Raw genomic sequence first — 230,686 nt, 5'->3', positions numbered from 1 at the left:
AATATTTATTTTAAATATGTATAAGGTCAAAAATACATATTTAAAATTTTTTTTAAATATTTAACCGTTATTTTAAATATTTAAATAAATTGTTAATTTATTATTAGTTGATAAGGTATTATCTTATTTAATAGTTTAGAAGTTACAAATTATAGTCTTATTGTAAGCCTAAAGCGTTTCTTTTGGCTTTATCACAAGCTTCTATACACTTTAAACAAAGTATACAGTAGCCTTCGAGTGGTTTTTTCTCATCGCCTGTAAGTTTCAATGTGTCTTGTGGACATACGTCTACACATTCACCACACTGGTTACATAAAGCAGGGCTAAATTCAATTCTGTTGTATTCCTTACCTTCGTGAGTAATTTTACCCATTTTTAAAGCACCAGTTGGACACTTCATAACACAAGCACCACATCTGATACACATTCTAAATTCTGGGTCTTTATCTGTTTTAGTTCTTGAAGGTAATGCAAGTCCTTTCTGGTTGATTAAGTTAATTGCATTTGTAGGACATTTTATAGCACAAGGTCCACAATAGTTGCACTTATCTTCATACCATACTAATCCTTCTTCTGTAACTGGTTTAGCGCTTCCATATTCTACTTCTAAGGAAATAGCATCCACAGGACAGTTTTGCTCACATAAGTGACATGCAGGACAAGCTTCTGGCAATTTTACAATTAAATCTTCTGCATTGTATGTAATCATGTCACCCGGACATACTTCAACACATTTTTCACAACCTATACATTCTTCGGTAACTGTGAATGATTTAATTTCTTTTTGTCTTTTTGAAGGTTTTTTGCCTGCTACATATATAGCGTTCCATGGGCAAGTTTGTGCACATACGCTACAGTATATACATTTTTCTGTGTCAATAACTGCAAGTTCATCTTCGATTGAAATAGCATCCACTGGACAAACTGGTACACACTCTGAACAACCTACGCAAGCTTCTGTTACTTTGATAGGTTCCTGAGGTATTGTAACTTCTTTTTCAGGTTTGTCAATTTTTCCAGGGATTGAAATTATATCGATTGGACAAGCGTCAACACATTTTTCACAAAGTACACAGTGTCCTTTTGAGTATGGGAATCTATCATCAACTTTTTTAATGCCTGTAGGGCAAGCAGTTGCACAGTTTCCACATTTTATACACTTGCTACCGTTGTATATTAACTTACCATTGTTTTCTACTAACGCCCCTGTTGGACATGCACTTGCACATGAAAAGCACAAGTTACAGGTCTTAAAGGGGGCAATTTCTATTGCCTCGGTTGGACATGCTTTTGAACAAGCATTACAAACAAGACATGCATCTTCTTGAATTTTAATTCCAGCCATTTGATACCCCTTTTAAATTTTTGATAATATGGGGCCTTCTGATGAAGGTTTTTAAGTGAATATTAAAATAACCATAAACTTGATTATTTTAATCATAATTGATAATTATAATAGACAATTACAATTTAGATATATAGTTTATTTCCTATAAATATTTTTAAATTTAGACAGTTAGTTACTAAATTTACTATTTTGATATCAAATCTGATAATTAGTTTTAATGCTCAAAAAATTATCTCTAAGTTAGTATAATTATCAGAATATTAATTAAATATAATCTTTTAAATTTAAAACTTTATATTTAACATCTTTGATAGATATTTAATATTTTAATAATATCATTTTTGACAATTAGTATAATTATTTTAAAAAATTAAAAAATTGTGAAATATTTCTTTACCTCCCAATGGGTTCGGTTAAAGAATTATTCATCGTTTACAATTTCAAATACAACGTTTCCTTCAGCATCTTCCACAATCATGTGAGCAGCACATGAATATCAAGGGTCGTATGCTCTTAATACAATTTCTATTAAATTTAATTTTGTTTCATCCACCATATTACCACCAGAGGCTTAATTGTCTTTGAAAAGCACTTCTGCGGCTTGTTGGATAGCTTTTTCCATTGTAGGTACATTGTGCGTAGTAGCAACAATCATATTCGCTTTAGTTACGATACCGTTATCATCGGTTTCGTAGTTGTGGAATAAGGTACCTCTTGGAGCGTATACAACACCAACGCCATTTCCAGCTTTTGGTTCAACTTCTGCCTTAACATCTGTTGAAACAATCTCTGGGTCTTCGAGAAGTTCTTTTGCTCTTTCGCAAGCTGAAAGTAATTCGATTAATCTTGCTTGGTTGTATGCTATTGATTGATTTGCCGGTCTTCCAAATGTTTCAGCAAATTCTTTTCTAGCCTCTTCTGCAAGGGGTGTAGACATTGAATCACAAACATTTATCATAGCTAAAGGACCAACTCTATATAATCCTTCAGGGTAACCAACTTTTTTGTTGTAAGGGTATTTTACATAACTGTGTTCTACAACATGTTCTCCAAGATAGTCTAAGTATTCAGCAGGTTTGAATTCCATTTTTTCGGAACCGTCTGGTGAAACAAATCTTAAAGTGTCTCCGTAGAAGTTATGTTTACCATCTTTAACTAAACCCAAATACCAGGTATCAATTACACCCAATGAGTTTATTGTATCCAAGTATTTTTCATTAAGTGATTTCATTAAATCGAGTCCATCCTGACCATATTGAATCATTGTATCAATTACAGCCAAAAGTTCGTCTCTTTTTTCTTCACTCATTGATTTTGATAAACCGCCTGGAATACCAGTTACTGGGTGTATAGGTTTACCACCAGTAGCTTCAACCATTGATTGACCTACTCTTCTCATTGCGATAGCTTTTTTAGCTACTTCTGGAGCCGCATCAATTACTCCAATAACGTTTCTAATTGCAGGGTCTGCGTCTGGTCCAAGGACAAAATCTGGAGCCGCAAGATAGTAGAAGTGTAATGCGTGACTGTGAATCATATTTCCCAAATGCATTAATTCTCTCTGTTTCTCTGCAGCGCTTGGAATTTGTGCGCCCCATGCAGCATCAACAGCTTTAACACTAGCTAAGTGGTGAGCTGTTTGACAAATACCACATATTCTTGGGACTATTCTTGGTACCTCTTCAGCAGGTCTTCCAATTACAAATTGTTCAAAACCCCTGAGAGCGGTAATATGTAATTTTACATCAGCTGGTTTACCTGAATCATCCAACTTGATGGTAACTTTACCATGCCCTTCAAGACGGGTTAGTGGTGCTATTGTAATTTTACCCATAGAGTCACCGTCCTTATTTTAAGTCTAAATTAGTCTAAATAATTCTAAATCCTTATTAATAGTCACATGAAATTACTAAATACTAATTTTTACAAGTTAATATTGTAATAAAATATGTAAATTAATAATTTCAATAGTAGAATAATATAATAAAATCAAAATTAGATTTAATTAATTATTCCTGTTTTTTTGAAATCAAAGCTGCTGGCAATGTAAATCTGTTGAATAATGCTGATTTGTCGGAAATTTTTAAAGCTTCATCTCCTGCGGCAGCAAATGTATTTGCCAAAGATGAACCCTGGTCAAGTACTTCATCAGTTTTACCATAGCATCCCCTACATGGAACTCCCGCACTTGGGCAGAGTGCACCGCATCCTGCTCTTGTACCCATTCCTACGCAAGTGTAACCTTGTTCAAATAAACATTTTTCAGGATCTGGTGTTCCTTCAAAAGTTCTTTTAAATGTTTCTGGTATAACATTTTCTTTTGTTCTTGGACATTCGTCGCAAACAATCTTTTTAGGTAATTCTGGGTCTCTACCTTCTAGTAATGCTACAATTGCACCAGCATTAATTTCCGGTCTTGGAGGACATCCTGGAATTACGTATTCTACATCCACTATACTTGGAACCGGCATAACAGAATTTGTTAATGGAGGAACTATTTCATCTGAAGGTAATTCTCCAATATTATCTGTTGATTCAGTTTCATAAGCAGTTTTTTTCAACTGTTCAGTGTCGTATAGGTTTCCAAGTCCTGGAATTCCACCATATACTGCACAGGTTCCCCAAGCAATCACTACTTTTGATTTTTCTCTGATTTCATGAATTAAATGTTCATCGTGCTCATTTCTTGCACCACCTTCTATAAGAAATACATCACATTCTGGTATTTCTTTTGCATCGGCGATGATTGGAGCATAAACGATTTCCAAATTAGGAAGAACATCTAATAATTGTTCGTGTAAATCAAGTAGTGATATATGGCATCCTGAACATCCACATAGTTGTATTAATCCGAGCCTAACTTTATCTGCCATGTAATCACCTTATATTCTTAAAGGTATATTCCCCAACACGGGGCAGTCGTTTTACAAGTCCAGAGGTTTCCTGCAAAACTCATCCTCTTTTTTCTTACTTCTTTACTTATTTTAATGGGTTTGGACCTAACTTTTTAGCTCTGTCAGTCATTTCTTTAACAGCTTCGGTGAATTTTCCTGCGTCTGCTCCACTCATGAAGAACATTTCGATTCTATCTCCACCTATTCCCATTTCATCGAGAATTTGCTTGGTCATTTTAACCCTTTCTTCCGCTCTGAAGTTACCTGTTTCGAATGCACACTCATTAGGTTTTCAACCTGCAACAAATACTGCATCAGCACCTTTTTGGAATGCCCTTAATGCGTAGGTAATATCAAACTTACCTGTACAAGGGACTCTTATAGGTCTAACGCTTGCTGGGTATTGCATTCTACTAGTACCTGCTAAGTCAGCAGCACCATAACCTCATTGATAGCAAATGAATGCCATAATTATAGGTTCGGCCATTGTTATCCCTTCCTATATTTTATTTTTATAGAATTGATTAATTTATTCTGTAATATTTTTCAATACATCTATAAAATTTCGTATTTCTATATTATTTGAATAATATTACTTTATTTTTGAAATTACATACATTTTTATTAATATATCCAAATATTGCTTAAAATATATGATATATTAAATAAGATATTAATTAAAGATATTTTTTAATAAATTTAATTAATTATTCGTTATTAATCATATTAGCTGCATCTAACATTCCGTCAATTGAATCTAAGATTTGTGAGTCTCTGTAGTATCTTAACTGCATAGCACCACTTGGACATGCACCTGCACATGCTCCACAACCTTTACATGCAACGTCGTCTGTTATAGCTACCAAATGACCTTCTTTTTCCTCGTATGTAATCGCATTATATGGGCACATTATTGCACATACTTTACATCCACCACATACATCTTCGTCAACAGTTGCTCTAATCATTTCAATTTTGAAGCTACCTTGTGACATTGGAATAGCCACAGCACTTGCAGCACCTTTTGCTTGTGCTACTGTGTCTGGAATATCCTTAGGTCCTTGTGCAACTCCTGCAATTGCGATACCGTCAACTTTTGTGTTAACTGGAGCTAATTTAGGGTGTGACTCCTTAAAGAATCCTTCTGGCCCTACATCAACGCCCATCATTTTAGCTAGGTCTTTTGTTTCTTTTTTACCCACTAAACCAGCTGATAATACAACTAAGTCAGCATCAATCTCTAAGATTTCGCCTAATAATGTATCTTCAACTCTAACGGTTAAGTTTTTAGTTTCAGGGTCTTCAATAACAGCTGCAGGTCTTCCTCTAACGAATCTAACACCGAACTGTTCTTGTGCTCTTTTATAGTATTCTTCGTATCCTTTACCAAATGCCCTTATATCCATGTAGCAAATGTATACTTCTGCATTAGGGTCGTGCATTTTCATTAACTGAGCGTTTTTAAGTGCGAACATACAGCATACTCTTGAACAGTATGGGTTGCCGACTTTTTCGTCTCTTGAACCAACACATTGTACAAATACGGTTCTGTGAGGGTGTTTACCGTCACTTGGTCTGATTTCATGACCACCGGTAGGTCCAGCAGGGTTAATCATCCTTTCAATTTCTAAGGTTGTGATAACGTTGTCATAAACTCCGTAACCATATTCTTCTTTTTGTGTAGCATCAAATTCATCGTACCCTGTAGCTGTGATAATTGTACCAACCTTAATTTCTACTTCTTCAGGTTTTTGGTCGTATCTTACAGCTTTTGCAGCACATACTTTTGAACAAAGTTCACAGTTAATACAGTGTTCCATATCAATAGTATATACTAAAGGTACAGCTTGTGGGAATGGAACGTATATCGCTTTTCTGGTACCTAAACCTAAATCAAATTCGTTAGGTATCTCTATAGGACATACTGCAGCACAAGCACCGCAACCGGTACAGGTAATTTCATCAATGTATCTTGCTTTTTTCTCAAGTTTTACATTGAAGTTACCAATGTATCCATCAATATCTTTAACTTCTGTGTAAGTTAATAATTCCACGTTCGGGTGGTTAGCCACCGAAACCATTTTCGGTGCGAGAATTCACATCGCACAGTCATCGGTTGGGAAAGTTTTAGCTAATTGTGCCATTCTTCCGCCGATTGACTCGTCTTTATCTACGAGATATACTTTAAAGCCTTGGTCGGCAAGGTCTAATGCAGATTGGATACCTGCAATACCTGCACCTATAACCATACAGCTCTTATCTACATCCACAATTTTTTGAGGTACGTCCTCAAGTTTTTTAGCTCTAGCAATACCTGCTGCAATTAACTCTTTAGCTTTATCTGTTGCAGCTTTTACGTCATTCATATGAACAAAAGCGTCATGCTCTCTGATGTTCACAAACTCTAAATAATATGGGGATATGCCTGCTTCTGATAAACAAGCCCTAAACGTAGGTTCGTGGATCTTAGGAGTACATGCTGCTACCACAATTCTGTCTAACCCTTTTTCTTTAATTGCATCTTTAATAAGATTTTGTCCAGGGTCAGCACACATAAATGGGTATGTATCAGCAACTACTACTCCATCGAGTTTGGAAGCGAAATCTTTAACTGCTTCACAATCCACTGCACCGTTGATGTTAGAACCACAGTAACAAACGAAAACCCCCACTTTGGGGTCACTCATGGATTCACCTCCACATTAAACAAATAATAATGTATGTGCAAATATGTATACATTTATAATACACTCACATTATTATATAAGGATATATTCTTGATTTTCTTAATGGGTGCTATTAGTTATTATAAATTAAAATAGTTTTTTGGAAGTATGTTTTATAGTAATCCACGTTCAATATGTTAAAATTTTAAAAATAGCGTCATTTATTTTATTGAGATATTAATTATTTACAGATACATATATTTTTAACCAAATATATATAAATTATTCTTTAAATTTGATAATATAGTTTGAAAAAAATTTAATAGTAAATTGATTATCTAAACGCATATTTGTTATCGAAATGTTTAATATTTTAATCATTATCACTTTTTATATTATTGTTTTTCGTTAACCATTTTTACAAATTCAATTGGATGTTGGATAATTTCTGCAGTTTTTTCGATAGAATATCCTTCATTAAGATAGCGTTTTGCAATAACCTCCATTGATTCTCCTATTTCTATGATATGAAAATCAGGGTCATAAATACGAACAACTCTTTGTTTCCATTCATGTTTTTTAGGTTTATTTACATACACTATTTTCTCATATTTTTCATATTCTTCTAGTTTTTTTAAAAATTCGTCAAAATCATCTACTTCAAAATATAATTCCATATTATTTGATTTTTTAATCAATGAATTAGCAGGAATATCTATGAGCCATGGAAAATCTTCTTGTAGTGCAAATCCTCCATCAAATGTTACATTTTTACCCAAATCATAGATGACATGTTGATTAAAAAGTTTTTCATAGAATTTCTTGGAAATGTTGATATCTTTAACTGCCAATAAAGTTGTTATATACTTCACAATCCCACCCTAAAGTCTTATTATTTATTAATTTTTACTAATTTATTATTAATTTATTATTAATTATATAAATAGTATATTTCTTAATTAAATTGAGTATTTTATATTATGTGGCGTATAACGTAACGTAACATAAGATATACACATACATTTTTGATTCATAGTAAATTATATATACAAGTACATTATACTAATGTTATGCACGGTGTGGGATAGTAGTGATATTTTTAACCCCCTCATACCCCCACATCACTACTGATAACACCGTGTGGGAGATATTTTTATCTCCTATCCCATTCCCACCCCTCATATTAATAAAGCTGTTTTTTTGAGAATTATTTGATTTATATTAGTTAATTAATCATATGCTATTAAGTGTATGGTAATACGATTTTAAATGTGCTTATTGTTATTTTAAATAGATAATTATATTAAAAATATGTATATATGATCTATTAGAGTTATATCTAATTTATATCTAATTATGTCCAATTACGTCTAATTTACATCTAAAAGTTTTTAATTATATGGTTAATCAATGTTTTTAACATATATTATTATATTTGTAATTACTTGCAATTAATTGTTATTTTGAGGAAAATTATGAAAAATAATGAAGATATTCACATCATGGAAGCACTGGGTAATGCAAAAGTTACCGTAGTTAATGGAAAGGTTGTAGCTGTGGATAAACCAATAATAAAGACCTGCCCTTTATTTTTAAAACATAGAAATATTAAAGAGTTAAATGAAGATACTATACGGAAGAATATTGAGTTTAGGATACAAAGCTTCGGATTATTCACAAAAGACCGAGTGGTTGAAGAAAAGGAGCAAATTGTTAGTTTCGGAACTTCTGAAATTTTTATGACTGCTTTAAACAAAAAAATGTTGGATGCAGTTGTTATCGTTAGTGACTGTGCAGGGACTGTTATAACAGCAAATCCTTATTTGGTACAGGGATTATGCGGTAGAATATCAGGAATTGTTAAAACCACACCTGTAAAAGAAGTAATTCAAAGAATAAATAATGCAAATCCAAATGGCGCAATATTAAATGAAGAAACTGCAGAAATTAATCAAGTAAAAGGAGTTTTAAAAGCAATTGAGCTTGGTTTTAAAAATATTGGTGTTTCAGTAGCATACCCCGAGCAGTTGAAAGAAATAAGGCAAATTGAGAACGAATATAATTTAAAAAATTCACAAAATAATGAAGATAGTATAAAAATCTGTATTTTTGGAGTGCATACTACAGGGGTAGATTTTAATAAATATAAATCAGAAATCCCTGAATACGATTTAATCACAAATTGTGCATCTAAGAGTCTTTATAATTTATTGAAAACAGATGAAGAATTAAAAGGAGTTTTAAAAGTACAGGCAGGAAAAGGTGTACCAATATATGCTTTATCTAATTTTGGTAAAGATTTGTTATTGGAACGTTTTAAAGAATTAGATAAAAAGATTTACATTTGTACTGAGGATAATTTGCCAGATATTCAAGAAATGCCGCAATAAGGAAGTAACTCTATAAGTTAAATTACTTATTTGTATAATAATATAATCTAATATAATCTAATATAATCTAATATAATCTAATATAATCTAATATAATCTAATATAATCTAATATAATTTAATATTAGTTTTAAAATAATTTTAATATCTTAGTTTTTAATTTTTTAGTTAAATATATTTTATATAGGTTAATAATTATTATGTTTTTATATGGAATATTATTAAATTGGTGAAAAAAATGTTAATCGTGTTAAAACTTGGCGGTAGTATATTATGTGATAAAAATATCCCTTATTCTGTAAAATGGGATAATTTATCAAGAATTTGCAAGGAAATAAGACAATTTTTTGATGAAAAATTGATAAAAAACCCCGGGAGTTCCTCTAACAATCAAGAAAAGCCAAAATTAATAATAATACACGGAGGAGGTTCATTTGGACACCCTGTGGCAAAAAAACATATTATAAAAGACGAAGATGGAAATTCTAAATTTGTAGATATGGAATCAGGTTATTGGGAAATACAGAAAGCAATGCGTAAATTTAACGATATTGTTATATCCGAATTACACGATTATGGTATACCTGCGGTTTCTGTTCAACCTTCTTCTTTTACAATGTTTACCAAGGAAGGCTTACATTTTGATTTAACTGCTCTCAAAAAAATGCTCGATAAGAATCTTGTGCCAGTAATACACGGGGATATAGTACTAGATGAATTAAATGAGTACAAGATTTTTTCAGGTGACCATGCACTACCTTACTTGTCTAAAGAACTTAAGCCAGATTTAAGCCTACACGCTTCAGACGTCGAAGGTGTTTGGGATAATAATAAAAATATCATAGATACCATATCCAGTCAAAATATTGAAGATGTAAAAAAATCACTATCTTCTTCATCAAAAGAAGATGTTACTGGTGGAATGTATTTGAAAGTTATGGAGTGTTTTAACTCGGGGGTAACCTCTATCATTTTTAACGGGAATAAAAAAGATAATATCTATAAAGCATTGAATAATAAGGTAAATGGAACTATAATTGAAAAATAATATGTTAAAATATAATACATTAGATAATACAATATCTCTTAAAAAATAATATTATTTTTAAAATTTTGTTAAAAAAACGGCATAGGGGGGGAATCGAACCCCGAATTCCCATGGAACTCGACGGATCTGAAGTCCGCCCTGAACTACCAAGTCCAGCACCCCGTGCCACGACTACTTTTTTATATTGTTTGTAAGTACTATAAAAAGGTTATTAAAAAAAATTATTAATTAGTCATTACACTTTTTTGAATTGCCTATAAATATTAAGTCACTTAGTATTGCAGAAGAAGTTTCAATGTCTCCAGCTCCTCTTCCTACTACTACAACGTCTTTTGCTAAATCTGTATCAAACATAGCAACGTTTAAAGAGCCTTTAACGTTCATAGGGTGGTCTATAGGTATCAATTTAGGACAAACTTCTAATTTTTTATTTGAAACTTCTCCGATTAATTTTATTGTAGTACCACTTTTATTTGCCATTTTAAGTGCTTCTGGCGTAATTCTTGTTATTCCTTCAAGTTTTACATCTTTGATTGTACAATCTTTACCTAAAAGAGTATTTGCAAGAATTACCATTTTTGCAGCAGTATCTAACCCACTAACATCTTGATGAGGGTTTGTTTCTGCTATTCCCAACTCTTGAGCTTCTTTTAAAATAGTATTAAAGTCTAATCCTTCTTTTTCCATTTTAGTTAATATGTAGTTGGTTGTACCATTTAAAATTCCTTTAATGTTCTTAATATTGTTACCTGCAAGGCTTTCTCTAGCTAAATTTATTACTGGCATAGCTCCGCCTACTGATGCTTCGTATCTAAACATTACGTCGTTTTTCTCTGCACTATTCATTAATTCTGAATATGCTACTGCCAAAGCTCCTTTGTTTGCAGAAACAACGTGTTTTTTAGATTCAAAAGCTTTTAAAGTGTATGATTTTGCAGGTTCGCCTGTTTCTATGTTTGTAGGGGTTACTTCTATAACTACATCAGCGTTAACAGATTCAATAACTTCAAGTATGCCTTTTTGAACCCCAAATTCGTGATTAACTATTTTTCCGGTTTCTTCCTTAGTTTTTATTATTGAAAGGGGGTTAATTCCATTTTCGTTTACGGTAGCACCGCTACTGTCACATGCAGCAACAACACTTATTTTAAATCCATACTTTTTAAATAAATCAATGTTTTTAGCGTCTATAACTTTTAAAACGCCTTTTCCAATAACTCCCAAGCCAACTAAAATTACTTTAAGTTCCTTAAAGTCATTACTTTTATTAAGACTCTTTTCACACATAATTTACCTCTAGTAGTAAATATCGAATAATTATAGCATTTTAAGTTTTTTAGATTGAATTTATTTTTATAATTCTATTTTATTTATTATATTTTATTTTTAAATTACAATAGTTATACCGTATTGGAATACTTTATATTACATTTAACAAGATTTTACAAATAACAAATCTTTTTCTTTTGAAATTATATCGAATTCTTCGTATAATTCATCTATTTTTTCCACATCAACCACTATTCTCATTTTAGCAGATGATTCTACGTTAGGGGATGGCATAGACAAATCTAAATCGAGTACTAGGCCTATCTCGTTTATTCTATCTATAGTATCTCTTACATCAGTATCTACGACATGACCGATAATTACAACGTCTAAATCTAATTTTCTTCTTTTTTCATTTATTTTAGCAACAATTACGTCTATACTTTCTAGTTTATCAATTATGGAGGATAATTCTTCATCATCAATTTTATCGATAACAACTTTTACCGGTAACCTACCGTCTTCGGTTCTTTCTTCTCGCATATGTATAACGCTTATAATATTCCCTTTTGCAGAAGATATGGGTTCAAGAGCTTTTAATAATTCACCAGGCGTATCTTTTAATTCTAAATCAAGAAATATCATATTTTATTACCACCATACTTTTTTAATTCCTAATTTATACGCAATTATATTTGATACCAAATGAACAATTGGCGAGAGTAGTATTAATAATATAGCCATGTTCACTGAAACAGGTATGTAAAAGTAACCAAATATTAGGGCAAATACTATAAATGTTAATTGGTCCCATAAGGGTGCAGAACCGCCCTGTGAAATATTAAACCTTCTTTTCACAAAACTTCCAAACATGTCTCCAAATAAGGCACCAGATGATAAAAGTAACCCTAATATGACATATTGTGTTAATCCAGCATTTAAAAACATCATCCAATCGAAATTAAAGTAATTGCCAACAAAATATTGGAGTATTGAGCCAATAACTCCACAAGTTATTCCAGAAATTGTTCCCTTAATTGTTACCCCATTTCCTATTAATCTACGACCATCAACAAAGTTTTTGCCTCCATCTAACGGAGTTCCCCCTCCAAAAACACAAGCCATAGCATTTGCAATATATGCAGGTATTATATACCATACTGAGCTCAATAGTAAAAATACGTAATAATCCATAAAATCCCTCTAGTGTAAACCTATGTTTATTATTGTATATCACTATTTAAATTTACCGAATATCTATCAAATAACGTCAGCTAAAAATAGTGTATATTTTTGTAAATATTATAAATATCGTAAAAAAACGTGTTTTTAAGCACTCAAATAATTATTGATTTAAAACAATAAAATAGGAAAAATTTAGTATCTAATAATGAAAAATACCTTAATTTGTAAAAATAATATAGATAGTATTATAGTATAATTTTTATACTTTTTTTATTTATATGATTCTATATTATGGTATATTTCTTATTTTCTTATTTTCTTATTTTTTTAATTAATCTTTTTTCTCTTTGACTATTTTTTCAATTACGGTGTTAGATGGAACTGCCATAATTTTGGTTTCACAAAGTCTTACGATTTTACCCGTATTCCTTAATTTATTTTTTAAATCTGTAAGGACTTTAGCATAGTCATCATCTATATCTCTTTCAAGGTCGATAGTGTTTGCAATAACTAAGTAACCGGCTTCAACCAATACTGAAATTTCAGTAGAATCTTTGAAATCTTCAAGTTCGCAAACTTTTATTTTTACTAATTCATTTCCTTCGTAGGTTTTAACAGGTAATTCAATGTATTCTTCTATAGGTACAGGACTACTTGGTTTCAAGGTTTCTGTTGATGATATCATTTTTTTTATTTTTTTAAACATTTTAGGACACCTATCTCTTCAGTATTGTTATTATTACATTAATTAATTCGTTAATACCTTCATAAGACATTGCAGAAGTGAAGTATACTTTATTATTTAGCCTTTCTTCAATGGCGATGGTTAAGGAATTTCTTTCAGAAGAGGATAATAAATCACATTTATTTACAATAACAATTATGGGTTTTTGATACCTGTATTTTAAAAGGTGATGTAATTTTTCAAAACTTTTGAAAAGACCGTCTTTTGCATCGATAACGTGAATTATCATATCTGAGCTATCTATCTCTTCAAAAGTTTTTTCTAAAACATTGCCAACCATTACAACAGATTTGTCTTCACCAGAGTATAAACCCCCCAAATCAGCAAAGGTTATATCTGCAAATTCTGGATTTTGCTTTAATCTACCTATTTTTAGCTTTCCCCAATATTTTCGAACTGGTTTTTTTGTGGTACCGCCCACTTCTGAAACTTCTGAAATACTTTTTCCAAATATTTTATTAACAATAGATGATTTTCCCGAATTTTCAGGCCCCATCATTGCTATTTTATACTTTTTAATATTATTATTCATCTTTTTTCACTATTTTGATATATTATATCTATATAGTTAAATTATGATAGTTATAGAGTTATATAATTTACGATATTACATAATTATATAATTATACAATATACTATAATTTATACTATTTGATATGTACTTAAAAATGCTTTTTTAATATAATTTATAGGTTATGTTAATATATGCCCAATATTTGCCTATAATATATACTAAGATATCCATTTAATTAATTAGTTGGTTAAATATACGGATATAAAGTTTTAACATTATAAATATTTTAAATATGTAAATAGAATTGATAAATAATACTATATAATTAATATTAATAATTTATGATATGATTTTCACTATTTTTGTATATTCCATATAATTTCATATAATTTTATATAATTTTATATAATTTTATATATTTTATACAAATAGGATTAAAAAAATAATTTTGATTAACTCATTAAAAAATCAATAAAGAAAATGGAAATTGATATGTTATTCGAATTTAATTTAGAATGTAGTTACTTTTCCATCAATAATTCTTTCAGTAACTGTTTGTACATTATCGAGCCATTTTTGAGCTACTTTTTCAATTTCACCATTTAAACCTTCAACTGTAAAGCCTTCCGCAGGTATGATTTCAATGCTTAACATTTTTGGTTCGTTAATTGGTTTACCAATTTGGCTTAAGATTCTGATTTGACATTCTTGAACGCCTTCAATTTTAGCAACATCTTCTGCAACAGTATTTGCCAATATGTTGTATATCTTACCAATGTGGTTTATTGGGTTTTTACCGCTTGTAGCTTCCATACTCATAGGTCTGAATGGGGTAATTAATCCGTTTGCTCTGTTTCCTCTACCTACTGAACCATCGTCACCCATTTCTGCAGATGTACCGGTAACAGTTAAGAAAATACAGTCTTTATCATCGTCAGCTGTGTTTATGTATACTTCAACTTCGAAGTCTCCAGCGTACTTTTTAGCGTTTTCTTCAACTTTTTTCTTTGCAATTTCTTTAACTTTGATGTAGTCGTCGCAAGAATTGATGTATTTGTCCACAGCACCCATAGCAATAGTTAAAGTTACTTTCTTCTCTTCTCTTAATCCCATAACTTTAATATCTTCACCAATTGCAGGAACTTCTGCTTTCATAGCATCTGAATTTAATAATCGTTCTGTTTCAAGTACTAATTTTTCAGTAATACTTAATGGAGCGTGTCCAACACCAAATGATGTATCGTTAGCGTGTGGTATTGCGTTTCTTTCTCTATCGAATACTTCTACTAAATCAACTGAACCTTGTCCTATTCTGCAGTCTACAATTATATCTCTTTCTAAATCCGCATTTCTGATGGTTTTCTTTAAGTATTCTCTTGCAGCGTTTACTGCAGTAGAGTTAACTGGTAATTTTATAATTTCTCCAGTTTCTTTATTTAATACTTCCATTGTAGCTCTACCAGATAATAATACATAGATAGGGGTTATCATTTCCCCGCCACCAAGTTGAGGGTATGCGTAACCACCAACCAATTCAACTTGGTCAGTGTTGTGGTGTAAAACTACACCTAAATGTTCTTTGTACATTTTACATAACGCAACGCTAACGCTTTCTGCAACACCGTCGCAAATACTGTCCGGGTGGCCAATACCTTTTCTTTCTACAATTTCAATAGGGGTTTCGTTTATTGGAGCTCTTTCTAATTTTTTAACAACTATATTTGACATTTTATCACCATTTTTGGTATGGAGTGATGTAGATTGTTAGATTACAGGGCTTCGGTTTTAAGTCTAATCCTGCATTAAATGATTTTGTTATAAAAATAATCTATTTCTAATTTAAAAAAATTATAGACTATTAAATAATACTGTTTTTAAACTTTTAATATTATAACTTATTTTTATATATAATATTTGTTATTTTTTTGAAATGTTAAAATATTCAATACATACTATACTTAAAAGTATATATAGTAATCACCTTTAAAAAATATTTTATATCTCAAAATAATAAACTATGGTACAATATAATAAAATAGAAAAATATTTTAATTTTAATTATAATTTTCGATAGGTTTTTTCAAGTATTCTCAATTTTTTAACTATTTCTATGGAGTTTTGCCCTAATATCCATATCATAGGTTCTATTTGATGTCCGCCTTTGTTATATATTATATCTAACGTACAGTCGAAATTTTCTTTGAATCCTATAAAGTCATACAGTATTTCATTTTTACAGTATTTACAGTCACTACAATTTTCACGGTCTTTAGGGTTTATTTTATTACATTCTTCTTTCAAATCATCTAATAGTTCATTTTTTTTCAAATTTTTAGAAAATGGTGCTTTATTCAATAAATTAGTAGATAATATATCACGAATACCATCTAAATCTTCTTTTAATTTTTTTAAATTATCTACTTTTTCATCTTCTATTTCTTTTAAATTAGTGGACTCATTTAATCCATTTAATGGATCTGTTTCAGTTGAATTATCTTCAATACTTTCAATATCTTTACCATCTTTACTATTTTCATTATTTTCTAAATCTTTTTTAAATTTATTATTCTCATTTTCCATTTCGCTAATTTCTGTATCGGTTTTAGTATCCATATTTAATGTATCCATACTTAAATCTAACATATAATTTTTTTCTTGGAATCCAATATATTTTTCAATTAGATAATTTTTAAATGCGTTATCTATCCCAATACCTACTTTACGTATGTTTTCAAACCCATCTGTTTTAAAATGGCTAATGCAGAATACGCCGTCTTCTTTAAGCTTTTCCATAAGTTTTTCGTTAAATCTAACGCCCATTGTAGCTCTTATTTTGGGGTCGTATTTATTGGCTGTTATTATAACATCACTTAATATTTTAGATGCCCCAAATTTAAACTCGCCTGCTTTGTGATATCCGCCAGTATCTTTATCTTTTATTATTCTACCTGAAAGGGCACATACATCGTAGCGGTTTTTCGGTAATATTGTACATTCACCAATATTTGAACCAACATCGGGAATTAAAGTATATTTGATGTTTTTTAACAAAAATAACGAATATTCAAGATTTTTATAGATGGTTTTTTCGTTAATAAATAAAGGATTTGTATTGTAACCATATCTAGTTTTTTTTGCATAGATAACCGAACCAAGTACCAACTTTTTTGCATTCTTTATTGCACTAATCAATGGCATTCTAGTGGAGAAACCAGCAATTGCTGAAGAAAATACGCAACCGGTTCCATGGACTTCTTTATTTATTTTTCTACCGTTGAATATTGCTATTTTAGTCCCTGAGTACTTTTGTAGTGTATCATTAATCCCTGTAACTAATACACTTAGTTCTTTTAAATTTTCATCGTAGTACTTTTCTTTTTTTAATTTGGTATACATATAGTGTTTTATGAATTTGAATTCCTCGTTATTCGGTGTTATCAAATAACATTTATTGAATAAGTCCACATATAAGTCCAGTGTTTCTTTATCTGTTAATAGTCTACCCGTAGTGGATTTTATAACTGGGTCACATATTATTTTAAAATCATAGTCTTTATGATATTTTAATATTAATTCAATTGCATTTTTGGACAATACTCCCGTTTTTACGCATTTTATATTAAAATCTTCAAATATGGCTTCAAATTGTTCTTCAAGTATTTGTTTTGACACATCTTCTTTAGAATATACTTTCTGGTTGTTTTGAGGTACAAGTGACGTTATAATGGTTAATGGATTATTGCCAGTTTCTTTAATTGTTTTAGCATCAGCAATTACTCCTGCACCACCGGTGGGGTCGTAGCCACCTATTGCAAGCACATTTTTCATATGGGCACCTCAAACATTGATAACGTAGTAAAATACTTAAAATATCGACTTAAATAAATTATTTGTGTTTAATTCTTTATACATTTTTTTATAATATTATGAATATACTAATATAAAATTATTTTTAATTATGTTTTTATTCTGTGGGCGTAATTACTTGAATACCGAAATATATTATAAATGAGTTAAAAATAAACAATAATGGATAAAAAAGTAAAAAATAATAAAAAATAAAGTAACATATATTATAAAAAATAAAGTAATTTATAAATTTAATTCAACATATTCTCTTTTTATGGACGGTACTTCAGAAATACAGTCTGTTTTTACATTGTTTAGCACAAAACCATCCATATCTTTTAAATAAACTAATAAACATCCTTTAATGGTAATATTAACAGATGGTGCTTCTTTTTTCATCTTATCTACAAGTAGTAATAAATCTTTAACATATCCTATATCATCAATATTTGTTATTTCTTTAATTTCTGAAGCGTTAGAATCATGAACTATAAGTTGATGTACCATAATTTCATGAACACCGATTTTTTCCATTTCTTTTGCAAGATTTATAAGTTCTTCCCCATTATAATTTGGAATATATATACTTCTGACTATTGTATGGAAATTTTTTGTGCATAACTTAATATTTTCAAGTATGGTATTATAATTATCATTATTTGACAATTTAAAATGTTTTTCAGGATTTTTAGAATCTGAACTTAAGCTAATCATAACCATATCTAGACCTAGCTCTTTTAATTCATCGATAAGCTTTTCATTTAACAACGAACCATTAGTTTGAAGGTCACACCTTTTGCCATATGACTTTACATATTTTACAGCTTTTTTAACTTTTTCCGGGTATGTTAACGGTTCCCCATACTGGCTTATTGTAACTGCCCTATTATCTTCTATATTCCCATAAAGTCCGGCTTTTACTTCCGTTAATTTTGAATAGCAGAAAATACAATTGTGATTACACTTTTGAGTTATTTCAATAGATGGATGGTGATAGGGGTCTTTATTATTCAAATCAAGACCTTCACAGCCTACGCAATGCTTAGTTACCTTTAAATCTTTCACTATATTTTCTAATTTTTCACAAATGTCATTTCTAAGTACTATTTTCATAATATCCCTTATAATGTTGATTATTATCTTCTTTTTGAAATTTTTATTTTCAAAGTTTTAAATTTTTAAATTTTTAAATTTTAGAATCCTATAAATAAATTTAAATCATAATCTTAAAATACGATAAAAATGATATCTAATACCACATATGTGCATATTGTCAAAACCATCTTTGAATTACAATTAATACATTTATAACACTTTAAAAAAGTATCTAAAATTTAAAAATATTAAAAATATTAAAAGTGTTGAATTGTTTAATTACCTATAACATTTATCTTAATGGATATATTACTGATTACATATTTAAAAATTTTGTAAGATTTAAATCAAAAATGTTATATATCTAATAATACATAAATGTTATATATCTAATAGTTATATACCTAACTACGATATAATATCTTAAATACTATATTAATTATATAAATATACAATACTCAAAAATTAATCAAACTACTAAAGTGGTGATTATATGGAGATTTTAGAAATGGGCAACAAGCTTCAAGAATTATTAAGCTTAAAATACCCTGCAGTAGCTGTTAAGCTAGTTAAAAGCAAAGAAGAAATCCCTGAAGGATACGAAGAAGTAGAACAAGAAGCTAGACACTGTGAATTAGTTCAAACTTCAAGAAAAGAAGGTAAAAAATACTACGCACCAGTTGAAAAGCAAATGTGTAAAGGTGGCGCATATGCTATGGGAATTTTACAAAATCCTCCTAAACCACTTGAAACAGGAGTTTTATACCATAAATTAGGAAACTTTGAGACAGAAGAAGCAGCAATAAAGACTGTTGAAGCAATTCCTAAGGTAACAGAACCAATGTTTGCAGCAGTTTACTCACCAATAAATAAAGTAGATTTTGAACCTGACGCAGTAATCGTTTTATGTACTCCAAAACAAGCTTTAAGGTTAACACAAGCAATAAACTACGTAAATGGTGGAAGATTTGAAGCAGACTTTTCAGGTATTCAATCATTATGTGCAGATGCTGTGGCAGCTGTTAAAGTTAGGGGAAAAGCAAATGCAACATTAGCTTGCAATGGCTCAAGAAAATTCGGAAAAATCGAACAAGAAGAATTGATATTTTCATTCCCTCCAAAGGATTTAGAAAATATCATAAAAGCTTTAGAGCACTTTAAAGAAATTTGGGGTTAATTAATATTAATATTATCAATTAAAATCCCAAATTAATATTCATTTTAATATTCATTTTAATTTTTTTTATCACTGTATTTATTCAAATATGATATTTTTTTAGCATTCTAGCTTTTTAGTTTATTATCTGATAAATTATGTATTCATAATTCTAATAAAAAACTTTTATATTCCTAAACTTAAATAATATACTATATATAACCCATAATTACATAATAAATAGTGTATGTGAATAAAAACCTATAGAAGATAATCTAGAAGATAAATAGCGAATACAATATATTTAAATGAACAAAAGTGTACCTGTTCATATGTATCAAAATATGTATCAAATTATCAGTTTTAAGGTGAACACATGGTAAAGGTAGAAGTTTTTTCATCCCCAAGTTGCCCACATTGTCCTGCAGCTAAAAGAGTAGTTGAACAAGTAGTTAAAGAAATGGATAATATCGAAGTACTACATGTTAATGTAATGGAACATCCTGAAAAAGCAATTGAATTGGGTATAATGGCCGTTCCAGCAATTGCAATTGATGGTGACGTTGTATTTGTAGGTGCACCATCCTTAGAAGATTTTAAAGCGAAGTTACTTGAAAAAATTAATAGTGAAGAATAATAATTTTATTTATTATTTATTTTTAATATTTTATTTTTTAGCATTATTATATTGTGCTATTGTATTATTTTTTAGCATTAATTACAGAATTTTAACGTACTTTTTTCGATGAATTTCTCACAAATTTCTTCAGGTTTGCCTTCTGAATCAATAGTTCCATTATCAATAAGTATTGCTCTATCGCTTATTTCTTTAATGAAGTCAATATGGTGGCTTATTAATATAATGGTAGTGCCATACATATCATTTATCTTTTTTAAGTAGTTTGATACGTCCCGTAATGTTATCGGGTCTAAATCTCCAAATGGTTCATCTAATAATAATATTTCCGGTTGATTAACCAATTGAAGAGCAATTGCAACTCTAACTCTTTGACCACCACTTAATTCACTGGGGCTTTTGTTTAATATTTCAGAGTCTAAATCTAAAGCATTCATTAATTCATCATATGAATAAATATCTTCTTCCGAAGCATTAAATAATGATAATAATATACTCTGAGATATTCCTAATTTTTCAAGTTTGTTGTTTCTTTCAGTGTCTGGCAAATCTAAAAGTTGGTAGAGTGCGTCTACAACTGTTTCTGGTATTTTATACATTTTGGCCTTTTCTTTTGCATCAAATAATACTTTAGCGCTTTTAATATTTCTTCTGTATTTGAGTAATTCGCCTACTGTGGAATAATACGCTAATGAAAACTCTTGGTGCATAATGCCCATTTTTGAACGTAAATTCATTCTTTCCCAACCAAAATGGGATAGATCTATTCCTTTTAGGCGTACTTCTCCAGTATCGGGTAATTCTAAACCGCCAAGTATTCTAAGTAAAACTGACTTTCCAGTACCGCTCGCTCCAAGTATGGATAGTATTTCTCCTTTTTGTACTTCAAAAGATATATTTTTCAAATTTAAGGTTTCTCCACCGTTTATTACGAAATATCTTTTTGAAATATCTTTAACTTCATATATTGTTTCTATTGATTCCTTTTCAGAATTTAATGAATTTTTCTTAATATATACTTCGTTCATGTCCTTTAAAAATTCATCAACTATTTCATCAGGTTTTCCTTTTGATTTAATTTCTCCGTTTTCTAATAAAATACACTCATCACAAAGATATTTGTGTATTTCAGGCAAGTGTGAAGTCAATATTACGGTAATATTCAATTTTTTTCTTGCATTGTTTATAATCTCTAATATCATCTTTTTAGATGCGGGACAAGACATTGTAACAGGTTCATCTAATAATAAAACCCCTTCTCCTTTTTCATAGATTTTAGCTAGCTGTCTACCCATTATTAAACGCTGTTTTTCTCCACCGCTTAATATATTTGAAAAAGTATTTGCTTTATGTTCTAAACCCACTAATTTAAGGATTTCCATGGCTCTTTCTGTGTATTCGGGCATATCTTCCTCTATAGGTAAACTTTCATCAGACTGTTCACGAATTGCGTGTAATTTTCTAATAATATTGTTTATGGCAGGTTCTGCCCATAGTGCAAAATTCCTTTGCAAGTGTATCGCAGTTACATCTCTTAAGTTTTCCTTTTTCCCAAAAACTTCAATGCTTCCTTCGTTGAATTTTTCAGAGCCCCTTAATATTCTAATTAATGTAGTTTTCCCCGCTCCCGACTTACCAATAATTCCAAGTACTTTTTTAGGTTCTACTTCAAAACTAACATTATTTAAGGCTATTTTACCATCATCATATTTTTTTGTTAAATTTTTAACTACAATACTCATAATAACACCAATCGGATTATCCTTATTCTATTAATTGTCTCATCAATTATCCCGTTCATAATTCTATTTAATTATATTCAGTATTTTATTTCCTAATTCAATTCTTAGAACTTAGATACATTATAATTCTAGTCATATTTATATTTCATAGATGTAAATCACAGATATAAATCCATTTTTGTTCCAACTAATTATTAATTAATAATTTTATTGATCCATAAAGTAATTTTAATATCGATATTATAATATATTTAAACGTATCATATTGTAGAAATAGTACAAATACCATAATCTTTATATAGATATTTTTAAAGATATTTATCATTAATTATAATGACAATTTCATAAGTTAATTCAGAAATTTGTAAAAAATACATATAATCGTTTATATCTAAATTAACACATGATAAAGATTTAATATATTAAAAAAGGATTAAATAATCTCCATAAATCATAACGTAGGTGTTATTGTGGAATTACAGATGGCTTCATTTATTACAGCAGGTCTTTTAATTGTTATAGGAATTTACGGAATGTTTTTCGTCGACAATGTGATTAAAAAAATAATGGCACTTTCGGCAATTGGCGGAGGCGTAAATTTAATTTTAATTGCAATCGGTTATACTCAAGGAATAGTTCCGATAAAGACTTTGGAAGTTTCTATGCCTGTATTTTCGACTACAAGTGCATACCCATTGCCACAAGCTTTAGTCCTTACTAACATCGTGATTGAAGCATCTATGTTAGCAATAATGCTTGGAATTGCAATAGTTTTGTTCAAAAAATACGGTACTTTAAAATCGTCTATACTTTTAAAAAAGACTGATTAACTCAATAAATAGACTAAATAATTAAATAGATTATGTATCCCTTATTAAATAAAATTTAATATTATAGTATTGTTTATAATTTTTAAGTTATTTCGGTGAGTAAAATGAATTTACTTCCATTATTGGTAGTCTTCCCTATGTTCATGGCAATCGTGTTAAATTTTTTACATGGAAAAGATAAATTAATTAAATATTCCTCAATAGCATTAGCAATAATCCTTATGGCATTACCATTTATTCCGAATTATGGGTTCTATTTCTTCGGAAACCACGGATTGGTAGAAACCATGACATCAGGTATTGCATATTTATTCAATCCTGCTAAACAGCTTATTTTAATCGTACTTACATTAATAGCTTCGCTAACTTTAATTTCCTCAGCGGGTGAAAAACAGAGCGGTCTAGTTACTTCTTTAGTTTTAATGGGTTTAGCAAGTGTCACAGCAGTTGTTTTATCCGAAGATTTATTCAACATGTATGTATTTTATGAGATAACCGCAATATCTCAAACAGGGCTTTTATTGGCTACGGGAACTGAAAATTCCTATAAATCAGCCCTTAGATATCTTATAATGGGTAATTTCGCAGGTTCCATATTACTTCTGGGAATTGGGCTATTACTTTCAATATCTGGAACGTTATTTATTCCAGAAATCCACGCTCAATTATTGGCTAACCCAACTAATCCAGTAATATATGGTGGCGCTTTAATGTTGATAATTGGACTTTGCTATGGTAGCGGTTTACCTCCTTTCCACACTATAAAATCTGAAGTGTACTCCGGAGCAAAGCCTTTTATCTCAGCAGTATTACAAACATTCTCTAAATTCGTATTAGTTGCACTTATGCTGTTAATGTTTAAATTATTCTATGGTTTACCATTATTTGGAAATTTGCAAGTATTATTAATTGTAATTTCAATTTTGGGAATGGTATTTGGTGTGGTAATGGCACTTTTACAAACTGACTATAGAAAATTACTATCATACCACGCAATAAGTCAAGGTGGCTACGTAGCAGCAGGTTTGGCTTTAGGGACTCCATTAGGATTTGTTGCAGGGGTATTCCATGCCATAAATCACGTTATTTACAAAAGTGCTCTTTTTTTAGGGGCACATATTGTATCAAATGAAAATAAAACTAGTAAATTGGATAAATTGGGCAATTTATTACCCGTAATGCCATTTGTAGCTTTTATGGTGCTTTGTGCAAAATTGGCAATAAGTGGTGTACCACCATTCAATGGTTTTCAAAGTAAATTACTATTGGCAGAAGCATCTATAAACGCAAATTTGCCCGAATTAACAATTATTATGATATTGGTCAGTATTGGAACTTTTGTATCGATGATGAAAGCATTTTATATGATATATTTAAAACCAAATGGATTAAAAGATATTGAAGAGCTTAAAAAAGATTATAATAACCCTATGTTAAAATATCCTAAGTTTTCATTGCTTATATTGACAATTTTATGTATAATATTGGGTATTTTCCCAGAAATTGTCACAAATACGTTATACAATTCATTTGATAATTTTTTAAGTACTTTATAATATATTTTAATTAAATATCTTAATTAAATATCTTAATTAAAATCTTAATCAAATATTTTAATTATATCTTTTACTTAAATTTATTTTAAGTTTAAAATAAATATAAAATCTTGATATGGTGTCTTTATGGGTTATGACAAGTATGGAAAAGAGCTAGACAAAAAAAAGCACGGTGATGGAGTATCTGTAGGTGCAGTATTAACCGCAGAATTTACATTATATGGATTCATCGTACTTTTAGCAATTATGATATTTAGAATATATAGTAACGTACTTTATGGATTAATAGGTATTTCATTAACGGCTTTATTGCTATCACAATTACCTTTAGTATTTAAATTCGAAAAAGAGAATTCAAACGATATTTCAACGCAATTGTTCTGGTTATCTATGTTCTGTGGCGGTATATCGGTTGTATTGTATTTTGCTCATTAATATAAGGTGGTTTAATTGAGAAATATTATAACAAGAGATATTGCAGTATTTTTATCGTTTTTATTCTTTGGAGTTGCCATATTGTACTCTATATTTAATATTAACGTGGTAGAAGGTGTAAATGCAGTTTATACCAGTAATTATATTGTTCCCAACTTTGTAACTGCAGTATTATTTGATTGGAGAGCTTTTGACACATTAGGTGAGTGTTTAATCCTTGTAACGTCGGTTATGGTCACAGGAATGGTTTTTGGAAGAGGTTTGTACAATACCGACTTTTTAAAGTCTTTATTCTGTGAAAATACCCAAGATGGTCAAAATGCTAGTTATAAAGATGATGAAGACCATGATTTGGGATTTACTTCGATAATAAAAGTTATTACAATGCCTTTAAGTGTAATACTCATGGTTTTAGGTATTGTAACTATATTAGCAGGTCATATAACTCCAGGCGGTGGTTTTCAAGGTGGCGCTTTAATTTCCGTAGCCTATATTTTGGGAATAATCGGTTATGGTACAAAATCCCCTATTGGATTTACGCATCACTTTTTAGAGAAATTGGAAACCTTTGGAGCCTTATTTTTCATGATAATGGGTGCATTAGGGATGGCAGTATCAGGATATTACTTACTAAATATATCAGTACTTAATGGTATTCCCTTATTCCCTTCACCTCAAAATATGGGTGCGGTTGGATTAATACCTTATTTGAATATTGCAGTAGGTTTTAAGGTTTTAGCCGGTTTATCTTCAATTTCCCTGCTTTTAAGTACTAAAAAAATATTTACAAATAATTCCGGTTTAAAAAGTTCTAATTCTTAATGTAATGTAATTTAATTTACTTCAATTTAAGAATTGGCTTTTGAAAATTTTTAATAATTTCTAATAATTACCAATAAGATGAGTAATAATTATGAAATTATTTAAATCTATAAATATTATATAATATGAAAACAGGATAAATATGAGATAAAGCTATTAAAATTATAGAATACCAATAAAGTTATGAATATAATAATCGGATTTTATATTAAAAAATAATGAATTACTATTTAATGAATAATCAAGATGTATTATGGAACTTTGGCATTATTTCGGTGATAATGTGAATTTAGATATATCAAATACCTTATTAAATACGATATCTTCGCTTGATATAATGTATATATCAGTAATCGGCGTTATCGTAGGTTTTGTATTAGGTTTAAAAATAAACGAGAGACTTAAATTATTGCATTGGCTTGTATTGGGACTATTTGTGGCCTTTTTATTAGGTTCTACTCCTTACTATCAGGAAATCCCTTTTTCCCATATCTTTTTAGCAGGAATTGTTGGGGTATTGTTTGGAAATATATTTAAATCTAATTTAAAGGCGATAAAATGATTGTAACTAATTTAGATAAATGTATATCTGAACAGGAAAAAGGCTGTAACAAAAAATGTATGGAGCTTTGTCCGACTGATGCAATAAAAATGATTGGCGGAACTGCAATATCTTGCATAACTTGTGGAAAATGTGCAGAAGTCTGTCCAACCAACGCAATTTTGGAAAATGAATATGGTGGATACTACGTAGATAGAAAAAAATGCGTAGGTTGCGCCATATGTGAAAAAAACTGTCCAATTGGAATTATTAAAATGGTCGACGAAAAGGAATGTTTTTCTAAAACCTCTAAAATTAATACAGATAGAAAAAGTAATGTCTTAGAAAATAAGTCTGCAGTATCCAGTGAAAAATACCCAATAGGTATATGCGTAATGTGCGGTTTATGCACCAAAGCTTGTGATAATGCTAGAATTTACTTTAATCCAAAGGAATTAAGGACTTCAAAAAATGAAATGTTGGCAAAAAGATATGCAACCATCTATAAAGTATTGAATACTAATTTAAATACAAATTTAAAGCCAAATTTAAAAGAAGTTAATAATAAAGTTAATGGTAAAATCAATAATAAAAATGATTTAAATAAAGAATCTTTAAAATTAAAGGACGAACAACGGTATTCTATAATTATAAATTCGGAAAAATGTATAAATTGTAATAGATGTATTTATGAATGTCCAACCAACGCAATAGAGTTATTTGAAAATTTAACGAATAATGAATGTATTAATTCTAATTCAATGATTATTAACCCCCTTAATAAATTAAATTCAAAATCTGAAAAGATATCTTCTAAAAAAATGTGTACAGAATGTAACTTATGTGAAGAAGTCTGTCCTACTACTCCTAAATCCATATATAAGGGTAAGATTAGAGACGGGTGTATATTATGCACAAGTTGCATACAAAACTGTCCAAATGATGTTTTAGATATTGAAAACTTTAAGATAATTAATAAGGGAAAATCGGAAGAATATTCGAAAAATATTGAAAATAACAACCCTAATGAGTATAATAATGATATAACTTATCAAAGTAAGATATATTGTATAAATTGTGGAGCATGTGTAGATGTATGCCCAAATAACGCGTTATTGTACAAAGATGGCAGAATTTTATATAATAAAAATAACTGCACATTATGTATAGAATGCGTTAAATCTTGCCCTCAAGGTATTAGACGGGTAATTAATAAAGATTCTAAAGATTTAAAATCAAAACTCGTAGGAAATTGCGTTTTGTGTGAAAAATGTATACAAAAATGTCCTGAAGATGCAATAGAAATTGTAAAAAGGGAAATACCTTTTGAAATAATTGATGAATCTTGTATAGGTTGCGGGACTTGTGCAGAAATCTGTCCAAATGACTCGCTAACCATTTTGATAAACAATCTATCATTAGAAGACAATAACGCATCAGATTTTAAAGTTTTATTCGACGAATCTTGTATTTCTTGCCAAAAGTGTGGAATGTATTGTCCAAGAGATGTTTTACCCAATATTGCAGGAATAAAAAAGACTGTAGACAAAGAATACTCATATATACACACGGAATATGATTATTGTGTAAGTTGCGGATTATGTAATAAAATATGTCCAAATAATTGTATTGATTATGGAGCAATTGATTTGAATAAATGCGAATTATGCTCAGCTTGTGCAAATATATGTCCAACCAACGCAATAAAGACGTTTAGAACTTGGAAATAGTATTCAATTAACGAACTGAATACAATATGAATACAATATTTTATATTATATTTTATTATATTATCGAATAAGCTAAAAATTATTAAAAATGCAAATATGGCGATATTATGGACTCAGGAGTTAGAGAATTATCAAAAATATTTATTTCTGGATTTTATCGTAATTTAGAACGTATAATATTAGGTACTGGTAGATATACTTCAAAAGAAATGACTGAAAGTATTTTAAAAGGTATTGAATTGCCAGAAAATGTTTTAAAAGACATATGTATAGGTTGTGGTGGTTGTGCAAATGCTTGTCCGACTAAAGCCATTACAATGGAAAAAATTGAGCCCATTAAATTAACTGAAGAATATTCAAAAGAGTCCATACCAGTAATCGATGCTGAAAAATGCGTATTCTGTTTATATTGTCATGATTTTTGTCCTATATTCGCTTTATTTAATGAAGTTTCCCCAATACACCCAAGACACGTGGGAGATTCTAAGGAAATAAAAATAGATGTTTCAAAAGTTCTTGAAAGACCTGTTGAAATTTCTGAAGATAAAATTCAATCAATTATGAAAATATTGTCAATTAATTTAGATAATATTGTAAAAAATAAGAATAAGATGAAATAATTTATAATATTGTATAATATTGTATAATATTTTAATAATTTGAAATATTTTTTACTAAAAATAAAGAGATGGATAGCAATGTTAAAAGAAATAAGTAGAAAAAAATGTATCCATGTAATGTTAGTTTATACAGGGGGTTGCAACGGTTGCGATATAGAAGTTGTAAACTGTGTATTGTCCCCATTTTATGATGTTGAGCAATATAATGTTTTTTTAACATGGAATCCTCGTGAAGCAGATATTTTGATTGTCACAGGCTGTGTTACAAAAGCTACCTCTGCCGCTTTGAAAAAGATATATGAAGAAATGCCAAATCCTAAAGCTGTAGTTGCAGCAGGTGCTTGTGCATTAATGGGTGGAGTTTATGGAAATATTGGAGCTGATTTGGGTACCTCTGACTTTATCGATGGTCCTGTTAAAAATATAATACCTGTGGATGTGAATGTCCCAGGATGTCCCCCAAGACCTGAAGATGTAATCACCGGTGTAGTCAAAGCACTTCCAAAATTATTAGAAAAATAAAATCATACGTAAAATACGTAAAATACGTAATTTACATTAAAATAATACTAATTATTATCAATATAATTATTCTATTATTACTTTAAATTTATAATCACATTGTTTATCATATATCTTTATTTAAATTAATTATTGTATTTATGTTCAAATTATTATGTTTGGTGGTTTTATGGTATTACTCCAAGAATTGGCATCAATTTTGGGAATTCCCTTAATTGCATTTGCAATATCAACATGGATACCAGGTATTCAAAGAAAAATTCAAGCCAGAATTCAACAACGAAAAGGTCCATCTTTGGCTTCTATCGGATATTGGGGATTTTTTAAGGCTCTTTATAAACAAACAATAACACCTGTTTCAAGTATGCCTAGATTATACCATTTTATGCCAATTTTAAGTTTTTTAGTAATATGGATTATTTTGGCAATGACTTCTTTAACTCACTTCCATATATTGTCAAATGAAATAGGTATCGTAGGCCTCTTAAAAATCGAAGAAATGACTTACATCATCATGGGAGCCTTGTCATCCACCGTTATGGGAATTAGAATGCCTTTCGAAGATATCTGTAAAGGTGGAAAGGGTAAATTATCCATAAGGACAACCTTAGAGCAACTGGGTGCAGTTAGGGCTTTTAAAATGATAACTGTAGGCTCATTTCCATTTTATATCGCTACATTGTTGCCATTCATACCTCAAGGTTCTATAATGTTGAACACAGTTGTAGGAAACACCTTTTTATTCAGTTTGGGCGGTATATTAGGGGCTATAGCTTATTTCATAGGATATATAATAATGCTAAAAGAATATCCATTCTCGATAATGCACACAAAGGCGGATGTATTGGAGGGCCCTACAATGGAGCTTTCTGGAAGGTATCGAGCAATATATCTTGCAGTTAGGGAAATGTTAATGATAACATTGGGAAGTCTCTTTGCAACATTATATTTAGGAATTGCACCTGATTTATTAAACCCGATAACTGTGGTACTAAACTTTGCAGTAGCTTTAATATTCCCACTATCTGCATCAGTAATTAGTGCATATACCCCAGTTTTGACATTTAAGCAAGTTTATCCGTTATCCCTTTTGGGGACCGTAATTGGATTAATCGGCTTAATTCTAGCAATAATGGGTATTTAATATGATGCTAAATACATTATGAATTATTTTTTATTTTTTTATTTTTTTTAAATAATTTTTTAATATTATTTTCTATCCTTATTTTTTTATTTTTGAACATGTTATTTTGTAGTAGTTAACTTAATATACTTGAGTGTCTTAATTAGGTAAGATAACCGAAAAGGTTCTCACATCAACGGGAGTAATCCCGTAGGGAATGTAGCGAATGCTGAACCCGGAAACAAAATACTGACTACAGTGAGTGATAAAAATGAGTATGTACAAACATATCCAAGAAGCATGGAAAAAACCTGCTGAATCATATGTTAAGGACTTACAATGGGCAAGAATGCAAGATTGGAGAAAAGAACCAACAGTTGTAAGATTAGAAAAACCTACAAGAATCGACAGAGCAAGAAACTTAGGTTACAAGGCAAAACAAGGAATTATCGTAGTTAGAGTTGCTGTAAGAAGAGGAGGTTTAAGAAAACCTAGGCCAAAACACTCTAAAAAACCAGCAACATTAGCAGTTAAGAAAATTACAATGGCAAAATCAATTCAAAGAATTGCTGAGGAAAGAGCTGCTAAAAAATACCCTAACATGGAAGTTTTAAACTCATACTGGGTAGGCGAAGACGGTAAAAGAAAATGGTTCGAAGTAATCTTAGTAGATGTAAACTGTTCAACCATCAAAAACGATAAGAAGTACAGCTTCTTAGCAGATGGCGCTAACAAGTGTAGAGTTTACAGAGGATTAACCTCAGCAGGTAAAAAAGGTAGAGGTCTTATGTACAAAGGTAAAGGTGCTGAAAAAGTAAGACCTGGCGTAAGAGCTAACCAAAAGAAAACAAAATAATTAAATCATTAGTTAAGTAATATAAGATAAATTATATTATTTTTAATATTTTTTAATTATTAGTTTTAGTTTTAAATTTATTTTTATTTTATTTTTATTTTATACAACTAAGTCAACGTTGAAATTATATTTTGATATAATATCTAATTTATAAATACACATAATAATAGCTATTTTATGATAATATAAGATATTAAATTAATAAACTATTTTTAAATTTAAAAGAATACTATTTTATATTTAAATATTAAACAATATATTAACAATATTTTTGGGGATACGATGATTAACAGTATAAAAATATCTACAATTTCAAATGCAACAGAAGACGAAGAAAAGATTCTCGACGCTATTTCATTTTTCATACCTGAAGTAATCGATGAAGAAGATATCGATTTAGAGGTAACTGAAACAGAGGGCTGTTTTGGTAATCCAATAAATATATACTCTGCTAAACTTAAAAATAAGAAAGCAAAAATGACTTACGATTACATAATCAACATGTTAAAACAAAATGAAAAGAATGTTGAAAATTTAAAAAATGATGTAGATTTAAGAATTGAGAAGAATGCTTTATATTTAAGGTTTGATAAACAAAAAGCATATTTAAACGAATGTGTTCTTTCAGATGGTGATGACACCGTGAGAGTTTTAATAAAATTCAAGCTTTTCAAACCAAGTGGGAAAGAAGAAGAAGTTAAAAGAATAATTTTAGAGCGTTTAGAATCTAAATCTGTATTTTAATAATCTATAAATTTAATATTTAAGCTATAATTTATTAATTTATTAATTTATTAACTTAATCTATTAATCTACTAATTTATTCAATCTAGTATTTAGTCGGGGGTGCCACGATGCACGAATTATCATACGCTACTTCAATATTAAATTCACTTTTAGAAGCTGTCGAAAATCAAAAAGAACTTGGCAGAAAGCCATTGAAAGTTTCAGAAATAAACCTGGAAGTCGGAGAATTAACTTTAATACAAATGGAGCAGTTAAAATTTGCTTTTGAGGTAATTGCTGAAGATACAATATGCAATGGTATGAAATTTAATATAGAGTATATAAAACCTCAAGTGCAGTGTAAAGATTGCGGTTATGAGGGTGATGTGGTACCTAAAGACGAAATTGGAGTTTACTGCCCGAAATGTAATAGTATGCATCTTAAAATAAAGGGTGGAAAAGAATTTAACATAAAGAATGCAATACTTGAATTTGATGATGAAGAATAATTCAAAAAATAAAGAATAATATAATAAAAAAAATAAAGTAGATTTATATGATAAAATTATGTAAATAAAGAGTATTAAACCTTATTGAAGTGATTTATTCTCTTTTTTCGAATAACTTTTTTGAAACTCCGCAAATTGGACAATACCATTTTTCAGGTAGTTCTTCAAAAGGAATTTCTTCTACTTTTTCATCATAAAAGTATTCGCAAATGGTACAATCCCAGATAGCCATAATATACCCCTTTAATTAACTATAGCTTTATAGGTAAGTAGTTTGTACTTAAATATTTAGTATAATTTATTTTATGTTTTATGATATCTTAGATTTTATAATTTTTTAAACATTTCTTTTTTTGCGCCACAAACAGGACACTTACAATCTGGTGAAAGGTCTTCAAATTTCTTTTTTTCTTTATCCTCATCGTATTTGTACCCACAAACAGTGCATTGCCAAACTGCCATAGTAACACCCCTCAAATTTAGCTTTTTTAGCTTTTTTTTATCTTTTATATTATATATTTAAATTATCATTAAAATCTTATATATATTTAATTATTTAATTATTTAATTATATTATTACCCCGCCACGTAAATGTTAATTATCATTGAAGTTTTAACTACATTATTGATTAAATAATATTAATTTTTCAATATTGGCTTTTTCTTCTTCTGTTAACTTTGTTTTATCGAATGATGCACCCAAAGCAGTCCATAATATTGAATCAATATGTAACGGAGGAATTTCCGCTGATTCGGAAACATCTCTCCAGAATTCCAACATATATTTGTCGGTTAATTTAATACCTTGTATTTTTTTAGGACTTTTTAAATCCATATCCAATATTTTTTTAGTGTATTTTTCAATTCTACTATCTAATGGTATTTCTATATTCATAGGGTAAGCAATATATTGGTTAAATGAAATTCTACAAGCATATCCATACATTTTAATTGAAAATACAACTGTTTTAGCACTTTTTTGAGTATCTAAATTTTTAGATATAATATTTCTCAATTCGTCCATATTTTCGTAATAATATTTTATTTCTTCAAATGTCAAATCTTTTAAAAATTCATATATTTTTTCAAGTCTTTTTATTTTAGTAATATGAAATCTCCTATTTCCTTTAGAATTTTTCAAAAAATTAACAAATTCATCAAGTAATAGTTCCTTATTGCCCGAATACTTCTCTAATATTTTATTTTCCTTATTGGACCAGTATTTGCTGAATTCAGTCCACCAGGCTTCGCCCGTACTGGAAAGCTGGTAACTAATAAGCGAATTCATAACCACTAATTTAACAAAAACTTCTATGGCTAAATCTTTGTAAAAGTCCTTAATTTCATCTTCAACTTGTTCTATTAGGCTATTGTGTAAATTAGTTAGCATCTGATATTGAACGTCAATTTCTTCTTCAAATTTCCTTGCGGTATTAATATCAAAGTTTTTAAGTAATTTAATCAATTCATTTTTTTTATCTTCTCCACCATTCTTCACTGCCTTGCCACTTGTAATTTTCTTCATAATATCACACACTTCAGACTACTGTACTTAATAGTATAATTTTAATAAAATATATTATGTGTTTTCCGAATTATATACTCGGTGCTATTGTGAGAGGAATATACGTAATAATTTTTCTCATCAAATATATTTAAATATATAAATTATTTTCATAATTTTCATATTGTATATATGTGTATGAACTATATATTACCTAGCTTAAAAAGTTAAGAAAATAAAAAATAAATTAAAAATAAATTAAAAATAAGTAAAAAAAATAAATTAAAAAATTAAACTATAAATGGGATATAATGAATAATTTTCAAGGTTATGATACTAAATTTATTGAAAATATTGAAAATATTGAAAAAAATGATTTTAAAAAAAATATGACATTGAACAAAAATAAGTTGAATAAATTATATAACGAAAGAGTAATTGAAAGGGGTAACCAATACTATTTAAATCGAAATATTATTTATTCGATAAAATACAATAATTTTTTATACGGGATGGTTTCAGGGGGTAAAAAATACAAAGTTAAGGTGGATTTGACAACATTAACGGGTGACTGCACTTGTGGGTATAAAAACAACTGTAAACACGCATATGCACTAATTCTATCTTATTTCAATGGCAATTATATCAATGGTTTAGAATTATTGTCTAAATTAGATTGTATGCCAAAGGAAGATTTATTAATACTTTTAAAGGATTTAATTGTGGATAATTATTTATGGGATGATCATTTGATCGAAGAAAATGAGTTAGAACTTGCTAAAAAAATGCTAAAATTAGTAAATTTAGAACGAAAAAACATATTCACATTTAAATCTTATTTATCGAATGAATTCCTCAATAAAGCAACTGAAGAACAAATCTTGGAGTTTATAAAATACTTCCTAAATTCAAAAATGGCTCATGACATTGAAGAAAAATATTATGAAGAAATACTTCATAGCTTAGTATCTGAGATATTTAAGCGTAAAAATGAATTATATATCACAGAACTTTTAAAAGTGTCTAAATCCAAAGCTGATTTGTGGATGGTTAATGATTACATAATCGATAATGAATATTATTACTTATTAGATTAATTAATGTATTGTTAATCATTAGATTACCTAATGAATATATTTATATAATTAATATGTCATAAAAAATAGTGTTATAAATTATATTATGTTATAATACCTGTACTATGTCCACCAAATAATGGATTATTGTGTGGCTATGTATTATATAATTTAATAACCAAGTTATTATTAATAATGTTAATATTGGTGATAAAATGGATTTAGATGTTAGCGGAACTGTATGTCCAATGCCGGTTTTAAAAACTAAAAAAGCATTAGACTCAATGAGCTCAGGGGAAGAATTAACTGTAACAGGAGATTATAAACCTGCTTTACAAAATATCGTAAGATTTGTAGAAGAAAAAGGACACAAAGTACTTTCAGCAGACGGAAATTCTGACGGTTTTAAAGTAGTTATTTTAAAAAATTAATTAGATAAGAGGTATCCTTATGAAATTTGCTGTAATTATCACAACTGCACCGTATGGTCAAGAAAGAGCATATTCTGCATTAAGATTTGCTCTTACATCACTCGTAGAAGGAATTGACGTAAATATTTTCTTATTAGAAGATGGCGTTTATGTCGCAAAAGATACTCAAAATCCAGTAGATGTTCCAAATTATTTAGAACTTTTAAAAGGTGCAATTGACGCAGGAGCTGTTGTTAAAGCTTGTGGACCTTGTGCAAAAGCAAGAGGTCTTTCAGAAGATTTAATTGAAGGCGTTCAATTAGCTACAATGCATGATTTAGTAGATTTCGTTAAAGATTCTGATAGAACAATTACCTTTTAATTTTAAATCATATCATATCATATGATTAATCAATAATTATTTTCATTTTATATTTTTTACTTTTATTTTATTTTAGTTTATTATCCTATTTTTTACTTTTAGATTTTTTTTATATCCAAATATTATATCAATCGATATGTTTATAATCAATTTTTTATATCCAAATGTGCATATTCATATCTAAAATAAGAATATGTTATAATTACAATTTAATTACAATTTAATTATAATTATAAATTATTTAATTTGGTGAATCATGTTTTTAGAATCTAAATACAATACTTTAAAAAAATTACAATATGCAGTGGATAATAATTTAGTGGATAAAGAAATAATGTACTTTGTAGACCGTATAAATGAAGAAGATGATTATTATACAACTAGTAGTTGTATAGGACGTTGTGGAATTATGGAATTTCCAAAAAACGTAAATACGAAGATTTATTCACGTTGGTTGGGTAAATGGCACCATTATGCAACATCCGAAGAAATGATGGAAGCCTTAGAAGATGCCTCGGATAATTACGATAGACTTTATTTCGTTTTAAACTCCCCTATAATGCACATAGCTTGTAAAGATGCAGTTTCTGCTAAGAAACTTTTGGAAATAGCTTATCACAACGGTTTAAAGGCCTCATCTGTAAAATCACTATCTGAAAAGCGATATATTGTGGAATTTTTAACAACAATGAGATTAGATGCTCCAATTGGTTATAATGGAAAATTGGTCGTAGATAATGATTATTTAAATATTTTATTAGATGAAGGAAATTTAAAACTTATGAAAGCAAGAGATATGTTGCACAAGGTTTATTTAAAATTTGATGAAGAATTTAATCTTTAAATTTAAATTTTAGATTTATTCTTTATGTATTTATATTACTAATTTATTTATTAATTGATTAATTAAAAAATTAACAATTTAGAAAATTAGAAAATTAAAAACAATTAAAAAGTATATTATAAGTTAAGATAGAGATATAAATAAATGATAATTAATATGATTATATATTATCAGAATGCCAATAGATATTAAGTTTAAAATGGTGAGAGTTTGAAAGTATTTATTTATCCTACAAATAGCCTTATCTTAGCAGATTTAGTGGAGAGATTTGGGCACAAACCATTAATGATTAACAACGCAATTGGTGAAAAGGTAAGGAATGCAGAAATTGACCATCCGCCAATGAATATTACTGACGAGGATCCGAAAAAAGGGTTAAAATATGCAGCTATCGAAGTTCCATCTGGCGTTAGGGGTAGAATGTCAATGATTGGACCACTCATCGATGAAGCAGAAGCAGCAATCATAATGAACAAAGCACCAATGGGTTTCGGTTGTGTCGGTTGCGAAAGAACAAACGAATTAACAAAATACCTTGTTAGGAGGTCCGAAGTGCCAATATTAAATTTAGAATATCCTGAATCTGAAGAGGATGCAAAAGTAATCGTTAAAAAAATAGCTTTATTCTTGGAAGGTTTAGAAGATAAAAAATAAAATAATATAATTTAAAAATAATTTAATACTATTACTTTTTCCATATTTTTTTAAATTTTTATGAGGGGGAATATGAAAGATGAATTTATAAAAGAATGGACTATCGGTTTAAAAAATGAAATACTGGCAAATTCTTGCCAAAAATATAAAGAATCTACGCAGAACTTTTTTAAAGAACAATTGGGGGAAATAATTGGTGTTAGAACTCCTACTCTAAGAAAAATTTCTAAAACATACTATCGTAATTTAGAAAAATTTTTAAAGGGATATTATAAAGAATCATGCAAAAATAACGATAAAGATGAGATTAATCGTTTGATAAAAAATGATATTTATGGCATTTGTAATGCCCTTCTCGAAGAAAAAGTTCATGATTATGGGTATCTATCATTGATACTATTACATAGTGCTAAAAAGTATTATGAAAAAGAAGATTTTGAATTTTTTTCAGAATTGTTATCTAATCATATAACGAATTGGGCATTTTGTGACGAATTTTCTATACACGCATTCTATGAATTGACTAATAAATATCCTGAATTACTAGATGACTTATTTAAACTTACAGATTCGGAAAACCGTTGGATGCAAAGGTCGAGTGCAGTTACTTTAATATTTCACATAAAAAGAGGGGATATTAGGGATAGAGTATTCAAAACCGCAGACGTTTTAATCTTAAAACGTGACGATATGGTGGAAAAAGGCATAGGATGGCTTTTAAAAGTTACTGCAGATAGCTATCAACAAGATGTTTATAATTATGTTTTAACTAATAAGGAAAAGATGACTCGAACTACTTTAAGGTATGCAATTGAAAAAATGCCCCAGGAGTTAAGAAAAGAAGCAATGAGTTAATCTGATATTTTTTTATTTTTACATCATATTTTTTAAATAATTTTTAATATTTTACTATTTTATTATTTTTTATATCTAATTTTTATATCTAATTTTAATTTTTCAATACATTTTAAGGTAAGCTTTATATCCTATTATTTAATACTATATACTGAATTAACTATGTATACAATTACGAAATTATACATTTATCTACTATCAATTACAAATTCTTAAAAGTGAAATTATGATACAAAAATGCAGAGAATGTGGAAAAGAATACGACGTTGACGAAATTATTTACAACTGTGAATGTGGCGGTCTTTTAGAGATTAAATACGACCTCGAAAAAATTAAAAGCGAAGTTTCAAAGGAAAAATTAAGAGAAAGAAGAAGTGGAGTTTGGAGATACTTAGAATATTTACCTGTTAAAGATACTAATAAAATAGTTAGCCTTTGGGAAGGTGGAACTCCATTATACAAATGTGATAACTTAGCTAAAAAATTAGGTTTAAAGGAACTTTACGTTAAGAATGAAGGTGCAAACCCAACCGGTAGCTTTAAAGATAGGGGAATGACTGTAGGTGTAACAAGAGCGAACGAATTAGGCGCTCCTGTAGTTGGTTGTGCTTCAACAGGTAACACTTCAGCATCATTGGCAGCTTACTCAGCAAGGTCTGGAAAAAAATGTATCGTTTTATTACCTGGTGGTAAAGTAGCACTCGGTAAGTTAGCTCAGGCAATGTTTTACGGTGCAAAAGTTGTCCAAATCAACGGTAACTTTGACCAAGCTTTAGTTATGATTAAAAACTTAGCTCTTGAAAATAAACTTTACTTACTTAACTCTGTAAACCCATTCAGATTAGAAGGTCAAAAAACAATTGGTTTCGAAATTTGCGATCAATTAGATTTTGAGGCTCCAAGTGCTGTTATTTTACCCGTAGGTAATGCAGGAAACATAAGTGCAATATGGAAAGGTTTCAAAGAGTTTAAAGAAACAGAGTTAATCGATAGCTTACCTAAAATGATTGGTATCCAGGCAGAAGGTGCTCAACCAATCGTTAAAGCATACAAAGCTCAAAAAGATAACATTATCCCAGAAGAAAGCCCTGAAACAATTGCTACAGCAATAAGAATCGGAAACCCTGTAAACGCTGTAAAAGCTCTCGAAGCTATCAATCAATCAAACGGTTTAGCTGAATTCGTAACTGATGAAGAAATAACAGCGGCTCAAAAGTTATTAGCTCAAACGGAAGGTATTTTCGTAGAACCAGCATCTGCATCATCAATCGCAGGTTTAATAAAATTGTTAGACATGGGAGCAGTTGATAAAGATGGTAAAATTGTATGTATTACTACAGGAAACGGTTTAAAAGACCCTGACGCAGCAATTAAAGCAAGTATCTTACCATCTGAAATTGAATGCGACATGGAAGTCTTAAGAAAAGTAATTGAAGAATAATCAAATAAATACTTAAATAACTTTAATTTTTTTAAATAATATTGATTTGTTTTTATTTTATTTTTTAAAGCTAATTATTATAATTATAACGTATAATTCATAATAAAATACGCTATGTTATATACAAATTAACAAATATTACGTTAAAAATAATCGGGTGAATTATGACAAATCCAAAAGATATAATATTTAAAGAGTCCGAAGATTTAGAGCAAATTTTTGAAACTCTCGAATATGTCAAAGGGCCAAATTTAGATGAAGAAATTTCTTTAAAAGAAATTGTAAGTGATTTTTATCCAAAAATGGGTTTTCAAGCGTCACACTTAGGAAAAGCTGTAAAAATTTGGAAAAAAATCGAAGAAATTAGGAAAAATGAAGAGTTAGTAGTTTTCATGGGATATACTTCAAATATGGTTTCATCAGGATTGAGAGAAATCATAGCAAACCTAGTAAAACACAAAAAGGTGGATGTTTTAGTTACAACCGCTGGCGGTATCGAAGAAGACTTTATAAAATGCGTAAAGCCTTTTATAATGGGTGATTGGAACTTAAACGGTGTTGAATTACGTGAACAAGGTATAAACAGAATTGGAAATATTTATGTACCAAATGACCGATATATTGAATTTGAGACTTATATGACAAAGTTTTTTGACGAATTAGCATTGAAACAAAAAGAAACACATAAAGTGACTTCTGCAAGTGAATTTTGTTATGAATTGGGTAGATTCATGGACGAAAACCTTGAAGGGGAGAAAGAAGATTCTATAATTTATTGGGCATATAAAAATAATATTCCAATCTTCTGCCCTGCTATCACAGATGGTTCAATCGGAGATATGCTCTATTTCTACAAGAAAAACGAAAAAGAGACTAATTTGATTATAGATATTGCAAGTGACATTGTAAAATTAAACGATAAAGCAATAGATGCTAATAAAACAGCTTGCATTGTTTTAGGCGGTTCATTACCTAAACATAGTATAATTAATGCTAATCTATTCAGGGAAGGAACTGATTATGCAATCTACATAACAACTGCAACACCTGCCGACGGTTCTTTAAGTGGCGCTCCACCAGAAGAAGGCGTTTCTTGGGGTAAAATTCAAACAAAAGCGGATTATACGGAAATATGGGCAGATGCTACAATCGTATTCCCTATATTAACCTATGCAGTTTTTAAATAAAATTTTTAAATAAAATATCAATATAAATTTTAACTTTTTTAAATTTTTAGTTTTTTTAAAATAGATATTAACCTTGGATAATTTTAACTAAAATTAAAATTTAAAACATTAAAAGAATTTAGTAAATTCAAATAATTTAAAAAATATCTAACGGTTAATAAAAATATATGATAATATTTTTATTAAATAAGATTTAAGCTTATATAAATCGTTCATGCAAACTTGGTAAATATAACGGTGTTTTATCAAGTATTAACATATAACATAATCCATATATTTTAAAATATCAACTAAATGAATTCAAATTATTAAATACTGGTATTTAATAGGGTGACCTTAATTAAGTGGTTATGTGCAACTAATGCACATTACATTATAGTACTTACGTAATATATATAGCTTACGATTTAATATTGAGGTAATTAGCGTATTATTTAGAATCCAAAAAATGGGTTAAAATGTTTAAAAAACTGAAATTCGAGCTAATAAAATAATGGGTAGGTATCAAATTATTAAATACTAAGCGGTAAAAAAATAAACTTATTGCAAATATTAGTACATATTATGTATATTAAAATATTAAAAATATTAAAAAATAATTTTGTTATTGTATTTTTGATATTTCATATTTCATATTTCGTATTTTATATTTGGCATATTTATCTAAAATTTAGTTTTGTAGTTCATTTTTCAAAATATAACCTAAAGCTTGACCAAAAGCAATTCCGCCGTCTCCATTAGGTACGTTTTTATGTAAAATTACATTAAATCCTTTATTTTTCAACTTATTTACAATATGCTCAGTTATTATTTTATTATATGTAACCCCGCCTGTGAGTCCAATAGTATTAATATTCAAATTTTCAGCACATTTTAAGCTAATAGTTACTAAACAATTTGATAAAGCTAAATGTGCATAATATGCTATTCCATTTTTACTAAACATACTGTTCTGTAGCATTTCGTAACAATCATAGACTATTTCTGTAGTATTAATTATATTATTTTCACAATCAATGTATTTTGAATAATCCATATTTTCAACAAGTTTTAAAACTTGATTTTTTTCGTCAATATCGCAAGTATTCGCAAAGGCTTCTAACCTTATGGATGGTTCCCCGTCATAAGTCTTTTTAAAGCAAACAGACAATAAAGAAGCTATACTATCTAAAAACCTACCCGTGGATGTGGTAATTGAAGTATTTAAACCACTTTTTATTTGCATTTTAATTAATTTCAATTCTTTTTCATTTAATTCGGGATATGCTCCAATATATCCTTTTATATATTCAAAAGATTTTTCAAGCCCTATTTTTTTACTAAGTATCGAGAATAGCATTCTAATAGGATATTTGGTGGATAAATCACCACCCAATTGTATTTGTTCTTCTAAATGACCTATACGGTGTATATCATACTTTTCATCACAATAAAGTAGCTCACCGCCCCAAATATTGCCATCTTTCCCATATCCGAGTCCATCAAGTGCAATAGTTATATTTGGTTCAAAAAATTCATTATCCCCCATTAACGAATAAACATGAGCTTCATGATGTTGTATATCATATAATTTCGTATTATATTCTTTTGATAGTTCATTCGCAAATTTTTTGGAGTTAAATTGAGGGTGCAAATCACAAACAATTGTATATAATTTATTGGTATTTGTTAACCTTAGGATATTATGTACTGCATCCTTTAGGTAGTTGTAAGTTTCATATTTGGACGTATTTCCAATATATTGAGTCATATAAAACTTATTTCCTTTTGATAAGCAAGCTACTGAATTTAATTCTGCTCCGACAGATAATATATTTTTTGATATATTATTATTCTTATTATTCTTATTATTCTTATTATTTGAAAGCCCACTTTTTGAAAAATCTATTTCTATAGGTTCGGGAGCATAACCTCTCGAACGCCTTAATAACATCATTCTACCGGAAATATGTTTTAAAACGCTATCGTCACACCGATTTACAATATCTCGGTCATGTAATAAGAAATAATCCGCAATATCGCATAAGCTTTCGATAATTTTGTCATTGGTAATTGCCATGGGCAAACCTGGTAGATTTGCAGAAGTCATAACATATGCAGTACATTTGTCAAATAACAAATAATGTAACCCAGAATAAGGTAGCATAACGCCTATAGTATCTAAATTAGATATATTTTTTGATATATATTTTTCGTAATCATTTTTTTTCTTTGTTAAGGCTACTATTGGCTTTCGATATGAATTTAAAGTATCATCTTCCATTTTTGTAGGTTCTGAAAATAATTTGTACTTTTCTTCGGTAGTCATAATTGCAAAGGCTTGTGTTGGTCTATTAAGCCTTTTTCTAAGTTCTAAAACTGCTTCATCATTATTGGCATCACAAACTAAATGTGTGCCACCTATACCTTTAATTGCAATTATTTTGCCATTTTCTAACAATTCAACGGTTTTTTTAATGGCTAATTCTTTTTCAAATAACTCTTTACCCTTTGAATCGGTTAAAAATACTTTTGGACCACATTTCTGGCAACAATTGGCCTGTGCATGAAATCTTCTATCATTTGGATTTTTGTATTCTTCTTCACATTCCTCACATAATGGAAATTTGTCCATAGAGGTGTTTTCTCTGTCATAAGGTAGCTTTTTTATAACCGTAAATCTTGGACCACAGTTTACACAGGCAATAAAAGGATAATTATATCTAAAATCTTCTTTATCTTTAAGTTCTCTAATACAATCCTCACATAACGCCACATCGGGAGGTATCGTACCAGCTACTTCGTTATCCACATTTTGACTTGTGTATATCTTAAATTCGTTTTTTAATTCATTTAATTCTATTATTTCGTTCAATTCACTTAAATTATTATCTTTTAAATCTTTTAAATCCATATCTTCTATTTCTAATTTATTTATTTTGGATAACACTGGTTTTTCCCCTTCTAAACTTCTTAAAAAATTATTTATATCGTTTAAATTCCCATTTATCACTATTTCTACAAAATTTCCTTTATTTTTAACATATCCTGTCAAATTGTTCTTCTTTGCAATATTATATACAAAAGGTCTGAAACCAACGCCTTGAACAATCCCACTTACAAAAATTTTTTTTAGCATTTTATCACTTAATCAAATAAAACAATGTGTAGTATATTCATAAATTAGTTAAAGTTCAATATATATCTTGATATGATTTTATTAATTACTTTTCAATTAGTTTAAATATATCTATAAATTTAAATTATTAAATTATTAACTTTAAAAAAAGGCTTATATATTCATTTTAGTTTATAATCTAAAATTGTAATAATAATTGCAAAAATAAGTTTAAAATAGAAAAATAAATTAATTATAATTATTTATTAGTTTATTTATTAATACTTTTTATTTAAATATCTTCTGTATAAACATTTTGGATAGTCAGTACACCCCAAAAATTCTCCTTTTTTGGTTTTAATGGTTCTTAAAGCACTTCCACACCATGGGCATACATCATCGCTTCTATTTTTTAATTCGTCGGTTAATGTATTTTTGTTTTTACACAATCTGTCGCCATTATATCGTATAACTTCGTTTTCTACATCAACGTAAACTAAGTAGTTTTCGAACAACTTTGCATTTTCCAAATCAATGATTAATTCATCATTTTTATGGCATAAACCTTTGGTTATTTCAGATTCTGTTTTTAAGGGTAATAACCAAAATCCTTCGCCTGAATAATTAAACATCTTGGACATGTATTTAATTCTACCTATTAACCATTCATAGTCTCTATTTGCGATATATTCTGCACTTTCTTCTATGGATTTTAATTCATTTCTGTCTTTAATCCTGTCAAGTACATCTTTCACATGAATATCGTTCTTTGAATAGTCTTCAAGTAATAGATTTTTAAAAGTAGCTATAAATTCTGGTTTGCTAATTTTAACTGCTAATAATAATCCATTGAATCCATTGCCTACGATATATTTTTCTTTTTCTATTAATGAATCTTTATCAAATTTCAAATAAACTCTTGCATTTATAAAGTTATTTCCGTTTTCAGATTTTCCTTTTTTAATTATGAAAGAGGTTCTATAGTTCTGAGTAATTCCATAATAGAAAACTGGTTTTTTACCGTTTTTAATTCCAATCATCGAAACCAAGCATTCTGGAACTTGCCAATCTTGACCAAAGTTATTTTTATCTAATTCTGTTACGTTAAAGTGTATATTTTTTGTTAATTCCTTGAATAAGTCGTGCCCCATTTTTTCACCGAGGTATGATTAAAATATATAAAATAAGTTTTAAATTATTATTACTTTTATATATCCAACCTATATTCTTGTTTTGTTGTTTCAATTAAGTCTAATTTAAGTTTATTTTTAAGTTATGTTTTTAATATTGTATAGTACTATTTTATAAGTTAATTGAGCACTATTTGGTATTTTTTAGAATTTTAATTTTATAATTAGTTAATTAAATGGCTGGTTAATTTAGATATTTAATTTTCAGGTTTCGGTAAACTTTCATCTTCACATTCGATTACTAAAATTAAAGGACCACTACCTTCTAAATATTCATTTACACATTTTTTTATTTCATTTTCGGATTTAACCAATTTGGATGTTATTCCATAGGCTTCTCCAAGCTTTACATAGTCTGGGTTATCTAAATCACAAAAAATATTTAGTCTACTATTTTTCATAATTACGATTAATATTTTTAAGTTATTTTTGGCAACAGTAGCTAATTCTTGGATATTCATCTGAATTCCGCCATCCCCATTAATATTTATGACTTCCCTATCTATGCTTTTATCAATACATCCATACTTTACGCCGATGGCGCAAGGAAGTCCAAAACCCATGGTACCCATGCTGTGGGAGGAAATTATACTTTTAGGTAGCATACATGTCTTAAATAGTGACGTAAATACAGTATGATTCCCAGCATCTGTTACAATAATTGAATCATTAGGGATTGATTCTATTAATTCTTTAACTTTTTTGGAGTAGTCTCCAAATTTAATTATATTGTTTAAACTATGGCTACTATTTTTGTAGTTTTTATTGTACTTTTTAAAAATGTCACATTTTTCAAAAATATCGTTAATATTTCTAACGATTAATTCAATATCTGAAATATTGTTGATATTCACATTTAACTCAACAATTTTTGATTTAATATCGTCCCAGGATTCAAGGATTGTATTATATGATAAACTTGAACCTAAGTTTATTATTAAATCACAGTTTTTCAAATGTTCGTTTGCAAAATACCCTCTTCTACCAATCATGCCCAAACATTTTTCGTTTTCTTCCGAAATAATGCCCCTTGCAGGGTACGTGGTGACAATAGGGATTTTTAAACTGTTCAACATGTTATTAATTTGAAGTATTTCAGAATAGTTCAGTTGTCCAAAAATACCTTGCCCTACAAGTAATATGGGGTTTTTAGAATTTTGAACGATTTCATTATTTTTTAAAGTCTCAAAATATTCATTAATTTCAAGATTTTTAGAATTTTTAGTAGTATTCATATTATTTATTTTATATGTAGCATGTATATTGTTACATAATTCACTATTGTTATAATTATTAATATACTTTTCATAAGATTTATAATTCTTTGTAATTTTTAATAAACTACTAGATTTATCTAGTGAATTATAGACATTTTTGGAAATATTAATTTGTATGGGTTTTCGGTTGAAAAAACTTTTTTCAAATACATTTTTTATAGTAGACAAGTTTTTGTCGTCTGATTCAAAAATATAACTACCTTCTTCGAAATCTAGGAAATCCATGGGTATTTCTTGAAAAAATTCAGTACCGATATATTTTGAAGAACAACGCCCTGTAAAACACACAATAGATGAATTATCCCGAAATGCTGTAGCGACACTTGTGGTTATGTTTGTTGCGCCAGGTCCTGCAGTTACTAAACAAACACCCGTTTCGTTAGTAATCCTGGAGTAACCATCGGCCATGTGTGCAGCAGCCTGTTCGTGTTTAACATTTACTAGATTAATATTTGAATTTTCAATAGCCCTATAAAATGGAAGTATTTGTTCACCGGGGTAAGAAAATATCGTTTTTATATCATTATATTCTAGAAAATTAATCAATTTGTCTACAAATTCTTTAGAATTTGAATTATCCATCAAATCCCTCATTTAAGTTTTATTTTCAATATCTATATTGCTAATTACGTTAATAATTACGTTAATAATTAGGTTAATAATTAGGTTAATAAATTTATGTTAATAAATATATGGCTAATAACCATATATAAAATTATAAATCTGTAAAATTTATATTATTTAATTGTTAATTTCTTCAAGAGTATATTCCAATTTGGGGGAATAATTAGCTAATAATTTAAAAACATGGTTAAAATATTCCTCAAAAGTTTTAAAATCTTCAAATTTTGAATTTTCAATAATGTAGTCGCCTACATCGTCATCCTTAGCATTCAATATTTTAAAAACTTTTGAGCCTTTGGTTAATCTAGGATTATCGAGAATTTCGTCTTTATCTCCGTCAGTAATGCCAATTATCTTAATATTAAATCTTGCAAGTATGTCCCCACAAACAGTGGTTGTATCATCACCAATGGTTACAACTGCTGAAACAGGACCATTTTTTAACATTTCCAATGTATTTTCGCCAGCATGGTGTATAAATAATAGATTTCCAACATTTTGCACATTTTCAATGTCTTTACTATCTATCTTATTTTTAATTTCACTAGTTTCATCATTATTTTTACAAAAGTTGCTGTGCCGTCTTAACATACCGGTTTTTATAATTATTTTATTTAAATCAATATCTCCTAGTTTTTCAACACCATGCCATTTGACATTTGCATTTTCAATATCTACAAGTTTTCCATTTTTACAAATGATCGTAACTTCTTCTCCTTTTGAGCGCCCTACTACTATACCATTAACCATAATTGATTCATCAGGGCTTACACCATGTATTTTACGATATTGATTCCCTAATTCATCGTAATAGACATTCATGCCTTCACTTATGCAATTTTCAACGGCGATATCAAATTTTTGACTGATAGTTTCGATCAACTCGTCAATAAAGTGTTCTATATCATCACAGGTATTGTCCTTAGCTATATCTTCATTATCTTTATTTTCTAAATCAACGTCATTTAAAAACTTTTTATTCCATAATATTATTGTTCCATCTTTTTCGCCAGGTCTTTCAATTTGAACAATTGGTTTGTGGATTTTGGAGTTATTTATGACTATTTTACCGAATGTATGTCCTGTAATTTTTGATTTTCCATAATTGAGCAAAAATAAGACGTCATTGAATTCCCCAAGTTTTTGAATCGATTTAGAGGGTACTAATTTTTCAGAAATGTCAATAATTTCTTCTAAATTATTATCTATAACAGCAACCCTACCCATAGTACCGCCTAATTTTACAAATATTTCTTTTTCAACATAATTTTCAGCGGAAACTTGATAATTTTTAATTATATCAATTATTTTTTTTGCATATCCACTGTCGATAATCTCGGGCCCATGAACTACAATTCCTATTTTTAAAACATTTTTACAAAAATTGTTTTCCATAATTTCACTTTCAATTAACTATTTAATTTTATTAACTATTTAGTTTTATTCGTTAAATTCTATCCCATTTTCATCTAGTGGGCATATATATTGGCAATCTTTGCAAAATATACACGAATTGATATCTAATTTTATAATACATGACTTGTTGTAATCTTTGGGCAATATTATAGCATTCATTGGACAATAATTTTTACAAATCATACATTCGTTTTTTGAATTTTGAACATTATTGCCAATATTACAATAACTACAATTATCAGATATTGTAATTTTACCTTTTTTATCGTAGTATATGGCTTTTTCGGGGCATTTTGGAATACAAAGACCACAATCGTTGCATTCCCTAGTAATGTATGGTGTTTTTATCACAGGTATTTCATTCATAATTATAGGAATTGTACAAAATAACGCACAATAACCGCATTTTATACATTTTTCAGAATCTATATCAAACCTATTTTCATGTATTGCGTCTACTGGACATACATTTGCACAAGCTCCACAATTTTCACAAATAACATCTTTAAATTTGAATACGGTTATTGATTCAGTGGGGCAAGCTTTTTCACATAATCCACAAGCTAAACACTCTATAACCAAGGGTTTTTTAGTCCTAGCCTGTTTTTCAAATTCTTTTGGATTTAAAACGTTTGAAAGAATATTTTTTAATAGTTTGCTCTTCGAAATACCTTTTTTAACTGTTTTTTTTAGCATAGTATCCCTAAAATATAAAAATAAACCATATTTTTATATTATTATACCGTTAATTTGGTTTAAATTAATTTATTTTAATTTAATTTTTAGCATTATTATTATTATTTTCAACTGTGTCGTCATTTTCATTTTTTGGGTTTAATTCCATTAACTCTTTTAAATATTCAATTAAATTGTCTTTTCCAATATGTGAACGTAATTCATAAATTTTCAAAGGAGTTATTTTTTCGTATAATTTATTATCTTCAATATTTAAGTCTCTTGCCCTTGAATTTCCGATTCTAATTGCTATATCGTTTAAATTAGCGTCCATATTATCAGCAAGGTGTATAATCCAAGCTTCTATAGAATCAGGACGTGAAGACCCAAAATCACCATGGTGACTCGAAACTACTTTAATCAATTTCAATGGAAAATCTCTTTTATATAATTCTGACACCGCCAATGTCAAATGTTCCAAATGGAAATCTGAAGTATGGTCAAATCTTCTAATAACTTTCGTTTCAATCGTGTATCCAGGTTTCTCAGATTCACAATCTGCATTATTTTTGTTTCCGTTACTTTCTTTATTTTCGTTATTTCTAACTTTATATTCTTTTATTTCTTCTTTTAATACGTAGTTTTGGGGTTTCATGATATCATGAAGTAAGGCTCCCGAAACTATTAAATCTTTATCCAGTTCTAATCCATAAACATCTTCTAAAGCTGTCGCAATATTGTAGGATAGTTTAGTAACTGCCATAGTATGCTCTAAAAGTCCTTTTGGATATTTATGATGTCTTTTAACACTCGCAGGGGATTCTTCCAAGGAAACATTTGAATTTTCTATTTCACAATGTGTTGGAATCGGATTTTTTATAAATTCAATTGTTTTTTCTCTAAGTTCGGGGTCTTTTATTTTCTTTGTTTCATCAAATAGGCTTTCAATGCTTAAGTTATCCATATTATTTTTATGATTTACCATATTGTTCCTCAATTATTATTTAATTTTTGCAATTTTTTAATATTTTTATTTTAATTCAATATTCATATGTCACACATGTGTAATAAATATATCATTATGACCCATTTTAGAATTAATTAAAATTTTAATATTAATCTGCTATGAACTACAATGACAAATATAAATTACCAAAAATAAAATGGCAATTAATAAATAATTTAGAATGATATATTCTAAATACGTAAACATAGTTATAAATTATACTATAATAAAAAATAAATAACGTAAATAACGTAACTAAAATAAGTAAATATAACTTAGAGTAAATAAAATTAATTAAAGCGTATATATTATTTAGATATGGGTGTAATAATATGATAGAACTTGCAAAACAACATTTAAAAAAAGTATTGGAAACATCTGGTTCAAATACAAACTGCGAATATTACCCTTGCCATTATGAAGGCCAATCGTGTTTATGGTGCTATTGTCCATTTTACCCCTGTAATGATGAAGAGTTGGGAGATTGCATTACAAGAAAGGATGGTTCTAAAATATGGAGCTGTATGAAATGTAAATGGATTCATAAACCCGAAATAGCTTCTGAAGTTTTGAAACAAATATTAGAAATCACGCAAATGGATACTATTGAAGAAGCTGTTAAGAAATTAGACGAAGACCCATCTATATTGGAAAATATTAAAAAGAATGTAGAAAATAAACTTGGAAAGAATAATGACTAATGAAATTAAAATAAGTAATATATAAAATACTTAAGATAAATTAAGATAAAAATAAGATAAATTAAAATAATAACCAAATAACTACTATATTTTAAATAATTAAATAAAATATAGAACTATATGGATTTAAACGTGGAATTATGGATTTTTTGATTATTGCATACATTTTAAATGGATTATTAATTGGTTTGGCTACTTACACCGATATAAAGGAAAAGATAATACCTCATTATATCACAATTTTTATGTTTTTGATAAACATTTCTGTTGGATTTTATTATTTCGGCTTTGATTCGATAACTGCATTAATATCTACGCTAATTTTGGGCTTAATACTTGGTGTAGGTATGGGGGGAGGAGATATTAAGCTTTTTGCCACATTGGCGCCCATATTTGCATATTCTAGCTTTTTATACATCCCCATCCCAATTTTTGCAATAATCTTGTTAAGTTTCATATTTGCAAGTATTTGGCCAATGAAATCCATATTTATAAAATATTGGAAAGAAATCGTACCTTCTGCAGGATATATGGCAATGATAATTGGCTTTATTACTTATTTGGTAACTTTTTATGGTTTACCTTTCAAAACTTTGTTTGTTTGGGGTTTTGCAATTTTATCAATAATATCAATTAGGAAATTTTCAGGTTATCGAACTTTATCAAAATATTTGGGTTATTTATCACCATTATATCTTATTATAATATATTTGGTAGATAGCTCTTATTTCGTAACTCAAAATGTACTAATGACTTTCATAGTTTATGGCCTAGAATTATGCTTACTTTCAGTAGTATTGTATGCTTTAACTGGTGAAGAAATATCTACGAAAAAGCCCGTTTCTGAATTAAATGAAGGCGATATTATACGGGATATAATTATCATAAACGGTGAAAATGTCACTGTTGAAAATTCTGGACTTTTAAAACGTATAAAAATAATGTTTAATGCCCAAATTGGAAAAATAGAAGGCAAAGTTATTAATTTAGATGGCGAAGGTATATCCAATGAAGAAATGGAATTGATAAGGGATTTAAATTCTAAAGGTAAATTGGATGAATTAAATATTTTAAAAACTTATCCTTTCGTACCTTTTGTATTGCTAAGTTATATAACAATTTTAGTTGTAAAATACTTAAATATTTACCCAATTTAAATTTTATTCTTATTTTTATTTTCTATTTTATTATTCTTATTTTATGGTTTAATTTATCATGACATGATTTCAGTTATTCATTTATAATTACTATCATCAATAATTACTATATTCATATATATCATAAAAAAAATATGATATATTATGTGAAATAATCTATGAATTAAATATACTTGTATAAAAATAATTTCTCAATAATTTCACATTATTCGGTGAAACTTTGAAAAAAATAGAAAATAATATTTTTAAAATGAATAATCGTCGAAAAAGGGGTAAAAAAGGTCAATTATCTTTGGAATTTTCAGTTATGGTATTGGCAATACTTGTAATTTCTTATGCTATGACTTCCCATTTCATGAACGATGTTTTAAACCAACAGGTTAAAAATGTGGGTGATGTGGATATACTTGCAAAATCTGCCGTAAATTTTCTAAATGCAGGTTATAATGGTTCAGATGCAAGATTATACTTCATACGTTCTGAGATAATCAACCGTGAAGGTCAATATGATATAACAATCGTATTGGCAAACGATACGCCAATTTCCGAATCTGATAAAGAATATTTAAGAGATTATATTACGGATAATTTATCTGCAAATGCTACAGTTACCTTACAATTTGAAAATTAAACCAATTTATGAGTAAATTACCTCGTACTTATCGCTAATCTAAACCCATAAATTAATATAAAATGTAAAAGATAGAGTACATTATAAAAAGAGTATTTTGTACTTGGTACATTATATTTAAATTATTCAAATTATTCAAATTTTTATTATATTTAATTTTATTTATGATACCCATTATTTATCATTAATTATTGACAATATTGTTATATTTAAGGGGGAAATAATGTCTGCTGAGGAGTATAGCGATAAAGTAAAGTCTTTGAAGTCAAAATCAAAAAAATCTTCAAGAATTTATTATAGGCACCTTCGTTCGGTTTTGATATTGGCACTGATAACAGTTATTATTGTTAGTTCTTACTACATATATACCAATATAAAAGCTGAAGATCAGGTCAGGCTGGAGCAAACCAAGGAATCATCCATAATTACTGTAAATAATCTGTTTGAAGCTTATCCATCAGACCATCGAAGGTTATCTTTTATTGCCAAAATACAAAATAGTCAATCTATATCGGAAGTTAACGAAGTAGTCGATGAAGCTACTGATTATATACAGGTCAAGGAATATAAAGATTCGTCCATAGGTCAAATTATCGCCATGTATGGTTCTTATTATGATTACAGTAGTAGGGCGCCAGAATTGGTTCGTAAAATACAAAGTGCAAATAGTATTGATGAAATAGATGAATATTTCAGTACCATTGATATAAAATCTGAAATAACAACTGTATTGAATAGTTACGTGGATTATCAGCTATCATCTGGTGACGAATACTATTATGTCAAAACAAAAACCACTAGGATATTTATAAATAGAGATAATTTGAAGAAATACGTAGAATCATTAAATTTAGGAAGTTTAGATGGATTTTCAGTAACTTCCGTTAAAGGAATGGATAAAGTAACCCTAATGTTAAATTCGGACCAATGTGGTAAATTACCAGAAATTGGCGAATTTATTAAAATATATTCAAAGAATGACACTAATTTCTTAACATATGCAATTGTAGATAATTCATACATGGCATTATCTAACTTGGAATATTCCGAAACTAAACGTGTATCCTCCGTAGTAGAAGATGATGGTAACGAAGATACTTTAGAAAGTAGCTCTTCTGTATCCTATACATTGGACAACGTACCAGGAATATTGCACGCTACAGTAGCAGGAAAATTGGATTATGGTAGCGTAAGTAATAAATTTTCAAGTTATGGGCAAAAACTAAATGAAATTGAAGAAAAAACTCAAATATTTGACGATAATGTCAATTATGTATTAATTGTGTCAATACCTTCAGAGCAAATTCCAATGCTTATTTCGAAGAATAGTGAAGAACTTGTAATTGTAAGAACATTAGGTGGTTTGGATGAGGTCTAACTCTAAAGGCAGAGATGTTAACACTTTGAAAGGGAATATTAACTTTAAAATTCCCATATTCTTCTTTTTCATATTATTTATATTATTATCCGTAAATACAACATTTGCGGAGACCAATATAGCTTCTATAAATACAAATTGGGAATTTAAGGGAGATATGACGAATAATAACCCTTATTCGGTTTTTGTAAATGTTCCAACGGAAGTTAAATATGAAATTAAAGAATTAAAGAAAGTTCAATATTTTAAAACATTAGATTATGATGATTATGATGATAATGGTTACGAGTATGACATGTTAAATGTGGACGTAGATCCATTATCTGAACTAAATGGTAGAACTGGGTTTTGGATACCACCATATTCAAAGGTAACTTTTAAATTTTATGGCGCAGGTATTGACTATCTAGTTGTAGATTATGAAGAAGACGAAGAGGAAAACGACAATGATGAAGAAGATGACAATGGCGATACAATACAATCTAGCATCCCAAAAATTATCGTTAACATAACTAGGGGCGATGATTTAGGTTTGGATTATACCGAAGATAAAATGGAAATTGTTGGGCCAATGGTTCTATCAAATATCAAAGTAATTGATATGAATGAATTTATACCTGCATATAAAAATAACGGCATAGGGTTGAGCAATGTGAGACTTTATGTACGTGGCAATTTGGTTAATTTAGCGGGTGGCACCATATCTATAGTCATGCCAGCACCAATTATATTAAATGGTTATTCGGAAATAAATACGTATAAAGCTATAAATGGTCCAAAAGCTTGGATGGATTCTTACAATACTTGGATAAGTCAATTTAAAGAATTATCTAGTAAACATAACCACATTGATAGTTTTTTACTACCTACACTCACTGATTATTCAATAAACAGTAATTCTTTAGATGTGCCTGCATTTGCATATACTACAGATTCACCTGAAGAAGTCGGATTTTATTATGTAGTAAAATGGGAGCCAAAATCTTCAGATTTAGAGGTTGAAGATTTATTTATTTAATTATTTTAAAAATGAATAGAATAAATAGAATATATTATATAATAAAAATATAATTTTATTTATTAATTAATTCTTATCTATATTTTATCACTTTTATAATGTTTATCACTTTTAAAATCTTGTTACGCTTATTAATTTTATATTAAGTTGCCAAAATTAAATGGGAGGATAATATGACAATTAAATCCAAATCTAAGCCCAATAATAATTCAAAAAAAATATTTGGTAGAAAATTTAGGGGGGTCAAAGGTCAAATATCTATGGAATTTTCAATATTATTTTTGGCGCTATTGGCATCTGTTGTAGTGGCAACTATAATTCCAGGCTTATTCGGGTTAGATAAAACCACTGAAGTTGCTAAAGCTAGTTTAGCACATGGTAGTTTGTCAAATCTAAAGTCAAATATCCATATGATAGCTAGTCTTGATGAAGGTTCTTATAAATTAGTAAGGGTAAAATCTCCATCTGAATCAACTTGGAGCTTTGCAACGCGTAATATTTCCGTTTCAGGGGATGGATATGAAGTAAGTGCAAGTCTAGATACGGATATAGAAATGCTCAATAGCAATTCTTTTTATGTAAACACGTCTAAATTGTTATCTTTCAAACTATTAAATGAAGATAATAAAGTAAAGATTGAATTAATACCTTAAAACTAATTTAAATTATTTCTTTTTTAATTTATTCAATATTTTTCTTATGATTAATCCATAAAATTATATATTTTTTCGAATATATTTAATATTATAAAGTAGAGAATTAGTTATGAGAATAACATATTAAAACAATTTTAAAATTATTACTTAATTAATCAATATATTCAACATACTCAATATATTTGATATTATAAACCAACATTTTAAAATTTAAAATTTCTGCGGTTAAAAAGTCGATACTATGAAAATAGGTAGTTTTAAAACAAATAGGGGGCAAATTGCTTATGATTTTTTAATAGCTATGCTGTTAATCATCATAACATTTTCAATAATTGGAAATATTGTTATAAATACTGCAAATGAATTTAAAAAGGCAGAAATAGTTAATTCAGCAGATGCAGTACTTAATATATTTGAAAATACTGCAATAGTGGCTTATAATAAAGATTTAGTACTAAATTCAAGTTTTGATAGAATATATGGAAAAAATTATGATATATTTTACGCAAATAAGGTAATACATATCACCGGAAAAACAACTATAACATTTTATAAAAACGGTACCAGAGTAATGACTAAAAATGCTGAATCATCCGGCATAGATATGGGAAACTCTTTAAAAGTAGTAGTTGATGATTTTTACGTCTCAAAAGAGTTAAATGTAGAATTAGCGTAAAATAGTATTACCAATACTAATACTAACAATAATAATAATAATAATAATAATAATAATTATATCAATAATAAATATAATTATGGTATTTTCTATACGATTAGAACGTTTGAAAGGTAAATTATGAAGATTATTAAAAAAAGTAAAAATTTGGCAAAAGTGGGAGGCGTAGCTAGAAATTCTGACCAATTTAAATCCAATGGTCAAAATATCTTAACCCGCAAATTGCGGTCAAAAAAAGGTTATATATTTAGCTATGAAGCATTAATTGTAATTATGCTATTTTTAATCATTTTTTTCATAATTACCTCTAATTTGTTTAATTCTTTATTGACCTCCCAAAATGAAGTACAGGATACTCAAGAAGTGCAAAAAGTTAATTTACTTGCAGCAAAAATATACAAGGATTACGAATTTCCTTCAGATAATTACGAAGTAGATTATCATAATTTTTTAACGTCTTTAACAAGACATTATTATGGTACTGAAAAAATAAAGGGTAGTTATGACCCTAATTGTGATGATACGTATAATTATGAGTATGAATATCAATTTACGGACATATCGGTTTCAGATATTAATTTCCTGGTGATAAACAATTCAAAACACCAAGGGATTTTTAGTAGAAAAGTTTATAATTTTAATGGCAAAAAATTGGTGCCTATCTCACTATCTAAATTAATTGGATACAAGTACTACTTTACAATGAATCAAGGTCAAATATTTTACTACAAAAATAATGACGAGGGTGCTTTAGGTAACGTTACAATACGTTCGGATGTTCCAACAAATGCCATATTTGAAATAAATGGTGTTTTAACGAATAGAACATTATCTACCACAGAATCAAGTTCCGAATTTGAAAAATTTTTAGATTATAACAATGGAAATTACTTAGAAATTAAATTATTAAGTGTAGTTAATAATCCAGAAACTAATAATATTTATTTCACAGTTACAAATGATTATAATTTAGTGAATTACGGTCTTAAAATGGAATCTCAAAATGTTACATTAAGTATAGGCGCTTAATTTGATTAAATCATATCCATATATAATTTATAAAATTATATTACTTATAACAAATAACCAAATATGGTATTAAAAAGGTAATAAAGATACTATCGGTGATTTAAGTATGATATTTGACTATGATGTTCTTTTTGCAATTTTAATTTTAATTGTAGGGACGTCTATTTACACTGTTGCAGTATTTGAAGATACAGAAGGGTACACTGAAGCAGTAGAATTCAATGTTTTAAATAATAAGGCAATATCTGCTATGGAATCATTATTATCTGAAGGTACTTTGGAAAATGTGATAGTGTTGCTTAATACAGATATTGAATCGTCAATAATTGATTCGTACCTGGATAGCCGGATAAATTATGGTGATTATAACTTGGTGGTTGGCAATTATAGTTACTCGAAAGGCACGGTAAACGAAAATTTTGCAATAGTCCACACAGTTGTTCAAATGAACCGTTCAAGCGGTTGGTATGTAATATATTGGAACACCCAGTTTGGTTCTAAAAATATAAATACAATGGGTCCATTTTCTGATGAAGATACGGCTTTTAGAGCGTCTGATTCCATATCTGCAGATCGTAAAAAAGTATTGTATTATCATAAATCAGGATTGCCGGTAAATGCATCCTTAACACTATATTCCAAATAATTAATCAACCACTTAAATAATTGATAAAAACATTTAATATGTTTATTTGTTAATTTTAATTTTAATTTTATAGTTAGTATATTCATATTTACCTTTAATTTGTAAGCTATAATTAATAAGCTATAATTTATGATATGAGAGTTATTAAAAAAATTACGAAGAATAATAGTAATAATAGTAATAATAATAAAAGAACATGAATATAAGAAGATAATGTTGTGATATTATGTATCTTTCCCACTCTACAACAACTCTAGTACTTTTGATAATGCTATTCGGCGTTATTTCTTTTACAATGCTAGATACGTATAAGAATAGTGCTTTAGAGGAAGCTAGTGCTAATACATTGGGTTTGAAAGCGGATTCTTTAGAAATAATGGTTTCTAATTCTATACCCAAAGTTTTTAACAAAGTTCTAAATGATGCAGAATTCCAGGTTATAAATAGTCATAATTCGGGTAGTGATGACCCATTTTTTGATAATACTGATAGTGTGTTAACTTATCTGGATAATCATATGGAAACTGAGGTTCATAATAATTTAGAGGCCGTCAAAACTACTTATAAGAATTCAGGTTATGATTTGGATTACAATTTTGAAATAACAAATATTTCAATGGTAAATGGATTTACATTCAATTTGCAATATACTTTAGATTATAATTTGTCAAAATCTGGGGCTTTGAGAAGTAAATCTTACGAGGATTCAAAAAACGTAACTGTTAAAACAATAATCAGTGCTTATCATTATGTAATGAGTGATAAAAAAGACTCTTTATATATTAAAAATCCGAATGCTCAAGATTTAGAGAATTTCCCAGTATTTATTATATTAAATAACTCAAATTATAATTTTGATAGGAATAACAATGGTGAAGGATTAGACTTTTACCATAATGGTGCAAAATTAAATTACTGGGTCGAATACTGGAATTCATCATCACTAAGACCTAAGGCATTTTTATGGTTAAAAATGAATTTAAGCGCTAATTCTGTTCAGCAGGTGGATATCCATTATGATGGTACGGGAATATCAGATGGTAAGAAAGTATTCACCATGTTTGATGATTTTGAGAATAGTAACGATACAATATTTAAGAAATATATATTTGAAGATAATAATGAGTGGGATTATGATACAAGCACGAGTCCATTTTCCAATCCATTATATAATAGCAATATGACTTATTCACTTGCAGATTACCAGCCTCCGCGAATGATTACTTATGACCCACTAAGTTCAGTTGTCGGAGATGATATATACCACCCAATATGGGGAGAACCATATATTGCAGAAGTGGATTTAAAAGGTAAAGAGGATGGTTACTCATCCCCTCAATTATTAATGGGTTTTTACGGGGATTACAATGGTATTTATGAATTAGGGTATTATACTGCTGAATTGGGTGGCTCTCGTGATTATATATACTACTTTACCACTAACAATTTCTATGGGGATATTCCATTAAATGAGAATTATTTAATGCTCGGAGAATACTACGAAGAGTATTACTATAGTTATATTGCAGATAGTTATATTTTACAAAATGATAAAGAATGGATAGGTGTTGATTCAGGATATAGTCCTTCTGAGGACACCTGGTATCGACTTAAAGTGATGATGAACCACGTTACAGGCGATACTAGGATACAAGTGGCTACATTGGATGATTATATCCACTATAATAATAAAATATATCATAATTATGCACAATATGGGACTTATAGACCTAGAGATTCTTATTTCATACTAGGAAGTTCAAATGGTGATAACTTAAATAATCCTGAGCTTTACTATGATAACTTTAGAGTAAGAAAGTATGCACAATTGGATCCGTACGTTTCAGGAAGTACCTTAGGAAATAATTTAATTTATATTTCACCACCTACTTCTTCAGATAAATATGAAATAGGCGGTTCAAATGCCGTATTTGTAGAAAACCCGACAAGTCCTTCGATAGTAGATATGTTAACAGGTTTAAATAATTCAAATTGGGGTTATGGAATTACCGTATCTTCCTACCTATAATCTAATATAGTTTATTTTTTATTTTTTTATTTTTTAATTCTTTTTATTTACTTAATTTTAGATTCGATATTAATAGTTTTAAATTAAATTTTAAATTGTTTTTAAAATAGTATAAAAAAGAAAAAGTAAAAAAAGTAAAAAAAGTAATTGTAATTTGATTAAAAAGAATGTTAAATTTAATCTTCAACATACATCAACGGATAATTCAATTCAGGTATGTAATTTAATCTTATTTTGTATTCTTTTTCTTGTCCTACAATTAATGTGACATCTAACATTTCACCAGTTAGTGATACGTAATCATTTTCTGCAATTTCTAAGTTAATATTTATAAGAGCCTTTTTTATGAAGGGTTGGTTTTCCATAGCGCTTTTTATGGCCTCTTCTAAACACCCTTTTGAATTCATGCTTATGGGAGTTCCTACAAACTGATGGAATAACGCACCCATGGAAATACCGCCTTCAAATACTGCTCTTTCTTTTTCAGTTAAATTTTTAAAGTAACTATCGAATATCTCATCTTGTTCCAATCTTTTTTCATTTAAATTATCCATAAACACACCATATTTATTTTTAGTATATTATATTATATTATAATTTTAATAATTCTATGATTAGCTATTAGAGTTTAATTTTTCCTTAATCGTATCTAAACAAATTTTAATTATTTTGGAAACTGCTTCATCTTTTGAAGTAGTTTTATCCCAATTGGCGTTTAAACCTGCAGCTTCTGCATGTCCTCCACCTTGACCATGTATTTTGTGAGCTACTTCTTCCATTAGTTCGCCCATATGGAGTTTTTTAGAAACCGATTTCCTACAACGTGAGCTTATTCTTATTTGCCTATCTCTCTTTCGAACTGCAGTAACTAAGGCTAAATCTGCACCAATACTAACCGCAGTTTTTGCACAGGATGCTTCATAAGAACTTGCATTTGATATGGTGACTATTAAGCCGTTTATTTCTTCAATCTGCATTCTACTGCATGCTTTCAAGTGTGCAATTCGTTTCCCTTTTTCACTTTCTTGGCTTAAAAGATAGAGTATTCTCTGAAAATTTAAATCTTTAATCAACCATGTAATCATTTTAAAGGTTTCTTCACTAGCAAGTTTCAAATGTTTTGTATCGTATGCTATACCACAAAGTAATGCGGTTCTAACACTTTTTGGGGGAAATAAATTAATATCCTTAAGTATTCGCGTAACCATTTCACAAGTAGATGTAGATTCTTCATTAACTATTAAAAAATCGCATTTGTCAGATAATTCCGTTTTTTTGTGATGGTCCACCATAGTAAGAAATGATCCATATAATTTTTCTTCATTAACGGTTATTTGGTTAATTGAAGATGTATCTACTAAAAAAACCTTTTTAGGAATATTGGGATATTCTAAAATTTCAATATCGTAATTCAAAGATGGCAATTCTTCAAGTATGTTGCGTGATATCTTGCTAATTGAATTTGCTGAAATTTTGTATTTTCCCATACTTTGGCTTTTTTCATCGTTAGTTTTATCGTCCACGTCAACATTCTGCTTTGATTTTTTAGGTTTGTTTAAATGCTCTGCTAAAAATCTAAGGCCTATACATGCACCTATTGCATCAGGGTCTGCATTATGATGACATAAAAATAAAATTTCGTCGGATTTTAGAATTTCCTTTAATTTTTCTATATTGTATTTATTATTCATAAAATCATCGTCTTTTCTTTTAAATTTTATAAATTTAATTTTCCTTAATACATATCCAATTGTAAAGTAATAATGTATTAATATGTAATTAACATTGTTAAATGTTTGTAAAATAGAGTTAAATATTTGAGTAATTATCATCATTTAATTAAAAAATGATAGTAAAATAATAAGGATAAGAACTATAATTGTATGTTCTTACCGTATTTATTGAATTATTAAGATATTGAATTATTGAGTATTTTCAAGAGCTCTTTGTAATGTTTCTTGGAGTTCTTCGTATCTTTTTTGCATTTTTTCTTCTTGCTTAGCGAATGTAGCAACTCTAATGCCTAAAGTTTCCAATTTTTCTTCTAATTCAATTTTAACTTCATCTTTGTTTCTTTTAATTAAGATTCCGCCAGCCATTTTGAAAACTTCGTCAGATTCTGATTTTGCCATTTCTTCAATTGCTTTTTCAAATTCTTTCATTTGTGTTTCGAATTGTTGTTTTTGCATCATAATCATTTGCAATTGTTGTTGCAATTGTTGAAATTGTGCAATTTGGTTTTGAACATCTGCAGGAATATCCATATTATCAATCCTCTTTAATCTGTTTAGTATATTCTAAAGTATATTATTCAAACTTTAATATTATCTTTTATTTATAATTTCGTATATATTTTCAGCGGTTTTTATCCATCGGATATAAGAATAAACTGAAGCTTTTAATATACTTACCTCTTCAGCACTTCCGCATATTTTTATGACATTGTCCACAATGCTCATATCACATTTTGAACGAATTTGACTATCACAATGCTCAACATATATGCTATTGTAAATAGTTTTAGCCATTTCATCATCTTCAAACTTTAATTCAAGTTCAAAATATGGATTTTCGTTATTTTTTTCCATTATTTCACGAATAATAAATTTATTCTTCATCTTCAAAAATATCAAAGATTTTATGACCTGTAATTTTTAATTTAGGTCCCATATGTGTAGTTGTGGATTCATTAACATCGTAAAAATCTAAAAAGTATACTCCTTCACAACCTTTATTGAATTTTAATAGCGTATAATTTATGTTATCTTTTTTATTGGTATTAATAGCATAAATTGGCTTTTTTATGTTGTTAAACAAAAATTTTGTAAATAATTTTCTAAATTCTCCACAATTGTCTTCAAAATCATAAACAATACTATTTTGAATGTCTATTTTTTCAGAGATTATCTCTCTTTGTAATTTAGCCGCTATGATTACTGAAAAAACCTTGTTATTCTCAACATCATATATCTTTAATTTATTTGGATTACCTTTTAGTTCTTCGATAACCATTAGATTTTTGTATTTTTCGAGTAATTCTGAAGCCGAAGTTTTACCTCGATTAACAGTTTTTACATTAAAAACTCTTGACAAATCATTTGCTAAACTACGAGTTCTTTGTGAAGGTTTTCTAGATGTGGTTATTATCATTTTATTAACCTACTTAACCTTTTAATTATCTTGCCTGAACTTTTTTAACTATTTTAGGTCTTAATTTTATCAATACCCTGTTACTACAGTGAGGACATTTAGCTTTTGAACCTATATCATCGATAGTTATTATTCTTTGGCAATTTGAGCATCTATATTCTACCATATTATCACCATAATCGTATATTTTCCATATTTAATTTGAAATAATAAATAAATTACAATAATCTTTAATTTTAATTTACCTTATGAGTTTTATACATAGTAACTTAAATTATATATTTTTATTCATTTATAAATAATATATCAATACAATCCTATTATTCATATTATCCAGTCATATGGTCAATAATACCCATAATCAATTAAAATCTAAAATAATCATAAAATAAATTCATATATAATCCATATAATCAGTATAACCTAATTATTAAAAGTGGTTAATTATCTTTAAATCTCTAAAATTAAAATAAAATAAGTAAGAATATTTAATAAATTAAATTTGTCTGTTTTTGCTGTCAATAACTCTTCTGATAGCTTTTGTAACAGCTTTTCCTGAACCTGTTTCAGGGGTGTAAGCTCCACCAGCTAATTTAGCATTACATTTTGAACATACCCAAATTGAGGTTCCTGCTCTTTTTAATTTAGGGAATCCACATACAGGACATTTGTATGCTTTTTTCTGTTTCATTTCTACGTTTCTTAATCTTACTCTGAGTTTTCTACCGTATCTTGGTCCGAATCTACCAGCTGAACCAACCTTTTTAGTGTGGCTGTATTCTACCATGTTATCACCTAATAATTTAAAAATATTTGAAACTACGATTTATTATCTTTAAATTGTAATTTCATGTGTTTTCGATTTAACTTTGTTTATAAACATTATTTTATTCATATATTAATTAATATGGGTTATTTCATCGCTTTTGGATTTATTTCTAAATTTTATAAATTTAAACGATAATCCTTTTAGAATGAAATTATTTTCATTCAATAATTAGTCACATTGAATTCTAAAAAATACAAATTCGATGTGCATTTTAATATTGTATGTTAAATTAAGTTTTACACATATCCACGATATATTTACTTTATAGAATATCCCATACTACAATATAAAGTTATCTATGGTATAAAATATTCCAAGTATCGTCTCATAATTTTGGGTTATTTGCCCTGAAACTATTATGAGATATATCTAAAATTAGTATTGTTTTTTAATATATAAACCTATATATTATGGCTAAAAATTAGTAGAAAAATAAGATAATAATAAGATAATAATAAGATAATAATAAGATAATAATAAGATAATAATAAGATAATAATAAGATAATAATAAGATAAAATTACTAAAAAAATAAAAAATTTAGTATATTTCATAAATCATAAATCGAATTTAGAGTCTTTTCAAGACTCTAGTTTGCACAGATCCTTTTGTTATTTTATTCAAAAACATGTAAAATTCATTTTCAATACCACTCGGAATTTCAATTACAAATACGAGTGACCCATCTCCAAGCCATTCTTCTTTTTTAATAGTCCCATATTCTGACAAAGAATGGTAAACTGTACCAGCGTATTCTCCCCCAAGTTTAACTGCTACCTCTCTTTTTTCAAATTTCATAGGTAAAATTAATCTAAGTTTTTTTATTACATCGTTGATCTGTTCTTCGGCACTCTTATATAAATCAACTGTAACTCTAGCCTCGTTCATGGCATTTTCAATCCTTTTAGGCGGGTGAGGGGTATCTGTTTGTGGATTGATGGTATTTCTAGCAATAATGGATATAACCTGCTTCTTTTTTTGCTCTTGCATTTCCTTTCTTTGTTCTGATGTTAAATGAACTTGTCCTTTAAGTATGATCCTTTCAGCAATTTTTTTGCTATCTAAAGTTTCAAATACTTTCATTAATAGCTCTTCTGGAGCTTTTTCCCCTTTTGAAATATCCTTGTAAATATTTTCTGATGCTAATATCTCAGAAATATCCACAGATGATTTATTTTCTTTAAATTTGGCTGCTAAATACGGGTCAACATATATTTCGAATTTTTCACCGTGTGATTGTAATCTAGCCATAACCGCATTATCTAATGATGCCATAATACCCCTTTTTAATATATTTTGTGTTAATACCTTACCAAAACAATAATAATATATGAAATATGAAAATAAATGAATAATCTAAAATAGTCAAATTAAAAATAATTACCCAATTATTTAATTAATTAAATAATTGGGTAATTAATTTTAGTTTTAACTACAATTTAGCTTTTGATAGTATTTCTTTGGTTAATTCATACTTTAATATATGATTTGCACCTAAACTAATTATTTATTATTTATTCTTCATTTCCTTCTTCAATTTTATTTTCTTCTTCAATAACTTTTGAAACATATTCTATAACTGTTTCGATTTCTTCAACTGATTTTTTCTCAACTAATTTTTCACTATCTTTTACAATTGCCATATCTACGCTAACAGCATTTAACTCAGGGTTTATTTTGTTTAAAACGTATATTGCTAATTCCATACCTTCGTTAACAGTGATATCTTCATTGTATTTTTCTTCGAGAAGTTCCATTGCAACATGTCTTCCTGAACCGATTGCAGAAGCTTTATATTCGATTAAAGCACCGCTTGGGTCTGTTTCAAATAATCTAGCACTATGCTTATCGATTCCCGTAATTAAAAGTGCTAAACCAAATGGTCTTGCTCCACCGTGTTGTGTATAAGCTTGTTTAATATCACAGATTTTTTTGGAGAGAGCTTCAACAGTAATTTTTTCACCATATGTGATTCTGTTTATTTGGGCTTCTGTTCTTGCTCTATCGATTAATACTCTAGCATCTGCAACTAATCCGGACGTAGCAGCAACAATGTGGTCATCAACTTGGAATATTTTTTCGATTGATGATATTTCTACTAATTTGTTTGAAATTCTTCTATCGACTGCTAAAACTACCCCATCTTTACATCTAATACCTACGGCGGTAGTACCTCTTCTAACTGCTTCTCTTGCGTATTCAACCTGGTATAATCTACCTTCTGGGCTGAATATTGTGATTGCTCTATCGTATCCTGATGCTCCTGGAACCATTTGCATAATTATCCTCCTTTCTAAGCACTATTTTCATATTGAGAAAATTAAACTATAATTTGTAATAATACACTTTTTATGTATTGTATTCATATAGTCATATATTCATCTTATTACTTTAAGTTTTAGTTATTTTATTTTTAATTTAATAATTTATTTTTATTTTCGTAAATATCATATAATATTGAATATATTCCTTTATATAATTTTATATTTTAAAGTTATTTATTAGATTATATGTGTATCATCTATATTATACTTTAATATTTTTATTTGCATTTCAATATTACTTAATTGGTATCTAATACGTATTTAATAAGTATTTATCTACAATAAATAGGGAATAATACAAAATAATATAAAATATTAATATCATAGGTTACAAATTATTATATATAATACGATAGTTAAAATAACTAAGAAACAACATAATAAGAATAAATGATAATATTAATAATATTAATAATAAAAAATGAATAATAAAAAAAATAAATATAAAAAAAATTCAGATATGGTGATGTTATGACGGCAAAAATATTGGTAAATGGGTATGGGTCGATAGGTAAAAGAGTAGCTGACGCAGTAGCTTGTCAGAAGGATATGGAAGTTATTGGAGTAACAAAAACAAAGCCTGATTTTGAAGCAAAAATGGCATTAGAGAAAGGTTACAAATTATACGCAGCAGTACCTGAAAGAGCTCACTTATTTGAAGAAGCAGGATTGGAAATATCAGGTACACTTGACGATGTAATTCAAGATGCTGATTTAGTGGTTGACGGAGCACCTAAGAAAATAGGTAAACAAAATTTGGAAACAATCTACAAAAAAAACAATGTTAAATCTATTATACAAGGTGGAGAAAAAGCAACCGATGCAGAAGATTCATTTAACTCATTATGGAGCTATGACCGATGTTATGGAAAAGATGCTATTAGATTAGTTTCATGTAACACAACAGGATTATGCAGGTCACTTTACGCAATAGATTCCGTAACAGATGTTTTAAAAGCAAGAGTTGTATTAGTAAGAAGAGCTGTAGACCCTAACGACTCTAAAAAAGGTCCAGTTAATGCAATCATACCATCAACAGACGTACCTTCACACCATGGTCCAGATGTAGAATCAGTAATCGACAAATTCAAGGGAAAAATTATTTCTTCAGCTGTTATTGTGCCTACAACATTAATGCACATGCATTCATTAATGGTTGAAACAACAGGAACTACAAAAGATGATTTATTAGATGCAATTGCTAAAACACCAAGGATTTTTACGGTAAAAGCTTCAGAAGGTTTAGATTCAACAGCAGCTTTAATCGAAATGTCAAGAGATATGGGTAGATTAAGATACGATTTAAACGAAATTCCAGTATGGGAAGAAAGTATCAATGTAATTGACAATGAAATCTTCATGATGCAAGCAGTTCATCAAGAAAGTGACGTTATACCTGAAAACGTAGATTGTATAAGAGCTATGTTACAAATGGAAGAAGATAACATGAAATCCATTGAAATGACAAACAAAGCAATGGGTTTAATGAAGTAAGCAATTATATACTACGTATAGAATTTACCAAATATTAATTTTTTTATTTATATTTTTATTTTAATTTATTTTATTTTTTTTATTAATTTTATTAACTTTAATAATTTTATACGTAAACTGTTTATTTTTTTATCTTTTATAATCACAAATAATTATAAAATATAGGAAGTACTAACTCATAATAATATAATTTAAAGTGGTATTTATGGATGTAAATTTAAGTGAATCAACTAACACAAATTTAGAAAGTTTGAAAAATTTAAAAAAGAAATTAAATGTAACAGAATTAAGGGCGAAGTCCATCGAAGAATTAGTTGATAGGTTAGATGAATTAAATGAGGAAGAAGAAGGAATTTATTTAAACAAAGAACTAACAAAATCCTTAATAATTGAGCTTTTGGAAGTTTGTGATGTGGAAGAAATATACCTACCCGTTTCAAAGTATAATAGGACTAATAAAAAGATATTAGAAGCATTAGGTGAGATAGGAATTACTGTAAAGCCCTTAATGACTGAAAAAGGTCGTCCTACAACTAAGAAAGGAATTATAAAAAAACAAATGGAAGAAGGTAAAACTCCCAAAGAAATAGCAAGTACCACGGGGATTAATTTAAAAACTGTAGAATACCATTATTATAAATTAAAAAATAAATAAAATAATATATCTAAAAATAAAATAAACAAAATTAATAAAAAAATAATATGACTAAAATAAATTAAAAGTAAAATGAATAAACAATATGTATTATTTTATTATGCGTCACATATGGTGAAATTTTGAAAATAAATACTGAAAAAATAAATGCTGAAGAAAGTGAAAATAATCCAATTTTAAAAGCAATAAAGACCGATTTGAAAAACGGGGAATTTATACGAAGAATTCTTTTAGATTATAATTTGTTGAATAAGGACTACAAATTAAAAAAAATGGATAATAAATTATATTTACCATTAAATTATGAAGAAATTGAAGACATAAGTGAAGAAGACTTAAAAAATACCTTAAAAAACGTTATACTTAAAAGTCAAAATCAAAACCAAAGTCAAAGTCAAAATAAAATTGAAGATGTAGATTTTGAACTTATAATCACAAAAGAAGCCGATTTTGAAAAGTCAAATGGTAAAAAAAATCCAAGTTTTAAAGATTATCTTTTAAATAACTACGGTGACGAATTAACAAATGGAAAAATAGCACACGCATACGATATTATTGGAGATGTTGTAATATTGCAAATTTCTGATGAAATAGATAAACAAGAACGTTTAAAGCTTGGAGAAAAGGCTAAAGAATTGATACCTTCTGTAAGAGCTGTTTTTAGGCGAGAAAGTGACGTAAAAGGAGAATATCGTGTAAGAGATTTAGAGCACTTAGCCGGAGAAGGGGAAACTTTAACACTTTATAAGGAAAACGGCTATAAGTTATACGTAGACGTCGCAAAAGTGTATTTTTCACCACGTCTGAGCTGGGAAAGAAATAGAATAATGCAGAAAGTCGAAAAGGATGACGTAATAATAGACATGTTTTGTGGTGTAGGACCTTATTCAATTGCGTGCAAGGATGCAAAAAAGATATATTCTATAGACGTCAACCCTGAAGCTATAAAATTGTTAAAAGAGAATATAAAATTTAATAACTTGGAAAATAAAATAGTTCCTATCTTAGAAGACGTTAGAAAGGTAGATTTAAAGGGTAATAGAATAATTATGAATTTACCAAAATATGCAAATCAATTTGTCGATAAAGCTTTGGATTTAGTGGAAGAAGGTGGAACAATACATTATTACATGGTCGGGGCAGATGTAAATGAGGGCATAAATTTATTTAAATCAAAATGTGATTGTGAAGTTTTGGAAAGCAGGGTTGTAAAGTCCTATTCTCCACGTGAATATGTCTTTGTAATTGATTTTAAAATCAATAAAACGAATAAATAATATTTATAAAAATAAAAATAGAAATAATAAACGTAATAAAAAATAGAAATAAGAATTTAAAAGTCAATATGTTCTTTAAATTTGTTTAATACTAAAACATGCTCTTTAGAACCTACTTTTTTTATTATATTCGCATATTCTCTAATTTTTTCTATCATTTTAATTTTTTCAGCTTCTGAAACTAAATTTATACGGGAATAAAGAACTGCAATTTCAACAAGTAAACCATCGGCTCTGTTAAATGGTTTAAGTTCATTCTGATACTTTATATTAGTTTCAATGATTTTTTCATCTATTTTTTCACATTCTAAATTCATTATATGGGAGGTACCATATTCATTTTTAAAACTACTAAATTTACGATTTTTAATTTTAATTATATCAATTTTTTCAGATTCTTTAATATAATAATAAATTTTTCCATTATATTCTAATTTTTCATAGTTTCCTACATCGTCAATTACAGATTCTGCAATAATTAATGGATTACATACATTTAAAATTATAATATCTTCATTTTTAAGCATTTCATAAGTGTGAGAGCCTTCAAATAAATTAATTATAAAATTTTTAAAATCCGAAGTTTTTGCTCCAATCGGGGCCCTATTTAATAAAGAAGACGTTAAAACATACTCGTATTTCATAATATCGCTACTTTAAATTTTTTAGAATTAAGTTACATTACAATACTTATTGGATTATTTATTCAATAATTATTTTAATTACATATCACTATATAAGAATTATATAATAAAGATTTTGTAATTTTTAAATATTTATAATTTGGTGAACAAATGTATTCAAAATGTACTGCAATATCTCACGGTTCAGGGACTATAATAAACGCCATTGCTACAAATAAAGGCTCTGCATTCGGTATAAACTTAGGGGTTGAAGCAACTGTGGAGTTAATAGACGACCACAAAAAAATCATAAAAGGAAAAATTGAAGGGCAAAATGGAATTTCCTCTAAGTTAATAGAAACTTGTGTAAAAAATATTTTAGATTATTATAAATTAGATTACTCTGCAAATGTAATTACAAAATCTAATCTGCCGATAAAATCTGGTTTAAGCAGTAGTAGTGCAACAGCTAACGCAGTCACTCTCGCTACAATGGGAGTTTTAGGAAAATATACCAAAGCTAATGAAAAAATTATCGATGAATTAGATGATTTAATAATTAATTTAGGTATAAAATCCTGTTTTGATGAAAATTTAACAATTACAGGAGCTTATGATGATGCAACAGCCTCTTACTACGGCGGAATTACAATAACGGATAATAAAAATAGAAAAATTTTAAAAAGAGACACATTTAATGATAAAGATTTGAAAGTAATCGTTTTAATTCCAAAAGATTATCAAAAAAATTTAAACAAAGAACGTATGAAATTAATTAAAAATTATGTTGAAATAGCATTTCATAACTGTTTAATAGGTAATTACTATGAAGCCCTTTTTATGAACGGATTATTTTATGCGTCTACGTTGAATTTTCCTACAAGCATATCTATAGAAGCATTAGAGTCGGGAGCTTTAACTTTTGGGCTTTCTGGAACAGGACCTTCTTACATAGGTCTTTGTAAAGCCGAAAATGTTTCAAATATCGTAAAATCTCTTGAAAAATACGGAAAAGTATATATTACAGAAGCTTGTAATTCAAAATCTAAAATAACTAATTTAGAATGATAAATTTTTTTATTTTCTTAATTTATGTTATCATATTTTAATCTTCAACTGTATTTTATCCCAATCATGCGATAATTATATAAAAGTGAAATTTATAATATATGGTGCTTTATGATATTGATTTATCAGATAATTATTTTAATCAATGTCTTTAATTAAATTTATAAATAATAGAATGTAGATAAAATATTTATTGAATATCATACTATTATTTGCTAATTATTTATCACTATTTATTTAATGATATCTAAATTAGATACTACTATTAATACCCAATATCCAATATCTCTAAGTAGGTGTAATTATGGAAGAAAAAGTAACTGTAAGTGTTATTAAAGCAGATGTGGGCGGTTTATGCGGTCACACATTAGCTCCTATTGAATTATTAGACGCTGTTGAATACGTAGTTGAAAACGCGGTTGATGAAACATTAATCGATTACTACGTTACAAACTGTGGTGACGACATCGATATCGTTATGACTCACAACAAAGGTACAGACAACGATGAAGTACACAAATTAGCTTGGGATGCGTTAACCGATGCAACAGAAGTTGCAAAAGAGTTAAAATTATACGGTGCAGGTCAAGATTTATTATCAGACTCATTTTCAGGAAACGTTAAAGGTTTAGGTCCAGGATGTGCAGAAATGGAATTCGTAGAAAGAAGAAGCGAACCATTAGTTGTATTTTGCTGTGATAAAACAGACCCTGCAGCATTTAACTTGCCATTCTACAAAATGTTTAGCAGTCCATTCAACACACCAGGTTTAGTATTTGACCCATCAATGACAGAAGGTTTCAAATACGAAGTTATGGACATTATCGACCACAAAAGAGTTTTAATGAGCACACCTGCTGAAACATACTCCTTATTAGCTTTAATCGGAAACTTAGAAAGATACGCAATTAAGAGAGTTTACAGGGGATACGACAACGAAATTGCAGCTGTTGCAAGTTCAGAAAAATTAAACATGATGGCAGGAGAATACGTTGGTAAAGACGACCCTGTAGCTATCGTAAGAGCTCAAAGCGGTTTCCCTGCAGTTGGTGAACTTTTAGAAGCTTTCGCTAACCCACACTTAGTATCAGGATGGATGAGAGGATGCCACTGGGGTCCAATGATGCCAGTTGGAGAAGAAGACGCTATGCCTTCAAGATTCGATGGTCCTGCAAGAATTATGGCTTTAGGATTCCAATTATCAAAAGGAAGATTAGTTGGTCCAAATGACTTATTCGCAGACAAAGCATTCGATAAAGCAAGAGATAAAGCTTTAGAAATGGCTGACATGATGAGAAGCATGGGTCCATTCCAACCTCACAGATTACCAGAATCAATGATGGAATATACCTCAGTACCTAAAGTTTTAAAAGCTTTAGAATCAAGATTCGAAGAAATTCCAGAAAACAACTGTAAATTAGAAAAAGTTACCGATAGAGGAGACTTAGAATAATTTAATAATATTGAAAAATATTATTGGATTTATTATTCTAATTTTTTATACCTAAAACTTAAAACTAAATCTTTTATTTTACTTAAATTTTTAAATTTTTAAATTTTTACTTGCTTATTATTGTACTTTTATTTCTATTTTTAATTTTTTTACAGTATACGTCGTTATAATTTCTTTTTTTATCAATTAGGTATTAAGATATCTAATAACCTTATAAATATAGTTGTGAGTTAAACCTATATATTTAATAATTATATAGAATTACACAGGAGGTGTTAAGATGATACCAGTTACCATATCAGATGATGCTAGAGAATTCATCATGGAAAAACTACCTCAAGCAACTTCAAAGGACTTCATTGTAGTATTTGAAGGATTTGGTTGAGGAGGGCCTAAATTTTCAGTAGATTTAGTGGATAAAATAATGGATACAGATGAATTAATACACGAAGAACCAGAGTTTAAGGTTTACATTGACAAAATGGCAAAACAAGTGCTCGAAAGTGTAAACATTGTATTAAAAAAGTCAGTATTCAGTGGAAAATATCTTGCCATACAAGGAGCAGGTGGATGTTGTTAAGATTTAAGAACCAAAATGGATTAAATCTTATCTAAACATCGTATTATATATTAATTATACAAAATAACAAATTTATTTTTAATTTTATATGATTGTCGCATATTATATAAAATATTTTAATACTTTTTTGAATGATTTAATCAATTTAAAATAGGCTATATAATAATCGTATACGCAATATAGTAGTTTAAAAAATTAAAATAAAGATATATTATTATATTTCTTAATAAACATAATAATATAATTAATTTGTCATGATAAGAGCGTCTCCTATCACACCTTTTTTACCGTCTTCTTTAACGAAAACAGGATTTATGTCAATTTCCTGAATTTCATCGTAAGCTTCCATAATTACACCTACTCTTACGATTAATTCCTTAATAAATTCAATATCTCTTCTAGGTTCTCCCCTTACACCTTCGAGGATTTTATATGTTCTAAGTTGTTGTAACATCTCTTCAGCGTAGTTTTTGGTTATTGGATGTACTCCAAAGGTAACATCTTTCATAACTTCTACAAAGATACCACCAAGACCAGTCATGATAACAGGGCCAAATACTTCGTCTCTTTTACCGCCGATGATAATTTCTTTACCTTCTACAAATTCTTCAATTAATACTCCATCGATAACGCCAGTTTCGCCTTTTTTTGCAAGGTATTTTGTACCGTTTTCGATAATTGTATTGTATGCACCTTCAATGTCTGATGGGGCAATGATAACACAACCCGCATCTGACTTGTGTAATATTTGAGCTGAAACAACTTTCATTACAACTTTATCCATTGTTGAAGCGTATTTTACAGCTTCCTCTGCACTTGTAGCTACGTATCTACCCGGTGTAGGAACTCCGTTAATTTTTAAGAATTCTTTTGCATTGTTTTCATTTGGATTTGCAAGTAATTCCCTTAATTCATCGCCTTTTTCTGCTTTGATTGCATATATTTCTTCTTGAACTTTTTTAAGGTATTCTCCATCATCAACAACATTTTGGTTTAAGTACTGTTGGTATGTTGCAGATAACGCTTTAACCGCAAGTTCTGGGCACATGAATGTAGGTATTTCGTGTTCTTTTAAGTACTCAGCACTTTCTGAAACTGAGTTACCACCAACCCAAGCAGCAACAATTGGGATTGTTTCTCCTTTTGCTCTAAGTGTATCTTGGAATTTAACCAATTCTTTTGCAGCGCCAATGTCATCAGTCATTCCTTGAGGGGTTAATATTACAACGATACCGTCTACATTGCTATCTTTTGCTAATTCTTCAAATGCGTGTTTGTATCTTTCTGTATCGGCATCTCCGATTAAATCCAATGGGTTTGAAACACCTGATGTATCAGGCAAGTATTTTTTAAGTTCAGTAATTGTTTTTTCTTCGAATTCAGCCATATTTAAGCCGTATTTACTTACCATATCGGTAGCAAGAACTCCAAATCCACCTGCATTTGTGATAATACCTACATTGTTACCTTTCATAACAGGTTGTGTTGAGAATATTTTTAATAAGTCAACCATTTCCTCGAAAGTTTCAACATTGAATACTCTTCCTTTTTTAAATGCAGCTTCGTACATTTGTGCATTACCTGCGAGACTTCCTGTGTGTGACGATGCAGCTTTAGCTCCTGCATCCGATTTACCACTTTTTAAAACAATAACTGGTTTTTTGTGAGATAAAGCACGTGCAGAGTCTATGAATTTCTCGTTTTTAAGTCCTTCTACGTATAAAACAACAACATCTGTATTTTCATCGTCTGCGAGATAATCTAAAATTTCATCTTCCTGAACATCTATTTTATTACCCATACTTACGATTTTTGAGTAACCTAAGTTTAATGGGATTGAAATATCCATTAAAGCGGTCATAATAGCACCACTTTGTGAGATAAATGCGATATTACCTTTTTGGTCGAAATCTTTACTAAATGAAGCGTTTAAGTCATCGTGCATGTTGATTACACCGAGACAGTTAGGGCCAATTGTTCTAATATTGTATTTTTTCAAAATTTCGATGGTTTTTTCTTCGAGACTGTGGTCACCAACTTCTGAAAAACCCGCAGTAATAATAATTGAGCCTTTAACACCCTTTTTTCCACATTCTTCCATTGTTTCAGGAACGAATTTAGCAGGGATTGAAACTAAAACAAGGTCGATGTCACCAGGAACATCTAAAACAGAACCATAGCATTTTAAACCATACACTTCTTCATATTTTTTGTTAATTGGGTATACATTACCGCCTTTTTCCATAAAGCTTTTTAAGTTTTTCATCAAAGATTGTCCAACTTTTCCTTCTATTTCAGTAGCGCCTATTACTGCAACTGATTTTGGGTTGAAAATTGCTTCAAGTCCATTATTCATAAATCTCACCATATTGGGTTAATATTTTTAATTCTAATACTTTAATTTGGTTGGTCGTATAATAATTGTCGAGATATTTATTCATGCGATATTAAATTAAATATTCAATTGTATTATTGTATAATTTATTATATTGTTATGCCCTCGCGGACTATTTAGCTTTATCCTTTGCTAAAATTTTTGGTTATTCAAAACTCCATATTAAAATTTCATTTTGTATTTTCAATTTAAAATTCTAACGTTATAATCAATTATCGTATAGATATATGGTATAATATAGCATGAATTACATATGTATTTTTAGATAGTATTACTTAGTATATAAGCTTTATTTATGGCTTTCAAGACCTAATTATCGTGAAATGACGAATAAAATACGCAATCATATATGTAAGGTGGTCAAATGGATTTAAACAATACTAAATTAGATTTAGGTAATAATATAATAAATCAATTGAAAAATTTTGAGCAAAAATTTAAAATAATTCAAAAAAAATACATAACTACTGCTGAAATGAATATATTGGATAATAATTGTGAATATTATGGAATATCTAAACGTATATTAATGGAAAATGCAGGAATACAGGCATATAATGAAGTAATCAATCATGAAAAACAGAGTGAAAATACAACTTATGCCGAAATATATTTGTTTTGCGGTAAGGGAAATAATGGGGGAGATGGCTTTGTACTAGCTCGGCATTTGTCGAAATCATATAGAGTTAATGTCGTGTTACTAAATAATGAAGATGAAATTAAGACGCAAGAAAGTAAAGAAAATTTTGACATAATACATAATATTTATAAATTTGGAAATATTAATATATATACTCTAAAAAAGGATTTTGAAAAATTATTTTTGAATATATCTTATAAATTAGATACAATTGCTAACAAAGATGATTCTAAAAAGAAGATTTTATTAGTAGACGCAATGTTAGGGACTGGAATATCTGGTAATTTAAGACATCCATATGATAAATGTATGGAATCCCTAAATTTGTTAAAAAATAATGTTAATTATAATAATTATGTGGATATAATTAGTTTAGATACTGAAACGAAAGGTTTAATCTCCGATAAGATAATTACATTTCATAATTACAAAGATGATTATAAAGAAGATAAATCCAACAATTTAAATTTAAACGAAAAATCGACCAATAAAAACAAAACTGTATTAAAAGAAATAGGTATTCCTGATTATATTAACTATGTAATAGGTATGGGTGAGTTAAAAAGTCTTTCAAAGACTAAAGAGGATTCCCACAAGGGAAATAATGGTAGAACATTAATAATAGGGGGCTCTAAAGATTATTATGGGGCTCCAATTTTTTCAGCAGTAGCCGCTTCAAAGATTGTGGATGTAGTAACTGTAGCGACCGTTAATCCTGTAGCATCTGCTCTAAAAAATTATCCTGAATTAATGATTAAAGAGTTTAATGGGGGGTGTTTTAACAAACATCATGTCGAAGAATTGGCATCCATCTCTAAAAATTACGATTCTATAGTTTTAGGTTGTGGAATTGGCTTAAATCCCGATACAAAAGAGTTTTTGGAAAAATATTTAAATAAAATTTTAAGTGAAAAGGAGGCTATGCCTAAATTAATAATAGATGCCGATGCCATAAAATTGATTAATCCATTAAATACCGATGATTTAAATGAAAATTTAAAAGAAAAAAATAAAGAATTATATCTAAAATTGTTTACGAATAAAAATATTGTATTTACACCTCATAAGGGAGAGTTTGAGTACATAAAACCAATTTTGGAAGAATTATCGGACGTTTACCAATCAAATATAGTTTTAAAGGGTAAAATAGATATGGTATTTAATAAAAATAACATAAAATTAAACATGACGGGAAATGTGGGAATGACTGTAGGGGGTACTGGAGATATCCTTGCAGGATTAATCGCAGGTTTTTCCGCTAAAAATGACCCTTACGTATCCGCTTGTGCGGGAGTATTTATAAATGGACTCGCAGGTGATTACTTATATAAAGAAATTGGATATAATTATAATTCGAGAGATATTTTAAAAGTAATGCCTAAAATTTTACATAATTATTTGGATTTTTAACCAAGCCTAATCCGTTAATATTTTAATAATTTAACCTATAATCACTTAATTTTTTTAATTCTATTTTTTATTTTTCTATCGATTATCACGCTTATTTTTACATCTATATATTATATATAGTAAAATCGACAAATAATCATAAATAGGATATAATATTAAAACTAAAAAAAATAATTAAAAAGTAAAAATAAAAAGTAAAAAATGATATTAATTACAATAAAATAACAAACGCTTTACGATACAAGGAATAATTTAAATTTTTAAACTAAATTAATTTATATTATAAATAATTTTAATTTACAAAAAGAGGGAATTTATGGAAGATTATAATTCATTAGCGGATTTGCACACACACTCTAAATATTCCGGTTTAATGAGATATATGGGATTAAAATTCCCTGATTCAGTTGAAGAACCAGAAAAGATAGTAAGATGTGCAGCTAAGCGTGGTTTAAGCGTGGTTGCAGTTACTGACCACAATACTATACAGGGCGGATTAAAAGCAACAGAGTTTGCAAAAAAATACAATGTCGACGTGGTTGTAGGTAGCGAAGTAATGACGAATGATGGGGAAATTTTAGGACTATATTTAAATGAGGAAATCCCTAAATTCTTAAGTGCTGAAGAAACAATCGATTTAATACACGAACAGGGTGGTTTAGCAGTATGCCCCCACCCATATAGTCCAATATGCCATGCAGTTGGTGACAAGATATTTGACTTAGATTTAGACGGTGTTGAGGTATACAACGCATACCATAGGGATGGTATTGTTAACAACATTGCATTGGATAAAGTACTTAAGAACTATCATAAAAAGTCTTTTGCATTTTTGGGAAATAGTGACGCACACATTGCAAGAATGGTAGGTAATGGTCATACCAAATTTAGCGGAGAGACTGCAGAAGATTTATATGCTTCTATAAAATCCAGAAAGACGTCATTCCATGGGGCGCCTACTCCATTATCCGATATAATTTTATGGAGCTATAATATTGTTTATGCTTCCGAAAAAGCTTTATTTAATTCAGCATTCCGTAAAAAAGAAGATAATATCTTAAAGTACCAAACTACGCGATTTAAGAAATGTTTGGGTGCATTTTGTGGTATGGCATATATTGGAACGCCATTACCACTTTTAGCAGGGGTAGCTGGTAATATATATCTTAAAAGAAAAGCAAAGGCTAAATATAAAGAAACCTACGGAATTTAAATAAAAAATAAATAATTAATTATTTTTATTTTTTTAATTTATTTACATTATAACTTAAAGACAAGTTATAGTTAGTTATGGACGCATCCAACAACGTCACTCATTTTTAATTCTTTTTTAAGTAAGTATTCGCTGATTTCATCATTTATTTTGTTGAATATTTCGTAGCCCCTATAATAAACGCCTGTACCAACTTGAACGGCTGAAGCGCCTGCCATCATAAATTCAATTGCGTCAGAACCTGTCGTAATACCTCCAACACCAATTACAGGAATTTCAACAGCTGAGTATATGTCATATACATTCTTGATTGCAATAGGTTTAACAGCTTTTCCAGACATTCCGCCGTAAATATTTCCCAATATTGGTTTTTTGGATTCTATGTCAATAACCATGCCAGGACCAAGTGTGTTAATAGCTGTAATACCATCAGCACCCGCATCTTCAACACTGGTGGCAATTTCTTTAATATCTGTTACATTAGGGGTTAATTTAGCTATAACAGGTACTTTTGCTATATTTTTCACTGTAGAAACCACTTTATGGCTTAAATTACAATCTTGACCAATTGATGACCCATAACCACCACCTGCATGAGGGCAAGATATGTTTAATTCAATTAAATCCACATGTTCAGTTATTGTTTCAGCAACTTTTTCAAATTCTTTTTCATTTTTGCCGTATATCGAACCTATAACTTTTACATCCAATTCTTTCATTTTTTTTTTAATATATTCTATTTCATCAATATATTGGTCAATTCCAGGGTTGGGTAATCCCATAGCATTTAAGAATCCACCATCTACTTCAACCATAGTTGGATTATTATGTCCGGGCTTTTTTTCAAGACCTATGGACTTTGTACATACTGCACCGGCTCCATTTTTAGCAATTCTACGCATAGCAGAACCAGTTTCTCCCATAACGCCTGCTGCTAGAAATACGGGGTTTTTGAAATCAATTCCAAATAAATTTAAATTTAAAATATCATTTTTATCATTTTTATCATGCACACCAAATTTAGACAATATTTCACCCAATTGAAAAGTTTTAAACCTACAATTTTAAGATTCTATAACTTATTTAATAAATTTAAATTTTACTTATTATTTGTATTTATTTGTATTAACACTATTTATTTTTATAATTATTTGATAAATGATCTATGAACTAGGTTGATTATTTTAAATTATACTCATCTGTCCTCATAAAATATCAATATATTTGAATAGATAATTACTTAAAGAATAATTTTTATAAATTATAATGAAACTAACTTAACTATTTAATAGATAATCCTATCTCAAAATTAACTATCGGTATTAATTTGTATATATTACTAAACATTGTTAGAGAGGGGATATTATGGATATGGAAGTGGAATCAAAAATGCGAAATATGGCAAATCATAAAACATGGTTGGATAAACTTGCTATCTTTTTAGTAATAATTGGGGGTTTAAACTGGGGGTTAGTGGGAGCACTAAACATAGACCTCGTACAAATTATTTCATTAGGTAATTCGTTAGTAGCAAGAACTATTTACATCCTTGTTGGTTTATCTGCCCTTTATATGATATATTACGCATATAAAACAAGCCAATAATTTAAGAATAGATTAGATTGAAATACTTAAAAATTATTGATGATATTGAAATATTTTTTATTTTTTATTTTTTATTTGAACCAATTATTTTATCTTTAAATACACACATAAGTGAATTAGCTTCCCTACCACTTATAAAAGCTCTAGAAATTACTCTTTTAAATATGGTTTTACAAATTGGCTTTTTATGGTCTTGTATCAATGATTTGTCTACGAAATCATTAAATATGTTAAGTAATATGTCTTTATCTTCTTTTGATGCTTCTTTAACATTGGTATCATACGGTATGCTCTCATCAATCCTTATATTATATAATTCATATAAAATAACAGCTACCGCATGCGATAAATTCATTATTGGATAATTAGAACATGTAGGGATTGAAACTAATAAATCGCAGAGTTCAACATCTTCATTTCTAAGTCCATCATCTTCTCTTCCAAAAACAATACCTATGTTACCTTTAAGGCTAATACTTTTTTCCGCTAATTTTCGAGGCGTCATTGGTATCCTTTTAATGTTTTTATCGCCCCCTGAGACTGCACCAGTGGTAGCTACAAGATAATCAATATCTGAAGACGCTTCTTCAAGTGTTTTATAAAATTTGGCGTTTTCTAGTATTTCCTTAGCATGAACAGCACGTATGAAAGCTTCGTCATTCAAAACGGTTTCCGGTTTTTCATCATCTCTATTTTGAACTATTCTTAAGTCGTATGTATCAAAATTCATCATATTTCTTGCAATAGCTCCTAAATTTCCACTATATTTTGGATTTACAAGTATAACTATAGTTTTCATAATTTCACGTTTTTTTAATTTCTAAAAATATAACTGATAATAGTACAATAACATAGTATTTCAATAATATAATAGCAATGGTACTATTTGAATAAATCTATAAAATACTAATAAAAATAATAAAAATAATAAAAATAATAAAAATAATAAAAATAATAAAAAAATAAAAAGTTATTTAAAATTTACAAAAAAAATAAAAATTTAAGGATTATTTAAATAATCAATTTATTGCAATAAATTGCAAATTATTGGGAACTCCTTTTAACACTTATTTTTAAGTCATAGGTTTCTTCGTTAGGTGTTTTAATGGTCCATTCTTGATTATATACTGATGAATCATTACTATCAATGTCGGAATCACCTACAAAGTTTCCTCTAACTTCTTTGGCAATTCTAGACAATAATTCTTCACTAAATTCAATTCCTGAGTATAATACACTTATTTTTTCATTTACTTCTAAATCAAGATCTTTTCTCATAGATTGAATTCTTCTAATTACTTCTCTTGCTAAACCTTCTTTAATTAATTCAGGTTTAATTTCATTGTGAATGTAGAAGTTTCCTTTTGAGAATTCAATACCTATAATATTTTCAGGAATTTCAACTCTAAATTCAACATATTCAGGTTTAATTTCAAATTCGCCCATATATGAACCGTTTTTAAGAGCATCTTTTAATTCTTTTCCGTCAATTGAATTTATGAATTTAACTACTTTTGGAACGTCACTTCTGAAAACTTTTCCAAGTTCTTTGAAGTTAGGTTTTACAATTATATTTCCTTCAAATTCTTTAAATTCAATTTCTTTAACGTTACCTTGTTCTCTGATAATATAATCATATTTTTCAACTGAATTTTTAATTTCTTCAGGTAATGTTATTTTGTAAATTGGGTATCTAAGGGTGTATTTAATTTTATCCCTACCTCTTAATAAACCATCTACAATTTCCCTAACCAATGAAATATCGTTTTCAAGTTCTTCATTAATCATTGACTCGTCGTATTCAATGGTTAACATTGAAATGCTTTCAGGCATACCTAATTCTTCAAATTTAAGGTTTTGATAAATCTTTTCAGAGATATGTGGTACAACCGGAGCCATAACAGTTACTAACTTTAATAATACGTAGTACAAAGTTTGGTAAACTGCTAATTTGTCCTTACTATCTTTTTCCTGCCAGGTTCTATCTCTAATCAATTTGATATACCATCTGCTTAAATCATTCAATACAAAGTCTCTGATTGCCCATGTGTATGTGTGTAAGAATGGTTGTTCAAGAGCTTCCATAGACGTTTTAACGAGTGAATTTACTTTACTTAATATCCATCTGTCTTCAACTCTACAGTTTTCAAGGTAATCCATATTTGGAACGAAATCGTCAAGTGTCATGTAGTTTACAGAGAATGAATATGAGTTCCAGAGGGTGTTTAACATACTTCTAACTTCTTCAAGTTCCGAGTAAGCAAATCTTAAATCTTCCCATGCTTTATTTGCACTTAATAGGTAGAATCTAAGGATATCTGCACCGTATTTCGCAATAACATCATCAGGGCTAACAATGTTACCAAGACTTTTACTCATCTTTTCTCCTTTTTCATCCAAGGTAAAACCGTGCATTAAACATTTTTTGTAAGGAATATCTCCAAATACAAGTTCGCTAAGTGCATGTTGTGAATAGAACCATTTTGTAACTTGGTCGTGTCCTTCTGTAATGAAATCAGCTTTTTTAAGCTCTTTTGAACCAATACTTGCATATGGTGCAAGACCGCTATCATACCAAACGTCTAAAACATCAGGTACTCTGCTCATAACGCCACCGCAAGAACATTTAATTTTAACTGGGTCTACGGATGGTTTATGAATATCATCGAGTTTTACCGGTTCGATTGACTTTTCTTCAAGTTCGGCAATACTTCCAATAACTTCGTATTTACCACATTCTTCACATACCCAAATAGGCAAAGGAATACCCCAGTATCTTTGTCTTGAAATGTTCCAGTCCCCTACAAAGGTAACACCGTTTACATATCTAGTTTCAACCCAATTAGGTGTCCATCCAACAGTTTTACCGTGTTCTATGATGCTATCTTTAATTTTAGAGATTGATAAGAACCATTGTTCAGTTGACCTAAATAATAAAGGTGTTTTACATCTCCAGCAGTGCGGATATGAGTGTTTTGATTTACCATAGTTTACTAATAAATCTTTTTCAGATAACAAGTCAACTATTTTATCATCCATATCTTTAATGAATAAACCTTTCCAAATGGATTCTGTGTATTTTCCATTGTCGTCTAATGGAGCGTAAGCAGGTAATCCGTATTTTGTACCTACTGCAAAATCATCTTCCCCAAATCCTGGAGCGGTGTGTACTAAACCAGTACCACCTTCAGTTGTCACGTGGTCGCCCTCTACAATCATGTGAGCATTTTCAAGTTCAGCGAATTCTTTCTGTCTTTCGTTTTCTTCCATAAATGGATGAACGTACTTTTTGCCAACTAATTCACTACCTTTAAAGGTTTCTACTACGTTGTATTCAAGTGTTTTACCTTGGTATTCTGCTGTACTAATAGCTTTTTTCATTACACTTTCAACTAAAGCTTCAGCAACAATCCAAATTTGTTTACTTGTTTCAGCAGTCTCATTTTCTGTTCTTACAACTTCTACTTTTGCATAATCGAAATCGTTTCCAACAGCAACGAGCAAGTTTGAAGGTAAAGTCCACGGCGTAGTTGTCCAAATAACTATGTATTCGTTTTCTGCTTCTTGTAATTGGAATTTCACATAAGCTGAAGGGTCAACAACGTCTTTATATTCTCCCCTAACTTCGTGCTCAGCAAGTGAAGTCTCACATCTTGGGCACCAGTATCCGACTCTAAGGTCTTTTTCCAAAAGATCTTTTTCATGAGCTTTTTTAAGTGTCCACCAACCCATTTCCATATATTCCTTTTTGATTGGCATGTACGCATTTTCCCAATCTAACCAAACACCCAAGTTTTTAAATTGTTTTTCCATGTTTGCTTTGTGCATAAGTGCGAATTCTTTACATTTATCAATAAATACTTGTGTTCCGATTTTTGTTTCAATATCTTTCTTTGATGAAAGTTTAAACTCGTTTTCAACTTTAACTTCGATAGGTAAACCGTGCATATCCCAGCCTGCCATATCTGAAACGTTAAAACCTTCCATTCTTTTAAATCTTAAAACAGTATCTTTTATAGTTTTATTCCAAGCAGTACCTAAGTGTATAGCACCGGAACAGTATGGGGGACCATCAACAAAATAATAATCAGGGTTATGAGCTGTTGCATTTAAAGCTTTAACTTTTTTATATATGTTGTTTTTTTCCCAAAATTCTTTAACGGACTTATCCATTTCAACAAAATCTAGTTCACCTACTGATTTCATTAAAATCACCTAATAATTTTTAATTATAATAAATTAGTCATTTGTAAATGTAATAATTATAATATTTGATTATACAAAAATATTTTAATATTTTAATATTATTAAAAACTTATAAAATTAAAAAAATAATATACTTAGTTTATTTACTATTTTTATTATTTTTTGTTACCTTTATTTTTTTGTTTAGATTTTGTATTTTTTTCAGATTTTTCATTGTTTTCTTCATCTTCGCTATCAAGTATGGCTTTACTTTTATAATATCCTTTTAACATGGGCATCTTAGGAAAATCGTCAATTAAGAAAGAATAAGGTTCGTGTCTTTCGCTAAGTATTACAATATGCGCAGGAGGGTGTATTTTCCTAATCCTATCGATTGAACGTGGGGCATTCTCTTCAATTTTCACAAGACAAGCTTTTTTACAAGGTTTTTTAATATTTCCAACGATGTATTCTAAAATTTCATCAGCAGCTTCTGGTACCATGATTCTTGGCTTTCCAACAATCGTTAGTTTCGCGTGCCTATGTACATCTGCTAAGGCGTTTTTTATTTTTTCGTAGCTGTCTCCCCTTATAAGTAACAATACCATTCTTTTCACCGTGTTTAGTTCGATTAAGCGAAGTAATATCTATTTTATTTCGTCTTAACCTATATATAAAAATAAAATAAAAATAAAAAATATTAAAGTCAATCATTTCTATTTTAATTTTATATTATTTTATTTTCAATATTCAAATTTATTTAAGTATGTTAAGTATGTCTAAATATTTTTAACTATCTATTAGTTTATTTATCTTTGGAATTTTATATATAAAATACTTGCTATTATTCTGCTAAACTGTATTAACTTATTGTTAGGTAATATTTAAATTATATTAAAATTTTACCTATTTATCTAATTTTTAAATTGATTTTAAAATATAAATATACCCATATATAAATATATAAATATATCGTGTAAAAAAATATAATAGTTATTTTAGTATAATAATATTATAAATCATACATAATCTAATGAGTTTTCAAGAATTTTTACATTTCTAGGATAAAAATCAATATAATTTGAAATATCTTCACTATTTATCCTTGCCTCTAATTTTGTAAGTATTCTATCGTTATTATTTTTCGTAAACCCATAAGGTAATGCTTTTTTAAGTTCTTCAATACTTTCGTAATGTTCAGAACGAGAATATATTGTATTAGCCATTTTTTCAGGGATTATGTTTCGAATATCGTATTTATCATTGTTAACGGTGTCTAAAATCCTATCTTCGTATCTTTTTAAAATTATTTCGTCCATATCATAATTTTTAAATAAGTTTTCAATAATCTCAATTGTGGTATCAGGCACCATGGTTTTTAAAATATCAAAATTTCCATCATATATTCCTTCACGTATTTTTGTACCACTAATACCTTCAATTCTTTCTAAGAATTTAAATTTTGGCTCATAGTTATTAAGCACATTTCTAAGTTTATGAATCGTATATGACATAGAAGCTATTACATAATTGTCTATTTCTAATTTTTCCCCTAAAACTTCGCCTGTTTCTATGCAAGATATTTTATAAGGCTTTATTTTTATGTGGTGCCCATCTATAATGCAGGATATTACTTTATTCATCGTTTGTTCTTCTATATATCCTCGAGGTATCACTTCGCCCCCTAATTTATAAAACATTCTAATTAAACATTGTACGTATTGACCTGAGCCCATAATTCCCATGGGTGGACCTTCCACAACTAAATCAGCACCTGCTTTAATTGCCATTTTAGCACGTATTTCACGATTTAATAAATAGGGAACTCCTCTACCACTTCTTTCAAGAGGTCCTGGAACGACACAGATAAATATTCCAAATTTCTTTGCAAAATCCATGCAGTATTTATGTCCATTATGCAATGGGTTGTATTCTGTAAAATCAACAACAATGGAGTCGTTTTTATATCCATTACCCTTACATATTGCATCGTTTTTTTCATTTTTAAAAGCTTTAAGTTCTTCAATAATTTCGTTTAGTTTGGAGTCTGATTTTAAGTTTAGATTTGATTCCTTTTTTAAATTTTTGGCATAATTAGCATCATCAATGATATTATTTCTATCTTTCTCATAATTTTCAAAATTTTTCAAATTAAAGTCCATATCCATAATATCTAACTCCAAACTTTGTATATTTTTAGTTAATCCGATTATATAATGTTTATTTTATTTTTAATCATAATATATCTAAATATCTTGGTTATACATTGAATAGCTATTTATATAGACAAAACCGAAACATTTATATACTATAATTACCTTTGTTATTTTGCAATTAATTTGATGAAATAAATGGGACCTATGGTCTAGTTGGCTATGACATCGCCCTTACAAGGCGAGGGTCGCCGGTTCGAATCCGGCTAGGTCCACCATTTTATAAATAGAATATTCATACGATTGCAAAATAATAAATAAGCAAAAGAGGACCTATGGTCTAGTTGGCTATGACATCGCCCTTACAAGGCGAGGGTCGCCGGTTCGAATCCGGCTAGGTCCACCATTTTTATTTTAGGCAAATATATTTATTAATTTAAATTTATAAATTAATATGTATGTTTAAGTTATTATTTTAAGTCAATTATTTTTAAAAATAACTAGTAACTTATTAAAAAATAAGTTGTAATCTAGAATTATAAAAAATTAAAAGTATGAAAATAGTATGCTAATTTTAGCAACTAATTAGTTTCGTTGTTCTTTTACATTAGTTCTTATATAGTTGGCAACTTCATCAAATCCAATATCTTTCTTAACGGCAGTCAACAAAACGTCCATTTCAGGATTTATTAGTTTCGCGTCAGCTTCCATCTTTTTAGGGTCTGCTTCAACTGCTTCAGCAAGGTCTATTTTATTAATAATTGTTAAATTAGCTGTTTTAAATATTTCAGGGTGTTTTTCAACAGTATCGTCACCTTCTGTAGCACTAACTACAACTATTCTTTTATGAGTTCCTAAATCAAAGTCTGTAGGGCATATTAAATTACCCACATTTTCAATAAATACGATATCTATATCTTTTAAATCTAAGTCCCCTAAGCTATGACCGATTTGGTGTGCATCTAAGTGGCATTCTTTGCCGGTATTTAATGGAATTACTTTAGCGCCATGTTTTTCCATTCTACCAGCATCGAATTTTGCAATTACATCCCCTGCAATGCAAGCGACATTATAGTCCCCTTTTAAATCTTCAATTAATTTTTCAATTAATAATGTTTTACCACTACCAATTGCCCCCATGAAGTCAAAAGCCACGACATTATTTTCTTTTAATAATTTTCTATTTTTATCGGCATTTTTTTTGTTCGCTTTTAATAAATCTTTCCCAACTGTCAAAACATCAACAAAGTGCAATATATCACCAAATTTAAATTTAGTAATCCAAATAATTTATGTATTTATTTATATTTAGTTTGTTAAATATTTATTAGATATTTATTCACCTATTTATTCAATTAATTATTAAATTAGTTATTAGAGTATTTAATATTTAGTTTAGGCATTTAACTATCTTAGTTTTTATTTTATATATAATCAATGTATTTAATAATATTATTAATTATATCCTGTTAAAATACCATTAAAATTAATTATAAATACTAAACTTTCATATAGTTTAAAAATTATATTATTAAAAATAATTACGCAAATACATTTCCAATATATATTAGATTCCTAATAAAATTTACATTAGGTATTATTTGCATTACTCATTTAATCCCCTTTATTTGTGATAATATGAAGATAGATAAAAGTTTTTACATAGTATTCTTGTCTGCATCAGTATTTATTTTATTATTTGTTTCATTGCCTTTGATAACTATGTTATTGAATCCTGGAGATGTTTCGGGAGCTATAATGGATAAGGAAGTTATCAAATCGCTTGAAGTAAGTTTAAAAGCAGCAGGAATGAGTACGTTGTTGGCGTTATTGTTCGGTGTGCCTTTAGCATACATTTTTGCAAGAAATGACTTTAAAGGTAAGAGTTTAATTGAAAGTATAATTGATATTCCTATGGCAATACCCCACTCCGTAGTGGGTATTATGATACTTTCATTCTTTTACGGGAGTACCATCGGTGAATTTCTAACTAACGCAGGTTTAAAGATAGTTGATAATTTTTGGGGGATTGTAGCAGTAATGCTATATGTAGGAATCCCATTCATGATAAATAGTGCAAGGGACGGTTTTGAAATGGTGGACGAGGAGTTAGAACACGTTTCAAGAACATTGGGCGCTTCAAGATTTAAAACGTTCTTTAGTGTTTCCTTACCAATTATAAAAAATAACTTAGTTTCTGGAAGTATTTTGACATATGCGAGAGGTTTAAGTGAGGTAGGTGCAATTTTAATAGTTGCTTATTTCCCCAAAACAACACCTGTACTCATTATGGATAGATTTAACCAATTCGGTTTGTCTTCCTCAAAACCAATTTCCGTGTTGATGATCATTGTAAGTATATTGTTATTTACAATCTTTAGGCTTGTAAGGCATAAAAAAGTTAAAAATTAAAAGAAAATAAAAAATAGGATTAAAAAATAAAAAAAATATATGGCATATAATTGCATAATATATTGCATTAATAAATGTATCATAATTAATTTGGTGTAAGGATGTTAAAATTAGAAAATGTATCCAAATCATGGAAAGAATTTCAATTAAAAAATGTTTCATTTGAATTGCGTGACAAATATTGTGTAATTTTGGGTCCAAGTGGTGCTGGAAAGTCCGTAATTATTCAATGTATAGCAGGAATTTTGGATGTAGATAACGGTAAAATTTATTATGATGATGAAGATATAACTGATTTGAAACCCGAACTAAGAAATTTTGGTTATGTACCTCAAAATTATGCATTATTCCCAAATATGAATGTTTATAAGAATATAAAATACGGAATGACTATTCGTAAGGTTGATAAGCTTACCGCAGATAAGAAAATAAGAGATATTGCGGAATTTTTAAATATATCCCATATATTGGAAAGAACGCCAAAAACACTTAGTGGTGGGGAACAACAAAGAGTTGCATTAGCAAGAGCTTTGGTATTAAATCCTAAACTTTTATTACTCGATGAACCTACTTCCGCATTAGATATTCATATTAAAGATACTGTAATGGATGAATTAAAGAAAATAAGTGAATTAACCCCTATAATACATATTACGCATGATTTTGTAGAGGCCAGGACTTTGGGCGAACATATTGCCATAGTAATTAATGGGGAATTGAACGACTTTGGAACAAAAGAGATATTTAAAAAGCCAAAAAATGAAAAAGTTGCCAAATTTTTGGGTTATAATATATTATCTGAAAATAATGCAAAATTAGCAGTTTCTCCTGAGAATGTTAAAATTAAAACTGTTGAAAGTACGGGCACCTCTACTAGTGGTGATAGAAACGGCAAAAAATACGGTGTTGTAAATGGTTTTATTGATTTTGGATACTATAAAACCGTAAGTGTTTCATATAACAACAAAAATTTAAAATGTATTTGCGATGAAGAGTTTGATATTAAATCGGGCGATAACGTATCCATTGATTTTGAAAATATGATTCGTATTTAAAATATTATTTCTTTATTTTTTTATCTTATTTTATAATATTTTTATATTATTTTTATATTATTTTTATATTATTTTTTTATTCTTTATTTTAGATTTTTTAATTTTTTGTTAAATTTGCATTATTCTCCATACATTAATAAATATTAATAAATATTAACAAATATTAACATATACTATATGGAAATATGAAAATATAAAATTTAAAATTAGTCTACATAAATTTACACATTTACGCGGTGAAATAATGAATTATTTTGATTTTAGTGCAGAAGAGATTAAAGAAATATTAATTTCAACATTTGCAATAGCAATTATATTCGCATGGCCTTTAAATTTAAACCAAGCGGGATTGATAGACTTATTAATCGCTTTAATAGCTGTAGGTACTGGTTTTATATTCCACGAATTAGGTCATAGAACTGTGGCAAAACATTATGGCGCTTGGAGTGAATACCGAGCTTGGTATGAAGGTTTAGCAATAGCTTTAATATTAAGAATATTAATCGGAATAACTTTCATAGCCCCGGGTGCAGTTTATATAAGTAAAGAGTACCTTACCTACGAGGAAAATGGTAAAATTTCAATAATAGGACCTTTAATAAACTTCGGATTGGCATTTGTATTCCTAATCCCGTTAATTTTAGGTATGAAAATGCAAAATATATATTTAGTAAATTTAGGAATTATGGGCTTTTTGGTAAACATAACACTTGCATGGTTTAATATGCTACCTATCCCACCATTTGATGGTTCAAAAGTATTAAGTTGGAATAAAGGCATATGGATAGGAGTTTTCGGAGTATTTACAATCTTCTGGTTATTCAATAGTACAATTGTAAATACAATAATCAGTGCATTATTATAATGTGGTTAAATCTAGAAAAAATATAAAATTAGGGGATTTTATGGAATTTGAGTTATGGGTACGGATTATTAAAGAAAACATTTCTAAAAAGCAAGTAGACCCTTGGAATATCAATATTTCAGATATTGCAAATGAATATCTAGAAACGATTAAAGAGTTACGAAAATTTGACATAAGACTCTCTGCAGATGTCGTTTTAGTAGCTAGCATTTTGCTAAGGATGAAATCTGAAATTTTATACGGGGAATGCGAGAATGCTTTCGATGATGAAGAAGAGGAAGGGGAAGAGGAAATCAACGAGGATGATAGAAGGGATGAAGAATACAACGATTTAGAAACTCAACCTATCCCTGTAATAATGGACGAAAAAACAAATGAGAAACCTACAAAACAAACCACTGTAACTTTAGATGGTCTTATAACTACGTTACAATCGGAACTTAATAAAATAAAATCCAAAAAACCTAGAAAAAAAAGAACTCAATCTCCCGGTACCATTGCAACCAATTTAAATAATTTAATCGAAGAAATGATTGAAGAAGACGATATTTCAGATATTATGGATTATATAATCGAAGAATTGGAAAATTCAAAAGATGGAAATTTTATATTCCAAGAAAAATTTGATACGAGAGAAAAAGTTATAAAAAACTTTTTACCATCCCTGTATTTAGCAAATGACGGTAAAATAGATTTATTACAGGAAGAATTATTTGAAAAATTATATGTTCAATTAAAATCAAAACAATGAATAAAAAGAAAACAGAAAAACTAAAAACTAAGAAATAGAAAAAATAAAATAGTGAAGTTATAGCAAATTAAATTCATAAATATTTAATTCATATTCTTTTTTATCATTTTTAAGGTCTTTAAGAATTAATTTATCGTCAATAATATTATTTAGGATTCCGTTATAAATTTTACCAGTGTATATATGTTTTAAAGTAATTTCTTTACCAATAGATTCTTTTAGTGCCATATTCTCATTAACTATGGCATTAACGGCTTTATTTGAATAATACAGACCTTTTTTAGTTTCTTCACCAAAATAAGCAGAAGTCAATTCCATATCTTCAATAAATGCTTTTTTATCTTTATTTGCAACTGTATCGCGTAATTTAATACATTCATTTATAAAAGTGTCGTGAACGTTTGTAACCCGGTCATTGTTCATTTGAATATCGGCGTATAAATTTGCATTTTGCCCTACGATTCTACCGACCATATTAATCATCATTTCATAAATCGGAGATGCAAAATTCCTGGAGTCCTTAATACTTACGCCAAGCTCTCTAAGGGTAGAGCCTAATGAAATATGGACAAAGTGAGTTAAACCTTGAATTACGCTTATAATTTCATCATGCTGTTGGGGGGTAACGACGATTACCTTCGCCCCCGCATTTTCTAAGAACTCTTTAACTCTCTCAAAGTGCTTATTATCACACTTCTCCACGGGTGTAAGAATTACAACTTGTTCAGCAATTGAAGGTACTGAAGGTCCAAACATTGGGTGGGTTGGAATAACAGAAACACCTTTTTTTGTAAATTCTATCATTTTTAAAGACGGTTTTTCCTTAACTGAAGTCATATCCATTAATATGCTACCTTTTGGTACATGGGGGGCTACTTCTTCTATAACTGACAGGGTATGACTAATGGGTACTGCTATTATCACAATATCTGCTTTTTCTACGGCATTAATATTATCCGAACAATAGTTTACGCTGAGTTCTTGGCTTACAGCACTGCCTTTTTCTTTATTTCTACCTGTAACGGTTATTTCAAAATTAAAATTGTCATTTTTTTCTTTTAAAAATTTGGCAAACCATTTTCCAAGACCATCGGTTCCACCAATTATGGAAACTGAAATTTTTGAACGTTTTAAATCCATAATATCACAAATAAAATTGATTAAGTTATAAATTCTATAAAATTTTATAAAAAAATATATTGTCTTTGCTATTATATTATAATATCACAAATAAAATGATTTATAAAATGAAATAACCATAAAATGTATTCAAAAAAATAATAATTAAGAAAGAATGGAATTTAAAAATATAATTGATATTTAATTAATCAAATTAAATCAATTACATCATTGGAGGCATACCGCCCATTCCGCCCATTCCTCCCATATCCATATCAGGAGCTCCTCTTAATTTTTCAGCAGCAATTACATCGTCAATTCTTAATAACATTTCTGTTGATTCAGCAGCTGACTGAATAGCTTGTGTTTTAACTCTTAATGGTTCAACAACGCCGTTTGCACACATGTCTTCAACTTCGCCAGTGAATACGTTTAAACCAGCGCATTTGTTGTTACCTGCGTGAGCAGCTCTAACTCTAACTAAGATTTCAATAGCGTCTAAACCAGCGTTTTCAGCTAATGTTCTTGGAATTACTTCTAAAGCATCAGCGAAAGCTCTAACAGCTAATTGTTCTCTTCCATCGATTCCTTCAGCGAATTCTCTTAATCTCATGGATAATTCAACTTCTGTTGAACCTCCGCCTGAAACTATTTTACCATCTTCGATTGTACATGCTACAACACCGATAGCGTCGTCAACAGCTCTAGCTACTTCTTCAATAACGTGGTCTGTTGTACCTCTGATTAACATGGTAACCGCTTTAGGAAGTTTGCATTCTTTAACAAAAATCATTTTGTCTCCTGAAATTGCTTCTTCTTCTACGATTCCAGCGTCACCTAAGTCTTCAGCTGATAAGTCTTTGATATTTGTGATGATGTTAGCGCCTGTAGCTTTTGCTAATTTTTCCATATCTGACTTTTTAACTCTTCTTGCAGCCATGATTCCTTCTTTAGCTAAGTAGTGTTGTGCTAAGTCATCGATACCTTTTTGACAGAATAATACTGTAGCTCCTGCGTTTTTGATTTCAAGAACCATGTCTTTTAACATTTTTTCTTCTTGTTCAATGAATTCCATTAATTTTGCAGGGTCTGTGATTCTAATTTCAGCGTCTGTTTCAGTTTCTTTTACTTCAATTGCACAGTTTAATAATGCAATTTTAGCACCTTCAACTTTTTTAGGCATTTGTGCGCTTACTCTTTCTTTGTCGATTAAAACACCTTTAACTAATTCGGTTTCATCGATTGAAGCACCAGCTTTTTTCTCAATTTTGATTAAGTCTTTTTCAACTTCTCCGTTTTCGCTTACTGCAGATACAGCATCAACAATGATGTCAGCTAATTTAGCTTTAGCTTTTTCAGCACCTTTACCGGTGATTGAGGTCATTGCGATTTTTGTTAAGATTTCCTTGTCTTCTGAGCTTACTTCGCAAGCAATTTCTTTTAAAACTTCTTGACATTTTTGAGCAGCCATTTGGTATCCTTTAACAACGATTGTTGGGTGTACGTTTTGGTCTAATAATTCTTCAGCTTTTCTTAATAATTCACCAGCTGTAACAACAGCGGTTGTTGTACCGTCTCCAACTTCTTTTTCTTGTGTTTTTGCTACTTCGATTAACATTTTAGCAGCAGGGTGTTCAACACTCATTTCTCTTAAGATTGTTACACCGTCGTTTGTTACAACAACATCTCCCATGTCGTCAACTAACATTTTATCCATTCCTTTTGGACCTAATGTTGATCTAACTGTTTCAGCGATTATTCTACCAGCTAAGATGTTCATTCTTTGAGCATCTCTACCCATGTATCTTTTCATATTTTCAGGTAATACACCTTGGTTTGGACTTGCCATAATAGCACCTCTCAATATTTCGGCTTTTTTTACTTGTTAAGTTTTATTAAGTTAGTAATAAATAATATTATAAAAAAATTCAGACGGTCAATTGTAACCACTTCGGTATATATATGACTAATAGGGAATATATAAAGATTTTTACTTCGTATAATTAAATGTTTCGATATTATAAATATTTAAAAAAACATGTTTTAAACTTTTAAACTTTTTGAGTTAATGTATTGTTAAATTTATAAAAAATAAAAAAGAATGTGATGAATGAGAAAACTAAATAATAACCTTTTCCCCCAAAAAGATTATCATTTATAGTACAACCCCTTATAACACCGTGTTTCCCATCCCCGTTAAAACAGTCTAACTTAAAACAGCATAGATTTGATAGTTATGGCTATGATGTAGTGCCCGCCTCCCTCCCAAAATTAGACTTTCCAACTATTCTAAATAATTAGGTATTAAATTATTCGATTATCCTAGTTAATTTATTTATTTTAATTACGTCCCTATTATATTATAAGTTATTATATCTTTATATATTTTATCATTTAATTTAAGAATGTTTATAAGAATATTAGGCGTCTAATTATCCTTATGGTTAGATATATGCTAAAATTTAACTGATTAGCCTTTAATTTAAAAATATATCTTTTTTTTAAACGATATTACAAAATATAATGGCTTTGAATCTTCAAAATAATGAATTATGATACTAATTTAGCGTCATATTATAATTTAAAAAAAAATAAAATATAATAAAAATATAATAAAAATATAATAAAAATATAATAAAAAAGAATTAATAAATATTTTATTTAGCGTACTTTATTTTTTGTACAAATAATAATGAAATACAAGAAATTACAGCGCCGATGACAAATGGTATTTTCCAGTTTACAAGCCATAATGCACCACCAATTAAGGGCATTAAAACCGCTAAAATGTGATTTATTGTAAATCCTGTCGCCACAGAAGGTGCAATGTCTTCAGGTTCAGCTGTTTTTTGGAAATATGTATTTATACCTATTGCAAAGTTAAAAAAGAAGTTGTCCACGATATACATAAGGGCGGCAACTAGTGGATTTTCTACAAAGGCATATATAAGAAATACGAATATTAACATCGTATATTCGATAGATAACATCTTTTTTTCGCCATATACGTTAATATATTTAGCAATTTTCGGATAAACCAAAAATGAAATGATATTATTCATTATAAACAAAGTAGTTACTTGTATTACGCTAAAATGATATTTTTCAACCAATAGGAACAATACGAAGACCATAAATATTTGTCTTCTCGCACCACTAAGGAAATTAAGCACATAATAAAGCCAGTATTTGCTCTTTATCATCATTTTTTTCTTTTGAGGAGTGGTTTCCGGAACATTTGGAGAATTTAATAAGAGATATAATCCTCCAAGTGATATAATTGACCCCAATACTAAATAATTATATTTCAATGACCAATATGATGCGGTAAACCAGATTATAATCCCAATTATTATATTGCCCAACGCAGAAAGGCTTTTTATTTTTCCAAACATTAAAGGAGCCTGACGTTTTGTAAAGTGTTGTAATGTCAAAGATTGATTTGTGGTTTCGAAAAAGTGGAACCCTAACGACATCATAAATGTTGTAAACATTAAGCCTTCTACGGATGGGAAATAACCTGTTAACGCAACCCCAATTCCTGAAATAACTATGGATAACGCAGCTAATCTGTGTTCTTTTATTATTAACAATATATAAACTACTAAAAATGTTAGAAATCCTGGTATCTCTCTAATAGATTGAATCATACCAACCTGCAAACCATTGATACCTACGATATCCACCCCAAAGTTGTTAAACAATGTATTCCATATTTGCAAACCTATTGTAGCGAGGATGGATAACGGTATTAAATAATAATACATAGGATTGTTTTTTAATTCTTTAAATTCTTTCATATATACCATCAAATACGTAAGTGTTACTAATTTAATCTTTTTTTAAGTTATATTAATTTAATTTTTTATTTTTCTATTTTTTGAGTATTAATTGATTAATATTTACAAGTTTTGATATATAGTCTTATTCATGAGTAAAATATATCTTTAATTGTGCTTAATAAATTTAAGCATAGTTAAATATATATACTAGAAACACTAACCTATTATTACAAGAAATTGGAGGTGTAAAAAAATGTTTTCTAGAACAGGGCTCAAAGGTATCAAAGCTAACAATTAATGAAATATGTTATTTAAATACAAAAATAATACAAAAATTCAAGGGGGTGTACGAAAATGTTTACCAGAGTAGGACCTAACGGTATCAAAATTACTCCTTAATGAATTATATCACTTAATAATACAAAATGACTTTTAATAAGATTTTATTAAAAATTTATTAATAATTAATATCTACTTAATCGTTATGAATTAATCATGCTATTTTATAATATTATATTTACTAGAAAATTATTTTACATGTGTTATTGTTATTTTTACAGATATTTTTACAGATATAACTATAATTTTTATAAAAACATCTACATGCTCTTTAATGATTTTATTTTTATTTTTATTTTTTCGCATATTCAATGGCCATATTTGTCATTATCGAATATTACCTAATTAATTTTATATATTATGTGCCCATAGTATTATTGTCCAAATTTTGGATTCAATTAACGTAAAATTTAATTTTAAATCTATTAATATACAATATATCATTAATTATGTGATATATAATTTATACAAAATTTACATAAAATTTAATTTACAACCACTATTTGGGGATAAAATGGAAAATAACGAAAAAACCATTGAAACCGTAAGTGGTACTGAAAATACTATTCAAAATACTGTAAAAGCTGAAGCTGATATCAAGGAAGATTCTGAAGTTGAAAATACAAATACGCCAGATACTTTAGACTCTGAAGTTATAATCTCTTTAAGAAACATATGGAAAATATATCCTATGGGAGATTATAAAGTTACAGCACTTAGGGATATTAATTTAGATATCCGAAAAGGAGATTTTGTAGCAATTATTGGTTCATCAGGTAGCGGTAAATCAACCATGATGAATATGATAGGCTGTTTAGATATACCTACAAAAGGGGACGTTTATCTATACGATAAAAATATATCAAAGCTTTCAGAATCTACCCTATCAGAATTAAGGGGTCGTTCAATTGGTTTCATATTTCAGCAGTATAATTTAATACCAAGTATGAGTGCACTCGAAAATGTTATGTTGCCCTTACAATTCCAGGATGTAAACGACAAAGATGCAAAAAAAAGGGCAATACGCGTTTTAGAAATGGTTGGTCTAGGGGACCGTATAAAAAATTCACCTTCCCAACTTTCGGGAGGTCAGCAACAAAGAGTCTCTATTGCTAGGGCTTTAGCTTGCAATCCTGACATACTGCTTGCAGATGAGCCAACCGGTGCTTTAGATAGTAAAACAGGTACTCAGGTTTTAAAAATATTACAAAAATTGTGGAAATCTGGTAAAACAATAATCATGATTACACACGATTTAAATCTTGCAAAATATGCAAATACGCAAGTTGAATTAAAAGACGGACAAATTGTTCGAAATGAAATAAATAGAAATCGGAAAGATTTTGAAGATTTGGATGATTTAAATTTGGAATAGATTAGCTAACAGATAAGAATTTAATAAAAAATAATACTGATAATATTGTAATACAGACAGTAATACTAATAATAAGAATAATAGCAATTTTGAAGAGGGTAATTATGTTGGAGAATTTTAAAGAAATGAAATTAGGAATGAAATTTGTATTCCTATACTACGCATTAGCATCAGTTTTTGCATTAATGGGTACTGCTACCGCTATGGCATACCTCGAACCTAGATTATTAACAGGATTTTTCCAGGGAATGCCTGCAATTGCAATAAATATATTAGTGTTTGGTATTTGGACAGTGCTTACTTACGGTATCTATTCTGCAAAGAAATGGGCTGAAAAGGGAGTGCTTGCCTGGAATGCTTATGGGGTCCTGTTTTCTCTAATAAACCTAGTCATGGTTATCACAATGCCTGATTCACTATTAAATACCTTGCCTGCAGATATGAAGGCTGAAGTATTGGCAGGAACGACTGCAGCTGAAAGTGCAATGATTTTAGAAGTTATGAAATACAGCGTAATTGCATCAGATATCATCGTAATATTGATATCCGGAGGCATATTGTATTACATATTAAAAAATAAGGATTACTTTAGGAATTAAATAATATTGTATTCTTAAAATACTTTATTTTTATATTATTTTGTATTATATTGAATTAAAATTAAAAATAACTAAGATAGCCAAGATAATTTAAATAATAAGGATAATAAACGTACCAAATATGGAATGTAGGCTAAAGAATATGGAATACGAAATACCGAATATAAACTATAAAATATAAAATAATTAATCTAAAATTTCCAAAACATTATAATTTACAATTTACAGTAAAGGTGTAGAAATGAATATTCAAAGAATTATCACGTTACTGTCGGTTCTATTAATTTTCACAATACCGGCATATGCAGAAACTGCAGACTATACATACAGTGATTTGGCAAAGTTCAATGACCCTGAAGTAATTCAATTAATAAACATGAAAATGGTTAATCAGAACCCCGACCCTGCTATTGCAGGTGACGTATTCGAATTTAGAGTCAGCGTAGAGAATATTGGTGGTTTATCTGATGGAAATTATATTTTAGAGGTTAACCCAAAATATCCTTTTGAAGCCGTACCTGGCGAATCATTAAAATCACAAATCGGAGTTATTGCAGATTACCAAGATGGTAAGGACGCAATTATCTCAAAATTTAAATTAAAAGTTGCAAAAGGCGTATATGCAGGAGACTACCCTGTTGAAATAATACTTTACAAAGTGGGCGAAAAAGACACTGGTTTAAAGAAAGAAGTATATATTAACGTTGCAAATAAGGAAGCTACAGAAGTTAAAATAAGTAAAAAGGAATTCAATGCCGGAGAAACTACTAAAATGGTATTTACCGTTAAGAATGTAGGTTCTGCTAATTTAAAAGATGTAACATTCTCATGGGATACTGCAGATAATGTTTTATTACCTGTAGGTTCTGGCAATTCAAGATATATTCAAGAATTGGATGTAGGTCAGTCTACAAATATTGAATATGACGTTTCTTCAAGTACTGACGCAGACCCTGGTTTATATCAGTTAAATATTAACATGACATTTAATGATTATAAAAATGGTAGCAAACAATCAATACTTACAACAGCCGGAGTTATAATAACCGGTAATACAGACTTTGAAGTAGTTTATTCAGAAAATCAAGGTAATTCATATTCATTTTCTGTTTCAAATACTGGAAAAATTCAAGCAAACTCTGTTTCAGTAAGTGTGCCTAGACAAGACGGTTGGAAAATATCGGGACCAGATACGGTAATTATAGGTAATTTATTACAAGGAGATTATACCTACGCAAGTTTTAGCTTACTTCCTGAGGAAGATACTCAAAATATTACTATAAGTGTAAAATACACTGACGACAAGGGCGTTAGGCAGACCCTTAAAAAAGTAGTAAACTTACCCGATAATGTAGACAGCATGTCAGAATTCAGTGGATTAAAAGGAACTAATGACGAAACTGAAGGTATGGACTATAGCTTTGTGCCATATATAATAGTTGGCATATTATTAGTTGGTGGTGTAGCATATTACATCATTAGAAGAAGAAAAAATTCAAAAAATAAATTAGATATTTAATCTATCTAATATTCTTATATTAATATCTATTTCAAAATATTTCCAAATATTTTTTATTTTAATTTACTAAAAATTTAAAATAATCGCTTAATTTAAACAAATACCCAAAGGGTGTAACTGTGAATAAATTAAAACTATTTAACATGTCAATAAACATGGTTAAAAACAGTAAATTAAGAAGCTGGTTAACCATAATAGGAATCGTAGTTGGCGTGGCTTCAGTTATTACCATAATTTCCACGGGTGAATTATTCCAAGATAAAGTTTCCGAAACTATTACAAGCTTCGGAGGTAGCACGATATCTATACATGCGCAAAGCAACGGTGAAAGTTCTATTCATGATAAAGACCCCGAACTTACCCGTACTGATGTAATGGTGCTACAAGGTCTGCCCGTTGTGAAATACGTTAATCCGAAAGTGTCGGTTTTTGCAGAAGCCACGTATGGAACTAAAAAGACTAATTTTTATGTAGAAGGTGTTGACCCAGGAGTTTGGCCTCAAATATCCGACCAAAAATTGCTTGAAGGTAGAATGTTTTCACCATCCGATAGAAATGTAATTTTAATTACGAAAGATGTCGCAGAGAATTCATTCGATAGAGAAGTTGGTTTAAACCAAATGATAAATTTAAATGGAAAGTCTTTCAGAGTAATTGGTATTTTAGATGATAATAGGGGAATGAGTAGCTTTTTCGCATCTGGAGTATATATTCCATACAAAATGGCTTATGAAATACCTGAAAAAGAAGGATTGTCAAGAACTAAAAAAAGAGACGTTTATGATTCTATAGAAATCAAATTAGTTGATGATGCGGATTATAACTATTCAATGAATTCAATTAAAAAAGCTCTTAGGACTTCAAGACACGTAACCGAATCTAACGAAGACTTTACGATATTCTCTTCAAAAGATATATTGGAAGGTACAAAAGATATATTGAATTACATAACAATATTCCTGGCATTTATTGCGGGAATTGCCTTACTCGTAGGCTCTTTAGGTATTGCAAACACCATGTTTACTTCAGTTTTGGAGAAAACAAAGGAAATAGGTATTATGAAAGCAATAGGTGCTAAAAATAGGGATATATTAATGTTATTCTTATTTAATTCAGCATTAATTGGTCTAATTGGCGGTATGTTGGGGGCAATAATCGGAATTGTAATTACTCAAATCGTAGCTTACGCAATAGCAATGCAAATGCAAACACCATATGAGTTCGTAATCAGTATAAACGGTATTATAATATCATTGGCTGTATCAATACTTGCAGGACTTATTTCTGGAGTTGTACCTGCTTATAACGCTTCAAAATTGAAACCTGTAGATGCTCTAAGACACGATTAATATAAAATTAAAATATAATAAAAATATAATAAAAATATATAAAATTAAAAAATATAATAAAAATATAAAACAAATATTCTATTTTTTCATTCTTTTTTAATTTTTCAGTTTTATTCTTATTTTATTTATTAAATAACAATATAATTTAATAAATAAGTTAAATAAATTAATTTGAATTTATAAATATATCCATAAAAATAAATAGTATAAAAACAAAACCTCTATAAAAATTAGGTTGATATAACATGTACGCAGTTTTGATATTAGAAGATGGAACGGTTATACAAGGAAAAGGATTCGGGGCAGAATCCGAAGTTTTAGGCGAATTGGTTTTTAATACAAGTATGACTGGTTATGTGGAAGTTTTAACCGACCCTTCCTACAAAGGACAGATTGTTACTATGACATATCCATTAGAAGGAAATTACGGTGTAGAAAAAGAATGGTACGAGTCTGAAGCAATCCATTCAGAAGGTTTTGTCATAAAAGACCTTACAAGCAACGAATTAGACGATTTTTTAAAAGAACATTCAATCCCTGGAATTTATGGCGTAGATACAAGATATATCACCAAAAAAATAAGGTCAAAAGGTGTGTTAAAAGCACTTTTAAAATCTTCAAAAACTGAAATAAAAGAAGATGAAATAGCAAATCTTGTAAAAAAGGTATTAGAATACCAAGATATTTCAGAAATAGAATTAGTTTCAAAAGTTTCAACAACTAAAAAAATAGTTCACAATCCTAATAACGAAAATAACAATAACAATAACAAGGACGCAGTAAAATGTGTTTTAATCGATTGTGGTGTTAAATCAAGTATCATAGATTGTTTAACTGAAAGAAATTGTGAAGTTATTCAAGTACCTTACAATACAACTGCAAAAGAGATATTGGATGAAAAACCAGACTTTGTTTTAATTTCAAATGGTCCTGGAGACCCTGAATTGGTAACTGAAACAATTGCTACAATAAAGCAATTAATCGGCAAACTTCCAGTCACTGGAATTTGTATGGGTAATCAGTTATTAACTTTGGCGTTAGGTGGTAAAACTTACAAGCTTAAATTTGGTCACAGGGGTGGAAACCAACCTGTTAAAGATTTAGAAACTGGAAAGGTTTACATGACTTCACAAAACCACGGTTTTGCAACAGATTACGAAAGCATACCTGAAGGTTATGAAATAGCAAATATTAATTTAAATGATAACACTGTGGAAGGAATCCATAAATTGGTTGTAGAAAATGAAAGTAATACAAAAATGCCAGTTTGGAGTGTACAGTACCACCCAGAAGCAGGACCTGGTCCACACGATGCAAGATTTTTATTCGATAAAATGATAGAAATGGCATTAGAGTACAAAAATTAAACTTAAAATTAAAAATTAAAAATTAAATAAATTCTCATTTTCATTTATTTTAAAACAACTTTTTTAAACTTAATTGTATTTTTATATTATATTATGTATATTATACAGATATTCTAATTATTTACGATATATAATGGGTTATTTAATTTAAAAATATTTTGTGATATTATGGATTTAGAACTTAGAAAAAGAGCTTTAACATCTTCAAAAGATGCTCTGAGTCTATTAAATAATAAAAAGCTTATTTCAAAGATAGATTTTGATAATTTAAATAAATTACATGATGATTTTTGGACGGATTCCTTAAACATAAGTATGACTAGTAATACCAACCCTACAAATGATGATAATGCCCTCGATATTTCAAACTCAAAAGCTCTCGTAGCTTTTAGTGGTGGCGTAGATAGCACTGTTTCGGCAGTACTTGCAAAAAAACTGTTTAAAACTGATTTAATAACGGTTTATTCCCCTATAATCATAAATGACGATCGAAAACACGAAATAAGTAACTTAGCTCAAAAATTAGGGCTTTCACATACCTTCGTAGACGTTGATTTATCGGAAATTAAAGAAAATACTATTAAAAAGAAATATCACCCTTGTGGTAAGTGTCACACAGCAATAGAGAACACAGCATTAACTTATGCCCTAAATAATAGTTATGATTATATAATTTATGGGGATATGTTGTCTACAGGTCCTTTATCTATTCATTATTTGAAAAATGGTATTATTAGGCTAAATATGCCCTCATTTTTAGCTTTGGAAAAAAATGGTAGTAGAAAATTGTTAAAACATGAAAAAATAAATATTGTGCAATCTTATGGCTGTAATTTATTAAAAATAGCTAATAAAAACAAAAATATGCAGAAATTTACAATTCAGCGTATATTAAGGGAAGTAAGAGCACAGGTAATAACAAAAGAAGAAGGTTTAAAAAATATAAAGGATGTAATAAGCTAATTTAAAAAAAATAATATAAAAATTAATCTAAAATTAATCTAAAATTAATCTAAAATCAATATAAAAATTAAATTGTAGAACAAATTGATACTGTTACGCCATCATTTTTTAATTTAGGCAATATTAAATCAATAGATTCTAAAATATCTTTTTTATTATGCTCATCTAAGTTATAATCAATATGATTAAGTACATCCAAGATTGCACAAGGCTCAGAAACTCCATAAGTTCCAATATTTTTGTGTACAAACTCAGAACGTTTCAAAGTACCTTTTTTATCGAAGTTATTGTAAATATTATTTAATTCATCTATCGAGTAGATATTCAATGGTTTTTTAAACTTTGACGCAGTATATATAATTCCTTTCTCGTTTTTTTTCACTTCAACTGTTGAAAAGCTATTAATACGCCATGCAGGTATATTCCTGAGGTAACAAGCTTTTTTAACTGTCCAATATACTTTATGACTTGGAATATCTTTTCTTGCACCAATACCAAAACAAATTGGTTTTGCTTTTAATACCATAGTATCTTCAAATATCCAACTATCATATTTATGCCCTAAATCACTATCTTTTGAATCATGATACTCTAATTCGTAACTTTCGCTTAATTTTTCAGTTTCTGAATTTTTCCAAGATATTGGGATACTTAACTTTGGTTTATATTCCAAAACGGCCTTATTTATCTTTAGTATAGCTTTTTTAGAAGGTGTTTCTAAAAAATATTTTTCAGAGAGTACGTCAATACCAATTTTATTGTTAACGTCCGAAGCAGTGGTTTTTGAAACATTAATTTGTAATTCATCGCCTAATAATTTAGAGAAATACATGCCATGCCCCAAATGGCTTGATAATAGGGGTATTATATTATTTCCCATTTCATCAACTGCAATAATAAACGGGTCTTTGGTTTTATCTTTAATATAATCTCTCAATTCTCCAAGTACATATTTTCTTAAGGTTATTCCTGTAGCCATTATAAATATAAAACCTTTTTCATTTCCTTCAGGCTTGAATTCTTTCGAATATTCGATTGAACAGTCATATTTGTAAAATTCCAATACTTTTTTTATTTTTTCGCCAATTACTTTGCCATTTTTCGTAATATATAAAATTTTTATCATATTTTTACCATTTTTAGTCAATCAATTTATTTTTAGTATATTTTTTAAAATATATTAAATTTACTATTAATTTAATTAAAGTAATCTTTAAAATAATAAAAAAAAGAATATTTTATTTTAATTTATTTAATTTATTTTATTATACGAGCGCTTTTGCAATTGAAAATGTAACTGTGCCCTCAATTATTCCTGCAATTACTATTAAGATAACAGAAACAACAAATATCCTTAAAGCGTCCTGCAAATATATTTTATGGAATTTAGAATCTTTTATCCACCTTAAAATACCGATAAATACAATAATCCCTGCACTACTAGATAGTATAAATCCCGGTATCTCAAATATTCCATGTGGGATCACCAATAACAAAAAGGTTGGTAAATCACTAATAGAAGCAACATATGCTAATACAAACGAATTAAATACCAATATAATCAATGAAAATATTGTTAATATCAAGTTTAAAAATATAACAAATAGATTGTTTATAATTATTGCAATAGTCAAATCTATGAACCCCATATTTCTAAATTGTTCGAATTGAGGTGCTAAACTCTGAAATACGGTATTTCCGAAGTCTCCACAGCCCATCACGTTATATAATATCATATAATATGACACTATAAAAGAAATTAAAAATATCGCTGTTGTTGCATATATGATGTATTTTTGCCTTTTAAATGCGTAAAATGTTTCCAATACTGCATAAACATTTTTGCTCATCCTATCCCCTTATATTTTGTTGCCAAACCATAACTTATTTATTTAAAACTTATTAAAATTAAAGCTAACATTATTAAATAAATACTTATAAAATTACAATAATAATTATATTCCAAATAGTATATATTATCTTTATATTTAATAAAATTATAACTTGTAGTTTATAACTTATTAATTTACAAAACATGGTATAAAAAATAGCATATAGGTTTTCAAATGGATGATAAAAATATTACAAATTTAATCGATAATCAATATATAATGAAAAAATTGGCCAAATATGCCGTAAATTCAGAATTATTATTGGATTCAGGAATGAAAATGTGTATTTGTGAAGATGATGAACAAGAAAAAATAAAGAATGAATTTTACAAAATTTTACACATATCTGTACAAAATCCCAACGTCTACACATTATTAATTTGTGCAATATTGATGGATGAAGAGGGAAAGGCTGGAAATATGCCGTTTGATTACGAAAGCGACCCTACATACATATATACTGACGAAGTAATTGGAATGAGTATTGCAAATGAAATAGCAGGTACTAAAGGAACCTTTAATTTTAAATGGTATGATGCTAAAAAACCCGGTATAATTGGTAAATTGGATAAAGAAGGATACATGTATTTGGATGATGCCGTAGCAGGATTGGTCGCAGGTTGCATGTCTAAATTATTTGAAAACATAAATTAATCTATTAATAGATTATTAGGCTACTAAGGCAATAACCATTGAATTGTTAAATTATTAAACTATTAAATTATTAAACTTATGAATTAATATTATTTAAAATAGTTAAAAAAGGGATATTGTGGATATAAAATATTTATATGAAAAAATAACAAATATTGAAAGCCTTGAGGACGAATTTCCCATTTTAAAAAGCCATATTACAAGAATGGATCCATTTGTGCTAGATGAAGTAATTGGAAGGCTAAGAAAACAGATTTACATCGTTGATAAATATAATCCAGTAGTTAGGCCCGCCATAGATCCTTTCGTTTCTTCGGAATTAGGCATATACCGACGATTAGATGATATGGAACTTGGAAAATTGCTAAATTACCCAAAATGTTGTGTAAACTCATTTTCCGAAGAATGTAGGTTCGGTATTGATTCAGAACATTTAAAAGATGTAGATAATTTAATAAAATTACTAAAAACAGAAGATGATAAAGTTATCGATTCTGAAGATTATAAATTTTTTAAGCAATATATTCCAAATATAAATGATGTATATGCTATAGTTTTACCATCAGGGTTTATACCTTGTAGTATTATGTGTAAAGAAGCCTGGGAAAATAAATTGATAGGAACAGTTAATCAAAAGGAGTTTAAACAGTTAGAAGAGTTGGAAAAATTACTTTACTGTGAATTACCTCACTTACACGGGGCTTATGAAGAATATTTTGAAAAAATAGTCTTAGATGGTAAATTATAGTTAAATTATATTAATATTAACTATAATAATTTTTAATCAATAATATTAATTAATGCTTAATAATTAATATCAATTTTAAATAATTAACTAATTAATGAATATTCTATTTAAATTTATATTTTGGTGATATTTATGTATATTATCGTAGCAGGTATGGGTAGAGTTGGAAGTACGCTTGCTAAATCATTATCTGAGAAGAACTATGATTTAGTAGTTATTGATAGCAGAAAAGAAGTCTGTGACGAAGTTGCTGGAGAGTTGGACGCTTTAGTATTGAATGGGGATTGTACTAAAGTTAAAACTTTAGAAAATGCAGGAATTGAGGAAGCAGATGTATTTATTGCAGTAACTGGTAATCAAGAATTGAATTTAATAAGTGGTTTGATTGCAAAAAAACACGGTGTGGCAAAAACAATTGCAAGAGTGAGCGAGCCAAGTTACAAGGAAGTTTTCGAGAGTTTAGGAATTGATGTAATCATAAGTCCTGAATTAGTAGCTGCAAAATACTTGGAAAAGCTAATTGACAGACCGGGTGTTGTGGATTTGGCTATAATAGGTAGGGGAGACGCAGAAATTTTGGAATTAATCATACCACCTAATTCAGAGGTTGCAGATAAACAAATTAAGGAATTGGGTGCGAAAGATTATGTCATAATTGCAATTTACGAAGGTAATGAATTAAAAATACCTGACGGAAACACTGAATTAAAGCCTTATGATAGAATATTATTGCTAGCTAAGTCAGAGTCTTTAGACACTGTGAGAAAAACGTTTTCAAGCGGAGAATTATAATTTAATAATTAAAAAAGTAAATAATTAATATTTTTTTATTTTTTATTTTTATATCCTACATTATCAACTTATTCACTGTCCTTTTTTGATAAATTCAGGCAATATTCTATTATTTTTTTAGGAACATCTACAAAATGTATCATTCCGCTAAATTGAGGGGTAATGTTCATTTCTAAAATTTTGAACTCTTTTTCTGTTATTAAAACATCTACTCCCACTAATTCCGCTCCCAATTGCTTAGTGGCATTTAATACGCACTTTTTAATCTCTTCACTAATTTCAAATTCTTTAATTGTAGCACCAAGTGAATAGTTTGCTTTCCAATTATCCTGGGGTATTCTTTCCATACAGCCGATAACTTCGTTTCCAAGGACAAAAACTCTTAAATCGTGCTTATATGGGATATATTCCTGTAAAAATATTTCTCCGCCAGAAGAGTTAATTAAATCACAAATGTTGTTTAGCTCTTTTGAATCTCTTGCCATAAGTACATTATTTCCATAACCGCCGTAAACAGGCTTTACAACTACGGGATATTCGATAGTTTTTTCTATTAATTCTTTAATAGCCTTAAATTCTTTTGAAAATGTCAAATAGGATTTTGGCATAACTTCATTTAGTTTTACGTATGTTAAATATTTATTTTGGCAAGTTTCAACAGCTTTAGAACCATTAATAATTTTTACAGTTTTTAATCCATTTTTTGAATTCTTTTCATTGATACTTTCAATATATTTTAACACATACAATCCTTTTATTAAAAAATCTCTTTCAACTCTTGATATAATTATATCATATTTCAATATCTCTTCTTCACTTCTAAAGTTGATAAATTGGTTTGTATCTATAAATTCTATAGAATTACTATCTTCTTCAGTTTTTTTATTTCTTTTATTTTCCTTTTTTTCACTATTTTCAAAGTAGTATTTAAATTCTTCAAATATCCTTAAATTTTCACGGGTTTTTTTACCGCATAATATTCCGATTTTAATAATATCACCATATTCGACATTTTTAATAAATTATTTTTTTACTATTTTATTTAATTTAATATTTGTATATATATTATGAGTATCAAATATATTATTGTAAATAGAAATACAGAGTGGCAGAATACTAACCAAAAAATAGAGATATGAGGATTTGGGGGTGAATTATATCATCTTATTTGAGGTTAGTATCGGTAAAATGCTTAAGTTAAGCGGAGGTATATTATGGGATTTGGAGATGATTATGTTATAAATCCTTTGAAATATACAATAAGTAATATTAAAGCACTTTTGATATATACGGTATTGGGATTTATACCCTTGGCTTTATTGTTGATAGTAGTATTAACAACTGGAATATCACTTATTTCGCAATATGGTTCAAGTATGGACAGTATGACGCCTGAAACAATAATAATGTTGTTAACAACTGCAGGAATTGGGTTTTTAATATGGTTGATTGTATCTATATTAATCTCCTTAGCTACAAATGGTTATATTGTAAAATTAATAAAAACTACGGTAGAAGGGGAACAAAAACTACCAGAATGGGAAGAATGGGGCGATTTATTAACTAAAGGTCTTATATTTGTAATTGGTAGTTTTTTAGTGGCTGTAGCATTCTCTATAATAAGTACTATACTTGCATTGCCATTTGATTATTTGAGAATACCTGCAATTGCGGGACTTATATCTATTATCGTATCCGTATTCCAAATGCTTTATACGCCATTAGCAGCTTCTAACTATGCCTATACAGAGCAGTTCACGGCTTTCTTTAGGGTTAAAGAAATAACTGAAATGATGAGTTTAAAATGGCTTGCAATACTAATTGTAGTGATTATTGTGTCTATTATAATGATGATACCTACATTCGCATTAGTTGCAGGCTTTGTAATGTCTATAATCGGCGGTAGCTATGAGATGAGTGCTATTATAGGTATATTAGCAGCAATATTAGCAGCATTTACATCTTCGATAGTTTCATTCTATGGATACAGATGTTATGCTACATACTATAAGTCCGTAATAGGCAACCCTATCGGTAGAATGGTGTTTAATAAAGTAGAACATGCAGATATGGATGAATCTACAAAAGATATGGATTAAATATTAAATAATCTCATTCTTTTTAATTTTTTTAAATATTTTTAATTTTTAACGATATTATTTTAATATTATCATTCTTAGTATTATTCTTAGTATTATTCTTAGTATTATTTTTATTCTTATTATTTTAATCACTGTAATTTTTAAATAGTCAAAAATATATATACAAATATAATATTGTATTATTTAGGTTATTATTAATTCATAATTTTTAATTTTTATGGAGGAGAGAAATTGGGATTTGGAGACGATTATATTATAAATCCTTTGAAATATGCCATAAGTAATATTAAAGCACTTTTAATATTCGCAATACTCGAATTTATACCACTTGCAATGTTTTTAATAATGTTGGTGACAATAGTGACCCCATTTATTTCCAAATCTGCAGTTGATATGGGACAAATGTCACCGGAATCTTTCGTAATGTTGATGTTTTCATTGGGTGTCGGTTTTGTTATTTTCCTCTTTTTTGGAATTATAATCGATTTGATAATATCCATATTTTTAAATGGCTATATTATGAAAATATTGAGCACTACAATCCAAGGAGAACAAAAACTACCGGACTGGGAAAATTGGAAAGAATTATTTTCTAAAGGTTTCGTATTTTTCATAGGTAGTGTAATTTTAAGTATTGTATTCTTCTTACTTAATTTAGGTTTTGAAATTATAGATTATATGGGTACATTTTTGCTCGCGTATTCTGATATAGGAATATTTGCGTTATTTGTTTCACTAATAGTCTTGTTCTTCAAACTTATACTTTCAATAATCCAAGCAATATATACGCCCCTTGCTCTTTCTAACTATGCCCATACAGAGGAATTCAAAGCATTTTTTGAAGTTAAAAAAATAGTTAAAATGATGAGTTTAAAGTGGCTAGCAATACTTATTGTTGCGACCATTGTGGCTTTGATAATCGAGTTACCATTATATGCCTTAATAGTTTTCGCAATAGTTTTCGGAATTATAACCGAAAGCCTTATGTTGGCAACTGTTTTGGGCGTAGTAGGCATACTTTATGCTTCAATAACCCTACCATTAGTTTCCGTATACATATACCGGTGTTATGGAACTTATTATAAAAAAATAAATGAAGAATTAGAATATTATGATTTGGAAGAATAATTTTTAACTCATACACATAGGACTATAATTAAATTATAGATAAAATATAAAATAAATCTATAATTTAAATTCTCCTTTTTCAATTCGTTTTTTAAGCTCTTTTGAAAGTGTTAACGCTCTAACTCTATCAGATTGACGGCAAGTAACAGGAATACCTCCAACAGTGTTCATATTCATGCTATAAACACCTTCATGACATATGGTGGCACAAACGCCACAACCAAAGCAATCTTTCGAAGGAATACCATTTTCAAGAGCCTTCGTTGGACACAAAGCTACGGCTTCACAAAACTTACTTAAAGGTATTTTTCCATTGCGATGTTTATTTTCAGTACACTTGCTCAAGTCTACTTTTGGTCTTAAATCAGTATTGCTCCAAGCTTCGCTATAGTTGGCTTTTTTGATTAGTTCACGACCCAATACGTTTGTAAGGGGTAGTACTATCTCATCGTCAACAGTCATGAGGTATTCTTTATTTTTCTCGTTCATTTCAATTGGTAACGCAACTGTATCATAAATTTCAGCTCCTGCAGAAGTATGGAATCCTCCAATATAATAGTCATCCATATTGTGCATATCTGCACTAACCATCAAATTCGGCTTTTCTGCGGAATATCTTGTACCATATCCTAATATAAGACCTTCAGAACCATTTAACAAGATTTTTTTTCCAAATAAATTAGAATATTCTGTATTCATGTTCTGAAGGGGATTGTATTCTCCACAGCCTGAAAATGAAGCTTCTCCTTTTTTCAAAGCAACCCTATGGAATATTGTATTAACAGGTTCTCCAAGGTTTGTTAAAGCAACGTAGTTTTTAAAAGCCATTCTAGTACCTATAAGCTCCGCAGTAGGTATTTCAGATAATGTCAATGTTTTTTCGTAAACTACATTATCACAGTAAGCTTTAGCTACTACTTCTTTTCCCGCTATTAAATCCTTAAATAAAAATCCACCGCCATAATCTTCGGTATGGGTTGTTCCATTCACTGTAATATCTACACTACCCAAATACTCATTAGGACAAGGACCAACATTACAATTAATTCCATTTAATGTGAATTTTTCCGCTTTTCTAAATTTTTGACTCATTGGGACGTGCATTATCGCCATGGTGCCAGACATTATACCACAAGTACCGCAAGTAACGATATCTACTTCGTTAATTTTGTCTTCTTCATTATTTTTTACCATTTTTTTTAATTCTTCAACTGTTACAATAATTTTTTCACAATTTTCCATTTTATCATCTTTCTTGTTGTAATAGTATTGTAAAATTATATTATTATTTGTATATTATCCAAAGTTATAATTATTAAATTATTATTTATAGTATTGAATTTATATGATAGTATAAATTATGAGTATTTTTATTAATATAATAATGGTGTAATAATGTTAGAGCCACTAATGTATGATATAGGAAGAATTTGCAAAGAAACAATTGAAATTGAAGGCGAAAAAATAGGTGTAACTCCTAAAATAATTGATAAAAATTATTTAAAAAATAATGGTAACAATAGTAATAATGCTATTTTAAAAGTTCCATTCGATTGTCCCGAATCTTTAAAAAATACGATTTTATCGGTAAATATTCAAAATAATGAAGACAATATCGACAATAAAATACAAATAATAAATTTTGGGAAGAATATATCTGAAAATTTGGAAGATATCGACCCAACTAAAGAATTATACGTTATAACTGATATCGTACAAATGATATCTAGGAAAGAATTAATCAACATAATTCCTAAAATAAGGGAAAAGATTTCCCCAAATGCTGGAATATACGTACCAAATGTATTGCCTTCTCAAGTACCTTTACTGGTTTATATGGGTGTAGATTACTTTGATTATGGGGCTGTGGACTATTATTCAGCAATGGGCTACCAATTATCAAAAAATAGACAATACACTGCTTCAGCTACTAAAAAAGAGTTAATAAAAGGTAACGACAATAATAATAATAATAATAATAATAATAAGAATAATAATAAGAATAATATAAACTTAAAAATCCACAATAGGCAAGTAATGGATTCAATAATTGAAGAAACACTATACTGTATCGAAAATAAAAAGTTAAGGAATTTAGTGGAAGAAACTACAATTTCCGACCCGTATTTAAGAGCTAATTATAGAAGATACGCACCAGACCTTAGAAATATACCACTTTCTACGGAAAATAAATTAATTGTAACAATGGATGAAGTTAAAATACCTGAAGTAAAGAAATACATTGAAAGAGCTGTTAATTATACTCCATTTAGTAATTTAATAGTTTTACTACCTTGCTCTTCAAAAAAACCTTATTCATTATCTAAATCACACCAAAAGTTTATTGGTGCTATTAATTCTATAAAAACACCTGTAGATGAGTTAATTTTAACATCACCTTACGGTATAGTGCCAAGAGCTTTAGAACTATCCGTAAAATATGATATTCCAGTAACTGGTGAATGGAGTGCGGATGAAATCGACTTTATAAATGAAAATCTTTTAAAATATTTGAAAAATGCAAAAGATAAATTCGCTAATGATGAAACTTCCAAAAAAGGATTAAAAATTGTTGCACACTTACCAGAACATTATTTAGAAATATTGGATATGGAAAAAATAAATTCAGTATTGGATGATATGGATGAATTTATAGTTTCATCAATAGATGGAAATCCAACTACAAACGATTCAATTTCAAATTTAAAAGCAATTTTAAAAGATTTAGAAATAAAAAATCGTGAAGAACAAAAATTAAATGCAATGGCTAGGAAAGAAGGCGAAATAGAAGCTGAAAAAACAAATGAAGATGAACACGAAATAGAAGCTGAAAAACCTTTAAGATTTACAAGAAGGGGACAAGTTATCCATAACTACCAAGAACTTGCAAAATTCCAATTTGGTAAGAATTTCATACCAAATGACGTAGTGGTCAAAGGAAAACATAAGAAATTCTTTATAAAGCAAAATGGTAAAGAAGTTCAAATATGTACTTTGAATGACAGAAAAGGACTTTTCGTACTGACCGTTAATGGTGGAGAATTACTCGGTAAAGAAAACTGGGTAGAATTAAATTTCAAAGCTAAAAAAGGTTCCTTATTTGCTCCAGGATTTAAAGATGCACAGGATATTATTTCGGTAAATGACGAGGTCGTAATTTACTACGAGGATAAGTATATTGGCGTTGGTAGGGCATTAATGAATGCTTCAGAGATGAAAAAAGCAACAAGTGGCATACTTTTAAACATAAGGCATGTATTTAAGTAAATAAATGTCAATGTTTCTCAACATTAATACATATTTACTAATAATTTTATTTTTTTAGCTAAATACCGAATTAAATGCAAACTAATAAGAATGGTAATACAAATAATAAGAATATTAATAAAATTTAACCACCAATATAATTATAATACTTTAAGTCATAGACTAAAAGTCAATAATTTGTAAAATTTATAACGCATGAGCCAAAATATAGAAATTTTCACCTACTTTTAAAAAACAACTATTAATTAATATATTTATAAACATATAATAGTTAATAAATTAAAATAGTTAATAACTTAAATTTGTAATTTTAACCAATTTATAATTCAATTTAAAAATGTGACACCATGGTTCAATTTAATTCAGAATTAAAGAAACTAGCCGAACTTATTCTATTAAAAGACCCACAATATGAGAATTCAGAAAATTTGAAGACTATTTTTAAAAAGTATATAAGTTTGTACAATGAAATAGAAATATTGGAAGAAACTTTAAATGATTTGGATATATGTTCAATAAATATGTCTCAAATCCAGGTTTTTAACGAAGAATTAAGAATTTATGCAAAAATGGTTGACGAATTAAAAGAATATTTAAGAAAAATAAATAGGGACCATAAACTTTATAATTATGCAGAAATAATGGAAACTATCAATAAATTAAAAGATTTAAAAGTAAATACGAATGATGAAGTTAGATGGGACTTATACAATAGATTAAGAGGCTTAGAAGAAAACTTTCATAAAGTAGAAAGAGATTTAGAGCTAAATGTTTTAAATTATGCACTTTGCAATACTGATATTGATTTAAAAATATCGGAGTATCCTACTCAAGACATATTTGAACTATTAAAACAAGAAATAACCTCTTATTTAACCCCGAATATAGAATAATTAATAAATTAATTTTACACAGGATTAACTTATACTTATTTAATTATTTTTTATATTCCATACCCTCAAAATCATTTTAAATTTTATATATTAAATTTAATATGTCTAATATTTTTATGGTCAAATATTCTATTTTGAATTTATATTTTTAGTTTAAAAGAATAATAATATTATTTATACGTTTAGTAATATTATATAAAAATTAACTATATAAAAATTAAATTAATATAGTATGACAAATTAATGAATACCATTAAATATATTAAATAAAATCTCCTGTAACATTAATAGCATTAATAACCCAAATAATGGTCTTAATTATTTAAAATTAATTATATCGGTGATATTATGAATGTTTCCTACAAGAAAATAATTGCAATGGTTGATGAACAACTTGATTTAGTAGAATTGGTGGAAGAACACCCATGTCCAAGTGGTTCCGAATGGATGATATATCAATATAGTCGTACATCTCCAAATATAATATCTGCGTGGAGAGATGGTAACAAACACCACTACGTTTTTAAACTCGGAAAAGGGGATTTAGAGCTAGTTCCTTCATTATCTGCAGCAGGTATTGAAAGCATCTCCTTAAAAGATGAAGATGTAGAAATAACTTACGCAGGATTGGCAGGTGCCGGTGTAGGCGTAGGATTAAGGAAAGAAGCTGAAAATGTTATATCTACACAAATACTTGAAAAAGGAGGGGGCTCTAAATTAGGAAAAGGAGTTTTAATCACCCCTAAAATGGAAAAGATAACTGTAGGTATTGATGATACGGATACAAAGGAAGAAGGGGCAACTTGGGTATTGGCAAATGAAGTTGGTCAATTAATTCAGCAAAAAGGTATGGGCTACTACTTAGACCATACAATAACCCAGTTATTCCCTGGAAATCCAAATAAAACACAAAATTGCGTATCAATTGCTTTAACATTTGCAATTTATCCAAAATACAAGTATGAAATCGGAAAAGAAATTAAGAAAATCTTAAAAGAAAAAACTCTTTCAAATAAAACTTCAATAGCAATTTACTTTGGTATAACCCCCTCCAAAAGTATGAGATTGTATACTTTAAATGCAAAAAGAGAAATGGTTTCAATCGAAGATGCTAAAATGGTGGCAATGAGAAATAATATTGATATAATGGAAGTTACTGGTGACGGTGGAATTATCGGTGCTGTAGCAGCTTTGGGTTTATCAGAAAATCACGATATGGCATCTAAATTGCCAGAAGATATTGTTTATAAACATTAATTAAATATTAATTACAAATAATATATTAAAATATTATCTATTATCCATTATATCTATTTTTAAAACCAATTTTTAATTAAAATCCTATTTTTTTTATATTTTACTTTTTTTACTTTTTTTTACTTTTTAATTTCAATATTCTTAAATATAAGTTATTAGAAATTGTTTAGAAATATTATATTTTAAAATCAATTAACATATTATTAAATTGTAATATGTAATATTAATCAAAATTATGGTGATATTATGATAACCCCTTGGGAAGTTACGGATGATGTAAATTACAAAAATATAATGGAAAATTTTGGAATAAAGGGCATTGAGGAAGCAGTGGCTAAATTAGAAGAGCCTCACCAATTTATGAATAGGGGAATCATATTTGGTCACAGGGATTTTGATAAGATAGCAGACACTATAAAGGAAAAAAAGAAGTTTGCAGTAGTTAGTGGTATGATGCCGTCTGGAAAAATGCACATGGGTCATAAAATGGTTGTAGACCAGTTAATATACTACCAAAACTTAGGTGCTGAAATTTATATACCTATTGCAGATTTGGAAGCATACTGGGCAAGAGATTTAAGCTTTGAAACAACAAAAAAACTTGCAATAGAAGAATACATTGCAAATTACATTGCATTAGGGCTTAATCCTGAAAAAATAAACGTATATTTACAATCTAAAAATGAAGGCGTAAAAGATTTAGCACTCAGATTGGCAAAAAGAGTCAACTTCACTGAAATGAAAGCAATATACGGTTTTAAAAATGAAACAAATATTGGACACATATACGCGCCATTAGTTCAAGTTGCAGACATTCTTCACCCACAAATGGTGGAAAATGAGAAATTAGGCATAAAAGGTAACAAATCAAAAGTACCTGTGTTAGTACCTGTGGGAATTGACCAAGACCCACACATAAGGCTTACGAGAGATATTGCCGGCAGATATAAAGATTTTAAGTTTATACCTCCTGCATCAACATACCATAGATTTATGACTGGTTTACTTGGCGGTAAAATGAGTTCTTCAAAGCCTGAAACAGCCATATATTTAACTGATGAGACTACAAAATCCTTTAAAAAGAAAGTAATGTCTTGTAAGACTGGCGGCAGAGAAACTTTAGAAGAACAAAAGGAAAAAGGTGGAATGCCTGAAGAATGTGTCATTTACGAAATCTGTGCATACCACTTCATGAATGATAAAGAATTAAAAGAATTGTACGAAGATTGTAAATCTGGAAAATTAACTTGCGGAAACTGTAAAAAACAGTGTTACGAGAAAGTTTCTGAATTTTTAACAGATTTGAAGGAAAAAAGGGATAACGCAATGGAAGTTGCCCAAAAAATATTGGAGTAATGGTTACTAACACATGCTAAAAAAATAATAAAAAAGTAATTCTTAAAGCGTAAATTGTAAAAAAATAAAAAATAAAAAAATAAAAATATACCTTTTTTTATATATTTATTAACATAAATTTATTGACAATTTGGTAATTTATTTTGATAATTTTATAATCTTAATGTTAATCGTAATCTTAAAATTATATAAATTAGTGTAGGGGTAAAAATGGAATCCGAAAAAAACCTTAAATTAAAAATGGAGTCACCACAATGGCATTATAGTATGCTAGTAGACGAAGAAAGAGTTTCTGTATTTCATGAAGCGATTGTGGGTACTGTAAAAAAAGATGATTTAGTATTTGATTTAGGCACTGGAAGTGGTGTTTTAGCAATGTTTGCAGCAAAGCAAGCTAAAAAAGTTTATGCAATAGAATTGGACCCTATCACTGCTTATTACACCGATAAAAATATCAAGGAAAATGGTTTTGAAAACATAAAACTTGTAGAGGCGGATGCAAGTGAATATTCCTTTAAAGACGAAAATGGAAATGCAGAAAAAGCAGACGTTATAATCGCTGAAATGCTAGACACTGCATTAATAACCGAACCACAAGTTCCGGTTTTAAATGAAATACTTAAAAAAGGGCTTTTAAAAGATGGCGGTATTTTAATCCCTGAATCAGTCTATAACACTGCTCAAGTTGTGGATTGTAGGACTAATCATATCTACTACGACGAGGAAGTTATTTCAAAACCTGCTTCTGATGAAAAATTATATAGTCAGATTAACTTCTACAAAATAAATGACCCAAAGGTGTCTTATAACATCGAATTTACATTACTAAACGATTGTAATAATGCAGGTTTACGATTAAATACCTATACTAAATTAAAAGATGGTCTTATTGTAGGTGCAACTCCAATGTTAAACCCACCTTTGATAGTTCCATTAAATAAACCTCTTAAAAAGGGTACTTACACATTCAAAATCTCGTATATTATGGGTGGAGATTTTGAAAACGTTAAACTAAGTTTAGAGTAAAAAAATTATAGATTTTATTTATTTTTTACATTAATTATTACATTATTTTTTATATTCTACATTATTTTTTTATATTTTATTTTGGATTTATTTTTAAATTTCTAATTTTTATCCTGTGACCTACCTAATATTATAAATAGTTTTAATAAATAGTGTAATATACCTAATAATTAATTATTTCATTTACGACTTAGATTTAAGTTTATCCATTACTACTTAATTATTTTACAAATTAATTAAAATTTTTATAATCCTATATTCTAATTATATATCTTAACCATATTACGTTACTTAAAAAGGAGTACGATATTATGTACAGTAATTTAATGCACCCGACAAAGTCTATAAAATACGAAAAGTCAAGATTGTTAGATGGTAAAACTATATTGGTGGCAGTTACATCGTCTATAGCGGCTATAGAAGCACCGAGATTAATGAGGGAATTAATAAGGCATGGTGCCGATGTAGAGTGTATTTATACTCCCGAAACTGAAAAGATAGTCGGAAAAGCTGCACTAATTTTTGGTTGTGGTAATCAAATATATAGTGAAATAACAGGAAATATCGAACATGTGGGACTATATCATCATTGTGATGCAATGGTAGTTTATCCAGCTACTGCAAACGCAATAAGTAAAATAAACTTAAGAATCGCAGATAATATTGTTACAACTACTGCAACAGTGTTTTTTAATAAAAAACCGTTAATACTCGTTCCAGCAATGCACGAAAACATGGTTGACACAATATGGAAACATGTAAAACAATTAAGTGCTGAAGAAAAAGTATATGTAACAAATTCAAAGATGGAAGAAGAAAAAGCTAAAGTTTTATCCATATATGAAGTTTCTAAATATGTAATTGATATATTCAACAATAGTGAAGAAAATGATGCAGTTATAGCCGAAGATTCGGAAGAATTGGATACTTTAGAAAATTTAGATGAAAATAAAATAGAATTAAATTCAAATGTGGCTTTAAAAGTTAAAAATAAAGTAATGCCTAAAAAGAATATTTTAATTTTAGGTGGTAGTACTGTAGAATTTATCGACAAAGTACGGGTAATTTCAAATTTATCTTCGGGTAAGACTGCTAAATCCTTAGCAGAAGCTTTTTGTAAGGCAGGACATAACGTAAAAGTTATAATGGGTAATGGTATTGATATGCCATATTATGTGGATACTATTAAAGCTACATCCGCTGAAAACATGCTTGAAAAAGCTTTGGAACATGGAAAAGATGCGGATATCATTATTTCATGTGCAGCTATTTCGGATTACGCCCCTTACGAAGAAGTTGAAGGTAAACTAAATTCTGATTTGGAAGAAAAGACCATAAAACTTGTAAAAACGCCAAAAGTCATATATGAATTAAAAAAGAACTACCCTGATAAAATAATAATTGGTTACAAAGCAGAATATAATTTAAAAAAGTCAGAATTAATGGAAAAAGCATTGGATAGACTTTATAAATATGGAATAGACGCAATTATTGCAAATGACCTTTCAAAGCATTATTTTGGCGATGATTACAATGATGTGTTGGTAATTGACACTTATAATACAAATGGAGTTAATTTAAAAGGCTCTAAAGATGAAATTGCTTCAAAAATTGTAAAATATATTTCTAAATTTTTATAATTAGAATTATATCATATATCATTAATTAAATTTTAATCTATTCATGTTATAAATTACTTTTAAATATGAGTACAAATTAGTATAATATGGATAAAAATAATAAAATAAAGATAATTATTTAACTTTATTCGATTAATCATTAATTAAATAATATATTTTTATACTGGTGATGGTATGTCAAAAATCCTCATTACTGACGCTTTACACGAAAACGCAGTTGACATTTTAAAAGCAGCTGGCAACGTTGAAGTGGCAACCGGATTATCTGTAGAAGAATTAAAGGAAAAAATTAAAGATGCAGACGTTTTGGTTATTAGAAGTGGTACAAAAGCCACAAAAGAAATCATTGACGCAAGCGAGAATTTAAAAGTTATTGCAAGAGCTGGAGTAGGTGTAGATAACGTTGATATCAACGCAGCAACTGAAAAAGGTATTATTGTTTTAAACGCACCTGACGCATCTTCAATATCTGTAGCAGAGTTATTATTTGGTATGATGTTATCTGCTGTAAGAAACATTCCACAAGCTACTGCATCATTAAAAAGAGGCGAATGGGACAGAAAATCCTTCAAAGGTCTCGAAGTTTACGGAAAAACTTTAGGTATCGTAGGACTTGGTAGAATAGGTCAACAAGTTGCAAAAAGAGCACAAGCTTTTGGTATGCAGGTAGTAGCCTACGACCCATACATCCCTGAAGATGTAGCTAATTCATTAGGTATCGATTTAATGAGCGTAAATGATTTATGCGAAGTAAGTGACTTTATAACCTTACACGTTCCATTAACCCCTAAAACAAAACATATGATTGGCAAAGAACAATTAGAACTCATGAAACCTAATACAATCATCATGAATTGTGCAAGAGGCGGTTTAATTGACGAAGAAGCATTATACGTCGCTTTAAAGGATAATAAAATTAGAGGCGCTGCTTTGGATGTATTCGAACAAGAGCCACCTAAAGGAAATCCACTTTTAGAATTGGATAATGTTATTGGTACACCTCACCAAGGAGCTTCTACAGAAGAAGCACAGATAAGTGCAGGTACAATCGTAGCAAGACAAGCCATAAAAATCTTAAAAGGCGAATCTGCTGAAAACGTGGTAAATTTACCAATGTTACCATCTGAAAAAATGAATAAAATTAAACCATATATGATTTTAGCTGAAAAGATGGGTTTAATGGCTATTCAATTGTTAGACCATACAATAGATAACATTGAAATTACCTATTTGGGCGATTTAGCAACAGAAAAAACTGAAATGATTAAAAGGTCATTTTTAAGAGGTATTTTATCACCTATCTTATTGGCAGGTGTAAACTTAGTAAATGCTCCAGTAGTTGCTAAAAACAGAAACATAAAGATTTCTGAAGGTACAATGAAGGAAAATCAATACGGAAACGCTTTAAAGATTGTTGCAAAAGGTAACAACGATGAAATTTCAATTATTGGTAACATCGTAGATGGTGAAGTTGTATTCAGAAAAATAAATGGATATGATATTGATGTTAAACCAGAAGGCGACTTATGCGTTATAAGACACATTGATAGACCAGGAATGGTTGGAAAAGTTGGCGTTTTACTTGGGGAATACGGAATTAACATTGCAAAGATGCAAGTGGGTAGGAAAGAACCTGGAGGTCACAGTATAATGATATTAGATGTTGACCACACAATCTCCGAAGATGTAATGTCAAAATTGAAAAACATGGATAATGTAAGAACCGCAAAAATGGTTACATTATAATTGATTATATCATAATTGAAATGATTAATCTTTCAAAAATACTTTTTTTATTTTATTTTTATTTTCTTTAAATAAGCAAAAAATAACCAAAATTAATAAAAAAATAGTTTTAATTGTATTTATATGAAATATAATAGATACAATAAATATGTTATAAATGATTATGAATTATTTTTAATAATATTTAATATGCCCATTAATTTAAATTCCTAAGAATTTTTTAGCTCCTTGCGAACCGATTTGTAATTTTATAACGTTTAATAACTTTTTAACGTCTTCAACATTTTCAGCATCTTCTAATGCTCTTTTAAATGTTTCTTTTTTAGTTTCATCTACAACCATGTTAACCATGTATTCAACAGTGGTTACCAATTCGATATACCTGCTATCATTTTGTATTTGATTTTCTATATCGTCAATAGTTTTTTTAACAGTTTCTGATGCCAATCTATCACCAAGTTATTACATAATGTTATGACTTATCTAATTTTAACTATATATAATTTAATATTTGCTTTTAAACTTTAAAACCTTTTTTATTTAATTTTGCAATACTGAGGGATGATATATTAAACTACCTTAAAAAATATAGAAAATTTACAAAATTTACAAAATATATTAACAAATTAGCGAGAATATCGAAAATAAATAATAATAAATGAAGATACCTAATAATAAAAAAATTATGAAATAATAGTATAAAGAATAACTAAAAAATAAATAAAAAGTAAAATATAAAATATACAAAGTAAAATATAAAATATAAAAAGTAAAAAGTAAAATATAAGAAATCTACTTTATATCGGTTTTTAACCCAGTTTCATTTTTCTTTTCATTTTTCATTAGTATCATTTCACGCAATATCTTTGAAGCAGCAATTGAAGTAATCCCGCTCATATCATAAGGTGGGGAAACTTCAACAACGTCAAAACCAACAACTTTATCGAAGATATCTCTAAACAAATAAAGAGAATTTATTAATTCTTTAGTGGAAAATCCGCAAGGTTCTGGGGTGCCAGTACCTGGGGCAAATGCAGGGTCTAAAACATCGATATCCACTGTAATATAAATCGGTTTGTTCAATTCTGCAATTTTTTTAACGTCTTCCGCGGTTGGTAATTCTTGAGATGTATTCATCCGTTCATCTTCCCTAGCAAATTCCCATTCCTCAGAATCTCCACTTCTTATCCCAAATTGAAATACGTTTGAAACATGGTTTAAACTCTGTTTTATTACGCAGGCATGGGATTGAGGATTATTGTGGTATTCATCTCTCAAATCGCAATGAGCATCAAAATGTACGACAACAATATCTTCGTATTCTTCAGCAACTGCTTTAATAACGGGATAACTTACGGAGTGTTCCCCTCCAATCATTACAGGTATTTTTTTATGTTCAAGCAAGTATTTAGTCGATTTGTATGCTTTTTCTATTAATTCAGATTGGCAACCGTCAATATCAACGTTTTTTGCGTCGTGAACTTTTGCATATATTAAATCCAAATTTAAATTAGGACTATATGTTTCAAGACCCCAAGATGATTTTCTAACTTCATCCGGTCCAAATCTTGCACCTGGTTTATATGATGTGGTGGAATCGTATGGAATTCCAAATATTACGAAATCAGCTGTTTCAAATTCTTCATATGCACAAATAAATTGAGATAAATCTTCAAAATACAACTATATCACCGGAAATTTAATATTTTGGTATATTAACTTTTATATATCATCTTATATGTTATACTACGTATTATATTTTGTTAAAAATAGGTTATTTCTTTGGCAATTAAAATTAAAAATAATATTTTATTATAAGTTATATAATCCAAATAACTTATAATTTATTTAATATGTATTTTAATGTCTATTTAGCATTTATCCAAATATTTATTTTAAAAATTTAGGTGTAGCCAAAAATACTCCTTTATGAACTTCTTCATCATAGTATTTAGTTTCCATACCGTATTTTTCCATTTTAGCAACAATTTCATCGGAATTTGTTTCTAAAGGACTGTTTTGTTTTGATGCTAATGTAAAGCTCCAAAATCCACTTGGGTATGTAGGGATTGAACACACCATAGGTCTTATAAATCCAAATCCTGCGTCTTTTAAGTGTCCTTTGATTTTGGAAATAAGATTTTCGTGTAATAATGGACTTTCGGTTTGTTGAACCATAACTCCGTCATCAGTTAAGCACTTGTATAAGTTATTGTAAAATTCCATCTCAAATAAACCTGCTGCTGGTCCAACTGGGTCAGGACAGTCTACAATAATTACATCATACCTTTTTTCGGTTTTAGCAACGTCTGCAACGTATTTAATACCGTCTGTTACAATAACGTTCACTTTTTCATTGTCAATTTTGCAACTTAGGGTAGGCATGTACTTTTTACAAGCTTCAATTACCATACCATCTAATTCTACAAAATCAACAGATTCAACGGTTTCGTGTTTTAAAACTTCACGAACTGTTCCTCCATCTCCACCGCCAATTACAAGCACATTTTTAGGGTTTCCATGTGTAAATAATGCAGGGTGGGATATTAATTCGTGGTATATAAACTCGTCTCTTTCAGTTGTTTGGTAAGTATTTTCTAATATCAAGGTTTTTCCGTATTCGTACGTATCTATAATTTGAATTTCTTGATATTCTGATTTTCCAACATATAATATATCCTTAATTTTTGTAGATAAGCTTAAATTTTCAGTTTGTGGTTCTGTGTACCATGCGTCGAATTTCATAATATCACCATATTATTAATTGTTAATGTTCAATATTTTAATAATTTATATCTATATTAATTTAAATTCAATGAAATTCTGTTTATAACTATAAACAATGTCCAAATGAGTAATACTTATAGAATAATTCTTGAATATAATTATGATAATGATAATTCATAAAATTAATTCATACTTATTCTACAATATTTCCTCTTTTAATGTCCATAATATCAATATGGTTAGGTTTTAAGAATTCTTTTAATGTGGTGATAGTATCTTCAGGTTCAACGTGTGCGCCACAAGTAAATACATCCATAGCTGCATAGCCTAATTCTGGCCATGTGTGTATACTAATGTGGCTTTCTGCAAGTACTGCAACACCGGTAACACCTTGTGGTGAAAATTTATGGGTTTTTACGCATATTAATGTAGCTCCACAAGCTTTAACTGCGTCAATTAACATTTTTTCAATACCTGGTTGGTCATCCAGAGCTTCCTTCTCGCATCCCCAAAGTTCGAGGATGATGTGTTTTCCTAACTGTTTCAACTATCTCGCCTCTTTTAATTTTTAAAAGGTTAATATTGTTAGTATTGGATTTATTGATATTTGTTTTTTTATTGTGAATATCACTTAATTTCAAAAATTTGAATTTTCCGCCTGAATTAACTGATTTCGGTTGATTAAACAACATAGTTTCGAGTTCCTTTTAATTGGATTATTCATTTTTTGGATTTTTAACAGTAATTTAGTTAAAATTTTAGTTAAAATTATAGTATATGGTTTTATGAATTTATGTAATCTTTATACAATTATAAAATATTTTTATTAAGTTATTTAGGCTTTATTGTTTTAATTTTTAGTGAAGTTAAATAACTTATTTTTTCATATTTTATTTTTTAATATTTTATTATTTTTATTTTTTAAATTATTTGTACCATAATGCAGCAGCAGCAAATGCACAGCCTACTTTTTCAACGGTATGTTCAGCAGCAATTGATATAATTTCATCAATTTCCCAGCCTCTCATTTCAAATCCGTCTTTTGCCATTTCTCTAACTGTGTCTTCTGCTTCCTTTTTGCCTCCAACACATTCGTATTCCATGATTAAACCGCATAATTCTTTATCTTTTGGTATAGCAACACCAATGGATGCAGCAACTGTTTCTCCTTTAACATCACTCATTTGGTATCCGTATGCTGTAGGTACTAATGAACCCATAGGGAGGTTAGGTAATGGGATTACTTCAGCTTTTGGGGGCATGATACTGCTAATTCTTATTAAGTTAACGTTTGCGATACCTGACTCTAAAAGGCACATATCGAAAGCGTTTAATGGTATTTCCGCGTCTCCTTCACCAGCTACTAATGATATAGTATTTGGGGCGTTGAATGGGGAGTGTATTGCACTTGATTGCATCATATAACAAACACCTCATATTTTTTCATATTTTTGGCTATTTTTGTTTAGTTTTTTTTAAAATGTTAGTTAAAAAATAGTTTATAAATTATATGTTATAATTTTAAATTAATTATCCCATTATATTATATAAATAATTCGGTCAAACACATAAATATTAGTATAAATGGTTTATTTAACCAAAAAACTCTTAAAAATTAATAAAATTAAAAAATAACCATATATATTTAAAAAAACAAATAATGATATAGATGATTATCTTATATTAATTATATCTGCGTTCTTTTCGATCATGTAATCGTATAATTCTAGATAAGTACTATTGGACGTCAGAAAATCAAAATTACCAACAAGTATAAGTTTACGCTTTGCACGAGTCAATGCAACATTTAATCTTCTTAAATCGGACAAAAATCCTATTTTTTCACTCCTCACAAAAGATACAACTATAATCTCATCTTCCCTACCTTGGTATCCATCAATAGATTTTACTTTGATTTTTAAGGCATTGGTTTGATTATCGGTTTCATTAGATTCATTAGCTTCATTAAGTTCGTTTTCACTAGTTTCATATCTTGAAACTATTTCTTTTATTTTTTTAACTTGTGCATCGTAAGGACTTATTACACTGATAGCTAAGCCATTTTTTAGATATTTGTTTATTATTTTATCTATAATTTTTAATTCGGACTTATTATAATACGATTTGAAATCGTCACGCTTTTCATTTCCCTCAGTATTAATTAATACAAGAGGATTATCGTTAAATAGGCTATTATTTATTTTAGCATCTATCTCACTATCGACATCAGTACTAATATCGGTACCAATACCAACATGACTTTTTAATTCACCATCTAATTCACTATCCAATTTATAATCTAAATCACTTAATACTCTATTTTTAACCGATTCGTCACTAATAAGCTGATTTTCATAGAACAATTTGTTTGAAAAACCCATAATTTTATCATTCATACGATACTGTATCTTTAAAATTTGAGAAAACTCTTTATTTTCCTTAATCATTCTTTCAAATAATGTATTCTTCAATTCAATTTCATCGGACAATACTGTAGGAGGTAATTGCTTGTGGTCTCCCGCCATAACAATTTTATCACATTTTAAAGCAGTAATTAACGTAGAAGGTTCCATTGATTGACTACATTCATCAATAACGCCTACATTAAAGTTAAAATCCTCCAAATATTCACTACCTGCCATTGAATTAGTGGCGAGAACTACATCGGAGTTTTCAATAATATCTGTGATTATTTGTTTTTCAGTTTTTGCAATTTTATCCTTAATTTTTGCAATTTTTTCATTACATCTAACCCATAACGCCATTTCTTCAAGTTTTTTAGGTGGTATTCCTCGAATATGTTGTTTTAACTTATCATATAGTATTATATCATCATTAGTAAGTCCACGTCTATATTTTGGGTCAGGACTTGGGATTTCTTTTCTTTTTAAATATTCTCGCTCTAATAATTCCCGTAACTTTACAATTTTAATATATAACTCATGTTTTGTTATTTTAGAATGTAAGGAGTAGTCAATTAATTCTTTTGAAATTCTAGAGGGGTGCCCAATCCTAACAATTTTTAATTTTTCAAGTTTTCCATTTTGCGGATTTTCAAATTTTGGATTTTGTTTTGAATCATATTTCCCATATTTTGTTTCATATTTTATTTTTGATTTTTTGGCTATTTTCGGGGCTTTAGATAAGTTTTCTAATATATTATCTACCGCAGTATTGGAATCAGCAGTTGCAATAACGCTATTTCCACGCTTAGTCTCCTGAATGATTAATTCGGTAATTGTACGAGTTTTACCCGTCCCAGGAGGTCCATGAACCATGTACAAGTCATTAGCTAATAAAGCACGAATTACAGCCTCTTTTTGATAAAAATTTAAACTATTATCGCAATAATCAAAATTTTTAATAATCTCATCTAGTTCAAGAGTAGAGGTGGATGATAAATCAATATTTGCATTAATTTCCAAATATTTTAATGTTTTTTCATTAATTGCACAGTATTTGGGCTTTTCAATACCAATGATTATGTTGGCAATTTTATTTCTCGTTACCTCAAATTTTTCAAGTGCTTTGGTCATTCTTTTAAATGTTACATCATTAACGTATAAATCAATCCTAACATCTTTTACAGCCCATTTTGGAACGCTTTCAACACTAACATCAATGTGATTACCCCCAATTGCTATTACATTGCCGTAAAAATCACTTAAGAGTGGATTGCCTTTACTTATAAGAACTACATCACCAACGGAGATGTCAATTTTTTCAAACTTCTTTTTTCTACCGTATCGAACAATTTTTTCATTAAAAATCTGTTTTATAACTTTTCCATTTAAATTTAATATTGCACGACCTGTATTTTCTCTTTTCTCCCCCATCCTTTTAATTTCATTTCTATGAAAATTTATTTCATAATCTCGCTCTTTTTTAATTAATTTTTTAAAATTTCCTGAATAACAACTTTTTAAATCCATAATACACCTAATAAATTTATACCTAAATTATAAAATATATATTATATAATTAAAACGCTATATAATACTATCATTTTATTATTAATTTAAATTAATAATTATGCACAAATACAAAATACAAAATACAAAATACAAAATACAAAATACAAAATACAAAATACACAATTATCCAAATACACAATTATCCAAATACACAATTATCCAAATACACAATTATCCAAATACACAATTATCCAAATACACAATTATCCAAATATACAATTATTCAAGTATAAAATTACTCAATTACACACGTACACAAAAATATTTATTTAGCCGGTGAATTCATGAAAGAAACCTCTAAAATATTAATAATCACAGGAAAACAAGCTTACGAAAGAGTAAATAAAGCAGTCTTAAAATACAAAAATATCGACATATATCAAACAGATATTTCCATAGCTGCATTTTTAACCCCTAATCTAATATTGAAAGCAATATCTGATTATTCAACAGAACTAAATATTTCTGAAAAAAAATTAAGCACAATTTATGATTTTATATTGGTAACCGGATTAATTAGACACGATTTAAAAATAATAGAAGACAGTATCGGTATAAAATGTTATAAATCTACTCGTGAAGCTTCTGATATACCCCTCCTAATTAACAATTTGGAAAATATCTCTTTATCAACTACAGATTATGCGGATGACCAAATTGCACAATACATTATCAAAGAAGCAGAAAAAGAACTACAAAATGCCGAAAAATTGCCATTATATGATCCCAATAATAATGAAAACCATGAGTATGCTCATGAAATGACTACAAATAGTAGTCTTAACTCAAAGAATAATTTAAGCAATATAAAAATCGGAAACCTGAAAATTGGCGATAAGTATCCCATGAGAGTATTGGGTGAAATAGTCCACACCCCATGGTTATCCGATATGGAGTTGGAAAATAAAATCAATTACTACCTTGATTCAGGGGTGGACATGATTGATTTAGGTATGGTAAGCAATGAGGATAACTCCAAAGATTTACACAGAATAATCTCTATTGCAAGAGATTTAACCGATAAACCGATTAGTGTAGATACATTAAATACAAAAGAATTAATCGAAGCTATAAAATTAGATGTAGACATGATTTTAAGCGTAGATGCAGGTAACTCTGACGATTTAATACCTTATTTAACTAATTCTAATACTGCATCGGTTGTTTTACCTACGAATTACAAGACAAATGAAGTACCTCATACAATAGATAATAAAATAGCCACCTTAAAGAACAACGTGGAAAAATTATTAAATAATGATTTAAAGGTAGTTGCAGACCCAATTTTGGAGCCAATTAATAATTTAGGGTGCAATTTTACTGATAGTATCATTGCATGCAAATTATTCAAAGAAAAATATAAATTACCAATGTTTTTTGGTATTGGTAATGTAACGGAACTTTTTGATGTGGACAGTAACGGGGTAAATGCCACTTTATGCGCAATAGGTCAAGAAGTAGGGGGTAATATATTATTTACGCCAGAAGCCTCGGATAAATGTAAATATTCTATAAAAGAATTAAAAATAGCTTCAAAAATAACATTTTTAGCTAAAATTAAGAATAGCCTTCCAAAAGATTTAGGTTATACTTTGATAAATTATAAAGATAAAAAGAACGATGAAGAAATTTATAATAAATCTGAAGAAGTTAAACTGTTAAATAAAATTAATAAAGATGATGATAAACTTAATAGTAAAATCAATAACAAATTTAATGGTACATATATGAATGGTTTAACAGAAAACGATATAATAATTGCAAAAGAGAACGAAAAGCAAGTTTTGGACAAAGGAAGCTTTAAAATAAAATTAGATAGGAAAAATTCAAACATAATTGCAATATATTATGTATATGGGCAACCTCAGAAAATTTTAAAAGGTAAAAATCCAAAGGAAATTTATGAAACCGCTCTTAGATTAAAAATGATTACAAAAATGGACCATGCTGCTTATTTTGGTAAAGAATTAGAAAAAGCAGAAATTGCCTTAAAAATCGGAAAAAAATATAATCAAGACTTTGAATTGTATTATAATGATTTTTGGAATTTGAATTTAAAATAATCTTATAATTTTAATATTATAATTTTAATATTATAACTTTTTTAAATTGCACATAATAAATTAAAAAGAAAAAAATATGATAAAGGTATGAAACGCAAGTTTTCAATTATTCTACTAATAATCTTGCAGCTTCAGGTGAGTATCTCCATGTAGCAGGTAATACTTTTGTACCTTTGTAGTATTTAACTAACCTTCTGATTTTTGACTCAATTAAGTGTAAACCTGTTTTTGAGTGTGTATCTCTTGGGTTGTTTTCTAAATGGTTTCTTAAGTTGATAGCTTTTTTCATCAAGTTTAATAAATCTTCTGGAACTTCAGGGTAGAATCCAGCTTCTTTCATGATTGTTGAAACACTTTTTCCGGTCATTAACTTAACGTTAGGTACACCGTACATGTCTCTCATTATGTTACCGATTAAAGCTGATTGCTTTCCTTCTTTTGCCATTTCGATAATTCTTGCTTCTACTTCCTCAGCATTCAAAATAACCCATGCAGGAACTTCTGTTCTCAAAGGTCTTGTTGAACTGGAGGAACCTCTTTTACCAGAGTGTAATCTTGCCATAATATAACCTCGTTACATTCGTTGATGATTCCCAGTTCGAGCAAATGAATTATAAATCAATCATATGTTTTATAATTACATTACTTCTCGAATAAAACCTAATAGTTTAATCTTGTATATATATGTAACGAACGTAAAAATAGATATTAAAATTTAGTAATAATAAAAGTAATAATTTTAATAGTCTTTTTCGTTAAGTCTTTTTATCCTGCCTACGCCATCTATTTCCTTAATAACGTCTACAACCGATTTTGGTACCAAATGTTCCCATTTTTGGTTATTGAGCATTTTTTGTCTTATTTTAGTCCCCGAATACTCTGCTCGATTATAAAGTTCGGGTTTTTTAACAATATATCCTTTTTCAGTGAATAATTCCCTTACCAAAGAGTTGCCCGTATACACTTGATTAAAGGGCGGGGTAAGTGCCTCAACACATGAAACCCAAATGGCGTTAAAATCTATGTCGCTAATAGGTATCGTATAGTATCGAATATCTAGATTTTCAAGTGATTTTGATATCATCATCATACGTTCACCCGCTGTAAACGGGTCTTTTAAGCTATGGCTCCTCTGACTACTACCTATTCCAATTATTAATTCATCTACTTCATTGGATATCTTTTTAATTATCTCATAATGCCCATTGTGAAATGGTTGCCACCGTCCAATGATTAAAGCTCTTTCTGTGTGTTTCATAGTTTACCTTTTAGTGATTATATCCTGATTTTAAAATATTTATTCTTATTTATACCTCTATATGCTCTATTTTATAAATTTATTGTATAATTTAATTTTAAATTAACAATTTATCTATATCTAATTTAACGTCATCTTTTTCAATAATTCCAATAATTTTAAATCCCGAATATTCTTCAATAGTTTTGAAGGTCTCCTCGTAGTAAGGAACTTCTTTTAAATCGCAAGTACTATTGATTATAATACCCAATACTTCGATACCTCTGTTTTTCAAGAATTCAGTTGTTAAAATAATATGGTTGATAGTACCCAAGTTAGGTCTTGCAACCACTACACAAGGTATGTTTAACATTTTGGCAATATCTGCTACATAATAGCCTTTTTTTAAAGGTACGCAAGCACCTCCTGCCCCCTCTACGATAATATATTCGTAAATATTTTTTAAATATTCATAAGATTCTTTAATTTTTTCAAAGTCCATTTTATACTCTGAATTTTCTACAATTGCAGATATGTTTGGGGATAATGGATTTTTGAAATTAATGGGATTTACTATATCTATATCAATATTTTTTCCATCTAAATCCTTCATATCCAATAATTTCATAATTTTATTGGTATCCGGTCTACCGCCAGTTTCAACAGGTTTCATATAGCCTGTTTTTTTGAATTTACTTACTTCTGAAGCAATAATCCCTGAAACGTGTGTTTTCCCTATATCTGTGTCGGTACCTGTAACGAATATCATTAATATCACCAAATTTGAAAATTAAATATTATATCATAAAAATATTATTATAAATTTTGATAATAACATTTGTTATAATCATATATAATAAAATCGATGTTTAATAAAAAAAATATAAATTATAAAAATATAAATTATAAAAATATAATAAATAAAAATATAATAAATAAAAAATAAAAAAAGAAATAAATAATACTAATTTTCAAGATATATACTAATTTCATCTTTTAAACTAACAACGTCCTCTTTTTCATGGCAAGAAGTAATTGAAACTCTTATTCTCTCGCTACCTTTAGCAACGGTTGGGTATCTAATCCCTATACATTGATAACCAGCATTATATAAGTAATTGGACATATCCATGGTATTTTTACCAAATACAAGAGGATATATTGGAGTTTTATGCTTATCGTCAAAGTTAATATTCTTTAAATCACTGAAAATTTTATTAGTAATCGATACATTTTTTTGCAATTTGGAAACGTAATCTCCATTTTTAATTAATTCAAAAGATTTAATTGCTCCAGCAATTACGTAAGGAGGTAATGAAGTAGAATATATAAAACTACGTGATTTATTTATCAAATAATCTATTAATTCTGAATAGCCTGCAACATAACCGCCTACTAACCCATTAGCCTTAGACAATGTACCAATTTGTATAACATTTTCATTAGCTTTAATTTTAAAATGTTCTAAGCTTCCTTTACCTTTTTTACCTAAAACGCCGGTACCATGCGCATCGTCAATAATTAAAGTACAATTAAAATCATTACAAAGCTTAAATAATTCATCAATCGGGGCAATATCTCCATCCATGCTAAAAACCCCGTCCGTTATTATAAAAATATTCCCAAATTGATTTTCTTTCAAGAATTTATCATCTTCAAGAATTTTTTTAATGAATTCCACATCACGGTGGGGATATATAATTTTTTCAGCATTCGAGAGCCTACAACCATCGATTATAGACGCATGATTGAGGCTATCGCTTAGGATTAAATCTTTTTTGGAGCATAACGCACTTATAACCCCCAAATTTGTTGCATATCCTGAGGAGTATACAAGAGATGAATCAGTATCTTTAAATTCAGAGATTGTCTTTTCAAGTTTTTCATGATTTATATTTCCTGACGTTAAACGTGATCCTGTAGATCCTGATCCATATTTTAAAGCATCCTTTATGGTATTTAGTATCTCTACATTAGATGACAAACATAGATAGTCATTGGATGAAAAGTTTTTGCCCATATTTTTATTAATTTTAAAATTATGTTCATAATTAGGGTCATAAAAATTCTTAAAGGATCGATATAGATTATTTCTTTTAATTTCATCCAATTCTAAATTAATTCTATTTTTTAGCATATTATCCCAATAATTATTTGCATATCATTATTTTACATATCATTACTTATCTAGTACTATATGGTTATTTAATATATTAAATAGGGCTTATCTTCTAAATTATCTATTAATTCTTTAAGGGATTCTTCATTCAAATTGTTTACGTAGAATACCCTGCCGCCCGTTTCCCCCGGATCTTTTAAGTTTTTAATTCTAAAGTATCCGTCTTCTGTAGCAACATAGCCTGTGGTATACGAAGGATTATCCGAGGTGCATAGTTCTGCAACTACTCCTAAATCTATCACTTTTGAGGCAATAGCTATTGCTTCGATGGTTCTTTCAGTATATAAGTCGTTTTTTCTTATTTTTTCCTTTAAATTATCGTCAGTATCTATGTTTTTTACCCTGACGCCCTTGTCAATGTCTTCATTAAATGCAATATCTAATCGAGAGCCATCTAGGGAGATTATTGCAGCTCCACGCATGCCCCCTTCATCGATAATCTCAAACCCTAATTTAATTAGGAATTCGCATAATACATCATTGACCCCAAATTCTTTAAACTTATTTTTTAGTAATTCGTGACAATAATTCCTTGAATTTGTTTTATTGCTCATTTCATAATTTTTTTCACAAATAGTTCCGATATTATCCTTATTGTACACTATAGGAATATGGGGGATTTTTTTAATTTTTTGGTTTACTTTTTCAACTTTTAAGTTTATAAAATCTGGTATCCCATTTTCATGACTCAACGCGCGAGATACAAGTTCTGAAGCTACTTCTTCAATATCTTCTACTTTTTCAACCTTTAAAAGTCTTTCTGCACCCGAAATATGTTTTTCTTCATTTGAAGCTCTCATTTTTAGACTGTAATACTCTTGTTCATCTTCTTCTTTCATATTATCAACATTCCGTACTATTAATTGTCTTGCTTAATATATTGTAATATATCATACTATATTTTAAATTTTATAATCTTGATTATTCATTTTTTATTACATTATATATTGTTTTTTAAACATTTATACTTTGATATTGTTTGAATGTTTAGTGTAATACGATATTATTATAACTGATATTTTTATGATTATTATTCACTACTATTATAATTATTTATTCAAATATATAATTATACGATTTATATTTGTCATGATTAATAATATTAAAACTCAATGATTTGTCATTATTTTTCATTAAAAACATTTATAATGATTTATAATGTACAAATACCTATATATATTAGTTATTTAATAGTATTATTCGCAATAATCGGTTACATAGTAATGTAGTATAAAATAAATGGATAATTTTATTATAGTAGCTCTTTATCACATAATTAATAATGATTAGAATAGAATAAATATGAAATATGGTGATTTGATGGTAAATTCAAGAACAATGGGATTTAAAAATTTTAAAAATGATATGGGACGACCTTTTAGGGGTAATGTTGCAGTTAAAGTAGTAGCATACCTAGTTGGAATTCTAGCAGTTTCATCTATAGTAATTTAAACTATTGAACATATGAATGAATATAAATAGAAATGATTAGCACTATCCCTTGTATTGAATGAATCAATCACATAAGAGTTAAAAAACTATAAGTTAGATTCATAAATTTCATTTATATTAATTTGGTTGGTTGTATTACTGTAAATGATAAGTTAAATTTTCTTAAATAATTCTATTAGATAATTTTACTAAATTATACATTAAAATTTCTAAATCTAAAATTTCTAAAATTTTTATTATTTGGTTGATGTAGTTATATATGCCCGTACAATACCAAATAGCATAGAAATAGAGTTTTTAAAACTCTAAATTACTATTAATGCTGTTATTATAATCAGGATAAACACGAGCGATATATCTTAGAATATATTGCAAAATTAAAATATGCCAATAAATAAAATCTAAAATATAAAAATAGAATAAAATAGTATAGTATAGAATATAATACTAGAAATAGAATAAGTAGTATATTAAATTAATAAACCGATTATTCAATATTATTTACTAATTTCTTTTAATTCAATTTTTTGCCCATGTAGGCACCTACTCGGTCGTAACCTTGTTTTTTATAGTATTCTCTAACTCCAATACCACTGGTTATCAATATTTTTGATTTTCCGTGACTTTTTGCGATTTTTTCAGCTTCTTCGAGCATTAATTTTCCATAACCTTTATGTTGCCAGTTTTTAGTATCTTCTATTTTAGAACCTAGTTCTTCCTGCTGACCGCAGACATGAACTTGTCTTATTAGGGCAGTATTTTCATCTATTTCTGCTCTAAACACTGCTTTCATATCTGGAATTCTAAGTCTTAGGTATCCGATTAATAAATCATTTTTAACATCTTCATAGGATATAAAAAATTCTTTACCCCCACTAGCTTCATACTCTTCAACAAGTAGTTTTATACTTGATAAGTCCGGTTTTATACCTTTTTTATAACAAACGTGACCTACTTCCCTACATCGAATACATTTGCACTTTATACCTTTTTCTTCAAGGTTTTTATACACTAATTCTCCAAGGTTACTTTTTTTAACGCCCTCATCAATAACTGTTGCAGGAATATCTCGCTGTATACGTGACGTTCTAATCCATTTCGGCATAATTGATTTAGCATAAGTTACTAATTCAACCGCTTCTTCATCAGTAATTGGTTTATATTCTCCTTTTTTCCATAAGTCGTAAAGTTCTGTCCCTTCAATAACTAAACAAGGGTAGAACTTTATTAAATCCGGTTTAAAATCTGGATTATTGAACACTCTTTCAATATTTTCTTTATCCATTTCTTCTGTAGTATGTGGCAATCCTGGAATAAGGTGGTAAGAAACCTTTAAACCGCTGTTTTTAAGACGTGAAGTAGCCTTAATTGACTCAGAAACTGAGTGACCTCTTTTTACAAAGTCTAATACTTCATCATACGTACTTTGAATACCTAATTCAACACGTGTGGCACCTAACTTTAACATTTCGTCTATATGTTCTTCTTTACAGTAGTCAGGACGTGTTTCAATTGTAAGAGCAACACACCTATGGGAAGCAGTTTCATTTATTTTTTGAGCTTCTTCGAGCGTTTCAGATACTAAACCATTCATAGCATCTAAACAACCTTTTATAAAGTTTTCCTGGTACTCTATATCTCGCCCTGGGAAAGTACCGCCCATGATGATAAGTTCAACTTTATCTGTCGGATGACCTACTTTTTCAAGTTGTGCTAATCTTTCAGAAGTCTGTACGTAAGGGTCAAATTTATACATAATGCCTCTCATAGTTGCAGGCTCTTTTCCCGTATAACTTTGGGGAACATCTCCAAATACGCTTTCTTTACCGCCCGGGCAGAAAGAACATTTGCCGTGTGGACAAGGTTCGGGTGAAGTCATAACTGCGACTACTGCAACGCCTGAAAGTGTCCTAATAGGCTTTTTTCGTAAAATTAAAGATAATTCTTTTTTTTCCGTTTCTGTTGCAAGGGCAAGAATATCTGAATTAGGGGGGAATCCAATATTTAAATCGAATTTTCGAAGACTTTTTGCTTTAATATCTTCCACTTTCTGTTTTTTTCTTTTTGCATCTAATTCTTCAATTTTTTCTTTATTAGATAATAATTCTTCAATTAAATATCTTATAAATTTTTTATATTCTTCCGTTTTCTTAATCTTTGAAAGTTCCGAAGTCATAATATCACCATAAGTATTATCATAATAATTGTAATCACAATAATTATAATCATAATCCTAATAATTTAATAAATTTAATAATCTCATATTTTAATAGTTAATGAACTTAATATATACAAAGAAAATATTTAAAATAATCTATAATACAACACCATTATATAATTATTATGTATTTATGTATTTTTTAGAATTTTGGAATTTACGGTGAAAGTTTGAAAGTGATGGATAATGGAAATAAAAATAAAAATAAAAATATGGGATATATCGATGCACATTGCCACATGGAATATAGGCGATTAAAAAATAGGGATGAATTGATAACCGGTGCAATCGATAACAATGTAGAAATGATTACTAGTGGCGAAAGTTTAGGTGGATGTAAAAGGGCACTCGATTTAAAAACTAAATATCCCAAAGATATCAATATTACAATGGGGTACCACCCTTCTAGGGTAAAATCCGATTGGAAGGTAATTGAGGACACATATAAGTTTATTGAGAAAAATCAAGATTCAATAGTGGCAGTTGGTGAAATAGGTCTCGATAGTGGGATAAATAGTCAAGCCGATTTGGATAAGCAGGAAAAAATATTTAGAAAATACTTAACTTTAGCAAAAGAATTGGATATGCCTGTAGTCATTCATGCGAGAGGTTTTGAAGATAAAGCGTACAAAATAATACATGAAATTACCAAAAATGATATAAGAATTATATATCACTGTTTTAGTGGAAGTAATCAACTAGCAAAAGAATTAATAGATAATGATAATTATATCTCAATTTCAACACAGTTGTGTTTTTCAGAATATCATAAAAATTTAATAAAAGAGTTATTGAGTATTTATGATATGGATTTATTTAAGAATACTCTTTCTGAAACCGATAGTCCGTTTGTATCGCCAATAAAAGGGGAACAAAATGAGCCTTCAAATGTAAGGTTAGTAGTAAATGAATTTGGAAAAATTTATAATTTATTAAATGATGAGAATGATGAGAAAGATAATTGCAACGGTATTAATAATATAAACAATAAATTAGATACTATTAGAAATAAGAATAATCATAATAACAATAGTAACAATAGTAACAATAGTAATACTATTACCAATAGTAATAATATTAACAGTAATAATCTAGATATTTCATGTAATGATATGGGCAATCAAATAATTAATCAAGATAATAACTTAATTAATATAGCTAAACTTATATATTCCCAAACTAAAAGATTATTCAACATATAGTTTAGTTTAAGTTTAAATTTAAGTTTAGAGTAAGCGGGTGAAAATATGGAAAGTTGCAAATGTGGAAATTTCATAGCTAAACTACTTACAATAATAGACTCTAATGAAGTTTTAGATTCTCCGGAAATCTCGGGAACTATGCGAGCTAAGGCCAACAGGGAGAATATAGACTTGTATTCTAAAAACCATACTGTGGCTATATTAAATATCCAAGGTACTGACAGCTATCAAATTTATTTTTTGAAGAAAAATATGGATGTTAATGATATTGAAGAAGATTTGCGGAAATTTGGGGCTGTTTTAAATCATGATTCTAAATTAATACTAAAAAATTACATTGAGATGATGAGCGATGAAGGATGCAAAAGGGATTGATAAGAAATGGGTAGTTTTAAACAACTTAACTTTAGAACTTTCAAGAAAGAGGCCTATTCCAAAAGAATATTTTGATAGATTAAGAATTGCAAATAATATTATAACGTATTATATTTTAGACGAGCACGCAGATTTTAGTGTATTGATGGATGCTGAAAAAGAGATTTCGGTGTTACAAGGTGCACTATTTGGTATGTGTGACGAAAAAATGGCTAAAGATTTTTTGGATAAACTTGGAAAAGCTTCAAGAGGGGAGTTAGATGTTGAATTTCCATTAAAACAAACTCCTTATAATCCAGAAGTTAAAAAAAGAAAGGCAACTGAAGTTATCCGTGTAAAAATGCCTTTTGAATTGCATCCTGAAATTTTAGGGGAACTTAGTGAGGATAATGGATTGATATTCTCACAAAGTGAAGAGGAAGATCTTAAAATACTTATCGAAGGGGAAAAATCCAAAATAATGACTGCTTTAAAAGATTTGGCAGTAATTTGGAAATTTAATAGTTTAAATTAATATTGGTGATATTTTAATATTATATTTTTAACATTAATTTTTAATAATATACTTTTAAAATAGCTTTTTTATTTTTATTTTTTATTATATTTTATTTTTATTTTTTAATTATTCAAAAAAGTGTATAAAATAATAAACAAATTAATGTTTTAATTAAATTAATTTGTTTAATGGGTGTTTCTCATCAGGTGTTGTACCTAAATCTTTAGCGGTTTCAGCAATAATCATATCTGTCATTGCAACAGCTGGGAATGCTAATTCTGAGTTGTCGATTGGACCGTAGAGAACGAAGTCTCCTGAAGCCATTGTTTGTACAATGTTAGCACCAATGTCACATACGTGGTGTACGTCTTTTGATAACTGTGCTTTGTCGTTTTCTCTTAATCCTTTTCTGAATTCTCTTAACCAGTCCCATGCTGATGGGATGTTGTGTATACCGCTACCTACTGGTAAACCTAATTTTGCTTTAACAGCAAATGAAGCTCTTACAGCTTGACCTGCACCGTTACCCATAGGGGTTACAGCAACGTCAATTAATGGGTGTTTGATACCTGCTTTTTCAGCGAGTTCTAACATACCTGTTTCAGCTGTTTTACCACCGTTGTTTAAAACGTTCAATTTACCTTCTACTGAAGGGTCCATTGGGTCGAAACATAAAACGATTGAAGCTTCAAGGTCACTTTCAACTAAGTTTTGGAACTCTTCTTCGTCCATTGAAACGTTGATTGAGTTGTAAACACATTGTCCAGCAAATCCAGCTTCTGTAGCTCTTGTAGCTGCAGCCATTCTTGCTTTACCGGATGTTGAGTCCAATAACATAGGTCCGTCCCATACATCAGCTACGAAGTCAATATAGTTAACGAGTGCTTCTTCTGAACCACCGAATACTTGTACTAATGCTGAGTTACCTGTGATATCTTGCATTTCAGCTTGCTTGTTGATTAATTCTTCAGCAGCAGCTTTATCGAAGATACCTTTTTTAGGATCTTCTACAATTTTGTGTCTTGCGTAAAATATGGTACCGGATAATGCGGTAGGACATTCTCCTGGTTGTCCTCCAAATCTTGCACCAGCTAATTCAATAATTTCCTGTTCTTTGTCGAATTTGAACATTATTCCACCTCTGTAACAATGTTATTTTATAAGATTGAAGAACTGCAAAGCTCCTGCTAATGAGTATAATAAAACGGTTCCAACTGCGAAACCAAGTACAATACCTACATCTCTTCCTGTTTTTTGACCTGTTCTTTGGAAGATTTCAGCATTTGTTCTTTCAACTCTATCTTCAACTTCGTCAAGTTTTTTCTGTAATTCTTTGAATTCCTTGTTTGGTGTTATTACTGTAGGAATTTCAGCCATCTAATCACCTTATAAATTTAATGATGGAATTATTAGTCTCTTAATATTTAAAATCCAATTTTTAATATTAATGGTATTGCAACGAATACTAATGCAAACATCATACCATATAATAAACCGGTGAGGCTTTCAGACTGAACTCCAGAAGCAAGACCTAAATCTCTTGTAGTTAGGCCCACTTTATAGTCGAGACTTTCGTTTAATTTCCTTATATATTCAAGGTCTGGTTCTGATACAGTAGGGATACCTTCGATAGCGAAACCATCGCCTGAATCTTCTCCTGCTTCACCAGCTTTACCCTCAAGGTCTATAACCATAGCTTCTTCATCTGTTGCACCAGGGTCTTTGGAGATACAGTCTTTAACTGTTTGTTGAATTTTTCCTTTATCTTCTGAATCAATCATATCAATTAATTCAACGATTTGATTTTGGAATCTTGCAACTGGTTCTTTTCCAACGTTTTCCATGAAAGGAATAGCTCCTTTAGCGCCGATAATACCACCATCGTCACCAATTCCGTTTTCATAGAGAGCTTTGAAACATTGTCCTGTAATGTGTCCTTGAACTTCTGAACCTGTCACAACCATAAATCTGATGTTAGGATTTGAAATGTAGTTAACAATAACTTTTTCAATACCCAAGTTTTCTGTGTGGCAAGGTCCTGAGATAGCTGCACCTGCTTCGATAGCTGCTTCATCTAATCCGTGTGAACCCAATGTAACAACAGCTACACAGCTTTCAGGATTACCTACAACATATTCACCATTAGCAACAGGCCATCCTGCTGCAGGGGCTTTTTTATCTGCCATATTTTAGCACCTCCTGGAAGGCATATATGTTTTGGTTTGGTTTAGAATTTACATATTAATTTATTTTAAGTTCAACGTTTTAATTGGTAATTTAACATAATTATTAATTATTACACAGTAATTATTAATTATCTAACCTAGCTAGATACCAATTCGTGTTTAAATTCATCATTATTAATTAATAATCAATAATCATTATTTTATCTATTTATCATAAGTTAATATAATCTAATATAAACTAATAATAAATCTCTAATAAATAACTATCAAATTATTTAATTAGATTAATAACATACTGTATATGAGAAGTGACAAGAATAAGCCTATTGCAATACCTTGGATTTTACCGTTATAGTATCCAGAGTTGTATTTGTTAACAATTGCAGCTTGTTCGATCTGTTTTGAGATGATTCTCATTCTTGATTCGATAATTGCCATTTCTGGGGATGTCATTTTAACTGATGAACCTTCTTCTTCTCCAGCTCCGCCTGCTTTACCCTCAAGGTCTATAACCATAGCTTCTTCTTCGAATGCACCAGGGTCTTTGGAGATACAGTCTTTAACTGTTTGTTGAATTTTTCCTTTATCTTCTGAATCAATCATATCAATTAATTCAACGATTTGATTTTGGAATCTTGCAACTGGTTCTTTTCCAACGTTTTCCATGAAAGGAATAGCTCCTTTAGCGCCGATAATACCACCATCGTCACCAATTCCGTTTTCATAGAGAGCTTTGAAACATTGTCCTGTAATGTGTCCTTGAACTTCTGAACCTGTCACAACCATAAATCTGATGTTAGGATTTGAAATGTAGTTAACAATAACTTTTTCAATACCCAAGTTTTCTGTGTGGCAAGGTCCTGAGATAGCTGCACCTGCTTCGATAGCTGCTTCATCTAATCCGTGTGAACCCAATGTAACAACAGCTACACAGCTTTCAGGATTACCTACAACATATTCACCATTAGCAACAGGCCATCCTGCTGCAGGGGCTTTTTTATCTGCCATATTTTAGCACCTCCGTGTCAAATTAAACAATTTAGAGACCGATTAGGCTTAAATCCGTTTTAATGATTAAGAATACTGCGAGCATTAAAATTGACAAGGCAATCCAGAAACCGAAGAACATACCTTGGAATAAACCACCAGTTTTGTATGTACCTTCTCTACCAGCGTATGATTTCATTGGTGCGTTTCTTGGGTCTAATGAATTTTCCAATGCTATCGCAAGTTTTTCTAATTGTTCTATTTCTGCTGAAACAGGTTTTAAATCAGTAACAAGAATATCTTTTCTCATTTCTGCAATTAAACCTGTATCGATGTCCAATACTACATTTATATCGGGACATACTTTAACAATTTCCATTTTATCACCTTATTCTTCTTTCTTAGGCAATTCTGGTGTGTATAAAACATCTGAAGCATCGTTCAAAGACATTTTTACAAACATAGCATATGTAGCAACCCATAACACTGCTGAGATAACAGTTGATATTGCATCTAATTTTGAGATTGCGAATACTAACCATGCTAATAAACCACAAGCAATTGCAAGGTACATTGTTCTTCTGTGACTTTCATTAGGTCCTAAACATGCGTTGAATGGGTGTAAAATTGCAATACCTGCTGCAATAAATGCTAAACCAATCATTCCTGTTTCTATTGCACCTGGAATAAATACGTTTGCTGAAAATCCGCCTGCAAATGCAGTACAGAATCCCAAAATTGATAAAGCACCCATTAATGATAATTTTATCATACTTGATACGATAATAGGTACTTTCATACCTACAGGGTTTTGTGTTAACTTACCTACAATCGCACCAATTGCTAATGATACAATAACTGCAATTATCGGTGTAGCCATTGAATCAATACCAAATGCTACTGGTAAATATACCGCTGCAAGTGCTGATAATGTACCCATACCTAAACTTACCATACCAATTGAAGGAACACCGGTACCTAAACCGTATGCTGCTACTTTTCTTGTTGTGTTAGCTCCCGCTACACACGCTGGAACAGTTAATGCTCCACCTATTAACATTGCATATTCTGGAAGAAAGTTTGCAATATACATTCCAACTAATGATAATACAAGACCAATCCCGAGAACTTGAGTTTCAGGGAATAGTTCTGCTGCGTGTCCTCCGCCACCATGTGACATAATTACACCTCATAATTTTTAATTAAAGTCCCATTGACATTCCTATTAATATTATAGCTGCAACTAATGATGACACTGTCGAAGCAATAACTCCATTAGGCATTTTCTTAAATTTAGGATCGTGGAAACCTTCAATGGTACCACCAATGTTGTATGAAGCAAGAACTGCATTCATGAAGAAGAATCCAATTGCTAATACTCCCGCAATTGCAGGTATTGTAAATCCTAATCCTAAAAGACCTACATAAGCCATTCCTCCACCGATTCCACCTAAAGCTGCTCCGATTAATCCGCTAACGAAACAAACTGTTGGAATACCGTGACCAGTTGTACCTGGTGTGATAAATGCACTTTGTGGGTCTTTTGTGATAGGGTCAACATCACATTTATCAGCTGCTGGTACAATACCAACACCGTAAACGTAAATTAACTGACCGATTAACATAGTTAATCCTAACATAATCATAGCACCAACAGCACCTGATAACATAATCAAGAGTGCGTGAACTGGGTTGCTTATCATTATGCCAGGTTGTGCAGCCATTCCTGCAGCCGCTAATAAACCTGTGAAACCTGCACCTGCAGCCAACTGAGTTGTACCGGTACCTACCCCGGTTGAAGTAGCCATCGCAGCTGGTGCACCACCTACTGGAACAAAGTGAACACTTGCGTTAATAATTGCTCCTGCAAGGGTGATTTCAACAAGAGGTAATATAATACTTGAAATATCCATATTATCACCATTACTTTATTAATTATTTGTATGGCCCGTACTTGTTTCTTGCATATACTTCTACTTTTCTGTTAATTATCGCAGCACCAATTACTAGTAATGTACCTAATATAATTGCAATGACTGCTTTCATAACAAGGTCTGCACCCATCAAGTCACCGATAATGTTACCAGTAACGGTTCTCCAACCATCTAAGAAGATGATTAAACCGAAACAGAGACCAGTTAATGGACCTCCGAGTCTTGAACAGAAGTATGATGAATCTAAACCATTTCTAATACCAGTTTCTGCTTTAATATCAATGTCACCTTGGTTAGCAACAGGAATACCACCACCGAAAGCGTATTTTTGGTATTCTCTTTCAGCACCATAGTGAACGTCACCGGTTGATGAACCGATAGCACCAACTGTGATACCGAAGATTAAAGCTACCAATGGCAATGGGAATGGATTACCTAATGCTAATGTAGCTAAGTAAGCTGCTAATAACATAGTGAAAATTGCTATAAAACCGTGTCCCATCATAGGACCCATGTGTGTACTTATAACGTCCATGTATACTGGTTGGTTAAAGTTTTTGGACTGACCTACAATTCTACCTAAGTATGCGCTCAATGAATATGCACCATGTGTAATTGCACCTACTCCTGAACCTACTATTAAACCTAAGATTGGATTGTATCCGCCATTCATTAAAGCCCATGCTACAGCTCCTGCAACTGCTACGTATAAACCGTAGGATACAGGTTCACCGGAGATAGCTTTGTTGAAATATCTGTGTATGTTACCCATTTGAGGACCTAATTGCACCTGAGAGTTAGGGTTAGACTGTGAACCTACATCAGATTCTAAGTCTTCTGCACAACCGGAAACAGTTGCGGCAGCACCTGCCAAGGCTAGGGCTCCAAGGGTTAATAATGTTGGATCCATTTCTTTCACCTCATTGATTAAGGTAATATTGGCTATTTGTTAATTAAATATTTTAAGAATTCGTTAAACATTTCTTTAAACATTTAATGGCGTTAACTATTCAAATATTATTTAATCATATGATATATATTACTTTCCATTTCATTAATAAGCAAAATGACGTTAATATTTAAAAATACAATTAAAAAACTCTTTAATTTAATTAAAGATTTTTTTACTAAATTAATTACCTTTTTAAATGGTTTTACATTCGACTTATTAATGGTGAATGTTAATATCATGTACTAAAATTAACATCAATATTTATTTTATTTCTAGTATTATAATTATATTATGATTTAATCTGCATCATATTTTAAAATTTAAATATTGGTAAAATATATACTGACAAAAATAATTAATTATAATTAATTTCAACACTTTTTTGATGTCATAGTTTATTAAACAAAAATTGAATTCGATTAACTTTAATTATAATTGTTACATGTTATATAACAATTTTTAAAATATATAAAAAAAGGAAACCATATTAGGTTTCCTTTAGTTTTCTTTTACTATTTTACCTAGTCTAATAATAAATCAATAATAAATTATTAATTAAATTAGATTTTAGCAGGTAAGATAGGGTCTCTTTCACCAGCAGCTTCGAATTCTCTTAAAGCACCCCTAGCGATTTCTTTTCTAGGTTTTGAGAAGTCGAATACTAATGAAGGGTCAGCGAATGCAACTTTGATTAATGCGCTTGTAGCAAATGCGTCTCCTCTAGCTGAGTGTGCAGACTGTGCAATACCTGCGTATTCACCTTGGTGACCTACGTTCATTGCATAGTTAGGGTAGTTAGGACCTCTTAATTCCAATGGTGAAGCTTCGTCGTTTCTTATTGCTAAGGAGTTTGAAGCACCACATTGGTCTTGTAAGTCGTAACCGTAGAATCCAAGTCTGCTGTGGTATTCTTTGTGTAAGATTTGTGATAAGTACCAGCCGTTAACACCAGCGTTTGAGTTACCGGTTGCCATACATACTGAAATACCAGCTGCAGCAGCAGCAACAGCAGCTCTTTGTGAGCCACCGAAGTGGTCTTCTAATAATGCTGGGTATTCATCGTATTGTTCTAATGAGTAGAGTGTAACTTCTGAAGCGATGTCTTCTACTACATCCATTGTAGCTTTAGTTCCGCATCTTCCGTATTTTTTCTCTACGTAGTCTAATCCGTAGTATGAGAAGTCATCTAAGATGTCATCTGTGTATGATGCTGTAGCATATTGTGTGAATCCTACACCACCAGACATGTATGAACCAAGCCAGATTTGGTCGTATAAAGCAGCACCAGTAGCAACTACCTCTAATGATTGCTCAACAGGGTCTTCGCTAACTCTTGTTGTTTGTACAACATCTGATAAGATACCAAATCTAACTCCACCTGGTTCGTTTGGACCTCTTGCTCTTCTTCCTGGTAAAGCATTACCCATCTGAATAACGTCAGCGTGCTTAGCAGCGTATGAGAAGTCAGCAATTGCAGCTTCCCCAGCACATAATTTGTATGCTGTAATAAATGACATTCCGATCTGCATTGCAGACCATCTTGAAATTGTACCACCGTCACATACTCTACCAACGAGTGAAGGTACTCTTGATACTTGGTATGTTTTTTTACCGATAGCAGCTTTTAAAGCTTCAGCTTGTTCTTCAGGGAATAATTTGTTGATGTTAATTACAAATCTGTCGTCTAATTCATCAGCTAACTCATCGTCACCGGTGAAGATTTTAGCGTAACAGTCCCATGCTAATGAAGGGTGAACTTCAACCATGTGTTCTTGAACAACAGCTCCCCCTGGGAGTGAGTGGTTAATTGTGTGCATGTACTCGTTGATTGTTTCAGGAGTTACTTCAACACCCAATCTTTTTTCAAGAACCATGTGAGCTGTATCCATACCTACGATAACAGTTCTTCTGATATCGTCCCATAATTGTTGGATTGCAGCGTTGTTCATAAAGTGTAAATCGTCGCCTTCTACGTAAGTATCAGTGTTTGAAACTTTGTATGGCATTAATTTTCTTTGTCCTAAAGGTACACCAATGTCTGGGTTGTACATAGGAATTCCGCCCCTTTTCTCAGCAACAATTTTTTCGTTTTCTGAAACGAATTCTTTCTTCCTTTCTGATTGTTGCCATCCACCGTATGTATAGAACTTGGTGAATTTTTCTTTAGGGTCTTCTTCAAACTTTTCTTTTAATGCTTTTAAGAATAATCTTTTTTCAGCTTCCATATAGGTTCACCTCAAGATTTATGAGAGGTTTCTCTCCCGTAAGGGTGGTAATATTTAATTATAAGTATGCGTCGAAGATTTCATTGAGTGGACAGTATCCACCAAGTGTTCTTGCTCTGTGTATTCTTTTAACAACTTCTACAACTTCCATGTCGTCTCTCATAGCAACGCCATCTTTTCTGTAGATTGTTGTGATTTCTTTTAATTTTTCTTGAGGTACTGGTTCTCCTACATCAACAGGTTCGTCCAATGGTCTTCCAACTTGATCTTTAACATATAATATATGTCCTGTTGCTTCGTCAAACTCGTATCTTTGTAATGCATCGAACATTACTCCGTTTTCATCTAATCTTAATGAGTGACCGTGTACAGTAGCTCCTCTCATACCTGTTGTAGCAGGGTCGAATAACTCTGTGTCAACTAAGTAGTTTTTGGAGATGTCTTCTAAGTTGCTTTCTCTTAATTCCACAACTTGTCTTCCTGATAATGTACCACAGTCTACTCCTCTAAATCTTGACATGTAGAGTCTTGATCTGTCGTATGGTTGTGATGGAGCAAAGTACATTGAGTCTGCAAACTGAATGTATCTAATTCTGTGTCCTTCTTTTGCACCGCTGATAGGTTCTACTAAATCTCTTACGTAGTCTTCAGCTAAGTCCATTTCTTCTAAAGGTGGGTGAACGGTTTTGTAATCTTCACCTGGTTGTCTGTGACCCATGATTTTAACAACGTCTTCATCTGGAATTTCTCTTAATTTTTCCAATTCAAACGCTGGGTTAATGTGATTTCTTCTGTTCTCAGCAACTTTTGTTGCACCAGGGTAGAACTGAGGCTTGTATGCCATAAGATCACCTTATTTCAAGTGTTTTTTTATTTTTTCAATAATTTCATCAATTTTAGATTGTGGTGATGATTCTCCTCTTACAACTCCAGTAACTATTTCAACAATAGTTCCCTTTGTTTCAGGTTCCATGGGGATTACATCAGCAGTTTTAATTCCGATTTTAGCGAAGTCTTCCATATCAATTGGAGTTTGGCAAACAACTATTGTAGGTATGGTTACGTATCTTAAAAACAACCTTGCTTTATAGACAACGTGGCTTTTAACGTTCCCAAAGTGAATAATACATAATTTATGCCTATTAACTTGCTCTACTTCCTCAGGTTTTAAACCAAAAGTTGAACCTAAACTATTTGGTGCATCTGCTGGAAGTCCACTACCTGCATTTAGTACAAGTACACTTGTTTGAATACCAGATTCTCTTATTCCATAGGTAATTTCGCAAACAGGTTTTGTGATATGTCGTCTGCCGGGTGACATTGCAACTACTACAACGTCATTTTTTAGACCTTCGGCAAAGGTTCCTCTCTGAGCTAATCCGCCACCTTGACCTAATCCCATAACAGCTCTACAGTCAACAATCTGCTCTCTCCTACCTACTGGCAAATTATTCACCTTTTTCGCTTTTAGGGATAAGTGAAACAGAATTCTCAAATCTACTTCTAGGGTCCGTAACACCGAGCATTCTCTTATCTATGCTATTTACGAAACTTTCACCGTATTTCATGTAATCTGTAACTGTTGGAGAATCTTTTATAAATCTACCTTCCGATACTTTGTATCCGTATGGGAATAATTCTTTACAAATTTCGTCAACTTTAGACAATTCAGTTTCATCGTCTAATAATATCCAAAATCTACCTACTTGTAAGGTCAATTGAACCTCAACACCCTGAACATTAATGATTTTTCTTTCACTATGATTAACAGGAGTGCCTTTTGCAGGTCCATAATTAACTTTTTGAGGTAATGATTCACCGTGCATAATTACTCTTTGTACGGTTTCTAATGAATAAACACTATTAAGGAAATTTTCCGTAGTGCTTGCTTTTAAGAACCTATGTGGAAAGACTTCAATTTCAATCATTTTCTTACCTAGTTTATTCGATTATTTTAAAATACAATTTAATTTTTATTCATTATACTGCATTTTATAATTTAATCGATTTTTATCAGTAACATAAAATTTAGAAATTAGATTTTCGGAATTTATTATTTAAAATTTAATAAAATTCAAATATCTAATTAGAGTTTGTTTTGAACTTCTAAAGCACCTTCAATTACGTATTTTAAAGGTTCTCTGAATTCATCAAATGCTGAGTATACTGTACCAACTAATGCTGAAGTTTTTTCAGGTGAGAACATCTGTGTACCAGCGTCCATACACATAGCTGCACATACAGGTGGTATAGCAAATCCTTTTGAGTGTCTTGTTACAACGTGGTTACCGTTGAAGATACCTGGTCCTCCACCACCGTAGATTGAGTGTGAGAAGAATGAGAATCCTACTGCAGTACCCATTGATCTACCGTAGTCAACACCTGGTAAACCAGTTTCGTACTCGAGAATGTCGTTGTAGTATAAAATAGTTGAAGCAACGTTCTGTGCAGCTCTAGCAGCACCACAGCTTACCATAACTGCAGCAACTAAACCAGCAGCAGCGTAAGCGTTCCATTTGTTTACATCTGCAGGTTTGTACATGTTGAAGCCTGAACCCATGGTTTTGTCTACAACAATTACACCATCTTCCACAGCTTTTTCTATTGTACTTATTACAACTGAACCAACTGTACCGTTTGCATTAGCTTTAACTAATTCAACTACTAAGTTGTCAGCGTTTAAACCTTGGTAAGCTAAACCTAACAAGTGTTGTCTTTCGAATGAACCAACTGCATCTCCCATTTCAAACATAGCTGTTTGTTCTAAGATGGATGAGAATGCGATAGCGTTCATTAAACTCTTTTTAGTTGTAGCTACAGCGTGGTTTACAGGTATGTTTCTTAAAGCGTAACCTAAACCTTCTAATTTTGATGGAGCACCTAATAATGATGCAATGTTACCACCAGCGTAGTCCATATCTTGTGGATATTGACCCATGATAGCTGAGTGTACTGTTGAACCGTCAAACATATCAACGTTGAAGTTTGTGATAATAGCTTCTTTTAAAGCCATACCAGTTGACAACATTGATACTGAGTATTCTGCAGCAACATCTAATCTTTTTGTAGGTACCTGCACAGCCATCTGTTTACCGCCGTTAATTAATTTAACTGTGGTATCATCGCCAGCTGAAACTTGCAATATACTTTTTACTTTGTCAGCGATAGCTTCTGCATCGCTTACAACATCTAATTCTATAGCTCTACCAGGAACCTGGCAACCTTTACCGCCGATTTTACCTTTAGCCAATGATTCTTCAATACCAGCTAAGTTAACAGCAACGGTTCTTTTAATATTTTTAACCATCCCCATTATAGTTGGGTTATTTAATGGGCTGATAGCTTCCAATGGTACATCTTCTGCTACTTGGTTTCCTTTCGCATCAAATAGACATATCTTATCTTCATACTTTACCATAGGAATCACTCCTATTTTTTTGATATATACATCATAACATTACTCTATGTATATATATTCACTTTTTCATTAACATTAAATAGAAAAGTTTATATATAAGATGTTTAAAACACAATAATTTGAATTTAAATATTCAAAAAATGAGCTTTAATATATAAAATTAAGATGAAAATAGATGATTTTTTAAAAAAATGTTATTATTATATCTTAATATCTAAATATTAGATTAATACTAATTATTATCTAAATATTTCGCCGAATATTTGGTTTTCAATAATATATTACGAACATGGCGTTTTTTATTACCTACTAGTATTTTCCGAAGATTTTTTAAGACTCTTATAAAATTAATCATTCTCTAATTTGTACTACAAATCTTAAAATTTTTAATACTTTATATTATCAATATTTAAAAAAGTATTAAATTATAATATTTCAGTATTACTAAATTATAAAATGGTATTATATATTCATATAATTTTACCCCTAAAAATTTAAGACAGATTAAATAATATACTATGATATCCAATACTAATTAATTTATATTTATAAAAATAATAGTATTTCTATAATGAATTTGATATTTTGAAAGACAAGTTTACAAGATAAGTTTACTTTACACAACTTCAAAATATCATAGACAATGTGGTTAATATACTATTAATAAAGTAATGAATAAACCAAGTGATTTTATGAAAAATTTTGACGATTTTAACAGTTTCAATAATTTTGACGATTTTGACGATTTGAACTCATTTGACCCCTTTCAAATGGCAAACGAAAAAAGAAAAAACGATCAAAAAAATGATAATTTAAAAACACAACTCCTTATTGATTTAAAAGGTGAACCCGGTAAAAATTGCGGGGGCTTCTGTAAATTTTGTTACTTTAGAAAAGTAAGTTTCAAAAATCCAGAACCTTTAGGATGTAATCAGTGTACATATCACATCGGTTGTGATTATTGTACTAACTCCATAAGGGAAATTAACGGCGATTTTATACCTCTACCGTTTGCAATTCAGCAAATACAAGATTCGCTCATGTTTAAAAAATATGATAAAATAAATATCACAAGTGGCGGGGATACAAGCTATTATCCTTATCTAGAGGAACTTTGCCGAGAAATAGCAAGTATGGGTTTAAATATCCATTTAGGCTATACATCAGGTAAAGGAATAAAAAGCCTACAATCTGCAAAAAATATGGTTGATTATGGGGTTGATGAAGTAACATTTTCAGTTTTTTCAACACAAATCGAACTTAGAAAAGAATGGATGAATGATAAAACTCCAGAAATTTCACTAGAATGTTTAAAACACTTTTGTAAAAATTGTGAGACACATTGTGCAATAGTTGTGGTTCCAGGGGTAAATGATGGGGAAGTTTTAAAGAAAACAATAGCTGATTTAATAGATTGGGGCGCAAATGCTATAATTTTAATGAGATTTGCAAATAAAATAGAAAATGGATTAATTTTTGGAAATGAACCTTTAATTGAGGGTATAAATGTTCAAACAATGGATGAATTTAGGGCTGTTGTAGAAGAAATGTATAATTTATATGGTAATCAAATAAGACTTTCAGGAACGCCAGTTTATGACCCTATAACGGATACACCATTTGCAATATTGAAAGATGAAGAAACAGTGGAAGAATTAAGAAAAAGCATAAGGTCAGAAGCAACACTTATAACAGGTTCGGTTTCATACACTTTCCTTTCAAAAATTTTCAAAGATACCCCTATAAACGTTATAAAGGTTAATAAAGATATTTCAGACCTTATAACAAAAAAAGATTTAGAAACAGTAGATTTAAATGAGTTAAAAGAAACAGTTTTAATTCCTTCAAGAGCTTTAGTTCATGATCGAGATATGGAGGAAATTTTGAAAAAGGATGGAATTGATAGAATTATATTGAGGGGCGTTGATAAATTAACGTTAGATGGTGAAGTTAGTGGTGTTTATACAAAAGAACAAGCAATCGAATTTGAAAAAGAATGTTTCACAGAATTAATTGAAAAAGTAAACTTCTTTGGAAATCCTATAAAAAATAATTAACTAAAAATAACTAATAAATAAAAAATAACTCTTTTAAATTTTTAATCACTCAATAAATCAATTTATCTTAAAAATAGAATTATCGTATTAAAATACTAAATAATCATAAATCTAAATTAATAGATATATTTGCCTATAAAAAAATGCCGAGGGGGGGACTCGAACCCCCGACCTCTCGGTTTCCCAGGACCCAAGGAATTATATCCTTGGGTATTTTCCGTATGAGCCGAGCGCTATAACCAGCCTAAGCCACCTCGGCAAATCTCCACATATTCATCGTAATCCTACTAATTCATCTTGGCTACTTTAACATACTCAAAACATCTATATATAGTTTTCTATTACCTAAAATACCCAAATATATAAGTTTATGGATTTATTATCCAAAATATTTATTTTTAGATTATTTAGCGAAAACTATATATATTTAAAGATATGATTAGACTATGCAATTAATTTATATACCTCATGCTGTATGCTATCGGCATATAAGCTGTTTTAGTGCGAGGGTCGCCGAGCCTGGTCAAAGGCGCTAGATTGAGGGTCTAGTCTCGTAGGAGTTCGAGGGTTCGAATCCCTTCCCTCGCATATATTTTATAAAAGACTTTTTTAAGATTATTAACTTATCGATTATTAAGTGACTATATTGTATTTATTGTATTTTATCTTAAATTTACTATCGTAATTAATGAAATTAATGAAATTAATGATTATGGTTGATATTTATTTATTAAATAAATTTTATAGATTTATACAATAATATCTAATTTATTAAACTTGATTTAGATTATAATTAGGTTCAATATACTAAATGAAATGATAACAAATTGGGCTGAAAGTATGAACTCAAAAAAAGATGTAAAAGAGATTGTAGTATGTGTAACTGGTGCAAGTGGTGCAATTTATGCAAAAAGACTATTGGAAGAATTAAAAAAAGATAAATCGGTAATTACCTCATTAGTAGTTTCAAAAATGGGTGTTTCTACAATAAATTATGAATTGAATCAGGAAATAGACGATTTTTATAAATTAGCAGATAATATATATAATGAAGATGACTTTTATGCACCGATAGCCTCAGGTTCTCATAAGTTTGATTCTGCAGTGGTAGTACCATGCTCTATGAAATCGGTTTCAGCAGTAGCAAATGGTTACGCAGACAATTTAATTGCGCGAGTATGTGACATATGTCTAAAAGAACATAGAAAATTAGTATTGATTACTCGAGAAACGCCTTTAAATGCAATTCATTTGGAAAATATGACTAAATTAGCGAAATTAGGTGTGGTAATAATGCCCCCAGTACCTGCATTTTACAGTTTTCCAAAAACTGTGGACGATATTATAAACTTCACAGTAGGGAGAATATTGGATAATTTGGGAATTAATAATAATTTAGTTAAGCGTTGGGGCGATGAATAATTTAATACTTTTAAAATAAACGTTTTTAAATATTTTTAAACATTTTAAATTTATAAGTATTTTTTAAAGATTTTTTGTTTTTTTTTTAAAAATATATCATTATAATTATATAATATATTGAATAATATATTCCTACTAAAATTTATCAAATTATCATTATAAAATTATCATTATCATTATTTCATAAATCATATGGTGAAATCATGCTTGACAAATTAGGTCAAAATATTTCAACTGCACTAAATAAAATAAAAAGTGCAACATTAGTGGATAAAAAATTAATTAAAGAAGTTATAAAGGATATCCAAAAAGCTTTAATCCAATCGGACGTTAATGTTAAGCTTGTTTTAAAAATGAGTAAAGATATCGAAAAGAAAGCAATCGAAGAGACTCCTCCAAAGGGTTTAACAAAAAAGGAACATATCATTCAAATAGTTTACAATGAACTCGTACAAATGATAGGAACTGAACCTCAAAAATTAGATTTGGATCCTTCAAAAAAGTCAATTATCTTATTGGTTGGTATCCAAGGAAGTGGTAAGACCACAAGCTCTGCAAAATTAGCAAGATTAATTCAAAAAAGAGGATTGAAGCCAGCTTTGATTGCAGCGGACGTTTACAGACCTGCAGCATACAAGCAATTGCAACAACTCTCTGAAAAAATAAATGTTCCGCTTTATGGCGATGAAACAAGAACCAAAACTCCTATCGAAATAGCAAAAGATGGTTTAAACAAGTTAAAAAAAGCAGATGTATTTATTATTGATACTGCAGGTAGACATAAGGAAGAATCTGGACTTTTAACTGAAATGAAGGAATTAAAAGACGAATTGAACCCAAAAGAGATTATATTAGTTATCGATGGTACTTTGGGACAACAGGCTAAAAACCAAGCTAAAGCATTTAAGGATGCCGTAGAGGATATAGGCAGTATTTTAGTTACTAAATTGGACGGTTCTGCCAAAGGTGGTGGTGCATTAAGTGCAGTAGCCGAAATAAACGCTCCTATTAAATTTATAGGTACTGGTGAAGGCGTAGATGATTTAGAAACATTTGACCCTAAAAAATTCATATCAAGACTTTTAGGTATGGGTGATTTAGACAGTTTGCTCGAAAAAACCGATGATATCGTAGAAGACGCAAATGAAGAAGATATCGAAGCAATACTTAAGGGTAAGTTTACGTTAGTTGAATTGTATTCGCAATTGGAAACAATTTCCAAAATGGGGCCTATGAAGCAAATTTTAAGTATGATACCAGGAATGGGTGCTTCAATGCCAAAAGAGGCAGCAAGCTTAACTGAGCAAAAATTAAAACGTTATAAAATTTTAATGGATTCCATGACTGAAGAAGAAAAAGAAAACCCTGAATTGATAAAAACCTCTAGAATGCAAAGAATTGCAAGAGGTGCCGGAGCAAAACAAGAGGAAGTTAAGGAATTGTTAAAATACTATCAAACGACCAAAAATGCTTTCTCAAACTTAAAACGTGGTAAGATGCTAAAAATGGGCGGTCAAATGGGTAAAATCATGAGACAAATCATGTACAAAGAATAAAATAATAATATAATATAATATAATATAAAAAAAATAGATATTTAAATTAACCCTTTTACTTCTTTTATTTTTTTTAAATTTTTTTCAACATCTTTATTTACATTTTTATATAGACTCTGACCATTGCTATCCATTGAAACAACTAATGGACCAAAATTTTCAACTTCTAAACTCCAAAATGCTTCAGGAATTCCCAATTCTATTTTATAAACTGATTTGACTTTTTTAACACTTTCAGCAAGTAAGGCTGCACATCCCCCCGGTGCAGATAAGTAGGCGACAGAATGTTCTTTAAAAACGTCTAATAATTCATCAGTCATGCCCCCTTTACCAATAATAGCTGAAATGCCTGTAATTTCTATAAACTCTTTTTCGGTTTTATTCATACGTGCAGATGTGGTCGGACCAATTGCAACACATTCCCATTCGCCATTTTTATCGTTTTTTTGTCTCATTATGGGGCCTGCATGATATATTACACCGTTTTTTAAATCAACAGGTGATTTTCCCTCTTCTATTGCAGTAATATGGGCTTCATCTCTCCCTGTGCAGATATTTCCAGATATGTAGACAATATCGCCCACGTTTAATTTTTTAATATCTTCTTTTGAAATTGGAGTTTTTAAATAATATTGCATAAATTTCACCGAGTAATCATTTTTTAATAATTTAATAGCTCAATAAGTTGATAGTTTAATAATAAATAAAACACTAAAATATTTAATATTATTAATATATTTTTATATTATGTAGTTTAATTATTACCTTAATCAGATATTTATTATAATTACATTAAATTTACATTACAATTATATTATAATTATATTAGAAATTATTATTTAAAATTAGATAGTGATAACATGGAAAATAGTAATGGCGAATCCAATGGTTGTAGCATAAGCAAATACGCTAAATGTGGATTATCATCTCTCGTATATATACACGATAACGTAGTATCTTCTTTAGAAAAAATAAGCCAACATAAATTCGATTCATGGGAAATCGTTTTTGAAGGTACTCACGCGGAAGCAGAATGTGAAATGGATAATATTTTAAATTTAAAGCATAGTCAAATGAAATGTCAAAAAAGTTTGGACACTGTTGTTCACGCACCTTTTACAGATTTAAACCCTGCTTCACTAAATAATAAAGTTTCAAAAGTTACACTAGATAGTATAATCGAATCAATCGACTTTGCTTCAAAAACGAACTCTAAAGTCGTAACTGTACACCCGGGCTATATTCCATATCTATGGAAAGATTACAAGGAACGAGTAGTTGAAAGCAATAGGGATTTAATAAAAAAATTAGTTGAAGTGGCTGAAACGTACGATGTAACAATCGGTTTAGAAAATATGCCTAATTTTTTCGGAGTTTTGGGGACTACGCCTGAAGAATTGGCAGAACTTACAAAAGGAATCGATTCTAATAATTTAGGTATAACTTTTGATATTGGTCACGCTAACACTTGCAAAGAATTATCGAATTTAAATACTGAAGATTATGTGAATGAATTAAATAATATTGGAAAAGGTATTGTTCACACTCACATCCATGATAATGATGGAACCGACGATTCACACCTTAAACTAAAAGATGGTAATATTAACTTAGAAGCCGTATTTACAAACCTAAGGGACATTAATTATAACGGAATTTATAGTTTAGAATGTAGAAGCATGGAAGACGCAATTGAAAGTAGGGATATAATATCAAAAATTTTAAAAGATATCAATTAAGATATTCTTAAAGATATCAATTAATAATATTACCTAAAATATCTCGACTGAAAATTAATAATTATCAAGTTTTACCATTTTCCGTAAATTATATATTGAATACACAATATTATGTAATTAATACGTAAATAGAATGTAGTATAATTTAATTTTTAAGTAAAAAGACTAATCGGTGAAATTATGAAAGTAGCAATATTGGGCGGAACCGGAGACCAAGGATTAGGTCTAGCAATGAGATTTGCAATGAATGAAAATAATGAAGTTATCATTGGTTCAAGGAAAGAAGAAAAAGCAATCGAAGCTGCAAAAGAAGCAATGGAACGTTTAGATGCTTTAAAATCAAATACTTCAAAAATAACAATAAACGCAATGACAAATTTAGATGCTGCAAAAGAAGCAGACGTAGTAATTTTATCATTACCTTTTGAATACACTATTTCAACATTAAAAGATTTAGTAGAAGTTTTAAATGGTAAAATTGTAGTTTCTTTAATGGTTCCATTAGCAAGTGCATTTGGGGACAAACCTACAAGGGTTATAACCTGCCCACAAGGTTCAGTAGCTGAAATGGTACAAGCTTACTTGCCAGAATCAACTGTTGTAAGTGGTTTCCACAACGTATGTCATAAGTGTTTATGCGATTTGGAAAACCCAATAGACTGCGATGTTTTGATTGCAGGTGATGATAAAGAAGCAAACAAAATTGTTGTAGAACTTGCAAATACAATCAATGGTGTTAGGGGAATCGATTGTGGAAAATTAGAAATTTCAAGATACATCGAACAAATAACCCCACTTTTAGTTCAATTAAATATTAAATACAAAGCTAAAGGAACAGGATTAAGAATAACAGGATTGAATTTATAATATTAATCCATGAACTCATTTTTTTAATTCAATTTTTTTTAATTTTAAATTATAGTTTAAAGTTAACAATATTAAAAGAGTCTTAAATAGTCTTAAATTGTGATGAATATGTTTGATTTAGATAATAAAAAATTAGATAACTTTTTAGAAAAATACATGAATTTTGGGATATTACTTATACCCTTATCAATAATATTTGTTCCTCAAATAGGATTTGATATAATTCTATGGTATTTTGTAGGAATTATTTTAATAATCTTATCGTCAGAATTTATTAAAAAAGATAATAGTGACGTCAATGATGAAAATATATTATAAAATATTCTTTTTTTTAAATTTAATTTAGTTTAGTTTTTGATAAAAATAGTTCTTTAAAATATATTACTAGTAAACTAGTTTTAATTTAGTTAAAAATTGAAAAAATAAAGATTTGGGTATGTAAGTACCTTATTTAATAGGTACGAACATTGAACCTCTTGTAGCACCCATACCTGGGGAACCGTGTTGAACAACAGCTCTTGTTGGTGCAAATTCACCAATGAATCTACCAACAGCTTCTTCAACTAATTTTACTTCTTTGAAAGCTTTACCGTTGTAAATACCGAATGATAAACCAATCATTTCAGGAGTAATCACAAAGTCTCTGCAGTGTGTTCTGATAACTCTTGGTTCTTTTCCTCTATTTACGAGCTTTCTTGCCTTTTTAATTTTCATAACCAATTTTCTTTGGTTTGCAGTAATTCCTCTTTTCATAGTTCTTCTTTGTCTTGAAGGAATTATCTCCATGAATTTTTTTACAGGCATTTCTTGCAACTGTTCTAATGTGTATCCTTTGTATTTGAATTCTACTCTTCTTCTAGGAGCCACATTTTGTTTAGTTGACTTTTTTCTTTTGCCGCCTTTTCCACTAAACTTTTTTTGTCTGGCCATGTTTATTCACCTTAGTAATAATAATCAATTATTTTATAATTGTTAATCTTAAGCATAAATGATTAACTGATTAGCGCAATTATCTTTTGCCACCAGTTCTTCTTGAAGCTATGTGACCAACTTTTCTACCTGGTGATGTGTGTCTTGAAACGCTTGTAGGTTTACCTGTGTGTTGGTGTCTACCTCCCCCGTAAGGGTGGTCTACTGCGTTCATTGCAACACCCCTAACTCTTGGCCAAGCAACAGCTTTAGCACTTAAAGCGTGGAATTTCTTACCTGCTTTCAAAAGAGGTTTTTCTTTTCTTCCACCACCAGCAACTACACCGATTGTAGCTCTACATGATGGGTTTAAAACTTTTGGATATCCGGAAGGTAATTTGATAATAGTTTTTCCTACGTCGTGTGAAACAACGTGAGCGTAGCAACCACCAGCTCTAACTAATTTACCACCGTCTCCAGGAATAGTTTCAATGTTGTATACAGGAATACCTTCAGGTATTTCAGCTAAAGGTAATACGTTACCAGGCTTGATTTCTGCACTGATACCACAAGCAATTTCATCCCCAACTTTTTTACCTTCAGGGATTAAAACTAATCTTTCTTCACCATTTTCAAATCTTACTTTTCCAACAGGAGCGCTTCTTCCAGGGTCATGTAATACGTCGATTAAAGCACCTACAACACTGCCGGTTTTCTCTGATTCGTCGTATGACCTGTATTTAACAGCTCCTTTTCTTTTATGAGATGGGGATGTGTATTTAGGAGTCCCTCTACCTCTATTTTGGGATATTAGTCTTTTACCCATTTATATCACCATCGATTGTATCTACAAGTGTGTGTTTGAGTAATCTGATTTTACTTGTTTTCATCTTTTACGATAGGATTTACCACATAGGGTGAAATTCAATAAGTTTTCATCTTTTCATAAACATTGCGGGTTGCATCGCTTATTGTGGATAGAATTATCTGAATTTCCTTGTTCGTATGTTTGCAAAATGCTAAGTAAAATTAGTAAATACCTAAGTTTGCAGCTACTTCACTTGCATCAAATTCTTCTTTTAATGTAATGTAAGCTTTTTTAAGTCCTTTCGGTGTTATTTCGGTGTTAACGCTTTTAGCTTCAACTTCGAATAACTCTTTCATAGCTTTTTTAACGTCTTCTTTTGTGGCTTTCCTTTCCACATAGAATACAATCTTGTTTTCTTCCTCTATCAGTTTCATTGTTTTTTCACTGATAATAGGTGTTTTAATTACGTCAAAGGCATCCATTGCCATTCACCTCAAAGTCTACTTTGACCAAATAATTGCAAACTTTAAGACAAATCAAATCTAATTTAATTTTATAGTCTTATAATCTAAATATAGAATATTATTCTATTTTATTTTATATTCCTAACAATTATCAGATTTATTCAACTTGTTGCAATTTGCAATTTTTAACCATTGATATATAATCGAATAATAGATTATTAAATTTAAATATGGTAATTATTCGAATTTTTCCCTTAATGCTTCAATAGCTCCTTCAGTCCAGAGTGTTAATCTACCTGCAGCAGTACCTGGTGCTATGTGCATAGTACCTAAGTCATCAGCTGTGATTACGTCAACACCTGCAACGTTTTTGGAAGCTTTAACAGCATCGCAAGCTTTTGATACAACAACCAAAACACTTCTTGGTTTTTTGTATTTTCTTCCTCTTAATTTACCTCTACCGGCTTTAATTGAGATACCGTCTTTAGCTCTAGCTAAGTCTGCATCTAATTTTAAAGCTTTGAATACTTCTAAAGCATCTTTTGTTTTAACAATACTTTCGAATTCTTCACTTACGATTAAAGGTAATGCTGGAACATCAGGTATGATGTGTCCTCTTGCTTTTACAATTTCTACGTTTGCACTTGCAGCAATAGCACTTTGTAAAGCTTTTAATCTTTCTTTTCTGTTGATTCTTTCTAATAAAATCTTTTCTACTTTAGGTCCGTGTGCTCTTCTACCGCCAACTGCTTGAGGTACGAAAGCTGCACCACCTTGAGCGGTTCTTCTTACTCTTGCTCTACCGTGACCTTTACCGATTGATTTAGCAGAAGTTCTGTGACCAGCTAATAAATTTGAACCTTTTGGTTGTAATTTTGCGGTCAATGATGAAATTACAGCTCTTTTAATCAAGTCAGGTCTGTATTCGGTGTTGAATACGGATGGTATTGCTACTTCTCCTTTTTCAGAACCATCTAAGTTGAATATTTTTGCGTTCATAAATTTACACCTGCTCGTGTTTTATTTATAGGTGATTGATTTAATGAATTTTCTTCTTAGCATTAATGAATATATCATAAATAATTCAATTATAGTTAATTATATCAATTATAATTCAATTTTATTTATTTTCTATTCATTTATCTACGAAACGTTATCCGATTAGTTTCCTTGTTTTGACTCGGTGCTGATGTATGTAATTTCAGGTAATCCGAATTTGTCAACTGGTGCTCTGATAGCTCCTCTTAACATAACTAATCTTTTAGCAGGACCTTGAACGGTACCTTTTACTAAAACGTATCCATTTTTAAGTACACCGTAGTTTAAGAATCCACCTTTAGGTGTAACTTCTGTTCCTTCTGCACCAATTTTGAATATTCTCTTGTTGTATTCAGTTCTTTGGTGGAAACCCATCTGACCAGGTAAAGGTACTGACCACATAACTCTTCTTGGTCTCCAAGGACCGATTGAACCTGTGTGTCTACCTACACCTTTTCTTTGGTGTTTACCGAACTGTACTTTGATGCCCCATCTTTTAACTGAACCTTGGAAACCTTTTCCTTTGGTTACAGCTATTGTATCGATGATTTCTCCAGCTTCAAATACGTCGTTGATTGACAATTTTTGACCGAGGATACCTTTTGCATAGTTTAATCTTTCGTCAACAGTGCTACCGCCAACTCTAATTTCAACTACTTCAGGTTTTTTCTTAGCAATTGCTGTTTCTTTAGGAACTGTGTATACAATAACTCTTACATCAACGATTTCGTTAACTACTGAGTCTAATGTATCAACTGATTTCAATTCTTTTTTAGCTACAGTCAATTTTCTTGCTAATTCTTGGTCTAATTCAGGAGCCCAAACTTCTGTCAATACTTTTAATCCGTTTGTATCTTTTTTGTAAACTCTGATACCAGCGATTGTGATATTTGGAGTTTCTAAAACAGTTACTGGGGATGCTACTTCTTGTTCAGCATTTGGACTTTTTGGGTTGTTTTCAACGTATAAAGCATGTGTTACACCAGCTTTATATACAGGGTAAGCTTGGAGTCTCACTTTTTCGTCAACAGGCCATGACCTGATTTTTGGAACGATTCTTTTAGCTCTTTTTCTTGGGCTAAATGCTAAAGAACCTCTACGAGGTCTATTTTTTTTCATACCCATATTCTAACCTCCTTATAATTAACCCCATAGTGTAATTATTAGGTTATCGTCAGTTATTGTTATTAGTTACTTTTTGATATTACTGCATACTTATCCGATATTTCACTATCGATGAAATTGCGTGTTTACACCTATAAAATATACAGTAACTGGCTAAATAGTATAATAAGTTTATATAATTAGCCTTTTCAAGTGTTTTAAGTTTTTGAAAGTTTATTTTCAAATATTTTAACATATTATATAGTATAGATATTTAAAATATTGCAAAATAAAAGCAACCTATTAATGGCTCACGCCTTTTCAGGTTTTCCATATAGTTGCTCTATCAATGTAGAGTATCACAATATATATAGTTTACTCAAAAGGATTATACAATATCTAATTCAAATTTTTATGTTAATATTTAGATAATATCTATCTATAATATAGTATTTTGATAGAATTATATAAAAATTCGTTAACTCGTCTAAAGTAGTTGAAAATACATATATAAATAAACTTAAAACATAGTTGCAATTGAGATGTAAATATCTGTAAATATATTATATAAATTTTAGTATCATATGTTAATATCATAATATGTTAAAATTCATTAATGCCAAACAAGACATAAAAACTTGAAAAATAATAATAAAAATAAACAATGGGTGTTATTTTGGAAAAAAACTTAAAAAACTTAAAGAACTCAGATAAATTTAGTAATCAAGAAGAACTTATAGATTTCTTTGAATATAAAGATTTAAAAAGAGAACAAATATTAAAACTCTCAAGAGAAATCGTAAGAAATTGTGGGATAGTTATTAGAAAAATTCAAAAAGATGAAGAAGTATCATTTAATGAATTAACAACGGATTTAAACAATTTATATTCTCATACAACAGAGTTTCCAGAATTTAGAAAATATTTGGGTACCCCTCAACAGGAATACGTCGAGGCAAAAGCATACCATTTAATAACAACATATAAGAAAGTACCAACATACGCGGAATTAAAGGAAGAATGTGAAACTCTATCAAAAGAAAGTTACATTTTGGGATTATGTGATGCAATAGGGGAGCTCCGTAGAAAAGTATTGGACTGCATTTCTAAAGATAACAAAGATGATGCAGAATTTTATAATGAAACAATGGAAGTTTTATATGATTTTATCATGAAATTTGACTATTATCACGTTATTGATAATTTAAGAAGAAAACAAGATGTTTCAAGAAGTTTAGTGGAAAAAACAAACGGTGATTTTGTTAATTTTATTGAAAATTTAAAACTAAGAAATGAATTAAAAAAATTGCAGAAGTAAAATCAAAAATAAAATCAAAATCGTAGAATCGTGGTAAAATGGATATACTTTATATAATCTCAATAATGGGAGTTTTAGGTATAGCAATAGTACTTGGATACACTCTTATTGATACACTCTCAACACTAGCAGGTGCAAAATTAACAAAACTAGATTTAAACTTTTTAAAATCTTTAAAAATTTCTATATATAGCTCAATAGCTTCCATACTGTTAATGTTCATACCATTTATTGGTTTATTTGGAGGCGTGTTAGTAATCGTATATTTAATAAAAGAGGAAGCCAATACAACTTGGAAAAAAGCAATTATTGCATATTTAATTAGATTCATAGTTTTAAATGTCGTACTTATAACTCTGACGTTAATGGCACTTTTAACTGGTATAATAAGTGTTTCTGAACTTATATATCTTTTAGGAAACTTTTAAAATAGAATATTATCTTTTTTATCTTTTTATTTTATCTTTTTAATCATTTTTAAAATAAAAAAAATTTAAGGGGGGGATTGTATCAAAAAATAGGGGTGTTCCTTAATAATTATATTAATAGTTATGTTATTGTTAGAGTACGATAATAATATTTATTTAATTATTAGATAATTATTTTTTTATACAGTAGCATATAACTTTATTATATTAATAATTATCGATTTGTAAGATATCTAACTATTTAATTGCCCTATGAGTTTATTTATTATCCTTCAAAACTAATTGTTATAAAAATAATTAATAAATTTAAATCTATAAATATATCTGCCTAAAATAAAAAGTAGGACAGCGGGGATTCGAACCCCGGACCACTCGGTTATCAGCCGAGCACTCTAACCAGGCTGAGCCACTGTCCTAATGTTCCAAATATGATTTAAGATTTCTTGTTTTACCTTTCATCTTAAACGCAAATTCAACTATGCGTTTATACTATATAAAGCTTTTTATCATTAATAAATTTAAATTTAATGTTTTTTTACAAAATAAGCAATTTTAGGTTAATTTATACGAATACACAAATTCAACTTAAAAAAATATGAATTTTATAATTTTATTTTTAATTTTTTTTAGTTTTTACTTTATAAGTTTATTTAACGCATCAGGTATTGCTTCAATTATTTCATTGATTTTAGTGTCTGGAGTGGGTGTAACCATATTCGCAATTTCTCTATTTACCATACAGCCCAACGTACAAGCTTCAGATATTTCATATCCACAGTAGATTAATCCCGAAATAATACCTGTTAGGTTATCGCCCGTACCGCCAATACATTCCATAGCTGCATGTTTTGGCTCTGAAACTGTGGCCATAATTTCTCCTTTCTGCACAATGTAATCAGTTTCGCCTTTTATAACCATATTATCAGGCATTTTACCTGTTTCATATGCCATTTTTATTAGTTTAACTACATCTAAATCATCGACTTCAGATATAAAACCCCTAACATATGCAGGATGTGATGAATCCTTATCTGCTAAAAATGCTAATTCTCCAACATCTGGCAAAAATAACTTAAAGTTATCGCCTATGCCTGCAGCTTTCCCTGCGTACATTCCACCGGCATCTCCAACTACGAAATTTCTTTTAAAATCAATTTTAGTTATTTCAGATATTTTAGGCTTTATATAATGTACTATGAGGAATTTGTTGTTTAATCTGCTGATTTCTTCATATATTTTGGCGCTACCTTCTCCATCGCCAATATCGCCAGCTAAAATTGCAACTAATTCATTATTTCTATTAAAATATTGAAGTGTTTTGTAACAAGAAGCCACTAGTGTAGCAGTACCCATAGAAATAGGTATTTGAACAGTATTTTCGGGAATGTTCTCATTGTAGAATCTTATATTATCAAAAGAAATTTCAACGTTCCCTCTTGTAAGTCCCAACCCTTTGATAGGAATAGTTCCTGCAATAACCATTTCGGAGAATTTATTATCTTCCATGATATCCCTACATGTCTTTTAAATATATTTTAATAATTTAGCACTTTAATTTTATTTTTTTCAATTGTTATCCATATTATAGTATAATTGATTACATATTATAGATAATATATTATTTAATTTATTTTAATCAATAGGTTTAACCAATATGTTCAATTGATTTTATGTTTATTGCCTTATCGTTTTAATTTTGTTTATGTGTTTTAGCTTTTTCAAATGCCTTATGGAGTGTATATGCACATAAAGAATACCCCAATTCTTTAGGATACTCGTTTTCAGGAATTTTTGAGATATGCCTATTCATCAAATTTATTGTTAAATATGGTACATCGGGGCAACCTCCTCCAGAAATATTGGATATTATGCCATTTTTATCCAATGTTATTTTCATGTTGCCAGACCTATACATCGTATGCTCGCCAATCTTCTTAATTTTTACAAGTTCGATTGGTTGTAACATAGTTTCTTCAAGGGAAATAGATTTAACTACTTCAATACCGTTGTTTTTTAATTCTCTTATTATTTCAACATTTTCTATTATTTCATACTGCAATGCCAAGTCACAGCCTTCTCTAACTTCTGCAGGGGGTGCAACCACTTTAATCTCATAATTTTTCTTTTTCAGAGTTTTTTCAGAGTTTATTGTATCCTTAACATTTTTAAAAATTAATAATCCTTTTCCAGATAATTTTTCGCTTTTTTTATCTTTGGAATTATTATCATCTTTTGATTCAGATTTGGACATGATATTTTTTAATTTTTTAAGTATCATAATTTTCACCAGATGACACATGTACTATAGTAAATAATAAAATATATTTAGCAATGCTATGTAATTTTATATAACTTTATAAAACTCTATTTTAGTACATTACCGCATTATATATTAAATATGTTATTTTATATTATATGAGTGATTATTCATAAAAAAAGTTACGAAATTTTATAGATTTAAGTTCTAAAAAGAATAAAATAGGGATATTTTTTATATATTTTTTTATTTTTTTATTTTTTTCAGCGGTTTTATGCTAAAATTGATTGAACCAATGCTACAACCCACTGGTGGAATATAATTGCTCCTACAACCATACCAAATACGTAAGCAATAGCTGTTTTGTTTCCTTCTCCAGCCATAACTAAGTTTCTAAATGGACAGCCACCTTGAATAACTGATATGATACCAACGCCAATACCGCCAATAACGGTAACTATTAAGTGAGGCATTAATCCGAGATTACCTGCAGCATCTCCAGGTATTGCGGTAAGTCCTTTTGTAATTATCCATGGGAATGTAGGTAATTGACCTAATAAGCTGAATACTATTGCAGTTACAAGAGCCCCTCCAATAAATCCAACTAAACCCTTAAATAGCCAGCTATCTTTGATTAATATCATGTCCCGAATACCACCACAGAAACAGAGTGCAGACCTTTGTCCGAGGTATCCAATAATGGCTCCGAATATTAATGTTCCAATTGCTGGAAGCCAGTTTATAACTTCTGACATTCTTTTCACCATATTTTGAAATTTTTTTGAAATTTTTATTTTTTATATTATATTTTTTTATATCATATTTTTTATTTTTTATTTTTTTACGAATTACGTTTTTCAACCAATAATCATCTAAAATCTAGAAAATTAAGATTTAAGACCTAATTAAGACTGATAGTTAAGCCTTTTTTAAATAAAATTCTGTAGCTAGGTATACTCCGATTGCTATACATACTAAACCTACTAAAGCTATTACATCTCCGTAAGCAGTTCTTAAAGCCATTCTAACAGGACATCCTCCCATTAATAATGCAAAGTTTATAACCAAAAGACCTAAAATAAATCCAATAGTCATATTGTGAGTAGTTCTTAATTTAAAATCGTTATTTGCTTTTGCAGCTACTAAAGCTCCTATAATTACGCCAATTACTGTTAATACAGGAATTGCTTTTGAAACGGGTGCCATACCTAATGAGGTTCCAAGTGCGTTATTAACAATCCAATTTGTTAAATCTCTTGTGTGGCAGGCAATACACAAACCGTATGCTGGTGGTGGCGTAACTTTAAAAATAGTTTCCAATATTATTGCTGAAAATCCTGCAAATAATCCAACTTTTCCCGGTGTAATTTTCATTTTTTCACTTTAAAAATTTTTTAACATTATAATTTATTGAAATTCACGTATCGAATGATACCGTATTATTAATTAATCTAATATCAATAATTATATTAGATGTTCTAATACAATTTAATATTTCGATAATAGACTCATCAAAACTATTTATTTTTTATATTGTATATATGTTATTTTAACAAATATAGCCAAATAATATTTTTGCAGATATAATATATAAAAGTAGTGTTTAGGTAATCTAATGTATAAAATGGTATTAGATTAATTAATATACATTTGACACAAATATCACATTAACCTCAATATGGCCACTCATAAATTTTTAGCATATATATTATGTATCTATTAATGTCAACAAAAATATAATATATAATAAAAGAGATAATTTGGAATTAAACTCTAAATAAACTTATTAAACTTATGATAAATTGCTAGATGTTGGTTCTATGAATAATAATTTTATAAGATTTTTATGTATTATAATGATTTTATCCGGTTTTTTATTGATTAATATCACTTTAGAACCAGATGTTAAAAGTATATCAGAATTAAACTCTGGAGATTATGTAAAAACTACTGGAACGGTGTATTTTGTAGATTATATCTCTGAAAAAGCCACTTATAAAATAAAAATATGCCAAAATGATAAATATACAAATTTTATGAATAACATGAAAAATAAGGACTATAAAAATTCATTAATTATTTATCCGGAGAATAATTTAAAATCTGAGTATAATCTTTACATATATAATAGTAATATCACATTGGGTGATAAAATAGAAGTTATTGGTAAAATTACTAATTATATGGGTTACAATATAATTTACCTAAAAAATACGAATGACTTAAAAATAATTTCCAAAGCAAATAGTTCGCAAACATATGACAATGTTATTCGCAGTAACAACGATAATACTAAAAATAACGATATTAATAGCGATAATACTACAAATAATCCTAAAAATACTAATAACGATAAAAATGAATCGTCAGTTTTGGCATATCTTAGTTTAAAATCTTCTTCAAAAGTATATCATACCTTAGAAAATTGCCCGTATGGTAAAAAAATAATAAATAAAACTTATTTCAATATTTCAAATATAAATAACACTTATAATGATTATAAACTCTGTAGCTATTGTAAATCACATAATAATAATAATAATAATAGTAATAGTAATAGTAATAGTAATAATTAAACTAAACACGTAACTCATTACTAAAATTAAGCCGGTGAAATCTTGTATATCGTATTATTCCAAATATTAAGCATTTTAACAGGTATATTTTGCGGAATAATCACCGGTTTATGTATTGGAATTCATCCAAACCTTTTTTTACCGACCATATCTTTTTTAATTTACGAATATGCTATTGATACCAATTTGATAATTTATTTTTTAATTGGATGGGTTATTTCACATTATTTTATAAATTATATTCCAACCGCTTATTTTGGCGTTCCAGATTCAGAAACTGCAATTTCCGTAAATGCACTACAAAAATATGTTAAAAATGAAAATACACATCAAGGTATTTTTTTATCTGGTTTGGGTGGATTATTAAGTGTTTTATTATCTAGTACAATTATATTGTGCTTGTTTTCAATTGCTTCAATATTTGAATTTATCAATTCTAATAACCGGGACATTTATTTAATTATTTCAAACGCTTACGATGGATTAAAAAATCATATGGCTTATATATTAACAATCATGTTAATTTTGGCAATTTCGACGGAAAAAAATAAGTTATGGACTTTCATAATCTCGTTATGTGCCGGTTTTTTGGGTGTTTATACATTATCGTTCAATCCTTCATTTGATATTACACTAACCTTGGTTTTTACAGGAATGTTTGGCGTACCAATTTTAATTCACAATATATTATTTGGAAATTATAATCGAAATAATAATAATAATAATAATAATAATAATACTAATAATAATACTAATAAAAAAAATAAAAACAAAAGAAATAGCGCTAATAATGGCAATAATATCCAGAATAACAAAAATCTAAGTTTTGAAAAAAAAGCCATTTTAAATTATATCTACTATTCATTACTGGGGACAATAGGGGGATTTTTTAGAATAGCAATCCCTGCATTTGGAGGTTCTCAAATAAATTATTTCTTAGCCTTATTCTTACAAAAAATACAGAATATGCGTAATTTAATCATTGGTCGTAATAATAAATTAACTAGTGTATCGCTAATGGGTGAAGATATATTGAATAAAGCGAATCAACAATCAAAAAGCCTGGAAAACTTTTTGGTATCCCAAGGAGCGATTGTCGTATCAAATGAAATGTTATCTATATGGGCATTAATGATTATCGGCGTTGGTAGGAGTGGTTCCGCACAACTAATAAAAAATTTAAATGTCGATTTGGAACTTTTTAAATTTTTAGGCGCTATGTTGATTTCCACAGTGTTAAGTTTTATAATACTTTTAAAAATTTCAAAAACTATTTCAAAAATATTCTTAAAAACTAAGGATAAAGTGAATTATAAAAAAATGTATGGGTATTTATTAGTTGGAATTTTGATAATTATCATGATATTAACATTTTTAAGTCAAAATATGATTTATAATTTATTAATATTTATTATATCGACCGTTTTGGGGTTATTATGTTTATATAAAAGAGTAAATACCTCAATACTAATGTCGTACTTAATTTATCCGACAATTTTATTTTACATAATAAATTTTTAAAAAATAACCTGAAATTAATATCGAATTAATATAAAATAATATAAAAAATAAAAGTAATGGACTTAAAAATCTAATTATCATTGTAAATAATCAAAATACATTTCAAGCCAACTAACAGTTCCATATGCTAAATTATTGGTGGAAATTGCAGTAATCATTTCCTTAACTACTTCATCCGGGTTTTTGTTTGTACAATCTATTTCATGAATTTTTATATTTTCATTGTTTTGAGCACTTTCCAATGCTTCAATCAAACAAACGTCCATTATTTCTGCTTCAACATTTTCATGAACCTTACTTTCCGAATAGCCTCTTTTTTTAAGTCTTTCCTCAATGATTTTAGGTTCGCACCTTAGTACGATTATATAATCATAATCAAGTTCAAGATGTTGGCTAACATGCCCTTCAATAACAACACTTTTATTTGATTTATTTTTTTCATTGGAAATAAATTCCTTTTCAAAAAATTCTTTTAATTTATCGAAATTAACAACATAAGAATCTAAAGATTCATCTTTTTCATAATATAATCCATTTTCCTTAACAATTTTGGTTATATCATATAAATTACAGTCTTGTACTTCACAAAATACTTTTGAAACAGTTGATTTTCCAACACCTGGCGTACCAGTTATTGCAATCATTATTGTTCCACCATTTTTTTACCAATAGCATCTGAAACGTATTTATCCAAATCTACTTCATCTCTGTATGCTAATATGATATTTTCGCTTAAACCACCTAAGTTATAGCCTAGTGTTTCAAGGTATTTTCTAAAGTCTGAGAATTGCTTAATAATAGCTTCAATAGGAACTTCTTCAAGATTTATGATGAATACATCATATATTTCCCTATTTAGTCTATCCTTAAGGTATTCAAAGTCCTCAGGCGATTTTATCCTTGCTATTATCATTTTAGGGTTTATTTTTTCAGTTACGATTTTTATTTTTTCTTCAGGAACAGCCACTGTTTCTTGAACTTCCGGCTTTACTTCATCGCTTACTATCATCGCTTGCTTAGGGATTTCATCAGATTTTGTTGCTAATTCTTTTTTCTGGTCTCCGTATATAACATACTCTTCCTCTTTTATAGGTACTTGAGCAGGTAATTCTTTATTGCCAACAAATATTCTTTTTATTTTTCTTAACATATTCAACCTCCTAAGGTTAGAATTTAAATAACTTATATATATGCCCATTTTTTTAGTATTATATGATTATATTATTAATTTTTTTGAAATCAATATATCTTTTATGTTTATTTTTATATATCTTTTTTGATTGAATTTTTATATTTATTAAAAAATCATACTGAGTATAAAATAAAATATTAAATCTTTAATCTTACTTTCATACAATTCTACATAATTATATATAAGTGATTTAATTATTATAATGGTATATCATAGTAACATAAATTAATATGGCGAATGTTATTAAAAACGAAATTAAAAAACGATTAGAAACACAAAATATACAACAAATAAGGATACAAAGATACAAGATACAAGATACAAAAAAATATAATAAAGTAATTGGTGACGATAATATGTATTATACGATAGATGACTTTGATTTAAAAAATAAGACTGTAGCTTTAAGAGTAGATATTAATAGCCCTATCGACCCTTCGACAAAGGAAATAACCGACCTTACAAGAATAGAGGCTTGTAAAGATACAATATGTGATTTAGTTAAAAAAGGTTCGAAGATAGTTATTATCGCACACCAAAGTAGACCTGGTAAAAATGACTACATATCGCTTGAGCAACACTCAAAAAAATTGTCAGAAGTTTTAAACTATCCTGTAAAATTTATCGATTCAATAATTTGTACTAATGTAATCGAAGAAATCAAAAACTTAGAAAGTGGCGAGATTTTAATGCTTGAAAACTTCAGATTTTTAGCAGAAGAAGTCATGTCAGAATGGAAGAAATGGGAAAATATAACTCCTGAAAAGCAAGCAAATACCATTGCAATTTCAAAATTGGCACCTTTTTTTGATTATTTTATAAATGACGCTTTTGCAGCAGCACACAGGGCTCAACCTTCTTTAGTAGGCTTTGCATACTACATGCCAATGTTGGCAGGTAGGATTTTAGAAAAAGAATTGCAAAGTTTGAACAAGGCATTAAATGACCCTGAAAAACCATGTGTATACGCAGTAGGTGGCGCTAAAGCTGACGATAGTATCGAAGTTATCGACAACGTTCTTAAAAAAGATATCGCAGACAAAGTTTTAACAAGTGGTATTGTAGCAAATATATTTTTAAAAGCTAAAGGTTATGATATCGGCGCTAATGTTGATACAATTGAAAAAATGGGTTATAAGGACCAAATCGACATCGCAAAAGGATTATTAATCAAGTACGGAAACAAAATATTGACACCTGTAGATGTTGCTTTAAACATCAACAACGAAAGAGTAGAAAGAGAATTAAATGAAAATGACCCTATAAACTACCCAATATTCGATATGGGTAGAAAAACCATGGCAATTTATGAAGAAGAGTTGAAAAATGCAAGAGTTATTGTAGCAAATGGTCCCGCAGGTGTATTTGAGGACCCTAACTTCATGGCAGGTACTAAATCATTAATTGAAAGTATAGCTAATTCAGAAGCTTTTTCAATAATTGGTGGGGGTCACTTATCTGCAGCAACTGAAAAAATAGGACTTTCAAACAAAATCGACCACATCAGCACCGGTGGTGGGGCATGTATTGAATATCTTTCCGGCAAAAAATTGCCAGTTATCGAACTCTTAAGAGATTCTTATGAAAAATATAATAATAAATAAATTATAATATAATACTTGATAAAAAGTAATATCATTAATTAAAAATATATTCATAGTGTCAATAACTGCAAAATAATGTAATAAATGTAATAAATGTAACAACAGTATATCCTAAAATAATATTATTTATTTTTTTACATATATTTTTAAAATTTCTAAAGTTATTTTAAATCAATAGATTAATAAATAATAAGAAAAAAAGAATATTAGATAAAAAATGAATAAATAATTATAATTAATTATAATTAATTATAATTTAATTATCGGATAGTATCAACTATTATTGGGCGATTTTATATGGATTTAAAAAGCGTAGTTAATTTAGTAAAGACTTTTGAGGGAGTAACTCGTAAAAAGGAAATAAAGAATGTTGTTAATAATTTTAAATTTAACACCGAAGACTGTGATTATGATTTTGAAATCATTGCTGATTTTGGGGACGATGCAGCAATTATTGGTTATGACGACGAAAACGCAATTCTTTTGGCAGCTGATGGAATATGGGGAAGATTATTGGAAAAAAACCCTTATTGGGCAGGTTACTGTTCTGTTCTAGTAAATGCAAATGATATTGCAGCCATGGGGGGCAAATCAATTGGAATGACTAATATAATCGGCATAAAAAACTTAGAAATGGGAAAAGACCTTTTAAAAGGTTTAAAAGACGGTGTTAAAAAATTCGGCATTCCTGTAGTTGGGGGGCATACACACCCGGATGCACAATGTAATGTATTAGACATTTCAATAACTGGTACTGTTAGGAGAGATTCTGTATTAAGAAGCGATTCTGCAAAAGTAGGCGATAAAATAGTTTTTGCTTATGATATAGATGGAAAAGCACACGAAGACTTTTCTTTAAACTGGGATACAACGTCTATGAAATCTAAGCAACTTGTAAGGTCTCAATTAAAGTCTTTAGTAGAGATAGGGGAAAATAAGCTTGCAAACGCTTGTAAAGATATAAGTAATCCTGGAGCTTTGGGGACTTTAGGAATGCTTTTGGAAGTTTCAAAGAAAGGAGCAACAGTAAATGTGGATAAAATACCAAGAAATGACGATATACCAATGTCACAATGGTTAAATATGTACCCCGGTAGTGCTTTCGTATTTACTACGAATGAAAGCAATGTTAACGGATTAAAACGTACTTTGGAAGATGTAAACATTACCGCTGAAGTATGTGGGGAAGTTAGGGCTGATAAAAAATACTACATAACAAATGATAAAAACGATAAAGAATTGTTATATGATTTTGAAAAGGAATATATATGTGGTTGCTAATATAAAATATACCAAAATAAAATATACCAAAATAATTTTCAACATACTCTCTAATTTTTTACATATTATATTACATTATTACTTTATTTTTAATATTGTTTGTAAATTCTTGTGATTTATTCAAATATACATTAAATTATTCTTAGAATAATTATAACTCAATTAATATAATTTAAAATATCTAAATTTCGGTGATTTTATGAAATTGATGATTGATGGTGTTTTTTACAATAAAGAAATAATTGATTTTGAAAATATCTTGAAAGATATTGTTGGCATTTTAGGCGAGGAATCTAGGGTAGTTTCGTTAGAATTCCCTGAAGTGGCGATGATAATGGAAAATACCTATTATCATAGAACTGGCTTTTCATTAGACAAAGAATTGGGCGATAACGAAACAATATCTGATGAAAATAGGGATGAAATAGTCGACAAAATTAAAAATTTATTTCCTGAAGGCACTATAGTTTATGGCTTAAAATGTGAAGTAATTTAAATAATATACTATTAATTTCTATATTTTTATATAATTTTATATAATTTTTATATAATATTTAATATTTGACATTTAATTTATATTATGTCATATTTTTTGTGAGATTATGTGCATTAAAGACAAAAATAACCAAAAAATTAATTCAAATGATTCTGAAAATGTAAAAGATTTTTATGATAATTGGAAGGTAGAAAACTACCCAAATTACGTAAAAAGTATAATGAAACACGAAGAAGATCTTATTTTTAATATTGTTAATAAAAACAAGCAAAACGGTACTTTAAAATTGAAAGAACCAATAATTGATTGTGGTTGCGGGTATGGTTCTTTTTATAATCTTACAAAAGATTTAGATACTTTATATATAGATTTTTCCCAACAGCTGTTGAATATTTTTAAAAATAATACTAATATAAATTCTAATAATCTGTTATGTGCTAATATAGAAGATTTGCCCTTAATGAATGAATGTGCAAATACTATATTATGTATAAACGTTCTAGAGCATGTAAATGTAACTAAAGCTTTAAATGAACTAACAAGGCTATTAAAAAAAGATGGTACAGCATTAATAATTGTTGTAAACAAAGATTCATCTATCAATGAGGATATATTCACAGATTGGAAAGTAAAACACAATCTTTTAAATCTAGGAACTTTTAAAAATTATGTATCGAATTACAATAAATCAAATCACAATGTCTCGACTTTAAAAATTGAGCATTTTGAAACTTTTTATTTTGTTCACCCACTCTTTAAGATTTTGCCAAATTTTTTATTAAATAAAGTACTTAAATTATCTTTAAGATATAATGATAAAATATCTAAATCTAAATTAAACTCAAAATTAAATTTAAACGGTCAATTCTTATTAATTCAGCTAAAAAAGGAGTAATATAAATTATTATAATGTGGTGTAACCATGATATATTGTCTCGGACCTATGGGCAGTTATAGTGAAAAAGCGGCTAAATTATTTGCAGGACATTTAAAAAATTCCGAAGAAATTATCTACTGTAATTCTATAAATGAAATCTTTGAAAAATTAGAAAAATTAGAAAAATTAGATACTTCAAAGCATGATGACAATAACTTAGTTTATGGCGTAGTTCCTTCGGAAAATTCCATTGAAGGCTCTGTAACATTAACACAAGATTTGTTAATGGAAACAAACGTCAATATATTGGCAGAAATAGATATTAATATAGAACATGCTTTAGTTTCTACATCAAATGATAAAAATACTATAAAAAGAGTTTTATCGCATCCTCAAGCACTAGCACAATGTAGAAATTATATCAATTCTAATCACTGGGTAACTGAAACAATGGAAAGTACGGCACTTTCTGCAAAAACTATTGCAGAAAAACAAGACGATGGACTTTCTGCAATCTGTTCAGAGGCTAATGCTGAAATATACGATTTAAACATACTGGATAAAAACATACAGGATTATAAAAATAACCAAACAAGATTTTTATTAATTTCAAAAAAGCAAAATAAGGAATACATAAAAGATATTAACTTTGGAATAGACGATTTAAAAAGAGTAAAGTCCACTGTAATATTGGAATTGAAAGAAAATAGGGCAGGAAGTTTATATGACGTATTAGGCGAATTTAAAAAGCTTAATATCGATTTATCACGAATTGAATCTAGACCTTCTAAAACAAAATTAGGAACTTACGTATTTTATATGGATTTTGAATATTATGAAAATATGGATGAATTGTTCAATAATTTAAATAAATGGGTTTCTAAATTAATATATTTGGGTACTTATTTTGTTTTATAATTATTATTTCGTCTTTTTTTATTTTATTTTTTTATTTTAATTTTTATTTTATTTTTTTATAAATTCATTATTTTAAATTTATCCATATATTTTATATAGGATAACTAAGTATGTATAAAAAACAACTTATTGGTGTTAAAATGGAAAGTTATATTCAAAATCTTTTTGCAGACAGAATCGGTGGCAATAACTTTGGAAAAGAAGATGTAATTTACAAATTCGAAAAAATCAAAAGAGCCAAAAACGAAGCTAAAAAGAAATACCCTAACGTTGAATTAATTGATATGGGTGTAGGAGAGCCAGACGAAATGGCAGATGCAAAAGTAATCGAAACTCTTTACGAAGAAGCAAAAAAGCCAGAAAACAGAGGATATTCTGACAATGGTACTCAAGCTTTAAAAGACGAAATTCCAGTATATATGGAAAAAGTATTTGGCGTAACAGGAATAAACCCTGAAACTGAAGTAATCCATTCAATTGGTTCAAAACCCGCTTTAGCTTACATTACATCAGTATTCATTAACCCTGGAGATGTTACATTAATGACTACCCCAGGTTACCCTGTAACAGCAACCCACACAAAATGGTACGGTGGAGAAGTTTACAACTTAGAATTAAAAGAAGAAAATGGATTTTTACCTGACTTAAAAAGCATACCTGAAGATATAAAACAAAAAGCTAAGATTTTATACATAAACTACCCAAATAACCCAACAGGCGCACAAGCAACAGTTGAATTCTACAAAGAAGCAATTGAATTTGCAAAGGAAAATAATATTTTGATAGTACAAGATGCAGCATACGCAGCATTGACCTACGGTGAAAAACCACTATCATTTTTATCCGTTGAAGGGGCTAAAGACGTAGGTGTAGAAATACACAGTTTTTCAAAAGCTTACAACATGACTGGATGGAGATTAGCCTTTGTAGTGGGTAACGAATTAATCGTAAGAGGTTTTGCAGCTGTTAAAGATAATTATGACAGTGGTCAATTCATACCTATCCAAAAAGCAGGTATTTACTGTTTAAGACACCCAGAAATTACCGAAGCTACAAGAGCAAAATACGAAAGAAGACTCCAAAAAATGGTAAAAATGTTAAAAGAATTAGGATTCAACGCACAAATGCCTGGTGGAACCTTCTATTTATATGTAAAAGCGCCAATAGGAACAAAAGACGGTGCTAAATTTGAAAACGCAGAAGAATTTTCACAATACCTCATTAAAGAAAAATTAATCTCAACAGTACCTTGGGACGATGTTGGAAGCTACATAAGAATGGCAGCTTGCTTTGACGCGTTCAAAGATGGTAAACTTTCAGAAACAAAGGAAGATGAAATTTTAAACGAAGTAAAAAGAAGATTATCTGACGTTGAATTTGTTTTCTAACTAAAAATAGGATTAAATCTTAAAAATTAACTTAAAAATAAAGTAAGAATAAATTAAGAATAAAATAAAATATTTTTTATTATTTTTTTTATTTTTTTATTTAGCATTTAAATATTGTTTTTTTTATTCAACAATTGTTTTACCTTGGAATTTTAACGCTGGAGATATTAATTTACCTCTCTGTTCTACATTATCCAACGGAGTTGCCTCTTTTAATATTTCAAATATGTTTCCAGAAAGCATACCTTTTTTAACAGGTATTTTATCCCCTTTATCTACAATGTAGCTGTTGCTAATTTCCACAGAGAAGTCTCCCGTAATTGGATTTGACGTGTGTGTACCTATTAAAGAGTTAACATAAAGGTATTTGTCCAATTCTTCAATCTTTTCAACTGGATTAATTATAATATTTGAACTTGAAATACTTGGTAAACTTGAATAGCCTCTTGAAGCGTTACTAGTGGTTTTAACATACTCTTTTTCATCTTTTTTAGATTCATTTTCGATATTTGCTCTTTTAATATCGTATAAGTAGCTTTTTAATACTCCATTTTCTACTAAAGCTGTTCTTTCACTTGGGCTACCTTCATCATCAGTTTTTGAGGAGTAAAGTGCATTATCGAGTGTACTATCATCATAAATGAATATGTCTTCACCAAATATTTGTTCTCCGATTTTTCCGGCTAACATTGACCTATTTCTCTGCACACTTTCTGAATTAAATGCCGGAATTAACGTATATGATAGTAATGAGTATAAAGCGCGAGGACTAAGAACAATGTTTCCTTCAAAGCTTTCTTTAATTGACTTGGTATTTTTAAGAATATTGATTACATAATCTGAAATAACATCTACATTAAATACGTTATTTTTGGTTATATATTCATAAGCAGTTTCTCCATCTTTTATTCCTGAAATGGATGCAGAATAATAAGTACCTTCTTCTTCTACATCTACGCCGTTGGTATTAACAAGTCTACTGTACCCGTAACCTGTGGAAACTCCTCCACCTACTGAAGTGATACCATTTTTTTCTAACTCTTCAGCCATATAAAATACATCTTCAAGGATTTTAGGTTGATTAACTTCCTTTAATTCCTTAAAGAAAGTTCCTTTAGGGCTTTTATATTTTTGGGGAACTGGTAATTCCGTATATTTATCATTTACAAGATTTGCCATAGCTTTGTATATAATTTCTGGATTTTCCACGGTGCTGTATGCAAGACCTACTTTACCATCTTTTATAACACGTACGCCTATACCAAAACTATTTGAGGTTTCTACATTATCTAAGTGTTTACCCTCTAATTCTGCACTGAAGTCATCATCTTTTGATATATAAATATCAGCTTCATATCCTTCTTTTTCAGCAATATTCATGATTTTATCAATAGTATTGTCTAAATTATCAAATTTTTTACAAAAGTTTATATTATCGAGCTTTTCCATAATTGCACCCATCAATTTAAAATATATCTTAAATATCTTAATTCATAATATATATGATTTTATTTCTGAATTATATTGTCATAAAATAGTGTTATCCCGAATATAATAAATACTTATATATTTTATTACAAATTATATTGATTATATATTAATCATACATTAATCATACATTAATTATAAATTTATACATATTATGGTTGATTTACTAAGTTATAGTGAATTATATTTAAAAATCATTAATACCTATTGAAATTTATTCATATATATTTAAATAATATATATCTCAATTATCACTTATCAGAATTTTTAAAATTCGGAGGGTGCATTATGTACAAGAATTATAAAGTATTAACAGTTATTCCGGTAATTTTAGCACTCTTATCAGTCGTTTTCGTTTCGGTGAATGGTCTAAATCAGAGCATTGACGTTAGCGGAGGTACTGAAATAACTGTAATCGTACCTAATAACTTTGACTATAGTTCATTAGAAAAACAATATCCTGACGTAGATTTTAAGATATCAACGTCTTCTTCTGCCCAATATTTGGATGTAAAAGCAGGAACAAATGTTGACATAGATGAATTGAGAAATTCATTGGCAGCAGCATTAAATACGGATGATTTATCAAAATTACAATATACTGAAAAGCAAATCGGTTCTACATTAAGTAGTAACTTCTGGAATCAAGGTTTCCAAGCAGTAGGATTTGCATTTTTATTCATGGCAATTGTTGTGTATGCAATATTTAGAACACCAGTACCAAGTTTCGCGGTTATTTTGGCAGCAGCATCTGACATTGTAATTGCAGTTGGCGGTATGAGTTTATTTGGGATACCTATTTCAACATCAACAATAGCGGCATTATTAATGTTAATTGGTTACAGTGTCGATACGGACATTATGTTAACAACAAGAGTTTTAAAGAGAAAATCCGATACTCTTGAAAACAGGATTAATCAATCAATGAAGACAGGAATGACAATGTCTATAACCACAATTGTGGCAATGGCGGTTTTATACCTTGTAGTTTCATACATAGTTCCTGCAGCTGAAATGTTAAAAGATATTTCAATCGTTTTATTAATTGGTTTAATTGCGGATTTAATGTTAACTTGGGTAACAAACGTAGGAATATTAAGATATTACGTTACAGAGCTTAAAAAGTCTAAATAAGTAGATTATAAAGTCAATATAAAATTAAAATTGTATATTCTTAAGAAATTAAATTTAACTAGTAAAATATTATCAATATGGTAATATTATCAATAAAGATACTATACGACAAAAATAGTATATGAATAATACAATACCAAAATTAATTAAATTAATTAAATTAATTATGCTTTAGTTAATTTAATTGAGGGATATTATGAAATTACTAAAAGATAAAAAGGTTTTATTCCTATTGGTGTGTGTTGTAGCTTCTATATTAACAATAGTATTCAATGGAATATCTTTTGGTGTAGATTTAAGTGGTGGGTCTACAATAGTACTACAAACGGAAAAACCAGTTACGGAACAGGAAATGGGCGTCATTACCGAAATTTTAACAAGTAGGTTAAATACAAATGGTTTAAGTGACGTGAATGTTTATTCGAGGGGTAGTGAAGAGATAGCGATCGAAATACCCGAAAGTGCTGACCTAGAGCGTATTAAAAAAGTTATAGCTCAACAAGGGGTATTTTACGCTACTATAGATAATGTAACCGCTTACACTGGTAAAGATGTTGAATATGTTGAAGAACCGGCTTTAACTGCAGCAGGTTACGGTGTAAGTTTTAAATTATCTTCAGAGGGTGCAGATAATTTTGCAAACGTTTCCTATGGAAAAGGTGGTTACAAAGTACTCCTTTACCTCGATGAAATTTTAATAAGTGACCCTGTACTTTCACCCGATTTGGCAGACGGAAAACCACACCCTAGCCAGGTAATAACTGTAGCAGGTAGTAATCCTACAAAAGCTGACGAAGACCAAGCTTGGGCAATTTACACTGCTTTAAAATCTGGTTCATTACCTGTAAAAGTTAATATTGCATACATTAATTCAATTTCCCCTACATTGGGTGAAGAATTCATAAAAAGTTCAATAATTGCAGGTATCATTGCTTTCTTAGCCGTGGCAACTGTAATTGGTATCAGATATAAAACTCCTAAGATAGTTCTTCCTATATTGATAACAGGAGCTTCCGAAGTACTCCTTATTTTAGGTTTCGCTTCGATAATCGGTTGGAAATTGGATTTAGCAGCTATTGCAGGTATAATTGCGACTTTGGGTACAAGTGTTGACCACCAAATCGTGATAACAGATGAAACCTTAGCGGGTGAATCTAAAAAAGTTAAAAGAAGCATTCAAAGAGCATTCTTTATTATATTTGGTGCAGCAGCAACCACAATTGCGGCAATGTCTCCATTATTCTTAATGAGTATTGGTATGTTAAAAGGATTTGCAATAACTACAATAGCAGGTGTTTTATTCGGGGTATTCATCTCAAGACCTGCATTTGCAAGAATAATAAGAGAATTATTGAGAAAATATTAATTACTTACTTTCTTTTTTTCTTTTTTAAAACAACAATTGGTTTAAATGTCTATTAAGTTTTTCAGATTTATATGTACTATTTTGTATTACTATTCTTCAAATACTTCGTATTATCCAATTATAAAAACAAATTATATATATTATAAAAAATATCTTTTAAAAGTAGAGAAGAATTAGTTTTTAAACGTAACATATATAATTTAAATAATTTAAATATTTTAAATAAGCATTATACATTATTCAATTTTAACTAAGTCATATTACGATTAGATTAATAGGGTTATAATAGTCTAACTTTAAATTAAGGGGAAAAAATGAATTCAAAAGGTCCAGAATCCAAGTCTAAAAGCTCAAATGTCAGAAAATGGGTAAAAAATATTATATTTTACGGCTTAGGTTTCGCAATAATGGCATATATATTCAATTGGATAGGTCTTGAGGACATATATCAAGTTTTGTTAAAAACAAACTTCCAAATATTTGGGTTATCTATCGTAGTTTATGCTCTTGCAATCTTAATGTTAATTCTAAGGTGGCAATATTTACTAAAATTAAAGGGATATTCTGCAAAATACACGGATTTACTTAATTTGGTGTTAATGGGGCAGTTTATAAATAATATCACTCCTTCTATGAAAGGTGGTGGAGAACCTTTTAGGGCATATTATCTTTCGAAACTGGGTAATATACCATATCATATTTCATTTTCAACAGTTATGATTGAAAGATTATTGGATAGTGTAGTATTTTTGACCCTTTCCTTTATAATCATATTATATTTCATAGTAAATGGCTTATCCGAACAATACACGATAATGTTTATAATGGCTTGGATAGCGGTAATGACACTAACTGGTGCTATATTATATGTAGCCATGCACAAACAATTGGCTTACAAAATTGTAAAGTTTGGCGCAAAAATATTTAGGAGATTTTCCAAGAAAAGAGTATCTGATAGTAGATTATGCGAAGGCGTAGATGAATTCCAAAATACCTTACTTTTTTTTAAAACAAAAAAGAAAGGAATTGCAATTGCAACATTTTATTCATTTATGTGGTGGTCTCTAGATATTTTCAAGATATATATATTCTTTATAGCAATTGGCTCAGTAGCTCCGCTATTTGCAGTTTCTTCAACCTATTTAGTTTCATTACTGGTTGGTATAGTTCCAGCATTGCCGGGCGGTTTAGGTACTTCAGACACTGTAATGATAGCAATGTATGTATTCTTTAAAATAGCACCATCTAGTGCAGCAACAATAACATTATTAGATAGGGTAGTTTCTTACGTATTAGTATCCATATGTGGTGCCATATCATTCCAGTTGATTAAAACAAAGTCTCATAAATTAAAGGAATTAAGAAATGAGCAAAACGAAAGTGACGAAGAATTAAAAAATTAGCGAATTAAAAAATTAATCATTTAAAGGCTTACATATTGGGAATTAAACAATTAAACAATTAAACAATTAAACAATTAAACAATTAAATAATCTAAAATAAATCAAATTTTTATCTTATTTCAATATTTTATGTATTTTTTATAATTTACAGTATTTTATATTATGGTGGATATTATGATGTTAAATGTTAAAATTGGAAAAGTAGTAAGGTCATTAGACGCATTCAAAGGTTCAAAACCTGTTGTAAATAAAGAAGAAATGATAGCTGTTAGGAGTATCTGCCGAGATATAGAGTTTAATGATTACAAAAGCATTAAAGAGTATTTGGAAGCTAAAATAAAACAGAATGGATACGAATTAATGAATGAAGAAGATAAACTCGGTATGGTAAACAGAATAAATGAAATAATGGGTGAAGAAGGCGTATTCCCTGACGAAATGGGTTTTGACGCTTTAAAAGCTTCTTTTGAAAACATAGGTTGTAAATGTGATTATGCACTTGGTATAAAAGACAATTTAATGTTAGGTATAAGCATGTGGTACAACGAAGAAGACGAACAACATAAATTTGTAGAAGTTATGGTATTATACTAATTTAAAATACGCATAATCTATTTTAAAATTAAAAAAAAGAATTTTTTATTTTTTATTATTTTTATTAACCTTTTAATTCATTAACTTTTACCAAAGGAATGAATCTAACGTTATTTTCTTTCATTAGTTTATCTGCACCATCTAATCTATCTACAATTACAAAAACAGCTTTAACGTTAGCATTAGCCTCTTTAAGTTCTTCAACTGCTTTTAATACACTCCCACCGGTAGTGGTTACATCTTCCATAACAATTACATTATCATTAGGGTTTAGTTCGCCTTCTATTTTATTTTTAGTTCCATAACTCTTAGCTTTTTTTCTAACAATTAATAAATCTTTTTCAAGTTCCAAAGAAACAGCTGTAGCTATTGATACAGAGCCAAGTTCAACACCTGCAACTTTTAAATTTTCATAAGCTCCATTTTCTTTAAATTCTTCGCATAATTTAGCAGTTAATTTTGCTACAGCTTTTAAAACTTTTGGATTAGTGGTAGCTTTTTTAATATCCACATAGTAGTCGCTTTTTTTACCTGAGGCCAATGTAAAATCTCCAAATTTTACGCAGTTAACTTCTTTAAGTAAATTAATTAAATTTGCTTTTAAATCGTTGGAATTCATAATTTCACCGTGTTTAAATATCGATAAGTTTTATCATTTTTAAGTTATTTTTTTATTCATTTCAATTTATTTTCTATTCATTTTTTTATTAATAATTATACTCTCAATACATTCAATACATTCTTCTAAAAATATACAATTCTAATATTTAATAATATTTGATTCATTTAATTTTGATTACGGATTAAAAAAACAATAAGTAATTTATATTTTGAACGAAAGATACTAAACTGTGTACATTATCTAAGGCACATCATTATAAAAATTTTAATTAATATTTATCAATGGTACACCAAACCAAATGACAAAATATATTAATTATAAAACTTTTATCAATATTTATATAATAATCACACTTAAAATTATTATTCTATTAAATTACAATAACTTTTAAAGATAATATAACTACTTGTAATTATATTGTAATTATCTACGAATATACGTACAGGTATTCGTAAAAATTGAAATATATTCACAAATATTTAATTGCGAAAATTTAAATAACAATTTAATTTACTCAACGTGGTGATTTAATGAATTTACCAAAATATATGGCAGTTTTAGTATTGACCATAATGGTAATGGCTCCAATATCAATGGGTTATTCACTAAATAGCCCTTTAATTGTGGTTAACAAGGATAAGGTAGATGCAGATTATGCAAATATGCTTTTAGACAGTTACTATTCAAAGAGAGAACTTTCAGTTACTGACGATAAAAAGTTAAAAGTTTTAGAAACTTTAATTTATTTCGTACCTGCTATTGACGAATTTGAATTAACAGATAATACTGAAGTATTAGAGGTTTCATTCAAGAGAGAAGGTTCAAATGTAATATATAAAGATGTAGAATATAAAGAAACCCTTGAATCAGATGATGTAGGGGACGAAGTTTCATTCATGGGTAGTAGCTATACAGTTTTAGAATCTGATAGCGATAAAATCGTTTTAGGTAATTTAATAAACGATACATCATGTTCAGATTCATTTACCGTAGATGATATTACCGTTAAATTATTGGCATTCTCTAAAGGCGAACTAATGGTTGACGTTTTAAGAAATGGTAAAAGAGTTGATAACTTTAAATTATTCCAAGATGACGTTCGTAAAGTAAAAGGAGAAGATATCGCTTTGAAGTATGATGATATATTAGAAGCAGATGATAAGAAAGTATTCTTCTTTAACGTATACCGATCATATGAATTTGTAAAAGGGGATGATTTAGAAGGCTACTCTGATATAAGAGTTGATATCGATGGTAAAACTATCGAATTAGAACACAGAAACGCAGATGAATTACCTAAAAACTTCAAATTTTTAAATTACAATATCGAACTTGCAGACGTTGGTTCAAATACAAGTGAAACATTCTTTAAAATCATTAAGAATGCTGACTACACAATAGACCTTGAAGAAGGTTCAAAAAGCTTTGGTAACAACGTATTTGCCGTTAAAATTGAAAATGATAAGGAAGATGACTGGGATGACCAAATATTCCTCTACAAAAATAACAAATTAATGGAAAAAGTTGTAGACTTCCAAGGTTCAGTTAACATCATTGACCAAGATGAATTATTGATGTCAAGTGCTGATTTAATTCTCGTAGGCGGTCCTGTAGCTAACCAAGCAACAGCAAAAATAGAAAATGGATTGATTTTCAAAGTTTCAAATGAGAACCCTGGTGAAAATAAAGGTATCATTCAAAAAGTAACAAATCCATTCAATAAAAATAGTGAAATCTTAGTTCTTGCAGGTTCTGACAAATTAGGTACTAAAGCGTGCGTTCTTGCAATGAAAAAAGGATTATACAACGGTGAATCTACAATGACCGTTGAATATGTAAATGATGATACAGTAAAAGTTTTAAACTAAATTATAAAGTAAATTATAAAATAAGTTTTAAACTTTAATATTCTTTTTTTAATTTTTATAATTTTTAATATATTTCTCTATAATTAAATCAACTATATATTTTTATATTATTTTTTAATAGTTATTTACTAAAATTATTTGATTGGAGATTGTAAATGGTGATATTATGCAATTAAACAATAATTCTAAAAAATTAGATTTTAACAGTATTTGTGGTATAAAAGTAAACACTAATTTGGACTACACCGGGGAAGAAATAGAACCTTTATGGGCTTTTAAATCATTCGATGTTCAAAAGGATAGTATCGTAGGTTTCATAGGGGCCATGCAAGTAAAAATAGCAAATATGAAGGATTTAAAAGATGTAAAAGAAGAGGCAGAATATGAAATTCCGATTTCTTCAAAGCGCGCAATAAACTTTATAGTGGAGCATTTCGATAATTGTGACTTAAAAACTACTTATTTAAGACAAAGAATGCTCGTAAATATTGTAAAAGATGTAATCGAAACAAAAGCAAATATTAAGATATTAAAAACAGGCGATGACTTGTACTATGATAATAAAAAAATATCGGTATGTATTGCTTGTAAGGGTGTTACTTCAGGTAAAATCCATCTAGGTTTAAACATAACTTCCGAAGGCACGCCAGAGCACGTTTCAGCAATCGGTCTATTGGAAATGGGATTGAATGAAAGCGACTTAGGCGAAATTTTAGAAAACATACTTTTAGAATATTGTAAAGAAACTGATAAAATAGAAAGAGACATTAGAAAAACATTACCTTTATTCTAAAAAATAATAATACTAAAATATTAAATAAATTATTAAATCAAATAACTTATTAAAATTATTTGATTATTCTATTTTTATTATTTTACTGTACTGGTTTAACAAATGAATGGATTTTATTCATGTTAATATCGATTATTTCGTCGATTTCAGTATCTAAATTTCCTAAGCAACTAACGGTAAGTGCAGGTGTATTAACTTCTCTTAAAAACTTCCTAACATCTTTTTCATGGAATACTATACCTTCAAAGTATTCTAAATTAGGAACTGCGTATAGTACACCATCTAATTCTTTAATATCCATACAACTATCCATTATTACGTCAACAGTAAGTGTCATGGTACCAGAGGTTTTTGAGATTTTTGAAGAACGTAGTGTTTTTAAAGAACCTTTTCTTTGACCAACGCATAATCTTTTATGGGTGTTATCTGCTTCCATTAATTCTTTATCGAATGAACTTTTAGGATCTTCGATAATTAATACTTTAGGGTCGAAATCTTTTAAGATATTGGGGTCTAAACCACCTAATCCGGTAACATCTATAACTAAATCTGGATTTATTTCTTTAGAATTATTGTTTCTAAGTTTTAGCATAAATGTGTTTAAATCCATGAATTTTATGCCATTTCCTGTAACAATATCTTCTAGATGAGGCTGTGAGTCGATTAATATAACTTCTTCACAATCTGGTTTAATCATATTTGCAATATAGTTACCTGACAAATAAGCACCAAATATGATTGCTTGCTTAAATTCCTCGCCTTCTAAGTAATATTTTATTGCATTAGCCTTTTTTTCAGCAATCCTTTTTATAATATCTCTAACTTTGACTTTTGATTCAATTGTTTTAACATTTTCAGTAATACCGTACTTCATAGTTCCACCATTATCCCTATTTTTTCAAGTGCTTTTAAAAGTTCGAACTCTATTTTGCGTTCTATGCTTTCATTATGGATTATTGAAGAAGGAGACATTGCACCGGTTAAAATTCGCCCTTTATCATCCATTACCAATAGTAATGAGCCAGAGCCTGCAACGCCTAATCTACCACGAGCTATGATTAAATCTGCATTTGTAGTATCAACTGCAATCATTCCTTTAGTTAATGCAGGCATTCTTGTTAAATCTGCCGAATTTGTACAAATATCTAACATTTCAATGATAATATTATTTTGATTATTTTTACAATTGTTAATTGTATTATGATTAGTATGAGTATCTAAAACTTTCAAAATAATATTTTTTACTACTTTAAATTTCTTTCCATTGGAAGTTGCAACTACAATTTTTTTAGAATTTTTGATGATATTTTGAATAGCCTCAATTTCGTCAATTTGATCCCCATTTCTGCAATTTTCCAATGATTGAACATATGAATTTTTAACTATCTTGTTAATTTTTTCCACAATATCCCAAACATAATTTTAAAATATAGATATAATTATAGAATATAGATATAATTATAGAATATAAATATAAATATAAATTTAATATATAAAATATAAAAATAGTTAAATTTAGATTTATATGAATTATAGCTGTTTTATTTAGCGGTCTTATTTAACTGTTTTAACTCTGCTATTTCTTATCCAATCTAAATCATTTTTATGAAGTTCTCTAATATCTTGTAACTCCAATATCATCATTATAAGTCTACTTAACCCAATTCCCCAAGCTAAAACCGGTTTTTTGATTCCAAAAGGCTCTAAAACTTCTGGTCTGAATATACCTGCACCAAGTAATTCCATCCAACCTTTACCTTCAACGTAAACTTCCGCTTCAAGTGAAGGTTCTGTAAATGGGAAATATGCGGGTCTTATTCTTACTTTTTCAAACCCTAATTTGTTTAAGAATTCGGATAATAATCCGACTAAGTTATCGAAATTTACATTGTCATCCATTACAATGCCTTCACATTGATAAAATTCCGGTAAGTGCTTATAATCGATTGCTTCATTTCTAAATACTCTATCTATACAAAATACTTTTTGAGCTTTTTCTTTTTCTTCTTCACTCAATGATGCTAAGTATTTAATTGAAGAAACGGTAGTATGTGTCCTTAATACTACTTTTTTAGATACTTCTTCACTGAATATGTATCCCCAGCCTTTAGAGATTTGTTCATCTCCAACAATACCTTTTTCATGTATTAATTTAAGTTTTTGAAGTAATTCCTCATCTACAAGGCCTATGTTCGGATATTTTAAAAAGAACGTATCTTGCATATCTCTTGCAGGGTGGTCCTGTGGTTCGAATAATGAGTCAAAGTTCCAAAGTTCAGTCTGTACTGCAGATGTTTTAACTTCTTTGAATCCAATTGATACGAGAATATCCTTAACATCGTCAATGATTTTAGCCATTGGGTGAGGTTTAGCAGGATAAACCTTTTCCGTAGGTATTGTAGCATCATAAGCTCTTATATCGCATTCTTTCCATTTTCCGCTTAATATATCGTCTTTGGTCAATTGTGTGATTTCTTCTTTAATTTCAATAGGATTTTTGATGTACTCAATACCTTCAGGGGTTAATTTTAATTCCCTATTTTTAATCTCTTTTACTTCAATTAATCCTCTTTTTTTCAAAGAATCAACTGTTTTTTTGTCTTCTTTACTTAATTTAGATATTTCAATTCCATCTTCCAAATTTGCAATTTTTGAAATTAAAATTTCCTCTTCATCTTCATAATCTAAATTTTTGAAAACAATATTCCCTTTATCGATTGCTACAAGGTTTTTCTTTTTTAAATTACCTAATAAAGGGTTTATTTCTCCTTTTTCAAGAGTTTCAACTTTTGAAAGGTCTTTTATCGCAATACTTTCAAATTTATTATCCAATATATATTTTGAAAGTCTTCTTTCGGGTAATTGCTTTTCTTTAGCTTCAATACCTTCTTTGCTAAGTTTTATAAGTTTTTTACTTTCTTCGAGTACTTCAGCAAGTTTGTGACCGGTAAGCCATAATCCTGCCCTCATAATTTTTTCTTTCTCAATTTCTTGTGAAATTTCTTCAAAGTCAAGGGTATTTTTTCCAAATTTTTGAAATATCTGTAATATTCTTTTCTCGTCATTGTGAAGTTCTACATCAATAATCATAATTTCACCTTAGTAAATAATAATATATTCAATATAAATAATCATGCTATTATTTAATTTGAATATCATGTTGCCATACTATTTAATAATTTATAAAATTGATTTTAACATCTATATAACATCTATAAATAACCATATTTTTGAATAAGATATTCATAGAATTAATAAACTTATTAAAATTCTTATTTGCAATTATATAATTATATATATCTATTGAATATAGAATATAAGCTAAAATATTATTGTTTTACTAATATATTTTTTATATTATTTTATTTAATATATTTTTAATATTCGTATCATATTGTTTGGTGGATTATGGACAAAGATGAGAAAAACGAGAAAAACGAGAATAATAAAGATAATAAAGATAATAAAGATTACTCCAGGGAAGATTTAGAATATACTAATCTAAAGAATAAAGTATTAAAAATGGCAGAAAATTTAAATTTCACTGCAGAATTAGATGGTATAAATGCCATGCGAAAAAGAGGTTTTCCGATTTCCCAATACGGAGTTTATATGAAGTCTAAAGTTCCATTTAGAACTTTTAAAATACCTGTAGATGCAGGATTTTCATGCCCTAATAAAGACGGCACTTTAGATGATAAGGGCTGTATTTACTGCCCTAAAATGGGTAGGCCAATCTCCGTAGAATATTGTAATCGTAAATACAGTTTAAAAGAGCAAATAGAATTCCAATTAAACGAGCACGGTCGAAAAGGTATAAATAAATTTTACGTTTATTTCTATCCTGCAACCAATACCTATGATGAGCCAGAAAATCTAAAAGAATTATGGGATTTTGCATTATCTTATGAAAATGTAATGGGTTTATCCATTGGGACAAGACCTGATTGTTTAGAAACTGAAAAGTTAGATATTTTAGGAGATTATGTGAAACAAGGTTATGACATTTGGATTGATTTGGGAATTCAATCATTACATGATAAGACCTTAACTATACTTAACAGAAAACACGACGCAATTGACACATTAAATGCAATTAAAAACTGCAAGGAACGAGGTATAAAGGTTTGTGGGCATATTATCTTAGGATTGCCTGGAGAAACAAGGAAAGAAATGCTAAAAACTGCAGAATTGTTGTCTTTAATAAAAATAGATGCTTTGAAAATTTATCCGCTCGTAGTTATATACAATACAAAGCTTGAAGAAATGTATTGGAATGCGGAGTATAAGTCACTTGATAAAATACAATACATAAGCTTAGTGACGGATTTTTTAGAGCATATATCTCCTCAAATATTAATTCAAAGAGTTTCAAAGGATAAAGTTCCAAAAGAGATAAAAATATCGCCAGAATGGGATTTAGGACGTTTAAAAATTTTAAACGATATATCAAACAATTTAAAAACTAGAAAAACAGTCCAAGGTTCAAAATTTAATATTTAACAGAAATGCTAATAAAACAATAAATAAAATAATAATAATAATAATAATAATAAAATAATTCCAATAACAATATACTGAAATAATAAATATTACGTAATATATTCCCAATATCTCGAATATTCCTTATTTTCATTTAATTATAATTTTTTTTATTTAAAATAATGAAAAAAAGATTTATACACTTTATAAATCTATTAAAGTATATTAAAGCATATATTAGTGTTATATTTTTGATGCAGCGATTTTTACTGCTTTTAGATAGTCTGAGGACTCGGTAATCACAACAGCCACAGGTATTCTAACAAGTTTCTCAACGCATGCACTAACTATTGGGGCGCATACAATAGCTTTTACCCCGTCTCGCTCTGCACTAACTGCCGATATAAGACACTCTTCAAGTGTATTTGAAGGATATTCTTTAATGGCGTATGTTTTACCATTAAAATCAATAGTTTTTTGAGTAAGTTTATTAAGTGATGATCTTGCAGCAATAATTGCTATTTTATCATCTAATTCATCATCTTTTTCAAATTCTTTAATTACTTTTACGATTTTTTGAAGTGTGGATACTCTAAAATCTTTATTATTCATAACTTTGTATAATGTACTATAAGGTATTTGAGAATGGTCTGAAAATTCCTTTAATGAAATATTTAATTCCAATAATATTTTTCTGAACTCATCGGTAAACTTTTCAGAACCTAAGCTTAATAAAAGCCTTTCATACGCTTTCATAACACTCACGTCACATATTTCTGTTACTAATTATTTAATCATGCAATATTATTATATAAACACCCAATTATTTATTATAATATAATTGTCTTATAATATATAATATTCTATTAAATATTCCAATATTAAAACTAAATTGTGGATTACTATTAGATATAATATTATTAGATATATTAGTAAGTATTAATATTATAAATCTATTGTTTATTATCTATATGGTATTAATTTTTTTAATATATGTATTTATTTTTTTAATATAGTTATATTTACAAATATATCAAAAATTACAATCTAAAACTAAATGATAGTAATATAATAATTGAAAAATGAAATAACCTGGAAAAATGTAATACGCTATATAATTTATACAATAAAATAATGTAAAATATATAAAAAAAATTAATTTTAGTTAATTATTGTCGACTGCCATTGAATTATACGATGTAGTCAATTCCTAGTGAACTTTTAGATTGTTGCTGTTTTTTAGGTAATATTCTTTGAGGTGCTTTTCCACCGCCTAATATATTAGGTGATTTAACACCGGTGATAATTGCCATAACCCTAATTGCTCCGTCCATGGTGCTATCTAACCTTGCGCCCCATATAACGTTAGCTTCTGCGTCCATACTATTTGTTATACCTTCTCCAATTCTGTTAGCTTCACCTAATGTTAAATCAGGGCCTCCAGTAATGTGTATAATAGCACCTGTAGCTCCTTTGTAGTCAATGTCTAATAAAGGACATTGTAAAGCATCTTTAACTACTTTTTCTACTCTATCGCCTTTGGAATCGCTGTCTACTTCACCTACACCAATCATAGCGACACCACCGTTAGTCATAACAGCTTTTACATCCGCATAATCGATGTTTATCATACTCTTCGTTGATATGGTTTCTGTAATACCTTTAACTGATTGAGCAATGATTTCGTCTGCTACTCTGAAAGCTTCGTTCATAGGTAAGTTAGGAACAAAATCGACTAATCTATTATTGTCAATTACAATAACAGTATCACAACATTCCGTTAATCTTTTAAGACCTTCATCTGCCTTTTTAAGTCTGGCTCTTTCAATTTTGAATGGGTATGTAACAACACCGATTACAACAGCACCGCTTTCTTTTGCTACTTCTGCAACGATTGGAGCTGAACCTGTACCTGTACCACCACCCATACCTGCGGAAACAAATACTAAGTCTGCATTTTTCAAAACATCTTCAAGAACGTTTTTAGCTAATTCTGCGGATTTTCTACCAATTTCTGGGTATCCTCCAGCACCTAAACCTCTTGTTAATGTAGAACCAATTAATATGGTTTTATCTGCTTTAATATGTTCTAAATGCTGTTTATCGGTATTTATTGCAATAGTTTCAGCACCTTCAATTCCTATCTCTGTAAGTCTTGAAATTGTGTTGTTACCTGCACCACCACATCCTACTACGATGATTTTAGCGTTTCCAAAATCATCTTTAGCCATTTGAGCTTGGTATAATTCTTCATTATTTTTAGAAAGTGCATCTTTAACAAGTCTCATAGTAATCCTCCAAAGGCAAATCTTAAATAAAATCGATAGATTATAATAATTTATTGATAATATCTATAAATTTTCATGATATATATTATTTTTTATATGTAATTTGATAGGCATACCCATTTTTCAAATATTCTATTAATTATATCCTATCTTCAATATTGGAATATTCTAAATGTATTTTTTTAATATTATGCCCATATAATATTATATATACTCTAACAATAAACCATTTAAATTTATATGCCGTAAATAAATCTTTATTTCGTGTATTTTTAAATTTGGGGTTATTTTATTATTTATTAACTATTAATTATTATTATCCAATACTTGTAAAGTTTTTTTGGTAATTATAACACTATATAAATAATAAGTTTTAATAGTTATATAAATTTTACTTATTGAAACTATTTAGATTCTTAAATAGGTTATTAAGTTGTCGATTATTTATAAATTGCCTCATGCTTCTAATTTAAGACTTATCCCTAAAAACTAAACAAAATAAAAAAAATAATGGAATAGAATAATAACGACTGTAAAATATGCGAAATCTAATAAAAATAATAAATAGTAAACTATATAAGATAGAACAAGTTATGTAATATTGGCTAGGCTGGGAGGTTAGGCGTCTCCTGTAACTCGAAATCGCCTTTGCGAGAGCCGAAAACTTGGGGGCGGCATAAGTTCCCAAATTTCATTCTTAATTGGTATGTAGACGTTTCGTCCTTTGGGGTAAGATGGTAAGAGACTCTCTTTCTTAAGAAAGAGTCAAACTCTTTTTGTATTTCGAAACCCGCCAGGTCCGGAAGGGAGCAACGGTAGAATTTACTTCGACGCTCAAGGGGTAGCGGGGCCGAGTGCTAATTAAGGCAAAATGGGATTTGGTGCTTTTGTCCACCCCAAGGAAGCCATTTTTTATTTTAAGGCATATTATTGGTATTAGTATCATTTTTTTAATATTTTTTATTATTATCCTTATTATTTTTAGATATCTTATGATTAATAGGACTCTATTATGATATAATTTTTGCAATAGATAGTTACATAATATCGCAACATAATTAAAAAAATATCCCTATTTTTAAAAAATTTCCTATTTTTACGTCAATCAATGCCAAAAATTTCAATAGTAATATATACCATTACGACCTATGTATATGGCACAAATGTAGGAAATAATAACTAATCACTCCAACAATCATTCCAATAATTAGTTAATTAGAGTACTATTATACTAAATATACAAACTCCACAAAAAATGAAATAATCAGATTTTAAAATTTATTCCAACTCTAAATTGTAAAATCTCATTGATACATACATTGATACACTATTAATAGATACAAACATATTTAATAATTATATATTATTTAAATAATATTTTTTTTTAAATTTTAATATATTTTGATAGTTAAAATATTAAAAATACCGTTTTTTATAACATAATACGTTTTTATCGAAATATTATGCAATTTCCAAAAGTTCTAATTTTTTTAATCGTATCATAACATATATAAAGGATTTATAATATAACTTGAAAAGTAGATTTATAATGATTAAATATTATATATTTTTAATAGGTACAGCAAGGCGTATATTGCCATTACTGGCATTATCATACTCAATTGCTTATGTCATTTAATCGAGATTTAAATTTACATATTGAGTTGGAATAAATTTTAAAAATAATTACAAATTAGATAGTTAAATACTAAAATACTACTTAGTAAATCAATACTAAATCAATAATAACTTAATAATAAATTAATAATACGTTAACTAACAAATTATTTACTAATTTATTAACAATTAATAATTATATGATAAATATAAATCTAAATAAACAAATTAAAAATATATGAACCCTATTAATTTAATAGGGGGTATTGAGGTATATAAAATAAGTTATTACTAATAATATACTAATAAAATGGAAAATGGTTATGTTGTGGAGCTTAACCATTATTACAAGTATCGCGTGTTCAATATTGTGGAGTTTTGAACATAAATACGTACAATATTTCTGTTATTATTTGATATTATTTGATATCTTTATTTCATTTATTTCTATAAATGTTTTATACAATATATTTTTGGTATGTATTTGTACATATTGATGTCCAAATATTCGTTTATTTTGATTTATATTTTGTTATTACAAATATTTTTTATGTTGGAGTGATGTGATATCATGTTAGACGTTTTTATGTCCTTTATGGGCGAGTTGAACGGAATTGTATGGGGACCTTACATGCTTGCTTTATTAGTGGGTACTGGTGTAATTCTTACAATTCTTTTAAAAGGTTATCAATTTAAGGAATTACCTTACGCTTTTAAATTAATGTTTAAAAAATCTGATAAAAAAGTACAGGGGGATATTTCTCCATTCCAAGCTTTAACTACGGCTTTATCTGCTACAATTGGTACAGGTAACATCGTAGGGGTTGCTACTGCATTTACATTCGGAGGTCCTGGTGCTATATTCTGGATGTGGATTGCTGCATTATTTGGTATGGCTACAAAATACGCTGAAGCAGTTTTAGCTGTTAAATATAGGATTGTAGATGATGCTGGAGAAATGGCAGGGGGTCCAATGTACTATATTGAAAAAGGTGCGGGAATCAAATGGTTAGCTGTTTTATTTGCGTTCTTCGGAGCTTTTGCAGCATTTGGTATCGGTAACGTAGCACAGGTTAACTCAATAGTTGATGTATTATCACCATTATTATCACCTGCAATAACCACAGTGTTATCACCTGTATTGTCATCAGTAATACCTGTAGACCTTATCGGTAGATTTGGAATCGGAGTAATGATTGCAATTTTAGTTGCAGCTGTAACTATGGGTGGTATTAAGTCTATTGGTAGAGTTACATCCTACATTGTTCCATTTATGGCAGTATTTTACTTCATAGCTGGTGCAGCAGTTTTATTATTGAATTTACAATACATAATCCCTGCAATATCCTACATAGTCAGTGACGCATTCACAGGAACTGCAGTTGCAGGTGGTGCAATTGGTACCGTTATGAGATACGGGATTGCAAGAGGTGTATTCTCAAATGAAGCAGGTTTGGGTAGTGCTCCGATTGCCGCTGCAGCAGCTAAAACAGACCACCCTGGAAGACAGGGTTTAATTTCAATGACTGGTACATTTATCGATACAATCATAATATGTTCAATAACCGGTTTAGCATTAACAATAGCTACATTAAAATCAGGTCTTTTAACAAGTGGTTTAGAGGGCGCACAGCTTACAATCGCTGCATTCAACTCTTTACTTCCAAACAGTGGATGGATTATAACAATGGCATTGCCATTCTTCGCATACACAACAATATTAGGTTGGACATACTACGGTGAAAAATGTTTAGAATATTTAGCAAGTAGCTCAAAAATAGCAAATATTTACAGAATAATTTTCGTTTTAGTTGTTATTTGGGGTTCAACAGCTGATTTAAAACTTGTATGGGATATCGCAGATACTTTAAACGGAGCAATGGCTATTCCTAACTTAATTGGTATATTATTACTCTTGAAAGTTGTAGTATCTGAAACAAAAGACTTCCAAAAGATTAAAAAAGCAGAAGCAACAGCTGAATCAACTCAGGAATAAAATTTGAATATTTTAGAATGGTCATTATATGGGTATAACAAATATAACTATTCTAAATATATTACTACATTTTTATTTTAATTTTTTATTTTAATCCGATAGTTTTATTTTGTAATTTTATTTTGTAATTTTATATTATAATTTTATATTATAATTTTTTAATTTATTTTAATTTTATTTACGGTTATTTTCATGATTTATAAAAAAATTACACAAAGTTTTTATTTAATTAGTAATTTAATAGTAATGATTATATTATATTTGAGATAATATATTATAAATTAAAGTTATCGATTAAAGTTTATTGATTATTATACGGAGTTAGCATATTGTTAAGGTGATTTAATGATTATAGATAGAGCTCAAAAATACTTGGAAAAAATAGAAAAATCTGACTTAAACGCTTTCATTGAAGTAAAACCTGAAAGAGTTTTAAAAGAAGCTCAAGAATTGGAAAAAAATGAAGCTTTAAAAAACAAACCATTATATGGTAAAATAATAGGTGTTAAGTCAAACATCAATGTTGAGGGATATACAATCTCTTGCGCATCTAAAACATTAAGTAACTACGTTGGAACCTATGACGCAACCGTTGTAAAAAAATTAAGGTCACAAGGTGCTTTAATTATCGGTATGACAAACATGGATGAGTTTGCAAGTGGTAGCAGTGGTGAAACATCTTACTACGGAGCAACAAAAAACCCCGCAGCTTTAGATAGAATACCTGGTGGTTCAAGTAGCGGTAGCGCTTCAGCAGTAGCTGGAGATTTATGTGACATGACTTTAGGTAGCGATACAGGCGGTAGTATTAGAAACCCTGCAAGTCACTGTGGCGTAGTTGGTTTTAAACCATCTTACGGTGTTGTAAGTAGGCAAGGTTTATGCGATTTATCAATGAGTCTTGACCAAATCGGACCTTTAGCTAAAAACGCAGAAGATGCTTTATTATTAACAAACGCAATTAAAGGAAAAGATATTTCAGAAACTACCTCATTGGCTACTCCTAAATTTAACAAAAACACTGAAGAAGTTAAAAATTACAAAGTAGGTGTAGTTAAAGAATTCATGGATGTTACTGACGATAAAATTAGAAACAACATCGAAAAAGGTATTCAAGCTTTGGAAGATATCGGTTGTGAAATCGTAGAGTTAAATTACAATTACACCGATATAGCATTACCTACCTACTATTTGATAAACTATGTTGAATTCTTTTCAGCTACAAGAAAATACGATGGTAGAAGATACGGATATCAAATAGAAGAAGCTTGTGGCGAAGAAGTACTTAGAAGAATTTTAATTGGTAAAACAATCAGTGAACAAGAATTCAGCGGAAAATACTATAAAAAAGCATTACAAGCAAGAAGAACAATGAAAGCAGAAATGATAAAGTTGTTCGATAAAGTAGACATCATAGCAGGTCCTACAGTTCCTAAATTACCTCACAAATTAGGGGAAGAAATTTCACCAATGGATATGTATGCTTACGATGTGTTAACAGTTCCTACAAACTTGTGCGGTATTTGTGCAGGTGTTGTAAGATGTGGAGACATTAATGGCGTACCTGTTGGCTTACAATTCCAAGGAGCTCCTTTAGGCGACGAAAAAGTATTAAACACAATGATTGAATTTGAAAATAGATTCTAAATAATTCTAAATAATTCTAAATAAAAACTTTATTTTTTTAATTTTAATTTTAATTAACTTTCTTTTTAGATATAACTTTTAAATTTAGATTTTAACTCATTTAAACAATTAAATAATTCAAAAAATAATAAAAATAGTATTTATATATTGGTAAATATTTAGTGATGTTTTATTTTCAGTACCTTAGAATTCTACAACATCGATTTCTTCGAGAGGTATGTCTTTTAAAGCTTTTCCTATTGAAGCTTTTGCAATTCTAAGGGCATGTTCCGGACTTTCTGCGTTAAATACTCTCATTGATAGGATGATACCTACAATTGCAGTTCTCGCAACCACTAACACGCAATCAACTGGTTCGCTACATTCAGGACATAAAGTTAAACCTAACTCGATGTCTACGTAGTCTAATTTTCCCTTGTTCAAAGCTTTACCGATTTGGGAAATTGCAATACCTATTGCATCTTCTGCATCTTCTACATTCTTTGCAACATACGCTGCTTGTAATTTTACGTGATAATTTGTCATTTTTTCACCAATCTCACTGTTCTCGCTATTCGCTATACAATATCTCTATTTTGCTAATGTAAATCTCACATCGTCGTCGCCTACATTGAAAATGCCAAGTCTAGCACCTGCATCTATCCAACCATAAGCATAATTTAACGAAGCAAATGCGTTTATATAGTCTCCTTTTTGTATAAATGCCTTTGCATCAGAGAAGTAACACTCTATCATAGTCATGAAATCTAGGGCTACATCGTAAAGTAAGCTTTTTTCAGACGGCATTCCTTTTTTTATGATAGATATGGCTTCCTCTGTTCTATCATAGTAATTTTCTATTTTGGCATATGATATTACATCCTGCTTTTGATTTTCGTATTCGGGGTTGATTTTTATTTCCAAGTTTACACCAAGTATTATTTTATTAATTTCATATTTATTCTATATATTGTATAAATATTATATCATATATTAACACTCGATTAATTCTACAATATGCTAATTTATTTTAATTGTACATACATTTTAATTTCTAATATTTATTACTTTATTTGTAATTAGTGTACATTTTATGAATTTATCTTTAATATTTGGATAAATTTAATTGATTTTTGTATAAATTTTATCGACATTTTATACGACATTTGACTTAGAATAAAAATCTTTATATATTATATAATTATAATGATTAATCATTATAATTCTAATGTCTCATATTTTATTTACTACATTTTATAAAATAATAATTGACAATACTTATCGAATTTGTGACATATCATAAAACATACTAATCAATACTATAATCAAAAATATCAAATCAAAAAATATCAAATTATCAAAAAATTAATAATAATGTAATAACATTAAGCGACCGTTTTGAGGTGGACAAATGATTGAAGTTAGGTTTCACGGAAGAGGTGGACAAGGTGCAGTGACTGCTGCTCAAATTCTTGCCAAAGCTTCATTTTACGACGGTAAATTCTGTCAAGCATTCCCATTTTTCGGAGTAGAAAGAAGGGGTGCCCCCGTTATGGCATTTACAAGGATAAACGATGAAAAAATAAGATTAAGAACCCAAATTTATGCACCAAACTTTGTAATTGTTCAAGACCCTACATTATTGGATACAACAGACGTTACAAGCGGTCTGCAAAAAGGCGGATTAATTTTAATAAACACATTAAAAGATATTCACTTGGAAGGATACGACGTTAAAACAATCGATGCAACAGGAATTGCATTAGACGTTTTAGGCGTACCAATTGTTAACACCACAATGGTAGGAGCATTTGCAGGTTTAACAAACCAAGTTAGTCTTGAATCATTAAAAAAAGCTATTAAAGATACATTCCCTGGTAAATTAGGCGAAAAGAACGCAGCAACTGCTGAAAAGGCATACAACAGTGTTCAAAATTTATAAATATAATTATGAATATTCCAAATAATCTAATAAGATAATAATCTAATAAGATAATAATCTAATAAGATAAATAAGGTAAATAATTTAAGAAAACAGGTGGACTTATGGTTAATAAAGGTACTATTATTTATGAACCTGGAAACTCAATTAACAACAAAACCGGTAGTTGGAGAGTCTTTAAACCAATTTTAGACAACGATAAATGTATAAAATGTGAAAATTGTTATATTTTCTGTCCTGAAGGCTGTATTCAACCAGATGAAAACGGAGATTTCAAGATTGATTACGATTACTGTAAAGGTTGCTTAATTTGTGAAGAAGAATGTCCTGTAAAGGCAATTACGGGTATAAGAGAAGAGAAGTAATTAAAATTACAAAATAAAATAAAATAAACTATAATAACATTATAAAATTTCAATAATACATATTAAAACTAGAAATGGCTTAGAATATAATTTAGAATATACGTTAGATATAATTTAGAATATATTTAAAATAAATTATCAAAAATATTGTACTAATTTCCAAAAAATACATTGGGAGGATAACCATGCAAAATGTTAAAGTTATAACCGGCACCTCAGCAGCTGCGGAAGCTGCTAAATTGGCAGACGTTGATGTTATAGCCGCTTATCCTATCACCCCTCAAACAACATCTGTTGAAAAGCTAGCGGAATTCGTAGCTAACGGGGAATTAAATGCGGAATACATTAAAGTAGAAAGTGAGCACTCAGCAATAAGTGCATGTGTCGGTGCAAGTGCAACCGGTGCAAGGACATTCACTGCGACATCATCACAAGGTTTAGCATTAATGCACGAAATATTATTCGCTGCAGCAGGTATGAGAATGCCTATCGTAATGATGAACGCAAACAGGGCTTTATCAGCACCTATTAACATTTGGAACGACCAACAAGACAGCATTTCACAAAGAGATACTGGCTGGATTCAATTGTACGCTGAAAACAACCAAGAAACCTTAGATTTAATTATCCAGGCATTTAAAATCGCAGAAAATGAAAACGTTTTATTACCAGTAATGGTAAACTTAGATGGTTTTATTTTAACACACACCGTGGAACCTGTGGAAATACCTGAAAAAGAAAAAGTTTTGAACTTTGTTGGTCAATACGAACCTAAACACGCATACTTAAGACCTGAAAAACCAATGACTCAAGGTGCATTAGGTGACCCTGAGTGGTATATGGAAACAAGACATGATGTTCAAAAAGCTCAAGATGTAGCTTTAAATGTTATTAAAGACGTTCACGATAAATTTGCTGAAAAATTCGGTAGAGCTTACGGAAACGGATTAATAGAAACTTACAATATCGAAAACGCGGAAACAGTTTTAATAACAATGGGTTCATTGTGTGGAACTATTAAAGATGTAATCGATGAGTTAAAAGCAGAAGGTAAAGAATACGGTTTATTGAAAATCATCAGTTACAGACCTTTACCAACTGAAGAAATAAAAGAAGCTTTAAAAGGTGCTAAAAACGTAGCTATCTTGGATAAAGATATAAGCTTAGGTTTAGACAAAGGTGCTTTGTTCACTGATATTGCTCCATTCTTAAAGGACAAAAAAACCGTTAACTACATCGTAGGACTCGGTGGAAGAGATATAAGAAAAGCAAATATCAAAGAAATCATAGAACACACTGAAAACGAAGCAAAAGACACTGAAACAAAATGGATTGGCTTAAAAGAATAATTTAAGTTGAATAATTAAAAAATAGTAACAATAATAAAACCAATATTAAAAATAATAATCGAAATAATAATCGAAATAATATTAAAATAACAATACCAAAATAATTAAACCTTAAAATTTCAATAATTTTATCGGTGGTAAGATGGCAAGACAATTCCCAAGAGAAGAATTATTTGCTCCCGGACACAGAGGTTGTGCTGGTTGTGGGGCAGCAATTGTTGCAAGATTGACTTTAAAAGCAGCAGGTAAAAACACCATCGTAGCAAACGCTACCGGATGTCTCGAAGTTATGACAACTCCATACCCAGAAACAGCGTGGAGAGTGCCTTGGATGCACGTTGCATTCGAAAACGCAGCAGCAGTTGCAAGTGGTATCGAAGCAGCAGTTAAATCCTTGAAAAGAAAAAGAGGACTTTACGAAGGCGAAAAAGTAAACGTAATCGCTTTCGGTGGTGACGGTGGTACTGCAGATATCGGATTCCAAGCATTAAGTGGTGCAATGGAAAGAGGTCACGACATGGTTTACATCATGTACGATAACGAAGCATACATGAACACAGGTGTTCAAAGAAGTGGTTCAACACCATACATGGCTTCAACAACAACTTCACCTGCAGGTAGCGTAATTAGGGGAGAAAACAGACCTAAGAAAAACATGCCAATGATTATGGCAGCTCACGGCATCCCTTACGTAGCTACAGCTTCAATCAGCTACCCAGAAGACTTTATGAACAAAGTTAAAAAAGCATGTGAAATTGATGGACCTGCATTTATTCAAATTTTACAACCTTGTACAACAGGTTGGGGATACCCTGCAGCTAAAACAGTTGAATTAGGTAGATTGGCAGTTAAAGCAGGAATTTGGCCACTCTATGAAATTGAAAACGGCGAGTACAGAGTAACATACAAACCTTCAAAAAGAATTTCAATTGAAGAATACTTAAAAACTCAAAAAAGATACAGGCATTTAACCGAAGAAGATGTTGAAGAAATGCAAAAATTAATCAACCACAAATGTCAAGAAATGGGAATTTAAATTTAATAAATAATAACTAATAACTATTATGCAATATTTTAGTTATTGATAATTATTGATAATTTTTAAATTTTTAATCCTATTTGTACTATTAATTAATTTTTATTCAAAGGTGTATTTATTATGAAAAAAATTGTCATGTTAGATAGTAAATCTTGTGATAATTGTGGAGATTGCATGAAAGCATGTTCAGAGGTTCATGGGATTAGTAGGATAAGTATACTTGATTATCAAGGCGAATACTTCCCTGTGGTATGCCAACATTGTGCTTCAGCTCCTTGTGGTGAGATATGTCCTGTAAATGCAATAGACGTTAACAATGGCACAGTTCACTTAAATGAGGAATTATGTATAGGTTGCGGATTATGTGCGTTAGCTTGTCCATTTGGTGCAATTTTCATAAACGAAAAAACCGCCCACAAATGTGATTTATGTATCGAGGAAAATAACGAATGTGCTTGTATAAAAGCATGTTCTAAAAGATGCTTAGAAGTAATAGATGTTGAAGATATCGTATTATCTAAAAAACTCAAGAATTTGCCAAATTTAGCAAGTGTTACAAAACCTGGTTCAAAAGCAAATAAAAATAAAAATAAAGATTTATTATCCTTGGTAACTTCTTCTTCAAGGGTAAACAACCCATAGGTATTAAATTATTATATTTATATCATAACGTGGTGATATTATGAAAATAATGCCCAACATTGAGTTATGTGTGGATTGTGGAAAATGTGAACGTTCCTGCCCCCATAACGCAATATTTATCGTTGAAGGCATTCCCATAAGGTGTATGCACTGTGAAAGTGCCCCTTGTGTGCAAGTATGTCCAGAAGACGCACTTAAAAAAGTAGGGGATAGGATAATCCTCGACAGTGATAAATGTATTGGCTGTTCTTTATGTACTGAGGTATGTCCTATTGGAGCTATAAGGATAGACACCTCTAGTGGAATTGCTACAAAATGTAATGATTGTATGGAATTTGATTCAGAAATCTGTGTGGATGTGTGTCCAACAGGTGCTTTATCACCATATACAAAGATTGTGGAAGATAAAAGAGAAGATATGTTAGCTAAATTGAAAAAATTGACTACATTGAACAAATAATTCAAATAATTTAAAATAATTTAAAGAATAGTTTAATAAAAATTATTCGTAATTTTATATTATTTATATTACTTCTTTTAATTCTATTTTATTTAATTCGTTATTTTTAAAATCTAATATCATAAACGTTTTTAAAGGTATTCTGGGGCATGTGAAACTACCTGGATTTAATAGCATTATGGTTTTATCAAGACCTTCTACGCTTTCAATCATTGGTACATGCGTATGTCCAGAGATTAATACGTCTAACTCTTTTTCAAGTGCCATATATTTCATTTTTAATTTGTCACCACGGGGTTCTATCATATCGCCATGGGTTACGCCTATTTTAAGACCATTTACTGTAAATATGTATTCTTTAGGTAGATTAACCTTTGACAATAGAATGTCATGTCTATCCATATTACCTTTTACGATAATAAGCTTGTATTTCGGTTTTTTTATGTCATTCAATGTTTTAATTATCTCCGGAGTGGTTAAATCACCACAATGGATTATCAAATCCACTTTTTTAAGTTCATTTATAACATATTCTGGAATATTGTCATTGTTGCACCTATGTGGGACGTGAGTATCTGAGATAATACCAATTCGTATGTTAGGGTCGTTTATTTCAATCGGTTTATTATAAAAGCTTTCTCCAATCGACTTGTAATTCATTTTTTCACCCCGTTAATTTTGCAAGTGGTTATTTGTAAAAGATGAAATGAGTTGAATAGATATAATAAAGAGTGTTAATATATTTTATTTTAAAATTATTACTAATAATATTATTTTAAAAAAGATTATTATTATACCTTACGAAAATATAAAAAAATTAAAATTAAGCTTGAATTAAAATATACAAATAAAATTTAAAACATTAATTTACATATTAAAAATATTAAATTAAGATTATATAAAAATATAGTTAATTAATCGTATTCTCTCCAAGTATGTGAACATTTTTTACATTTGTAGAATCTTGTTTCTGGTTCATCTGCACATCTTGTTTGTTGTAACCACCAGTATGCTTCCATATTTCCACAGCTTGGGCATTCAATTCTGATTGATGGCAATGTATTTACATTTTCAATTACTGTAACATCTTGTGATTTGCTTTCTATTTTTTCAGATAACTCGTATTTATCTTTAGTATTTTCCAAACTAGTTTCAAATCCGCATACTACACATTTTAAGTTACCTTCTTTAGGTAACATTATATTATTACACTTTGGGCAAAATTTAACCATAATCTCCCTCTATATTTTATATATACTCGCAATCTAAAATCAAAACGAATTACGAGTTTGACTTAAATAATTTAAATCATAAAATTTTAAAATATACCTTATTTTAATTTATTTAACATAAATAATAGTCGATAATTTTTATATGGACTTTAATATTTTAGTTTACAATTTATTTTTGATATTATTAGTTTATATGCTTTTTTATCAATTTTAAATAAAACTATAATTTGGACTACTATATCATAATTCAACTAATGATAGTTTAATTACTATATATATTTTTTGATATTTTCAAAGTTTCGTTTTTTAAATTGTCTGTCGCTTAATTTTAAAGTAAAATAGAAAATAATAAGATATCCTAAGTAATAATACATTGAGGATATGAGAATATTAGATAGATAATATTTAAATAATATATTTACATTAACTTTTAATCTAGTTAAAAAAAATATACAATATATTAATAAATGTATATTTATGATTTTTTATGATTTTATTTATTTAACTGTTTATACTTATTTAATTGTATATTTAACTTTTAAGTATTTATTTAATTATTTATTCGCTGAAATATTTTTAGTTTTTAGAATGGTGAGATAATGGCAGGTTTTGATGTTGATTTATTTATTTCGATAGTACCTAGGTTAATTGACGGCTCATTAATGACTCTTAAAATAACCGTATTGTCTATTATACTAGGTATAATATTGGGGGTATTTGTAGGGGTTGGTAGAATATCTTCAAATTTTTTATACCGTGGCTTTTCGGCCATTTATGTGGAATTAATAAGGGGTACCCCGATGCTGGTTCAAATTATGATAATTTACTTCGGTCTTCCAGATTTGGGCATTAATCTTGACGCATTTGTAGCCGGTGTTTTAGCATTGGGTTTAAACAGTGGTGCTTACATAGCAGAGATTATAAAGGCAGGTATCTTATCCGTTCATCATGGACAAATGGAAGCCGCAAGAAGTTTGGGGATGAATTATTTCCAATCAATGAGATATATTATATTACCTCAAGCTTTTAGAAATGTTTTACCTGCATTAGGTAATGAATTTATCATCTTGTTAAAAGATTCCTCATTATTGTCTGTAATCGCAATTGTGGAGCTTTTAAGAGTTGGTGACCAGGTTAGAGGTGCGACATATAACGCTTGGACTCCATTGTTAGGCGTAGCTTTATTCTATTTATTAATGACAATACCATTAAGCAGAATTGTACTGTATATTGAGAAAAGGTGGAAAATTGATAGAAATGGTTAATATTCATAAAAAATTCGGTGAAAATCACGTATTGAAGGGTGTAAATTTAAAGGTCGAAAAAGGGGAAGTTGTGGTTATCTTGGGGCCAAGTGGTAGTGGTAAATCCACATTATTAAGATGTATTAACGGTCTTGAAGTAATAACCGATGGAAAAGTAATATTTGAAGACCAAGATATTTGTGATAAAAAAGCCAATATCAACAAAATTCGCCAAAAAATAGGCATGGTATTCCAGCAGTTTAACTTGTTCCCTCACCTTACAGTATTGGATAACATTACTTTTGCACCTGTAAAAGTTTTGAAAAAATCAAAATCCGAAGCTAAAACACAAGCAAGGGAGTTACTCAAAAAAGTAGGATTGGAAGATAAGGAAAATGCTTACCCCATACAACTTTCGGGCGGTCAACAACAAAGAGTTGCAATTGCAAGAGCTTTGGCAATGAAACCCGACGCAATGTTGTTTGATGAACCTACCTCTGCATTAGACCCCGAATTGGTTAACGAAGTTTTAGATGTAATGAAACAACTTGCATACGAAGGTATGACAATGGTTGTAGTAACTCACGAAATGGGTTTTGCAAAAGAAGTGGGTGACAGAATTGTATTTATGGATGAGGGCACTATCGTGGAAGAAGGAGCGCCATCTGAGATATTTACAAATCCTAAACATGATAGGACTAAAAACTTCTTTGGAAAAATTTTATCTCATAATTAAAAATAAAAAATAGAATTAAACATAAAATATAAAATATAAATAGATATTAAATACTCTTTTAATCTTTTTTAACTAAAACAAATAAAAAACGATAAAAAATAAATAAACTAGAATAAAATAAACGTAAATAATTAAAAATAATTAAAAATATGTCGAATTAATTAAATTATTAAATTAAAAATCCGTAATTTAATAAAGCTTCTGCAACAATTATTGCAAAGGTTATACCAAGCACTTTTTCAGGTTCTATTTTAATTTTGGATATGTCCGTATCCATGTATCTAACTAAACCAGCACTTGTGCTCAATCCTTCATCGTTGTTTTTTCCAGCCAAAATTCCACCTGTCATTATAAATTTATTTTTAGAATTTTTAGTTAATCATATTTATCTATTCATATTATTTATATGTATCAGATTAAATTGAAGTAACCATTGATTGGTATATCTCTTGGTCTCTTTCGTATTTCCCAGAACGCATAACTAATGTTATTTTTGAAGGTAAAACCATTGAAAGCATGCTAGCTACTTCATCATACGCATCTTTATCTTCATCAGTTAATTGTGAGCCTTTTCCAAACACCGAATAATAATTTACAATATATCGAGAGCCCATTTTATCAACATATATTATATAATTGTGTGTAGATTCTTTATCCATAAAATCTGCTATTGTTTTAATATTTTCAGTTTCTATGGTGCTCATATAGTAAATAGTTCCTCTAGCCCCCTGCATATTCTTATTACTGAAAGAACTTTTTGAAGCATCTTTTTTAATCTGCGCCTCTGCAATTTCAGGGATTAATACACCAACTTTTTCGTGAGGGATTTGGTTTTTAAAATCATTAAATGATTTAATTCCATCTATATTTTCATTATCTTCTTCAAAGCAACCTGCTGTGGAAACACAAGTTATGAGAAGTAACGAACTAAATACTACAAATAATATATTTTTTAAGCTATCATTGCTTATTTTATTGTTATTATTGCCTTTAATTCTATTATTTTTGTTATTTTTAATAGTATCACATCTATTATATTTTAATTAACTTTTATGACGTTATTTAGCACTTATGGATTTATTAGTCTTAGCAATATTATAAAGTATACTAATAACTAGACACTTCTTCGAATAAAAAATTATCCCTGTATAACAGGCTAAATAATTATTTAGGTTGGGATAATATTTTTAAAATTCAATAATATGTAGTGAATAAATATGGGCTAAAATACGAACTAAAGTATAAAATATAAAATTAAAGAATTAAAATAACTGTAATTCTAAATATTGATAAAGTGGATTTAAAATTGTAAATATTACATAATAATACGAAATAATCTATTGAAAAATAAGAAGTAAGAAATAAAATTTATCAATAATTTTAAATCTTATATTATACGATTTTAGGCTATTTATTCGTCACTAAACCATTTTGCATAGATTTTATCGTATGTACCGTCTGCCTTCATATCGTCTAACGCTTTATCGATTTTTTCTGATAACTCTGTATCATCTAATCTTGTAGCAATGCCGTAAGCTTCTGAAGTCATTAATTCACCGGTTAATTTGTATAAACCAGGGTTTTCTTTTAAGTATTCCATAGCAACCGCATTGTCAACGATAATAGCATCGAGTTTGCCATTTTTCATATCCATGTAAGCGTCGCCTATTTTATTATATTGTTTAACTTCGTAGTTGTATTCTTCAGCACTTGCTGACGCAATGATGTCACCAGTGGTACCTAATTTTACACCTACTTTTTTATTACCTAAATCTTTTAATGAAGTTATTTCGTTATCGTCCTTCATAACAGATAATATTTGACCTGCTTCAAAGTAAGGTTTTGAGAATTTAACTTCTTTTGACCTGTTTTCTGTAATTGTCATAGCTGAGATAACACAATCATATTTTTTGGCATTTAATGCAGGTATTAGGCCATCAAATTGTGAGTCTATAATTTCAACTTCTCTGTCCATTCTTTTTCCAACTTCTTTGATAATATCTATATCAAATCCCATTGGTACGCCTTTTTCATCCATATATTCAAAAGGTCTAAATTCAACACAGCAACCAACTGTTAATACTTTTGAATCATCTACGTTGCTATTGTTATTGCCGTTATCGGTGCATCCTGCGAATGAAACAACAAGGGCAACTAAAGCAACTAAAAATAAAGCTTTAATACCATTTTTAACCATAATTTCACCGAATTATATCTATTCTTAATGCCCATAACTAAGTTAATAGTAGGAATTAATAATATATTTTTAAATAATATATAATTGTTTTTATCTTAAAATATAATACAAAATGAAAAATAATAAACAATAGTAAAAATAAAACAATACCAAATAATAAATACTATACAATGTTTTAATCATTAAATTATAATATTATCCAGGAATAAAATAATAAAATAATAAAATAATAAAATAATAATATAAAAGAAATAAAAGAAATAAATAAAAAATAATAGATAAAATAAAGAGAATTAAGGTTATTATTATGCAAAATCCATCCAATAGCAAAAATTTAAAAAATTTATCCGATTCCCCAAAATTATTAGGTTTATTAACCAAACAAAGTAAAGAACAATATGAAAAAGAATTAGAAAATGAAACAATAAATATTGCTTCAAATTTAATTAGAATAAACTCTGTAAATCCTGGCTTTGGGGGAAAGGGGGAAGTTGAAGAAGCACAATATATTATAAAAAAGATGAAAGAATACGCAAAAAAGTATAATGCGGATTTAAAAATAAAGGAATACAATACAACTGATAAAAATAACATCGTAAGACCAAACGTGGTTGTAGATTTAGATTTGAACAAAGAAAACAGTTTAACAATAATTTCACACATGGATATAGTACCTGAGGGCGATATTTCATTATGGGATACAAATCCGTACGAACCAGTCATAAAAAACGGTAAAATTTACGGTAGAGGTAGCGAAGATAATGGAAAAGGTATCGTGTCCTCTTTTTTAATATTAAAAATGATATTAGATGAATTTAAGCAAAAATCCCTAAATCCTGAATCTGATTTAAAATACAACTTAAGATTCATTTTTGTAGCTGATGAAGAAAATGGCAGTACCTATGGAATTAGACACCTTTTAAATTATGAAGATGAGCTTTTCAAGAAAGGAGATATTATAATAGTCCCTGATTTCGGGGTAGGTCATGGAAACTTTGTGGAAATTGCTGAAAAACAAATCATGTGGATTAAATTTACAATAAAAGGTTTCCAATGTCACGGCAGTACGCCACTCAAAGGAATTAATGCAAGTACTATGGCGTTTTTGTTTAGCGATATGCTTTACAGAACCCTTTACAAAAAATACAATGCAAAAGACGAGATATTTACATTCCCATACTCAAGTTTTGAACCAACAATCTTTAAAAATTCCGTAGAGAATGCAAATACAATTCCAGGAAATGTCGAAATGTATTTTGATTGCAGGGTTTTACCAAATTATGATGTAGATGACGTTTTAAAAACAATAGACAATACTATATTGAAATTTAAGAGAGAATTGCCTACTAATTTAATATATTATAGCGAGAAATTGTTAAATAATATTGATATAACCTACAAAGTTGAAAATCTAGAGAAATCCGGCAAATTACCTGAAAATTCAAAATCCATAAAAGAAATAAGTAATTCAATTGAAAAAATATTGAATATCAAACCTGAATTATGTGGTATGGGTGGCGGTACTGTAGCAGCCCCTATAAGAGTTAAAGGATATGAAGCTGTTGTTTGGGGAATGGGTAACGAAACAGCTCACCAACCTAATGAAAATATCGATATTTCTGATTTATTAAATATGGCTAAAGTATATCTAGCAATGATTGTAAAAGAGGATAATAGATAAGTATAATCCTATTTGTAATCACTTTTTAAATTATTTTTATAATAAATCATTTTTATTTTTTATAATTATTATTTTAGGGGATTTTATGAATATCGATGAAAAAAATTTAAAGTATAGCGAATCTAACGGTCACACGGACGAATATAAAATTGTTATTTTGAAAATTGGCGGTAGTTTAACATTAAATTGTGAAAATCTTTTAAAAGAATTGAAAAAAGAAATTAAAGAATTAAACAATATCGATAACGCCATAAAAACAAAACTACTGATAATTCCCGGTGGTGGAAACTTTGCAAACAATGTAAGGGATATTTATGAAAAAACAAATCTTTCCGACGGCGGGGCTCATAAATTAGCTACATTATGCACAGATTTAACTGGAATATATATGAAAGATATTTCAAAGGTAAAAACAACTGATAATATTTATGATGCAAAAAATATGTTTCAGGATGACGACTTGTTAATTTTTTTACCGTCTAATTTGATATTATCTACGGATAAGTTGCCTCGTTCCTGGGATGTAACATCGGACAGTTTTGCAGGCTACATTGCAGATTTAATGGATTGTAAAAAATTAATAGTTGCAACAGATGTCGATGGAATATACACAAAATACCCTGAAGGAAAACTATTAAATACCATAAATGCCAAATCGATTAAAGGTTTTACCTCGATTGATAAATATTTACCAGAATTCATATGTTCTAACAATATTGAATGCTATGTGGTAAATGGTAATTTTCCAGAACGGATAATTAGTATTTTGGAAAATAAAATCGATACATATACAAAAATATTGAAATAAATATTAAATAAATTTAATAAACTATTATGTATTTTCTGTTTTATCATATTTGATTTACATAGGTTTATATAATAATTTATAGTAATCATATTTAGTTTATACTCAAAATTCTTTGCGGTATATAACTTTAAATACGATTAAACAATATGTTTAAATTTATATTACTCAATTTCATAAAAACTTTTATAAGGCTATATATTATATAGGATATGCGCCTAGTAAACTAGGAAGCAATATGATGGTAAATTACCTATTATATTTATCCATAATCATAGCTTAAATAAATAAAAGTGGTGAAACAATGAAAGCTAAATGTACTACATGTAATGCAGAAATTGCACCAAGAGAAAACGCTACAAGATTTGTATGCCCTAACTGTGGTAAAACAGAAATTGTAAGATGCGAAAAATGTAGAAAATTAAGTAACACATACAAATGTCCTGTATGTGGATACGAAGGACCATAATCGAATTACATACTATAAGTAATAAGTAATATGGTTTAAACTACTTATCTAGATCTAAATACATTCACATTAAATCAATATATAGTTAATATAGTATATTTTACATAGAATATATCATATATCTATATCATATCTATATCAGAATTAAAACGATTTAATCGGTGATATCATGGCTGACGTAATTGCTAAAGTAAAGGTAATGCCTGTAAGCCCAGAAGTGGAAAAAGAAGCTTTAAAAGAGAAATTAACAAAAGTTGTTGAAGAAAATGACGCTAAATGTAGGGGTGTATCAGACGAACCTTTAGCATTCGGATTGTACACAGTTTACGTTATGGTTGAAATGGAAGAAAGAGAGGGTGGAATGGACCCTATCGAACAAGCAATGAATGATTTAGAAGATGTAGAAAGTGCAGAAGTTGTAGAACTTTCATTAATTTAATTAATCTGTATTGATAAATGCTAATGATTTAAAATTATGACTAATGTTAATAACCGGATTAAGTAAATTTAAATACATGCAATTAACGTTAATTATCCATTAAATACTGTTTAATTAATAGAAACATTGTATTGTACTTATGTTGTTATTTATCGAATATTAATCAAGTTAATAAAAATTAATCAAACATTAATCAGAAATAAATTAATTAAACTAATTTGCAGACTTGATGAATTATCATAAAGGGATAATTTTGAATCTGATAATGGTTGAAATTGCTGATAACTGCAATTGTGTAATTATTCATTACAGCGTAATATAATGTCAATTAACTAAATTTTAAAGTATGATACATATAATAAATAAAATGTGTTTAAAATATGTTTAATAGGTTTCAAAATTTAGAATGGGGATGTTTAATATGGGCGGTATGAAAAACTATATAAATCAGTATAAGCAATTAAAAACGGCTATAGAGTATATTTCAGAAAAGGGATATACGGTAAATATCAGGCAAAATGAAAAACCTATTATGGTAGTAGGCAAGCACGCAAAACCCAATTTTGTATTAAAAAACACGGTTGGAAATGTGAAAGTCAACTGCATCAACACTGTTAAACTCATATACAATATGAAGCTTTAACCTATTGAGGTGTATATGATGGTTAAATTGAACTATAAAGTTAAAACTGACCCAAGCAAAACAGCAAGAGCTATGGGAAGAACTTTAAAAATTTCAAGAAAACACACAATTGAGATTTGTAGAGAAATAAACGGTATGAGATTAGACAAAGCAATGGCTTACTTAAACAGAGTTATTAAGTTAGAACAAGCTGTACCGTTCAAAAGACATGACAAAGACGTTCCTCACAGAAAAGGGGACTTAAAATGGCACGCTGGTAGATTCCCACAAAAAGCTGCGGGAGAAATCCTTCACGTTCTTGAGAATGCTAAGAAAAACGCAGAATACAAAGGCATGAACACAGAACAGTTGAGAATTAAACACATCTCATCAAACAAAGGATTCACAATCAAAAGATACATGCCAAGAGCATTTGGTAGGGCTTCACCTAAATACCAAGAAACAGTACACGTACAAGTTATATTAGAAGAATTCTACTAATTGCGTATATAATAAAAAATGATTACATTAGTTTAGTTTAAAAAGTTTAAAAGTTAAGAACTAATGATGAATCGTTGAATATTGGTGAAACAATGATTGAAAGAACATTTGTTACAAATAATGTTTCAGAAGCATTAATTGATGAATATTTTTGTAAAAAATTAGTAAAAGCTGGTTACAGCCACATTGATGTTAAAAAAACACCAATTGGTACAAGAATAACCGTATTTGCTGAAAAACCTGGATTTGTAATTGGTAGAAAAGGTAAAATGGTTAAAGAATTAACAGAAACCTTAAAAACAGTTTACAAAATCGAAAACCCACAAATCGAAGTTAAACAAATCGAAAACGCTGATTTAGACCCTGCAGTAGTAGGTCACAAAATTGCAGCTTCACTCGAAAAAGGTATGCACTTCAGAAAAACAGCACACTCAGCAGTAAGAAGAGTTATGAATGCTGGTGCAAAAGGTGTATCTATTATCGTTTCCGGTAAATTATCCGGTGAAAGATCAAGAACTGAAAAGTTCATGGACGGATACATGAAACACTGTGGTGAACCATCAGAAGAATTAGTTATGAAATCACACCAACTTGCAAAATTAAAATTAGGTGTAGTTGGAGTTACAGTAAAAATTATGTTACCTGATGTATCATTACCTGATGAAATCGTAATCACTTCCGGAGAAATCAAAGAAGTGTCAGAAGTAGTTGAAGTAGCTGAAGTAGTTGAAGCAACTGAAGAACAATAATTCAGTAAACACCAAATACATTAAAAGGTGGTAAGATGGCAATCTTAAAAGCAAATGAAATCAGAGAATTGTCACTCGAAGAAATGCAAGAAAAAATTGTTGAAATGAAAAAAGAGTTAATGAAAGAAGGCGTTAACAAAGCAACAGGCGGTTCACCTTCAAATCCTGGTAAAATCCAAGCTCTTAAAAGAACAATTGCTAGAGTATTGACAATCATGAAAGAAAAAGAAGCACAAAATGCTTAATTAAGTTTAATGACGAATATTTGAAGTACATTGTATATTAAATTAATTTAAAAAAATGTATTTTTATAAAAAGTCGACATTAAGTTTAAATAATATAAATTAATAGCTATAAATATGGCATAATTGATATTACAATATGCAGATTATTTATAATTATTATAAAATTGGATATAAATATCGATAATATATCGAATATAACCTATAAAAAATACAAAACGTTGTATCAAAACGAGAGGTGCATTAATGCCGGAGATTTGTCCAATATGTGGTTTACCTAAAGATTTATGTGTTTGTGAGGAAATAGCTAAAGAAGAACAGAAAATAAAAGTTTACGTTACTAAACGTAGGTTTGGTAAACTGATGACTGTTGTTGAAGGCTTCGACGCAGACCTTATAGACGTTAAAGACCTTGCAAAGAAATTAAAAGATATCTGTGCTTGCGGTGGAACTGTTAAGAAAGATAGTATCGAATTGCAAGGAGATCACAGGAAAAAAGCTGAAGACATTCTCATAGGTATGGGCTTCTCAAAGAACATGATCGATGTGAGATAATTAGTTGTAATTAAGTTTATATACTATATTACCATACTAACTTACTACATTAAATATTATTGAAAAGGTAGTGGATACGTAAGTACACCCACAAGCCTTTATTTGGGTAGGGACACCCATGAAAATTTCGAAAGATATTCTCAGACATGAGTTAATAGGGTTAAGCGTTGAAGTAATTCAATGTACCAACAAACAACTTATCGGTAAAAAGGGAGTAGTTGTTGACGAAACAAGAAATACGTTAACCATTGAGTCTAAAGTGGTAAATTCTTTTGTTACTAACGAGCAAAAGAACGAGCACTCGGACGATGACGTACAGTATCTTTATAAGGAATTTCAAATTCCAAAAGATATTGCAGTATTTCAATTCGACGTAACTACTTCCGAGGGTCTTTTTAAAGTAAAAATCGATGGAAATTTACTTGTAGGACGGCCTGAAGATAGGTTGAAAAGAAAATTCAAAAAAATTTATCCTTATTAAATGTTAAGTAAATATAAAATTTATATAATTTATATAATTTATATAAGTCTATATTTGTTTGGCTTTTGAAGGATAACCCTATTATAATCGTTAGAAATTATTTTAATGGTCCCAAGATGCATTTAAACTTATATTAAGTGTGTATATTAAGTATTATGGGTTATACAAAACATAATCAAAATTGTGTTTATTTGAATCAGGTATTATCTAATACGATGATTTAAAATGAATATGTGGATTTTTTGATTATTGCAAAGTGATTTGCTAATTTTGTATGATTTATGAGTATTATTATAAATTTAACAGAAAAAAATATTTAATGATATGTAAAATATGTTAATTATTTTTATAATTAAATTGTATTTTGATATCTGAAAAATGTTTATATACCTGTAACCCGTATTTACTCTGGGACTATACCAATTAATAATTATATGTATCACATATACAAAATACACTCTATATCTGGAGGTATAATAATGACAAACATAGGAATTGATGTAAAAACTCCTGAAAATGTTTGTGATGACATAAACTGTCCTTTCCACGGGAAATTACCAGTTAGAGGTCAAACATTTGAAGGTGTAGTAACCTCAGATAAAGGACACAACACAGTTGTAATCGAAAGAGAAATTATACGATACTTGTCAAAGTACGAAAGATACGAAAAAAGAACAGTTAGCATGATCGCACATAACTCACCATGTATCGCAGCGAAAGTTGGAGACATCGTGAAAATTATGGAATGCAGACCAATCAGCAAAACAAAATCTTTTGTAGTAATCGAAAAGACAATACAAGAATAATTCCTTTAAATGGGTGAATATCATGAAAGGAATCGGGTCAACCGTAGTAAGGTCATTACCAAACGGAGCAAGAATATTCTGTGCAGACAATACAGGAGCTAAAGAATTGGAAGTTATATCAGTTAAGAATTACTCTGGTGTAGTTAGAAGATTACCAGCTGCTGGTGTAGGCCAGATGGTTTTTGTTTCAGTTAAGAAAGGTACTCCTGAAATGAGAAAGCAAGTTTTACCTGCTATTATCATCAGGCAGAAGAAAGAATATAAGAGAGCAGACGGCTCAAGAGTTAAGTTTGAAGATAACGCAGCAGTTATTGTAACACCAGAAGGAACACCAAAAGGTTCAGAAATCAAAGGTCCAGTTTCAAAAGAAGCTGCTGAAAGATGGCCTGGTGTTTCAAGATTGGCTAAAATTATTCACTAATCGAGTCACAAAAATAAGTAAGGTGGAATAATGGTGTTGACTAGTTCAAAACAGCCAAGAAAGCAAAGAAAAGCACTCTACAACGCACCGTTACATTTAAGAAACAGCTTAATGTCAGCGATGTTGTCAAAAGAGTTAAAAGAAAAAGTAAATAAGAATTCAATACCTTTGAAGAAAGGAGACTTGGTAAAAGTTATGAGAGGAAACTTCAAAGGCGTTGAAGGAGAAGTTACCAACGTAAGTTACAAAAACTACAAAGTTATTGTAGCAGGCGTAGTTAACAAAAAACAAGATGGTACAGAAAAATCATACCCTATACACCCATCAAATTTGATGATTGTAAAGTTGGATGATTCAGACGATAAGAGATTTAAAAACGCTAATAATTAAGAGGTGTGAGCATGGCAGTTAAAGGACCTAAAAGACATCTAAAAAGATTAGCCGCTCCAGCAAACTGGCAAATCCCAAGAAAAGTCAGAACATTCACAGTAAGACCTGCACCTGGTTCACACGCAATGGATAAATCATTACCATTGTTATTGATAATAAGAGATGTATTAAAATACGCTGACAATTCAAGAGAAGCTAAAAAGATTATCCAAACAGGAAAAATCTTAATCGACGGTAGAAAAAGAAAAGAATACAAACTTCCAGTAGGATTAATGGATTTAATTTCAGTTCCTTTAATGAACGAAAATTACGTTGTATTATTTGACGAAGCCGGAAGATTAACTTTGAACAAAGTTGAAAATGCTGATGTAAAATTGTGCAAAATTGTAAACAAAACAGTTATTAAAGGTGGACACATCCAGTTAAACTTACACGATGGTAGAAACCAAATAGTAACCGTTGCTGATGCTACAAAAGCAGAAGAAGACGTTTACAAAACAGGCGACAGTATTTTATTATCAATACCTGAACAAAAAATTGCAGGACATGTTCAATTTGGAGAAAACAAATTAGCATACGTTACTGGCGGTAAACACGTTGGAGAATTCGCTAAAATCGTAGAAATTGAAGAAAGAAAATTATATGCAGATATAATTACACTTGAAACAAAAGACGGCGAACAATTTAAAACCGTTAAAGATTACGTATTTATCGTAGGCGACAATGAACCAATAATCAATTTATAATTAATGATTTAATGATTATTTTATCAATTAATTAAAGATTGTTTATTGATTCTATTGTTATTTATTGATAATTTATTGATAATTTGACTTATTGTTAATATTTCGATAATTTGTTAGTACTTATGATAGATTAGCTAAATTTGAATTAATTTTGATTATTTTACGATAATTGAAATTGGTTAATTTCAAAGATTTCTAAATATTATTTCTAAAAGATATAACTTTAGAAACAAGAACCCTAAAAAGATTAGGAGGGCAAAATATGTCATTCCAAGAAATATGGGAAAAAGAACCGATGAAAAAACCAAGAATTCAAAAAGTTACAGTAAACTTTGGTGTTGGTGAAGCAGGAGATAGGTTAACCATTGGAGCTAAAGTTATTGAAGATATTACAGGACAAGCACCTGTGAGAACTTTGGCAAAACAAACTAACCCTGCATTCGGAATCAGAAAAAAATTACCAATTGGATTGAAAGTTACCTTAAGAGGTACTAAAGCTGAAGAGTTTTTAAAGAACGCTTTCACTGCTTTCAAAGCATCTGGTAAAGTATTATACGACAGGTCATTTGATAAAGTAGGTAATTTTTCATTTGGTGTTCCGGAACACATTGACTTCCCAGGCCAAAAATACGACCCATCAGTTGGAATATACGGTATGGACGTATGTGTAACTTTTGAAAAGCCAGGATACAGAGTTAAATCAAGAAAGCTTAAAAGAAACACAATTCCTGAAAAACACTTAGTTAAAAAAGTCGAAGCTATCGAATTAGTTAAAGCAACATTCGATATGGAAGTACTTGAAGAATAAGGTGAGTATGTATGACAAAAGCACCGTTCAAGAAAAAATTTGGACAAGGTTCCAAGGTTTGTAAAAGATGCGGAAGAAAAGGACCGGGAATTATTAGAAAATACGGCTTAAACTTATGTAGGCAATGCTTTAGAGAAATGGCACAAAACTTAGGATTTAAAAAGTACGATTAAGTGATGAAAGGATTAGAAAGGACAAGGAGGTAACAGTATGAGCTTAATGGACCCTCTTGCGAACGCATTGAACCATATATCCAACTGTGAAAACGTAGGTAAAAACACAGCTTACTTAAAACCTGCATCTAAATTAATTGGAAGAGTACTCAAAGTTATGCAAGACCAAGGATACATTGGAAACTTTGAATACATCGAAGATGGTAAAGCGGGAGTTTACAAAGTAACATTAATTGGTCAGATTAACAAATGTGGCGCTGTAAAACCAAGATTCGCAGTTAAAAATCAAGAATTTGAAAAGTTTGAAAAGAGATACTTACCAGCAAAAGGTTTCGGTTTGTTAATCGTAAGTACCCCGAAAGGGTTAATGACTCACGATGAAGCAAAAGACGCCGGAATTGGTGGAAGGTTAATTTCATACATCTACTAATTGCGTTAAGCAAATTTATAAGCTAATATCCTAAGATATTATTTATTATTATTGTATTTTCATACAATGAGACGAGGAGGTATAGTTATGCCAGTTGCTGCACTCATTAGGGAAGAAGTTACTATCCCAGAAAATGTAAATGTTGAACTAAACGGCAACAACATTACTGTAAAATCCGGCGGTAAACAATTAGAAAAAACATTAAATTACAACGGAATCGAATTCTCAACAGAAGGCGATGTCTTAGTTATCCAATGTTCTTTCCCAAATAAAAAACAGACCGCTATGGTAGGTACATATAAAGCACACGCTCTTAACATGATAAAAGGAGTTACAGAAGGCTTTGACTACAAATTAGCAATTAAATACGCTCACTTCCCTATGAAAGTAAGTGTTAAAAGCGATGTTGTAGTTATTGACAATTTCTTAGGTGAAAAACACCCAAGAACTGCAAGAGTAATGCCTGGAGTTACTGTTAAGGTAAGCGGTGAACAAGTAGTAGTAAGTGGAGTTAACAAAGAATTTGTTGGTCAAACTGCTGCAAACATTGAACAAGCCACTAAAGTAAGCGGAAGAGATACAAGAGTATTCCAAGACGGTATCTACATCGTTGAAAAAGCAGGTAAGGTATTATAGGTGGTTTCATGAGTGATTTTAAAAGATTAATGAGATTAAAACTCAAAATGAAACAGAAAAGACCTGAATTCAAAAGACAAGATAGCCACAGAACCGCAAGAATCGGCACCAGCTGGAGAAGACCATTCGGTAAACACAGTGGTATGAGAATTGGATTGAAACACAGATCTGCTGTAGTTAAAATCGGATACAGATGCCCTGCATTAGTAAGAAATCTTCACCCATCAGGTTTAGAAGACATTCTTGTTAATAACGTTAAAGAGATTTCAGCTTTAAACCCTGAAACTCAGGCGGCAAGAATTGCATCAACAGTTGGTAAGAGAAAAAGAATTGAAATGGTTAAAAAAGCTAACGAGTTAAACATTAGAATTTTAAACATCTCAAAACAAAAACAAGAAGAATTATTACAATAATTAAGTAATTAATTTTAAATTAAGAACTTATGTGTAAATAATTCAATTCTAATATTCAATTATCAAATTCAGGCTAATTAGAGTAATTCTCATGAATTAATGTTATTGCAATTATAACAATCGAATCCATACGTCTGAAAATGTAAAGACAGGTGATATTATGGATGTATCAACTCAAAGAAGAATTGCAGCTAACATACTCGATTGCGGTATTGATAGAGTATGGGTTGACCCTGAAAACTTGGAAAAAGTTAAACTTGCAATTACCAAAGATGACATCAGAGCTTTAGTGAAAGATGGAATCATTGTTAAGAAACAAGAAAAGGGTATCAGTAGCGCAAGAAAGAAAAAGATACAAGAGCAGAAAAGAAAAGGCAAAAGAAAAGGCCAAGGTTCTAGAAAAGGGGCTAAGGGTGCAAGAACTCCTAAAAAAGAAAAATGGATAAACACCATTAGACCTTTAAGAAGAATGCTAAAAGAATTAAGAGAAGACGAAAAAATCGAAAGAACACAGTACAGAAAATTGTACAGAATGGCTAAAGGTGGCGCTTTCAGAAGTAGAAACCACATGAAGCTTTACATGAAAGACCACGGTATCTCAAGCGAATAATTTAAAAATTAATATTTTAAATATCAATTATAATATTAATTATAATTATCGCGATATTGGGTTTTTATGATTCAGTATTTTGATTTAATAATCTTTTCATAAAATAATTATCCTTTATAATTACTAAAATTAATAATTACAATTGTTTAATTGAATTTAATAGGTTTAATGGATTTGCTTATTGGATTTATTTTTAGATTTAATAACTTTCTATTAACGATTAGTCAATATTCAGTAATTATTATCGATTTATAACTAAAGTTATAAGGAGGAATGGTTATGGCAACAAACGCCAAGTACAGAGTTCCTTTTAGAAGAAGAAGAGAAGGAAAAACAGATTTCAGACAAAGATTAGGATTATTATTGTCTGGTAAGCCAAGATTAGTTGCGAGAAAATCCTTAAACAACATTGTAGCTCAAGTAGTAGCTTACGATGAGAAAGGAGATATCATATTAGCTTCAGCACATTCAAAAGAACTTGTTAAATTAGGATATAAAGGACACTGTGGTAACTTACCAACAGCGTACTTAACAGGTTTATTGATTGGTAAAAAAGCTGTAAAAGAAGGCATTGAAGAAGCAGTACTTGATAAAGGTTTACACAGAGCTACAAAAGGAGCTGCAATTTTCGCAGTTTTAAAAGGTGCTCTTGATGCAGGCTTAGAAATTCCACACGGCGATGAAATCATCGGTGACGAGGAAAGACTTTCAGGTGCTCACATTGCTGCATACGCAAAAGTTTTAAAAGCTGAAGACGAAGACGCTTACAAGAAACAATTCTCAAAGTACTTAGAAAAAGGTTTAAACCCTGAAGATTTGCCAGCACACTTTGAAGAAATAAAAGAAAAAATCCTTAGCTTGTAAGGTGATAAAATGGCTGAAAAAAGAAGATTTAACACCGATGCTTGGGAACCAAAAACTCAAGTTGGTAGGTTAGTAAAGGAAGGGCAAATTACCTCAATCGACGAAATCATCGATAAAGGTACTCCTATACTTGAACCAGAAATTGTTGACGCACTTTTACCTGAACTTGAAGAGCAAGTTTTGGACGTTAAATTAGTTCAAAGAATGCACAAATCAGGAAGAAGAGCAAGATACAGAGCTACAGCAGTAGTTGGAAACAAAAACGGCTACGTTGGAGTAGGCATGGGTAAAGCTAAAGAAGTTGGCCCAGCTATCAGAAAAGCTATCGCTCACGCAAAATTATCACTCATTAGAGTAAGAGTAGGTTGCGGATCATGGGAATGCGGTTGCGGTGGACCACACTCAATTCCATTCACAGCAGAAGGTCAATGCGGTAGTGTTAAAGTTCAAATTATACCAGCACCAAGAGGTGTAGGTTTAGTTGCAGGTAACGTTGCTAAAGCAGTTTTAGGACTTGCTGGTGTTAAGGATGTTTGGACAAAAACATTCGGAGACACAAGAACAACATACAACTTCGCATTAGCGGTATTTGATTCTTTAAACAACTTAAACTTTATAAAATGCTTACCTGCTCAAAAGGCTAAATTAGGTCTTAAAGAAGGCAAAGTATTCTAATTAGCTCGATAATCTAAAAACGATTAATTATTAATTAATTGATTATACTTTTGTATAATTTTATTAATTTCTATTTATTATAAAATAAATTATGTGATATTCGGTTAAGTTTAACGGATAACTCATATAATGCCTATAAAAAGGTCAATGGTGAAAACATGGCTTACGCAGTTATTAGAGTAAGAGGAAGTGTTGGCGTTAAAAAAGATATCGCTGATACCTTAAAAATGTTAAGACTCCACAAAGTAAACCACTGTGTAATTGTTCCAGAAAATGAGCACTACATTGGAATGGTTAAAAAAGTTAAGGATTTCGTAACTTACGGTGAAATTGACAACGAAACCTTCGAAAAGTTAATCTTAAAAAGAGGAAGATTAGCAGGCAACAACAGAGTAAGCGAAGAAATTGTTAAAGAAGCTACAGATTTATCAGTTTCAGAATTAGCTGAAAAAGTTATGGCAGGCGAAATCAAGTTAAAAGATACAGAAGTAAAACCTGTATTCAGATTACACCCTCCAAGAAAAGGATACGACAAAGAAGGAATCAAAAGGCCTTTTTCAGTAGGTGGAGCCTTAGGTTACAGAGCTGGAAAAATAAACGATTTAATTATAAAGATGATGTAATTAACTTTTTGTTAAGTTATAATAGTTAGATTTGTAATTTAAGGTGGTCTTAATGATTAGAAAAAGTAAAAAAATCACTAAATTAAGAGGCTCCAGAACTTGCGGTTATGGAGAAGCTAAAAAGCACAGAGGTGCAGGTCACAGAGGGGGTAGAGGTAACGCAGGTGTTCAAAAACATAAATGGTTAAGCATCTGTAAATTCAACCCTGACTACTTCGGAAGAAGTGGATTTGTAAGACACGCAAGCCTCATAAAAGACTTAAAAACAATTAACGTTGGAGAACTCCAAGAATATGTTTTAAGCAACATTGACGCATTCCAAAAAGACGGTGACAAAATCGTTGTAGATGCGGCAGCTTTAGGTATTGATAAAATACTCGGTAAAGGTAGAATATCATTAGCTATGGCAGTTTCAGCAACAGAGTTTTCAGAAAACGCAGTTGCAAAATTAGAAGCAGCAGGGGGAGAAGCTGTTGAATTATAATTCTGAAAAAGGTCTTATTCTTAAAAATTTTAAGAGTAATAACAATAAAATTAGAATTAGCATTCAAATAATTCTTCTTTTGGCTTTTATTTTTTATGATAGTGAATACTATACAAAAATCTATGAAAAAAAGCTTTTTTTTAAGAATATTGCTAAAAAAGTGTTTTATGGAATTTGTGTATTTGAATCATTTAATTTAATAAAAAATAAATATATCAATGGTATTAAATTAGGTGTATACTCTTTTAGAATGGTTAAATCTAGTATTTTTGTTTATAATGTTTATAGTAATTAGGTTATCTAAATTAGATGAAAATTGTCAGATTTGACAGTGTATAATTTAATATTAACTTCGATTTAAATCGTTATATTAATATACTATGTAAATGTATGTTGATGTAATTAGGAGATTATACAACTAAATCCATAGATTATAAACTATTAATCTATGAATACATAATTTATTATTAAAATCGTAAATAAAACCTGTATTGTAATATAATTTTCTCATTAAATGGTTACAATATATGTAATATTTGGGTGATATTTTGGAAACATTTCTTCAAAAAATAAGACCCGTTTTAGAATATATACCGGAAGTTAAGAGACCTGACAGGGAAATATCATTTAAAGGTAAGCTCTATTGGACAGGAATTGTACTTCTATTATATTTCATATTGGGTACAATAGACGTTTATACCGGCGGTTCGGAAATTCCAGCGCTGTTCGACTTTTGGCAAACTGTTACAGCATCAAAAATGGGTACTCTTATCACATTAGGTATCGGTCCTATCGTTACCGCAGGTATCATAATGCAGTTGTTAATAGGTTCTGAATTGGTTAAGCTAGATATGTCAAAGCCTGATAACAGAGCATTATTCCAAGGTCTCCAAAAAGCATTTGGTATATTCTTATGTTTCTTAGAAGCTGGAATGTTCGTATTAGCAGGAGCTTTTGGAGCACTTACGCCAATGATGTCATTGGCTTTAATATTGCAGTTAGCAATTGGTGCTATATTACTTATCTACTTGGATGAAATTGTTTCAAGATACGGTATAGGTTCCGGTATCGGATTATTCATTGCAGCAGGGGTTTCCCAAACAATATTTGTGGGTGCTTTAGGTCCACAAGGTTATTTATGGAAATTTTTCAGCGCATTAGTTTCAGGAAGTATGGGACCAGCTTTAGAGTACATATTGCCAATATTAGCTACAATAGCAGTATTCTTCGTTGTAGTTTATGCTGAAAGTATTAGGGTTGAAATACCATTAGCTCACGGTAGAGTTAAAGGTGCAGTAGGTAAATACCCAATTAAGTTTATCTATGTTTCAAACTTGCCTGTTATCCTTGCAGCAGCTTTATTTGCAAACTTCCAACTCTGGGGTTTAGTACTTTATAAAATAGGATTCCCTTTATTGGGTACTTATTCAAATGGTAGGGCAATAGATGGTATTGCATACTACTTCTCAACACCATATGGATTATCAAATGTAATCGCTGACCCTATTCATGCAATACTTTATACATTGTTCTTGATAGGATTTTGTGTATTATTTGGTTTGTTCTGGGTTGAGACTTCCGGACTCGATGCTAAATCAATGGCACAGAGACTTGGCGGTTTGAATATGGCAATCAAAGGATTCAGGAAAAGTAATAAATCCATTGAAAACAGATTAAAAAGATACATCAAACCAATCACGGTTATGGGTTCAGCATTTGTAGGTCTCCTTGCAGCACTTGCAGACTTTACTGGTGCATTAGGTGGCGGTACTGGGGTATTACTTACAGTATCAATCGTTTACAGATTCTACGAGCAATTGGTTCAAGAACAGCTATCAGATTTACACCCTATGTTATCTAAGATAGTTAAAAAGTAAACAAAAGTAAACATAACTCTTAATCTTAAATCCTAATATTTATATATTATAAGAGTAATAAATTATTATCAAATAATAATTTGATACCCCTAATGTTCCCAATTTTAAATTTTTTTATTTTTTTCAGGTTTTTTTTTAAAAATAAGTTTTTTAAAGCTGTTAAATACAATTTTAATGTTTTTAAAGAATTTAAAGGTTTTATTATATTATTATATTACATTATTATTACATTATTATTTTAAAAGATTTAACAAAATTAATAAAGTTAGTTATTTTTGATAACAATATTTTAAAAATAATGGATAAAATAATATTAAAATAATATTAATTTAGTTTTTTAGTTTTTTAAATTATTTTAACTGTAGAATTTACAAATAAAGCAGTAATTCCACATAGAATTTCTAACGCCCAAATAACAAAGACGATATTATATTCTCGCATCGGTTTTTTCATAAGTATTAATCTAGGTAATGACAAGTAGCCTCCTGCCACATATAGCTTACCATCTTCACCCAATTGTGTTGGTTTGTGTTCTTCCCGTTTTGTTACTCCTGCACTATAGTATTTTAAACTCGCATCTATGATGTAAGGTATCATAATGATAATAAGTGGTAATACAGCACCTTTCCAAACTGCCAGAGTTGCTAAAAACGCACCAATTGGTAGTGTTCCAGTGTCCCCGGGAAATACTTTTGCGGGGTATTTATTGTATATCAAAAAACCCAAATATGCCGCAAAAAATAGCATTAGACTATTAAAACCTATAATATCTCCATTCTGTAGCATTATCAATGCTAAAAATAGGGATGCAAGTGTTCCAGTGCCTATTTCAAGACCATTAA

General features: G+C 29.3%; 230 protein-coding genes, 6 tRNA genes and 1 other RNA gene (1 of these 237 only partly in view). 132 read left to right on the top strand and 105 right to left on the bottom strand.

Translation table 11 applies throughout. The features are described from left to right. Positions 1–157: 157 nt before the first annotated feature. The 7 genes from vhuB to J2127_RS01840 form a co-directional block, all read right to left on the bottom strand. Positions 158–1,345: a F420-non-reducing hydrogenase associated-polyferredoxin VhuB gene (gene vhuB / locus J2127_RS01865; RefSeq protein ID WP_209731733.1), complete on the bottom strand. Its 1,188-nt coding sequence runs from the start codon at positions 1,343–1,345 to the stop codon at positions 158–160. 424 nt (positions 1,346–1,769) lie between these two features. Then, positions 1,770–1,904 carry a F420-non-reducing hydrogenase selenoprotein subunit VhuU gene (vhuU, locus tag J2127_RS08460; RefSeq protein ID WP_245314065.1) on the bottom strand — a complete coding sequence of 45 codons (135 nt, stop codon included), beginning with the start codon at positions 1,902–1,904 and terminating at the stop codon, positions 1,770–1,772. Positions 1,905–1,919: 15 nt separating this feature from the next. Beyond that, complete coding sequence (gene vhuA / locus J2127_RS01860; RefSeq protein ID WP_209731732.1) at positions 1,920–3,182, bottom strand: F420-non-reducing hydrogenase Vhu subunit A; 1,263 nt, start codon at positions 3,180–3,182, stop codon at positions 1,920–1,922. A gap of 175 nt (positions 3,183–3,357) precedes the next feature. Continuing rightward, positions 3,358–4,221: a F420-non-reducing hydrogenase subunit VhuG gene (gene vhuG / locus J2127_RS01855; protein WP_209731731.1), complete on the bottom strand. Its 864-nt coding sequence runs from the start codon at positions 4,219–4,221 to the stop codon at positions 3,358–3,360. 106 nt (positions 4,222–4,327) lie between these two features. After that, positions 4,328–4,729: a F420-non-reducing hydrogenase iron-sulfur subunit VhuD gene (vhuD, locus tag J2127_RS01850; protein ID WP_245326410.1), complete on the bottom strand. Its 402-nt coding sequence runs from the start codon at positions 4,727–4,729 to the stop codon at positions 4,328–4,330. 220 nt (positions 4,730–4,949) lie between these two features. Then, the gene (locus J2127_RS01845; RefSeq protein WP_209731729.1) at positions 4,950–6,929 is read right to left on the bottom strand and encodes a CoB--CoM heterodisulfide reductase iron-sulfur subunit A family protein; all 1,980 of its coding nucleotides are present in this window, start codon (positions 6,927–6,929) and stop codon (positions 4,950–4,952) included. Between the two features lie 374 nt (positions 6,930–7,303). Further along, positions 7,304–7,780, bottom strand: coding sequence for a VOC family protein (locus J2127_RS01840; protein WP_209731728.1), 477 nt, complete (start codon positions 7,778–7,780; stop codon positions 7,304–7,306). 603 nt (positions 7,781–8,383) lie between these two features. On the opposite strand from J2127_RS01840, the gene J2127_RS01835 reads away from it, so the two are divergent. Together J2127_RS01835 and J2127_RS01830 are read left to right on the top strand one after the other, a co-directional pair. After that, positions 8,384–9,298, top strand: a complete 915-nt coding sequence (locus tag J2127_RS01835; protein ID WP_209731727.1) for a methanogenesis marker 8 protein — start codon at positions 8,384–8,386, stop codon at positions 9,296–9,298. A 237-nt stretch (positions 9,299–9,535) separates the two neighbouring features. Next, positions 9,536–10,345 carry an isopentenyl phosphate kinase gene (locus J2127_RS01830; RefSeq protein WP_209731726.1) on the top strand — a complete coding sequence of 270 codons (810 nt, stop codon included), beginning with the start codon at positions 9,536–9,538 and terminating at the stop codon, positions 10,343–10,345. A gap of 77 nt (positions 10,346–10,422) precedes the next feature. Here the strand turns inward: J2127_RS01830 and J2127_RS01825 are convergent. From J2127_RS01825 to J2127_RS01785, 9 genes are all read right to left on the bottom strand, one after another. Then, positions 10,423–10,512 (bottom strand) — tRNA-Sec (locus tag J2127_RS01825). A 61-nt stretch (positions 10,513–10,573) separates the two neighbouring features. After that, complete coding sequence (locus J2127_RS01820) at positions 10,574–11,632, bottom strand: homoserine dehydrogenase (protein WP_209731725.1); 1,059 nt, start codon at positions 11,630–11,632, stop codon at positions 10,574–10,576. 144 nt (positions 11,633–11,776) lie between these two features. Continuing rightward, a complete protein-coding gene (locus J2127_RS01815) occupies positions 11,777–12,259 on the bottom strand; it encodes a hypothetical protein (protein WP_209731724.1) in 483 nt (160 codons plus the stop codon). Positions 12,260–12,265: 6 nt separating this feature from the next. Then, the gene (locus tag J2127_RS01810) at positions 12,266–12,808 is read right to left on the bottom strand and encodes a CDP-2,3-bis-(O-geranylgeranyl)-sn-glycerol synthase (protein WP_209731723.1); all 543 of its coding nucleotides are present in this window, start codon (positions 12,806–12,808) and stop codon (positions 12,266–12,268) included. A gap of 322 nt (positions 12,809–13,130) precedes the next feature. Further along, positions 13,131–13,505, bottom strand: a complete 375-nt coding sequence (locus tag J2127_RS01805; protein ID WP_209731722.1) for a cell division protein SepF — start codon at positions 13,503–13,505, stop codon at positions 13,131–13,133. 10 nt (positions 13,506–13,515) lie between these two features. Next, on the bottom strand, positions 13,516–14,076 hold the full coding sequence (locus tag J2127_RS01800; protein WP_209731721.1) for an Era-like GTP-binding protein: 561 nt from the start codon (positions 14,074–14,076) through the stop codon (positions 13,516–13,518). Between the two features lie 492 nt (positions 14,077–14,568). Next, the gene (locus tag J2127_RS01795; RefSeq protein WP_209731720.1) at positions 14,569–15,786 is read right to left on the bottom strand and encodes a methionine adenosyltransferase; all 1,218 of its coding nucleotides are present in this window, start codon (positions 15,784–15,786) and stop codon (positions 14,569–14,571) included. A 330-nt stretch (positions 15,787–16,116) separates the two neighbouring features. Continuing rightward, on the bottom strand, positions 16,117–17,886 hold the full coding sequence (locus J2127_RS01790) for a bifunctional hydroxymethylpyrimidine kinase/phosphomethylpyrimidine kinase (protein ID WP_209731719.1): 1,770 nt from the start codon (positions 17,884–17,886) through the stop codon (positions 16,117–16,119). A 264-nt stretch (positions 17,887–18,150) separates the two neighbouring features. Continuing rightward, positions 18,151–19,020: a radical SAM protein gene (locus J2127_RS01785; protein ID WP_209731718.1), complete on the bottom strand. Its 870-nt coding sequence runs from the start codon at positions 19,018–19,020 to the stop codon at positions 18,151–18,153. Positions 19,021–19,495: 475 nt separating this feature from the next. Here J2127_RS01785 and J2127_RS01780 point away from each other — a divergent pair, with 475 nt between their 5' ends. Together J2127_RS01780 and J2127_RS01775 are read left to right on the top strand one after the other, a co-directional pair. Beyond that, the gene (locus tag J2127_RS01780; protein WP_209731717.1) at positions 19,496–20,179 is read left to right on the top strand and encodes a DUF169 domain-containing protein; all 684 of its coding nucleotides are present in this window, start codon (positions 19,496–19,498) and stop codon (positions 20,177–20,179) included. 355 nt (positions 20,180–20,534) lie between these two features. Beyond that, positions 20,535–20,795: an MJ0307 family thioredoxin gene (locus J2127_RS01775; protein WP_209731716.1), complete on the top strand. Its 261-nt coding sequence runs from the start codon at positions 20,535–20,537 to the stop codon at positions 20,793–20,795. 77 nt (positions 20,796–20,872) lie between these two features. Here the strand turns inward: J2127_RS01775 and J2127_RS01770 are convergent, their stop codons facing one another. After that, a complete protein-coding gene (locus J2127_RS01770) occupies positions 20,873–22,537 on the bottom strand; it encodes an ATP-binding cassette domain-containing protein (protein WP_209731715.1) in 1,665 nt (554 codons plus the stop codon). 470 nt (positions 22,538–23,007) lie between these two features. On the opposite strand from J2127_RS01770, the gene J2127_RS01765 reads away from it, so the two are divergent. The 12 genes from J2127_RS01765 (at position 23,008) to hypA (ending at position 32,807) form a co-directional block, all read left to right on the top strand. Beyond that, complete coding sequence (locus J2127_RS01765) at positions 23,008–23,367, top strand: cation:proton antiporter subunit C (RefSeq protein ID WP_209731714.1); 360 nt, start codon at positions 23,008–23,010, stop codon at positions 23,365–23,367. 104 nt (positions 23,368–23,471) lie between these two features. Beyond that, on the top strand, positions 23,472–24,923 hold the full coding sequence (ehbF, locus tag J2127_RS01760) for an energy conserving hydrogenase EhbF (RefSeq protein WP_209731713.1): 1,452 nt from the start codon (positions 23,472–23,474) through the stop codon (positions 24,921–24,923). A gap of 126 nt (positions 24,924–25,049) precedes the next feature. Further along, positions 25,050–25,358 carry a hypothetical protein gene (locus tag J2127_RS01755; protein ID WP_209731712.1) on the top strand — a complete coding sequence of 103 codons (309 nt, stop codon included), beginning with the start codon at positions 25,050–25,052 and terminating at the stop codon, positions 25,356–25,358. 15 nt (positions 25,359–25,373) lie between these two features. Continuing rightward, a complete protein-coding gene (locus J2127_RS01750; protein ID WP_245326409.1) occupies positions 25,374–26,180 on the top strand; it encodes a Na(+)/H(+) antiporter subunit B in 807 nt (268 codons plus the stop codon). A 253-nt stretch (positions 26,181–26,433) separates the two neighbouring features. Then, positions 26,434–26,742 (top strand): hypothetical protein, encoded by a 309-nt coding sequence (locus J2127_RS01745; RefSeq protein ID WP_209590109.1) that lies wholly within the window; start codon positions 26,434–26,436, stop codon positions 26,740–26,742. Then, positions 26,739–28,451 carry a 4Fe-4S binding protein gene (locus tag J2127_RS01740; RefSeq protein WP_209731711.1) on the top strand — a complete coding sequence of 571 codons (1,713 nt, stop codon included), beginning with the start codon at positions 26,739–26,741 and terminating at the stop codon, positions 28,449–28,451. The genes J2127_RS01745 and J2127_RS01740 overlap by 4 nt, the downstream gene beginning before the upstream one ends. 107 nt (positions 28,452–28,558) lie before the next feature. Then, complete coding sequence (locus tag J2127_RS01735) at positions 28,559–29,071, top strand: 4Fe-4S binding protein (protein WP_209731710.1); 513 nt, start codon at positions 28,559–28,561, stop codon at positions 29,069–29,071. 78 nt (positions 29,072–29,149) lie between these two features. Next, positions 29,150–29,593, top strand: coding sequence for an NADH-quinone oxidoreductase subunit B family protein (locus J2127_RS01730; protein ID WP_209731709.1), 444 nt, complete (start codon positions 29,150–29,152; stop codon positions 29,591–29,593). Positions 29,594–29,762: 169 nt separating this feature from the next. After that, positions 29,763–30,737, top strand: a complete 975-nt coding sequence (locus J2127_RS01725) for a respiratory chain complex I subunit 1 family protein (RefSeq protein ID WP_209731708.1) — start codon at positions 29,763–29,765, stop codon at positions 30,735–30,737. A 250-nt stretch (positions 30,738–30,987) separates the two neighbouring features. Continuing rightward, complete coding sequence (locus J2127_RS01720) at positions 30,988–31,572, top strand: 50S ribosomal protein L15e (protein WP_209731707.1); 585 nt, start codon at positions 30,988–30,990, stop codon at positions 31,570–31,572. 282 nt (positions 31,573–31,854) lie between these two features. After that, the gene (locus tag J2127_RS01715; RefSeq protein WP_209731706.1) at positions 31,855–32,316 is read left to right on the top strand and encodes an RNA-binding domain-containing protein; all 462 of its coding nucleotides are present in this window, start codon (positions 31,855–31,857) and stop codon (positions 32,314–32,316) included. Between the two features lie 110 nt (positions 32,317–32,426). Continuing rightward, positions 32,427–32,807 carry a hydrogenase maturation nickel metallochaperone HypA gene (gene hypA / locus J2127_RS01710; protein WP_209731705.1) on the top strand — a complete coding sequence of 127 codons (381 nt, stop codon included), beginning with the start codon at positions 32,427–32,429 and terminating at the stop codon, positions 32,805–32,807. Positions 32,808–32,901: 94 nt separating this feature from the next. On the opposite strand, the gene J2127_RS01705 is transcribed toward hypA, so the two are convergent. From J2127_RS01705 to J2127_RS01695, 3 genes are all read right to left on the bottom strand, one after another. Next, complete coding sequence (locus J2127_RS01705; RefSeq protein WP_209731704.1) at positions 32,902–33,039, bottom strand: rubredoxin; 138 nt, start codon at positions 33,037–33,039, stop codon at positions 32,902–32,904. 95 nt (positions 33,040–33,134) lie between these two features. Next, the gene (locus tag J2127_RS01700; protein ID WP_209590118.1) at positions 33,135–33,269 is read right to left on the bottom strand and encodes a rubredoxin; all 135 of its coding nucleotides are present in this window, start codon (positions 33,267–33,269) and stop codon (positions 33,135–33,137) included. Positions 33,270–33,429: 160 nt separating this feature from the next. Next, positions 33,430–34,332 carry an N-glycosylase/DNA lyase gene (locus J2127_RS01695; protein ID WP_245326408.1) on the bottom strand — a complete coding sequence of 301 codons (903 nt, stop codon included), beginning with the start codon at positions 34,330–34,332 and terminating at the stop codon, positions 33,430–33,432. A 290-nt stretch (positions 34,333–34,622) separates the two neighbouring features. Between J2127_RS01695 and J2127_RS01690 the strand changes: the two genes are divergently transcribed. The 8 genes from J2127_RS01690 to J2127_RS01655 all read left to right on the top strand — a co-directional run bounded on the left by J2127_RS01690 (position 34,623) and on the right by J2127_RS01655 (position 41,160). Next, positions 34,623–35,408, top strand: coding sequence for an SWIM zinc finger family protein (locus tag J2127_RS01690; protein WP_209731703.1), 786 nt, complete (start codon positions 34,623–34,625; stop codon positions 35,406–35,408). 194 nt (positions 35,409–35,602) lie between these two features. Beyond that, positions 35,603–35,818 (top strand): sulfurtransferase TusA family protein, encoded by a 216-nt coding sequence (locus J2127_RS01685; RefSeq protein ID WP_209731702.1) that lies wholly within the window; start codon positions 35,603–35,605, stop codon positions 35,816–35,818. 19 nt (positions 35,819–35,837) lie between these two features. After that, positions 35,838–36,179, top strand: a complete 342-nt coding sequence (locus J2127_RS01680) for a DsrE/DsrF/TusD sulfur relay family protein (RefSeq protein WP_209731701.1) — start codon at positions 35,838–35,840, stop codon at positions 36,177–36,179. A gap of 256 nt (positions 36,180–36,435) precedes the next feature. Beyond that, on the top strand, positions 36,436–37,023 hold the full coding sequence (taw3, locus tag J2127_RS01675; RefSeq protein WP_209731700.1) for a tRNA(Phe) 7-((3-amino-3-carboxypropyl)-4-demethylwyosine(37)-N(4))-methyltransferase Taw3: 588 nt from the start codon (positions 36,436–36,438) through the stop codon (positions 37,021–37,023). A gap of 210 nt (positions 37,024–37,233) precedes the next feature. Then, positions 37,234–37,677, top strand: coding sequence for a methanogenesis marker 5 protein (locus tag J2127_RS01670; protein ID WP_209731699.1), 444 nt, complete (start codon positions 37,234–37,236; stop codon positions 37,675–37,677). A gap of 72 nt (positions 37,678–37,749) precedes the next feature. Next, positions 37,750–38,532: a DNA alkylation repair protein gene (locus tag J2127_RS01665; RefSeq protein WP_209731698.1), complete on the top strand. Its 783-nt coding sequence runs from the start codon at positions 37,750–37,752 to the stop codon at positions 38,530–38,532. Positions 38,533–38,758: 226 nt separating this feature from the next. Continuing rightward, positions 38,759–39,973, top strand: coding sequence for a threonine synthase (gene thrC, locus J2127_RS01660; protein ID WP_209731697.1), 1,215 nt, complete (start codon positions 38,759–38,761; stop codon positions 39,971–39,973). 164 nt (positions 39,974–40,137) lie between these two features. Continuing rightward, the gene (locus J2127_RS01655) at positions 40,138–41,160 is read left to right on the top strand and encodes a deoxyhypusine synthase (RefSeq protein ID WP_209731696.1); all 1,023 of its coding nucleotides are present in this window, start codon (positions 40,138–40,140) and stop codon (positions 41,158–41,160) included. 670 nt (positions 41,161–41,830) lie between these two features. Here J2127_RS01655 and hypF read toward each other — a convergent pair. The 6 genes from hypF to J2127_RS01625 form a co-directional block, all read right to left on the bottom strand. Beyond that, positions 41,831–44,278 carry a carbamoyltransferase HypF gene (hypF, locus tag J2127_RS01650; RefSeq protein WP_209731695.1) on the bottom strand — a complete coding sequence of 816 codons (2,448 nt, stop codon included), beginning with the start codon at positions 44,276–44,278 and terminating at the stop codon, positions 41,831–41,833. 257 nt (positions 44,279–44,535) lie between these two features. Next, positions 44,536–45,408: a topoisomerase DNA-binding C4 zinc finger domain-containing protein gene (locus tag J2127_RS01645; RefSeq protein WP_209731694.1), complete on the bottom strand. Its 873-nt coding sequence runs from the start codon at positions 45,406–45,408 to the stop codon at positions 44,536–44,538. A gap of 236 nt (positions 45,409–45,644) precedes the next feature. After that, a complete protein-coding gene (locus J2127_RS01640; RefSeq protein ID WP_209731693.1) occupies positions 45,645–47,306 on the bottom strand; it encodes a thiamine pyrophosphate-binding protein in 1,662 nt (553 codons plus the stop codon). A 159-nt stretch (positions 47,307–47,465) separates the two neighbouring features. Beyond that, complete coding sequence (locus tag J2127_RS01635) at positions 47,466–48,743, bottom strand: DUF2117 domain-containing protein (RefSeq protein WP_209731692.1); 1,278 nt, start codon at positions 48,741–48,743, stop codon at positions 47,466–47,468. A gap of 45 nt (positions 48,744–48,788) precedes the next feature. Then, the gene (locus J2127_RS01630; RefSeq protein WP_209731691.1) at positions 48,789–49,460 is read right to left on the bottom strand and encodes a 4Fe-4S binding protein; all 672 of its coding nucleotides are present in this window, start codon (positions 49,458–49,460) and stop codon (positions 48,789–48,791) included. Between the two features lie 79 nt (positions 49,461–49,539). Further along, a complete protein-coding gene (locus J2127_RS01625; protein ID WP_209731690.1) occupies positions 49,540–50,424 on the bottom strand; it encodes an HDIG domain-containing metalloprotein in 885 nt (294 codons plus the stop codon). A 353-nt stretch (positions 50,425–50,777) separates the two neighbouring features. Between J2127_RS01625 and J2127_RS01620 the strand changes: the two genes are divergently transcribed. The 10 genes from J2127_RS01620 (at position 50,778) to J2127_RS01575 (ending at position 60,366) form a co-directional block, all read left to right on the top strand. After that, positions 50,778–51,146 (top strand): cysteine-rich small domain-containing protein, encoded by a 369-nt coding sequence (locus J2127_RS01620; protein ID WP_209731689.1) that lies wholly within the window; start codon positions 50,778–50,780, stop codon positions 51,144–51,146. 140 nt (positions 51,147–51,286) lie between these two features. Beyond that, positions 51,287–52,303, top strand: a complete 1,017-nt coding sequence (locus tag J2127_RS01615; RefSeq protein ID WP_209731688.1) for an A24 family peptidase C-terminal domain-containing protein — start codon at positions 51,287–51,289, stop codon at positions 52,301–52,303. 220 nt (positions 52,304–52,523) lie between these two features. Next, positions 52,524–52,934: a class III signal peptide-containing protein gene (locus J2127_RS01610; RefSeq protein WP_209731687.1), complete on the top strand. Its 411-nt coding sequence runs from the start codon at positions 52,524–52,526 to the stop codon at positions 52,932–52,934. A 223-nt stretch (positions 52,935–53,157) separates the two neighbouring features. Then, on the top strand, positions 53,158–54,312 hold the full coding sequence (locus tag J2127_RS01605) for a DUF515 domain-containing protein (RefSeq protein ID WP_209731686.1): 1,155 nt from the start codon (positions 53,158–53,160) through the stop codon (positions 54,310–54,312). Continuing rightward, on the top strand, positions 54,302–55,330 hold the full coding sequence (locus tag J2127_RS01600) for a hypothetical protein (RefSeq protein WP_209731685.1): 1,029 nt from the start codon (positions 54,302–54,304) through the stop codon (positions 55,328–55,330). Before J2127_RS01605 ends, J2127_RS01600 begins: the two co-directional genes overlap by 11 nt. A 173-nt stretch (positions 55,331–55,503) precedes the next feature. Beyond that, positions 55,504–55,983, top strand: coding sequence for a class III signal peptide-containing protein (locus J2127_RS01595; protein ID WP_209731684.1), 480 nt, complete (start codon positions 55,504–55,506; stop codon positions 55,981–55,983). A gap of 244 nt (positions 55,984–56,227) precedes the next feature. Further along, positions 56,228–56,662, top strand: a complete 435-nt coding sequence (locus J2127_RS01590) for a hypothetical protein (RefSeq protein WP_209731683.1) — start codon at positions 56,228–56,230, stop codon at positions 56,660–56,662. Between the two features lie 147 nt (positions 56,663–56,809). Further along, complete coding sequence (locus J2127_RS01585; RefSeq protein ID WP_209731682.1) at positions 56,810–57,691, top strand: hypothetical protein; 882 nt, start codon at positions 56,810–56,812, stop codon at positions 57,689–57,691. 106 nt (positions 57,692–57,797) lie between these two features. Then, positions 57,798–58,337, top strand: coding sequence for a hypothetical protein (locus J2127_RS01580; RefSeq protein WP_209731681.1), 540 nt, complete (start codon positions 57,798–57,800; stop codon positions 58,335–58,337). A 226-nt stretch (positions 58,338–58,563) separates the two neighbouring features. Further along, positions 58,564–60,366 (top strand): DUF2341 domain-containing protein, encoded by a 1,803-nt coding sequence (locus J2127_RS01575; protein ID WP_209731680.1) that lies wholly within the window; start codon positions 58,564–58,566, stop codon positions 60,364–60,366. A 176-nt stretch (positions 60,367–60,542) separates the two neighbouring features. On the opposite strand, the gene J2127_RS01570 is transcribed toward J2127_RS01575, so the two are convergent. The 9 genes from J2127_RS01570 to psmA all read right to left on the bottom strand — a co-directional run bounded on the left by J2127_RS01570 (position 60,543) and on the right by psmA (position 66,624). Beyond that, the gene (locus J2127_RS01570; protein ID WP_209731679.1) at positions 60,543–60,920 is read right to left on the bottom strand and encodes a dihydroneopterin aldolase family protein; all 378 of its coding nucleotides are present in this window, start codon (positions 60,918–60,920) and stop codon (positions 60,543–60,545) included. 60 nt (positions 60,921–60,980) lie between these two features. Beyond that, positions 60,981–62,057, bottom strand: a complete 1,077-nt coding sequence (locus tag J2127_RS01565) for a DHH family phosphoesterase (protein ID WP_209731678.1) — start codon at positions 62,055–62,057, stop codon at positions 60,981–60,983. A gap of 231 nt (positions 62,058–62,288) precedes the next feature. After that, positions 62,289–62,630, bottom strand: a complete 342-nt coding sequence (locus J2127_RS01560; protein ID WP_209731677.1) for a prefoldin subunit beta — start codon at positions 62,628–62,630, stop codon at positions 62,289–62,291. A 60-nt stretch (positions 62,631–62,690) separates the two neighbouring features. After that, positions 62,691–62,954, bottom strand: coding sequence for a KEOPS complex subunit Pcc1 (locus tag J2127_RS01555; RefSeq protein WP_209731676.1), 264 nt, complete (start codon positions 62,952–62,954; stop codon positions 62,691–62,693). Positions 62,955–62,973: 19 nt separating this feature from the next. Further along, entirely contained in the window at positions 62,974–63,516 is a 543-nt protein-coding gene (locus J2127_RS01550; RefSeq protein ID WP_209731675.1) for an rRNA maturation protein, read from the bottom strand. Positions 63,517–63,541: 25 nt separating this feature from the next. Then, on the bottom strand, positions 63,542–63,682 hold the full coding sequence (locus tag J2127_RS01545; RefSeq protein ID WP_013180592.1) for a DNA-directed RNA polymerase subunit P: 141 nt from the start codon (positions 63,680–63,682) through the stop codon (positions 63,542–63,544). 330 nt (positions 63,683–64,012) lie between these two features. Then, complete coding sequence (rpl37A, locus tag J2127_RS01540) at positions 64,013–64,303, bottom strand: 50S ribosomal protein L37Ae (RefSeq protein WP_209731674.1); 291 nt, start codon at positions 64,301–64,303, stop codon at positions 64,013–64,015. 612 nt (positions 64,304–64,915) lie between these two features. After that, positions 64,916–65,620, bottom strand: a complete 705-nt coding sequence (locus J2127_RS01535) for a ribosome assembly factor SBDS (protein ID WP_209731673.1) — start codon at positions 65,618–65,620, stop codon at positions 64,916–64,918. A gap of 239 nt (positions 65,621–65,859) precedes the next feature. Beyond that, positions 65,860–66,624 (bottom strand): archaeal proteasome endopeptidase complex subunit alpha, encoded by a 765-nt coding sequence (gene psmA / locus J2127_RS01530; protein ID WP_245326407.1) that lies wholly within the window; start codon positions 66,622–66,624, stop codon positions 65,860–65,862. A gap of 516 nt (positions 66,625–67,140) precedes the next feature. On the opposite strand from psmA, the gene J2127_RS01525 reads away from it, so the two are divergent. The 3 genes from J2127_RS01525 to J2127_RS01515 all read left to right on the top strand — a co-directional run bounded on the left by J2127_RS01525 (position 67,141) and on the right by J2127_RS01515 (position 70,095). Then, positions 67,141–68,163 carry a type II glyceraldehyde-3-phosphate dehydrogenase gene (locus tag J2127_RS01525; protein ID WP_209731672.1) on the top strand — a complete coding sequence of 341 codons (1,023 nt, stop codon included), beginning with the start codon at positions 67,141–67,143 and terminating at the stop codon, positions 68,161–68,163. Positions 68,164–68,368: 205 nt separating this feature from the next. Continuing rightward, positions 68,369–68,818, top strand: a complete 450-nt coding sequence (locus J2127_RS01520) for a hypothetical protein (protein ID WP_245326406.1) — start codon at positions 68,369–68,371, stop codon at positions 68,816–68,818. Positions 68,819–68,991: 173 nt separating this feature from the next. Beyond that, positions 68,992–70,095 (top strand): class I SAM-dependent methyltransferase, encoded by a 1,104-nt coding sequence (locus tag J2127_RS01515; RefSeq protein ID WP_209731847.1) that lies wholly within the window; start codon positions 68,992–68,994, stop codon positions 70,093–70,095. A gap of 56 nt (positions 70,096–70,151) precedes the next feature. Here the strand turns inward: J2127_RS01515 and J2127_RS01510 are convergent, their stop codons facing one another. Continuing rightward, positions 70,152–70,739 carry a DUF447 domain-containing protein gene (locus tag J2127_RS01510; RefSeq protein WP_209731671.1) on the bottom strand — a complete coding sequence of 196 codons (588 nt, stop codon included), beginning with the start codon at positions 70,737–70,739 and terminating at the stop codon, positions 70,152–70,154. Between the two features lie 150 nt (positions 70,740–70,889). On the opposite strand from J2127_RS01510, the gene J2127_RS01505 reads away from it, so the two are divergent. From J2127_RS01505 to J2127_RS08495, 3 genes are all read left to right on the top strand, one after another. Then, positions 70,890–71,786, top strand: coding sequence for a shikimate kinase (locus tag J2127_RS01505; RefSeq protein WP_209731670.1), 897 nt, complete (start codon positions 70,890–70,892; stop codon positions 71,784–71,786). 304 nt (positions 71,787–72,090) lie between these two features. After that, entirely contained in the window at positions 72,091–73,239 is a 1,149-nt protein-coding gene (gene fbp, locus J2127_RS01500; protein WP_209731669.1) for a fructose-1,6-bisphosphate aldolase/phosphatase, read from the top strand. Positions 73,240–73,519: 280 nt separating this feature from the next. Further along, on the top strand, positions 73,520–73,819 hold the full coding sequence (locus J2127_RS08495) for an iron-sulfur cluster biosynthesis family protein (RefSeq protein ID WP_255296113.1): 300 nt from the start codon (positions 73,520–73,522) through the stop codon (positions 73,817–73,819). A 244-nt stretch (positions 73,820–74,063) separates the two neighbouring features. Here the strand turns inward: J2127_RS08495 and J2127_RS01490 are convergent, their stop codons facing one another. Continuing rightward, positions 74,064–76,175: an acetate--CoA ligase family protein gene (locus J2127_RS01490; protein ID WP_245326404.1), complete on the bottom strand. Its 2,112-nt coding sequence runs from the start codon at positions 76,173–76,175 to the stop codon at positions 74,064–74,066. Between the two features lie 403 nt (positions 76,176–76,578). Here J2127_RS01490 and J2127_RS01485 point away from each other — a divergent pair, with 403 nt between their 5' ends. Then, on the top strand, positions 76,579–78,264 hold the full coding sequence (locus J2127_RS01485) for an NAD(P)H-hydrate dehydratase (protein ID WP_245326403.1): 1,686 nt from the start codon (positions 76,579–76,581) through the stop codon (positions 78,262–78,264). Between the two features lie 316 nt (positions 78,265–78,580). Continuing rightward, a complete protein-coding gene (locus J2127_RS01480) occupies positions 78,581–79,477 on the top strand; it encodes a PHP domain-containing protein (protein WP_209731667.1) in 897 nt (298 codons plus the stop codon). Between the two features lie 71 nt (positions 79,478–79,548). On the opposite strand, the gene J2127_RS01475 is transcribed toward J2127_RS01480, so the two are convergent. After that, a complete protein-coding gene (locus J2127_RS01475) occupies positions 79,549–80,463 on the bottom strand; it encodes a dihydroorotate dehydrogenase (RefSeq protein ID WP_209731845.1) in 915 nt (304 codons plus the stop codon). 379 nt (positions 80,464–80,842) lie between these two features. Between J2127_RS01475 and J2127_RS01470 the strand changes: the two genes are divergently transcribed. Next, positions 80,843–81,082, top strand: coding sequence for a DUF378 domain-containing protein (locus J2127_RS01470; RefSeq protein ID WP_209731666.1), 240 nt, complete (start codon positions 80,843–80,845; stop codon positions 81,080–81,082). A gap of 64 nt (positions 81,083–81,146) precedes the next feature. Here J2127_RS01470 and J2127_RS01465 read toward each other — a convergent pair whose 3' ends face one another. The 4 genes from J2127_RS01465 to J2127_RS01450 all read right to left on the bottom strand — a co-directional run bounded on the left by J2127_RS01465 (position 81,147) and on the right by J2127_RS01450 (position 87,435). After that, the gene (locus J2127_RS01465; protein WP_209731665.1) at positions 81,147–81,881 is read right to left on the bottom strand and encodes an RNA methyltransferase; all 735 of its coding nucleotides are present in this window, start codon (positions 81,879–81,881) and stop codon (positions 81,147–81,149) included. A 245-nt stretch (positions 81,882–82,126) separates the two neighbouring features. After that, positions 82,127–85,288 (bottom strand): isoleucine--tRNA ligase, encoded by a 3,162-nt coding sequence (ileS, locus tag J2127_RS01460; RefSeq protein WP_209731664.1) that lies wholly within the window; start codon positions 85,286–85,288, stop codon positions 82,127–82,129. A gap of 155 nt (positions 85,289–85,443) precedes the next feature. Then, positions 85,444–85,875 (bottom strand): DUF356 domain-containing protein, encoded by a 432-nt coding sequence (locus tag J2127_RS01455; RefSeq protein WP_209731663.1) that lies wholly within the window; start codon positions 85,873–85,875, stop codon positions 85,444–85,446. 411 nt (positions 85,876–86,286) lie between these two features. After that, complete coding sequence (locus J2127_RS01450; protein ID WP_432442921.1) at positions 86,287–87,435, bottom strand: nucleotidyltransferase family protein; 1,149 nt, start codon at positions 87,433–87,435, stop codon at positions 86,287–86,289. Positions 87,436–87,621: 186 nt separating this feature from the next. Between J2127_RS01450 and J2127_RS01445 the strand changes: the two genes are divergently transcribed. Beyond that, positions 87,622–87,698: transfer RNA gene (locus tag J2127_RS01445), tRNA-Val, on the top strand. A gap of 51 nt (positions 87,699–87,749) precedes the next feature. After that, positions 87,750–87,826: transfer RNA gene (locus J2127_RS01440), tRNA-Val, on the top strand. Between the two features lie 179 nt (positions 87,827–88,005). Here the strand turns inward: J2127_RS01440 and hypB are convergent. Then, entirely contained in the window at positions 88,006–88,674 is a 669-nt protein-coding gene (gene hypB / locus J2127_RS01435) for a hydrogenase nickel incorporation protein HypB (protein ID WP_209731662.1), read from the bottom strand. Between the two features lie 384 nt (positions 88,675–89,058). On the opposite strand from hypB, the gene wtpB reads away from it, so the two are divergent. The 4 genes from wtpB to J2127_RS01415 all read left to right on the top strand — a co-directional run bounded on the left by wtpB (position 89,059) and on the right by J2127_RS01415 (position 92,503). Continuing rightward, positions 89,059–89,832, top strand: a complete 774-nt coding sequence (gene wtpB, locus J2127_RS01430) for a tungstate ABC transporter permease WtpB (protein WP_209731661.1) — start codon at positions 89,059–89,061, stop codon at positions 89,830–89,832. 101 nt (positions 89,833–89,933) lie between these two features. After that, positions 89,934–90,887, top strand: coding sequence for an ATP-binding cassette domain-containing protein (locus J2127_RS01425; protein WP_209731660.1), 954 nt, complete (start codon positions 89,934–89,936; stop codon positions 90,885–90,887). A 244-nt stretch (positions 90,888–91,131) separates the two neighbouring features. Further along, positions 91,132–91,752, top strand: coding sequence for a site-2 protease family protein (locus J2127_RS01420; protein ID WP_209731659.1), 621 nt, complete (start codon positions 91,132–91,134; stop codon positions 91,750–91,752). 40 nt (positions 91,753–91,792) lie between these two features. Then, positions 91,793–92,503 carry a segregation and condensation protein A gene (locus J2127_RS01415; protein WP_209731658.1) on the top strand — a complete coding sequence of 237 codons (711 nt, stop codon included), beginning with the start codon at positions 91,793–91,795 and terminating at the stop codon, positions 92,501–92,503. A 57-nt stretch (positions 92,504–92,560) separates the two neighbouring features. Here the strand turns inward: J2127_RS01415 and J2127_RS01410 are convergent, their stop codons facing one another. The 3 genes from J2127_RS01410 to J2127_RS01400 form a co-directional block, all read right to left on the bottom strand. Beyond that, on the bottom strand, positions 92,561–93,643 hold the full coding sequence (locus tag J2127_RS01410) for a prephenate dehydrogenase/arogenate dehydrogenase family protein (RefSeq protein WP_209731657.1): 1,083 nt from the start codon (positions 93,641–93,643) through the stop codon (positions 92,561–92,563). A 202-nt stretch (positions 93,644–93,845) separates the two neighbouring features. Beyond that, positions 93,846–95,471, bottom strand: a complete 1,626-nt coding sequence (thsA, locus tag J2127_RS01405) for a thermosome subunit alpha (RefSeq protein WP_209731656.1) — start codon at positions 95,469–95,471, stop codon at positions 93,846–93,848. 808 nt (positions 95,472–96,279) lie between these two features. Then, positions 96,280–97,431 carry an MFS transporter gene (locus tag J2127_RS01400; RefSeq protein ID WP_209731655.1) on the bottom strand — a complete coding sequence of 384 codons (1,152 nt, stop codon included), beginning with the start codon at positions 97,429–97,431 and terminating at the stop codon, positions 96,280–96,282. Between the two features lie 1,003 nt (positions 97,432–98,434). Between J2127_RS01400 and J2127_RS01395 the strand changes: the two genes are divergently transcribed. From J2127_RS01395 to J2127_RS01370, 6 genes are all read left to right on the top strand, one after another. After that, a complete protein-coding gene (locus tag J2127_RS01395) occupies positions 98,435–99,118 on the top strand; it encodes an ABC transporter ATP-binding protein (RefSeq protein ID WP_245326422.1) in 684 nt (227 codons plus the stop codon). 104 nt (positions 99,119–99,222) lie between these two features. Continuing rightward, on the top strand, positions 99,223–99,717 hold the full coding sequence (locus tag J2127_RS01390; RefSeq protein WP_209731653.1) for a hypothetical protein: 495 nt from the start codon (positions 99,223–99,225) through the stop codon (positions 99,715–99,717). Between the two features lie 241 nt (positions 99,718–99,958). Continuing rightward, complete coding sequence (locus J2127_RS01385) at positions 99,959–101,236, top strand: COG1361 S-layer family protein (RefSeq protein WP_209731652.1); 1,278 nt, start codon at positions 99,959–99,961, stop codon at positions 101,234–101,236. A 119-nt stretch (positions 101,237–101,355) separates the two neighbouring features. Then, on the top strand, positions 101,356–102,585 hold the full coding sequence (locus tag J2127_RS01380) for an ABC transporter permease (protein ID WP_209731651.1): 1,230 nt from the start codon (positions 101,356–101,358) through the stop codon (positions 102,583–102,585). Between the two features lie 245 nt (positions 102,586–102,830). After that, complete coding sequence (gene carA / locus J2127_RS01375; RefSeq protein WP_209731650.1) at positions 102,831–103,952, top strand: glutamine-hydrolyzing carbamoyl-phosphate synthase small subunit; 1,122 nt, start codon at positions 102,831–102,833, stop codon at positions 103,950–103,952. 168 nt (positions 103,953–104,120) lie between these two features. Continuing rightward, on the top strand, positions 104,121–104,915 hold the full coding sequence (locus J2127_RS01370; RefSeq protein ID WP_209731649.1) for a DUF7411 family protein: 795 nt from the start codon (positions 104,121–104,123) through the stop codon (positions 104,913–104,915). A gap of 67 nt (positions 104,916–104,982) precedes the next feature. Here J2127_RS01370 and J2127_RS01365 read toward each other — a convergent pair whose 3' ends face one another. Both J2127_RS01365 and J2127_RS01360 read right to left on the bottom strand, forming a co-directional pair. Next, complete coding sequence (locus J2127_RS01365; RefSeq protein ID WP_209731648.1) at positions 104,983–106,041, bottom strand: cobalamin biosynthesis protein; 1,059 nt, start codon at positions 106,039–106,041, stop codon at positions 104,983–104,985. A 139-nt stretch (positions 106,042–106,180) separates the two neighbouring features. After that, positions 106,181–106,765, bottom strand: coding sequence for a stage II sporulation protein M (locus J2127_RS01360; protein WP_209731647.1), 585 nt, complete (start codon positions 106,763–106,765; stop codon positions 106,181–106,183). Between the two features lie 216 nt (positions 106,766–106,981). Here J2127_RS01360 and J2127_RS01355 point away from each other — a divergent pair, with 216 nt between their 5' ends. From J2127_RS01355 to J2127_RS01345, 3 genes are all read left to right on the top strand, one after another. Continuing rightward, a complete protein-coding gene (locus J2127_RS01355) occupies positions 106,982–107,461 on the top strand; it encodes a phosphatidylglycerophosphatase A (protein ID WP_209731646.1) in 480 nt (159 codons plus the stop codon). A 118-nt stretch (positions 107,462–107,579) separates the two neighbouring features. After that, positions 107,580–108,209 carry a DUF483 domain-containing protein gene (locus tag J2127_RS01350; protein WP_209731645.1) on the top strand — a complete coding sequence of 210 codons (630 nt, stop codon included), beginning with the start codon at positions 107,580–107,582 and terminating at the stop codon, positions 108,207–108,209. Between the two features lie 132 nt (positions 108,210–108,341). Beyond that, positions 108,342–109,001: a potassium channel family protein gene (locus tag J2127_RS01345; protein WP_209731644.1), complete on the top strand. Its 660-nt coding sequence runs from the start codon at positions 108,342–108,344 to the stop codon at positions 108,999–109,001. Between the two features lie 68 nt (positions 109,002–109,069). Here J2127_RS01345 and J2127_RS01340 read toward each other — a convergent pair whose 3' ends face one another. Then, entirely contained in the window at positions 109,070–109,945 is an 876-nt protein-coding gene (locus tag J2127_RS01340) for an ATP-grasp domain-containing protein (RefSeq protein WP_348635405.1), read from the bottom strand. A 270-nt stretch (positions 109,946–110,215) separates the two neighbouring features. On the opposite strand from J2127_RS01340, the gene J2127_RS01335 reads away from it, so the two are divergent. Together J2127_RS01335 and J2127_RS01330 are read left to right on the top strand one after the other, a co-directional pair. After that, on the top strand, positions 110,216–111,100 hold the full coding sequence (locus tag J2127_RS01335) for a DUF4013 domain-containing protein (RefSeq protein WP_209731643.1): 885 nt from the start codon (positions 110,216–110,218) through the stop codon (positions 111,098–111,100). Positions 111,101–111,334: 234 nt separating this feature from the next. Beyond that, entirely contained in the window at positions 111,335–112,231 is an 897-nt protein-coding gene (locus tag J2127_RS01330) for a DUF4013 domain-containing protein (RefSeq protein ID WP_209731642.1), read from the top strand. Between the two features lie 57 nt (positions 112,232–112,288). On the opposite strand, the gene J2127_RS01325 is transcribed toward J2127_RS01330, so the two are convergent. Continuing rightward, positions 112,289–113,473 carry a methanogenesis marker 16 metalloprotein gene (locus J2127_RS01325; RefSeq protein WP_209731641.1) on the bottom strand — a complete coding sequence of 395 codons (1,185 nt, stop codon included), beginning with the start codon at positions 113,471–113,473 and terminating at the stop codon, positions 112,289–112,291. Positions 113,474–113,626: 153 nt separating this feature from the next. Here J2127_RS01325 and J2127_RS01320 point away from each other — a divergent pair, with 153 nt between their 5' ends. From J2127_RS01320 to serA, 7 genes are all read left to right on the top strand, one after another. Further along, complete coding sequence (locus J2127_RS01320; RefSeq protein WP_209731640.1) at positions 113,627–115,498, top strand: DUF5591 domain-containing protein; 1,872 nt, start codon at positions 113,627–113,629, stop codon at positions 115,496–115,498. Positions 115,499–115,845: 347 nt separating this feature from the next. Further along, entirely contained in the window at positions 115,846–116,391 is a 546-nt protein-coding gene (locus J2127_RS01315) for a hypothetical protein (RefSeq protein WP_209731639.1), read from the top strand. Positions 116,392–116,739: 348 nt separating this feature from the next. Beyond that, positions 116,740–117,648: a methanogenesis marker protein 11 gene (mmp11, locus tag J2127_RS01310; RefSeq protein ID WP_209731638.1), complete on the top strand. Its 909-nt coding sequence runs from the start codon at positions 116,740–116,742 to the stop codon at positions 117,646–117,648. Between the two features lie 246 nt (positions 117,649–117,894). Next, the gene (locus J2127_RS01305; RefSeq protein WP_209731637.1) at positions 117,895–119,004 is read left to right on the top strand and encodes a tryptophan--tRNA ligase; all 1,110 of its coding nucleotides are present in this window, start codon (positions 117,895–117,897) and stop codon (positions 119,002–119,004) included. A 210-nt stretch (positions 119,005–119,214) separates the two neighbouring features. Continuing rightward, entirely contained in the window at positions 119,215–120,030 is an 816-nt protein-coding gene (locus tag J2127_RS01300) for a 50S ribosomal protein L11 methyltransferase (protein WP_209731636.1), read from the top strand. A 326-nt stretch (positions 120,031–120,356) separates the two neighbouring features. After that, entirely contained in the window at positions 120,357–121,670 is a 1,314-nt protein-coding gene (locus tag J2127_RS01295; protein ID WP_209731842.1) for a phosphopantothenoylcysteine decarboxylase, read from the top strand. Between the two features lie 174 nt (positions 121,671–121,844). Beyond that, complete coding sequence (gene serA / locus J2127_RS01290; protein WP_209731635.1) at positions 121,845–123,416, top strand: phosphoglycerate dehydrogenase; 1,572 nt, start codon at positions 121,845–121,847, stop codon at positions 123,414–123,416. Between the two features lie 201 nt (positions 123,417–123,617). Here the strand turns inward: serA and J2127_RS01285 are convergent, their stop codons facing one another. The 7 genes from J2127_RS01285 to J2127_RS01255 form a co-directional block, all read right to left on the bottom strand. Further along, a complete protein-coding gene (locus J2127_RS01285; protein ID WP_209590190.1) occupies positions 123,618–123,863 on the bottom strand; it encodes a hypothetical protein in 246 nt (81 codons plus the stop codon). Between the two features lie 345 nt (positions 123,864–124,208). Continuing rightward, positions 124,209–125,099 (bottom strand): agmatinase, encoded by an 891-nt coding sequence (gene speB / locus J2127_RS01280; RefSeq protein WP_209731634.1) that lies wholly within the window; start codon positions 125,097–125,099, stop codon positions 124,209–124,211. A gap of 207 nt (positions 125,100–125,306) precedes the next feature. After that, complete coding sequence (speE, locus tag J2127_RS01275) at positions 125,307–126,161, bottom strand: polyamine aminopropyltransferase (protein ID WP_209731633.1); 855 nt, start codon at positions 126,159–126,161, stop codon at positions 125,307–125,309. A gap of 175 nt (positions 126,162–126,336) precedes the next feature. After that, positions 126,337–126,690: an adenosylmethionine decarboxylase gene (gene speD / locus J2127_RS01270; RefSeq protein WP_209731632.1), complete on the bottom strand. Its 354-nt coding sequence runs from the start codon at positions 126,688–126,690 to the stop codon at positions 126,337–126,339. After that, positions 126,626–126,835 carry a hypothetical protein gene (locus tag J2127_RS01265; protein ID WP_209590194.1) on the bottom strand — a complete coding sequence of 70 codons (210 nt, stop codon included), beginning with the start codon at positions 126,833–126,835 and terminating at the stop codon, positions 126,626–126,628. Before J2127_RS01265 ends, speD begins: the two co-directional genes overlap by 65 nt. Before the next feature lie 234 nt (positions 126,836–127,069). Continuing rightward, the gene (locus tag J2127_RS01260) at positions 127,070–127,564 is read right to left on the bottom strand and encodes a pyruvoyl-dependent arginine decarboxylase (RefSeq protein WP_209731631.1); all 495 of its coding nucleotides are present in this window, start codon (positions 127,562–127,564) and stop codon (positions 127,070–127,072) included. A gap of 252 nt (positions 127,565–127,816) precedes the next feature. Beyond that, positions 127,817–130,075: an AAA domain-containing protein gene (locus J2127_RS01255; RefSeq protein WP_209731630.1), complete on the bottom strand. Its 2,259-nt coding sequence runs from the start codon at positions 130,073–130,075 to the stop codon at positions 127,817–127,819. Between the two features lie 326 nt (positions 130,076–130,401). Between J2127_RS01255 and J2127_RS01250 the strand changes: the two genes are divergently transcribed. Next, complete coding sequence (locus J2127_RS01250) at positions 130,402–132,180, top strand: dihydropteroate synthase-like protein (RefSeq protein ID WP_209731629.1); 1,779 nt, start codon at positions 130,402–130,404, stop codon at positions 132,178–132,180. Between the two features lie 106 nt (positions 132,181–132,286). On the opposite strand, the gene J2127_RS01245 is transcribed toward J2127_RS01250, so the two are convergent. The 5 genes from J2127_RS01245 to J2127_RS01225 form a co-directional block, all read right to left on the bottom strand. Beyond that, on the bottom strand, positions 132,287–132,742 hold the full coding sequence (locus tag J2127_RS01245; RefSeq protein WP_209731628.1) for a 30S ribosomal protein S15: 456 nt from the start codon (positions 132,740–132,742) through the stop codon (positions 132,287–132,289). A 177-nt stretch (positions 132,743–132,919) separates the two neighbouring features. Next, on the bottom strand, positions 132,920–133,438 hold the full coding sequence (locus tag J2127_RS01240; RefSeq protein ID WP_209731627.1) for a nicotinamide-nucleotide adenylyltransferase: 519 nt from the start codon (positions 133,436–133,438) through the stop codon (positions 132,920–132,922). A gap of 97 nt (positions 133,439–133,535) precedes the next feature. Continuing rightward, entirely contained in the window at positions 133,536–134,186 is a 651-nt protein-coding gene (gene bioD, locus J2127_RS01235; protein WP_209731626.1) for a dethiobiotin synthase, read from the bottom strand. A gap of 195 nt (positions 134,187–134,381) precedes the next feature. Beyond that, on the bottom strand, positions 134,382–135,554 hold the full coding sequence (locus tag J2127_RS01230; RefSeq protein ID WP_209731625.1) for an aminotransferase class I/II-fold pyridoxal phosphate-dependent enzyme: 1,173 nt from the start codon (positions 135,552–135,554) through the stop codon (positions 134,382–134,384). A gap of 68 nt (positions 135,555–135,622) precedes the next feature. Beyond that, the gene (locus J2127_RS01225; protein WP_209731624.1) at positions 135,623–136,435 is read right to left on the bottom strand and encodes a 6-carboxyhexanoate--CoA ligase; all 813 of its coding nucleotides are present in this window, start codon (positions 136,433–136,435) and stop codon (positions 135,623–135,625) included. A gap of 481 nt (positions 136,436–136,916) precedes the next feature. Here J2127_RS01225 and J2127_RS08490 point away from each other — a divergent pair, with 481 nt between their 5' ends. Then, a complete protein-coding gene (locus J2127_RS08490; protein ID WP_281063903.1) occupies positions 136,917–137,048 on the top strand; it encodes a hypothetical protein in 132 nt (43 codons plus the stop codon). Between the two features lie 514 nt (positions 137,049–137,562). Here the strand turns inward: J2127_RS08490 and J2127_RS01220 are convergent. Further along, entirely contained in the window at positions 137,563–139,224 is a 1,662-nt protein-coding gene (locus J2127_RS01220; protein WP_209731623.1) for a tRNA uridine(34) 5-carboxymethylaminomethyl modification radical SAM/GNAT enzyme Elp3, read from the bottom strand. Between the two features lie 221 nt (positions 139,225–139,445). Between J2127_RS01220 and J2127_RS01215 the strand changes: the two genes are divergently transcribed. Genes J2127_RS01215 through J2127_RS01205 form a run of 3 tightly spaced genes read left to right on the top strand, consistent with a single transcriptional unit; the run spans position 139,446 to position 141,357 of the window. Continuing rightward, entirely contained in the window at positions 139,446–140,468 is a 1,023-nt protein-coding gene (locus J2127_RS01215) for a TatD family hydrolase (protein WP_245326420.1), read from the top strand. 45 nt (positions 140,469–140,513) lie between these two features. Continuing rightward, positions 140,514–140,843 carry a DUF749 domain-containing protein gene (locus tag J2127_RS01210; protein WP_209731622.1) on the top strand — a complete coding sequence of 110 codons (330 nt, stop codon included), beginning with the start codon at positions 140,514–140,516 and terminating at the stop codon, positions 140,841–140,843. Then, positions 140,821–141,357 (top strand): DUF2096 family protein, encoded by a 537-nt coding sequence (locus J2127_RS01205; RefSeq protein WP_209731621.1) that lies wholly within the window; start codon positions 140,821–140,823, stop codon positions 141,355–141,357. Before J2127_RS01210 ends, J2127_RS01205 begins: the two co-directional genes overlap by 23 nt. 153 nt (positions 141,358–141,510) lie before the next feature. On the opposite strand, the gene mtrH is transcribed toward J2127_RS01205, so the two are convergent. From mtrH to mcrB, 13 genes are all read right to left on the bottom strand, one after another. After that, positions 141,511–142,470 carry a tetrahydromethanopterin S-methyltransferase subunit H gene (gene mtrH, locus J2127_RS01200; protein WP_209590206.1) on the bottom strand — a complete coding sequence of 320 codons (960 nt, stop codon included), beginning with the start codon at positions 142,468–142,470 and terminating at the stop codon, positions 141,511–141,513. Between the two features lie 21 nt (positions 142,471–142,491). Next, positions 142,492–142,716, bottom strand: a complete 225-nt coding sequence (mtrG, locus tag J2127_RS01195; RefSeq protein ID WP_209590207.1) for a tetrahydromethanopterin S-methyltransferase subunit MtrG — start codon at positions 142,714–142,716, stop codon at positions 142,492–142,494. Positions 142,717–142,763: 47 nt separating this feature from the next. Then, positions 142,764–143,525 carry a tetrahydromethanopterin S-methyltransferase subunit A gene (gene mtrA / locus J2127_RS01190; protein WP_209731620.1) on the bottom strand — a complete coding sequence of 254 codons (762 nt, stop codon included), beginning with the start codon at positions 143,523–143,525 and terminating at the stop codon, positions 142,764–142,766. Positions 143,526–143,804: 279 nt separating this feature from the next. Then, positions 143,805–144,533 carry a tetrahydromethanopterin S-methyltransferase subunit A gene (gene mtrA, locus J2127_RS01185; protein WP_209731619.1) on the bottom strand — a complete coding sequence of 243 codons (729 nt, stop codon included), beginning with the start codon at positions 144,531–144,533 and terminating at the stop codon, positions 143,805–143,807. Between the two features lie 31 nt (positions 144,534–144,564). Continuing rightward, on the bottom strand, positions 144,565–144,891 hold the full coding sequence (locus J2127_RS01180; RefSeq protein WP_209590210.1) for a tetrahydromethanopterin S-methyltransferase subunit B: 327 nt from the start codon (positions 144,889–144,891) through the stop codon (positions 144,565–144,567). A gap of 9 nt (positions 144,892–144,900) precedes the next feature. Further along, entirely contained in the window at positions 144,901–145,692 is a 792-nt protein-coding gene (mtrC, locus tag J2127_RS01175; protein ID WP_209731618.1) for a tetrahydromethanopterin S-methyltransferase subunit MtrC, read from the bottom strand. Positions 145,693–145,714: 22 nt separating this feature from the next. Beyond that, the gene (gene mtrD, locus J2127_RS01170) at positions 145,715–146,425 is read right to left on the bottom strand and encodes a tetrahydromethanopterin S-methyltransferase subunit D (protein WP_209731617.1); all 711 of its coding nucleotides are present in this window, start codon (positions 146,423–146,425) and stop codon (positions 145,715–145,717) included. 22 nt (positions 146,426–146,447) lie between these two features. Then, entirely contained in the window at positions 146,448–147,356 is a 909-nt protein-coding gene (mtrE, locus tag J2127_RS01165) for a tetrahydromethanopterin S-methyltransferase subunit E (protein ID WP_209731616.1), read from the bottom strand. Positions 147,357–147,958: 602 nt separating this feature from the next. Then, positions 147,959–149,623, bottom strand: a complete 1,665-nt coding sequence (gene mcrA, locus J2127_RS01160) for a coenzyme-B sulfoethylthiotransferase subunit alpha (RefSeq protein ID WP_209731615.1) — start codon at positions 149,621–149,623, stop codon at positions 147,959–147,961. Positions 149,624–149,681: 58 nt separating this feature from the next. Further along, positions 149,682–150,467, bottom strand: a complete 786-nt coding sequence (gene mcrG / locus J2127_RS01155) for a coenzyme-B sulfoethylthiotransferase subunit gamma (RefSeq protein ID WP_209731614.1) — start codon at positions 150,465–150,467, stop codon at positions 149,682–149,684. A gap of 9 nt (positions 150,468–150,476) precedes the next feature. Then, positions 150,477–151,070, bottom strand: a complete 594-nt coding sequence (gene mcrC / locus J2127_RS01150; protein ID WP_209731613.1) for a methyl-coenzyme M reductase I operon protein C — start codon at positions 151,068–151,070, stop codon at positions 150,477–150,479. 1 nt (position 151,071) lies between these two features. Next, positions 151,072–151,551 (bottom strand): methyl-coenzyme M reductase operon protein D, encoded by a 480-nt coding sequence (gene mcrD, locus J2127_RS01145; RefSeq protein WP_209731612.1) that lies wholly within the window; start codon positions 151,549–151,551, stop codon positions 151,072–151,074. A 158-nt stretch (positions 151,552–151,709) separates the two neighbouring features. Continuing rightward, positions 151,710–153,041: a coenzyme-B sulfoethylthiotransferase subunit beta gene (gene mcrB, locus J2127_RS01140; protein ID WP_209731611.1), complete on the bottom strand. Its 1,332-nt coding sequence runs from the start codon at positions 153,039–153,041 to the stop codon at positions 151,710–151,712. A 770-nt stretch (positions 153,042–153,811) separates the two neighbouring features. On the opposite strand from mcrB, the gene mmp10 reads away from it, so the two are divergent. Then, positions 153,812–155,098: a methyl coenzyme M reductase-arginine methyltransferase Mmp10 gene (gene mmp10, locus J2127_RS01135; RefSeq protein ID WP_209731840.1), complete on the top strand. Its 1,287-nt coding sequence runs from the start codon at positions 153,812–153,814 to the stop codon at positions 155,096–155,098. A 144-nt stretch (positions 155,099–155,242) separates the two neighbouring features. Here mmp10 and J2127_RS01130 read toward each other — a convergent pair. Continuing rightward, positions 155,243–155,357, bottom strand: a tRNA-Met gene (locus J2127_RS01130). Between the two features lie 244 nt (positions 155,358–155,601). On the opposite strand from J2127_RS01130, the gene J2127_RS01125 reads away from it, so the two are divergent. The 3 genes from J2127_RS01125 (at position 155,602) to J2127_RS01115 (ending at position 158,076) form a co-directional block, all read left to right on the top strand. Then, positions 155,602–155,686, top strand: a tRNA-Leu gene (locus tag J2127_RS01125). A gap of 252 nt (positions 155,687–155,938) precedes the next feature. Then, on the top strand, positions 155,939–156,520 hold the full coding sequence (locus J2127_RS01120; protein ID WP_209731610.1) for a UbiX family flavin prenyltransferase: 582 nt from the start codon (positions 155,939–155,941) through the stop codon (positions 156,518–156,520). A 203-nt stretch (positions 156,521–156,723) separates the two neighbouring features. Next, positions 156,724–158,076 (top strand): signal recognition particle protein Srp54, encoded by a 1,353-nt coding sequence (locus J2127_RS01115; protein ID WP_209731609.1) that lies wholly within the window; start codon positions 156,724–156,726, stop codon positions 158,074–158,076. A gap of 41 nt (positions 158,077–158,117) precedes the next feature. On the opposite strand, the gene J2127_RS01110 is transcribed toward J2127_RS01115, so the two are convergent. Then, positions 158,118–158,714, bottom strand: coding sequence for a FumA C-terminus/TtdB family hydratase beta subunit (locus J2127_RS01110; protein ID WP_209731608.1), 597 nt, complete (start codon positions 158,712–158,714; stop codon positions 158,118–158,120). Between the two features lie 222 nt (positions 158,715–158,936). Here J2127_RS01110 and J2127_RS01105 point away from each other — a divergent pair, with 222 nt between their 5' ends. The 3 genes from J2127_RS01105 to J2127_RS01095 all read left to right on the top strand — a co-directional run bounded on the left by J2127_RS01105 (position 158,937) and on the right by J2127_RS01095 (position 161,000). Beyond that, positions 158,937–159,815, top strand: a complete 879-nt coding sequence (locus tag J2127_RS01105) for a sugar phosphate isomerase/epimerase family protein (RefSeq protein ID WP_209731607.1) — start codon at positions 158,937–158,939, stop codon at positions 159,813–159,815. Positions 159,816–159,995: 180 nt separating this feature from the next. Beyond that, positions 159,996–160,682, top strand: a complete 687-nt coding sequence (gene npdG / locus J2127_RS01100) for an NADPH-dependent F420 reductase (RefSeq protein WP_209731606.1) — start codon at positions 159,996–159,998, stop codon at positions 160,680–160,682. Between the two features lie 108 nt (positions 160,683–160,790). After that, positions 160,791–161,000, top strand: coding sequence for a hypothetical protein (locus tag J2127_RS01095; RefSeq protein ID WP_209731605.1), 210 nt, complete (start codon positions 160,791–160,793; stop codon positions 160,998–161,000). 129 nt (positions 161,001–161,129) lie between these two features. On the opposite strand, the gene J2127_RS01090 is transcribed toward J2127_RS01095, so the two are convergent. From J2127_RS01090 to J2127_RS01070, 5 genes are all read right to left on the bottom strand, one after another. Further along, entirely contained in the window at positions 161,130–161,612 is a 483-nt protein-coding gene (locus J2127_RS01090; protein WP_209731604.1) for a 30S ribosomal protein S19, read from the bottom strand. Between the two features lie 79 nt (positions 161,613–161,691). Next, positions 161,692–162,417 carry a 50S ribosomal protein L2 gene (locus J2127_RS01085; RefSeq protein WP_209590227.1) on the bottom strand — a complete coding sequence of 242 codons (726 nt, stop codon included), beginning with the start codon at positions 162,415–162,417 and terminating at the stop codon, positions 161,692–161,694. Between the two features lie 203 nt (positions 162,418–162,620). Next, positions 162,621–162,881: a 50S ribosomal protein L23 gene (locus J2127_RS01080; protein WP_209731603.1), complete on the bottom strand. Its 261-nt coding sequence runs from the start codon at positions 162,879–162,881 to the stop codon at positions 162,621–162,623. Positions 162,882–163,100: 219 nt separating this feature from the next. Next, complete coding sequence (gene rpl4p / locus J2127_RS01075) at positions 163,101–163,862, bottom strand: 50S ribosomal protein L4 (protein ID WP_209731602.1); 762 nt, start codon at positions 163,860–163,862, stop codon at positions 163,101–163,103. Positions 163,863–164,024: 162 nt separating this feature from the next. After that, complete coding sequence (locus J2127_RS01070) at positions 164,025–165,026, bottom strand: 50S ribosomal protein L3 (RefSeq protein ID WP_209731601.1); 1,002 nt, start codon at positions 165,024–165,026, stop codon at positions 164,025–164,027. Positions 165,027–165,681: 655 nt separating this feature from the next. On the opposite strand from J2127_RS01070, the gene J2127_RS01065 reads away from it, so the two are divergent. Together J2127_RS01065 and J2127_RS01060 are read left to right on the top strand one after the other, a co-directional pair. After that, positions 165,682–166,323: a haloacid dehalogenase gene (locus J2127_RS01065; RefSeq protein ID WP_245326400.1), complete on the top strand. Its 642-nt coding sequence runs from the start codon at positions 165,682–165,684 to the stop codon at positions 166,321–166,323. A gap of 38 nt (positions 166,324–166,361) precedes the next feature. After that, positions 166,362–166,751 (top strand): hypothetical protein, encoded by a 390-nt coding sequence (locus J2127_RS01060; RefSeq protein WP_209731599.1) that lies wholly within the window; start codon positions 166,362–166,364, stop codon positions 166,749–166,751. Between the two features lie 341 nt (positions 166,752–167,092). On the opposite strand, the gene J2127_RS01055 is transcribed toward J2127_RS01060, so the two are convergent. From J2127_RS01055 to J2127_RS01035, 5 genes are all read right to left on the bottom strand, one after another. Continuing rightward, positions 167,093–167,167, bottom strand: a tRNA-Ile gene (locus tag J2127_RS01055). Between the two features lie 217 nt (positions 167,168–167,384). After that, entirely contained in the window at positions 167,385–168,233 is an 849-nt protein-coding gene (locus J2127_RS01050; protein ID WP_209731839.1) for an NAD(P)H-hydrate dehydratase, read from the bottom strand. Positions 168,234–168,441: 208 nt separating this feature from the next. Continuing rightward, positions 168,442–169,029, bottom strand: a complete 588-nt coding sequence (locus J2127_RS01045) for a DUF3343 domain-containing protein (RefSeq protein ID WP_209731598.1) — start codon at positions 169,027–169,029, stop codon at positions 168,442–168,444. A 251-nt stretch (positions 169,030–169,280) separates the two neighbouring features. Further along, on the bottom strand, positions 169,281–169,751 hold the full coding sequence (locus J2127_RS01040; RefSeq protein ID WP_209731838.1) for a YeeE/YedE thiosulfate transporter family protein: 471 nt from the start codon (positions 169,749–169,751) through the stop codon (positions 169,281–169,283). A 175-nt stretch (positions 169,752–169,926) separates the two neighbouring features. Further along, positions 169,927–170,382, bottom strand: coding sequence for a cytochrome C (locus J2127_RS01035; RefSeq protein ID WP_209731597.1), 456 nt, complete (start codon positions 170,380–170,382; stop codon positions 169,927–169,929). A gap of 503 nt (positions 170,383–170,885) precedes the next feature. Between J2127_RS01035 and J2127_RS01030 the strand changes: the two genes are divergently transcribed. Together J2127_RS01030 and J2127_RS01025 are read left to right on the top strand one after the other, a co-directional pair. Further along, positions 170,886–171,584 (top strand): hypothetical protein, encoded by a 699-nt coding sequence (locus J2127_RS01030; protein ID WP_209731596.1) that lies wholly within the window; start codon positions 170,886–170,888, stop codon positions 171,582–171,584. Positions 171,585–171,626: 42 nt separating this feature from the next. Then, positions 171,627–173,105 carry a tripartite tricarboxylate transporter permease gene (locus J2127_RS01025; RefSeq protein WP_209731595.1) on the top strand — a complete coding sequence of 493 codons (1,479 nt, stop codon included), beginning with the start codon at positions 171,627–171,629 and terminating at the stop codon, positions 173,103–173,105. A gap of 77 nt (positions 173,106–173,182) precedes the next feature. Here the strand turns inward: J2127_RS01025 and J2127_RS01020 are convergent, their stop codons facing one another. Together J2127_RS01020 and J2127_RS01015 are read right to left on the bottom strand one after the other, a co-directional pair. Beyond that, the gene (locus J2127_RS01020; RefSeq protein ID WP_245326398.1) at positions 173,183–173,749 is read right to left on the bottom strand and encodes an adenylate kinase family protein; all 567 of its coding nucleotides are present in this window, start codon (positions 173,747–173,749) and stop codon (positions 173,183–173,185) included. Further along, complete coding sequence (locus tag J2127_RS01015; protein ID WP_209731594.1) at positions 173,749–174,255, bottom strand: hypothetical protein; 507 nt, start codon at positions 174,253–174,255, stop codon at positions 173,749–173,751. The genes J2127_RS01020 and J2127_RS01015 overlap by 1 nt, the downstream gene beginning before the upstream one ends. Before the next feature lie 398 nt (positions 174,256–174,653). Between J2127_RS01015 and J2127_RS01010 the strand changes: the two genes are divergently transcribed. The 6 genes from J2127_RS01010 (at position 174,654) to J2127_RS00985 (ending at position 180,861) form a co-directional block, all read left to right on the top strand. Then, a complete protein-coding gene (locus J2127_RS01010) occupies positions 174,654–175,901 on the top strand; it encodes a phosphoglycerate kinase (RefSeq protein ID WP_209731836.1) in 1,248 nt (415 codons plus the stop codon). Between the two features lie 297 nt (positions 175,902–176,198). Next, positions 176,199–177,182, top strand: a complete 984-nt coding sequence (locus J2127_RS01005; RefSeq protein WP_209731593.1) for a methanogenesis marker 2 protein — start codon at positions 176,199–176,201, stop codon at positions 177,180–177,182. Positions 177,183–177,381: 199 nt separating this feature from the next. Next, on the top strand, positions 177,382–177,678 hold the full coding sequence (locus J2127_RS01000; RefSeq protein ID WP_209731592.1) for a hypothetical protein: 297 nt from the start codon (positions 177,382–177,384) through the stop codon (positions 177,676–177,678). Between the two features lie 106 nt (positions 177,679–177,784). Then, positions 177,785–178,573, top strand: coding sequence for a class I SAM-dependent methyltransferase (locus J2127_RS00995; protein ID WP_245326397.1), 789 nt, complete (start codon positions 177,785–177,787; stop codon positions 178,571–178,573). Between the two features lie 27 nt (positions 178,574–178,600). Beyond that, on the top strand, positions 178,601–179,473 hold the full coding sequence (pheA, locus tag J2127_RS00990; RefSeq protein WP_209731591.1) for a prephenate dehydratase: 873 nt from the start codon (positions 178,601–178,603) through the stop codon (positions 179,471–179,473). A gap of 140 nt (positions 179,474–179,613) precedes the next feature. After that, positions 179,614–180,861 (top strand): LL-diaminopimelate aminotransferase, encoded by a 1,248-nt coding sequence (locus J2127_RS00985; RefSeq protein WP_209731590.1) that lies wholly within the window; start codon positions 179,614–179,616, stop codon positions 180,859–180,861. 123 nt (positions 180,862–180,984) lie between these two features. Here J2127_RS00985 and J2127_RS00980 read toward each other — a convergent pair whose 3' ends face one another. Beyond that, on the bottom strand, positions 180,985–182,310 hold the full coding sequence (locus tag J2127_RS00980) for a TldD/PmbA family protein (protein ID WP_209731589.1): 1,326 nt from the start codon (positions 182,308–182,310) through the stop codon (positions 180,985–180,987). Between the two features lie 327 nt (positions 182,311–182,637). Between J2127_RS00980 and J2127_RS00975 the strand changes: the two genes are divergently transcribed. The 4 genes from J2127_RS00975 (at position 182,638) to J2127_RS00960 (ending at position 186,846) form a co-directional block, all read left to right on the top strand. Beyond that, positions 182,638–183,483, top strand: coding sequence for a protein translocase subunit SecF (locus J2127_RS00975; RefSeq protein ID WP_209731588.1), 846 nt, complete (start codon positions 182,638–182,640; stop codon positions 183,481–183,483). Between the two features lie 196 nt (positions 183,484–183,679). Next, complete coding sequence (locus J2127_RS00970) at positions 183,680–184,849, top strand: preprotein translocase subunit SecD (RefSeq protein WP_209731587.1); 1,170 nt, start codon at positions 183,680–183,682, stop codon at positions 184,847–184,849. A 314-nt stretch (positions 184,850–185,163) separates the two neighbouring features. Continuing rightward, on the top strand, positions 185,164–186,252 hold the full coding sequence (locus J2127_RS00965) for a UPF0104 family protein (RefSeq protein ID WP_209731586.1): 1,089 nt from the start codon (positions 185,164–185,166) through the stop codon (positions 186,250–186,252). Positions 186,253–186,426: 174 nt separating this feature from the next. Continuing rightward, on the top strand, positions 186,427–186,846 hold the full coding sequence (locus tag J2127_RS00960) for a DUF2120 family protein (RefSeq protein ID WP_209731585.1): 420 nt from the start codon (positions 186,427–186,429) through the stop codon (positions 186,844–186,846). Between the two features lie 64 nt (positions 186,847–186,910). Here J2127_RS00960 and pyrE read toward each other — a convergent pair whose 3' ends face one another. Beyond that, entirely contained in the window at positions 186,911–187,465 is a 555-nt protein-coding gene (pyrE, locus tag J2127_RS00955; protein ID WP_245326396.1) for an orotate phosphoribosyltransferase, read from the bottom strand. A gap of 533 nt (positions 187,466–187,998) precedes the next feature. On the opposite strand from pyrE, the gene J2127_RS00950 reads away from it, so the two are divergent. Further along, a complete protein-coding gene (locus J2127_RS00950; RefSeq protein ID WP_209731584.1) occupies positions 187,999–189,336 on the top strand; it encodes an S-layer protein in 1,338 nt (445 codons plus the stop codon). Positions 189,337–189,502: 166 nt separating this feature from the next. After that, the gene (locus J2127_RS00945; RefSeq protein WP_209731583.1) at positions 189,503–190,129 is read left to right on the top strand and encodes a DUF366 family protein; all 627 of its coding nucleotides are present in this window, start codon (positions 189,503–189,505) and stop codon (positions 190,127–190,129) included. 82 nt (positions 190,130–190,211) lie between these two features. On the opposite strand, the gene J2127_RS00940 is transcribed toward J2127_RS00945, so the two are convergent. From J2127_RS00940 to J2127_RS00930, 3 genes are all read right to left on the bottom strand, one after another. Further along, positions 190,212–191,003, bottom strand: a complete 792-nt coding sequence (locus tag J2127_RS00940) for a DUF1188 domain-containing protein (protein WP_209731582.1) — start codon at positions 191,001–191,003, stop codon at positions 190,212–190,214. Next, positions 191,000–191,533: a FeGP cofactor biosynthesis guanylyltransferase HcgB family protein gene (locus J2127_RS00935; RefSeq protein ID WP_209731581.1), complete on the bottom strand. Its 534-nt coding sequence runs from the start codon at positions 191,531–191,533 to the stop codon at positions 191,000–191,002. Before J2127_RS00935 ends, J2127_RS00940 begins: the two co-directional genes overlap by 4 nt. A 150-nt stretch (positions 191,534–191,683) precedes the next feature. Beyond that, a complete protein-coding gene (locus J2127_RS00930; protein WP_209731580.1) occupies positions 191,684–193,219 on the bottom strand; it encodes a phenylalanine--tRNA ligase subunit alpha in 1,536 nt (511 codons plus the stop codon). 480 nt (positions 193,220–193,699) lie between these two features. Here J2127_RS00930 and J2127_RS00925 point away from each other — a divergent pair, with 480 nt between their 5' ends. Next, a complete protein-coding gene (locus tag J2127_RS00925) occupies positions 193,700–194,632 on the top strand; it encodes a TIGR01212 family radical SAM protein (protein WP_432442923.1) in 933 nt (310 codons plus the stop codon). 222 nt (positions 194,633–194,854) lie between these two features. Here the strand turns inward: J2127_RS00925 and J2127_RS00920 are convergent, their stop codons facing one another. Together J2127_RS00920 and ftsZ are read right to left on the bottom strand one after the other, a co-directional pair. Next, complete coding sequence (locus J2127_RS00920; protein WP_209731579.1) at positions 194,855–195,367, bottom strand: helix-turn-helix domain-containing protein; 513 nt, start codon at positions 195,365–195,367, stop codon at positions 194,855–194,857. Positions 195,368–195,801: 434 nt separating this feature from the next. Beyond that, positions 195,802–196,899 (bottom strand): cell division protein FtsZ, encoded by a 1,098-nt coding sequence (ftsZ, locus tag J2127_RS00915; RefSeq protein ID WP_209731578.1) that lies wholly within the window; start codon positions 196,897–196,899, stop codon positions 195,802–195,804. A gap of 598 nt (positions 196,900–197,497) precedes the next feature. Between ftsZ and ffs the strand changes: the two genes are divergently transcribed. The 3 genes from ffs (at position 197,498) to gatA (ending at position 202,159) form a co-directional block, all read left to right on the top strand. Then, positions 197,498–197,811: signal recognition particle sRNA (ffs, locus tag J2127_RS00910), an RNA gene on the top strand. 1,276 nt (positions 197,812–199,087) lie between these two features. Further along, positions 199,088–200,512 carry an alanine/glycine:cation symporter family protein gene (locus J2127_RS00905; RefSeq protein ID WP_209731577.1) on the top strand — a complete coding sequence of 475 codons (1,425 nt, stop codon included), beginning with the start codon at positions 199,088–199,090 and terminating at the stop codon, positions 200,510–200,512. A 345-nt stretch (positions 200,513–200,857) separates the two neighbouring features. Beyond that, positions 200,858–202,159 carry an Asp-tRNA(Asn)/Glu-tRNA(Gln) amidotransferase subunit GatA gene (gene gatA, locus J2127_RS00900; RefSeq protein WP_209731576.1) on the top strand — a complete coding sequence of 434 codons (1,302 nt, stop codon included), beginning with the start codon at positions 200,858–200,860 and terminating at the stop codon, positions 202,157–202,159. Positions 202,160–202,342: 183 nt separating this feature from the next. Here the strand turns inward: gatA and J2127_RS00895 are convergent, their stop codons facing one another. Then, entirely contained in the window at positions 202,343–202,684 is a 342-nt protein-coding gene (locus J2127_RS00895) for a DUF555 domain-containing protein (protein ID WP_209590294.1), read from the bottom strand. Between the two features lie 45 nt (positions 202,685–202,729). After that, a complete protein-coding gene (locus tag J2127_RS00890) occupies positions 202,730–203,062 on the bottom strand; it encodes a DUF357 domain-containing protein (RefSeq protein ID WP_209590295.1) in 333 nt (110 codons plus the stop codon). Between the two features lie 487 nt (positions 203,063–203,549). On the opposite strand from J2127_RS00890, the gene J2127_RS00885 reads away from it, so the two are divergent. The 6 genes from J2127_RS00885 to J2127_RS00860 all read left to right on the top strand — a co-directional run bounded on the left by J2127_RS00885 (position 203,550) and on the right by J2127_RS00860 (position 207,935). Next, positions 203,550–204,080: a pyruvate ferredoxin oxidoreductase subunit gamma gene (locus J2127_RS00885; protein WP_209590297.1), complete on the top strand. Its 531-nt coding sequence runs from the start codon at positions 203,550–203,552 to the stop codon at positions 204,078–204,080. A 104-nt stretch (positions 204,081–204,184) separates the two neighbouring features. After that, positions 204,185–204,445: a pyruvate synthase subunit PorD gene (gene porD / locus J2127_RS00880; RefSeq protein ID WP_013180461.1), complete on the top strand. Its 261-nt coding sequence runs from the start codon at positions 204,185–204,187 to the stop codon at positions 204,443–204,445. A 185-nt stretch (positions 204,446–204,630) separates the two neighbouring features. After that, entirely contained in the window at positions 204,631–205,794 is a 1,164-nt protein-coding gene (gene porA, locus J2127_RS00875; RefSeq protein WP_209731575.1) for a pyruvate synthase subunit PorA, read from the top strand. Positions 205,795–205,936: 142 nt separating this feature from the next. After that, positions 205,937–206,830 carry a pyruvate synthase subunit PorB gene (porB, locus tag J2127_RS00870; protein ID WP_209731574.1) on the top strand — a complete coding sequence of 298 codons (894 nt, stop codon included), beginning with the start codon at positions 205,937–205,939 and terminating at the stop codon, positions 206,828–206,830. A 123-nt stretch (positions 206,831–206,953) separates the two neighbouring features. Then, positions 206,954–207,475, top strand: coding sequence for a 4Fe-4S dicluster domain-containing protein (locus J2127_RS00865; RefSeq protein WP_209731573.1), 522 nt, complete (start codon positions 206,954–206,956; stop codon positions 207,473–207,475). A 40-nt stretch (positions 207,476–207,515) separates the two neighbouring features. After that, complete coding sequence (locus tag J2127_RS00860; protein WP_209731572.1) at positions 207,516–207,935, top strand: 4Fe-4S dicluster domain-containing protein; 420 nt, start codon at positions 207,516–207,518, stop codon at positions 207,933–207,935. A 63-nt stretch (positions 207,936–207,998) separates the two neighbouring features. Here the strand turns inward: J2127_RS00860 and J2127_RS00855 are convergent, their stop codons facing one another. Further along, positions 207,999–208,595 carry a YfcE family phosphodiesterase gene (locus tag J2127_RS00855; protein WP_245326395.1) on the bottom strand — a complete coding sequence of 199 codons (597 nt, stop codon included), beginning with the start codon at positions 208,593–208,595 and terminating at the stop codon, positions 207,999–208,001. Between the two features lie 254 nt (positions 208,596–208,849). Continuing rightward, complete coding sequence (locus tag J2127_RS00850) at positions 208,850–209,167, bottom strand: transcription factor S (protein ID WP_209731571.1); 318 nt, start codon at positions 209,165–209,167, stop codon at positions 208,850–208,852. Positions 209,168–209,766: 599 nt separating this feature from the next. On the opposite strand from J2127_RS00850, the gene J2127_RS00845 reads away from it, so the two are divergent. Together J2127_RS00845 and J2127_RS00840 are read left to right on the top strand one after the other, a co-directional pair. Then, positions 209,767–210,432 carry an amino acid ABC transporter permease gene (locus J2127_RS00845; protein ID WP_209731570.1) on the top strand — a complete coding sequence of 222 codons (666 nt, stop codon included), beginning with the start codon at positions 209,767–209,769 and terminating at the stop codon, positions 210,430–210,432. Then, on the top strand, positions 210,416–211,147 hold the full coding sequence (locus tag J2127_RS00840) for an amino acid ABC transporter ATP-binding protein (protein ID WP_209731569.1): 732 nt from the start codon (positions 210,416–210,418) through the stop codon (positions 211,145–211,147). Before J2127_RS00845 ends, J2127_RS00840 begins: the two co-directional genes overlap by 17 nt. A gap of 169 nt (positions 211,148–211,316) precedes the next feature. Here J2127_RS00840 and J2127_RS00835 read toward each other — a convergent pair whose 3' ends face one another. The 3 genes from J2127_RS00835 to J2127_RS00825 all read right to left on the bottom strand — a co-directional run bounded on the left by J2127_RS00835 (position 211,317) and on the right by J2127_RS00825 (position 213,344). Then, the gene (locus tag J2127_RS00835; protein WP_209731568.1) at positions 211,317–211,496 is read right to left on the bottom strand and encodes a preprotein translocase subunit Sec61beta; all 180 of its coding nucleotides are present in this window, start codon (positions 211,494–211,496) and stop codon (positions 211,317–211,319) included. Between the two features lie 67 nt (positions 211,497–211,563). Then, positions 211,564–211,851 carry a hypothetical protein gene (locus tag J2127_RS00830; protein ID WP_209731567.1) on the bottom strand — a complete coding sequence of 96 codons (288 nt, stop codon included), beginning with the start codon at positions 211,849–211,851 and terminating at the stop codon, positions 211,564–211,566. 707 nt (positions 211,852–212,558) lie between these two features. After that, the gene (locus tag J2127_RS00825; RefSeq protein ID WP_209731566.1) at positions 212,559–213,344 is read right to left on the bottom strand and encodes a basic amino acid ABC transporter substrate-binding protein; all 786 of its coding nucleotides are present in this window, start codon (positions 213,342–213,344) and stop codon (positions 212,559–212,561) included. A 307-nt stretch (positions 213,345–213,651) separates the two neighbouring features. On the opposite strand from J2127_RS00825, the gene J2127_RS00820 reads away from it, so the two are divergent. The 25 genes from J2127_RS00820 to secY all read left to right on the top strand — a co-directional run bounded on the left by J2127_RS00820 (position 213,652) and on the right by secY (position 229,844). Further along, the gene (locus tag J2127_RS00820; protein ID WP_209731565.1) at positions 213,652–215,025 is read left to right on the top strand and encodes a M20 family metallo-hydrolase; all 1,374 of its coding nucleotides are present in this window, start codon (positions 213,652–213,654) and stop codon (positions 215,023–215,025) included. Positions 215,026–215,110: 85 nt separating this feature from the next. After that, a complete protein-coding gene (locus tag J2127_RS00815) occupies positions 215,111–215,833 on the top strand; it encodes a hypothetical protein (RefSeq protein WP_209731564.1) in 723 nt (240 codons plus the stop codon). Positions 215,834–216,134: 301 nt separating this feature from the next. After that, entirely contained in the window at positions 216,135–216,299 is a 165-nt protein-coding gene (locus J2127_RS00810; RefSeq protein ID WP_209731563.1) for a zinc finger domain-containing protein, read from the top strand. Positions 216,300–216,468: 169 nt separating this feature from the next. Further along, a complete protein-coding gene (locus tag J2127_RS00805) occupies positions 216,469–216,738 on the top strand; it encodes an elongation factor 1-beta (RefSeq protein WP_209731562.1) in 270 nt (89 codons plus the stop codon). 412 nt (positions 216,739–217,150) lie between these two features. Next, complete coding sequence (locus J2127_RS00800; RefSeq protein WP_245326394.1) at positions 217,151–217,381, top strand: hypothetical protein; 231 nt, start codon at positions 217,151–217,153, stop codon at positions 217,379–217,381. Positions 217,382–217,399: 18 nt separating this feature from the next. Then, positions 217,400–217,861: a 50S ribosomal protein L22 gene (locus J2127_RS00795; protein ID WP_209590324.1), complete on the top strand. Its 462-nt coding sequence runs from the start codon at positions 217,400–217,402 to the stop codon at positions 217,859–217,861. 92 nt (positions 217,862–217,953) lie between these two features. After that, positions 217,954–218,610 (top strand): 30S ribosomal protein S3, encoded by a 657-nt coding sequence (locus tag J2127_RS00790; protein ID WP_209731561.1) that lies wholly within the window; start codon positions 217,954–217,956, stop codon positions 218,608–218,610. Positions 218,611–218,645: 35 nt separating this feature from the next. Next, entirely contained in the window at positions 218,646–218,855 is a 210-nt protein-coding gene (gene rpmC, locus J2127_RS00785; RefSeq protein WP_209731560.1) for a 50S ribosomal protein L29, read from the top strand. A gap of 243 nt (positions 218,856–219,098) precedes the next feature. Next, positions 219,099–219,407, top strand: coding sequence for a stress response translation initiation inhibitor YciH (yciH, locus tag J2127_RS00780; RefSeq protein WP_209590330.1), 309 nt, complete (start codon positions 219,099–219,101; stop codon positions 219,405–219,407). Positions 219,408–219,525: 118 nt separating this feature from the next. Continuing rightward, positions 219,526–219,888, top strand: coding sequence for a ribonuclease P protein component 1 (locus J2127_RS00775; RefSeq protein ID WP_209731559.1), 363 nt, complete (start codon positions 219,526–219,528; stop codon positions 219,886–219,888). Between the two features lie 479 nt (positions 219,889–220,367). After that, positions 220,368–220,694, top strand: a complete 327-nt coding sequence (locus tag J2127_RS00770) for a 30S ribosomal protein S17 (protein WP_013180439.1) — start codon at positions 220,368–220,370, stop codon at positions 220,692–220,694. A 22-nt stretch (positions 220,695–220,716) separates the two neighbouring features. Further along, positions 220,717–221,115, top strand: coding sequence for a 50S ribosomal protein L14 (locus J2127_RS00765; RefSeq protein WP_013180438.1), 399 nt, complete (start codon positions 220,717–220,719; stop codon positions 221,113–221,115). Between the two features lie 30 nt (positions 221,116–221,145). After that, complete coding sequence (gene rplX, locus J2127_RS00760; RefSeq protein ID WP_209731558.1) at positions 221,146–221,505, top strand: 50S ribosomal protein L24; 360 nt, start codon at positions 221,146–221,148, stop codon at positions 221,503–221,505. Positions 221,506–221,516: 11 nt separating this feature from the next. Further along, positions 221,517–222,251, top strand: coding sequence for a 30S ribosomal protein S4e (locus tag J2127_RS00755; RefSeq protein WP_209731557.1), 735 nt, complete (start codon positions 221,517–221,519; stop codon positions 222,249–222,251). Positions 222,252–222,513: 262 nt separating this feature from the next. Next, complete coding sequence (locus J2127_RS00750) at positions 222,514–223,059, top strand: 50S ribosomal protein L5 (RefSeq protein WP_209731556.1); 546 nt, start codon at positions 222,514–222,516, stop codon at positions 223,057–223,059. Positions 223,060–223,070: 11 nt separating this feature from the next. Next, positions 223,071–223,232 (top strand): 30S ribosomal protein S14, encoded by a 162-nt coding sequence (locus tag J2127_RS00745; protein ID WP_013180434.1) that lies wholly within the window; start codon positions 223,071–223,073, stop codon positions 223,230–223,232. Positions 223,233–223,269: 37 nt separating this feature from the next. Further along, complete coding sequence (locus J2127_RS00740) at positions 223,270–223,662, top strand: 30S ribosomal protein S8 (protein WP_209731555.1); 393 nt, start codon at positions 223,270–223,272, stop codon at positions 223,660–223,662. 87 nt (positions 223,663–223,749) lie between these two features. Then, positions 223,750–224,298, top strand: a complete 549-nt coding sequence (locus tag J2127_RS00735; protein WP_209731554.1) for a 50S ribosomal protein L6 — start codon at positions 223,750–223,752, stop codon at positions 224,296–224,298. Between the two features lie 8 nt (positions 224,299–224,306). Then, positions 224,307–224,711 carry a 50S ribosomal protein L32e gene (locus J2127_RS00730; RefSeq protein ID WP_209731553.1) on the top strand — a complete coding sequence of 135 codons (405 nt, stop codon included), beginning with the start codon at positions 224,307–224,309 and terminating at the stop codon, positions 224,709–224,711. Positions 224,712–224,871: 160 nt separating this feature from the next. Then, entirely contained in the window at positions 224,872–225,321 is a 450-nt protein-coding gene (locus J2127_RS00725) for a 50S ribosomal protein L19e (RefSeq protein ID WP_209731552.1), read from the top strand. 279 nt (positions 225,322–225,600) lie between these two features. Beyond that, the gene (locus tag J2127_RS00720) at positions 225,601–226,185 is read left to right on the top strand and encodes a 50S ribosomal protein L18 (RefSeq protein ID WP_209731551.1); all 585 of its coding nucleotides are present in this window, start codon (positions 225,601–225,603) and stop codon (positions 226,183–226,185) included. Between the two features lie 9 nt (positions 226,186–226,194). Continuing rightward, complete coding sequence (locus J2127_RS00715; protein ID WP_209731550.1) at positions 226,195–226,860, top strand: 30S ribosomal protein S5; 666 nt, start codon at positions 226,195–226,197, stop codon at positions 226,858–226,860. Positions 226,861–227,018: 158 nt separating this feature from the next. Further along, complete coding sequence (locus tag J2127_RS00710; protein ID WP_209731549.1) at positions 227,019–227,483, top strand: 50S ribosomal protein L30; 465 nt, start codon at positions 227,019–227,021, stop codon at positions 227,481–227,483. Between the two features lie 52 nt (positions 227,484–227,535). After that, positions 227,536–227,967, top strand: a complete 432-nt coding sequence (locus J2127_RS00705) for an uL15 family ribosomal protein (protein ID WP_209731548.1) — start codon at positions 227,536–227,538, stop codon at positions 227,965–227,967. Between the two features lie 548 nt (positions 227,968–228,515). Next, positions 228,516–229,844: a preprotein translocase subunit SecY gene (gene secY / locus J2127_RS00700; RefSeq protein WP_209731547.1), complete on the top strand. Its 1,329-nt coding sequence runs from the start codon at positions 228,516–228,518 to the stop codon at positions 229,842–229,844. A gap of 345 nt (positions 229,845–230,189) precedes the next feature. Here secY and J2127_RS00695 read toward each other — a convergent pair whose 3' ends face one another. Then, positions 230,190–230,686, bottom strand: partial view of an MraY family glycosyltransferase gene (locus tag J2127_RS00695; RefSeq protein ID WP_209731546.1) — the 3' portion only. Its footprint extends 436 nt past the window's final position; only the last 497 of its 933 coding nucleotides appear in the window; its start codon lies beyond the right edge, outside the window; its stop codon occupies positions 230,190–230,192.

Origin of the sequence: Methanococcus voltae, from assembly GCF_017875395.1 — an archaeon.
In the GTDB taxonomy this organism is placed as follows: domain Archaea; phylum AGJL01; class Methanococci; order Methanococcales; family Methanococcaceae; genus Methanococcus; species Methanococcus voltae_C.
This window is presented reverse-complemented; position numbering and strand designations above follow the sequence as displayed.

Bases quoted from the DNA above. Each gene is read 5' to 3' on its own strand.
- vhuB (WP_209731733.1), bottom strand. From the start codon at position 1,345: ATGGCTGGAATTAAAATTCAAGAAGATGCATGTCTTGTTTGTAATGCT.
- vhuA (WP_209731732.1), bottom strand. From the start codon at position 3,182: ATGGGTAAAATTACAATAGCACCACTAACCCGTCTTGAAGGGCATGGT.
- vhuG (WP_209731731.1), bottom strand. From the start codon at position 4,221: ATGGCAGATAAAGTTAGGCTCGGATTAATACAACTATGTGGATGTTCA.
- J2127_RS01835 (WP_209731727.1), top strand. From the start codon at position 8,384: ATGAAAAATAATGAAGATATTCACATCATGGAAGCACTGGGTAATGCA.
- J2127_RS01830 (WP_209731726.1), top strand. From the start codon at position 9,536: ATGTTAATCGTGTTAAAACTTGGCGGTAGTATATTATGTGATAAAAAT.
- J2127_RS01820 (WP_209731725.1), bottom strand. From the start codon at position 11,632: ATGTGTGAAAAGAGTCTTAATAAAAGTAATGACTTTAAGGAACTTAAA.
- J2127_RS01815 (WP_209731724.1), bottom strand. From the start codon at position 12,259: ATGATATTTCTTGATTTAGAATTAAAAGATACGCCTGGTGAATTATTA.
- J2127_RS01810 (WP_209731723.1), bottom strand. From the start codon at position 12,808: ATGGATTATTACGTATTTTTACTATTGAGCTCAGTATGGTATATAATA.
- J2127_RS01805 (WP_209731722.1), bottom strand. From the start codon at position 13,505: ATGTTTAAAAAAATAAAAAAAATGATATCATCAACAGAAACCTTGAAA.
- J2127_RS01800 (WP_209731721.1), bottom strand. From the start codon at position 14,076: ATGAATAATAATATTAAAAAGTATAAAATAGCAATGATGGGGCCTGAA.
- J2127_RS01795 (WP_209731720.1), bottom strand. From the start codon at position 15,786: ATGTCAAATATAGTTGTTAAAAAATTAGAAAGAGCTCCAATAAACGAA.
- J2127_RS01790 (WP_209731719.1), bottom strand. From the start codon at position 17,886: ATGAAAAATGTGCTTGCAATAGGTGGCTACGACCCCACCGGTGGTGCA.
- J2127_RS01785 (WP_209731718.1), bottom strand. From the start codon at position 19,020: ATGAAAATAGTACTTAGAAATGACATTTGTGAAAAATTAGAAAATATA.
- J2127_RS01780 (WP_209731717.1), top strand. From the start codon at position 19,496: ATGGAGATTTTAGAAATGGGCAACAAGCTTCAAGAATTATTAAGCTTA.
- J2127_RS01775 (WP_209731716.1), top strand. From the start codon at position 20,535: ATGGTAAAGGTAGAAGTTTTTTCATCCCCAAGTTGCCCACATTGTCCT.
- J2127_RS01770 (WP_209731715.1), bottom strand. From the start codon at position 22,537: ATGAGTATTGTAGTTAAAAATTTAACAAAAAAATATGATGATGGTAAA.
- ehbF (WP_209731713.1), top strand. From the start codon at position 23,472: ATGAATTTACTTCCATTATTGGTAGTCTTCCCTATGTTCATGGCAATC.
- J2127_RS01755 (WP_209731712.1), top strand. From the start codon at position 25,050: ATGGGTTATGACAAGTATGGAAAAGAGCTAGACAAAAAAAAGCACGGT.
- J2127_RS01745 (WP_209590109.1), top strand. From the start codon at position 26,434: ATGGAACTTTGGCATTATTTCGGTGATAATGTGAATTTAGATATATCA.
- J2127_RS01740 (WP_209731711.1), top strand. From the start codon at position 26,739: ATGATTGTAACTAATTTAGATAAATGTATATCTGAACAGGAAAAAGGC.
- J2127_RS01735 (WP_209731710.1), top strand. From the start codon at position 28,559: ATGGACTCAGGAGTTAGAGAATTATCAAAAATATTTATTTCTGGATTT.
- J2127_RS01730 (WP_209731709.1), top strand. From the start codon at position 29,150: ATGTTAAAAGAAATAAGTAGAAAAAAATGTATCCATGTAATGTTAGTT.
- J2127_RS01725 (WP_209731708.1), top strand. From the start codon at position 29,763: ATGGTATTACTCCAAGAATTGGCATCAATTTTGGGAATTCCCTTAATT.
- J2127_RS01720 (WP_209731707.1), top strand. From the start codon at position 30,988: ATGAGTATGTACAAACATATCCAAGAAGCATGGAAAAAACCTGCTGAA.
- J2127_RS01715 (WP_209731706.1), top strand. From the start codon at position 31,855: ATGATTAACAGTATAAAAATATCTACAATTTCAAATGCAACAGAAGAC.
- hypA (WP_209731705.1), top strand. From the start codon at position 32,427: ATGCACGAATTATCATACGCTACTTCAATATTAAATTCACTTTTAGAA.
- J2127_RS01705 (WP_209731704.1), bottom strand. From the start codon at position 33,039: ATGGCTATCTGGGATTGTACCATTTGCGAATACTTTTATGATGAAAAA.
- J2127_RS01700 (WP_209590118.1), bottom strand. From the start codon at position 33,269: ATGGCAGTTTGGCAATGCACTGTTTGTGGGTACAAATACGATGAGGAT.
- J2127_RS01695 (WP_245326408.1), bottom strand. From the start codon at position 34,332: ATGAAGAAAATTACAAGTGGCAAGGCAGTGAAGAATGGTGGAGAAGAT.
- J2127_RS01690 (WP_209731703.1), top strand. From the start codon at position 34,623: ATGAATAATTTTCAAGGTTATGATACTAAATTTATTGAAAATATTGAA.
- J2127_RS01685 (WP_209731702.1), top strand. From the start codon at position 35,603: ATGGATTTAGATGTTAGCGGAACTGTATGTCCAATGCCGGTTTTAAAA.
- J2127_RS01680 (WP_209731701.1), top strand. From the start codon at position 35,838: ATGAAATTTGCTGTAATTATCACAACTGCACCGTATGGTCAAGAAAGA.
- taw3 (WP_209731700.1), top strand. From the start codon at position 36,436: ATGTTTTTAGAATCTAAATACAATACTTTAAAAAAATTACAATATGCA.
- J2127_RS01665 (WP_209731698.1), top strand. From the start codon at position 37,750: ATGAAAGATGAATTTATAAAAGAATGGACTATCGGTTTAAAAAATGAA.
- thrC (WP_209731697.1), top strand. From the start codon at position 38,759: ATGATACAAAAATGCAGAGAATGTGGAAAAGAATACGACGTTGACGAA.
- J2127_RS01655 (WP_209731696.1), top strand. From the start codon at position 40,138: ATGACAAATCCAAAAGATATAATATTTAAAGAGTCCGAAGATTTAGAG.
- hypF (WP_209731695.1), bottom strand. From the start codon at position 44,278: ATGCTAAAAAAAATTTTTGTAAGTGGGATTGTTCAAGGCGTTGGTTTC.
- J2127_RS01645 (WP_209731694.1), bottom strand. From the start codon at position 45,408: ATGGGGCACGACTTATTCAAGGAATTAACAAAAAATATACACTTTAAC.
- J2127_RS01640 (WP_209731693.1), bottom strand. From the start codon at position 47,306: ATGGATAATTCAAATTCTAAAGAATTTGTAGACAAATTGATTAATTTT.
- J2127_RS01635 (WP_209731692.1), bottom strand. From the start codon at position 48,743: ATGGAAAACAATTTTTGTAAAAATGTTTTAAAAATAGGAATTGTAGTT.
- J2127_RS01630 (WP_209731691.1), bottom strand. From the start codon at position 49,460: ATGCTAAAAAAAACAGTTAAAAAAGGTATTTCGAAGAGCAAACTATTA.
- J2127_RS01625 (WP_209731690.1), bottom strand. From the start codon at position 50,424: ATGGTAAATCATAAAAATAATATGGATAACTTAAGCATTGAAAGCCTA.
- J2127_RS01620 (WP_209731689.1), top strand. From the start codon at position 50,778: ATGATAGAACTTGCAAAACAACATTTAAAAAAAGTATTGGAAACATCT.
- J2127_RS01615 (WP_209731688.1), top strand. From the start codon at position 51,287: ATGGATTTTTTGATTATTGCATACATTTTAAATGGATTATTAATTGGT.
- J2127_RS01605 (WP_209731686.1), top strand. From the start codon at position 53,158: ATGTCTGCTGAGGAGTATAGCGATAAAGTAAAGTCTTTGAAGTCAAAA.
- J2127_RS01600 (WP_209731685.1), top strand. From the start codon at position 54,302: ATGAGGTCTAACTCTAAAGGCAGAGATGTTAACACTTTGAAAGGGAAT.
- J2127_RS01595 (WP_209731684.1), top strand. From the start codon at position 55,504: ATGACAATTAAATCCAAATCTAAGCCCAATAATAATTCAAAAAAAATA.
- J2127_RS01590 (WP_209731683.1), top strand. From the start codon at position 56,228: ATGAAAATAGGTAGTTTTAAAACAAATAGGGGGCAAATTGCTTATGAT.
- J2127_RS01580 (WP_209731681.1), top strand. From the start codon at position 57,798: ATGATATTTGACTATGATGTTCTTTTTGCAATTTTAATTTTAATTGTA.
- J2127_RS01575 (WP_209731680.1), top strand. From the start codon at position 58,564: ATGTATCTTTCCCACTCTACAACAACTCTAGTACTTTTGATAATGCTA.
- J2127_RS01570 (WP_209731679.1), bottom strand. From the start codon at position 60,920: ATGGATAATTTAAATGAAAAAAGATTGGAACAAGATGAGATATTCGAT.
- J2127_RS01565 (WP_209731678.1), bottom strand. From the start codon at position 62,057: ATGAATAATAAATACAATATAGAAAAATTAAAGGAAATTCTAAAATCC.
- J2127_RS01560 (WP_209731677.1), bottom strand. From the start codon at position 62,630: ATGGATATTCCTGCAGATGTTCAAAACCAAATTGCACAATTTCAACAA.
- J2127_RS01555 (WP_209731676.1), bottom strand. From the start codon at position 62,954: ATGGAAAAAAATAACGAAAATCCATATTTTGAACTTGAATTAAAGTTT.
- J2127_RS01550 (WP_209731675.1), bottom strand. From the start codon at position 63,516: ATGATAATAACCACATCTAGAAAACCTTCACAAAGAACTCGTAGTTTA.
- J2127_RS01545 (WP_013180592.1), bottom strand. From the start codon at position 63,682: ATGGTAGAATATAGATGCTCAAATTGCCAAAGAATAATAACTATCGAT.
- rpl37A (WP_209731674.1), bottom strand. From the start codon at position 64,303: ATGGTAGAATACAGCCACACTAAAAAGGTTGGTTCAGCTGGTAGATTC.
- J2127_RS01535 (WP_209731673.1), bottom strand. From the start codon at position 65,620: ATGGCATCATTAGATAATGCGGTTATGGCTAGATTACAATCACACGGT.
- psmA (WP_245326407.1), bottom strand. From the start codon at position 66,624: ATGCAAATGGTTCCAGGAGCATCAGGATACGATAGAGCAATCACAATA.
- J2127_RS01525 (WP_209731672.1), top strand. From the start codon at position 67,141: ATGACGGCAAAAATATTGGTAAATGGGTATGGGTCGATAGGTAAAAGA.
- J2127_RS01520 (WP_245326406.1), top strand. From the start codon at position 68,369: ATGGATGTAAATTTAAGTGAATCAACTAACACAAATTTAGAAAGTTTG.
- J2127_RS01510 (WP_209731671.1), bottom strand. From the start codon at position 70,739: ATGAAATACGAGTATGTTTTAACGTCTTCTTTATTAAATAGGGCCCCG.
- J2127_RS01505 (WP_209731670.1), top strand. From the start codon at position 70,890: ATGTATTCAAAATGTACTGCAATATCTCACGGTTCAGGGACTATAATA.
- fbp (WP_209731669.1), top strand. From the start codon at position 72,091: ATGGAAGAAAAAGTAACTGTAAGTGTTATTAAAGCAGATGTGGGCGGT.
- J2127_RS01490 (WP_245326404.1), bottom strand. From the start codon at position 76,175: ATGAATAATGGACTTGAAGCAATTTTCAACCCAAAATCAGTTGCAGTA.
- J2127_RS01485 (WP_245326403.1), top strand. From the start codon at position 76,579: ATGGATTTAAACAATACTAAATTAGATTTAGGTAATAATATAATAAAT.
- J2127_RS01480 (WP_209731667.1), top strand. From the start codon at position 78,581: ATGGAAGATTATAATTCATTAGCGGATTTGCACACACACTCTAAATAT.
- J2127_RS01470 (WP_209731666.1), top strand. From the start codon at position 80,843: ATGGATATGGAAGTGGAATCAAAAATGCGAAATATGGCAAATCATAAA.
- J2127_RS01465 (WP_209731665.1), bottom strand. From the start codon at position 81,881: ATGAAAACTATAGTTATACTTGTAAATCCAAAATATAGTGGAAATTTA.
- ileS (WP_209731664.1), bottom strand. From the start codon at position 85,288: ATGAAATCAGTAGGTGAACTAGATTTTGTTGAAATGGATAAGTCCGTT.
- J2127_RS01455 (WP_209731663.1), bottom strand. From the start codon at position 85,875: ATGGTATTGTTACTTATAAGGGGAGACAGCTACGAAAAAATAAAAAAC.
- J2127_RS01450 (WP_432442921.1), bottom strand. From the start codon at position 87,435: ATGGATATGGACTTTAATTTGAAAAATTTTGAAAATTATGAGAAAGAT.
- wtpB (WP_209731661.1), top strand. From the start codon at position 89,059: ATGAAGATAGATAAAAGTTTTTACATAGTATTCTTGTCTGCATCAGTA.
- J2127_RS01425 (WP_209731660.1), top strand. From the start codon at position 89,934: ATGTTAAAATTAGAAAATGTATCCAAATCATGGAAAGAATTTCAATTA.
- J2127_RS01420 (WP_209731659.1), top strand. From the start codon at position 91,132: ATGAATTATTTTGATTTTAGTGCAGAAGAGATTAAAGAAATATTAATT.
- J2127_RS01415 (WP_209731658.1), top strand. From the start codon at position 91,793: ATGGAATTTGAGTTATGGGTACGGATTATTAAAGAAAACATTTCTAAA.
- J2127_RS01410 (WP_209731657.1), bottom strand. From the start codon at position 93,643: ATGGATTTAAAACGTTCAAAAATTTCAGTTTCCATAATTGGTGGAACC.
- thsA (WP_209731656.1), bottom strand. From the start codon at position 95,471: ATGGCAAGTCCAAACCAAGGTGTATTACCTGAAAATATGAAAAGATAC.
- J2127_RS01400 (WP_209731655.1), bottom strand. From the start codon at position 97,431: ATGGTATATATGAAAGAATTTAAAGAATTAAAAAACAATCCTATGTAT.
- J2127_RS01395 (WP_245326422.1), top strand. From the start codon at position 98,435: ATGGGAGATTATAAAGTTACAGCACTTAGGGATATTAATTTAGATATC.
- J2127_RS01390 (WP_209731653.1), top strand. From the start codon at position 99,223: ATGTTGGAGAATTTTAAAGAAATGAAATTAGGAATGAAATTTGTATTC.
- J2127_RS01385 (WP_209731652.1), top strand. From the start codon at position 99,959: ATGAATATTCAAAGAATTATCACGTTACTGTCGGTTCTATTAATTTTC.
- carA (WP_209731650.1), top strand. From the start codon at position 102,831: ATGTACGCAGTTTTGATATTAGAAGATGGAACGGTTATACAAGGAAAA.
- J2127_RS01370 (WP_209731649.1), top strand. From the start codon at position 104,121: ATGGATTTAGAACTTAGAAAAAGAGCTTTAACATCTTCAAAAGATGCT.
- J2127_RS01365 (WP_209731648.1), bottom strand. From the start codon at position 106,041: ATGATAAAAATTTTATATATTACGAAAAATGGCAAAGTAATTGGCGAA.
- J2127_RS01360 (WP_209731647.1), bottom strand. From the start codon at position 106,765: ATGAGCAAAAATGTTTATGCAGTATTGGAAACATTTTACGCATTTAAA.
- J2127_RS01355 (WP_209731646.1), top strand. From the start codon at position 106,982: ATGGATGATAAAAATATTACAAATTTAATCGATAATCAATATATAATG.
- J2127_RS01345 (WP_209731644.1), top strand. From the start codon at position 108,342: ATGTATATTATCGTAGCAGGTATGGGTAGAGTTGGAAGTACGCTTGCT.
- J2127_RS01335 (WP_209731643.1), top strand. From the start codon at position 110,216: ATGGGATTTGGAGATGATTATGTTATAAATCCTTTGAAATATACAATA.
- J2127_RS01325 (WP_209731641.1), bottom strand. From the start codon at position 113,473: ATGGAAAATTGTGAAAAAATTATTGTAACAGTTGAAGAATTAAAAAAA.
- J2127_RS01320 (WP_209731640.1), top strand. From the start codon at position 113,627: ATGTTAGAGCCACTAATGTATGATATAGGAAGAATTTGCAAAGAAACA.
- J2127_RS01315 (WP_209731639.1), top strand. From the start codon at position 115,846: ATGGTTCAATTTAATTCAGAATTAAAGAAACTAGCCGAACTTATTCTA.
- mmp11 (WP_209731638.1), top strand. From the start codon at position 116,740: ATGAATGTTTCCTACAAGAAAATAATTGCAATGGTTGATGAACAACTT.
- J2127_RS01305 (WP_209731637.1), top strand. From the start codon at position 117,895: ATGATAACCCCTTGGGAAGTTACGGATGATGTAAATTACAAAAATATA.
- J2127_RS01300 (WP_209731636.1), top strand. From the start codon at position 119,215: ATGGAATCCGAAAAAAACCTTAAATTAAAAATGGAGTCACCACAATGG.
- J2127_RS01295 (WP_209731842.1), top strand. From the start codon at position 120,357: ATGCACCCGACAAAGTCTATAAAATACGAAAAGTCAAGATTGTTAGAT.
- serA (WP_209731635.1), top strand. From the start codon at position 121,845: ATGTCAAAAATCCTCATTACTGACGCTTTACACGAAAACGCAGTTGAC.
- speE (WP_209731633.1), bottom strand. From the start codon at position 126,161: ATGAAATTCGACGCATGGTACACAGAACCACAAACTGAAAATTTAAGC.
- J2127_RS01265 (WP_209590194.1), bottom strand. From the start codon at position 126,835: ATGTTGTTTAATCAACCGAAATCAGTTAATTCAGGCGGAAAATTCAAA.
- J2127_RS01260 (WP_209731631.1), bottom strand. From the start codon at position 127,564: ATGATGCAATCAAGTGCAATACACTCCCCATTCAACGCCCCAAATACT.
- J2127_RS01255 (WP_209731630.1), bottom strand. From the start codon at position 130,075: ATGGATTTAAAAAGTTGTTATTCAGGAAATTTTAAAAAATTAATTAAA.
- J2127_RS01250 (WP_209731629.1), top strand. From the start codon at position 130,402: ATGAAAGAAACCTCTAAAATATTAATAATCACAGGAAAACAAGCTTAC.
- J2127_RS01245 (WP_209731628.1), bottom strand. From the start codon at position 132,742: ATGGCAAGATTACACTCTGGTAAAAGAGGTTCCTCCAGTTCAACAAGA.
- J2127_RS01240 (WP_209731627.1), bottom strand. From the start codon at position 133,438: ATGAAACACACAGAAAGAGCTTTAATCATTGGACGGTGGCAACCATTT.
- bioD (WP_209731626.1), bottom strand. From the start codon at position 134,186: ATGATATTCGTTACAGGTACCGACACAGATATAGGGAAAACACACGTT.
- J2127_RS01230 (WP_209731625.1), bottom strand. From the start codon at position 135,554: ATGCTAAAAAATAGAATTAATTTAGAATTGGATGAAATTAAAAGAAAT.
- J2127_RS01225 (WP_209731624.1), bottom strand. From the start codon at position 136,435: ATGAAAGAAGAAGATGAACAAGAGTATTACAGTCTAAAAATGAGAGCT.
- J2127_RS08490 (WP_281063903.1), top strand. From the start codon at position 136,917: ATGGTAAATTCAAGAACAATGGGATTTAAAAATTTTAAAAATGATATG.
- J2127_RS01220 (WP_209731623.1), bottom strand. From the start codon at position 139,224: ATGACTTCGGAACTTTCAAAGATTAAGAAAACGGAAGAATATAAAAAA.
- J2127_RS01215 (WP_245326420.1), top strand. From the start codon at position 139,446: ATGGATAATGGAAATAAAAATAAAAATAAAAATATGGGATATATCGAT.
- J2127_RS01210 (WP_209731622.1), top strand. From the start codon at position 140,514: ATGGAAAGTTGCAAATGTGGAAATTTCATAGCTAAACTACTTACAATA.
- J2127_RS01205 (WP_209731621.1), top strand. From the start codon at position 140,821: ATGAAGGATGCAAAAGGGATTGATAAGAAATGGGTAGTTTTAAACAAC.
- mtrH (WP_209590206.1), bottom strand. From the start codon at position 142,470: ATGTTCAAATTCGACAAAGAACAGGAAATTATTGAATTAGCTGGTGCA.
- mtrG (WP_209590207.1), bottom strand. From the start codon at position 142,716: ATGGCTGAAATTCCTACAGTAATAACACCAAACAAGGAATTCAAAGAA.
- mtrA (WP_209731620.1), bottom strand. From the start codon at position 143,525: ATGGCAGATAAAAAAGCCCCTGCAGCAGGATGGCCTGTTGCTAATGGT.
- mtrA (WP_209731619.1), bottom strand. From the start codon at position 144,533: ATGGCAGATAAAAAAGCCCCTGCAGCAGGATGGCCTGTTGCTAATGGT.
- J2127_RS01180 (WP_209590210.1), bottom strand. From the start codon at position 144,891: ATGGAAATTGTTAAAGTATGTCCCGATATAAATGTAGTATTGGACATC.
- mtrC (WP_209731618.1), bottom strand. From the start codon at position 145,692: ATGTCACATGGTGGCGGAGGACACGCAGCAGAACTATTCCCTGAAACT.
- mtrD (WP_209731617.1), bottom strand. From the start codon at position 146,425: ATGGATATTTCAAGTATTATATTACCTCTTGTTGAAATCACCCTTGCA.
- mtrE (WP_209731616.1), bottom strand. From the start codon at position 147,356: ATGGATCCAACATTATTAACCCTTGGAGCCCTAGCCTTGGCAGGTGCT.
- mcrA (WP_209731615.1), bottom strand. From the start codon at position 149,623: ATGGAAGCTGAAAAAAGATTATTCTTAAAAGCATTAAAAGAAAAGTTT.
- mcrG (WP_209731614.1), bottom strand. From the start codon at position 150,467: ATGGCATACAAGCCTCAGTTCTACCCTGGTGCAACAAAAGTTGCTGAG.
- mcrD (WP_209731612.1), bottom strand. From the start codon at position 151,551: ATGATTGAAATTGAAGTCTTTCCACATAGGTTCTTAAAAGCAAGCACT.
- mcrB (WP_209731611.1), bottom strand. From the start codon at position 153,041: ATGGTAAAGTATGAAGATAAGATATGTCTATTTGATGCGAAAGGAAAC.
- mmp10 (WP_209731840.1), top strand. From the start codon at position 153,812: ATGGCAAACGAAAAAAGAAAAAACGATCAAAAAAATGATAATTTAAAA.
- J2127_RS01120 (WP_209731610.1), top strand. From the start codon at position 155,939: ATGAACTCAAAAAAAGATGTAAAAGAGATTGTAGTATGTGTAACTGGT.
- J2127_RS01115 (WP_209731609.1), top strand. From the start codon at position 156,724: ATGCTTGACAAATTAGGTCAAAATATTTCAACTGCACTAAATAAAATA.
- J2127_RS01110 (WP_209731608.1), bottom strand. From the start codon at position 158,714: ATGCAATATTATTTAAAAACTCCAATTTCAAAAGAAGATATTAAAAAA.
- J2127_RS01105 (WP_209731607.1), top strand. From the start codon at position 158,937: ATGGAAAATAGTAATGGCGAATCCAATGGTTGTAGCATAAGCAAATAC.
- npdG (WP_209731606.1), top strand. From the start codon at position 159,996: ATGAAAGTAGCAATATTGGGCGGAACCGGAGACCAAGGATTAGGTCTA.
- J2127_RS01095 (WP_209731605.1), top strand. From the start codon at position 160,791: ATGTTTGATTTAGATAATAAAAAATTAGATAACTTTTTAGAAAAATAC.
- J2127_RS01090 (WP_209731604.1), bottom strand. From the start codon at position 161,612: ATGGCCAGACAAAAAAAGTTTAGTGGAAAAGGCGGCAAAAGAAAAAAG.
- J2127_RS01085 (WP_209590227.1), bottom strand. From the start codon at position 162,417: ATGGGTAAAAGACTAATATCCCAAAATAGAGGTAGAGGGACTCCTAAA.
- J2127_RS01080 (WP_209731603.1), bottom strand. From the start codon at position 162,881: ATGGATGCCTTTGACGTAATTAAAACACCTATTATCAGTGAAAAAACA.
- rpl4p (WP_209731602.1), bottom strand. From the start codon at position 163,862: ATGAACGCAAAAATATTCAACTTAGATGGTTCTGAAAAAGGAGAAGTA.
- J2127_RS01070 (WP_209731601.1), bottom strand. From the start codon at position 165,026: ATGGGTATGAAAAAAAATAGACCTCGTAGAGGTTCTTTAGCATTTAGC.
- J2127_RS01060 (WP_209731599.1), top strand. From the start codon at position 166,362: ATGGATATACTTTATATAATCTCAATAATGGGAGTTTTAGGTATAGCA.
- J2127_RS01050 (WP_209731839.1), bottom strand. From the start codon at position 168,233: ATGGTTATTGCAGGAACTATTCCTATCAAAGGGTTGGGACTTACAAGA.
- J2127_RS01045 (WP_209731598.1), bottom strand. From the start codon at position 169,029: ATGATACTTAAAAAATTAAAAAATATCATGTCCAAATCTGAATCAAAA.
- J2127_RS01035 (WP_209731597.1), bottom strand. From the start codon at position 170,382: ATGAAAATTACACCGGGAAAAGTTGGATTATTTGCAGGATTTTCAGCA.
- J2127_RS01020 (WP_245326398.1), bottom strand. From the start codon at position 173,749: ATGATTGCAATAACTGGTACGCCAGGTGTTGGAAAATCAACTGTTTCA.
- J2127_RS01015 (WP_209731594.1), bottom strand. From the start codon at position 174,255: ATGTTAAGAAAAATAAAAAGAATATTTGTTGGCAATAAAGAATTACCT.
- J2127_RS01010 (WP_209731836.1), top strand. From the start codon at position 174,654: ATGTATTATACGATAGATGACTTTGATTTAAAAAATAAGACTGTAGCT.
- J2127_RS01005 (WP_209731593.1), top strand. From the start codon at position 176,199: ATGGATTTAAAAAGCGTAGTTAATTTAGTAAAGACTTTTGAGGGAGTA.
- J2127_RS01000 (WP_209731592.1), top strand. From the start codon at position 177,382: ATGAAATTGATGATTGATGGTGTTTTTTACAATAAAGAAATAATTGAT.
- J2127_RS00995 (WP_245326397.1), top strand. From the start codon at position 177,785: ATGTGCATTAAAGACAAAAATAACCAAAAAATTAATTCAAATGATTCT.
- pheA (WP_209731591.1), top strand. From the start codon at position 178,601: ATGATATATTGTCTCGGACCTATGGGCAGTTATAGTGAAAAAGCGGCT.
- J2127_RS00985 (WP_209731590.1), top strand. From the start codon at position 179,614: ATGGAAAGTTATATTCAAAATCTTTTTGCAGACAGAATCGGTGGCAAT.
- J2127_RS00980 (WP_209731589.1), bottom strand. From the start codon at position 182,310: ATGGAAAAGCTCGATAATATAAACTTTTGTAAAAAATTTGATAATTTA.
- J2127_RS00975 (WP_209731588.1), top strand. From the start codon at position 182,638: ATGTACAAGAATTATAAAGTATTAACAGTTATTCCGGTAATTTTAGCA.
- J2127_RS00970 (WP_209731587.1), top strand. From the start codon at position 183,680: ATGAAATTACTAAAAGATAAAAAGGTTTTATTCCTATTGGTGTGTGTT.
- J2127_RS00965 (WP_209731586.1), top strand. From the start codon at position 185,164: ATGAATTCAAAAGGTCCAGAATCCAAGTCTAAAAGCTCAAATGTCAGA.
- J2127_RS00960 (WP_209731585.1), top strand. From the start codon at position 186,427: ATGATGTTAAATGTTAAAATTGGAAAAGTAGTAAGGTCATTAGACGCA.
- pyrE (WP_245326396.1), bottom strand. From the start codon at position 187,465: ATGAATTCCAACGATTTAAAAGCAAATTTAATTAATTTACTTAAAGAA.
- J2127_RS00950 (WP_209731584.1), top strand. From the start codon at position 187,999: ATGAATTTACCAAAATATATGGCAGTTTTAGTATTGACCATAATGGTA.
- J2127_RS00945 (WP_209731583.1), top strand. From the start codon at position 189,503: ATGCAATTAAACAATAATTCTAAAAAATTAGATTTTAACAGTATTTGT.
- J2127_RS00940 (WP_209731582.1), bottom strand. From the start codon at position 191,003: ATGAAGTACGGTATTACTGAAAATGTTAAAACAATTGAATCAAAAGTC.
- J2127_RS00930 (WP_209731580.1), bottom strand. From the start codon at position 193,219: ATGATTATTGATGTAGAACTTCACAATGACGAGAAAAGAATATTACAG.
- J2127_RS00925 (WP_432442923.1), top strand. From the start codon at position 193,700: ATGCGAAAAAGAGGTTTTCCGATTTCCCAATACGGAGTTTATATGAAG.
- J2127_RS00920 (WP_209731579.1), bottom strand. From the start codon at position 195,367: ATGAAAGCGTATGAAAGGCTTTTATTAAGCTTAGGTTCTGAAAAGTTT.
- ftsZ (WP_209731578.1), bottom strand. From the start codon at position 196,899: ATGAGACTTGTTAAAGATGCACTTTCTAAAAATAATGAAGAATTATAC.
- J2127_RS00905 (WP_209731577.1), top strand. From the start codon at position 199,088: ATGTTAGACGTTTTTATGTCCTTTATGGGCGAGTTGAACGGAATTGTA.
- gatA (WP_209731576.1), top strand. From the start codon at position 200,858: ATGATTATAGATAGAGCTCAAAAATACTTGGAAAAAATAGAAAAATCT.
- J2127_RS00895 (WP_209590294.1), bottom strand. From the start codon at position 202,684: ATGACAAATTATCACGTAAAATTACAAGCAGCGTATGTTGCAAAGAAT.
- J2127_RS00885 (WP_209590297.1), top strand. From the start codon at position 203,550: ATGATTGAAGTTAGGTTTCACGGAAGAGGTGGACAAGGTGCAGTGACT.
- porD (WP_013180461.1), top strand. From the start codon at position 204,185: ATGGTTAATAAAGGTACTATTATTTATGAACCTGGAAACTCAATTAAC.
- porA (WP_209731575.1), top strand. From the start codon at position 204,631: ATGCAAAATGTTAAAGTTATAACCGGCACCTCAGCAGCTGCGGAAGCT.
- porB (WP_209731574.1), top strand. From the start codon at position 205,937: ATGGCAAGACAATTCCCAAGAGAAGAATTATTTGCTCCCGGACACAGA.
- J2127_RS00865 (WP_209731573.1), top strand. From the start codon at position 206,954: ATGAAAAAAATTGTCATGTTAGATAGTAAATCTTGTGATAATTGTGGA.
- J2127_RS00860 (WP_209731572.1), top strand. From the start codon at position 207,516: ATGAAAATAATGCCCAACATTGAGTTATGTGTGGATTGTGGAAAATGT.
- J2127_RS00855 (WP_245326395.1), bottom strand. From the start codon at position 208,595: ATGAATTACAAGTCGATTGGAGAAAGCTTTTATAATAAACCGATTGAA.
- J2127_RS00850 (WP_209731571.1), bottom strand. From the start codon at position 209,167: ATGGTTAAATTTTGCCCAAAGTGTAATAATATAATGTTACCTAAAGAA.
- J2127_RS00845 (WP_209731570.1), top strand. From the start codon at position 209,767: ATGGCAGGTTTTGATGTTGATTTATTTATTTCGATAGTACCTAGGTTA.
- J2127_RS00835 (WP_209731568.1), bottom strand. From the start codon at position 211,496: ATGACAGGTGGAATTTTGGCTGGAAAAAACAACGATGAAGGATTGAGC.
- J2127_RS00830 (WP_209731567.1), bottom strand. From the start codon at position 211,851: ATGAGCACCATAGAAACTGAAAATATTAAAACAATAGCAGATTTTATG.
- J2127_RS00825 (WP_209731566.1), bottom strand. From the start codon at position 213,344: ATGGTTAAAAATGGTATTAAAGCTTTATTTTTAGTTGCTTTAGTTGCC.
- J2127_RS00820 (WP_209731565.1), top strand. From the start codon at position 213,652: ATGCAAAATCCATCCAATAGCAAAAATTTAAAAAATTTATCCGATTCC.
- J2127_RS00815 (WP_209731564.1), top strand. From the start codon at position 215,111: ATGAATATCGATGAAAAAAATTTAAAGTATAGCGAATCTAACGGTCAC.
- J2127_RS00810 (WP_209731563.1), top strand. From the start codon at position 216,135: ATGAAAGCTAAATGTACTACATGTAATGCAGAAATTGCACCAAGAGAA.
- J2127_RS00805 (WP_209731562.1), top strand. From the start codon at position 216,469: ATGGCTGACGTAATTGCTAAAGTAAAGGTAATGCCTGTAAGCCCAGAA.
- J2127_RS00800 (WP_245326394.1), top strand. From the start codon at position 217,151: ATGTTTAATATGGGCGGTATGAAAAACTATATAAATCAGTATAAGCAA.
- J2127_RS00795 (WP_209590324.1), top strand. From the start codon at position 217,400: ATGGTTAAATTGAACTATAAAGTTAAAACTGACCCAAGCAAAACAGCA.
- J2127_RS00790 (WP_209731561.1), top strand. From the start codon at position 217,954: ATGATTGAAAGAACATTTGTTACAAATAATGTTTCAGAAGCATTAATT.
- rpmC (WP_209731560.1), top strand. From the start codon at position 218,646: ATGGCAATCTTAAAAGCAAATGAAATCAGAGAATTGTCACTCGAAGAA.
- yciH (WP_209590330.1), top strand. From the start codon at position 219,099: ATGCCGGAGATTTGTCCAATATGTGGTTTACCTAAAGATTTATGTGTT.
- J2127_RS00775 (WP_209731559.1), top strand. From the start codon at position 219,526: ATGAAAATTTCGAAAGATATTCTCAGACATGAGTTAATAGGGTTAAGC.
- J2127_RS00770 (WP_013180439.1), top strand. From the start codon at position 220,368: ATGACAAACATAGGAATTGATGTAAAAACTCCTGAAAATGTTTGTGAT.
- J2127_RS00765 (WP_013180438.1), top strand. From the start codon at position 220,717: ATGAAAGGAATCGGGTCAACCGTAGTAAGGTCATTACCAAACGGAGCA.
- rplX (WP_209731558.1), top strand. From the start codon at position 221,146: ATGGTGTTGACTAGTTCAAAACAGCCAAGAAAGCAAAGAAAAGCACTC.
- J2127_RS00755 (WP_209731557.1), top strand. From the start codon at position 221,517: ATGGCAGTTAAAGGACCTAAAAGACATCTAAAAAGATTAGCCGCTCCA.
- J2127_RS00750 (WP_209731556.1), top strand. From the start codon at position 222,514: ATGTCATTCCAAGAAATATGGGAAAAAGAACCGATGAAAAAACCAAGA.
- J2127_RS00745 (WP_013180434.1), top strand. From the start codon at position 223,071: ATGACAAAAGCACCGTTCAAGAAAAAATTTGGACAAGGTTCCAAGGTT.
- J2127_RS00740 (WP_209731555.1), top strand. From the start codon at position 223,270: ATGAGCTTAATGGACCCTCTTGCGAACGCATTGAACCATATATCCAAC.
- J2127_RS00735 (WP_209731554.1), top strand. From the start codon at position 223,750: ATGCCAGTTGCTGCACTCATTAGGGAAGAAGTTACTATCCCAGAAAAT.
- J2127_RS00730 (WP_209731553.1), top strand. From the start codon at position 224,307: ATGAGTGATTTTAAAAGATTAATGAGATTAAAACTCAAAATGAAACAG.
- J2127_RS00725 (WP_209731552.1), top strand. From the start codon at position 224,872: ATGGATGTATCAACTCAAAGAAGAATTGCAGCTAACATACTCGATTGC.
- J2127_RS00720 (WP_209731551.1), top strand. From the start codon at position 225,601: ATGGCAACAAACGCCAAGTACAGAGTTCCTTTTAGAAGAAGAAGAGAA.
- J2127_RS00715 (WP_209731550.1), top strand. From the start codon at position 226,195: ATGGCTGAAAAAAGAAGATTTAACACCGATGCTTGGGAACCAAAAACT.
- J2127_RS00710 (WP_209731549.1), top strand. From the start codon at position 227,019: ATGGCTTACGCAGTTATTAGAGTAAGAGGAAGTGTTGGCGTTAAAAAA.
- J2127_RS00705 (WP_209731548.1), top strand. From the start codon at position 227,536: ATGATTAGAAAAAGTAAAAAAATCACTAAATTAAGAGGCTCCAGAACT.